The organism is Herbaspirillum sp. BH-1 (genome assembly GCF_002870055.1).
Classification (GTDB): domain Bacteria; phylum Pseudomonadota; class Gammaproteobacteria; order Burkholderiales; family Burkholderiaceae_D; genus Herbaspirillum; species Herbaspirillum frisingense.
This window is the reverse complement of record NZ_PKOI01000008.1, coordinates 55883-250824: the sequence shown is the minus strand read 5'-3', so window position 1 is coordinate 250824 and position 194942 is coordinate 55883. Positions and strand designations below refer to the sequence as shown.

Below are 194942 nucleotides of genomic sequence, written 5' to 3'. Positions count from 1 at the left end.
AGTTACAGATCGAGTTACGCAAGTACATGCACTACTACAACCACCACCGCATCAAGAGCAAATTAAAAGGACTGAGCCCTGTGCAATACAGAACTCAGTCCTTGAGGCCTTAACCGGCTATTGACCGCCCAACTTTATGGGGTCAGTTCAAGCGTGGTTTTTTTTCGTCCCTGCCCGGCATACTGCGTCAGGAAAAGCGATCCAGCACGCTGTACCAGGCCACGCCGGCGGCGATGTAGAAGCGCTGCAGGCCGTGCAGCGGAATCGGCTGGATGGTACTGACCGGGAACGGAAACACCGCCCCCGCCTGCCCCGTGATGCGCTGCGCCAGGCAGCGTCCCATGGTACTGGCCATGGCAATGCCGCGCCCGTTGTAGCCCACCGCGATGGACAGCCCGGCCGCCGGCTCATGCACGTGCGGCAGGAAATCGCGCGTGATGGCGACCCGTCCCGACCAGCGGTATTCATAGCCGATCCCCGCCAACTGCGGGAACAGCAGTTCCACCGACCGTTCCAGGTGCGCGAAATCGCCCGCCCCGCGCGGCTCGCCGAAGGGACCCCGACCGCCCATGAGCAGGCGTCCCTGGGCATCGCGCCGGTAATACAGCAGCAGCCGCCGCGAATCGGAGGTGACCTCGCCACCCGGCAGGATGCTGGCACCCTGCTCCGGCGGCAGGGGTTGCGTCGCCACGATGAAGCTGTTGGCAGCGATCACCGACTGCCGCAGATGCGGCCACAGCCCGTCGGTATAGCCATTGGTGGCGATGACCACGCGCTCGGCATCCACATGCGGCCCCTGGGCGGTATGCAGGCGCCAGCCCGGCTGGCGTCGCTCCAGCCGTACCACCGGCGTGCCACCGTGGATCACCACGCCCAGCCGCTGCGCCGCACGCGCCAGCCCCTGGCAATACTTCAGCGGATGCAGGCTGCCGGCACGCTCGTCCTTCCAGCCGCCGACGTAGGCATCGGTGCCGATATGGCGCGCCACCTCGGCCGCATCCATCAGCCGCGCCGGCGCGCCTTCGGCCATCCACTGGCGGGCGCGGGCTTCCAGCGCATGCATCACCTTGGACGAATGGGTGGGCTGGATCCAGCCGCGTCGCAGCGCATCACAGGCGATGCCGTGGCGTTCGATGAGGTCGAAGACGGTATCGGCGGCCGAACCGATGGCCGCGATCAGCGGATCGGCCACGGCGCTGCCGAACATCACCCGCAACTGGTCCGGGTCATACTTGAGCCCCGGAATCACCTGCCCGCCATTGCGCCCGGAAGCGCCCCAGCCCGGGGCATGGGTATCCAGCACGCACACCGATACCCCGGCCTCGGCCAGGTGCAGTGCGGTCGAGAGCCCGGTATAACCGGCACCGACGATGACCACGTCATAGCGCGCGCTGGCGGCCAGCGGTGGCACCTCCGGGGCGGTGTCGGCGGCCGCCGTGGCAGCCCACAGGGAGGGCGGAAAATCCTGCAGCAAGCTCGTCATGCGCGCCTCACTTGCCGATCACGCGCCGCAGGAAATCCTGGGTACGTGCATGTTGTGGTTCGCTCAGCACCTGTGCTGCCGGGCCGGATTCGACGATGCTGCCGCTGTGCAGGAAGCAGACGCGGTCGGCCACTTCGCGGGCGAATCCCATCTCGTGCGTCACCACGATCATGGTCATGCCGTCCGCGGCCAGGGTGCGCATCACCGCCAGCACCTCGCCCACCAGTTCCGGGTCCAGCGCCGAGGTCGGCTCATCGAAGAGGATGGCTTCCGGCTGCATCGCCAGCGAGCGGGCAATGGCCACACGCTGCTGCTGGCCGCCCGACAATTGCGCCGGATAGGCATCGCAGCGCTGCGCCAGGCCGACCTTGTCCAGCAGGGCGATGGCCTGCGCCCGCGCCTGTTCACGCGGCACCCGGTTGACGAAGATCGGCCCCTCGGTGACGTTCTCCAGCACCGTGCGATGCGGGAACAGGTTGAAGCGCTGGAACACCATGCCCACCCGCGTGCGCAGGCGATGGATGTCGGCGCCGTTGCGATCCACGCGCTGGCCGTCGATCAGGATGTCGCCGCGCTCGTAGGATTCCAGTCCGTTGATGCAGCGCAGGACGGTGGACTTGCCCGAGCCCGAGGGCCCGATCAGGCAGACCACCTCACCCTCGGCCACCGACAGCGAGACATCCTTGAGCACCTCGTGCTGGCCGAAGCACTTCGAAATACGTTTGACCTCGATCATCGCGCCCTCCCCTTGCTGCCACGGATTTCCAGGCGACGGATCAGGAACACCAGCGGCAGCGACAACAGCAGGTACAGCACCGCCACCATGGTATAGACCGTCATGTTCTGGAAGGTGCTGGAGGCGATCATCTGGCCGGCCCGGGTCATTTCCAGCACGGTGATGGTCGAGACCAGCGACGAATCCTTCAACATCATCACCAGCGTATTGCCATAGGGCGGCAGCGCGATGCGAAAGGCCTGCGGCAGGATCACGCGGCGCATGATCAGCGGCCCGCGCATGCCGATCGATTGCGCCGCCTCGATCTGGCCCACGTCCACTGCCTCGATGCCGGCGCGGAAGTTCTCGGCCTGGTAGGCTGAATAGGCGATGCCCAGCCCGATCACCCCGGCCTGGAAGGCGGAGAGCTGGATGCCGATCTCGGGCAGCACGAAATAGATGTAGAACAGCTGCACGATGATGGGCAGCCCGCGGATGATGTTGACGATGGTGGCGCCCAGCAGCGAGACCGGTTTCAGGCGCGATACCTTCATCAGCGCCAGCACCAGCCCCAGCAGCGAACTGAGCAGGAAGGAATAGATCGTGACTTCGATGGTGACCAGCGCTCCCTTGAGGAGGATGGGCAGGAAGTCCAGCACGGTTTGGGAAAGCATGGGCGTGGAAGATAGGTGGAAATGAGCGTGGAAAGCAGCGCAGGAGAACCGCCCCGCCACCCAGCGGCGACGGGAACTTGCGCGGCCACCGGTGGAGCGGCGACCTGCGGTTACAGCGACGTCGCGCCGACGTCAGCCCGGTTCACTCAGTTCAGCTTCCACTGATCGACGATGCGCGCGAGCGTGCCATCAGCCTTGAGTTCGGCAATCGCCTTGTTCAGGCGCTCCATGAGCTTGGGGTCTCCCTTGCGGATCACCAGGCAGACATCCCCCATCAGGGTGGACTGGTATTCCTTGACCAGTCGCACCTGCGGATTGGCGCCCTGCGAGAGCTGGTAGGCCACGATCGGGCGATCACCGAAACCGGCCTTGATGCGACCCAGGCCGACGTCGCGCATCATGTCGGCCACCGAGTCGTAGGTCTTCACTTCCTTGAAGCCGCCCTTCTTGTTCAGGGCATCGACGAACACCGTCCCCACCTGGGCGCCGACGATCTCACCCTTGAGGTCGTCCAGCGTCTTGTAGACCTTCTGGTCCTGGGCGTTGACGAACAGACCCTCGCCATAGGAATAGACCGGATCGCTGAAGTCCACGATCTGGGCGCGGGCCTCGGTCTTCAACATGGCCGCGGCGATGATGTCGATCTTGTTGCCGGTCAGCGAGGGGATCAGCGCGGAGAACGGCGTCTGCTGGATGTTCACCGAAAAGCCGGCCTTGCTGCCCACCGCCGTGACGGTATCGACCATCATGCCCTGCAGCTTGTTGGTCTTGATATCGAGGAAGGTGAAAGGCACCCCGGTGGAGGTGGCGCCCACGTTGTAGCTGGACTGGGCCATGGCGGGCGCGGCAGCCAGCACCGACATCAGGGCCGCAGCCCCCAGCAGTGGCGACAGCAGACGATGCAACAGGCGACTGGACGGCAGATTGAACGACTTCATACGACTCCCCCTTTGGCACAAGATCACGACGGATCGGAACGAACGGCTGGAAGTCCGCACGCCGGCAGGTGCCGACGGCGGTGTGGACTGCAGCGCCCCCGGGCGGGGACGCGGTTTCCGGTCTTCCTCCCCGGCCCGGCCTGCATCGGACTACCCGGTATGGCGCGATGCGACTTAAACCACTGAAGCGGCTGGAAGGGCTGAGGCGGGAAGAACGGCAGACGACAAACAAAGATGCATGAATATCAATATACGGCCTTGGATTAAGTATATTTGGTTTACTCGAATCGTCAATAGATATTTATGTATCGATATTCGATACATAAGAAGCGAATTCCCGTAGAATTCTCCCATTCCTATCTGCGAGGAGTAGGCATGAGCGAGACCGAAGCAAACCCCACCGACCTGCTGTTCAATCAATCACTGGAAAAAGGCCTGGCCGTGCTGCGCGCCTTCAATGCGCAGCGCCGCACCATGACCCTGGGCGACGTGGCCAGCGCCACGTCCATCTCCAAGAGTTCGGCACAACGCATGGTGCATACGCTGGAAACGCTGGGCTACATCTGCAAGCATCCCAGGACCCGCCGCTACCAGCTCACGCCCAAGGTGTTAGAGGTGGGCTACAACTACCTGGCGGCCGACATCCTGGTGGACGTGGCCAATCCCTTCCTGTCGGAACTGGCCAACATGACCGGCGAGACCGTCAACCTCACCGAGCCCTACGAGCGCGAGATGGTCTATGTGGCCCGCTTCGTGGCCAGCAAGTTCATCCCCATCCACATGCCCATCGGCAGCCGCATCCCCATGTATTGCACCGCCTCCGGGCGGGCCTACCTGAGCGGGCTGGACGAGAGCGAGGCGCAGACGCTGCTGCTCTCCAGCGAGCGCGCCGTGCACACGCCGCATACGCGCACCGGGGTAGAAGACATCATGGAAACGGTCAGAGTGGCCCGCGAACGCGGCTTTGCCAGCAACCGGGAAGAACTGTTCCTGGGCGACATGACGGTGGCCGCGCCCATCTTCAACAGCGAGCGCCGGCCGGTGGCTTCCGTACATGTGGTGGCGCCGACCAGCCGCTGGACGGCCGAGGATGCCGAACGCAAGCTGGGGCCGCTGGTATTGGAGTGCGCACGCTCGATCTCCAATTCGGTGCGCACGCTGGTGTAAGGCCGCAGCAGGAAAGTACAAGATCGGCCGCCGCGTGTGTGTCACAATCGCCGCTCCCCCTTAAGCCACACAGACTACCGATCGGAGAAACCATGGCCCACGTCACCCTGCACAACGCCGCCGGCTACGCCCAGGACATCAAGGCGCGCATCCACCAGCTCAAGTCGGATGAACCGGAAAGCAATGGCGGCAAGGACAGCGGTCCCGCGCCCTATGAACTGCTGCTGGCCGCGCTGGCATCCTGCACCTCGCTGACCTTGCGCATGTACGCCGACCGCAAGGGCTGGGACCTGGGCAGCATCGCGGTGGACGCCCACTTCGGCCGCGACGACAGCGGCCTGGAAACCATCACCCGCAAGATCAGCTTCGGCAATGCCCTGAGCCAGGAACAACTGACCCGCTTGGCGGAAATCTGCGAAAAGACCCCGGTCACCAAGACCATCCGCCAGGGCACGGCGATTCAGACGTCGATCGCGTAACCGGCTGCGCGCCAGGCATCGATGCCGCCGGTCAGCGGACGCACCCGGGTGTAGCCGCGTCGCATCAGCTGGCGCGCCACCACGGCCGCCGAGGCCTCGTTGGGACAGGCGCAATAGACCACCACTTCCCCCTCCACCGGACCATCGAAGACGAAGGTCTGGATTTCCTGGTTGGAGATGGTCACCGCCCCCGGGATGCGGCCATCCTGCTGCGACAGCGGCGAGCGCACATCGATGATGGTGGGCGCATTGCCCTGCTCGAGCATGGTATTGAGTTCATCCACGGTGATGCGCGCCATCTCCAGCGACTTGCGGAAGCGCCGGCGCTGCCACCACTTGTTGGCCACGAACGCCGCCAGCGCCACGGCGATCATCAGCATGCCGTAATGCCCCAGCTGGGCCAGCACGTTCAGCAGGTCATCCACGGCCGAGCTGAACAGCGAACCCAGGAAAATCCCCAGCCCCGCCCATAAAGCGCTGCCCGCCGCGTCCCACAGGATGAAGCTGACGCGGCGCGTTCCCATGGTGCCGGAGAGTGCACTGGCAATCGAGGCAAAGCCGGGGATGAACTTGGCCAGCAGCAAGGACCGCGCGCCCCAGCGCAGGTAGATCGATTCGGTCTGGCGCACACAGGAATCCGGCGAGAGCGATATGCGGCACAGGCGCGACATGATCTTGCGCCCGTAGCGGCGACCGGCGAGATACCAGACGTAATCAGCCATCAGTGCCGCACAGACCGCGAGGACGAGCAACAGCAGCGGCGAGTAGCGCCCGGTGGCCGACAGGGCACCGGTGATGATCAGGGTCGGATAGGCCGGCACCGGCGCGCCCAATTGCTCCACCAGCACGTTGACGAAAACGAGGATCAGACCGTATTGCTCGATGAGGTGGTAGAGGGTTTCCATGGCCAGGCCGCCTTGATGTCTTGCCGCGTGAGAAGCGGCGACTGTCCCGCCGTGATGACGGATTGCAGGGTGCCATTATAGTTTTGCCGGGTCCGGCTTGCTCGGCGCACAGCGAAGCAGGCTGATTGTTGATCGCAATTTGTGGAGGATTCCTGTCGAAATCTTGCGTCTAAAGAAACATTCATCTGACAACCCGTATGCTCCCACCCGCGATATTGCTACTCGCCGTGACCTCTGGCTCCTGCTCGGAAGTCGCGTGAGAACCACGTCTAGGAGCACAGATGAACGCAAAAGGAAGCAACGGAACGTCCATGCAGTTGGAGGCCATTCACGAGACTAAACCGGTGGGCGAGCGGGAGCCGAGAATCGTGCGTGTCTGTAGAGATTCCAACGATGCGATTCCGGTGGCGCAATACATCGTGACCGAAATGAAGAAAAATCCCTTTACGCCAGAGGGCAAAAAAATAACATCAGCCAATCTCTTTGATCCTGCGGCAGAGGTTGAACAATGGAATGCGCAGCCATGGCACGCCAAGTTGGGCGGTATGCCGGACTACTACAGCATCGCGACCGGACACAAACTGGCGGCGTACCAAATCTGGACCATGCAGGTCGCACCCGGACAGCCGTGGGATCACAAACCGATAATCAAAGCCATGCTGATACAAAGAGGGATATTTCGTAAGGGCTGGCAAAGATACGCACAGTACGATTATTTTTACGATATTTGGTCAAACATCCATTACGGGTACGTGGGAACCGCAGTCGGCTTCAGTAGTAACGAATTGCTCGGCGGTGCTGGACTTGCCCAAGCCCTCAGCGATGCTAAGTACGACCTGCACAAAAAACGGCAATGGCCAACAATGCAGCATCATCCGGAGAATGGCGCATGGCCCAATAGCGCGGACGATGTACAAGATCACATTTCAATACAGCTAGGTATCGATCTTTATACTTCGATCAAACCGAATGCACTGTCGGCCGATCTTCTCTTGAGCGAAATCACTTTCGTTGAGTTACCGTGGGGATCCGGAGGAGATAACCATGCCAAGCGTCTTCACCAATGCCATAGCTGAACAACGCGATTGATCGACCATGATTCTTCGCACCATCAAAATCGTCCTTTGGGGCTGCGTGATCATCTTTATTGCATGGTATTTAGCGCGACCGACAATCGCTATTCACTATGCCGCTGATGCCGACAAACCCGTTTCCTATTTTTACGATGAAGAACACGCCATCATCCGTAACCATCTCAACCCAGGCCAGAGCGTTCTGTTCGCCACATCCATGTTTCCCGACGCCGACTCCCTGGTCATTATCAGCACACCTTTCGTTAACACAGACGGCGTAGAAATCACCCCACCTTTCAGCCGGGTGGATGTCTATATCGATGCACAAGCCCACTTTCGGGTAGAAAAACATCACGACTTCCTGGCTCGATTCTGAACCGCACGCAGAAAGATATCCCGGGCCGGCAGCAGAGCTGCCGCCATCCCGCACAGACGACGGTGGGCTCGGGCCAAGCCAAGAACACCAGGAATACCCATGATTCTTCGTGCAACGAAACTGGGCCTCGGGGCCTGTGTAATCACTTTTTCTGTATGGTATTTAGCACGACCATCGATCACGATTCACTATGCCGCGGATGCCAAGCAGCCCGTTTCTTATTTTTACAATGAAGAACACGACATCATCCGCGATAACCTCAACCCAGGCCAAAGTGTCCGCTTCTCCACGCCAATGTTCCCCGCTGCAGATTTTTGGGTCATTGTCAGCACGCCTTTTACCTACACACAGGGCGTAGAAATCACTCCGCCCTTCAGCCGGGTGGATGTCTATATCGATGCGCAAGCCCACTTTCGGGTAGAAAAGCATCACGGTTTCCTGGACCGATTCTGAGCTGCATAGACAAAGATGCCCCGGCCTCTGGCTATCGCCAGAGACACGGGGCAAACGAGGAAGACCTCGGAGAAATCGATACTGCCGGACTGCCTCAGGCAGCGTGCTTGATGACGGCCTCGCTCTTGCCGCTGGCGGTGCCACCACCATCCTGTGCTGCCGGCCGGGTGCGCGCCAGGAACACCAGCACCGCCGCCAGCAGCGAGGCACCGGACAGGGCATACAGCCCGCCCTGGATGGAACCGGTCTTCTGCTCCAGGTAGCCGAAGGTGGCCGGCGCGAAGAAGCCGCCCAGGTTGCCCAGCGAATTGACCAGTGCCAGCACCGCTGCCGCAATGCGTGCATCCAGGTAGGCCTGCGGGATCGGCCAGAACAGCGAAGAAGCCGCCTTGAAGCCGATGCCGGCGAAGCACACCGCGACAAACCCGATCACCGGCCCGGACGAGGCCGACACCGCCATGCCCGTCGCCGAGATCACCAGCGCGGCAGCGACCCAGAACTGCTGCCGCTTGAAGCGCGCCGCCAGCACCGCGAACATGTACATGGCGGCAATGGCGATGATCCACGGAATGGTATTGAACAGGCCGACCTGGAAGTCATTGAAATGACCCATCTTCTTGATGATGGTCGGCAGCCAGAAGGTCGCGCCGTAGATGGTCAGCTGGATGGCGAAGTAGATCAGACAGAACAAGACGATCTGCGGGTCGCGCAACAAGGTCAGCGCGGAAACGTGCGCCGGCCGGTTGGCAGCGCGCAGCTCCTGTTCGGCGGCGATCACCGCGGTCAGTGCTTGGCGCTGTTCCGGCGAAAGCCACTTGGCATCGGCCGGGGTGGAGTCCAGCACATTCCAGACCACCACGCAGAACAGCATCGAGACGCCGCCTTCGATCAGGAACATCCATTGCCAGCCATGCAGGCCACCGCCCTCGATGAGCAACAGCGCGCCGGTAATCGGACCGGAGAGGATGGAAGCAATCGCCGAGCCCGACAGGAAGACCGCCATGGCGCGCCCACGTTCATGGTTGGGCAACCACTGCGTGAAGTAATACACCACGCCGGGGAAGAAGCCCGCCTCGGTCACGCCCAGCAGGAAACGCATGAAATAGAAGCTGGTCTCGCTCTGCACGAAGGCCATGCATGCCGCCACCAGGCCCCAGGTGAACATGATGCGGGTCAGCCAGGCGCGCGCGCCGTAACGTTGCAGCAGCATGTTGGACGGCACCTCGAAGATCGCATAACCGACGAAGAACAGCCCGGCGCCCAGGCCGAAGGCCGCCGCGCCGATGCCCAGGTCGGTAGAGAGGTGACTGCGCACGAAACCGATGTTGACGCGGTCGATGTAGTTGATGATGAACATGGCCACGAACAGCGGCAGGATGCGCCACTTGATCTTGCTCACCGCGCTGGTGAGGGCCAGGGTTGCTGCGCCGGATGATGCGGATGGGGAAGGATTCACGGGTTGTCTCCTCTGTTGAGCCCGTACTACCGATGGATGAAAGAAAAGCTGAACGAAAATTCGGACCGGCGGCGCGTTCATCGCGCTCTTGTCACGGCCCCGCTAGCAGATGTGCAGCCCTGTGCTCAACGCACCAGGCAGGGTTTCTTGGGATCGAATTTCCAGCCCGGGATCAGGTACTGCATGGCCACCGCATCGTCCCGCGCACCCAGTCCCATGTTGCGATAGGTCTGGTGGGCCGCTTCCACCTGCTCCATGTCCAGTTCCACGCCCAGGCCGGGCTTGGCCGGCACTTGCACCTTGCCGCCCACGATCTGCAGCGGTTCGCGGGTCAGGCGCTGGCCGTCCTGCCAGATCCAGTGGGTATCGATGGCGGTGATCTTGCCCGGCGCGGCTGCGGCCACATGGGTGAACATCGCCAACGAAACGTCGAAGTGGTTGTTGGAATGTGAACCCCAGGTCAGGCCCCAGTCATGGCACATCTGCGCCACCCGCACCGAACCCTGCATGGTCCAGAAATGCGGATCGGCCAGCGGGATATCCACCGACTGCAGCGAAATGGCATGGCCCATCTGGCGCCAGTCGGTGGCCACCATGTTGGTGGCGGTCTGCAAGCCGGTGGCGCGGCGGAACTCGGCCATCACCTCGCGTCCGGAATAGCCGTCCTCGGCGCCGCACGGATCTTCCGCATAGGCCAGCACGTCATGCTGGTCGCGGCACAGGCGGATGGCATCCTTGAGCAGCCAGCCGCCGTTGGGATCGAGGGTGATGCGGGCCTTGGGGAAGCGTTCGGCCAGCGCCGTGACGGCGGCGATCTCTTCCTCGCCACGCATGACACCGCCCTTGAGCTTGAAGTCGTTGAAGCCATACCGCGCATAGGCCGCTTCGGCCAGGCGGACCACCGCCTCGGGCGTGAGCGCGGCTTCATGGCGCAGGCGCAGCCAGTCATCAGCCTGCTCCGTTTCGGCGTGATATGGCAGGTCGGTCTGCTTGCGGTCGCCTACGTAGAACAGGTAACCCAGCATTTCCACCTCATCACGCTGCTGCCCCTCGCCCAGCAGCGCTGCCACCGGTACCTCCAGGAACTTGCCCAGCAGGTCCAGCAGGGCCGCTTCCAGCGCGGTGACGGCGTGGACGGCGATGCGCAGGTCGAAGGTCTGCAGGCCACGACCGCCGACATCGCGGTCGGCGAAGGCCGTGCGTGCCCGGTTCAGGATGCCCTGGACATTGCCGATGGACTGCCCCACCACCAGCGAGCGCGCATCTTCCAGGGTCTGGCGGATGCCCTCCCCGCCCGGGACCTCGCCCACCCCGGTATGGCCGGCGCTGTCGGTGAGGATCACCAGGTTGCGCGTGAAATACGGACCGTGGGCGCCGGACAGGTTCAGCAGCATGCTGTCATGGCCGGCCACCGGAATGACGCGCATGTCGGTGACGCGGGGCGCCCCCTTGGCCAGGGCAGCGGAAGACGAGGTGGCAGACGTCGAGGAGGCAGGAGTGGCAAGGGCAGTCATGGCAGCACTTTCTCTTTCAATGAAGAAAACCCGGCACCCGCCGGGAATGACCTGGCAGCGGATCCGGCGATAATTTGGTAGCGGTACCAAATCAAGATGAATGCATGGTAGCGGTACCAAATCAGCCTGTCAACAGGGGGATGTGAAGTGCCAGATCAACTTGCCTGGCAGCATCGAAACGGATGGGGCAGTAAAGGTGGGAAAGACAGGAGGGGCAGGAGGAGCAGGAAGTGCGGAATCGCCGCGTCAGGCGCTTTCGCGCTGGATGATGGAAAAGCCGACATCGACAATGCGCTCGACCACCTCGATGCCCGCCGCCCGGTCGATGATGAAGCGCGCCGCGCGCTGGCCGATGCCGGTGCCGTCGATGCGCACGGTGGTCAGGCGGGGTTGCAGGTCACGCGAGAATTCCAGGTCGCCGAAGCCGACCACCGCCAGTTGCCCGGAAATGGCGATGCCACGGCTCTGGGCCTCGATCATCACGCCCAGCGCCAGCAGGTCGGAACTGCAGAAGATGGCATCGGTGTCGGGCTGTTGCTGCAACAGATCGGCCAGACCCCGCCGTCCCTGCCCCAGGGTGGTCGGGGCGATGACGTGGTACATCGGCAGGGCTGCTGCCCCCTGCCCGTCGTTCATGCCCAGCGCCACCGCTTCCTGCGCGAAGGACTGCATGCGGCGCTGGCTGCGCTCGTCGCGCCCGCCCACCACCGCGACCTTCTTGCGACCGCGCTGGTGCAGGTAGCGCGCCACTTCGCGGCCGATGGCCTCGTGCGAAAAACCGACCAGCATGTCGATCGGCGTGGGCGTCAGGTCCCAGGTCTCCACCACCGGGATGCCACTGGCCAGCAAGCGCTTCCTGGCCTCGGCCGAGCGCATGATGCCGGTCAGCACCACGCCATCGGGACGGCGGCCGATGATGGCTTCCAGCAGCGCATCCTCGCGCGAATTCTCGTAGCCGCTCTGGCCCAGCATGACCTGGTAGCCGGCGGCGGCCAGGGTTTCGGTCAGGGTATGGACGATTTCCTGGAACACCGGCCCGATCACGGTGGGCACCACCACCGCCACCAGCCGGCTCTTGTTGGAGGCCAGCCCGCCGGCCAGCAGGTTGGGGACGTAGCCGGTCTTTTCCACCGCCTCGCGCACTGTCTGCAAGACCTTGGGTGAGACCGCCGAGGGTGTGTTCAAGGCCCGCGAGGCCGTGATCGGCGCCACCCCGGCCAGCTGCGCCACGTCGCGCAGCGTGATGCCACCGGCGCTCTTGCGCGGGCCGCGACGACGCGGTTCGGGACCATCGTCGTCGCGGCCGCCACGCGCATCTGCGGAGGTGTCGTCGGGGGTATTTTCAGGGAGCGGGCTGTGTTGGGGCATGGCCGCATTCTAGCATCGCTGGTAGCGTTACAAAAACAGCAAGGTTGACGCCGCTCATGCCCTCCGATTATTGATCTTGAATCAATAATGTTTTGTAGCAGCGGCGGTTTTTGCAAGGAATGAATTGGCCGATACTGGCTCACCACCATTTCACGCGCCTAGCCCACCCGGCCAGGCGCACCACTGCAAAGGAAAATCCTATGAATACCCCCACCCTCCCCGCCCTGGGCCTGGGCACCTTCCGCCTCAAGGACCAGCAGGTCATCGACTCGGTACGCACCGGCCTGGAGCTGGGCTATCGCCATATCGATACCGCGCAGATCTACGGCAACGAAGCCGAAGTCGGCCAGGCGCTGGCCGAGAGCGGCGTGGCCCGTGATGCGCTGTTCGTCACCACCAAGATCTGGACCGAAAACCTGTCGCGCGACAAGCTCATCCCCAGCCTCAAGGAAAGCCTGCAGAAGCTGCGCCTGGAACAGGTCGACCTGACGCTGATCCACTGGCCCTCGCCGCAGGACGCGCTGCCGGTGGCCGACTACCTGCAGACGCTGGCCGAGGCCAAGGCACAAGGCCTGACGCGCCTGATCGGCATCTCCAACTTCACCATCGCCCACATGGAGCAAGCCATTGCCGCCGTCGGTGCCGACCAGATCGCCACCAACCAGGTCGAGATCCATCCCTTCCTGCAGAACCGCAAGCTGATCGAGTACGCCCGCACCCAGGGCATCCACCTGACCGCCTACATGCCCCTGGCGTACGGCCGGGTGATGCAGGATGCGACGCTGCTGGAGATCGCCGCCAGGCACGGCGTATCGGCCGCGCAGGTGGCGCTGGCCTGGTCGCTGCAACAGGGCTTTGCAGTGATCCCCTCGTCCACCCGGCGCGAGAACCTGGCCAGCAACCTGGCCGCGGGCAAGATCAGCTTGTCAGACGCCGAGATGAGTGCCATCGCAGCACTGGATCGCGGCGAGCGCCTGGCCAATCCGGACTTTGCTCCGGCGTGGGATTGATGCCGCTTCGCAGCATGGCCCCGTCTCGATCCGGCCCTGCCGGTGGCGAACTCAGTTGAGCGCCTGCACCTCCCTGGCAACTGCCGCGATGATGCCGACGGCCTCATCGATCTGCGACGGCGAGATGTTCAAATAGGGAATGGCACGCACGCCCCGCTCCCCGGATGGCAGAACATGCAGCCCACGGACGTGCAGCCTGTCGACGAAATCGCCGGCCGTGGTCGAAGTGACTTCGAAGCGGACGATATTGGTTTCGACCGTGGCCACATCGATGGCGATGCCGGGTATCCCGGCGATGCCTCTTGCGAGAATTCTTGCGTGGAGGTGATCGTCGCCGAGTCGCTCGCGATGGTGACGCAGCGCATACAGGGCGCCGGCAGCAATGATGCCCGCCTGACGGAAACCGCCACCGATCTGCTGCTTGAAGCGACGGGCTCGCGCGATGAATTCCCGCGAGCCCGCCAGTGCGGAACCGACTGGCGCTCCCAGCCCCTTGGAAAAGCAGACACTGACGGAATCAACGTGCCGCGCATATTCGCGCTCCGTGATGCCGGAGGCGGCCGTGGCATGCCACAATCTGGCACCGTCAAGATGCAGGGCGATGCCGCGCTGCCGCGCCAGTTCGCACACCGCGGCCATCTGCTCGATGGGCCAGACCTTTCCGCCTCCCAGGTTGTGGGTATTTTCCAGGCACAGGAGTTTCACCGGTGCCGGAATCGTGCTGGGGAAGAAGCGGTGCGACAGGCCCAGGGCGCCACTCACATCGGCAGCCGAGAACACACCGCGCGCGCCCGGTAGCAAGCGCGGCAGCACGCCCGCGAAAGCCGCCGGCGCCCCGCCTTCCAGGATGTACACATGGGCGTTCTGATCGAACAGTACCGCATCGCCCGGTTCGGTATGGGCGCGGATGGCGACCTGGTTGGTCATGGTGCCGGTCACCATGAACACTGCATCCTCCTTGCCGAGCAGCGCGGCAACCTCGCGCTCCAGTTCTTTGACGGTCGGGTCGTCGCCATAAACGTCGTCACCGACCACTGCATCCCGGATGGCGTCGCGCATGGCCTCGGTAGGCCGACTGCAGGTATCACTTCGAAGATCAATCACGGCACACCTCGCTTCAATGATGGAGCAAGCAATATGCGCGCGGCGCGGTCTCGGGATTTGGATAATCTTGCTATTTTCTAGCGACCGATCCGGCTCGGCGCTACACCGTAGAAGGTCTTGAACTCACGACTGAGATGCGCCTGATCGCAATAGCCCAGCTCGATGGCGACCCGCCTGGGCTGGCGGCCGGCCAGCAGCATCGTCTTGGCCATGGCAACCCGCCGCTGGATCAGGTAGCGATGGGGCGCCATGCCGTGAATGGCCTTGAACTGGCGCAGCAGGTGGTAGGGGCTGACCCCGGCCACCGACGCCAACTCCTCCAGCGAAGGACTGGCGACCAGATGGGCATCGATGAATTCCCGCGCATGACGGACTGCCCGCGGCGCAGCCGCCTGCTCCAGCCTGCGCTGACGGAACTGCGCATGCCGGGCGAACAGCTGGATCACCGCCGCAGTCAAGAGCGAGCTCACCTCCAGTCGGCTCGCATGGGGCGACGCCGAACTGCAGTGCGCCGCCCGCAACATGACAATGGTCTGGTCATCGAAGATCACGTTCCGGGCAAACCAGGGCAAGCCAGCCGGATGGCCGGCTTCCCGCTCGAAGAGACGGCAGACGAAGTCGGGCGACAGATAGACCATCCGGTAATCCCATCCCTGACCGTCGGCGGGGCGTCCTTCGTGTACGTCGCCCGGATTGATGACGCCGATCGATCCTTGCGGCATGGTCAGCCGCTTGCCACGGTCGTGCTGGAAGGCCTGAGCACCTCGTTCGATGATGCCGAAAGCATATTCATCATGCGCATGCGGTGGAAAATGGTGGTTGTGATAGCTGGCGGCAAGCAGTTCGGCACCGCCGAAGTCCGCCTCGCGCCAGAGGCGCACCAGATTGGATCGTTCGGAAGCAGGTGGCGATTTATTCATGGACGCAGACGAGGAATTCGATACCGTGGATGAACAAGGATAAATGACAAGCATCATGCATGCCCACCGGCCACGACCGGGGACCGCTCAGGCCAGGCCGGGACCAGGTACCGGTGGCAGGCTTGATCGCTTATGATGAAGCCTTTTCTCCATCCCCAGGAACCACCATGCCCCGCGTTACCCTTGAGCAAGCAGAACTGAATCGCGACCGCATCGAACACGTCTCGGCGCAACTGTTTCGCGAAATGGGCATCGACCGGGTCAGCGTGATCGACCTGATGAAGGCCGCCGGCCTCACGCACGGCGGTTTCTACGGCCACTTCAAATCCAAGGACGAGCTCGCCGCCATCGCCTGCACCCGCGCCTTCGATCTGTCGCGCAACAAATGGCACGCCCAGGCCGCCCAGAGCCGATCACCGACGGACGCCATCGAGGCCATCATCGGCCGCTACCTCAGCGAGGAGAACCGCGACGCGCCCGGCAAGGCCTGCCCAGCCGCCATGCTGGCCAGCGACGTGGCACGCGTGGACGAGGACAAGCCGGTGCGGGCCGCCTATCGCGCCGGCCTGGATGACCTGCTCGACAGCCTGACCGCACTTCAGCCACAAAGTGGACCCAAGACCCGCAGACGACGCGCCATCGCCCAGCTCTCCACCATGGTGGGCGCACTGCTGCTGGCCCGGGCCAGCGGCGCGACCGCTCTGTCCGGCGAGATCCTCGACGCCACCCGGAAGGAATTGCTCTCGGACCTGAAGGAAAAGCGGCCCTAGAAATCCCGCCATGTCCTGCGCCTAACGGCCCCGGACGGGTCTCCTGCACGCCCATCGAACCAGCTACCGCCTCCCGAGTAGGGTGCGGTGCATATTTTCTCCGATTTATATATTATGATAATAATTTATTTAACGGATCAATGAACATGAAGATACTGGTTCTCGGCGCTGGCGCCATGGGAGGATATTACGGTGCACGTCTGATTGAAGCGGGCCAGGACGTCAGCTTCCTGGTGCGTGAGCGGCGTGCCCGGCAATTGCAACAGGAGGGACTGGTCATCGACAGCGCGCTGGGCAACTTCGCCGGCCCGGTCAAGACGCTGGTCTCCGGTACCGCCATCGCGGCGGAGTTCGACCTCATTCTGCTGGCCTGCAAAAGCTACGACCTGGACGGTGCCATCGAGACCTTGAAGCCACTGACGGGGCAGAACACGGTCATCCTGCCCATTCTCAATGGCCTGTCCACCTACGACAGCCTGGACGCCACGTTCGGTCGGGATCGCATCCTCGGTGGGGTGTCCTATATCGCGACCACGCTGGACAAGAACGGCCATATCCAGCACCAGGGCAGCAACGACAGCCTGAGCGTAGGCGCCCGCGCCAGCAGCAGCGAGAACATCGCCAGGGCGTTCCACGCTGCCATCGCACGCACGCCAGGCCTGCGACAGTTCTCCGACAACATCGATCAGGCGCTGTGGAACAAGTGGGCCATGATCGCGGCCGGCGCCGCCGTGACCTGCCTGATGCGCGGCAACATCGGCCAGATCCTGGCGACGGCCGAGGGTGAGTCACTGGTGCGCCAGGCCATCACGGAGACCACCTCGGTGGCCGGCGGCAGCGGCTATCCCCTGCCGCAGGTAGCGCTGGACCAGATGCACAAGCTGCTGCTGTCACCCGCTTCCACCTGGGAAGCCTCGATGGCGCGCGACATCGCCGCCGGCATGGCGCGGCTGGAAGCCGACGCCATCATTGGCGACATGCTGACCCGGGCCCGGCAGCTCGGCATCGAGCTGCCCTTGCTACGGGCGGCCTATTGCCACCTGCAGGTCTATGAACTGCGGCAAGCCGCCAATTGAGCTGCAGTCCGCTAGGGGCTGCTACGGGAGGGGGAAGATTGCGGCGTCTGGGAGGATGGCCGGTCCAGCAACTGCAGATTCAGGCGCTGCAGCGCACTGCCCACCGGAATGAAGAAATTCATCCCGGCCAGCCCCTTGGCCCCCAGGCCGGCCACGGTGATGCCGATCACCTGCCCTGACTTGTCCAGCAGTGGACCGCCGCTGCTACCGGGCAGGATGGCCACGTCACTCTGGAGAAAATCCAGATCCCGCACCGTGCGCACGCCACTGAGGATGCCGCGCGTCAATGTGGTATTGAAGGCATCGCCCAGCGGCGAGCCCAGGGCATAGACATCCTCGCCGATGCCCGGCTCGGTCAGGCGCAGTGGCAGCGGGCGCACGCCGGGTGGTGCGGTCTTGAGCAGGGCCACATCCCGCGCCACGTCGGAGCGCACCACCTCGGCCATCAGTTCGCGTCCGGAGGGCAGGCGCACCCGCACCACCCGCGCATCGCCGATGACATGATGATTGGTCAGCAGCCAGCCGGAACCGCCGATATAGAAGCCGGTCCCGGAGCTCCGCTCGCTGAAGACCGTGACCACCGCCGTGCGCAATTCGCCGATGACCTTGGACATCTCCGCCCCCTGGCGGTCGGGTGAGCGGTTGTCGATCTCCACAGCCCTGGCCGGCGGCTGATGCTCGGTTCTGGGCGGTGGCAACGCAGCGGCAGCGCGCTCGTAGGGTGTCTGCACTGCCAGTGCGAAGGCCGGGTCGGCCAGCAGATTGCGCAGCGCCACGGCGAAGGCTTCCACCGGAACCTGGGGCGATGCGCCCTCGAAGCCCGTGCTGCCCGAGCGGAACACCCCTTCGCTGCTGCCGCGATAGATCACCTTGCGCTGCTCCGGCGCGAACAGTTGCCAGTCAAGCCTGACGTAGGCCTCGCCGGTCCAGGCATTACCGCCCTTCATGCAGAGATTGGTCCGCAACTGGGTGACCACCACGCCGACCTGCAGATTGGATTCTCCAGTGCGGTTGGGATCGGCTTGTGCGATGTCTTCCGGCCGCTCGGGAAACAGGATTTCCGGCCGCGCCGCCGGCACCGGGTAACCCTGGGCCTGCAGCTCCTGGCGAAAGCGTGCAGACAGGGCACTGGTCGGCAACAGCACATCGGCGCTTTTCGGGTTCCAGACGATGTCGTTCTTGCGCGAGCAGAACAACCCCTGCTGCAGCTCGCCGATGATCTGCGGGCCCTGCTCGAAATGACGCAGCGCACGGGCCAGGAAGGCCGGCCGGGCTTGGGCTTCGGCCGGCATGCGCAGCGGTGTCTTGTCCGCTATCGATGGCAGGGTCGCCGGACCGGCGTAGGCCGGCAGGTTCAGGCCGAGCATGACCGCCAGCGCGGTCAACATCCTTGGCAGGGTGAGGTTGCGGTTCTTGTTCATCATCGGGCAAGTGTTTGGACCGGCGCAAGCAATGCTGGAGATCGGCACGCCCGGTCAGGCCGGCGCTGCGAGCGTGCGGCATTCTCGCACGCCATATGCCCTTGCACGATTGCCACAAATACCTAACAAGCAAGAAAAGTCATCCCTCCAAAAGAAGGATGACTTTTCGCACAAACCAGGGGGCAGAATCAGGCCGGAACCGGCGTCGGCTGCCCCTGCTTGCCCTTGATGCGTAGTACCAGCACCGCACCGATCAGGCAGGCCACACCCATCATGATGGACGACAGGGTGTAGTTGCCCAGCGTGGCCCGCATATAACCGGCGACCGTGGTGGCGGTGGCGGCACCCAGCTGGTGGCCGGCGACGATCCAGCCGAAGACGATGGGTGCAGCCAGGCGACCGAAAACGTCATTGGCCAGGCGCACGGTCGGCGGCACGGTGGCGATCCAGTCCAGGCCATAGAAGATGGCGAAGATGGTCAGGCCGTAATATTGGAGACCGAAGGCATAGGGCAGGAAGATCAGCGCCAGGCCGCGCAGGCCGTAGTACCAGAACAGCAGCACGCGCGGATTGTAGCGATCCGACAGCCAGCCCGAGAGCGTGGTGCCGACCAGGTCCAGCATGCCCATGGCGGCCAGGATGGAGGCGCCACTGACTTCATTGATGCCGTAGTCATTGCACATGGCGATGAACTGCGTACCGATATAGCCATTGGTGGACAGGCCGCAAACGAAGAAGCTCATGAACAGCAGCCAGAAGTCCGGCATGCGTACCGAGGTGCGCAAGGCGTCCAGGGCAATGGCAAGGGGATTGCGGCGGGACAGGCCTTCATCCTTGACGTCCTCGACCTGGCCGACCATCTTCTGGCCGATGGCCGCCGGGCTCTCCGGCAACAGCAACCACACCAGCGGGATGGCCAGCAGCGCCACCGCCGACACCAGGAAGGCCACCGAACGCCAGCCATAGCTGCCGACCATCGCCGCCATCAGCGGCAGGAACACCATCTGTCCTGTCGCCGCGCTGGCGGTCAGCAGACCCATGGCCAGGCCGCGCCGGGTCTCGAACCAGCGGCTGACGATGGTGGCACCCAGGGTATTGGCGGCCACGCCGGTACCGGCGCCCACCAGCAGGCCCCAGGACAGCAGCATGTGCCAGGGCATGTGCATCAGGGTCGACAGTGCCGTGCCGGTGGCCAGCAGCACCAGGGCTGCCAGCACCACCCGGCGGATGCCGAAGCGCTGCATGGCGGCAGCCGAGAATGGACCGATCAGGCCGTAGAGTGCGATGTTGACCGAGATCACCACCGAGATGGTGGAGCGGTTCCAGCCGAACTCCTGCTCCAGCGGCAGGATCATCACCGAAGGCGTGGCGCGGATACCGGCCGAGCACAGCAGGACCAGGAAGATCACGCCCACCACCACCCAGGCGTAGTGAAAGCGTGGCGTGACGGCGTTGGCGAGTGATTGTGTGAGCTTGTTCATTGCGGTCCTGTGGAGAAAGAGACGCGTAAGAGATTGGAGTTGTGGTGTTGGATGAAGCAAAAGCAAAAACGAAGACGGACGCGATCAGGCCTCCTGCAGGCGTGCATAGGCGTCTTCGATGATGTCGTTGAATTCACGTGCCAGCTTGGGGCCGAGGCGACGGTCGATCTCGTCCTGGGCGCGCCGCCAGCGGGGGCGCGCTTCTTCCAGCTTGGCCTGGCCGGTGCGGCTCAGTTGCAGTGCGAAGGAACGCTTGTCCAGCAAGGCTTCCTCCGGCAGGTCCACGGTCTCGACCCATCCGGCCGCCATCAGCGGCTTGAGGGCGCGACTGAGGGTGCTGCGGTCCATGCCCATGTCCTGCGCCAGGGTGATATTGGCGATCGGGCCCTTGCGGCCGATGCGGCTGATCAGCGAATACTGGGTGATGCTCAGGTCGCTGTCCTGCAGGTGGTGGTCATAGATGATGGTGATCCTGCGCGTGAGGCGGCGCAGGGGCGCGCAGGTACAAATATCCTTGCTCATGGGCATCCCGGTCGTCAGTAGATACAAACCCGACAACCGGGATGGCCGGCCGTCTGATCGCAACAACTATGCATATGCATCGATGTATGCGCATCATATGGACGGTGCGACGCCAAGTCAAGCGCCTTGCTGCGCTTGCGAAGTCCGGCGGGAATGTTTCCCGGGATCACGCCACCTGTTCGGTGCATGCATCCCGACCATCCTCCCGCCGGCCCATTTCATTTCAGGTTGAGGTCCTTGCGGATGGCCGCATCCACCGGGCCGGCCGGCATGAAGCGGCGCAGCTTGCTCAGCAACGAGGCCTGTCCCTTGGGCGTGCGGCGCATGCGCCACTTCGGGTCGAGGGCGGCCGCCACGATGGTCTGGGCCACCGTCTCGGGCAGGGGCGCATGGTTGACGTGATGCGCCACCGCCGCCCCCGCGGCCTGCCGCTGGGCGTCGTAGGCGGGAATGCGGTGATGGACCTTGGGGGCGTTCAGATCCAGGCTGGTGCGGGTATAGGCCGGCTCGATCAGCAGCACGCGCACGCCGAACTGGCGTGTCTCATGGTCCATGCTTTCCGACAGTCCTTCCACGGCGTGCTTGGAGGCGGCATACAAGCCCATGTAGGGCGCCGGCAGGAAGCCCAGCACCGAACTCAGGTTGACGATGCGCCCGGCACCCTGCTTGCGCATCTGCGGCAACACCGCCTGGCTGGTGCGCAGCAGACCCAGCACGTTGACCTCGAACAGGGCCTGGGCCTCGGCCGCCGAGGTCTCTTCCACCGCCCCCACCAGCGACATGCCGGCGTTGTTGACCAGGATGTCGATGGCCTGCTCGCGCTGGACCACCTGCTGCATGGCGGCCTCGATGGAAGCGGCGTCGCGCACGTCCATCTCCAGCAGGGTCACGCCGGTGATGCCGGCGGCACCCTCCAGCTTGCGTACGGTGCCGTACACCTTGTGGCCGCGTTCGGCAAAGCGTTGCGCCGTTGCGCGGCCAATACCGGACGACACGCCGGTCACTACCACTACCTTGATGGGGGACATGTTGCTACTCCTCGTATGGGTTGATTCGGATCGATGGTAAAGACTTTCTTCGTACCGGGTGGTGATCTGCTGCACCACCCGCCGCGCGCCGCGCCCGTTTCCCATGAAAGAAATCGAAACAATTTAGCGTTCGGAAAACATCTAAAATTAGATTATATTAGAACTCTAAATCGCGCAAGCTGATTTGCAGAAGGGAGTTCAAGCCATGAAGAAATCCAAGCAGGAAACACTGGATACACGCAAGCGCATCCTGTCCACAGCCACCCGCATGTTCCTCGCCGACGGCCTGGCCGAGACCGGCATCGCCAGCATCATGAGCGCGGCCGGCCTGACCCAGGGCGGCTTCTACCGGCACTTCCGGTCCAAGGAGCAGCTCATCGCCGAAGCCAACCTGGCCGCCAATGACCGCATGTTCGATTTTTTCAGCCAGGCACTGGCCGGCCTGCCGCCACGCCAGGCGCTGGCCACCGCCGTGGACATGTACCTGAGCCAGCTCGACGGAGCGGAGTGCGGCAGCATGTGTCCCCTGCCCAACCTGGGCAGCGAGCTGCGCCGCGCCGATCGCCTGGTGCGAGGCGCCGCCATGGCCGGTTACCAGCGGCTGGTGCAGTTCTTCCAGGTGCTGGCGACCCGGGCCGGTGCGCCCGATCCTGCCCGCCTGGCCGAAGCCGTGGTCACTACCATGGTGGGGGCGGTCATGCTGGCGCGGGTGGCGATCAACGACGACAGCCAGCAGGCCATCCTCGCCAATTGCCGCAAGACCTTGCATGCCATGCTGCCGCCGGTCGCGGTGGCGGACTGAGCTTTCCGGGCAGCATCATTGTGGTATCCGGACCCCGCCCGGAAGAAAAACCTTGAACAATTTAGAGTTCGTTGATAATCTATTTTTAGTGGTTAGATGCACTCTAATGTTCGCTGGCCAGCGCCAGTACCGCACCATCCCTTTCTTCCGAGGCCCTCATGAAAACCCTGCTCCTCCGTTTGCCGCGGCGCACCCTCCTCAGCGCCACGCTGCTGCTCTCCCTGGCCGCCTGCGGCTATCCGCCCCCACCTGCCGAGAGCGTCGCCAAGGTGGCCTGGACCACCGTGCAGCCGGCCACCACCGAGCGGGTCAGCTTTACCGGCGTGGTGCATGCGCGCACCGAGAGCAAACTGGGATTCCGGGTGGCCGGCAAGATCGTGGAACGCCTGGTGGACCCGGGCCAGACCGTACGCCGTGGCCAGGCCCTGATGCGCATCGATGCCGAAGACTATGACCTGGCCCTGGCCGCCGCCCGCGCCGCCGTGGAAGCCGCCCAGGCGCGCCAGGTGCAGGCGGTGGCCGAGGAAGCGCGGCTGCGCAAGCTGCTGGAACATGGCGCCGTCTCCAATCAGGCCTATGAACTGGCCAAGGCAGCGGCTGACGCCGCCGTGGCGCAGACCCGCGCCGAAGCCGCCAAGGCCCGCGAGACCGAACATCAACGTGACTATGCCGTCCTGAAAGCCGACATGGATGGCGTGGTCCTGGCCGTTCCCAGCGATGTCGGCCAGGTGGTGGCCGCTGGCCAGAACGTGGTGACCCTGGCCCGCGATGGCGCCCGCGAAGCCCTGGTCTATCTGCCCGAGCAGGAACTGGGCATGGCCAGGCGCAATGCCACCGCCTCGCTGTTCAGCGATCCGGACAAGCAGGCCCCGGCCACCCTGCGCGAACTGGCCGCCGTGGCCGATCCGCAGACCCGTACCTACCTGGCGCGCTACGCCCTGGGTGGCAGCGCCGCCCACGCCGCACTGGGCGCCACCGTCACCATCCATGTCGCCACCCCGGCCGCCATCGGCGTCACCCTGCCCATCAGCGCGCTGGTCGATCAGGGCAAGGGCAGTGGCGTGTGGGTCATCGATGCCAAGACCAATACCGTCAGCCTGCAAGCGGTGAAGGTGGAGCAACTGGGGGCCGAGCAGGTCCGCATCTCCGACGGCCTGGTCACCGGCCAGCGCGTGGTGGCCATGGGCGGACACCTGCTCAAGGCCGGGCAGAAGGTAGCCCTGCTAGCAGAAACCCGCATGGGGAGCGGAACATGAGCGGCTTCAATCTCTCCGCCTTCGGCGTGCGCCAGCGCGCCATCACGCTGTTTTTGATCATCGCCGTCAGCGTGGCAGGCATCTTCGCCTTCTTCAGCCTGGGCCGTGCCGAAGACCCCAGCTTCGTGGTGAAGGTCATGACCATCGCCGCCTCCTGGCCCGGCGCCACCGCCCAGGAAATGCAGCAACAGGTGGGCGACCGCCTGGAAAAGCGGCTGCAGGAACTGGAAGCCTATGACCGCGTGGAAACCGCCGCCCGCCCCGGGCTGGTCACCATGAAGCTCTACCTCAAGGACGACACCAACGCCAAGACCGTGGAGGAACAGTTCTACCAGGTGCGCAAGAAGCTGGGCGACGAAGCCGCCAACCTGCCGCATGGGGTCTACGGTCCCTTCATCAACGACGAATACTCCGACGTCTATTTCTCGCTCTTCTCGCTGGAAGCCAGGAAGCTGCCGCATCGCCAGCTGGTCCTGCAGGCCGAGGACCTGCGCCAGCGCCTGCTGCATGTGCCGGGCGTGCAGAAGGTCAATATCCTGGGCGAGCAGCAACAACGCATCTTCGTCGATATCTCCTACCAGCGCCTGGCCACGCTGGGCATCAAGGCCCAGGCCATCATCGATGCGCTGGGCAAGCAGAACAACGTGACCTCGGCCGGCTTCGTCGAGACCACCGGCCCGCGTGTGCAGTTGCGCCTGGATGGCGCCATCGACAGCGTCGAGGCGGTCAAGGCCATCCCCATCGTGGGTGCCGATCGGACCGTCAAGCTGGGCGACATCGCCGAGGTGCGCCGCGGCTATGAAGACCCGGCCAGCTTCGTCATCCGCACCCAGGGCGAGTCCGCGCTGGTGCTGGGGGTGATCATGAAAAAAGGCTACAACGGCCTGCAACTGGGCGAAGACCTCGGCAGCTTCCAGCACAAGATGCAGGATGAACTGCCCACCGGCGTCGCCCTGGAACAGATCGCCGACCAGTCCAAGGCCATCAAGGCCGCCATCAATGAATTCATGGTCAAGTTCTTCATGGCCCTGGCGGTGGTGATCGCGGTCAGCCTGGCGACCCTGGGCTGGCGCGTCGGTGTGGTGGTCGCGGCCGCCGTGCCGCTGACGCTGGGCGCGGTGTTCGTCATCATGCTCATGACCGGGCGGGTGTTCGACCGCATCACGCTGGGCGCGCTGATCCTTTCGCTGGGCCTGCTGGTGGACGATGCCATCATTGCCATCGAGATGATCGTGGTGAAGATGGAAGAAGGCCTGGACCGCGTGGCGGCGGCCACCTATGCCTGGACCGCCACGGCCGCCCCCATGCTCTCGGGGACGCTCCTGACCATCATCGGCTTCCTGCCGGTGGGCTTCGCCCGCTCCACGGCAGGCGAATACGCCGGCAACATCTTCTGGGTGGTGGCCTTCGCGCTCATCACCTCGTGGGTGGTGGCGGTGCTGTTCATTCCCTACATGGGCGTGAAGATGTTGCCCGACATCGCCGTCAAGGCCGGTGGCCATGACGAGATCTACAGCACGCCCAACTACGTGCGCCTGCGCAATCTGGTGCGCTGGTGCGTGGACCACAAGTGGCTGACCGCCGCCGTGACCGTGGGCCTGTTCCTGCTGGCCGGCGTGGGCATGGGGTCGGTGCAGAAGCAGTTCTTCCCCAACTCCGAACGTCCTGAACTGACGCTGGAAATCAATCTCCCGCCAGGCAGCGCCTTCGCCGCCACCGACGCCGTGGTCAAGCAGATTGAAGCCAATCTGCGCCAGGAACCGGAAGCCGAGATCGTCTCCAGCTACATCGGTCAGGGCACGCCGCGCTTCTTCCTTTCGATCAATCCTGAGCTGCCCAACCCGGCCTTTGCACAGATGATCGTGCTCACCGCCGGCCCTGCCGAGCGCGACGTGCTCAAGGAAAAGATCCGCAAGATGATCGCCGAGGGCCGCTTCCCGCAGGCACGGGTGCGGGTGAGCCAGTTCGTGTTCGGCCCGCCGGTCCCCTTCCCGGTACTGTTCCGCGTGGTCGGTCCGGACCTGGACAAGGTGCGCGACATCGCCGAGCAGGTGCGCGTGGTGATGATCCAGAACCCCGACATGCGGGATGTGCACATGGACTGGGGCAACCGTACGCCCACCGTGCACCTGAGCCTGGACCAGGAGCGTCTGCGCCAGCTGGGCCTGTCGCCGCGCGACGCCGCCAACCAGTTGCAGGCCATGCTCAACGGCATCCCCGCCACCCAGGTCAGGGAAGGCCTGCGCACTGTGGATGTGCTCATCCGCAGCCCGCACGCCGAACGCAACAACCTGGCCGACCTGCGCAATCTGGTGCTGACCACCGACACCGGCGCCAGCGTGCCGCTGGCCCAGGTGGCGCGACTGGAAACGCGGATGGAAGATGCCGTCCTCAAGCGCTATGACCGCGAGACCTACATCGCCGTGCAGGGCGACATCCGCGACGGCACCCAGCCGCCCGACGTGACCCACGCCATCCTTCCCAAGCTGGAACAGCTCAAGGCCAGCCTGCCGGCGGGTTACCACATCGATACCGGCGGCTCGGTGGAAGAAAGCGCCAAGGCCGACAAGGCGCTGGCCAAGCTGTTCCCGCTGATGATCGTGCTGATGTTGACCGTCATCATGCTGCAGGTACGTTCCTTCGCCACCATGTGGATGGTGTTTGCCACCGCCCCGCTGGGCCTGGTGGGTGCCGTTCCCACGCTGCTGGTGTTCCATCAGGCGTTCGGCTTCAACGCCATCCTGGGCCTGATCGGCCTGGCCGGCATCCTGATGCGCAACACGCTGATCCTGGTGGACCAGATCCGCCATGACCTCGACGCCGGCCTGTCGGCCTACGAGGCGGTGATCGAATCGACCGTGCGCCGTGCGCGTCCGGTGATCCTGACCGCCGTGGCGGCGATGCTGGCCTTCATCCCGCTGACCCATTCCAGCTTCTGGGGTCCGCTGGCCTATGTGCTCATCGGCGGTGTCGGCGTGGGTACCCTGCTGACCCTGCTGTTCCTGCCAGCGCTGTATTCGCTGTGGTTCAAGGTGCGCAAGCCCTCGGGCGACGCCCCTCTGGTCAAGCATTCCGATTCCAAGGAGTTCGCATGAACGTCATCAAACACCTGGGCGCCGCGTCTCTGCTGGCGACCCTGCTGGCCGGTTGCTCGCTGGCCCCCACCTATGAACGCCCGGCCCTGCCGGTGCAGACCCAGTGGCCGGCCGATCTGGCCGCTACCGCCAACGCCAACGTCAATGCCAACGCCGGCGGCAGCGAGGCGCCGTCGGCGGCCAGCCTGCCCTGGCAGCAGTTCTTCCGCGATCCATCGCTGCGCCAGCTCATCAGCCTGGCCCTGGATCACAATCGCGACCTGCGCGTGGCCGCCCTGAACATCGAGCGGGCGCGCTCCCTCTACCAGGTACAGTCGGCCGACCGCCTGCCGACGCTGAACCTGGGCGTCTCCGGTGCCCGCCAGGAAACCCCGAATGCGGTGGCCCCGGCCGGCAAGGGCGGCCTGACCACCGCCTACAGCGTGGGACTGGGCGTGACCGCCTTCGAGCTGGACCTGTTCGGCCGGGTGCGCAACCTGAGCGGCGCAGCACTGGAGCGCTTCAGCGCCACCGAGCAGGCTCGCAAGACCACGCAGATCAGCGTGGTGGCGCAGGTGGCCTACACCTATGAAGCCTTGGTGGCCGACGAACGCCTGCTGGCGTTGGCGCGCCAGACGCTGGACAGCCGCACGGCCTCGCATCAGCGCCAGGTCAGCCTGCGCGAGATGGGTGCCAGTTCCGATTACGACCTGCGCCAGTCCGATTCGCTGCTGGAAGCCGCCCGCATCGCCTTGTTGCAAGCCCAACGCCAGCGCGCCCTGGACCAGAATGCACTGGCCCTGCTGATCGGCCAGCCGGTCCCGGCCGGCCTGCTACCGGCAGCCGACACCGACTGGAACGGCAGCGTCATCGCCGAGTTGCCCGCCGGTCTGCCTTCGGACCTGCTCACGGGCCGTCCCGACATCGCCCAGCAGGAAGCGCTGCTGCGCGCCGCCAATGCCAACATCGGCGCGGCCCGGGCAGCCTTCTTCCCGCGCATCAGCCTGACCGGCAGCTTCGGTTCGGCCAGTGATGCCTTGAATGGCCTGTTCGAATCCGGCAGCCGGGCCTGGAGCTTCCTGCCTTCGATCACCCTGCCGATTTTTGATGGTGGCCGTAATCGGGCCAATCTCGGCGTGGCCCAGGCCGACCGCGATATCGCCGTGGCCCAGTACGAAAAGACGATCCAGGTGGCCTTCCGCGAAGTGGCCGACGCCCTGGCCGGACAGGCAACGCTGGGCGCCGAGCTGCGTGCGGTGCAGGCCCAGGAGCGTGCCGAACAGCAGCGCCATGACCTGGCCAAGCTGCGCTATGACAGCGGCGAAGCCAGCTATCTCGACTACCTCGATGCGCAGCGGGCCTGGTTTGCCAGCCAGCAGCAGACCATCCGTACCGGCCTGGCCGAAGTGCAGAACCGCATCGCGCTGTACAAATCGCTGGGCGGAGGCTGGCAGGAACAGAGCAGTGGCAGCGCCACCGGCACCGACAGGCTGGCCCGCAAGGACTGAGCACCATCCCCGTGGAGCGTCGCTGTCCGCCAAGGGGTAGCGACTTTATCCCGACAGGAGCCATCCTGCCGGGATTTTTTTATGGGCGGGCAGTGACCAGATCGGTCTGGGTGGGAGCGCTCTGCAGGAGCAGCTGGACGGTGTTTTCGGCGTTGCCGACGATGGTGTCGACCAGGGCCTGGTCATCGGCCATGCGGGCCAGCGAGACCGCGCCGACGATGACCGAGACGATGGATTCGGCCAGGCCGATGTAATCCTGGTAGTCCAGCCGCATCAGGTGGGCGGCGAACAGCTTGACGAAGCGCGAATAGCCGGCCGTGACCACTTCCTTGACCTGCTGATCGGCGTGACCCAGTTCGGTGGACAGATTGGCCAGCGGGCAGAGCATGCGGGGGTCCTCGCCCAGATGCTGGCGCAGGTAGTGGAAGACGATCTGCTGCACCGCCTCGCGGGGTGACATGCCGCGCGTGGCCTCGTCGAGGTTGGCAACGATGAAGTCGAAGGCCACCGCGTTGGCGTCGGCCACGAGGTGTTCCTTGGAAGTGAAGTGACGATAGAAGCCGCCCTGCGTCAGTCCGGCAGCGGACATGACGTCGGAAATGGCGGTGGCGGCGATGCCATTCTTGAGAAACAGCCCGGAGGCGATGGCGAGGATGCGCTTCCTGGTTTCGGCGGTTTCGGCGTTGGATTTGCGCATGGCGCTCTCCTGTCGATCAACTTCGAAAATAGATGATCATTGTACGCCAAAAGTTCCGCCCCCAGGCGGGCCCGCCGCGTGGGCGGGCCGAGGCATGACGCCGCAACTCAGCGGGCCAGCGCGTCCTGCAGGTAAACCGAGGACGACAGGGCCTGATGCACCTGGCGGCTGACTTCATCGACGAAGACCTCCAGCGCACCGGCTTCCAGCGCATCCAGGGTCTGGCGCACCACATCTTCGGGACGCGACTTGGGGGCGTCGAAGCCGCGGGTCAGGTCGGTATCGATGAAACCTGCGTGCACGCCCATCACCTGCGTCCCCTGCTCGCGCAGTTCCTGGCGCAGGCCATTGGTCAGCGACCAGGCCGCTGCCTTGGAGACCCCGTAGGCCGCCAGCATGGGCGAATTGACCATGCTGATCACCGACAGCACGTTGACCAGCGCGCCGCCACCCTGGCGGGCCAGCACCGGGGCGAAGGCCTGGCTCAGGTTGAGCATGCCGAACAGGTTGGTGTTCAAGTGATCCTGCAGTTGTTCCTGCGCACCGGCGTGCAGCAGGCCGCCTACGCGGGCGATGCCGGCGTTGTTGATCAGCACGCTCAGGTCGCCGATGCGTTCCACAGCGGCCTTGACCTGCTCGGGCCTGGTCACGTCGAGCTCGATCGGCTCCACGCCGGCCAGCTTGACCGAAGCGATATCACGCGCACCGGCATAGACGCGACGGGCGCCGCGCTCCAGGGCTTGTCTGGCAAATTCCAGGCCCAGGCCACGGTTGGCACCGGTCACCAGGACGACAGCGTTTTCGAGTTTCATGATCTTTCCTTTCAATGGAGTTCTGTGGGGTCAGTGAGGCCGGTCTATCCGGCCTCGATCCGGGTTGGCAATCAAGCGTCTTGTGATCGGGTCAAATCAAAATATGATGATCATCATATTCATGGGTAAAAAAACAGGGCGCCACCCGATCCCGGGCGCCCTGGCTCAGTTTCCTGTTCAGTCTGCGTAGCGCGCCAGCAATTCGGCCCGGGTGGATGCCAGCAAGGCGCGTCCCTGCGGGGTGTTGCCCATCACCCGTGCCATCTGCAGCGCGCCGCTGAGGGTCGCGGCCACCACCCAGCTCGCCTGCTCGCCATGATGGGCCGGCAAGACCTCGCGTACCAGTTGCTGCAGGCTGTGGACGGCCTCGCGCGAGGACGCCATCACCTCCGGCGCCTGGCCGCGCATCTCGCTGCATAGCGCCGCCACCGGGCAACCGTTTTCGCAGGCCTCGATCTGGGTGTCGGACAGATAGGCGTTGACGTAGGCCCGGAAGCGCTCGCCGCCGGCCTCCGCCTGCTTGCCGACGTGGTTCATGATCAGCGTCGCGCTATCGCGGCTGGCATGGCTGACCGCCTCGGCCAGCAAGGCATCCCGCGAGGCAAAGTGGGCGTAGAAGCCACCATGGGTCAGCCCGGCCTCCTTCATGACCTCGGCCACGCTGACGCCCTTGAAGCCACTGCGACGCATCGCCCGCGCGGCGGCGGCCACGATGCGCTGGTGGGATTGCTCCTTCTTGCTGGGTGCGGTGGAATTCATGGGAGCACAATAGCACAAATATGATGATCATCATATTTCTTACCAATTCCCGGTTTGCGTTGTACCTCCCGCACCACACTGCAGAATTGAGCCCGGCCGTATCAGGTGCCCAGGTCCTGGCCAAAGGCCTCCCGATAACGCTGCGGGCTCACCCCCAACACCCGCACGAAGGCATTGCGCATGCGGCCGGCGTCGCCAAAGCCGCAGGCGTAGGCAATCGCTTTGATCGGCGCGGTGCCGTGCTCCAGCTGGGCGCGTGCGGCATCGATGCGGGCGCGCTGCACGAACTCGGCCGGCGCCATGCCCGCCTCGCGTGAAAAACTGCGGGAGAAGCTGCGCAGGCTCATGCGCGCCACGGCCGCCAGTTCGGCCACCGACAGCGGCTGCCTGAGATTGGCCAGCACATGGCGCTGCACCTCGGCGATGGGAGAATCGGGCGGTGCCAGATGATCGAGATACGGGCTGAACTGCGACTGGCCGCCGCTGCGCTGCATCACCACCACCAGCCGCTTGGCCACGTTCAGGGCCAGTTCGGCGCCATGATCCTGACGCAGCAGGTAGAGCGCCAGATCGATGCCGGCGGTGACGCCGGCCGAGGTGTACAGGCCCTCGTCCTGCACATAGATGCGATCGGCCTCGACCCGCGCCAGCGGACACAGCGCGGCCAACGCGGCGGCATCATTCCAGTGGGTGGTCACGGTGCGGTGATCCAGCAGCCCGGCCCGCCCCAGCATGAACGCACCATTGCAGATCGAGCCGAACTTGCCGGCACGGGCGCAGGCCTGGCGCAACCACGCATGGATGGCGGGATCGAAGCGACGCTCCACCAGCGTCGGGCCACCGGCCACCAGCAAGAGGTCATCCTCGCCGTCGGCGTCGCGCCAGGTAAGGCCGGCGTTCAAGCCCAGGCCATTTGAACAAGTCACTGCCGCGCCATCCACGCTGACGGTCTGCAGGCGATAGCGGTCACCCGGCAGCAAAAACCGGTTGGCCTCGGAGAACACGTCCAGCGGGCCGGACACATCAAGCGATTGCACGCCATCGAAAATCACGACTGTCACTGTCTTCATGGGAGGGATCGCACGAGGGGTCGGAAGAACGGCATGCAGGCCTGCCCGTATGCCGTCGGCAGAGCGCAATTGTGGCACGCGCATGGGCTGGCCGCTGCGGCAGCGCCATTGAGCCTCGGCCAGACGACAGCCGAATCCGGCCAGCCCCGGTGCTGGCCGGATTCACCTCCAGACTGGCCGAAAGCCCAGGCCGAATGCGCATCCCGGCTTGCGGTGGCGCCGCGATAATCCTCGCTTCCGCCGCACCGCCGGCATGACCACCAGGAGTTCTGCATGTCATCCCCTACCCCCTCCGTTTCCCTGCCGGCCGAACGCGTCGGCCCCGCCTTCTCCGTGGACGGCATGCTGCTGGCGCGGCGCAAGACCCGTGAAGCCATCGCCCGCATCGCCGAGCGCGTCGTGCCGGGCATGGTGGAAGAAGACGCGGTGGCCATGGCCAAACAGGAGATGGCCGACATGGGCCTGGCCCTGAGCTGGCACCCCACCCGCGTGCGTTTCGGGCGCAATACCATCAAGCCCATGAAACTGGCCTCCGAGCCCGGCGTGGTGCTGGGGGAAAACGATATCTTCTTCCTCGACATCGCCCCCCGCGTGGAGGCCTGGGAAGGCGATGGCGGCAAGACCTTTACGGTCGGACAACATGCTGACTATGCACGCTGCGCCCGCGATGCCGAAGAACTCTTCCACCAGGCACGCCAGGCCTGGGACCGGCAGCAACTGAGCGGACGCCAGCTCTATGACTTCGCCGACAAGACGGCACGCGCCATGGGCTGGGAACTCAACTTCGACCTGCCGGGCCACCGCGTGTCGGATTTCCCGCATGCGGCCATCCATACCGGTGCGCTGGCCGAGTTCGAGCAGGCCCCGGCGACCATGCGCTGGATCCTGGAAATCCACCTGCGCGATCCGCAGCATCGCTTCGGCGCCTTCTTCGAAGACATGCTGCTGGAAGATGAGCACTACCCGCTTTGAGCCATGACAGCCTGAGCGAAAACAAGAAAGCCAGCTCCGCGGAGCTGGCTTTTGTTCTTCCATCAGGCAATCAGGCAATCACGCCAAATGCCCATGACCTCATGCGCTCATACCAGCGAATCGTCGTAACCGCCGCTGTCGTCCAGATCGAAGTTGCTCAGGTCTGCCAGATCGCTGCTGGAGCCGAAGTCACTGCTGTCATTACTGCTGTCATTACTGCTGCCACTACCGCTGGCATTGCTGGCCAAGTCTGATTTGCGCTCGCCATCGCTGCCGTAGTAATTGTTGACCGTGGTGTTCTCGATGTTTTCCACAGGAGCGCTCAGGCCGTTCTGGCGTGCCAGGCCAGCCCCGCTATTGCCATTGAACATGTGCTCGATGCCCTGGTACAGGAAAGCACCACCGGCCACACCGGCCGCCGTGGCGGCGACACTGCCCAGCACGCTGCCCATGCCGCCCCCGAAGAAGCCTGAAGACGGCGCCGGTGCCGGCGCTGCCTGGTAGGCCGGCGCTGGCGCAGGTGAAGCATAGGCCGGTGCCGGTGCGGGCGCAGGCGCAGTTGCATAAGCCGGAGGATAGGTCGACGCCGGTGCCGCCTGCGGGCGGGCACCAGACGGTGCATGCCCCCAGGCATTGCCATCCAGAAAACCCGGTTCCCGGGCGCCACCGGCCTGCAGCGCCTGGACCTGGGCCTGCAGCGCGCTGACCTGGGCCTTGCTGGCATTGAGCGCCTGCTCCATCAGCAGCGCCCGCTGCACCAGCAGATAGGCCGCATCCGGCTGCTGCGCGACCGCCTGGGCGATCATCGCATCGGCCTGGGCATCCTTGGTGATGCCCCGGACCTGGGTCAATTGTTGGAGAAAATCCTGAAGGGCTTGGGTTTCTTGCGGATTCATCATGGCGGGCTCCTGCCGTTACGGTAATGACGACAAATGTAGACACAGCGACCCACATTCAACCCATGGACGAACGGGATCGCCGACAAATGGATTATGCGCGCCTTCATCTCGAAGAGATGTGTCGACAATCAACGAGATGGAAACAGCTTGTAACAGACAGCCGACAAGACTTCGCTCAAAGCGGACATACGCACAAAAAACCCGAATGCTGAAAATTTAGGTAATATCCCCCTCCCCGCACCCGTTCCGGCGGCCACAAGCCCGGAGCGGGCGGAGGCAGGCGCGTGGAGCCGATGGCCGGTTCCCGCACCCATTATCCGAGCCGACGAGAACGCAGCACCCTGCGCGATCGGCCCGCCGCATTCAGACCAGGAAACCAGAACAGCGAACGCGAGCCGCCTGCATCCGGCCCTCGCTTCCTCAAGACCGTTAATCCCTCATCAAGATCATGACCCAACAAATTTCTGCCGCCGAGCAACTCCTGCGTGACGCCGCCCGCGAATACCACCGCACCCCGTCGCGCGGCAAGATCGAAGTCCGCCCCACCAAGCCACTGTCCAACCAGCGCGACCTGTCGCTAGCCTATTCGCCGGGCGTGGCCTATCCCTGCCTGGATATCGAAGCCGATCCGCTGAAGGCCTTCGACTACACCTCGCGCGGCAACCTGGTGGCCGTGGTCTCCAACGGCACCGCCGTGCTGGGCCTGGGCAACATCGGTCCGCTGGCGTCCAAGCCGGTGATGGAAGGCAAGGGTTGCCTGTTCAAGAAGTTTGCCGGCGTGGACGTGTTCGACATCGAACTGGCCGAGACCGATCCGGACAAGCTGGTCGAGATCATCGCCTCGCTGGAGCCGACCCTGGGCGGCATCAACCTGGAAGACATCAAGGCTCCCGAGTGCTTCTACATCGAGCAGAAGCTGTCGGCCCGCATGAATATCCCGGTCTTCCACGATGACCAGCACGGCACCGCCATCATCTCCTCGGCGGCCCTGCTGAACGGCCTGGAACTGGTCGGCAAGGACATCGGTAGCGTCAAGATCGCCGTCTCCGGCGCCGGTGCAGCCGCGATTGCCTGCGTGGAAGTGATGATCGGCCTGGGTGTGAAGCGCGAGAACGTCTTCATGGTCGACAGCAAGGGCGTCATCTATGAAGGCCGCCCCGGTGGCCTGGACGCCTCCAAGCAACGCTACGCCATCAAGACCGAGGCGCGCACCCTGGCCGACGTGGTCAATGGCGCCGACGTCTTCCTGGGCTGCTCGGCCCCGGGCGTGCTGAGCGCCGAGATGGTCAAGACCATGGCCGACAAGCCCATCATCCTGGCCCTGGCCAACCCGGAACCGGAAATCCGCCCCGAACTGGCCAAGGCTGTGCGCCCGGACTGCATCATCGCCACCGGCCGTTCGGACTATCCGAACCAGGTCAACAACGTGCTGTGCTTCCCCTACATCTTCCGTGGCGCGCTGGACTGCGGCGCCACCAAGATCACCGAAGCCATGAAGCTGGCCTGCGTGCGCGAGATCGCCGACCTGGCCAAAGCCGAGACCAGCGCCGAAGTCAGCGCCGCCTATCCCGGCAAGGAACTGGTATTCGGTGCCGACTACCTGATCCCGACCCCCTTCGATTCGCGCCTGATCCTCAAGATCGCTCCGGCCGTGGCCAAGGCTGCCGCCGAGTCCGGCGTGGCGACCCGTCCCATCAAGGACTACGCCGCCTACCGCGAAGAGCTGACCCGCTTCATCTACCAGACCGGCATGTTCATGCAGCCCGTCTTCAACACCGCCAAGGTGGCCGCGCAGCGCGTGGTCTATGCCGACGGTGAAGACGAGCGCGTCCTGCGCGCGGTGCAGTTCGTGGCCGACGAAGGCCTGGCCGCGCCCATCCTGGTCGGCCGCCCGGATGCCATCGAAGCGGGCATCAAGAAGGCTGGCCTGCGCCTGAAGATCGGCCAGAACGTACAAGTCATCCACCCCGCCAGCGACGCCCGCGTGGCCGCCTACGCCGCGCAATACCAGGGCGGCAGCGAAGCCGACGTGCGTGCCAGCGGCAGCCTGCTGGCCGCGCTGATGGTCAAGGCCGGCGACGCCGATGCCATGCTGTGCGGCCTGGACGGCAACTACGACGGCCACCTGGCGCATGTGGAAAAGGTCATCGGCCTGAAGGACGGCGCCCAGGAATTTGCGGCATTGAACGCCGTGCTGCTGCCGGACCAGACCCTCTTCATCACCGATACCTACGTCAACGACATCCCGGACGCCGAGCAACTGGCGCGCATCGCCAAGGCCGCCGCCGAAGAAGTGGCGCGTTTCGGCGTACCGCCCAAGGTAGCCTTCCTGTCGCACTCCAACCATGGCAGCTCCTCGCGCCCGTCGGCCCGCAAGATGGCGCAGGCGCATGAAGCCTTCAGGAAGCTGGCCCCGGAAGTGGAATCGGCCGGTGAACTGCACGGCGACGCCGCCCTGTCGGAAAAGATCCGAAACAACGTCGGCCTGGCCGACAGCGGTCTCACCGGCGCGGCCAATGTGCTGGTCTGCCCCAACCTGGATGCCGCCAACATCCTCTTCAACGTCTTGAAGACCAGCAGCGGCCAGGGCACCACCATCGGCCCCATCCTGCTGGGTGCGGCCGCCCCGGTGCATGTGCTGACCCCGTCGAGCACCGTGCGTCGCGTCATCAACATGACCGCGCTGGCAGCGGCCAAGGCACAGGACGGCAAGTCCAAGGCCTGAGCCAGGCCCTAGGCAAGCAGCCAGAAAAGACCGGGTTCGCCCGGTAATGCTGTTCAGTTAAGAAAAAATCGCCGCGCCAGATGACTTTGGCGCGGCGATTTTGCTTGGTTCTCTTCAAGCCATCTGAAACCGTTCGGACTGAGTAGGCCCTTTAGGGCCGTATCGAAGGCGCTGCTCAGCTTGTGGCGCGCCTTCGATACGCGGCTACGCCGCTACTCAGGACGAACGGTCAGCGCTGGTGCAAACAAAGTCTGAGCGAGCTTTCGAGCTGGTAACAAGCTTAACTGAACGGCATTAGGGTTCGCCCGGTCTTTTTTTTCGTCCCTCGACAGCCAATGCCGCGACCGACGGGAACGGGCTGCAAATCGATATCAAATCGCGCATTGCCCGAAAGAATAATTTCATTGGATGGAAGTCTTGCCGCTGATTACTATCGGTGGCGATTCAGCCATGCGACCATCGAACAAGCAAGCGCCGGCAGTACAGGGAAGCCGGCGGCAAGAAGAGAGACAGGATGGGCAGGAAGCCGACGCTTCGTGACGGCATGACAGCATGACATCACCAGCACTTCATTGCTCGCCGCGACCGCCCAGCCGGGCCGGCCGCCGCTCTTGACGCCTCGCGCCCGCACGCCCGCACGCCAAACGGGCGGCTCCGCTTCGATCGCATCGCCTGGGTCCGATACCAACAACGATAGCAATCGAACGCGAGGAAGACATGATCTGGTTCTACAACCTCAACATCGCCAGGAAGCTGGCCCTGTCCTTTGCCGTGGTGATCGCACTGACCCTGCTGCAGGGCCTGTTCGCCATCAAGGAGCTCAAGCAGGTCAACAACGCTTCCGGCGAGATCGTCACCAAGTGGATGCCGACCATGGATGCCGCGCGCGAGCTGCAGGGTTCGTTGCCGCCGCTGCGCCTGACCGAACTGGAACTGGTCACCGCCGTCACCCCGCAGGAGCGCGCCGCCGCCAACCAGGCCATCAAGACGCGCCTGGAGGCCCTGGCCAAGCAACGCGCCGTCTTCGAACAACGCATGTCCGAGCCGCAGGAGAAGGAACAGTACGCCCAGTTCGGCAAGAACCTGGCCGCCTACATCAAGGTCGATGAGCAACTGGCCGAGATGGCGGCCAACCAGCAATACGACGAGACCCGCGTCCTCTTCAAGGGCGAATCGGCGCGGCTCTATGGCGCCATGGTCGGTAATCTGGACGCCATCGTGAAGATCAACGCCAGCGGCAGCGCCCGGGCCGACGAAGAGGCCACCGGTGTATTCCGTGGCGCCCAGCGCTGGATCGGCGGGCTCTTGCTGGCGACCGTGGCGATCGGTTCGCTGCTGGCCTTCGTGGTGGCCGCCAATGTGGCGCGCCCGCTCAAGGAAGCGGTGGAGATCGCCCAGCGCGTGGCGCGCGGCGACCTGACCCTGCGTATCCGCCCGGCCGGGCGCGATGAAACCGGCCGCCTGATGGAGGCCCTGCGCGCCATGAATGAAAGCCTGCGCGACATCGTCAACGAGGTGCGCCAGGGTACCGATACCATCGCCACCGCCTCCAACGAAATCGCCCGCGGCAACCTGGACCTGTCCAACCGCACCGAGCAGCAGGCCGGTTCGCTGGAAGAGACCGCCTCGGCCATGGAGCAGCTCACCTCCACCGTGACCCAGAACGCCGACAACGCCCGCCAGGCCAACCAGCTGGCAGCCACTGCCTCGGACATCGCCAGCCAGGGCGGCGAGGTGGTGGGCCAGGTGGTGCAGACCATGGAAGGCATCACCGAAAGCTCGCGCCGCATCGCCGACATCATCAGCGTGATCGACGGCATCGCCTTCCAGACCAACATCCTGGCCCTGAACGCAGCGGTGGAAGCAGCCCGGGCCGGCGAACAGGGCCGTGGCTTCGCGGTGGTGGCCTCGGAGGTGCGCTCGCTGGCCCAGCGTTCGGCCGGAGCAGCCAAGGAGATCAAGGAACTGATCGACGATTCGGTGCAGAAGGTCAGCGCCGGTAGTGCCCTGGTGGAACGCGCCGGCAGCACCATGAACGAGGTGGTCGCCAGCGTGCGGCGCGTGACCGACGTGGTGGCCGAGATCAGCGCCGCCACCCAGGAACAGAGCGGCGGCATCAATGAAGTGAACCTGGCCATCACCCAGATGGACGAGACCACCCAGCAGAACGCCGCCCTGGTGGAACAGGCGGCAGCCGCCGCCGATTCACTCAAGGGCCAGGCCGGCAACCTCGCTGCGGTGGTGGGCAAGTTCAAGCTGGACTAGGGCCTCATCCCTACGGCAGATGGACGGGAAGCAGGCGGGAGCCAGCCTCCTGGCGGCCATCCCTGAGCACGTAATCGACTTCGCTGGCGCCGATGCCCAGGTCATTGAGTTCGCGGGCATCCATGCCCCGGATCTCAACGACCGCGGCGCCGCGTGATCTGCTGTAGTCCCCGAGCATGCGGGCAAGGACCTGGCTGACGATAGGCCACATGGACTTCTCCTTGGTTGAATGCGCACATGATCAGGCAATCCAGGCTATTGGTAAAATTGAGTTTGATGACATCTATTATCAGGAAACCTGATGCGAGAACTCAGCCTGGACCAGTTGCGTACACTGGTCACCATCGTCGACCTGGGGACCTTTTCGGCCGCCGCCAATGCGCTGCACCTGGCCCAGCCCACCATCAGCCTGCATGTCAGCGATCTTGAGGCGCGCCTGGGCGGTGCCCTGCTCATGCGTGGCAGTCGCCGCGTACAGGCCACGGCCCTGGGCGCACTGGTGATCGAACGGGCCAGGCGCCTGTTGCGCGATGCCGACGATCTGCTGGAAGTGGCCAGAAAGCACGTGGAAGGCAAGGTCGGCCGGGTGCGACTGGGGACTTCGACGGGGGTGGTGGTCAACCTGCTGCCGCGCGTATTGCGCAAGCTGGAAAGCAGCTTTCCCGGCATCGATGTGGAGGTCAACATCCTGGGCTCGAACGAGACCATGGCGCGCCTGCAGGAAGGCACGCTCGACATCGGCCTGGTGGCCACCCCCATCCAGTCTTCCAAGGACATCCTGATCACGCACTGGCGCAGTGATCGCATGATGGCCTTCCTGCCGGCCACGTGGAAATCACCGGCTGCCATCAAGCCGGGCTGGCTGGTGGACAAGCCGATGATCTTCAACGACGCGACCACGCAGATGTATCGCCTGACCATGGCCTGGTTTGCCGAGGCCGGGGAAAACCCGCGCGCGCGTATCGAGCTCAACTACAACGAAGCCATGAAGAGCCTGGTCTCGGCCGGCTACGGCGCCGCCGTCCTGCCGCTGGAACAGCCGCTGGCCGCCGAGCTGGAGCGCCACAAGGATATCCGCATCGTTCCCCTCTCCCCGGTGCTCAAGCGCCACATCGGCGTGGCGCATCGTGCCCTGCCCGGCCTGGACAAGGCGACGGCCAACGTGCTGGAGACGATACGGCAGTTCGAGCAGGCCTGAACCGGGGTCTCCCCTGTCAGCCCGTCTTCCGGAGGCACACACAGGCTCATTAACGAGCGTTTAATGCTGGATTCAATGAGCATTAAGCACAGCCCCGGGCGCATCTCCTATAGTCAGCACTCCTTCACGTGCAATCTTCAGGAGTTCCCCATGAGCCTGGCATCCCTGCCCACGCCCGCCGCATTGATCGACATCTCCCGCATGGAGCGCAACATCGCCCGCATGCAGCAGCGCATGGATGCGCTGGGCGTGCGCTTCCGCCCACACGTCAAGACCACCAAGTGCCAGCAGGTCGTGCAGGCGCAATTGCAGGCCGGGGCGAGCGGCATCACGGTCTCTACCCTGAAGGAAGCCGAGCAGTTCTTTGCCGCCGGCATCGGCGACATCGTCTATGCGGTAGGCATGGCGCCCACCAAGCTGGAGCAGGCGCTGGCCCTGCGTCGCCAGGGCTGCGATCTCAAGATCGTGGCCGACAGCGTGGTCTGTGCCGAGGCCATCGTGGCCTTCGGCCGGGAGCACGATGCGTCGTTTGAAGTCTGGATCGAAATCGACGTCGATGGCCATCGCTCCGGCATCGCCCCGGACGATGCCGTCCTGCTGGCCGTGGGATCGATACTGCACGCAGGCGGCATGCGCCTGGGCGGGGTATTGGCCCATGCCGGCTCCAGCTACGACCATGACAATGATGCCGCCCTCGTCGCCGTGGCCGAACAGGAACGCGCCGGCTGCGTGCGCGCCGCCGAACGCCTGCGCGCCGCCGGCCTGCCGTGCGAGGTGGTCAGCATCGGTTCCACCCCGACCGCCCTGCGCGCCGAACAGTTGCGTGGTGTCACCGAGGTGCGGGCCGGGGTCTATGCCATGTTCGATCTGGTGATGTACAACGTGGGCGTCAATACGCTCGATGACATCGCGCTGAGCGTGCTGACCACCGTGATCGGCCACCAGCCCGAGAAAGGCTGGGCCATTGTCGATGCCGGATGGATGGCCATGAGCCGCGACCGGGGTACCCAAGGGCGCCGCCAGGATTTCGGCTATGGCCAGGTCTGCACCGAGGATGGCCAGGTGCTGCAAGGCTACCTGATGAGCGGCGCCAACCAGGAGCACGGCATCCTCTCGCGCCAGGGCAGCCCGGATAGCCAGATCGCACAGCACCTGCCGATCGGGACGCGCCTGCGCATCCTGCCCAACCACGCCTGCGCCACCGGCGCGCAGTACCCGCACTATCAGGCCATCGCCGCCGACGGCAGCGTGACGACCTGGCCGCGCTTCAACGGCTGGTAGGCGTCGCGCCGTTCAGGCCGCTGCCGAAATAGGACTGCGCCAGCGCCACCCAGTAGCGCACGCCCTCTTCGATGATGTCATCGTTGAAGTCGTAGCGCGGGTGGTGCAGCGAATGGGAGCTGCGGTCCTGCGGCGCATTGCCGATCAGGACATAGGTCCCCGGCCGCTCCTCCAGCATGAAACCGAAATCCTCCGAGGTCATGTTGGCGGGGATGCCGGTGCGGATGCGTGCATCGCCGAAGGTGGTGCGGATCACCCGTTCACAGAAGTCGGTCTCGGCCGGTGTATTGATGGTGGCCGGGTAGTACTGGAAGAATTCCACCTCGACCTGCGCGCCATAGGCGTCGGCCAGCGCATGACACATGCGGCGGATGTCTTCCTGCAACTTCTGCTGCAGGGTCGATGAGAGCGTGCGGATGGTGCCGCGCAACTCGGCGCGGTCGGGAATCACGTTGTCGGTATCACCCGCATGGAACATGCACACCGAGATCACGGCCGGATCGACCGGGTCCTTGTGACGGGCGGCGATGGTCTGGCACTGCAAGACCATGGAGCAGGCCAGCGGAATCGGGTCCAGCCCGAGATGCGGCTGGGCCGCGTGCGCCCCCTTGCCGGTGATGGTGATCTTCAGGCGCGAGCCGGCGGCCATGATGGGACCGGTGCGCAGGCCGAACTGCCCGGCCGGCAGGCCTGGCCAGTTGTGCATGCCGAACACGGCCTCGGTCGGAAACTGTTCGAAGAGGCCATCCTCGATCATCTTGCGCGCCCCCGCCCCACCCTCCTCGCCCGGCTGGAACACGAAGTGCACGCTGCCCGCCAGCGTCGGCATCTGCCTCAGCACCCGGGCCGCACCCAGCAGCATGACGGTATGGCCATCGTGGCCGCAGGCATGCATGACGCCGTGCGAGCAGGAAGCATGGGCGAAGTCATTGGCCTCGGTGATGGGCAGGGCGTCCAGGTCGGCGCGCAGCACGATGCCGCGCTGCGGGTCGCTGCCCGGCAGGCTGGCCACCACGCCGGTGCCACCCAGGCCACGGGTGACGGCATAGCCCAGTGACGCCAGTTCCCGCACGACGACGTCGGCGGTGCGATGTTCCTCGAAGCGCAGTTCGGGATGCGCATGCAGGTCGCGGCGCAGGCCGGCCCAGTGGGCCAGATGCGGCTGCAGGCTGTCGTGCTGATGGGGGGTGTGTTCCATGATGCGGCTCTGTCTCCGGTTCGGCAGGCAATCAGGCGTAATAGCCCAGGATCGATTTCACTTCCATGTACTCTTCCATGCCCTCGACGCCGTACTCGCGGCCGTTACCGGACTGCTTGTAGCCGCCGAAGGGCGCCTGCGGGTCCCAGGCCGGGTAGTTCAGGTGGACCTGGCCTGACTGGATGCGGGTCGCCACGGCGCGCACCTGGTCCTTGTCGGTCCCCTGCACATGGGCGCCCAGGCCATAGACGCTGTCGTTGGCGATGGCGATGGCTTCTTCCACGCTGTCGTAGGGCAGGATGGCCAGGACCGGGCCGAAGATTTCCTCCTGCGCGATCACCATGTCGGTATGCACGTCCGAGAAGATCGTGGGCCGCGCATAGTAGCCCTGCTCCAGCCCCTGCGGGCGTCCGGGACCGCCGGCCAGCAGCCTGGCACCATCCTGCAGGCCGGCCTCGATCATCTGCTGCACGCGCAGGAATTGGGCGCGATTGGCCAGCGGGCCATGGGTGGTGGCCTCCTGCCACGGATCGCCCACCTTCATCTGCGCCAGCGCTGCCAGCGCCAGGGCATGCACGCGATCCAGCGCCACGCGCGGCACGATCAGCCGCGTCGGCGCGCTGCAGGACTGGCCCATGTTGCGCAGGGCGGCCGCCACCCCGGGCGGGATGGCGCGCTCCAGGTCGGCATCCGGCAGCACCAGGTTGGGCGATTTTCCACCCAGCTCCTGGGCCACGCGCTTGACGGTGGTCGCCGCCGCCTGCGCCACCAGCACGCCGGCACGGGTGGAGCCGGTGATGGAAATCATGTCCACCTGGGGATGCACGGACAGGGCCGCGCCGACCTCGGCGCCGGTGCCATTGACCAGGTTGAAGACCCCGGCCGGCACCCCGGCCTCATGCACGATCTCGGCGAACAGCAGCGCCGACAGTGGCGACAGTTCGCTGGGCTTGAGCACCACCGTGCAACCGGCCGCCAGGGCCGGGCCGACCTTGGCGGTGATCTGGTAGATCGGCCAGTTCCAGGGCGTGATCAGGGCGCACACGCCGATGGGCTCGCGCACGATGGCGGTGGTGCCGCGTGGGCGGATGAAGGGGTAGTCGGCCAGGTTGTCGCGGGCCACGCGCAGGTGCTCGGCCGCCAGCGGCACGTGGGCGTTGCGGGCGTAGCTGATGGGCGCGCCCATTTCCAGCGTGAGCGCCTGGGCGAACAGTTCGCTGCGTTCCAGCAGCAAGGCATGCACCCGGCCCAGCAAGGCGGCGCGCTCAGCCGGCGAAGTCGCGGCCCAGGCCGGGAAGGCCCGTCGTGCGGCCTGCACAGCATGGTCCACATCGGCAGCATTGCCCAGCGCGATCTCGCCGACCGCCGCTTCGGTGGCCGGGGCGATGACGCTGGCGCATTCGCTGCCCTGCGGGCGCACCCAGGCACCATCGATATAGAAATGCGCCAGCCGGGCGGTGCGGCCCAGGTGGTCCAGCGGAAGTGAGGCAGAAGCGTGGAGGGTCATGTCGGGATGTCCTTGGGTTGGGGGCGGTCCTGATCGCAAAACCAGGAGTTCACAGCAGCGCGGTCGCCTCGACCTCGATCTGCAGACCGAAATGCAGGGCCGGTACCGGCACGACCGCGCGCGCCGGACGGGCGGCGCCGGCCCAGGCCGCATAGAGCTGGTTGAACAGGGGCCAGTGCGCCACGTCGGTGAGGTAGATGCGCACCTGCAGAAGCTTGCCGATCTCGCTGCCGCCACCGATGAGGGCGGTCTCGACATTGGCCAGCACCTGCCGTGCCTGGACTTCGAAGGACGCCTCGGTGAGCTTGTGGCCGCTGGCATCGATGGGCAGTTGGCCGGAGATGAACAGCATGCCGTTGCCGCTGGCAACATGGCTGTAGTGGCCGCCGGGCGTGGCCAGGCCGACCGGGTTGAGGGTGACCGGGTAGTGGTGGGGATCGGTGTCGTGATTCATGAGGTCCATTGATCGAAGTGAAAAGTCAGAAAACAGATAAGAAACCGGAACGCCGAACGCTATGCGACCGCAGTTTCCCTGGATGGACTGTAGCCAGATGGCGCTCATCCATGTTTAATATCCGTTCAATTCACCATTAAGAGGTCTTTAATGCTGCAACTCGATGACATGCAACTGCTGCGCGCCCTTGGCGCGTCGTCTTCGCTGGCCGCCGCCGCTCGCCTGCTGGACCTGACGCCGCCTGCCGTCACGGTGCGCCTGCAGCGCATCGAGGATCGCATCGGCGTGCGCGTGGCGCACCGCGCTGCGCGAGGCATCGCCCTGACCGACGAAGGACAGCGCCTGGTGCAGGAGTCCATGGACATCCTGGAGCGCATCGAATCGCTCGCCGCCAGCATCTCGCGCGAGGCCGACCGCGGCGGGTCCATTGGCGAGACCCAGATCAGCGGATCGCTGCGGGTGGTGGCCCCGTTCGGCTTCGGCCGCCGCCATGTGGCACCGCTGGTGCGCGATCTGCAGCGCAGCCACCCGCAGCTGGCGATTTCCCTGCTGCTGGCCGAGAGTCCCCTGTCGGCCGCCACCGGCGCCGATGCCGTGATCTCCATCGGGCGCGTCAGGGACTCTTCGTGGGTCGGGCATTTCCTGGCGCCCAACGAACGCTTCCTGTGCGCCGCACCGACGCTGGCACGACGCATGCAGCGCCTGAAACATCCGTCCGAACTGGCCGAGTATCCCTATGTCTGCCTGCGCGAGAACGACGACGACGTCAGTCGCCTGCGCTTCACTCCCGTGGACCGTGCCGGAGGGCGTACCGGCAAGGCCCTGACGGTCAAGCTCAAGGGCATGCTCTCGTCCAATGACGGCACCATCACCCGCGACTGGGCGCTCGACGGCGAAGGCTTCGTGGCGCGTTCCGAATGGGATTGCGCCCATCTGGTGGCCGAGGGCCGCCTTGCCCGCATCCTGCCCGGCTGGCAGCTGGAGCCGGCCCCCGTCATGGCGCTGCTGCCCGGGCGCGAGGGCTTGACCACGCGCCAGCGGGTCTTCCTGGAAGCGGCCCGGCGCGCCTTCGATCCGGTTCCCTGGCGTCGCTGAAGGCCCCGACCAGGGGCCACCTCAGAAGTCGGCCACCTTGCCCCAGGACGAATCGTTGAAGCGATTCGGGTGATAGGGGCGCGGATCGACGATGGGCGCAACGCCACTGGCCAGGTCAGCGATCAGGTGCCCGGCGCCCGGTCCGATGCCGAAGCCGTGGCCGGAAAAACCGGCCGCCAGGATCAGCCCCGGGGTCTGCGGCAATTCGCCGATGCCCGGCACGCCGTCGGGCGTGCTATCCACGTAGCCGGCCCAGGTATGGGTGACGCGGGCCTCTGCCAGCTCGGGCAGCAGTTCGATGGCACGGCGATGGGTGGCACGGATGGACACCGGATCGGCCGGCGCATCCAGGATGCGCATGTGTTCCATCGGCGTGGGCGCATCCAGGCGCCAGCGCGACAGGCTCTCGTGACCACTGCGCCAGGCCTGCAGGCCACCCGGCGACAGGTTGCGCCAGCGCTTGGCGAACATCGGCAGGAATTGCGGCGAAAAGCGCAGGAACTGCAAGGTCGGATCGACCCGCGCCCGACCACTGATGGCCAGTGCATAGGAGCCGTCGCTGCGCCGCGTGACCGCCACACCCGAGGTGTACAGCGCGCCTGGCAAGGGCTCATTGGTCGGCGCCACACTCATGATGGACTGCCGCACCGAGGCCTGCGGAAAGCGGATGCCCAGCTGGTGGCAGAACGATGACGCCCAGGCGCCGCCGGCCAGGATGGCGGTGCGGGTCTTGATGACGCCGGCTTCGGTGATCACGCCGGAGACGCGTCCACCTTCGGTTTCGATACCACGCGCCGCGCATTGCTGGATCACGTGGCCGCCCAGCTTCATCACCGCGCGCGCCACCGCCGGTGCTGCCTTGCCCGGATCGGCAGTGCCGTCGGTGGGCGAGAACACCCCACCCTTCCAGGGACGTCGGGTGGCGTGCCCACGTTCGGCGGCCTGTTTGCTGTCGAGCATATAGGTGGTCACGCCGGCGCTCTTGGCGAACTTGCCCCAGGTGGCCCAACGATTGATCTCCTCGTCATCGTTGGACAGGTAGAGCAGGCCGCAGCGGGTGAAACCGGTGTCCTCGCCGCTCTCGGCGGCGAACTGCTCCCACAGGTCGATACTCTTGGTCGCCATGGGCAGCTCGCGGGCATCGCGGTTCTGCTGACGGCACCAGCCCCAGTTGCGGCTGGACTGCTCGGCACCGATGCGCCCCTTTTCGACCACGGCCACCGAGATGCCGCGCTTGGCCAGGTAGTAGGCGGTGAAGATGCCGATGATGCCGCCACCGATGATGACTACATCGGCCGCAGCAGGCGGCGTGGTCGGGCTCTGGACTTGGACGAGTGGGGGCGACATCTTACTTTTCCTCCCCGGCCGGCACGGTCTGGACCACATAGAACTTGGCGACGCGCTCGCTGCTCTCCCAGCCGATGGAGGCTCCCTGCGGCACGAACACGGCATCGCCCCGCTCCACCGCCACCACGCTGCCATCGGGCTCGGCGAAGCGCACCCCGCCATCGAGGATGTGCATGAATTCATTGACCGGATGGGCGCGCACGATACGGTGGTAAGGGGTGGAATCCCAGGTGCCGATCTTGGCGTGGATGGAGGTTTCATCGACCACGTTGTCGCTGCGGCATTGCGGGACCGGCCCCAGCAGGATTTCCTTGGGCAGGGAATTGGCCGAGGGCTTGAAGTCGGCCTCGGCCACCAGGGGAAATACGCCCGGCTGCACCGGTTGCGGGCAATCGGCGGCGCAGAACACCACCAGCGTCGGCATCGGGGCCGATACGCGCAGCGCGGCACCGGTGGTGAGCACCACACCGCTGTCGGGTTTCAGCACCAGCGGCGCGGCGCCCTCGGTCTCGACATGCAGTTCGCCCTGCACCACCACCAGGGTTTCCTGGTGCGGGAAACGGGCGATATCGATTGCCAATGCGCCATCCAGGCGCAGCCGTCCGGCGCTCATGCCGCCGTTGCCCTGCCAGGCGATTTCACGCGAAGCGGCAAAGGGATCGGTCTGACCCAGCGCGGCCGGGCGGAACGGGGTGGACAAGGGTGCGCCAGAGGCACGGTACAACACCAACGCTGCAGACATTTCTTCTCCTATGGGATGGCCAATCGACTTGGCCTTGAATTCGAATACCGGTGCCGGGATCAGACCGTCACGCCTTCCACCGGCAGCAGCGGCGCCTGCGCCTGCTGCAGGTCGGCGTCGGAGCGATGGCACAGGATCTCGCCGCCATGTTCCATGTTGCGGCGACGCGGCGGCACCACATTGCAGACACCATCCACCCGCAGCGAACAGCGCGGCAGGAAGGCACAGATCTCAGGCGACGGATCGACCGCGCCGATGGGCGGCAGCTTGTGCTGGCCGGCCCCGGCCACCTGTTCCAGCCAACCCTGCTGCATGGCCGGGACCGATGACAGCAGGAGGTGCGAATACGGGTGGTAAGGCGGCGCCATCATCGCCTCGCGCGGGCGGTTGGCCACCATGCGACCGGCATAGAGCACCACGATGTCGTCACAGATGGCGCGCACCGTGCTGATGTCGTGGCTGATGAACATGTAGGACACCTGCAGCTCGCGCCGCAGCTCGGCCAGCAGTTCCAGGATGGCGGCGGCCACCACCGTATCCAGGGCCGAGGTCACCTCGTCGCACAGGATCAGGTCGGGCTTGGCGGCCAGGGCGCGGGCCAGGTTCACGCGCTGCTTCTGGCCGCCGGAGAGTTCGGCCGGCAGCCGGTCGATCACGCTGGAGGGCAGCTTGACCAGGTCCAGCAGTTCGGCCGTGCGACGCCGCATGGCATCGCCCTTGAGGCCGTGATAGAAGGCCAGCGGACGGTTCAGGATGCGGCCGATGCTGTGGGCCGGGTTGAGCGCGGTATCGGCGTTCTGGAACACGATCTGCACCCGCCGGAACTGTTCGCGGGTGCGCCCCTCCAGGGTCGGCGAGAGGTTCTGTCCATCGAGCTGGATGCTGCCGCGCGCCGGGGCGATCATGCCGGCCACCGCGCGTGCCAGGGTGGTCTTGCCGGAGCCGGATTCGCCGATGATGCCCACCGTGCTGCCGCGCTGGATGGTGAGGTTGATGTCGTCCAGGATGCGCACGCCAGGCAGGCCCAGGCGGTCCGGGGCGCCGTAGCCGGCCACCAGGCCGCTGATGCGCAAGAGCGGCGCCCTGGCCTCGGCCGGCAGCACTTCACGTAGCTGCGCCACCCGCGTGGCCGGGGAGACGGCGGCGATCAGGCTCTGGGTATAGCTGTCGGCGGGTTCATGCAGCACCTGGCCGGTGCTGCCCATTTCGCGCACGGCGCCATCGCGCAGCACGATGATGCGGTCGGCCATCTGCGCCACCACGGCCAGGTCGTGCGAGACATAGACGGCGGTGGTACCGAGTTCCTTGACCACCTTCTTGAAGGCGCGCAGCACCTCGATCTGGGTGGTCACGTCCAGGGCCGTGGTGGGCTCGTCCAGGATCACCAGTTCCGGGTCGGTGATCAGGGCCATGGCCGCCATCACGCGCTGCAGCTGGCCCCCGGAGACCTGGTGCGGATAACGGTCGCCGATGCTCTCGGGTTTCGGCAGTGCCAGCGCGCGGAACAGCTCGACCGCCTTGGCGCGGGCGCTGGCCTTGTCCATCACGCCATGTTGCAGGGCGCTTTCGATGACCTGATCCATCAAGGTACGCGCCGGGTTGAAGGCCGCCGCCGCACTCTGGGCGATATAGGCCACATGATGGCCACGCATGGCCAGCAGCGCCTTTTCATCCATCTGGTCGATCTGGCGCTGGCCGATGCGGATCCGGCCGCCGGCGATCTGGCAACCGCTACGGGCATAGCCCAGCAGCGACAGGGCGATGGTGGTCTTGCCGGAGCCGGACTCGCCGATCAATGCCAGCACTTCGCCGCGCGCCACGGTGAAATCGACGTTCTTGACGATCTCCACCGAGCTGCCATCGTCCTTGCGGGCGGTGACCCGCAGGCCCTGCACGTCGACCAGGGGCTGACCGGTCGGGGAGGCAGGCGTGCTGCCCTTCTTGCCGAGGAAAGTATCGAACTGCTTCACAGGCTTACTCCTTGGCAGCGCGCTTGCCGCGCAGGTTGTCGATCAGCAGGTTCACGCCGATGGTGAGCGAGGCAATGGCCAGCGCCGGCATGATCACCGCCAGGGCACCCTCGCCCAGGCCGGAAATGTTTTCCCGCACCAGCGAGCCCCAGTCGGCATCCGGCGGCTGCACGCCCAGCGAGAGGAAGCTCAGGCCCGACAGCAGCAGCACCACGTAGACGAAGCGCAGACCGAAGTCGGCCAGCACCGGGCGGATCATGTTGGGCAGCATTTCGGTGGTCATGATGTACCACACGCCCTCGCCACGGGCACGCGCAGCCTGCACGTATTCCATGGCCTGCACATTGACCGCCAGCGAACGGGCGATGCGGTAGGCGCCGGGCATGTAGGTGATGGCCGCCGTGACTACCAGCAGCAGCATGGAAGAGCCGAAGGTGGCCACCATCATCAGCGCGAACATCTTGCTGGGGATCGAGATCAGGGCATCCAGGGCGCGACTGATGACGGCATCGCGCCAGCCACCGGAGAAGGCCGCAAACAGCGCCACGGCCGTGCCTGTGGCGCTGGCCAGTACGGTCGCCGCCAGCGCCAGGCCGATGGTGGCGCGGGTGCCGAAGAGGATGCGGCTCAACATGTCACGGCCCAGGTAGTCGCTGCCCAGCAGGAACTTGTGGCTCATGCCGGAAAACACGTCGGTATCGACGATGGCCGTGGCGTCATAGGGCGAGATGCTGGGGCCGAGGATGGCCATGAGCACCCAGAAGCCGACGATGGCCATGCCGATCCAGGCCATGGTCGAGTGACGGCGCACGCGCTTCACGGGAGCGGGGACAGAAGCGGGCACAGGCGCGGCCGGGGCGGCCGGGGCGGCAGCTTCCCCGCCGGTGGAATCGTGGAGGGCTTTCATCGTGTCTTCAACCTTGGATTGGAAACAATGGCCAGCACATCGGCCGCCAGTACCAGCAGCAGGTAGCCGGCACAGAAGATCATCGAGCAGGCCTGCACCAGCGGCATGTCACGGGTGGTCACGGCATCGATCATCAGGGTGGCGATGCCGGGATAGTTGAAGATGCTTTCGACGATGATGACCCCGCCCAGCAGGTAGGACAGGCTCAGCGCGACCGCGTTGGCGATCGGGCCGATGGCATTGGGCAGCGCATGGCGCAGCACGATGCGGGTGCGCTTGACGCCTTTCAACAAGGCCATCTCGGCATAGGAAGAACGCAGCTGGTCGATCACGGCGGCGCGGGTCATGCGCGTCATCTGGGCCACGATCACGCAGCACAGGGTCAGCACCGGCATGGCATAGGCCTTGATGAAGGCCCCCAGGGTGGCGGCCTCGCTCGCATGCGACAGCGCCGACAGCCAGCGCAGCTTGACGGCGAAGATCATCACGGCCACGGTGGCGACCAGGAATTCCGGCACCGAGACCATCGACACCGCGCTGACGTTGACGGCGCGGTCGAAGAAGGAGCCCCGGTACATGGCCGAGAAGATGCCCAGGAACAGCGCCAGCGGCACCGATACCAGGGCGGTGACGGCAGCCAGCATCAGCGAGGCCGGCAGGCGCCCGCCTATCATCTGTGCCACCGGCACGTTGTTGACCAGCGACATGCCCGGATTGCCCGAAACCAGGTTGCCCAGCCAGTGGGCATAACGCAGCGGGGCTGGCAGATCCAGGCCGTACTGCAGGCGCAGTGCGGCCACCGTCTCGGGCGTGGCAGCCTGGCCCAGCGCCGTCTGGGCGGCATCGCCCGGCAACAGGTTGGTGATGAAGAACACGCCGGCCGACACCAGCAACAGCGTCAGCACCGCCTGCAGCAGGCGGCGCACGATCAGACGCAGGACCATTCCATTCATAGCTATCCTCGGTAACCAGTGCCGGGACCGGCCGGCTGTGCCGACCGGTCCCATGCGACTTGCACTGCCTTCATTGCGTCAGGCGCGAGACTTTCCCGTTCTCACGCATCCAGCCAGACGTACTCGGCACAGGTGTAGTTCATGAAGGCACCCAGCGGCACCGGATCGATGCCCTTGACCTTGGTGCTCATGCCTTCCAGGTTGATGATGAAGACCGGGATACCGATGCCGCACTTCTCGTGGATCATGGTCTGCAGGTCGGCATACATGGACTTGCGCTTGGTGAAGTCGGTCTCGCCGCGTGCGGCCACCACCAGCTGGTCGAACTGGGCATTCTTCCAGCCCGATTCGTTCCACTGGGCATCGGACTTGAAGAACTGGGTCAGCAGGATGTCGGCGCTGGGGCGCGGATTGATGTTGCCGAAGCCGACCGGCACCTTCATCCACTGGTTGGACCAGTAGCCATCGGCCGGGACGCGCTTGACATCAAGCTTCAGGCCGATCTTGGCGGCGCTCTGCTGCATCAGCACGGCCATGTCCACCGAGCCGGTGGCGGCCACCGAGGCTACGACCGGAATGGTGCTGCCCATGACACCGGCCTTCTCCAAATGGAACTTGGCCTTGTCGGGATCGAAGGCGCGCTGCGGCAGGCCGGCGAAGTAGAAGCGGTTGGTGGGGTCGATCGGCTGGTCGTTGGCGGTGACGGCGTAACCGCGGAAGGCGGCCATCTTGATCTGTTCGCGGTCCAGCAGGTACTTCATGCCCAGGGTGAAATCCATGCTGTTGCCGGGCGCCACGTCCTGGCGGATGACCAGATCGGTGTACTGGCCCGACTTGGTTTCCATGACGGTATAACCGGCGGTACCCTTGACGCGGCCGGTGGAGCGGGCGTTGACGTCGTTGATCCAGTGCACGTCGCCGGAGAGCAGCGCATTGACGCGGGCCGCCTCGTCGGGGATGCCGAACAGTTCGACCTCGTCCAGGTAGGGCAGGCCGCTCTTCCAGTAGTTTTCGTTGCGTACGCCGATGGTGCGCACGCCGGGAGTGAATTCCTTGAGCTTGAAGGCACCGGTGCCGTTGGCGCTGCTAAAGTTGGTGGTGCCGTCGCGCACGATCAGGAACTGCGCGGTCGCCAGGATCACCGGCAGGTCGGCATTGGCGCTGGTGAGCTTGATCTGCACTTCATTGGGGCCGGTGGCCTTGACCGATTCAATCTGGTCGGCCAGCACCTTGACCTTGGAGGCGGTGGCCGGGTCCTTGTGGCGCATGAGCGAGAAGACCACGTCGGCCGGGGTGAAGGGCTTGCCGTCGTGGAAGGTCACGCCCTTCTTCAGCTTGACGGTCCAGGTGATGGCGTCGTTGGTGAGCATTTCCTCGGCCAGCACCATCTGCGGCGCCAGCTTGCCGTCCAGCTTGGTCAGGCCGTTGTAGAACATGTGCGCCCGGGTGTAGTCGGTGGAGTGCGCGGTCTTGGCCGGGTCCAGGGTGTCGGCGGTGGAACTGGTCTGGGTGGCGATGCGCATCTTGCCACCGCGCTTGCCGGTCTGTGCCGCCTGCGCCATTGCGCTGCCGCTGGCCGTGAGCAGGCCGCTGCCGCCCACCGTCATGAGACTACCGGCCAGCAGGGTGCGCATCATGTCGCGGCGGGTGAAACCGCCCTGCGCATTTTCCAGCGATAGGTCGGTGATGATGGAGCCCTCTGCGGGGAGTCGTCCGTTTTCCTGCTTGCTCATGAAAAGCCTCACGATAAAAGTTCAACCACGAAGACCACCGGCCTGCCCTGGCGTCTGCTGTCGCAGATCCCTCCGCACAGGGCGTGCCACCTGATGGGGCCGGTCGCATGGATCGCAAGCCTGATGCCAGGCCGGCGGCGACCGGAACACTGCTGTTACCGGGAGTGCCTGCGCACGTGCTGCGCGTGGGCGGCTCCCTTCCTGCTCCTGCCCGGCTTACAGCCCGAGCACGCCCGGCAGGCCGGAGATGTCCTTGATCTCGGTATAGCCGTAGTACGGCGTCGAGGGCTCATGGCCGCGATTGACGAAGACCTTGTTCTTGATCCCCATGTCGGACGCCGGCATGAGGTCGTAGCGCAGGCTGGAAGAAACGTGCAGCACGTCTTCCGGATTGCAGTTGAGGTTGTCGAGCATGTATTCGAAGGCGCGCAGGCGCGGCTTGTAGGCTTGCGCCTGCTGGGCGGTGAAGACCTTGTGGAAGGGCGCACCCAGTTGTTCGACGTTATGCATGATCTGGCTGTCGTCGGCGTTGGAGAAGATCACCAACGGGAATTCCTTGGCCACCTTGGACAGGCCGGCCGGCACGTCGGCATGCGGGCCCCAGGTCGGCACGGCCTTGTAGAAGGCGCCGGTTTCCTCGTCGGTGGTCTTGATGCCCCAGCGCGCGCAGGTACGGGTGATGGCGTTCTTGCAGACCTGTTCGTAGGGCTTCCACTGATCCAGCACTTCATCGAGGCGATAGGCGGCGAACTGGCGCAGGAAGAAAGGCATGTCCTCGGCCGATACACGGTCGGCGTAGATCTTCTGCGCGGTTTCCGACATCTGGAAACGGGTCAGCGTGCCGTAGCAGTCGAAGGTGATGAATTTGGGCTTGAAAGTGCTCATGGAAAATCGTCCTGTCAAAAAAATGATCCTGCGAAGGGATGTGGCGAATTCTCTTGCCTGAGGTTCAATGCATGAGAAGGATTACAACATGGCGACACTTGCGGTTTATTCCTTTTTGACGGGGCCGCGAAACAGAAATATGTGTTTTCGACGGCCCAATCAGCATAGCTTGCCGAGCAGTGCAGCAATGCGAGCCGGGCGCGCTGCTTTGGGGCATTTTCACCAAGCTGGTGCGGTTTGCATCGGCAGGCTGGCGATCCGGAGGCAGGCAGGGTGTTGGCGCAGATGACCCCTGCCCGGGCAGTCGCTTGCACCACACATGCGTAAATCATTTAGCAGTGAGGCATGCGGGGCAGCACCATGCTAATGCCGATGCCGCCCAATTTTGTGCCGAGATAGGGGTGCAGATCGCCATAAGATTGCGAATTCGCGGCACGGAAACCCTCCGCCGCATGCCGCCGATGGCGCATCATCGCTGAGGTGTGCCGACTGCCCGGCAGGTCCGCAGGCAGCGCCCATACAGAACGCGATCACATGGATCGACACGTATTGATAAGGACAAGCTTCATGCACACTGAAAGCACGCTCGACACCACCCAGGCCGACCGCACCACGCTGCGCCCCATGCGCGCCACGGATCTGCCGGCCTGCCATGCCATGAGCCTCCATCTGCACTGGCCGCACCGACTGGCGGACTGGCAGTTCCACCATCAGGTCAGCAGCAGCTGGGCGGTCGAACAGGAACAGCCTGATGGCACCCTCAATGTGGCCGGCAGCGGCATGCTGTGCCGGCTGGACGATGACTATGCGTCGCTGGGTCTGGTGATCATCGCTGATGCCCTGCAGGGACGCGGCCTGGGGCGCGCCATGATGCAGCGCCTGCTGGCCGATGCCGGCTCCCGCAATGTCATCCTCAATGCCACCGAGGCCGGGCGCCCGCTGTATGAAAAACTGGGTTTCGTGGTCACCGATACCCTCAGCCAGCACCAGAGCACCACGGCCAGCGCGCCCGCCACGCTGCCGGCGGGCACGCACATCCGCCCGCTGCGCCCGGATGAAGTGCCGGCCCTGCTGGCACTGGATCGCCAGGCCAGCGGCATCGACCGCAGCGCCCTGCTGCAGGCCTTGCTGAAACTGGCCGAGGTGGTCGTGCTGGAGCGGCAGGGACAGGTGGCGGGCGTGGCCTTCCAGCGCGAATTCGGCCGCGGCCGCGTGATCGGGCCGGTCATCGCCAGCGGCGTGGAAGACGCCAAGGCGCTGATCGCCTATTGGGTCAACGCCTACCCGGGCGCCTACCTGCGCATCGACGTGCCCGGCCGCAGCGGCCTCAAACCCTGGCTGCAGGAGATCGGCCTGACCTGCGTGGACGACGTGGTCAGCATGTGCCGGGGCACGCCGCCCAAGGCGGATCCGACCTGGCGTACCTATTCCATGATCAACCAGGCGCTGGGCTGAACGGCCGGCGCGACTCACCATGACCTTTCTCTACAAAGCCGACCCCGTGCGGGGCGCCGAATGGGCCGAGCTGTTTGCGCAAAAGGCACCGGAGCAGCCCTTCCAGATCTGGCCGCACCAGGGCGATGACGCCAGCGTGCGCTACCTGGCGGCCTGGACGCCGCCGGACGATATCGCACAGCGCTTCCCCAACCTGGAAATCCTGTTTTCGGTCGGTGCCGGCATCGACCAGTTCGACATGTCCACCCTGCCGCCTGGGCTACCGGTGGTGCGCATGACCGAACCCGGGATTGCCGCCGGCATGGTGCAATACGTGACCCATGCGGTGCTGGGCCTGCATCGCGACAGCCGCCTCTATGCCCGCCAGCAGCGCGAACAGGTGTGGCGGGCGCATCGCGTGCGGCCGGCCACGGCCTGCCGGGTCGGGGTACTGGGCCTGGGCATGCTGGGCCAGGCGGTGCTGCAGCAGTTGCATGGACTGGGTTTCCCCTGCGCCGGCTGGAGCCGTTCGGCGCACCAGCTGGAGGGCATCGATTGCTATAGCGGCAGCGCGGGCCTGAGGGATTTCCTGGCGCGCACCGATGTGCTGGTATGCCTGGTACCGCTGACCGATGACACGCGCGGCATCCTGTGTCGCGCACTGTTTGAGCAACTGCCGCGCGGGGCGGCGCTGGTCAATGTCGGCCGTGGCGGCCACCTGGTCGAGGACGACCTGCTGGCCGCCCTGGCTGATGGCCAGCTCAGTGCGGCGGTACTGGATGTGTGCGAGGTCGAACCCTTGCCGCCGGGCCACCCGTTCTGGTCGCATCCCGACATCGTGCTCACCCCCCACATCGCCAGCATGACCCAGCCCGACGGTGCCGTGGAAGCGGTACTGGAAAACCTGCGCCGTCATCGCGCCGGCCTGCCGCTGCTGGGTCTGATCGACCGCCAGCGCGGTTACTGAGTCGGGAGGCGATGCCGCATAGCAAACAAAATGCCGATTGCCCGCGCCAGAACGGCATGCCATGCCGCCAGCGCGCTGCAGTTCGCGCCACATCGCTTGCCGGCACGCCCTATCCTTGATGACATGGCGTGCTGCGTCAGCAGACGCGCCGCCCTGCCCCTATCCACCTGCCCGACATCCCGACCATGAAGCTGGAATCCTACTGGACCGATTCTGCCCCGCTGTATATCTCCCCCTCGCGAGAACTGCCAGCCCAGGTCGACGTGGCCATCGTCGGCGGCGGCTTTACCGGCCTGTCGGCGGCACTGGCGCTGGCCAGGCGCGGCGCCTCGGTGGTCGTGCTGGAAGCCGGTCCGCACGTGGCGGCCGAAGCCTCGGGCCGCAATGGCGGTCACGTCAACAACGGCCTGGCGATGGATTACGCGGAGGTCGCCGCCCGGGTCGGGATCGAACGCGCCCGCGCCTGGTACCACGCCTATGACGATGCGGTCGATACGGTGGCACGGCTGGTGCAGGAAGAAGGCATCGCCTGCGACTTCCTGCGCCACGGCAAGCTCAAGATGGCGACCCGGCCGCAACAGATGGAGGCCCTGCAACGCAGCGCCGAGCGCCTCTACGCCGACGGCGTGGACCGCGATATCGAGATCCTGGACGCCGCCCGCGTGCGTGCCGAGGTGCAGAGCGAGCGCTTCCATGGCGGCATGCTCTACAAGCGCAGCGCGCAGATGCACATGGGCCGCTTCGCCTATGGCCTGGCGCTGGCGGCCGAACGCCACGGCGCGGCCATCCACACCGGCACCGAGGTACGACGGCTGGAACGCATCGGCGAGAGCTACGGACATCGGGTCCATACGCCCCGCGGCAGCATACTGGCGCGGCAGGTCCTGCTGGCCACCGGCGCCAGCCGTCACGGCGCCTACCGCAGCTTCGGCTGGCTGCGCCGGCGCATCGTGCCGGTAGGCAGCTTCATCGTGGTGACCGAGCCGCTGGGAGCCGAACGCGCTGCCAGCCTGCTGAGCCAACAGCGCACCTACACCACGGTGGCCAATATCCACCACTACTTCCGCATGACGCCCGATACCCGCCTGGTCTTCGGCGGACGGGCGCGTTTTGCGATTTCCAGCCCGCAGTCCGATGCCGCCAGTGGCGAAATCCTGCGCCAGGGCCTGCAGCAGACCTTCCCGCAGCTGGGACCGGTGCGCCTGGACTATTGCTGGGGCGGGCTGGTCGACATGACCCGCGACCGCCTGCCGCAGGCGGGCGAACGCGATGGCCTGTTCTATTCCATGGGCTACAGCGGCCACGGCACGCAGATGTCGGTGCACATGGGCCAGTGCATGGCGCAGGTGATGGCCGGCGATGCGCTGGCCAATCCCTGGCGTGACCGCGAATGGCCGGCCATCCCCGGTCATTTCGGGCCGCCCTGGTTCCTGCCGGTGGTGGGCATGTACTACCGGCTCAAGGATAAGCTGGCGTGAATGCCCTTTCGAATCCTCTTCACTTTGACTGAATGCCTGCCATGACTACACTCGAACTGCACCGCCAGGACCTGCTGCCCGGTGCCCACCTGATCGGCGCCGAATGGCGCGCAGCGGCCGACGGTCGCGAACTTGCGGTCAGTGATCCGGCCACCGGCAAGGTATTTGCCAGCGTCCCCGACGGCAATGCCGCCGATGCCCGTGCCGCGGTGGATGCCGCTGCTGCGGCATTCCCGGCCTGGCGTGCCACGCCGGCCAAGCAGCGCGCCGCCATCCTCAAGCGCTGGAACGACTTGCTGCTGGCACACCAGGAAGACCTGGGTCGCCTGATCTCGCGCGAGCAGGGCAAGCCGCTGGCCGAGGGGCGCGGTGAAGTGGCCTATGCGGCCAGCTATGTGGAATGGTTCGGCGAAGAAGCCACCCGCGCCAATGGCGACATCATCCCGGCCCCGGTGACCGGCCGCCGCATGCTGGCGCTGAAGGAACCGGTGGGCGTGGTCGCTACCATCACGCCCTGGAACTTCCCGGCCGCGATGATCGCCCGCAAGATCGCACCTGCGCTGGCGGCTGGTTGTACCGTGGTGTGCAAGCCGGCCGAGGATACGCCGCTGACCTCGCTGGCACTGGTGCGCCTGGCGCAGGAAGCGGGCGTACCGGCCGGTGTGATCAACATCGTCACGGCCTCGCGCGAGCGCACGCCGGAAGTGGTCGACGTGTGGCTGGCCGACAGCCGGGTACGCAAAATCAGCTTTACCGGCTCCACCGCCGTGGGCAAGCACCTGGCGCGTCATTCGGCCGATACCCTCAAGAAGCTCTCCCTGGAACTGGGCGGCAATGCGCCCTTCATCGTCTTCGACGATGCCGATCTGGATGCCGCCATCGACGGCGTGATGGCGGCCAAGTTCCGCAATGGCGGCCAGACCTGCGTGAGCCCCAACCGCATCTACGTGCAAGAGAAGGTCTATGACGCCTTCGTGGCCAGGCTCGGCGCCCGGGTGGCGGCGCTGAAGGTCGGCCCGGCCAGCGATCCGGCCTCACAGATCGGCCCGATGATCAATGCCCGTGCCATCGCCAAGATCGACCAGCACGTGCGCGATGCCATCGCCCGCGGCGCCCACGTGATCACCGGCGGCCAGCGCCTGCAGGGGCCCGGCTACGCGAGCGACAACTACTACGCGCCCACGGTGCTGGCCAATGTGACCGATGCCATGCAATGCAGTTGCGAAGAGACCTTCGGCCCGGTGGCACCGGTGACGCGCTTTACCAGCGAGGAAGAAGTGATCGCGGCGGCCAATGGCACGCCCTTCGGGCTGGCCGCGTATTTCTATTCGACCGATGTACGGCGCATCCACCGTGTCACCGATGCACTGGAGAGCGGCATCGTCGGCGTCAACGAGGGCGCGCTGGCGGCCGAGGCGGCCCCCTTCGGCGGCGTCAAGGAATCCGGTTATGGTCGTGAAGGCTCGGTGCACGGGCTGGATGATTACCTGCACACCAAGTACGTGTGCCAGGGCCAGCTGTGAGACCGCAGCCCTGAAATCGCAGCCCTGAAATCCCTGTACTACGTTACCTTCAACGAACCGACCAGGAGCCCCCATGCCAGCGCCGACCACCCCCGTCCCGAGCAGCGGCCAGGAAGCCTTGCCCGAGCTGCGCCTGCGCGCCATCGCCGCCGATGACCTGGGCAACTGCCACCGGCTGTCGCTGCGCTTCAAGTGGCCGCACCGGCTGGAGGACTGGAAATTCCTGTTGCAGATGGGCCAGGGCTATCTGCTGGAACACACCGCCGACGGTGCCACGCTGCCGGTAGTGGGTTCGGTGGTATGCACCTGCTACGGCGAGCAGCACGCGGTCATCGGCATGCTGCTGGTGCAGGCCGAGCTGCAGCGGCGCGGCCTGGGGCGGCGGCTGATGCAGCACACCGCCAGCCAGGTCAATGGTCGCAGCCTGGTGGTCAATGCCACCGCGGCCGGCATGCCGCTCTATCGGCAGTTGGGCTTTATTCAGCAGGATGTGTTGCACCAGTTCCAGGGCTCGTCGGCGCAACCGGTACTGGTCTCGCTGCCGCCCGGCGAGCGCGTGCGGCCGATGGGCAAGAACGATGTACAGCGGCTGCTGGCGCTGGATGCGCGCGCCACCGGCATGGAACGCAGCAAGCTGCTGCTGGCCCTGCTGGAGATGTCCGAAGGCGTGGCGCTGGACCGCGATGGCGAGATGCTGGGCTTTGCGCTGGTGCGTCGCTTCGGCCATGGCCGCGTGATCGGGCCGGTGGTGGCACCCGATGCCGAACGGGCCAAGGGTCTGATCGCGCACTGGATCAATACCTATTCGGATTCCTTCATCCGCATCGACGTGTTCGAATCGAGCGGTCTGCCGGCCTGGCTGGACACGCTGGGCCTGACCAATGTCGACCATGTCACCCGCATGTGCAAGGGCACACCCCCGGCGCGCGATGCGGGCATGCAGTTGTTTTCCATCGTCAACCAGGCGCTGGGCTGAGGCCGCAGCCGGTCGCACGGGCACGCCGCAGAAAATGCCAAAGCCGCCCGCAAAACCCATGAAGATGCTTTTTGGACCCCGCATCTTGCGCATCCGCTGCGACCGGGCAGGCATAGCATAGAACGCATCCCGGTTGTGTCGCCCGCCTGGCACGACCTTGTTCAACGCCATCGTCAGCGAGTCCTCCTTCATGCAAACATCGACCCTGGCTGCCCTCGACCGCAGCCACCTGATCCATCCCGTGACCAGCTTTCGCGAACACGAAGAGCTGGGGCCCATCATCCTCAAGTCCGGCCGTGGCGCCTACCTGACCGACCATCAGGACAAGGAACTGCTGGATGCCTTCTCGGGCCTGTGGTGCGTCAACACCGGCTATGGCCAGGAGAGCGTGATCCGCGCCGCCACCGAACAGATGCAGCGCCTGCCGTATGCCACGGGCTACTTCCACTTCGCCTCGGAACCGGCCATCCTGCTGGCCAAGAAGCTGGTGGACATCAGCCCGGCCTCGCTCCGGCATGTCTACTTCACCCTGGGCGGATCGGACGCGGTGGATGCCGCCATCCGCTACATCACGCACTACCACAACGCCATCGGCAAGCCGGCCAAGAAGCATTTCATCTCGCTGCAGCGTGGCTACCATGGTTCCTCTTCGGTGGGGGCGGGGCTGACGGCGCTGCCCAATTTCCACTTCAACTTCGATCTGCCGCTGCCGACCCAGCACTACCTGCCCTCGCCCTATCCCTACCGCAGCGAACTGGCCGACGACGCAGCCATCATCGCCGCCTCGGTACAGGCGCTGCGCAGCAAGGTGGCCGAACTGGGCGCGGACCAGGTGGCGGCCTTCTTCTGCGAACCGATCCAGGGTTCGGGCGGTGTGGTGGTGCCGCCCAAGGGCTGGTTGAAGGCCATGCAGCTGGCTTGCAACGAGCTGGGCATCCTGTTCGTGGTGGATGAGGTGATCACCGGCTTCGGCCGTACCGGCCCCATGTTTGCCTGCCTGGACGAAGACGTGCAGCCGGACCTGATGACCATGGCCAAGGGCCTGACCGCGGGCTACGCGCCGATGGGCGCGGTGATGATGTCGGACCGGGTCTACCAGGGCATTGCCGATGGCGCGCCCATGAGCACCGTGGTCGGCCACGGCCAGACCTATTCGGCCCATCCGGTCAGTGCGGCGGTGGCGCTGGAGGTGCTGCGCCTGTACGAGGAAGGTGGTCTGCTGGAAAACGGTCGTCGGGTCGAGCCCCATTTCACAGCTGGCCTGCGCGCCCTGCTCGATCATCCGCTAGTGGGGGATGCCCGCAGCCGGGGGCTGCTGGGTGCGCTGGAGCTGGTGGCCGACAAGCACACCAAGGCGCGCTTCGCGCCCGAACTGAAGCTGCATGAACGCATCTTCAAGGTGGCCTACCAGCAAGGCCTGGTGTTCCGCGCCTTCGGCGACAACATCCTCGGCTTTGCGCCGGCGCTGTGCTATACACCGGCCGATTTCGAACTGATGTTCCAGCGACTGAAGGCCATCCTCGATGAAGTGCTGGCCCAGCCCGAGGTGCGCCAGGCCGTCAAATAAGCCGGTCGATGCGAGCAAAGCCCCCGGTCACATGCCAAAAACAGGGACCGGAGGGGTTAAAATGCCCTGACATCCGGCCTGCCTTCCCCACCCAGGGACAGCAGGCCGGTTGAGTCGAATAACCCGAGGCAACATGATGACTAACGGCGCGTTGAAACTGGACCGGATCGATCTGAGGATTTTGTGTCACCTGCAGGAAAATAGCCGCATTACCAATGTGATCCTGGCCGACGCCGTCGGCCTGTCCCCCAGTCCCTGCCTGATCCGCGTCAAGCGCCTGGAAAAGGCCGGCTACATCAGCGGCTACGGCGCCTACATCCGCCTGGAAAAACTGGCCGACGTACAGATCGTGTTCACCGAAGTGACCCTGTCGGACCACCGCCGCGAAGACTTCGCCAAGTTCGAGTCCTATATCCGCAATGTCGACGAGATCATCGAATGCCACCTGGTCAGCGGTGGTTACGACTACCTGCTCAAGTTCATGACCCGCAGCGTGGTGCATTACCAGAGCGTGATCGAGTCGCTGCTGGAGCAGAACCTGCGCATTGAAAAGTATTTCAGCTACATCGTCATCAAGTCGCCCTTCATCAAGCATCACTACCCGCTGGAAAAGTTCATCCAGACCTGATCCGGACTGAAGCCAGGGTGGGATGGGGCATGGGCCGGAGGCTCCGTGCCGCGCCTTGCCGCCCTCTGCAGCCTTCCTTCTGCCTTCCCGCCGCCCTCCCGCCGCCTTCCCGCGTTCGCTGCCCGCCCTGTTTAGCTGCGCGGGCCGCGTCTCCATCAAATCTCCACAAAAATCCCGAACAAATTCCAGTTTTGGTCAGCAAACTGACCTTTACTTTTGTAAAGAGCTGCCGTTAATGTGGCGAACACTGACGATTTGTCAGTGTTTCCAGATTACAAGAAGAATTCGATATTGTTCAGGGGTCAACATGGCAACTTCCACCGGGTCTATCTCCACGTCAGCCGGTCCGCTCGATGTGGCGACCTTGGTCAACCAGCTCATTTCGGTTGAAAGCAAATCGCGGCTCACGCCGCTGAAAAACAAGGAAACCGGCTTCAACACGCTCATTTCGGCCTACGGGACGCTGAAGAACGCGCTGTCGACCTATCAGAGCGCCCTCAAGGGGATGACCTCGGCCACCTTCAGCGCCCAGAAGACCACCCTGACCAATGCCGGTACCGGCACGGGCCTCACCACCGATCCGCTCACGGCCGAGACCAACACCGATGAATCGACCAAGGTACTGGCGCAGAAGCTGAAGTCGGGCGGCTATGCCACCGGCACCACCTTCAATGCCGGCGATTCGGTCGCCATCAAGGTGGGCAGCAACCAGCCCACCTTCATCACCCTCAAGGCCAATGCCACGCTGGCCGGCGTGCGCGATGCGATCAATGCCTCCAAGGCCGGGGTCACGGCGTCAATCACCACCGACGGCAGCGGCGACCATCTGGTGCTGGAATCCAATACCGGCGGCACCGCCAATACCATCAAGATCACCGCCAACAACACCCTCTCGGGGCTGAGTTACGATCCGGCCTCCAGCACGCCGGGCAGCGTGACCCAGGTGCAGGCCCCGCGCGACGCCGCCAAGGCGGCGTCGGGCTCGTACAGCCTGGCGGTGAACCAGCTGGCGCAGGCGGTCAAGGTCAGCTCGGCCGGCATCGCCCCGGGCAGCACCTTCGACAATGGCGTGCTGGCCATCAAGACCGGCAACGGTTCGACCGTGCTGATCCAGCCCAAGACCAATACCCTGGCCGGTGTGCGTGATGCCATCAACGCCAGCGAAGCGGGCGTGAGCGCCTCCATCGTCAGCGATGGCACCAATGACCACCTGGTGCTGACCGCCAAGGACAGCGGCGCGGCCAACACCCTGCGGGTCAGCGGCACCGGCTCGTTTGCGCCGTTCGCCTTCGATCCCAGCGGCACCGTGACCACCCCGGGCGTGACGGCTGGCCAGACCTTCACCACCGGCGCGCTGGCACTGCAGGTGGGCAACAAGTCCTTCAACATCACCCCGACCGATCTGGACGCCAGCGGCGATATCCAGCTCAATGACGTGATGAAGGCCATCAACGATGCCAACACCGGCGTGACGGCCAGCATCACCACCAGTGGCGGCAAGGAGCAGCTGGTGCTCACCCCGACCGGCAGCGACGCGGTCAAGCTGACCGGCAGCAACGATTACGCCGGCCTCACCGGCAGCAGCATGGGCCAGCTGGCCAAGGCGCAGGATGCGCGGATGACCATCGACGGCGTGGTCGTGACCAGCACCAGCAACAAGGTCACCAACGTGATCTCGGGGGTGACGCTGAACCTGAGCAAGGTCACCAATGCCACCGACAATTTCACGCTGGCCATTTCCAATGACACCAGCGGCCTGACCACCGCCGCCAATACCTTCGTCAACGCCTACAACACGCTGGCCAAGGCGGTGACCAACCTGACCAAGCAAACCCCGTCCACCACCAAGGGCGAGGCCAATACCGGCTCGCCGCTGGCGTCGGAATCATCGGTGCTGAACATGATGGCGCAGATCCGCAGCACCATGCTGGGGGCGCTGGGCGAAGGCGGGGGGATGAACCTGTCGCAGGTCGGCATCTCCTTCCAGAAGGATGGCACGCTGGCGCTGGATTCGACCAAGCTGACCACGGCCGCCAACAAGGACTTCGAGGGCATCAGCAAGCTCTTCACCGCCACGGGCGGCGTGGTCACCAAGCTGCAGACGGTGATGGATGGCATCCTGAAGGAAGGTGGCACGCTGGCCACCAAGACCAAGGGCCTGCAGGCCAGCCTGAAGATCGTCACGGACCAGCAGACGGCGGCCAATTCGCGCTTGCAGGACCTGAAGGATAACTACACCAACCAGTTCAATCGTCTGAACGTCACGCTGGCGACGATGCAGGCAAGGCAAAGCTATCTGACCCAGCAGTTGACCAAGCTGTCGAAGTCGTCCTGAGCCCGAAGCTCGGGTTGATCGCCGGTGACAACGCCACAGGCCGCAGCGCGCCCTCCGCTGCGGCCTGTGGTTTTTGCGGAAGTCGCTATACTGGGGGCCTTTCCGGTTTCCTGAAGACCGGGACATCACAGCGATAACAACGATCAGGAGACATCGTGGATACCCCCAAGTATTTGGAAGACTTCCAGCCCGGCCAGGTTTTCCGTTCACCCGCCACGTTGACCGTGGATGCCGAGGCCATCAAGCAGTTCGCCACCCAGTTCGATCCCCAGCCCTTCCACCTGGATGATGCTGCCGCCCAGCAGACCTTCTTTCGTGGACTGGCGGCCAGCGGCTGGCATACCGCCGCGCTGACCATGCGCTTGCTGGTCGATACGCTCCATATCCAGGGCGGCATCATCGGCGCCGGCTTCGACGAATTCCGCTGGCCACGCCCCACCCGCCCCGGCGACGTGCTGCGGCTGGAGGCCGAAGTGCTGGGTATCAAGACCTCGCAATCGCGCCCCCTGCAGGGTTTTCTCAACCATCGCGTGACCACCTACAACCAGCACGACGAAGCCGTGCTGATCATGACCGGCAACCTGCTGGTGCCGCGCCGCAGCTAAGCCTGGCCCAGTTCAGGCGGCGTCCGGCTGGCGTGCCGGATGGGCCTGTTCGAAGGCCGGCAGGACATTACAGGCAGCCTCGATGGCGCAGAGCGTCGGATAGGGCGCCATGTCGACCTCGAAGCGGCGCGCATTGAAGATCTGCGGCACCAGGAAGCAATCGGCCATGGTCGGCGCATCGCCCACGCAGAAGTGACCGCGCGTGGTGTCGGCGGCCAGTTGCTGCTCCAGCGCGGCAAAGCCGAGCTTGATCCAGTGCTGGATCCAGGCGGTCTTCTGGGTTTCGTCGACGTTGAGCTGGTGCTTGAGGTAACGCAGCACGCGCAGGTTGTTCAGGGGATGGATTTCACAGGCGATAGCCAGCGACAGTTCGCGGATGCGGGCGCGCGCGAAGGCATCGCCGGGCAGCAGCGAAGGCGTGGGATAGCGCTCTTCCAGATACTCCAGGATCGCCATCGACTGCCTCAGCAGTTGCCCCTGGTCGGCCAGCACCGGCACCAGCGCATGCGGGTTCAATTGCGTGAAGGCCGGCAGCAACTGCTCGCCGCCCTGGTTGAGCAAGTGCACAGCCGCCGTCTCGTAGGCCACGCCCTTGAGATTGAGGGCAATGCGCACGCGGTAGGAGGCCGAGCTGCGGAAATAGCTGTACAGGGTAGTCATCCTCTTCCTTTCATCCTTCCTTGGAAACCGGGCGCATCAGGCCAGGCTGCGCGCCGGGAGCACGGTGCCGGCGGCTTCGCCGAACCCGATCGTGGGCAGGCCGTCGCGACGGGCGGCAGCACGCAGGATGATGGTGTCGCCGTCTTCCAGGAACACGCGACGTTCACCGTTGGCCAAGGTAATCGGCGCCTTGCCGCCGGCGCTCAGTTCCAGCAGCGAGCCGGCTTCGTCAGCCTGCGCACCGGACAAGGTGCCGGTACCCAGGAAATCGCCGGGCCGCAGGTTGCAGCCGTTGACCGTGTGGTGCGCCACCAGTTGCGCCACGGTCCAGTAGGCGTCGCGGTAGTTGGACAGCGACAGGCGCTGCGGGGCGGTGCCGGCCTCACGCATGGCGGCGGTCTGGATCAGCACTTCCAGCTGCAGATCGAAGGCGCCGCTCTCGCGCAGGGTTGGGGCATCCAGGTAGGGCAGCGGCTGCGGATCGTCGGCCGGACGGGTCCAGGCGCAACGATACGGAGCCAGCGCTTCCAGCGTGACAATCCAGGGCGAGATGGTGGAGGCGAAGCTCTTCGACAGGAAGGGGCCGAGCGGCTGGTATTCCCAGGCCTGCACATCGCGTGCCGACCAGTCATTGAGGAGGCACAGGCCGAACACCTTGTCTTCGGCCTGGCTCATCGGCACCGGTTCGCCGAGAGCATTGCCACCGCCGATGAAGATGCCCATTTCCAGTTCGTAATCCAGGCGCTTGCAGGGTCCGAAGCTGGGTGTGTCGGCATCCGGCGCCTTGGTCTGGCCGACCGGGCGGCGGAATTGCTGGCCCGAGACCGCAATCGACGAAGCACGACCGTGGTAGCCGATCGGCACCCACTTGTAGTTGGGCAACAGCGGGTTGTCCGGACGGAAGAGCTTGCCCACCGAGGTGGCGTGGTGGATGGAGGTATAGAAGTCGGTGTAGTCGCCGATGGCGGCCGGCACGTCGTAGCGGGCCTGGGCCTGCGGCACCAGGCAGGCCGCCAGTTCGGTCTGGTGCGGCGAACCGCTGCGCAGCAGGCGCGACAGCGTCAGGCGCACCGCCGACCAGGCTGCCGGGGTCAAGGCCATCAGGGCATTGAGCGTGCTGCCGCTGCAGGCCGCATGGGCGGCTTGGCGCGTGGCTTCGTCAAAGCCGGAAAAGGCACCGGCCGCCTGCGCCGCCGGCAGGTCCAGGATCTGGTCACCGATGGCCACGCCTGCACGGAAGCTTTCTTCACTTGCGGCACGACGGAACACACCATAAGGCAGGTTCTGGATCGGGAATGGGCAGCCGTCGGTATTGGCGCTCTCGACCCAGCTGCGCAGCTCGGTGTCGTGGGTTTCGTTCAGTTTCAGGCTAGGCAGGCTCATGCGCGCTCCGGGTTGAAGTTCTTCTGGATCCCCAGCCAGCAATCCTGGTAGTCGCGCTGCAGGGTCGGCGACGCCAGGGCATGGCGGGTGGGGCAAAGGATGTTGCGGGTCTCGAACATGAAGGCCATGGTGTGATCGACCTTGTTCGGCTGGCTGGTATCGATGCGGCTGGCCTTCTCGAAGGTGGCCGCGTCCGGTCCGTGGCCGCTCATGCAATTATGCAGGCTGCCGCCGCCAGGGACAAAGCCGCCGCCTTCCTTGGCGTCGTACTGGCCGGTGATCAGGCCCATGTATTCGCTGGCCACGTTGCGGTGGAACCAGGGCGGGCGGAAGGTATTCTCGGCGGCCAGCCAGCGCGGCGGGAAGATCACGAAGTCGATGGTATCCACGCCCGGGGTATCGCTCTGCGACTGCAGCACCAGGAAGATCGAGGGATCGGGGTGGTCGTAGCTGATCGAGCCGATGGTGTTGAAGTGGCGCAGGTCGTACTTGTAGGGTGCGTAGTTGCCATGCCAGGCCACCACGTCCAGCGGCGAATGGCCGATCTTCGCCTGCCACAGGTTGCCGCCGAACTTGGCGATCAACTGGAAATCCCCCTCGCGATCTTCGTACCAGGCATGGGGCGTGGCGAAATCACGCGGATTGGCCAGGCCGTTGGACCCCAGCGGCCCCAGGTCCGGCAGGCGCAGCAAGGCGCCGAAGTTCTCGCAGACGTAACCGCGTGCCTCGCCGTCCGGCAGCCGCACCTGGAAGCGCAGGCCACGCGGGATGACGGCGATTTCCTGCGGCTCGATATCGATCACGCCCAGTTCGGTGCGCAATTGCAGGCGGCCCTGTTGCGGCACGATCAGCCACTCGCCATCGGCCGAATAGAAGAAGCGATCGGTCATCGAGCAATTGGCCGCATACAGGTGGATGGCGCAACCGTTCTGCGCCTGCGGCGAGCCGTTGCCGGCCATGGTGACCAGGCCCTCGATGAAATCGGTGGGGACCGTGGGCATGGGCTGCGGGTCCCAGCGCAACTGGTTCGGCGGCGCTGCCACGTCATCGAAGTGGCTTGCCAGCAGGCCGCGCTCCATCGGGGCAAAGGGTTCATGTACCGCCGCCGGGCGGATACGGTACAGCCAGGAGCGGCGATTGTGGCCACGGGGGGCGGTGAAGGCGGTGCCTGAAATCTGTTCGGCATAGAGACCATAGGCCACCTGCTGCGGCGAATTGCGGTGCGCCGGCAAGGCGCCGGGCAAGGCCTCGGTCTCGAACTCATTGCCGAAGCCGGACTGGTAGCCACGAGTATGGACGTGGTGACTGACGGCGGAATCGGTGACGGTAGTCATGCGGAAACTCCTCGGGAAGTACGATGCAGGCGCGCAATGGTCAGCGCCGAAATCAGGGCCGGCACGGCGGCGGCGATGAAAAGCGAACCATTGCTCCATTGCAGGGCGATCAGCTGGCCGCCGACGATGCAGAAGCCGGCCACGATCACCGCCACGAACAGCAGTGCCGGCAGGGCCGCCACCTTGCCGATCATGGCAATCGAGACGCAGGCCAGCAGGAAGCAGACACCCAGCACCCGGGTAAATCCATAGCGATTGATGAAGCGGCCCAGGGTCAGGGTGCCGATCACGCCGCCCACCTGCAGCGAGGTGCCGATCAGTACGGCCATGCTGGTGGAATAGCCGGCGTCATGGATCAGTGTGGGCAGCCAGTTGGAGAGGAAATAGAGGTTGATCAGGTTCATGAAGCTGATCAGCCACAGCAGCACGGTCACACCGGCGCGACCATCACGGAACAGCGCCGCCACCGGCATGCCCTCGGCCTTGGCTTCCTTGACCACCACCTCGGTGCGTTCATCGATGACGATGGACGGAGCGAGCTTGCGCAGCCAGCGTGCCACCTGCGCCCGCGGACGGCGATGCAGCACCAGGAACTGGATCGATTCCGGCAGCCAGACCAGCATGACCAGGCCCAGCACCAGCGGCACCGCACCGCCGACCCAGAACACCGCATGCCAGCCGTGCGCCGGAATCAAGGCGGCGCTGACGAAGCCGCCAGCAGCGGCGCCCACGGTGAAGCCGCAGGAGACCAGCATCATGCGCGTGACCCGGGACGAGGAAGGACTGAATTCCCCCACCAGCGCCATGGCATTGGGCATGATGCTACCCAGGCCGAAACCGGTGATGAAGCGCACGATCAACAGTTGATCGAGGGTCGTCACCAGGGGCGTGGCCAGCATGCAGGCCGCGAAAAAGAGCGTGGAGACGATCAATACCGGACGGCGGCCATAGCGGTCACCGACCGGCGTCAGGACCAGCGAACCCAGCAGCATGCCGAACAGGCCGGCGCCGAACACCGGCCCCAGGCTGGCCTTGCTCACGCCCCAGTCGGCGATGATGGCCGGGGCCACATAGCCCATGGCCTGGACGTCGAAACCATCGATGATCAGGCACAGGCCGCACAGCAGCAGCAGGCCGAACTGGAAAGTGCCGAAACGGCCCTGCTCCACCACCTGGTCCACATGGACCGTGGGGAGAGCGCCACTTGCGTGGATACTCATGTCTTGACTCCTCGTCTGTCTTTACGTTGTTTTAATTGTGTTGCCGGTCTGGCGCGCCGATGACGGCCGACAATGTCGCTCTGGATGGCGCTCTGCGTACGTCCTGCGACGTGGCCCCGATGGCTGGGGCGGCGACGTCACTGTAGTGCAATCGCCCTTCTTTTACGATATAAATACGAAAATACGATCCATTCATTTCATGAATATTGCAGTGCACTGCAGGACTTCCTGCGGTGTGCACGTTCCAGGCTCCAAGCTCATCCATGGCCCTCATCGAACCCCGCGACATCGATCTCAACCTGCTGGTGGTATTCCAGGAGGTCTTCCAGGAACGCCAGATTTCCTCGGTAGCGCGCCGCCTGGGCCTGTCGCAGCCGGCCGTCAGCAATGCGCTGGCGCGGCTGCGGCGCAGCTTCGGTGATGAACTCTTCGTGCGCACCGCGCAGGGCATGCAACCCACGCCGTTCGCAGACCAGCTGGCCGAGCCGGTGGCTGCGGCACTGCAACAGGTGGCGCGGGCTCTCAACCTGCAGGAAGGTTTCTCCCCGCAAAGTAGCGAGCGCCGCTTTACCATCGCCATGACCGATGTTGGCGAGGTCTATTTCATGCCCCGGCTGATCGAGGCCTGCGCCACGCTAGCGCCGGGGGTGAGCGTGAGCACGGTGCGCGCCGGCGCCGTCGATCTCAAGAGCGAGATGGAAGCCGGCCGGGTGGACCTGGCCATCGGCGCCTTCGACAACCTGTCCGAGGCGCTGTACCAGCGGCGGCTGTTCCGCCAGGACTACGTCAGCATGTTCCGCATCGGCCATGCGCTGGACCGGCGCGGCGAGGTCAGCCTCAAGGAATTCCTGGCGGCCGAACATCTGATGGTGTCGTCGCTGGAGAGTCCCTATGACCGCATCAACCAGAATCTGGAAAAGGCCGGTATCCTGCAAAGCCTGCGCTTTCGCGTGCCGCATTTCACCGCCGTGCCCTACATCGTCAGCACCACCGATCTGGTCGTGACGGTGCCGCGCAAGCTGGCCGAGAGCGCGGCCATGCCGTTCGGACTGCGCTACATCAAACCGCCGCTGCGACTGCCGGCGCTGCAGACCAACATGTTCTGGCATCGCCGCTACAATCAGGACGAGGGCAATGTCTGGCTGCGCAATCTGATTTCAGAGCAGTTCGCCGAATAACAGGGAACAGGGCCGCAAGAGGCCAGGGGAGGAAGATCATGCACATCTATCGCGACTACGACCGCGAAGCACTGGACCTGCAGTATTACGTGCGCCTGCACATTCCGGATTTCCAGGACTACTTCGACCGCTTCGCCCGTGAAGGGCTGGCCGCGCGTGAGGCCCACCCCCACCTGGCCGATGTGCCCTATGGCGAGGATGCGCTGCAGACCCTGGATTTCTTTCCCGGACGCAGCAATGGCCGCCCCCTGCTGGTGTTCATCCACGGCGGCTACTGGCGCTCTCTGGACAAGCACCAGTTCAGCCAGCTCGCCCTGCCCTACCTGGCGCAGGACATCAATGTGGCGCTGATCAATTACCGCCTGGCACCCCAGGTACGCATGGGCGACATCGCCGCCGACTGTGGTCGGGCGCTGCGCATGCTGCACGCCAAGGCCGGCGCGCTGCGCTTCGATCCGGAGGCGATCTGGCTCATGGGCCACTCGGCCGGCGCCCACCTGGCCGCGCTGATTGCCTCGCTGGGCGCGGCACCGGTACGCGGCGTCTGCGGCCTGTCCGGCATCTACGACCTGGAGCCGGTGCGCCTGTCCTACGTCAACGAATCCCTGCACCTGTCCCCGTCCGACGCCCTGCAGGCCAGCCCGCTGCAACTGGACCTGCCGCAAGGTGCGCAGGCACTGCTGAGCGTGGGTGGACAGGAGACGGAAGAATTCCTGCGCCAGAATGCCACCTACGCCGCCAAGCTACGCCAGTCGGGCCATGCGGTGGAAACCGTGGCGCTGCCGCAGATACATCACCTGAGCATCGTGGACGTGGCGGCCGATGCCGGGAGTGTGTTGACGCGGACGATGATCAAAATGATGCTGGAATGAATGAAGTCTGCAGCTGCGGAGAGCACATCCGGTATGCACCGGCCCTCCAGTTCATGTGGGATTTCTTGCAGACGAGCTTCTGATCGTTGCCTCGACGCTGCTTTTGCGGTGTTTAATCGGGCGCTTCTGCGAACTAGGCTTCCCGACCTTTTGAGTACTCACTGACGCTGGTGCTGGGGCGGGGCCCGGATCTGGAGTCAAATCGAAAGTCCTATCTCCTGGAAAATTCGCCGTCAATATCAATTGACCTCCCAGAGCGCGCACGAAATCCATCATGCTGCTGACAAGCAAGTCTTCCCGATTTTCCATTTTTGAAATCGCGGCCTGTTGTACCTGCAGGGTTTCTGCGAGTGCAGCCTGAGTGACGTGCAGACTCTTTCGGAGATTCTGTAGCTTGATACTCGTTTGCAGCGACTCTGTCCTGGATTGAGCCTCCAGTTGCGCCTCCGGTCGCATGCGAGCGCGCAATTCGCTAAATTTTTTTGACATGGTCACCTGCCTCTATCCGCAATGAATGAAGATGGATGTCGTAGAGCTTATCCGAGAGCGGTACGTAGTGTTCATACCACCGATTGTTTCCTGCCTTGGTTCCGCCAATCAAAAGAATCGCACGCCGCAACGGATCGAACGCATAAAGCACCCGATAGGGTCTACCTGCATGCTGGACCCTAAGCTCCCGCATATGGGCGTGTCGCGAGCCGTGGATGCCAGAACTGTAAGGATGCTTGAGAGCCGGACCATTCTGTTCGAGCAAACCGACATAGGTTGCCACAGAGGTCTGCTCGGCTTCGTCAAGACTATCCCACCACTGACCAAATTCGTCTGTGTATTCTACCTCGCAAAATGTCCTCACATTCCTCCCAAGGAATATTCCATTAAAAGAATGAAGCTCGTCCTTGGACATCCTGCTGACGGCGGCTTCAGGTACGGCGCAGCAGAGTATCAAGTTCCCGTTGAAATGATTTTTTCCCGCCGGAAATGAATGCAGGAAATTGAAGACTTTCGCACCACGGCATCGCCCCTTGAGCAAACACTCAGATATCAATAAGAATCATTTTCATCTGATCTATAATAGCGGGCTGATCCGCCCAGCCCGTCCGGGTGGTCATTGACGCGCCGGCCGTTTCACTGGCCTGGCAGACAAGATCAACAAGGCGCTCCCCGCGCCTGTCGCCGCCCTACTGATACATGTTCAAGAAGATCTGGTTCCAGCTCCACTGGTTCATCGGCATCACCGCCGGCACCCTGTTGATGACCATCGGCGTGACCGGTGCGCTGCTGGCTTTCCGCGAAGAAATCATGGAGGCCTTGAGCCCCGGCGTGATGCACGTGCAAGTGCGCCAGCAGGCCACACTGACACCGCAGCAGATGCTGGAGCGGCTGCGCGATGCCGAACCGCAGCGCCGGGTCACCACCCTGACCCTGTCGGCCGAGCCGGGCGCTTCGGTGCGTGTGGTCTTCGCACCGCCGCCGGGCGAACGACGCGGGCAGGCGCGCTATGCCGATCCCTATACCGGAGCACTGCTGCCACCGGTGACGGGCGCGGAGTTCTTCGAATTCACCGAGCGCTTCCATCGCTGGCTGCTGCTGCCCACTGAGATCGGCAAGATCGTCCTGGGGACGCTGGCACTGTCGCTGCTGACCCTGGCACTGTCCGGACTGTACCTGCGCTGGCCGCGCCGGCCCTTGTCGCTGCGGGCCTGGCTGCGGCTGGATTTCCAGCTGCAGGGACGCTCCTTCCTGTGGAACCTGCATTCGGTCATCGGTACCTGGTCGCTGGTGATGTACGTGATCTTCGCCACCACCGGCGCCTACTGGGCGCTGGACTGGTTCAAGGACGGCGTCAACACGCTGGCCGGCGAGAGCCGCCGTGCGCCCATGCAGCGCGGCGAAGGCAAGAAGAAGGAAGCGGCTGCAGCCCCCGTGCCGCTGGATCTGACCCTGGCCTGGAACAGCTTCCTGACCCAGGCCCCCGATTACCAGAATGCCCAGTTGCGCCTGCCCGAACAGGGTACGCAGCCGGTGCAGATCTTCTTCCTCAGTCACGACGCGCCGCATGAACGTGCGCGCAGCCGCATGGTGGTGGCACCGCAGACCGGCGAAGTGCGGCAACTGGAGCGCTACGAAGACAAGAGCCGCGGCGGACGCTTCATCGCCGCCATCTATCCGCTGCACATGGGGACCTACTTCGGCCTGCCGGGTCGCATCATCATGGCGGTTGCCAGTCTGATGATGCCGTTGTTCGGCATTTCCGGCTGGATGCTCTACCTGGATCGGCGCCGCAAGAAGGCCGCGCTGCGTGCCGAGCGGGCCAGCATCGACAGTGGCGAGGCGGCCAGCGTCACCGGCGGCGAACCGGTGCTGGTGGCCCATGCCTCGCAGACCGGCCAGGCCGAGCGCATCGCCCTGCATACCGCTGCCGGACTGCGCAAGAGCGGCGTGCCGGTAACCCTGCTGCCGCTGGCGCAGGTCACCCCGGAAATCCTGCGCCACCATCGTCGCCTCCTCGTCATCGCCAGCACCTTCGGCGAAGGCGATGCGCCCGACAGCGCACGCGGCGTCGAGAAGCGCCTGCGCCAGGCCGCCGGGCAATCGCTGTCGCATGTGCAGTACGCGGTCCTGGCCCTGGGAGACCGCCATTACACCCAGTTCTGCGGCTTCGGTCACACGCTTGATCACGGCCTGCGTCAGTGCGGTGCCAAGCCGATGTTCCCGCTGGTGGAAGTGGATCGCATGGATGGCGAGGCGCTGCGCAAATGGGAGAGCGAACTGGCCGCACATGGTCTGCAAGCCGCGGTCAGCGATATCCTGCCGACCCATGCACCGGCCTGGCAGACCTGGACGCTCACGCGCCGCGTACTGATGAATCCGGGCAGCCAGGGCGCGCCCCTGTATCACCTGGAACTGCAGCCGCAGGACGGCACCCTGCCCGCCTGGCAAGCCGGCGCGCTGGTGGAAATCCTGCCGCGTCATGCCCCGGACCGCATCGCCCTGCTGTTGCAACGCCTGCAACTGGATGGCGCCATTCCGGTGCGTCACCAGAGCCAATCCTGCACGCTGGCGCTAGCCCTGTCATGCAGCGTGCTGCCGCATCATGCCTTGGCCGACGCCCAGGGCCTGGTCGATGCCCTGCAGCCCCTGACGCCCCGCTCCTATTCGGCAGCCTCGGTGACCGAGGATGGCGCCCTGCACCTGCTGGTGCGCCAGGTGCAGCATGAAGACGGCCTGGGCCTGGCTTCCGGCTGGCTGACCGAATTCGCGCCGCTGCAGTCTGCATTGCAGCTGCGCCTGGTGCACAACGCCGGCTTCGCGCCGCCACCGCCGCAGGCGCCGGCGATCTTCATCGGCAACGGCTCCGGCATGGCCGGTCTGCGCGGCCACCTGCTGGCGCGCATCCACGCCGGGCAGACACGCAACTGGCTGCTCTTCGGCGAACGCAACGAGGCGCACGATTTCCTCTACCGCGAACAACTGCAGCAGTGGCTGGCACAAGCTAAGCTCACGCGCCTGGACCTGGCCTTCTCGCGTGACCAGCCCGAGCGCATCTATGTCCAGGACCGCCTGCGCGAGGCGGCTGCCGACCTGCGCCACTGGCTGGATCAGGGTGCGGTGCTGTACGTCTGCGGCAGTCTGGAAGGCATGGCCGCCGGGGTCGATGCGGTGCTCACCGCCGTCCTCGGCGAGGCCGGCCTACAGGACCTGATCGAACAGAACCGCTACCGCCGCGACGTCTATTGATCCCCTTCCGGATGGGCCGACCGGCCCATCCTCGCCCTCTCCCCTGAGCAGATACGCTGCAACAGCGCGGTCATCCCCGGCCTGCCCTGTAGGCAGCCCCCGCTTTCCGCTGTAGGACAGTTCCGATTCGCGCTTCCCGCTGCGCCATCGCGCTGTGGTCGGGCATATACTCGACCGCACAGCGTTGCCCTCCCCGGCATCCGAGACAGCCTCAGGTCGATGGCAGCGCCCAACCGGGAACCTTCCATGACCAACAAGAAAACAAATTCCAAGTGGCCCACTGCCTGGCTCTTGCTGCTGTTGTTCTCCCTGATGCTGGCGGCCTGCAGCTCGCTGCCCACCATCGTGCCCGATATGGATTCGCAGTCGGCGCGCAACATCCAGATGAAGGGGGGACGCGGCGTCCTCAGTGAAGCGCAGGCCAAGGCCGTGCTGGACAAGCTGCGCAGCCAGAACGCCGACAATACCCTGCTGGACCGCCACGTCGCCATCGAAGGCGCCATCACCGGCTCGCCCCTGGTGACCGGCAACAAGGTGACGCTGCTCATCGATGGTCCCGCGACCTATGCCTCCATGCAGCAGGCCATCCAGGCGGCGCGCTACCACGTCAACATGGAAAGCTACATCATGGAAGACGACGAGGTCGGCCGCCAGTTCGCCGACCTGCTGATCTCCATGCAGAAGAAGGGCGTGCAGGTCAACCTGATGTATGACAGCGTGGGCTCCATCAACACCCCGCGCGCCTTCTTCCAGCCGATGATCGATGCCGGCATCCAGGTGCTGGAATACAACCCCATCAATCCCACCCAGGTGCGCAAGGACTGGGAGGTCAACCAGCGCGACCATCGCAAGCTGCTGGTGGTCGATGGCAAGACCGCCTTTGTGGGCGGTATCAACATCAGCAGCGTCTATTCCAGCGGCTCCTTCAGCACCCGCAAGAAAAAACCGCGCGTCAACAAGGACGGCGAACAGATTCCCTGGCGCGATACGCAGGTCCGCATCGATGGCCCGGTGGCCCTGGAATTCCAGAAGCTCTTCATCGATACCTGGCACAAGCAGCGTGGCCCCGATCTGGGCGAACACCGGTACTTCCCGCCGGTGGCTCCGGCCGGCGGCGAAATCGTGCGCGCCATCGGCAGTTCGGCCGACGATCCTTACAGCGTCATCTATGCCACCTTCATCTCCGCCATCCAGCATGCCGAGAGCTCGATCTACCTGACCAACGCCTACTTCGTTCCCGATCCGCAGCTGCGCGACTCGCTCAAGGATGCCGCCCGGCGCGGTGTGGACGTGCGCCTGATCCTGCCCTCGCACAGCGATTCCTCGCTGGTGCTGTATGCTTCCCGCTCCTTCTATGCGGAACTGCTGGAAGCCGGCGTACGCATCTTCGAACGCCAGGACGCCCTGCTGCATTCCAAGACCGCCATCATCGACGGTGTCTGGTCCACTATCGGCTCGACCAATCTGGACTGGCGCAGCTTCGTCTACAACCAGGAAATCAATGCGGTGATCCTGAGCCCGCAGTTCGGCGTCCAGATGAAGAGCATGTTCGACCGTGATCTCGGCGCCTCCAAGGAAATTACCAAGGAACAATGGGACCAGCGACCGATCAGTGAAAGAATGAAGGAATTCGGCGCCAGCGTCTGGTCCCGCCTGCTGTAGCCAGCATCGAATACTGAAACCACTGCACCATTGAAGAGGAGTCCGGTTTGCGATCCATGTTGTCCCGTCTGACCCTGCATCTGATCTTCCCGGCCACGCTGGCCCTGGCCGCCTGCGGCTGGGCGCACGCCCAGACCCAGACGGGCGCGGCCGCCATGAAAAGCCGTTACACGGAGCTGCAGGGCGAGCTCAACAACAATGCCTACCATCGCCCGCTCTATCTCAATTCGCGCGAGGACGGCGGCAACGTCAAGGGCGATATCTACGCGGTGCTGGACTATCCCTTCACCCAGGTGCGCGAAGCCCTGGGCAGCCCCGACCGCTGGTGTGACATCCTGATCCTGCACCTGAACACCAAGTATTGCCGGCTCCTCCACGATGGCGCGAAGACCACCCTGCGCATGCAGGTCGGCAAGAAGACCGAGGAGTCCCTCGACAGCACCTACCGGGTCGACCTGCGCTACAGCGGGGGCGCCAGCGGCGCCGATTATTTCTCGTCCTCGATGCTGGCCGAGAAGGGACCGCTGGATACCTCCGACTATCGTATCGAGATCGAATCCATCCCCCTGGACGAAAAGCGCTCCTTCCTCCACTTCAGCTATGCCTATTCGTATGGCATGGCCAGCAAGCTGGCCTTGCGCGCCTACCTGATGACGGCCGGGCGTGACAAGGTCGGCTTCAGCGTGGTCAAGCGCGACGCGCAGGGTCAGCCGCAATACATCGAAGGTACCCGTGCCACCGTGGAGCGCAACACCATGCGCTACTACCTGGCCATCGACGCCTACCTTTCCGGACTGGCGGCGCCCGCCGAGCAACGACTGGAAAAGCGCCTGGCCAACTGGTATGACGCGACCGAACAATATCCGCGCCAACTGCATGAAGTCAGCCGGGACGAATACCTCGGCATGAAGCGCAACGAAGTGGCGCGGCAGCAGAAGGCGGGCAGCTAGGCCGGCACGCGCCGGCTCTCATCCCGCTGTTTTCTTCCCCCGGTATCACACGGTATTCAATGCCACCTACGCCTGGCTGCCCGCCTGCTCGCGCAACCATTCCAGGAAGGCGGCGACCGCCGGTCGCCGTGCATGGTGCGCAGGATAAACCGCGAAGTGGGCCTTGACCCGCACCGCCTTGTCCAGCCCGAAGATGGCCTTGAGTTTCTTTTCCTCGATATGACGCGCCGCCACCGTGGCGCTTTCCAGCGCCACGCCCAGGCCCTGGGTGGCCGCGTCCAGTGACATCTGGGCGCGATCGAAGCGCACCGCGAACTGCTCCGGCGGGCGCACATCGGCAAACTCCCCGAACCAGTCGGCCCACTGCACCACGCTCACATTGCTGCGAATGAGCTTCACCCCCAGCAGGTCGGCAGGCTGGCGGATGCGGGCGGCGCGAATGAAGGCGGGACTGGCCAGCGGCACGATGCGCTCTTCGAACAAGGGCTCTAGCACCAGCCCCGGCCAGTTGGGAATACCGTAGCGGATGTCCACATCCACCTCCCCCAGTTCGAAATTGCTCTGCGAATGCGCGGCGGAGAGATTGAAGGTGATCTCCGGATAGCTGCGTGCGAAATCATTGAGGCGCGCCATCAGCCACAGGCTGGCAATGCTGGGTGCGGAGTGGATGTAGAGCGTATTGCTGACGCCCTGGCGCACGTCCATGGATGCCGCCGTGATGGCCGAGATCGCGCCCTGGATACGGGCCAGGTAACTCTCTCCGGCGGTGGTGATACGGACCCCGTGGGCGCTGCGCTCGAAGAGGCGGATGCCGAGATAGGACTCCAGCCGTGCCACCTGGTGACTCACCGCCGACGCCGTCAAATGCAGTTCGGCCGCGGCCAGCGCAAAACTCTTGCGCCGGGCCACCGCTTCGAAGGCCTGGAGGTTGGGCAGAGGCGGGAGAACGGCCATGGACGGGCTCCGTAGCTAAGATGACGATCCGTCACTTTAACATGACGAGACTTCGCTTGTCGTCAGGCGAGGAAAGCCCGACCATGCGCTCAGAACAAAAACGGAGACAGGGTGGTACAGCGGCTGGCCCGCTGCCCGCCCGCATCTGAGCACCCTCTGCGCACCTTCCGTGTCGGCTCTGTCTCCGCGCTTGCTCATTCAAAAGCAAATCATCTGGAGAACACGACATGCTGCTCAAGGACAAGGTTGCCGTCATTACCGGCGGTGCAGGTATCAATGGTCTGGGCTACGCCACGGCGCGCCTGATGGCCGGGCAAGGTGCCCGCGTGGTGGTGCTGGACCTGGCCCAGGCCGATCCGCCCGGTGCCGCCGCCGGCCTGGGCGATCATCACCTGGGCCTGGTGGCCGACGTTACCGACAAGGCCTCCTGCGAGGCTGCTGCGGCCGCCGTGCTCAAGCAGTTCGGGCGCATCGACATCCTGGTCAACAATGCCGGCATCACCCAGCCGGTCAAGACGCTGGAGATCACCGGCGCCGACTACGACCGCATCCTGGACGTGAGCCTGCGCGGCACGCTCTACATGTCGCAGGCGGTGCTGCCGGCCATGCGCGCCCAGCAAAGCGGCTCCATCATCTGCATCTCCTCGGTCTCGGCCCAACGCGGCGGCGGCATCCTCGGAGGCCCGCACTACTCTGCCGCCAAGGCTGGCGTACTCGGCCTGGCGCGCGCCATGGCACGCGAGTTCGGCCCGGAAGGCATCCGCGTCAACTGCATCACGCCAGGCCTGATCGGCACCGACATCATCAAGGGCAAGCTCACCGAAGAAAAGAAGGCCGAGATCGCCGAGACCATTCCATTGGCACGCCTGGGCCGGGCCGACGACATCGGCGGCGCCTGCGTCTTCCTCGGCAGCGACCTCTCGCAGTACTGCACCGGTATCACGCTGGATGTGAACGGCGGCATGCTGATCCATTAAACGCAGCCTAATGCTCGTGCACGCCGGCCTGGCCGGCATCTTTCCGACCACCAGAACACAACAGGAGACCTGACATGACCCATGACAACGACAACAACAGCGGCAAGACCACCCTGAGCCGCCGCCAGCTGCTCAAGGCCGGCGCTGTCGGCGCGGCATTGCCGCTGTTTTCCATCATGAGCCGCCCGGCCAACGCGGCCGAGTTCAACTACAAGTTCGCCACCGGCCAGGACCCGTCGCACCCGGTCAACAAGCGTGCGCAGCAAGCCATCGACCGCATCCGCGAGGCCTCCAATGGACGCCTGGAGATCAAGTTGTTCCCGGCCAACCAGCTGGGCTCGGACACCGACCTGATGTCGCAGATCCGCAATGGCGGCGTGGAATTCTTCAACCAGGCCAGCGTGGTGCTGTCCACGCTGGTGCCGGCAGCCGGCATCGTCAACACCGGCTTCGCCTTCCACGACTACAAGGAAGTCTGGCAGGCCATGGACGGTCCGCTGGGCGCCTATGTGCGGGCGCAGATCGAGAAGGTCGGCCTGCTGACCATGTCCAAGCCCTGGGACAACGGCTTCCGCCAGATCACCACGTCCACCAAGCCGATCAAGACGGCCGGCGATCTCAAGGGCCTGAAGCTGCGGGTGCCGGCCGCACCCATGCTGACCTCGCTGTTTACCGCACTGGGCGCCAGCCCGACGCCGATCAACTTCAATGAAGTCTATTCGTCGCTGCAGACCCGACTGGTCGAGGGTCAGGAAAACCCGCTGGCCATCATCAGCACCGCCCGCCTCTACGAAGTGCAGAAGTTCTGCACCATCTCCAACCATGTCTGGGATGCCTACTGGATCCTGGGCAACCGTCGTGCCTTCGAAAAGCTGCCCAAGGACATCCAGGAAATCGTGCGCCGCGAACTGGACAAGGCCGCCACCGACGAACGTGCCGACATTGCCTCGCTGGCCGGCTTCGCCCGCAACGACCTGCAGGGCAAGGGGGTGCAGATCATCGAGGCCGACAAGGAGTCCTTCAAGCAGGCACTGGCCCAGGCCAACTTCTACAAGGACATGCGCGCCAAGTTCGGCGATGAGGCCTGGAAGCTGCTGCAAAACAGCGTCGGGGGCCTGGGATGAGCGCCCTCTCGCTGCAGCAGCCGGTGACCGACGAGCGCTCGCTGGCCGCACGGCTGGAGAACTGGCTGGGCGTGGCCATCGAAATCCCGGCGGCCGCCCTGGTCGTCGGCGAAGTCGCGGTGTTGCTGGCCGGCGTGGTGATGCGCTTCATCTTCAACAGCCCCATCCCCTGGGCCGATGAACTGGCGTCCATCCTCTTCCTGTGGCTGGCCAATCTGGGGGCCGTGGTCGCCCTGCGGCGCGGTACCCACATGCGTACTACGGTGCTGGTGGGCTACCTGAGCGAACGCGGCAAGGCCTGGGCCGAGGCCTTGGCCATCATCGCGCCCTGCGTGATGCTGCTCCTGCTCATGCACCCGATGTGGGAATACGCAGAGGATGAAATGTTCGTGCAGACCCCAGCCCTGGGTTGGCCCAACACGGTGCGCGCAGCCGCCGTGGCGGTGGGCGCGGCGCTGATGATCGCCATCTGCCTGTTGCGCATCTCGCGCCAGAAACTGGCAGACCTGGCCGGCGTGCTGGTCGTGCTGGCGGTGGTGGCCGGTGCCATGTACCTGGGCGCGGGCTGGCTGCAGGCCATCGGCAACTGGAACCTGGTGGTGTTCTTCGGTCTGGTGCTGGGGGTGTCGGTGCTGCTGGGTATTCCCATCGCCTTCTGCTTCGGTCTGGCGACGGTGGCTTTCATGCTGACCGTGACCACCAGCCCGCTGGCGGTGGTGGCGGGACGCTTCGACGAAGGCATGTCCTCGCTGATCCTGCTGGCGGTGCCGCTGTTCATCCTGCTCGGCCACCTGGTGGAGATGACCGGCATGGCCAAGGCCATGGTGGACTTCCTGGCTTCGCTGCTGGGGCATGTGCGCGGCGGACTGAACTACGTGTTGCTGGGCGCGATGCTGCTGGTGTCGGGCATTTCCGGTGCCAAGACCGCCGACATGGCGGCCGTCGCACCGGTGCTGCTGCCGGAGATGAAGCGGCGCGGCAATCATGAGGGCGAGCTCATCTCGCTGCTGGCGGCCTCCGGCGCCATGGCCGAGACCATTCCGCCCTCGCTGGTGCTGATCACCATCGGCTCGGTGGCCGGCGTCTCGATTGCGGCGCTGTTCACCGGCGGCATCATGCCGGGCATCGTGCTGGCAGTGTTGCTGGCGATACTGGCGCGCTGGCGCAGTGCCGAGATCATGGAAGGCATCCAGCGCGCGCCCGGCAAGGTGGTGCTGCGTACGCTGATCATCGCCCTGCCCGCGCTGTTGCTGCCGATCCTGATCCGCACAGCCGTGGTCGAAGGGGTGGCCACGGCCACCGAAGTCTCTACCATCGGCATCGCCTATTCGGTGGTGGCGGGCCTGCTGGTGTATCGCAAGTTCGACTGGAAGCGCCTCTATCCCATGCTGGTGGATACGGCCGCCCTGTCGGGGGCCATCCTGTTCATCATCGGCACGGCCACCGGCATGTCGTGGGCACTGACGCAATCGGGCTTCTCGCATGCACTGGCCGAGGCCATGACCAGCGTGCCGGGTGGCAAGTACGGCTTCCTGCTGGTGTCGATCGCCGCCTTCATCGTGCTGGGCAGCGTGCTGGAGGGTATCCCGGCGATGGTGTTGTTCGCGCCGCTGCTGTTCCCGGTGGCCAAGGCCATCGGCGTGCACGAGGTGCACTATGCCATGGTGATCATCCTGTCCATGGGCGTGGGCCTGTTCGCTCCTCCCTTCGGTCTGGGTTACTACGCCGCCTGCACCATCGGCCGCGTGCATCCGGACGTGGCGGTCAAGCGCATCTGGCCCTACCTGGGGGCGCTGGTGGTGGGCCTGCTGATCGTGGCCTTCGTACCGTGGTTCTCCATCGGCTTCCTGTGATTTTTACGCATTCATCCATCAAGCAAGGACTTGCAATGTCTGACAATTTGACCGAGCTGCGCGCCAGCGCATACCGCATCCGCCGCAATGCCGTGCGCATGGGCGAAGTCCAGGGCCAGGGCTATATCGGCCAGGCGCTGGGCTGGGCCGACGTACTGGCAGTGGCCTACAAGCACGCCATGAACCTGCGCCCGGACGACCCCGAATGGAGCGGCCGCGACCGCTTCCTGCTCTCGCACGGCCACTACGCCATCGCGCTTTACGCCGCGCTGATCGAGGCCGGCATCGTCCCCGACGAGGAACTGGAGAGCTACGGCAGCGACGACAGCCGCCTGCCCATGTCCGGCATGGCGACCTATACGCCGGGCATGGAAATCTCCGGTGGTTCGCTGGGCCAGGGCCTGGCCATCGCCGTGGGCATGGCGCTGGGCCTGCGCTACAACGGCAACCCGGCGTTCATCTACAACTCCATGTCGGATGGTGAACTGGATGAAGGCGCGACCTGGGAAGCCGCCATGGGCGCAGCTCACCACCAGCTGGGCAATCTCATCTGCCTGGTCGACATCAACAACCAGCAGGCCGATGGCCCCTCCAGCAAGATCATGGGCTTCGAGCCGCTGGCCGACAAATGGGTCTCCTTCGGCTGGCATGTGCAACGGGTGGACGGCAATGACCTGGCCGCCGTGGTACAGGCCTTCGACACTGCTCGCAATCTGAAAGACGCCAAGCCACGCGTGATCCTGTTCGACACCCTGATGGGCCGTGGCGTGCCCTTCCTGGAGCAACGCGAGAAGAACCACTTCATCCGTGTCGATCCGCCCGAATGGCAGCAGGCGCTGTCCATCCTCGACCAGTCCTATCAACAAGGAAGCCCAGCATGAACACCGCCGCAGAAAAGAAGCCGCGCCTGACCACCTCGGCCATGATCGCCTCCATCGCTGCCGAAGGTCAGCGGGTACAGGCGGCCCCGTTCGGCAAGGCGCTGGTGAACTACGCCGCCGACCGCCCGGAGATCGTGGGCCTGACCGCCGACCTGGCCAAGTACACCGACCTGCATCTGTTCCAGAAAGCCTATCCGGAGCGTTTCTTCCAGATGGGCATGGCCGAGCAGTTGCTGATGGCCGCCGCCGGTGGCATGGCCAAGGAAGGCCTGGTGCCGTTCGCCACCACCTATGCAGTCTTTGCCACACGTCGCGCCTACGACTTCATCCATCAGGTGATCGCTGAAGAAAACCTGAATGTGAAGATCTGTTGTGCCCTGCCCGGCCTGACCACCGGCTACGGCCCCAGCCACCAGGCCACCGAAGACCTGGCGATGATGCGTGCCATTCCCGGCCTGACCATCGTCGATCCCTGCGACGCCCTGGACCTGGAACAGGCCGTGCCGCAGATCGCCGCCCACCAGGGGCCGGTCTACATGCGCCTGGCGCGCGGCAACGTGCCGCTGGTGCTGGATGAATATGACTACCGCTTCGAACTGGGCCGTGCCAAGGAAATCCGCGACGGCAACGATGTGCTGATCATCTCCAGCGGTTTCATGACCATGCGCGCACTGGAAGTAGCCAAGGCGCTGGAGGCGGACAAGGTCAGCGTAGCCGTGCTGCACTGCCCGACCATCAAACCCTTCGACGAGGCCACCGTACTGGCCCAGGTCAAGAAGAAGCACCGCCTGGTGGTGGTCGCCGAAAACCATTCGGTCATCGGCGGCCTGGGCGAGATCGTCGCCAGCACGCTGATGCGCAATGGCGTGCAGCCAGCCGGATTCCAGATGGCGGGCCTGCCGGATGCCTTCCTCGATGCAGGTGCGCTGCCGACCTTGCATGATCGTTACGGGATCAGCTGCGAGGTGTTGAGCGAACGCATCAAGGGGTGGTTGAAGTAACCCCCGAGATGCCTAACCGGCCCGATATCCTCGGGCCGGTCATGACCAAGGCTCTTGCCTCACGCCATACTTTTGCGCTCGCCATGCAGTCAGTCGACACAGCTGATGGGCTGCGCCACCAGCCGTACGCCGAGTGCTGCGCAAACCCGATTGACCGTATCGAAGCGCGGCGTGCTGCCAGGGCGCAAGGCCTTGTAGAGTGCCTCACGCGTAATACCGGCTGCCTCGGCAATATCACTCATGCCTCTGGCTCTGGCGATATCACCCAATGCCGCGGCGAGCAAGCCGCCGTCATTGGCTGCAAGAATATCGGTGAGATAAGCCGCGATGGCTTCCTCGCTGTCGAGGTACGCAGCGGCATCGAATGCCGGGAGGTCGCTGATCTTGATACGTTTGGTCATTTTTCTTCCCTCTTTCATTCCAGCAGTGCTGCCAGTTGCTTGGCGCGCTTTATGTCGCTGGCCTGCGTCCGCTTGGAACCACCTGCAAGCAAGACAATGATCTGGCTTCCACGCTGGGTGTAATACACCCGCCATCCGGCCCCCAGATGAATGCGCAACTCCGATACCCGTCCCCCACGGGTTCTGTGTCGCCTATCAGGCCGCGCTCCAGTCTTCTTATCCGGGCAGCGATGACTGCTCGCGCTTTGACGTCCTTGATTCCCTGTAGCCAAGTTGTAAATTGCGGGAGTGGGCGAACGAGGAGCATGCCCAGATTGTAATCGAACGATTACAATCATTCAACGATCAATGATGCGGTCTGCAGTGGCTTGAGATATTTGAAGATAAGGTCCGTCAGCGCCGGAAATAAAAAAAGGAGACCGCAGTCTCCTTTTTTCATTGCATGTAAGCAGATTACTTCAGGCTCAACACCCACTTCACCAGCTCACGCGCCTCGGCTTCGCTCACCTGGCCCTTGTTGGCCGGCATGGCCACCGCGCCCCAGGCACCGCTACCACCGTTGAGGACCTTCTGGGTCAGCTTGGCTTCGGCGTCCTTCTCGCCGGCGTATTTCTTGGCTACTTCCTTGAAGGCGGGACCGACGATCTTGGCATCCACCGAGTGGCAGGCCATGCAATTCTTGGACTTGGCCAGTTGCGCATTGGCCAGCGCTTCGGCCGAAATGGCCGATCCGGCCACCAGGGTGGCAATCAACAACAGGTATTTCATGGGAGCTCCTCAGCAAGCGGTGAACGACGATGACGCCTGCTGCGGCACTCTCCAGGCGCTTCGCAGGCGGGGCTATTCTAACCGGCTTCGGCACGCCGCCTCTATCTGCCCTGGCGTATATCTGTCATAGATCAAATTCCATGACGGAAATATCGGCCTGTATCGCTGGCTTGCCGCTCCCCATGGCCAGGGATATCATGGACGCCCGACTCATTCGGAACCGATATCAGTCCATGTCCGACCATCCCCGCCTGGAACTGCGCCAGCTGCGCTACTTCGCTGCCGTGGCCGAGGAAAAGCACTTCGGCCGCGCCGCCGCCCGCCTGCACATGACCCAGCCGCCCTTGTCGCAAACCATCGCAGCGCTGGAAGAGCAACTTGGTACGCCGCTGTTCCAGCGCACCAAGCGCAGCGTGGCGCTGACCCCGGCCGGGGAAGCCCTGCTGCCGGAAGTCCAGCGCATCCTGCAGCAGGCGGCCGCCCTGCCGGACCTGGCGCGACGCGCCGCCAGCGGGGCCTCCGGGCTGCTGTCGCTGTCCTTCATTTCCAGCGCCGACTACAGCATCCTGCCACCGCTGCTGCAGCGTTTTCGCGCCCGCTATCCGCAGGTGCAGATCGAATTGCGCGAAGCCACCACCGACATCCAGCTGGAAGACCTCATGCAGGGCAAGATCGACGCCGGCCTGCTGCTACCGCCGCTGACCGAGAAAGCCGCGGCGCTTTTGGAGGTGCGGCCGGTGTTGTCCGAACCGCTGATCGCGGCGATCCCCGAAGGTGCCGTCAGGAAGCACGGCCCGGTGTCCCTCAAGAGCTTGCGCGAGCTGCCGCTGATCATCTTTCCGCGCCGCATCTCTCCGGCTTTCCATGACACCATCCTGTCGTGCTTTCGCGATGCCGGGGTGACCCCGCACATCGGCCAGGAAGCCATCCAGATGCAGACCATCGTCGGCCTGGTCTCGGCTGGCATGGGAATGGCGCTTGTGCCACAATCCGTGTCGAACCTGAAACGCCCGGGTGTCGACTACCGCCGGCTCTCCGACCCGGCCCCGGAGATCCAGACCGGCCTGGCCTGGCGCCGCGACAATCCATCCAGCGTCCTGCGGGCCCTGCTGGAATTGCTGGACGCGCCGACCTGATCGCATTGGACCACGCCATTTCCTGCCTGATGGGAACAGCACCGGCGAACTTGCATCGTCCGTCGCGCTCCAATTGCGGTTCCGCCCAACAACAGAAAGATCAAACTCATGCTCGTCCACCCCATGCCCGACCCGATTGCCATCCACATCGGGCCGCTGGCCGTCCACTGGTATGGCCTGATGTACCTGCTGGCCTTCGCCCAATTCATCGCGCTGGGACGCCTGCGCATCAAACAGCCGCACATCGCCGCCGTCGGCTGGAAAAAGGAAGACCTGGACGACATGCTCTTCTACGGCGTGCTCGGGGTGGTACTCGGCGGGCGACTGGGTGAGATCCTGTTCTACAACCCTGCCTACTATTTTGCGAATCCGGCCGACATGATCGCGGTCTGGAAGGGCGGCATGTCCTTCCACGGTGGCTTCCTGGGGGTGATGCTGGCCATGTACCTGTGGGGCCGCAAGCGTGGTCGCAACCTGATGGACATCATGGACTTCATCGCGCCCATGGTCCCGCTGGGCTATGCCGCCGGCCGCCTGGGCAATTTCATCAACGCCGAACTGCCGGGCCGCCCGGCCGACCCCTCGCTGCCCTGGGCCATGATCTGGCCCAATGTGGACAACATCCCGCGCCATCCCTCGCCGATCTACCAGATGCTGGTCGATGGCATCCTGCTGTTCATCATCCTCTGGATCTTTGCGCGCCACTCCCGCCCGCGCATGGCGGTGGCCGGCATGTTCTCGCTGCTGTACGGTTGCGCGCGCTTCTTCACGGAATATTTCCGCGTGCCGGATTACGAAGTCCACTTCGGCGGCATCACCATCTCGGCCGGGCAGATGCTGTCGGTGCCGATGATCGTGCTGGGCATCATCCTGCTGGTGCTGGCCTACAGGCTGAAGCAGCAGGCACAGGCGCCTTCTGAAGCTGTTTTGGCCGGCAAGAAGTAAGCCGGTCTCCGTCATAAGGACGGTCCGCCGAAAAGTCTGCGAGCCCGCACTGCCGGCCTCGATGAGGCGGACCAGATCACGGCCGGTCGTGCCGGCCGGATTTTCCCTCAGACCACCTTGCGCACCTCAGTGGCGCCAGGCAGCAGCGTAGAACCATCCCGGGCGGCAGGTGCCATGAATGCGATGGCCTTGCCTGTGCCCTTTTCCACCAGCACCGAGTGGCGCTCGCCGCGTTCGAAAAGGTGCCGTTCTCCCCACTGACGTAGCGCCACCACGACCGGAAACAGGCTTTCCCCCTCCAGCGTCAACACATATTCCTGATAGGCCGTGCCATCCGACGCATCCTGGGTTCCCAGGATGCCCGCATCGACCAGCTTGCGCAGCCGATCGGCCAGGATATTGCGGGCCACGCCCAGGTTGCGCTGAAAATCACCGAATCGGCGCATGCCATCGAACGCATCGCGCACGATCAAAAGCGACCAGCGATCTCCGATCAGATCAACGGATCGTGCAACGGGACAGGCTTCGTTTTTCAAGGATTTGCGGAATGGCATGATGTTTCCAGAGGAGCGGATCAAGGCAGCTAAACTGGTTGCATTTTAAAACCATGCAGCCCAGCATTCAATAAGTTTTATTTTGAAACCAGATTGGATGATATTGAAATCATGAAGTCGTCTTTCACGCCCTCCGCGTCTCCGGAGAATGAGCATCTACGGGAACAACCAGCAGGCCTGCCCAGAAGCCTGGTAGCGCTATTTGCCATCGCCAGCGGCCTGAGCGTCGCCAACGTCTACTACGCTCAACCCTTGTTCGACGCACTGGGACGCGACTTCCACATCCGTCCTGCAGCGGTCGGCGGCGGCATCACCGCCACGCAGATCGGGTGCGCGTTGGCCCTGCTGCTGTTGGTGTCGTTAGGTGACCGGGTGGAACGCCGCCGCCTGATGGCGGTACAACTGCTGGCGCTGACGGCTGCGCTGGCCGCGGTGGCTCTGACGCGCTCCGCACCGGCCCTACTGGCCGGCATGCTGGGCACAGCGATGACGCAGGGGCTGATCGCCTGACCTACCCTTCTCATTGGAGCGCACCCAATCCGATATTTTCGAGAATGGCCCCTTTATTCTGGAGTTGAGAGTCTGTTCTGGTTGGCGAACCTTACACTCCTGCCTCTATTCGCTTGCTCACATCACATGCTGCCCCTAGATGTTCGTGCGAGTGGCACTCGTAGATGACCATAAGGAGCAACATGTGAAGTACAAGGCATTCGCGGGAGGTATGCAAATTGGCTAAGCGTCCCATCATTCGCCACGGTGACCTAACTATGCATGGCGGAACAGTCATCAGTGCCGACCACACATTCGCAATTTATGGCAAGTCCGTAGCGCGCGTTGGCGACCTGGTTTCCTGCCCTCGCTGCAAAGGAATATTTCCCATCGTCACAGGGGCCCCGTATATGTGGAGCAGCCAGAATATCGCCAGACAAGATGACATCACCTCGTGCGGTGCAAAACTGATTGCCAGCCAGAGTACCACTACCATCGACGACGATTCAGAAGCCTCCGAGTCGGTCGCCGCGGCTCCCGCACCTATCTGCCAACCTGAGGCATCATCTCCTGACGAGGATCAATCCTATACCATCAGGTTTCAGGCACTTGCTCCCGAAACTGGAAAGCCCATACCAGAATGTATCTACATTCTGACGCGTGAAAATGGCGCACAGCATGGCGGCATGACCGACAGTGAGGGTTACACCGAGATCATCGAAACTTCACGGCCGGAGCAGATCGGAGTCCACTTCATGTTCAAGTCGCCTACAGGAGACAATATTGATCGGAAGGACTTGGCCATATGAGTAATAGTTCTCGCGATGATCTCAAGGCAGGCACTTTCGACACGTGGGCAATGATGGAAGCCAAGCGAGGAGCGACGACCAAAACCGTACAAGTCGAAGTCGATTCCAAAGCCGCAACCAGACAGGCCATCATTGCTGAAATTCGGCGCAAGAAAATCAAAATCGAAACGCGCTCCGACTGGAAAGCAAAGGAACCAGCGATAAATCCCAAGGCAGACTGGGACTACAAGGCGATTGCAATACATCACGCTGGAAACAGCTATAGTTGTGCGGCCGATGGGGCGGCAGAATTACGAAAGGCGGAGGCGACAGATATCAAATCGTTCGGAAACCTCAGTTACCACTATGCAATCGACTGCCAGGGTGTGATTTACGAGGCGCTTGATATACGGTTTCGCGGTGCCCATATCGAAGACGGCAATACTGGAGTCATTGGCATCGTTTTCTTGAGTGATCTGAGTGTCCGTGGAGAAGCCGAAAAGCACGGACCGGGCATATGGAACGTCACGAAGAAGCGTGGCATCGGCGCTGGTATCAAAGAATGGATAGGCGAACAAAAAGATAAAGTGGACGTCACACATGACGAACCAACTGAAAATCAGCTTGAAGCTGCGGTCGCATTGATCGAAACGCTAATTCGGTTTTTTGCGATCGGGACACTCGGCGGCCATCGAGAGTTTGCGAAAGCCCACGGCACCAACCGGCCATGCCCAGGTGCCTACGGCATGATCATCGTCGAAATGATGCGCCGAGATTTCAAGTTGACTCCGCCATGAGAAGTCTTCCATTCAAGATGATGCTCGCTGTTGCCGCTGTTGTTGTGTTGTGGCTTTTTATTGGTATCGAAAGAATCGCCGGGGATCATGAGATTGGTGTCTCTTCGAGACTATTCATCAAGCATCAACCTTCCCTGCAATTCCACTTCTCAAACCCGGCCGAAATAGGGCTCGATATTATTCCGATTGAAGAGCTCTCGGCATCTGAGCAGGTAGCTTTTAAACACTATTGTGAATTGCGCTTTGGTGAATCTGAGCCAGCCAAATGCTATGCACGGCTTACGGATCGACGTGTCTAGGGTCTCCCACTGAGTTTGATGCTTGTATCGATGGCGTTCAGACAGATGCTGAAGGCTTCTCCATGCGCATCAACACCCGCAGCCATTCGCTGCCTCGGCTCAACCCCTTACAAACACGATCCGACTTATAAATGAAACGACTCATCATCATCGCGACAGGCTGCCTGCTATTCGGTTTGGCAAGCCTGCTCGCTATCTTACTGAGCGGCCTGCACGATGAAATCCAGGTGAGCGATGTGGGGATAGTCCTGGGCTCTAAGATCATGCCCGACGGCACTCCCTCCGAACGCCTGCGCGCAAGGCTGGACAAGGCGGCGGAGCTTTATCGACAAGGCGTGTTCACTCACATTATCGTCAGCGGAGGCACTGGCAAGGAAGGATTCAATGAAGCGCTGGTGATGGCAGCCTACCTGAGCGACACGCAGTCCGTAGCACACTCGGCCATTCTCCTTGATGAGCACGGCAACACCACCAAGGCAACAGCAACCAATAGCGCTGCCATCATGCAGGCCCATGGCTTCAGGAGCGCCTTGGTCGTCACGCAGTTCTTCCACATCCCACGCAGCCGTTATGCGCTGCATCGCGCCGGCATCGATGCTGTTTATTCGGCGCACGCCACCTACTTTGAGCCTCGCGACCTCTATTCACTGGTGCGCGAGATGATCGCTCTACCGGCCTACTGGCTAGCCATGAAATGAACCCAAAAAAGCCTCGGCTACTTACCGAGGCTTTCTGGAATCAGAGGGCGGTGCCATGGCTATCGCCGCCGTCTTCTTTTTTTCAGTCTGCGGAAAACTCAGGCCTTCTTCAATGCGCTGGCCGCCTTGGCGATCTCGGTGATCTTGTCCCAGTCACCCGCCTCGATGGCGGCCTTGGGGGTCAGCCAGGAGCCGCCCACGCAGACCACGTTCTTGCAGGCCAGGAACTGCGGTGCAGTCTCTTGCGTGATGCCACCGGTGGGGCAGAAGGACACGTCCGACAAGGGGCCGGCGATGCCGTTGAGCATGCCGATGCCGCCTGCCGGCACGGCCGGGAACAGCTTCAGCTGGCGGAAGCCCGCCTCACGCGCCGCCATCACTTCGGACGGGGTCATCACGCCCGGCAGCAGCGGCAGGCCACTGCGCTTGGCGGCTTCGATCAGCGCCGGGGTCAGGCCGGGCGAGACGCCGAAGACGGCGCCTGCATCACGCGAGGCGGCGAATTCTTCCGGCGCAGTCAAGGTGCCGACGCCGACGATGGCGTCCGGCACCGACTCGGCGATGGCACGGATGGCCGGCAGGCCGTGTTCGGTGCGCAGCGTGATTTCCAGCACGCGGATGCCGCCTGCCACCAAAGCGCGTGCCAGCGGCACGGCGTGTTCGAACTTGTCGATGGCGATCACCGGGATGACCGGCGAGGCGCGCATGATTTCCAGTGTGGTCTTCATACCGTGGCTTTCTCTTTCTCAAAAATCGGCGGCAGGCCGAAGGTGGCGCCGCCCTCTTCTGCGGTTCCCACCGCGTTGCGGAACAGGCTGAACAATTCGCGGCCCATGCCATGCTGGTTGCCGGAGAGGTCGCTGGTGTCGAGGCTGCGTGCTTCCCACTCGGCGGCATCGACCTTGGCTTCCAGGGTGCCGGTCTCGGCATCCAGGCGGATGATGTCGCCGTCGCGCACGCGGCCCAGCGGACCACCGCCCAGCACTTCGGGCGTGACATGGATCGCGGCCGGTACTTTACCCGATGCGCCGGACATGCGGCCATCGGTGACCAGGGCGACGTGGCGGCCCTTGTCCTGCAGGATGCCCAGCGCCGGGGTCAGCGCGTGCAGTTCGGGCATGCCGTTGGCGCGCGGTCCCTGGAAGGTGATCACGGCCACGAAGTCGCGATCCAGCTGGCCAGCCTTGAAGGCGGCCATGAAGGCTTCCTGCGAATGGAACACCACTGCCGGCGCCTCCACCACGCGGTGTTCGGGCTTGACCGCCGAAATCTTGATGACGGCACGACCCAGGTTGCCTTGCAGCAGCTTGAGGCCGCCATCGGCCGCAAACGGCTGGGCTACGGTGCCCAGCACACCGGCGTCGGCGCTCTGGGCCGGTGCATCCTGCCAGGTCACGGTGCCGGGACGACCATTCTCGCCTTCGGTAGCCAGCATCGGCTCCTTGCAGTGCTGGCGCAGTCCCTGGCCGAGGATGGTGGTGACGTCGTCGTGCATCAGGCCGGCATCGATCAGCTCGCGCAGCACGAAGCCGGTGCCGCCAGCGGCATGGAAATGGTTCACGTCGGCGGTGCCGTTGGGGTAGATCTTGGTGATCAGCGGAACCACGGCGGAGAGCTTGTCGAAGTCGTCCCAATCGATCACGATGCCGGCCGCCTTGGCGATGGCCACCAGGTGCAGCGTGTGATTGGTGGAGCCGCCGGTGGCGTGCAGTGCGACGATGGCGTTGACGATGGCCTTCTCGTCGATCATGCGGCCCACCGGGGTGTATTGGGTGCCGAGGTCGGTGATCCTGGCGGCCTGCCTGGCGGCGGCCGCAGTCAGCGCGTCGCGCAGCGGGGTGTTGGGGGTGATGAAGGCCGCGCCCGGCAGGTGCAGGCCCATGGCTTCCATCAGCATCTGGTTGCTGTTGGCGGTGCCGTAGAAGGTGCAGGTACCGGCGCCGTGGTAGGACTTGGACTCCGCTTCCAGCAGTTCGGCGCGACCGATCTTGCCGGCCGTGTAGAGCTGGCGGATCTTGACCTTGTCGCTGTTGCTCATGCCGCTGGTCATGGGACCGGCCGGCACGAACACGGCCGGCAGGTGGCCGAAGTGCAGCGCACCGATCAGCAGGCCCGGCACGATCTTGTCGCACACGCCCAGATACAGCGCGGCGTCGAACATGTTGTGGGACAGCGCGATGGCGGTGGCCATGGCGATGGCGTCGCGCGAGAACAGCGACATCTCCATGCCGGTCTGTCCTTGCGTGACGCCGTCGCACATGGCGGGGGTGCCGCCGGCGAACTGCGCCACGGCGCCGGCTTCACGGGCTGCGTCCTTGATGATCTGGGGGAAACGCTCGAAGGGCTGGTGCGCCGAGAGCATGTCGTTGTAGGCCGAGACGATCGCCAGCGAGGGCGCCTTGTCTTCCTTCAGCTTCAGCTTGTCATTGGCGGGGAAGGCGGCGAAGCCGTGGGCCAGGTTGGTGCAGGCCAGTGCGCCGCGCTGCGCGCCCTTGCGGCGGGCCGCTTCCAGGCGTTCGAGATAAGCGGTCCGGTAAGGACGGCTACGTTCGGCGATGCGTTGGGTGACGCTGGCTAAGGTAGCGTTGAGAGGCATTGTCGGTTTCCTGTTAGCGTTAACACTGTAATTTTACTACATAAATTTGCGCGAATGAAATCATACACTTAGAGCACTGCAGCATGACCAAACCGCGCATCTTTTCATTGGTGAACATCAATCCGCTTCAAAAGCCTTATCAGTCTGCGCTTCTCGGCTAAAGGCATGGATGCCGGCAGGCAATGTAACAGGGCCGTCATAAACTGTAGTGAAACTACCACTTCGGCGGCATTTGATGTATAGTCACCCGCATTGTCCCAAGAACATGAACACGGCCTGCCCGGCTCTTTTCCTGCAATGCGCACGACGACATGGCGCATGGATCGCAGGGATGGATGCCGCCGCCAGACATGACAGGCCACGACAGCCAACCCATCTCCGACTCATGCATACACCCGCCCTGACCGACACGGCCGCCTTCAAGGCATTGCAAGAACACCACGCCACGGCTGTCCAGTGGCACATGCGCGATCTGTTCGCCCGGCAGCCCGACCGTTTCGAGCGCATGCATGTGCGCGCCGCCGGACTCCTGCTGGACTACTCCAAGAACCGCATCGACACCGATACCGTCTCTCTGCTGATGAGCCTGGCCCGCGAGCGCGGCGTGGAAGCCCTGCGCGATGCCATGTTCAATGGCGAGAAGATCAACTTTACCGAACATCGCGCCGTCCTGCACACCGCGCTGCGCGCACCCGAGAATGTGGCCGGGGCCGTAGTGGACGGACAACCCGTTGCGTCAGAGGTTCATGCGGTGCTCAAGCACATCCGTGCATTCAGCGAGCGCGTGCGCAGCGGCACCTGGCGCGGCTACAGCGGACGCGAGATCACCGACATCGTCAATATCGGCATCGGCGGCTCCTTCCTGGGCCCGCAGATGGTGTGCACTGCCCTGCGCGCCTACGCGCACCCGCGCCTGCGCACCCACTTCGTTTCCAATGTCGATGGCCACGACCTGGAAGAGGTGCTCTCCCGCGTCGATCCCGAGACCACGCTCTTCATCGTCGCCTCCAAGACCTTCACCACCCAGGAAACCATGCTCAACGCCCGTTCGGCGCGCGCCTGGTTCTTGCAGCACGGCAAGTCCGACGACCTGGCCCGGCACTTCGTGGCCGTCTCCACCAATGCGGCCGAGGTGGCCGCCTTCGGCATCGATACCGAGAACATGTTTCCCTTCTGGGACTGGGTAGGCGGCCGCTATTCGGTCTGGTCGGCCATCGGCCTGCCGGTGGCGCTGCTGGTCGGCTACGACAATTTCGCTGCCTTCCTGGCGGGCGCGCACGACATGGACCGCCATTTCCGTGAAGCCCCGCTGGAATCGAACATGCCGGTGATCCAGGCGCTGGTGGGTATCTGGAACCGCAATTTCCTCGGCAGCGCCTCGCTGAGCATCGCTCCCTATCACCAATGGTTGCGCTTCTTCCCGTCCTACCTGCAGCAACTGGACATGGAGAGCAACGGCAAGCGCATCACCCGTGACGGCACGCCGGTCACGACCCTGACCTGTCCGGCCATCTGGGGCGACGTTGGTACCAACGGCCAGCACGCCTATTTCCAGCTGCTGCACCAGGGTACCGACATCACGCCCATCGATTTCATCGCCGTCCTCAAACCCTCGCACGGCATTGCCGGGCACCAGGAAGCACTGCTGGCCAACTGCTTCGCGCAGTCCGAAGCCTTCATGCGCGGCAAGGACGCCGACGAGGTGCGCGCCGATCTGCAGGCACAAGGTCTGCCCGAAGCGGAACTCGCGGCCCTGATCCCGCACAAAACCTTCGAGGGCAACCGCCCCAGCAATACCCTGCTGCTGCCGGAACTGAGCCCGCATGCCCTGGGCGCGATGATTGCGCTGTACGAGCACAAGACCTTCGTGCAGGGCGCGATCTGGGGCATCAACAGCTTCGACCAGTGGGGCGTGGAACTGGGCAAGGTGCTGGCCAAGACCATCCTGGGCGAACTGCAGGCCGAGGATGCTGTGCAGGCCTCACGCCACGACGCCTCCACCAGCGCCCTGATCGCCCTGGCCCGCCAGGCCGCCCAGGCCAGCCGGCAGGGCAACTAAACACGTAGCGCTCCATCCGCTACTTCACGTACAAAGAGACGACACACACCATGGCTACTTCTGATTTCGATCTGGTTTTATTCGGCGGCACCGGCGACCTCTCGATGCGCAAGCTGCTGCCCGCGCTGTATGCCCGGGACCGCGCCCGCGACCTGCCGCCCGATGCACGCATCATCTGCCTGGGCCGCGACGAGAAATCGCGTGAAGATTTCCTCAAGCTGGTGGAGAAGGATTCCAAACCCCACGTGCCGGCCGCCAACCTGGATGCCAGCGTCTGGGAACGCTTCACCGGCCGCCTCCAATACGCCTCGGTCAACGCCAAGGAAGCCGACAGCTTCAGCCACCTGAAGGATGCCCTGCGCGACATCGCCGGCCTGGCGCGGGTATTCTACCTGGCCACCCCACCCAGCCTGTTCGCCTCCATCTGCGAAAATCTGTCCAAGGCCGGACTGGTCACGCCGACCTCCCGCGTGGTGCTGGAAAAGCCGCTGGGCCGCGACCTCAAGAGCGCCCGCGACATCAACGCCCAGGTCGGCCGCTTCTTCCAGGAATCGCAGATCTTCCGTATCGACCACTACCTCGGCAAGGAAGCGGTGCAGAACCTGCTGGCGCTGCGCTTCGGCAACGTGCTGTTCGAACCCCTGTGGCGGCGCGAATGGATTTCCGACGTGCAGATCACCATCGCCGAAGAACTCGGCGTGGGCGGCCGCTTCGACTACTACGACACCTCCGGCGCCCTGCGCGACATGCTGCAGAACCACCTGCTGCAACTGCTCTGTATCGTCGCCATGGAACCGCCGGTATCGAACTCGGCCGACGCCGTGCGCGACGAAAAGCTCAAGGTGCTGCGCTCGCTCAAGCGCTTTACCCCCACCACGCTGGCCATGAACGTGGTGCGCGGCCAGTACCGCGCCGGCCATGTCGATGGCGTGGCCGTGCCGGGCTACCGCAAGGAAGCCGATGCCAACCCCGACTCGCGCACCGAGACCTATGTCGCGGTCAAGGCCGAGATCGACACCTGGCGCTGGGCCGGCGTGCCGTTCTACCTGCGTACCGGCAAGCGTATGGCCGACTCCCTGGCCGAGATCGTGGTGCGCTTCAAGAGCGTGCCGCATTCCATCTTCGCGCACCAGAACGACACCCCGAACTGCCTGGTGATCCGCTTGCAGCCTGACGAAGGCCTGCACATGAACCTGATGGCCAAGCAGCCTGGCGACGGCATGCGCCTGCGTCCGGTGGAGCTGGAGCTGGACTTCCGCGAGAAGTTCAAGACCCCGCGCATGGACGCCTACGAACGCCTGCTGCTGGACGTGTTGCGCGGTCATCTCACGCTCTTCATGCGCAGCGACGAACTGGAGGCCGCCTGGGAATGGGTGGAGCCCATCATCGATTACTGGGACCAGCAGGAGGCCGACCCGGTCCCCTACAACGCCGGTACCTGGGGGCCTGCTGCGGCGAGCGCCCTGATCGGTCGCGACGGACTGCAGTGGCGCGAAGAAGCCCTGCCCGAGGTCTGAGCAACGCCCGCTAGCGTCACCAGGTCACCGTCATGTCCATGCTGCTCGACTCCATCCGCACCCACATCAACTCCCTCTCCAAGTCGGAGAAGAAGGTGGCTGCGACCATCCTGGCCAACCCGCAACTGGCCCTGGCCGAGAACCTGACGGCGCTGGCCAAGAATGCGGAAGTGTCGGAACCGACCGTGATCCGTTTCTGCCGCGCCATCGGTTACGAAGGCTGGCATGACTTCAAGCTCAAGCTGGCCCAGAGCCTGGCGCTGGCCCTGCCGGGCGCGGATGAAACGCTGGCCCAGGACGACCTGGCCGCCGATCTGGTCAACAAGATCTGCAGCCGCTCCATCAATACCCTGCTGGACCTGCGCAACCACCTCAACCCGGATGCCATCCAGCTGGCGCTGGACGTGCTGGCGCGCGCCAACAAGATCGAGTTCTACGGCCAGGGTACCTCCGGCATTGTGGCCAACGACGCGCAGCACAAGTTCTTCCGCTCGGGCGTGCCCACGGTGGCCTATTCCGACCCGCACATCCATAGCATCGCGGCCTCGCTGCTCAAGGCCGGCGACTGCGTGGTGGCGATCTCGCAGCGTGGCGGCAATGCGGCCCTGCTGCGCTCGATCCAGCTGGCGCGCAAGGGCGGCGCCGACATCATCGTGCTCGGCCCTTCCGGCACCCCGCTGGCCGAACTGGCCACGGTGCTGGTGCCGATCGACCTGTCCTTCAACATCGACCCCTATACCCCCATCTCGGCGCGCCTGGCGCACCTGGTGGTGATCGACATCCTAGCGGTGGGACTGGCGCTGCGACGCGGCCCGGAATTCCGCAAGAAGATGCAGAACGCGCAGAAGTCGCTGCAGAAATTCGACATGCAATTCGACTCCTTCTTCCGCTGAGTGCGCCGAACATGCTCAGCGTGCTGAGCGCGCCAGGTGCAGCGGCAGATCAAGGATCAGTGATTTAGCGACATTCACCGACAGACAGGAAACGGCCATTGCGTACAATGCCTATCCTTATTCTTCACCTTAGCAACAGGACTTTCCATGAGCCAGCTTGAACAGTTGAAGCAGTACACCACCATCGTGGCCGATACCGGCGACTTCCAGGCCATGAAGGCCTTTGCGCCCCAGGATGCCACCACCAACCCCTCGCTGATCCTCAAGGCAGTGCAGAAGTCCGAGTACAAGCCGCTGCTGGAATCGGTGGTCAAGGCCCATGCCGGCAAGAGCACCGATGCCATCATCGACCGCCTGCTGATCGCCTTCGGTCTGGAGATCCTGAAGCTGATCCCGGGCCGCGTCTCCACCGAGACCGATGCCCGCCTGTCCTTCGATACCGAAGGCACCGTTGCCAAGGGCCGCGAGCTGATCCGCCTGTACGAAGAAGCCGGCATCGCCCGCGAGCGCGTGCTCATCAAGATCGCCTCCACCTGGGAAGGCATCCGTGCCGCCGAGATCCTGGAAAAGGACGGCATCCGCTGCAACCTGACCCTGCTGTTCTCGCTGCCCCAGGCCATCGCCTGCGCGGAAGCCCGCGTGCAGCTGATCTCCCCCTTCGTCGGCCGCATCTACGACTGGTACAAGAAATCCACCGGCCAGGAATATACCGGCAGCGACGATCCCGGCGTGCAATCGGTCAAGGCGGTCTACAACTACTACCGCAAGTTCGGCTACGCCACCGAAGTGATGGGCGCGAGCTTCCGCAACACGTCGCAGATCGTCGAACTGGCCGGCTGCGACCTGCTCACCATCAGCCCCGACCTGCTGCAGAAGCTGGCCGACAGCGATGCTCCGGTGGAACGCAAGCTGAGCAAGGAAGCCGCCGATGCGGCCGACATCGAGCGTGTCTCCCTGGATGAAAAGGCCTTCCGCCTGGCCCTCAACGCCGACGCCATGGCCACCGAGAAGCTGGCCGAAGGCATCCGTCAGTTCGCCGCCGACGCGGTCAAGCTGGAGCAGATCGTGGACGCCTTGCGCTAGATCCCGCGTCCAGATCGACAAGTACAAAGGCCGCATCGTGCAGACGATGCGGCCTTTGTCGTTCATGGTGGATCGCGCCTAGGGCAATGCGCGCGCCCCACCCATCCGGCACTGGAAAAAGCTCATGATGGTCTGCAGCACCATGGCGCGTCGGTTCAGTTCCTCCGAGGTCACGGCAAGCTCTTCGGAGCTTAGCGAGTTCTGCTGGATCACCTGGGCCAGCTGGCTGGCGGCGACACTGATCTGGCTGACTGCGGCAGATTGTTTTTCGGAGGCCTGGACGATTTCCTGTACCAGTTCCGAGGTACGTCCAATCGCCGGCAGCATGTGCTGCAGCTGCTCTTCAGCGGCGCCCGCCAGGATCACGTTGGCGCGGGCGACTTCATCGATTTCCTGCGCGGCCGCCTGGCTGCGTTCGGCCAGCCGCCGGACCTCGGCCGCCACCACGGCGAAGCCGGTGCCGTGCTCACCTGCATGGGCCGCCTCGATGGTGGCATTGAGCGCCAGCAGGTTGGTCTGGTAGGCGATGTCGTCGATGACCGCGATCTTGCCGGCGATCTGCTGGATCGCCTCCACCATCTGCCTGAGAGTCTGCGCGCACTGCCCTGCCTGGCTGGCAGCACCAGCGGCGATCTGCTCGGTCTGGCGCGCATTCTCGGAGGTACTGAGGATGGACCCGTGGATCTGCTCCAGTGCCATGCTGGTCTGCTCCACACCAGTGGCCTGCTCGGTCGAGGCACGGGAGAGCGACTGCGCCGTGGCGCTGACCTCCTCGGCGGTGCTGACCATGGCTTCGGCACTGGCGGTGACTTCGGCCACCACCTGGCACAGGCGTTCGATCATGGTCTTGATGGAATTCATCATGCTCTGGCCATGGCGCGGCTTCAGAGCGATCTGCTGCACCAGGTCGCCATCGGACAGGCGTTGCATGACCGTGACCACGTCGCCCGGCTCACCGCCCAACTGGCGTGTGAGGGTATGGGTGATGCCCCAGCCGGCGCCCAGCATGATCAGCAGGACTCCTCCAGCCATCAGGAGCACGGTCCGCAGCGCATGTTCGATGATCTCGCGTGCCGACAGCGCGCTGGCTTCGCCCAGGGCGATGTTGTAGGAACGATGGCGGGCAAAGGCGGCCTGCACGGCTTCGATAGCCCCGCGAAACTCCAGCCCCACCACGATCTTGCCCTGCTCGTCCAGCCCCTGATCGGCCAATGCCTGCAGGCGCTGCGCCACGCCCTCGAAAGCGGTCAGGCGCTGGAGGTCGTCTTCCAGCATGGCCTGGTCCGTTTCATCGGTGACATAGGCCGCGCGGTAGATTTTCATCTGCTTGTCCAGGCGCTGGCGGTAGATCTCGATTTCCTGCAGGAGGCGGCGCCGGTCGCTGGGGTCCTGGTTGGCCTGGTAGTGATAGACCCGGCCCTGGATGGCATTGAAGGCGCTTTGCGCATCATCCAGCGCTGTGACGCTGGGGACGGTGTTGACCTGTGCGTAGTTGGCAGCGTGGTAGACGTTCTCGATCTGGCGCAGGCTGACGGCGGCGGTGGCAGCCAGGCCCAGCATGGCCAGCACGATCAACAGAAACAGGCGCTGTCCCACCGTCAGCGCATAAGGTCTGGCCATCATGTCCTCCCCCCAGAGGTTTGCCGTGCTTGTCAGGCGGGACGGGCATTCATCCCTGCCATCCCATGGGGGCAAAACTTATAGCGTACACAAGATATTGTCAATCTGGCATAGATGATCAGACCAGAAAGCAAGGCAGGACTGCCTTTCGGATGCGGGGCGATCACCACACTACGGAACAGCGCGGACATCGCCCCGGGCGGATCAGTCGAAACTGATCTGCACCTTCATCATCTTCGAACGGTCACCGGCGATCTCGAAGGCCTCCACCGCCTGGGCGATGGGATAGGTGGCCGAGATCAACGGCTTGACGTCCACCAGGCGGCGGTTCATCAGCTCGACGGCCATGGCGAACTCTTCATGGAAGCGGAAGGCACCGCGCCAGTCCAGCTCCTTGCCCACCAGCAGGTTGGCCGGGAACTGGATGTCCCCGCCCAGGCCCACCTGCACGATCACGGCCTGCGGACGCAGCGCCTCCAGTGCGCCCACCAGCGCGCGCTCGTTGCCGCTGGCTTCGAAGAGCACGTCAAAGGTCCCCTTGTCGGCGGCGTAGGCCTTCAGCGCCTCCGGTGTCTCGGCCATGTTGATGGCGCGGTCGGCGCCCACCTTCAGTGCGGCTTCCAGCGGCATCTTCGCCACATCGGTGACCACCACTTCCAGCGCGCCGGCGCGACGGGCGGCAATCACCACCAGGGCACCGATGGGGCCGCAGCCCGTCACCAGCACGCGCTTGCCCACCAGCGGACCGGCGCGACGCACGGCATGCAATGCCACCGACAGTGGTTCGGCCATGGCGGCCTCGCCATCGCTGACGTGGTCGGCCACGACGTGGGCCTGCGAACGCTCGATGACGATTTCCTGGCGGAACGCGCCCTGTACGTGCGGGGTGCGCATGGCACTGCCGTAGAAGCGCATGTCCAGGCAGTGATTCTGCTTGCCTTCCTGGCAGTATTTGCACTGACCGCAGGGGCGGCTGGGCGAGATGGCGATGCGGGTACCGGGCGCGATGTCGGTGACGGCGCTGCCGACTTCGGCGATCTGGCCCGACACTTCGTGGCCCAGCACCATCGGTTCCTTGATGCGCACCACGCCGAAACCGCCGTGGTGGTAGTAGTGCAGGTCGGAACCGCAGATACCGCCGGCCTTGACCTTGACCTTCAGTTGTTGCGGCTGCAGTTCGCCGCTGTCGAGTTGCTGGATGCGCAGGTCGTGCGGCGCATGGATGACGAGGCCTTGTTGCATGATCTTCTCCTGAATGGCATCAATGGGTTACAGGGTCGCGGTGACACCGCCATCCACGTAGAGGATGTGGCCGTTCACGAAACGCGAGGCATCGCTGGCCAGGAACACGGCCGCGCCCACCAGATCTTCGACATCGCCCCAGCGACGCGAGGGCGTGCGGCCGACCAGCCAGTCGGTGAACTTGGCATCGTTGACCAGGGCCATGTTCATCTCGGTCTTGAAATAACCCGGGCCCAGACCATTGACCTGGATGCCGTACTTGCCCCAGTCGATCGCCATGCCCTTGGTGAACATCTTCACCGCACCCTTGGTGGCGGTATAGGGGGCGATACCGGGACGACCCAGTTCGCTCTGCACCGAGCAGATGTTGATGATCTTGCCGGCGCCACGCGGGATCATGTGGCGCGCCACTGCCTGGGCGGCGTAGAAGACGCTGTTGAGGTTGGTGTTGATGAGGTCGTGCCAGTCCGATTCCTTGAACTCTTCCAGCGGATTGCGACGCTGGATGCCGGCGTTGTTGACCAGGATGTCGATGGCGCTGATCTCGCTTTCGATCTTCTGCACCGCAGCCTTGACCTCGTCGGAGGAGGTGGCATCGAAGCTGGATTCATGGATGACGTGGCCTTCGGCACGCAATTGCGCCGCCACACCGGCCAGCTTGCCGGCATCGCGACCGTTGAGGACGATGGCCGCGCCCGCTTGCGCCATGCCGCGCGCCAGTGCCAGGCCGATGCCGCCGGACGAACCGGTGATCAGGGCCAGCCGGCCTTCGAGGGAAAAACCCTGCAGGCCGGCCGGCAGGGAGGTGGTCTTGGTGGTCATGTAGTCTCTTTCTTCTTGTTGGGGAGGTGGCAGATCGAAACTGCTCAGGCCGGCCTGCGCCGGAGCAGCGTTCAGTGCGCCTTTCCGGTCTCGCGCTGGAAGGCGGCGATGGCGTGGTACTCCGCTTCCAGCTTGGCCGGAATGGCCGCAAAGATGGGTTGCAGGCGGCTGTAGACCGCCACCGCGTCGGCATGCGGCGCGTGATGGTTGGTGGAGCCGACCATGCCGGAAATCACCGACAGCGACGGCACCAGCCCCAAGGCCCAGGCGCCCAGCACAGCCGCGCCCAGGCAGGACGATTCCACGCTCTCCGGCACGACCACCTCGCGATTGAAGATGTCGGCCATCATCTGGCGCCACAGGGCCGAGCGGGCAAAGCCGCCCGTGGCCATCATGCGCTTGGTGGGGCCGACCAGTTCTTCCAGGGCCGGCAGGATGCTGTAGAGATTGAAGATCACCCCTTCCAGCGCGGCGCGGATCATGTGGTGCTTGCCATGGTGCAGGGCCAGGCCGAAGAAGGAGCCGCGCAGGTCGGCATTCCACAGCGGTGCACGCTCGCCGGCCATGAAGGGATGGAACAGCAATCCTTCGGCGCCGGGGCGCACCTTCTCGGCGATACGGGTCAGGGCTTCATAGGGATCGACGCCTTCATCGCGGGCTGCGGCTGCCTCGGCGGTCGCCAGTTCATCGCGCACCCAGCGGAAGATGTTGCCGCCGTTGTTGACCGGGCCGCCGACCACCCAGTGCTTCTCGGTCAGGGCGTAGCAGAACAGGCGGCCATGCGGGTCGGTCAGGGGCTCATCGATCACCGTGCGCATCGCACCGGAGGTGCCGATGGTCACCGCGACGTGGCCGATCTCGATGGCGTTCACGCCCAGGTTGGAGAGCACGCCGTCGTTGGCGCCGATGATGAAGGGGGTGTCCACCGACAGCCCCAGGCGCTGCGCCATCCCGGGTGACAGCGGCGGCAGGCGGTGAGTGGTCGGCACCGGCGTGGGCAACTGCTCGGGCGTGACGCCCAGCAGTTCCAGCGCACCGCGATCCCAGGCCAGCTCGCGCAGGTTGAACATGCCGGTGGCCGAGGCGATGGAGTGGTCCACCACCCACTGGCCGAACAGGTGGTACAGCAGGTATTCCTTGATGCCGACAAAGCGCGCCGCCTTGCTGAAGACTTCCGGCTTTTCATGGCGCATCCACATCAGCTTGCACAGCGGCGACATCGGGTGGATGGGCGTACCGGTGCGGCGGTAGATGGCGTTGCCATCGTGTTCGTGCTTGATGCGCTCGGCCCAGACCGAGGCGCGGATATCCCCCCAGGTGATGCTGTTGGACAGCAGGCGGTTCTCGGCATCGAGCGCGATGACGCTGTGCATGGCCGCGCTGAAGGACAGCAGGGCGATCTCCTGCGGCGCCGCAGCGGCGGCCTTCACGGCACCGGCAATCGAGGCCAGCGCGGCCTCGACGATCTGTTGCGGGTCCTGCTCCGCCATGCCCGGCTCGGTACAGATCACCGGGTATTCCTGCGCATGCTGTGCGACCACCTTGCCATCGAGCGTGAAGACGACAGACTTGGTGCTGGTGGTGCCGATATCGACACCGAGCATGTAGCGGGCGGAGTGGGACATGAACATTCCTTATCTGACAAATGGCAAGACGCCCGGACCAGCCGGGCGTTGCATCGTGAGTATTAAATAACGATCAAACGACGAGGTTGAGCAACATGATGAAGATGATAGCAACAACCGAGATCAGTGTTTCCATCACCGTCCAGGTCTTGAAGGTTTCACCCACGCTCATGTTGAAGTATTCCTTGACCAGCCAGAACCCGGCATCGTTGACGTGCGACAGGATCAGCGAACCGGCGCCGGTGGCCAGCACCAGCAGTTCCTTGTTGGTACCGGGGATCAGCGCCACCAGCGGGGCCACGATGCCGGCACCGGTGATGGTGGCCACCGTGGCCGAACCGGTCGCCACGCGGATCACGCCGGCCACGAACCAGGCCAGCAGCAGCGGCGAGATTTCCGCATGGACAGCCAACTGACCGATGGCAGTCCCCACGCCGGAATTGACCAGCATCTGCTTGAAGCCGCCACCGGCACCGATGATCAGCACGATGGCCGCGGTCGGCGCCAGGCTCTGGTCGACGAACTTCAGCACCTGCTGGCGGGTGAAGCCACGGGCCAGGCCGAAGGTCCAGATCGCCAGCAGCAGCGCGGCCAGCAGGGCCACGATGGGGTTGCCGATGAAGTCCATCAGGTCGCGCACGGCGTGGCCTTCAGGCAGGGTGACATCGACGAAGGTCTTCAGCAGCATCAGGAACACCGGCGAGAGCACCGTCACCAGGGTGGTGGTGAAGCCCGGCAGGTTGCTGGTCTGCGGTTCGCGCGCCAGTTGCGCCATCAGCTCTTCCGAAGGCTTGATGTCAACGTAGCGCGAGATGAAGGAACCGAACATGGGACCGGCGATGATGACCGTCGGCAGGCCCACCAGCAGGCCATAGAAAATGGTCTTGCCGATGTCGGCACCGAAGATGCCGATGGCCAGCAGCGGACCCGGGTGCGGCGGCACCAGGCCGTGCATCACCGACAGGCTGGCCAGCATGGGCATGCCGATCTTGAACAGCGGCACGCCCGAGCGACGCGCCACGATGAACACCAGTGGGATCAGCAGCACGAAGCCAATTTCGAAGAACAGGGGAATACCGACCAGGAAGGCGCCCATCATCATGGCCCAGTGCACACGCTCGCGGCCGAAGGCACGCACCAGCGTCTGCGAGATCTGGTCGGCACCGCCGGACTCGGCCATCAGCTTGCCCAGCATGGTACCCAGGCCCAGGACGATGCCGACGAAGCCCAGCACGCCGCCGAAGCCGTCCTGGAAGGACTTGACGATCTTGGGCAATGGCATGCCCGAGATCAGACCGAGGAAGCCCGAGGTGATCGTCAGGGCGATGAAAGGATGGATGCGCAAGCGCGTGATCATCAGGATCAGCGCGAGGATCGCAATGACTGCATTGAACAGCAAGGTGGCGTCGTGGCTCATTCCCAGCATGGGATCTCCGATTGCCGATAGCCGATGCCGTGCGGCCCGCAAAGAGCCGCAGCAGCGTGGCCCCGGCGCGAGGCTGAGGACGGACGTCTCCTGCGGCCTGCCCTGGCGGGAGGCGCGAACATCTGCACTATCTGCGTAGTGTTATCTGATTGACCTGAGTGTGGTATGCCGCCGCTGACCCCGCCGCCGTGTGCCCGGAGGTTCGGATGTTAGCGTTAACATGGGGCGCGATGATAACGCTAACATTTTGCGCGGGTCAAACACTTGTTGTGCTGCAGTGCGGCAGACACCAACGCATCCGACGCTCACGCCATGCGAAAAATTGTTGTACGGAAATGGCGGCCGGCCCTTCCCCGGTGCCAAGAGCCGGACGCAAGCAGGTATCATGTCGCCAACCTGAAATGACCGCCCACCCCAACCGCCAATGACCCAGCGCGCAGCACCCCCCTCAAAATCCAAGCCAAAGCGCAAGTCCGTGCCCGCCACCCCGGCGGTACGCGGCAGCCGTGCCACCGGTCGCGTCACCATCATTGATGTGGCGGCCGAGGCCGGGGTCAGCCCGATGACAGTATCGCGTGCGCTGAAGACGCCGGCCCTGGTGCAGGAACAGTCGCGCCAGCGCATCCTGGAGGCCATTGCCCGGCTCGGCTATGTCCCCAACCAGGCCGCCTCGACGCTGGCCTCGGCACGTTCGCAGGTAATAGCGGTGCTGGTGCCGTCGCTCACCAATGCGGTCTTCATCGAAACCCTCTCGGGTATCCGCGATTACCTGGCCGGTGCCGGTTACCAGTTCCTCATCGGCGAGACCGGTTACGTGCGGGACAAGGAAGAACAACTCATCGCCACCTACTTGGCCCATGCGCCGGCCGGCTTCCTGCTCTCCAGCAGCGAACAGCACGACATCCTGCAGGCCCGCCCCGGCAGCCGCGATATCCCGGCCGTACGCATGTTCGACCTGGGACGCAGCCAGCACGACCTGTCGGTGGGTTTCTCGCAGACCCGCGCCGGGCAGGCAGTGGCACGCCATCTGGTCCAGCGCGGCTATCGCCGTCCGGCCTTCCTGGCGGCCCAGCTGGACCCGCGCATGATGAAGCGCCGAGAAGGCTTCCGCAAAGGCCTGATCGAGGCCGGCATCCAGCCGGATATCGAGGTGCTGCTGCCGGAACCGACCACCGTCAACATGGGCGCGCAATTGCTGCGCCGCGTGCTGGAGCAGCATCCGGACTGCGATTCGGTCTTCTGCTGCAACGACGACCTGGCGCTCGGTGCGCTCTTCGAATGTCAGCGCCAGGGCATCAGCGTGCCGGGGCAGATGGCCATCGCCGGCTTCAACGACCTCTCCTGGGCCGCTTGTGCCACGCCGTCCATCACCACGGTGGTGACGCCGCGCTATGACATCGGCTACAAGTCAGCCGAGATGCTGGTGCGCCAGCTCAAGGGTGAGGATATCGCCAAGGGCCGCCTGGACCTGGGCTTCGAACTGGCGGTACGCGAGAGTACCTGAACCGGCGAACGGCTTCGCCGACGCCTGCTGCGCAGGGGCACTGCCTCCTGGCGAACCACCTCATCGGTTCGCCGCATCCCGTCCATCCATGGACGAATCACCATCAATAATCCATCCATCGCTGGCCGCTGGCTCTGGACAGATACGGTCCATTCTCTACAATCTTCCGGTGTCGTCCAGGCTGCTGCCGCATCGCATCGGGACGGCATTCCTATAAATAATATGCACATTCCCAAGTCCAGATCACCAGGAGCATCCCTCATGCAGACATTCACCGGTCTTTGCAAACCCGCCGCCATGGCCCTGCTGCCCTTGTGCGGCGCACTGGCCTTCCTGCCGGCCAGCGCCCAGACGGCGCCACCGGCGGCCCCCGTGGTCAAGTACGACCTGACCTACGACATCATCAGCCCCGTCCATAGCCAGCACGGCATGGTCGCCACCGAACAGGAACTGGCCACCAAGGTCGGCGTGGACATCCTCAAGAAGGGCGGCAACGCCGTCGATGCGGGCGTGGCGGTCGGCTTCGCGCTGGCGGTCGTTCTGCCCAATGCGGGCAACATCGGCGGTGGCGGTTTCATGATGATCCACGATGCCAAGACCGGCAAGAACGTGGCCCTGGACTTCCGCGAGATGGCGCCGCAGCGCGCCACCCGCAACATGTACCTGGACGACAAGGGCAACGTCGTCCCCGGCCGTTCGCTCTACACCCACCTGGCCGTGGGCGTACCGGGCACGGTGGCGGGCCTGTCGCATGCACTCGCCAAGTACGGCACGATGAAGCTGTCGCAGGTCATCCAGCCGGCGGTCGAACTGGCCGAAAAGGGCTACCCGGTCAGCCGCAGCCTGGCGCTGATCCTGGCCGCCGAGCGTGAGCACCTGGGCCAGTGGGATTCGTCGAAGGCCATCTTCTTCAAGGAAGGTCGTCCCCTCAAGGAAGGCGAAATGCTGGTCCAGAAGGATCTGGCCAAGTCCCTGCGCCTGATCGCCAAGGAAGGTCCCAAGGCCTTCTATGACGGCGCCATCGCCAGGAAGATCGTGGCCGAGATGGACAAGCACGGCGGTCTCATCAGCGCCGACGACCTGCGCAACTACAAGGTGGTCGAACGCGTGCCGGTGTCGGGCAACTATCGCGGCTACCAGGTGATGTCGATGCCGCCGCCAAGCTCCGGTGGCGTACACATCATCCAGATGATGAACATCCTGGAACGTTATCCGCTCAAGCAATACGGCGCCGACAGCGCCCAGACCATCCACCTGATGGCCGAAGCCATGAAGCTGGCCTACGCCGACCGTTCGGAATACCTGGGCGATCCGGATTTCACCAAGGTCCCCGTCAAGGGCCTGACCTCGCGCGCCTACGCCGATGAACTGGCCAAGAAGATCAACCCGGATCGCGCCACGCCTTCCACGGAGATCAAGCCGGGCCAGCCGCAGCCGTATGAGAGCGACCAGACCACCCACTACTCCGTGGCCGACAAGGACGGCAATCTGGTGGCCACCACCTACACCCTGAACCTGAACTTCGGCAGCGGCATCGTCGCCACCGGCACCGGCATCACCTTGAACAACGAGATGGATGACTTCGCCGCCAAGCCGGGCGTGCCCAATGCCTTCGGCCTGATCGGTGGCGACGCCAACGCGGTCGGCCCGTACAAGCGACCGCTGTCGTCGATGTCGCCCACCTTCGTGCTCAAGGACGGCAAGCCCTTCCTGGTCACCGGCAGCCCGGGTGGCAGCCGCATCATCACGACCACGATGCAGACCATCCTCAACGTGATCGACCACGACATGAACGTGGCCGAAGCCACCATCACTCCGCGCATCCACCATCAGTGGGCGCCGGACCAGCTGCGCGTGGAAAAGGGTCTCTCCGCCGATACCCTGAAGATCCTGCAGGACAAGGGCCAGAAGATCAGCGTGCAGCCCTCCATGGGACGCACGCAGACCATCCAGATCCGGGAGGACGGCTTTGACGGCTTCTCCGATCCGCGCAATCCGGATGGACGTACGCTGGGGTTCTGATCTGACTGGTGTGACATGAAGCATTGCTTCACCCCGCCCCGTCTCTGATTGCCGGGACGGGGCAGTGAAGAGAGAAACCGCTTCCTGATCATCAGGGACCGGTTTTTTTTCGACCGTGTGCGATGTGGGGCGGTGACGCATTTCTCGTCAGACATCCCGGGATGAGAGGTGAAAGCTGAGGACGACTGATGGATGCTGACGTAATCCACGGTTCATCTCCCTTGCCACCCGTCTGAATATCTATACCGGGAAAATAAAGTTAGTTCTTTTGCGTCGCCCGAGCATGTGCTCCACCCGCGGCAACGAGGGCAATACCGAGCGCCCCAACTATTCCACCATCAAGGCCCCTGACAACCAGAAGCAGATCACCGATGCCGAAATCAACTCGCAGCATGAAAAGAACTGGGGCGTGCAATGGCCCATCGCAGAAGGACGGCACTTGGGAAATCCCTCTGCAATGGTCACGCAAAATATCAGGTCTGACCAAGGTAGACGGCAGCACCAGCAATGCCAATGGTGAATACATCGCTTTATCTGCCACGGAGACGCATACGTTGAAGCAGAGCTTCAGTGACGATTTCTCCCCTACCGGCAAAGCGCTGCTGGACACCACCCGTGAGGCGTATCGCATGACGACCTCTGGGGAGACCTGGTATCTGTGGGCGCAGATCGGAGGAGGTTATGTCATCTCGCGTCAGAGCGGCACCGACGAATGGTATCGCGAGACGGATTTTTCGCGGTATCTCAAGGCGGATGTCGGGAACGACAGCAAGCATAGGCCGACCTCTGATACCAAGTGGATAGCGACCGATCTGCCTGCCCCACATCTGGCCGCAGAAGTTGCTCTGGCCGACGGAACGCGAGCGCACCAGAAAGCGCTACCGTTGTTGAGTTTTGGTATGGCCGCCGAAGAAACCGCTTTCTACTTGCAACAGGAAGATATCGCTGGCAACGTCAGCGCGAACAGCGGCTTTCGCCTCTTCATTGATACCACTTCGCCCGAGAACTTCGTCCCGGGATTGGGCAAATTTGAAAGCGGATCGATATCTCGACACTATGTCAGCAACGCTGATCTCTCGGTTGGTACGCGCTTTTCACCCAATGCGGACTTTGCCGGGTCAACAGCAGTGGATGCAGCTCATCTCTATTTCAGACTCTCAGGGAACGCCCTGCAGGGGGCGCAGGACAAGCTTGCCTTTGAGCGTGAGTTTGAGCCCTTCCGTTCGGGAGAGGATATGTACAATCGGACGATCAACGGCGTCGAGAACGTCGAATTTTTCTACTCCACCGGCAGGAATGAACTGTTCGTAAATCATTCAAAGCGCGGCGCGTTCAGCAACGACCAGATCGAGCGTTTGATCCAGGCAGTCAAGTTGATCAATACCGCGGGCAGCACCGGCACCCGCGTACTGACCATGCGTACTTCCGAAGATCGTGGCGATATGGCTTGGCAAGGCACTCTAGAGGTAGCCAACGAACGCCTGGCCTTGCCTACTGATCCCAATGTCGCCGCATCGAAAGATGATGCAATCCGCTACATCACGACGGCAGGCGCACTGGAACAGGGGATCAGCCTGCAAAAGGCAGTCCTCGAACCTGCTGCAAAGGATATCAGTAGCCTGCAACTGACCCTGGTAGGCAAGGGGCTCAACCCGGAACATGACCGATTGCTGATTGACCTGCCAACGGACAAGAGCAACGAAGCTACCAACGCGCTGCGCTACGCCGCTGACCCCGAGAAGCATACGCTGACCATCAGCAATAGCTCGGGCGCACTACTCTCGGGCAACCAGATTCAGACCCTGACGAAGTCGGTCAAACTGGTCAATTCGCTCGGCCTGGAAGGTGAACGTGAGGTGCAATTCCGCTTGATCGCCGCCAATGGCGAAGTCGGTGGTCCCGCCCGTGCGAAACTGGTCGTCGATACCCAGGCGCCGACACTGGACCTGGATTATTTCACCCCGGGCATCCAGTCGAGCTCGCAGAAGGTCATCAACCTCAAGCGCGCTGCCGATGGCGAGAGCCTGTTCGACAAGCGGATCGGTGCATTCTTCGCCGACGACATTGCCACGATCAAGCTCAGTTTCTCCGGCAACATGGATACGTTCGCCAGCGATCAGGTGGTTCTCAATGCTGAGGCCAACGGCTTCCTGTCCCTGGAAAAAGATCAGAGTGCATCCAACCAGACCATCGGCGGCATCACCGGGCTCACCTACGCCTACGACCGTGGCACTTCCACGCTGAGTCTGCAGAAGACATCCGGCAAGTCCCTGACCGGGCTGGAAACCAAACAGATTCTGGAAGCCCTGAAACTGAAGGCTACCTCCACCGCGCTGGACTATCGCAACATCGACATCACCGTGAGCGACCACGCCGGCAACAGCAGCCTGGCCAAGGCGATGATCAAGCTCGATACCACACCCGCGCCGGAAATCCGGGCCGATCTGGTAGCGCAGAACCAGATGAGTTACCAGGTCCTGAACCTGGGCGACACCCTGGGCCGGGTCAATTCCCACAATCTCAGCAAAGGCGAAAGTGTCCTCCTGGCGAAGCCTGCAGGGATGAGCGCGCAGAACTTCCTGGCGGCCATCAAGGGCATTTCGGCGGAGTGGGGTGGCCTGGGCGTTACGGGCAAGGCCAATACGACTTCCTCGCTGTTCAAGAGCTATCAAAGCTTTGACCAGCCGCTGAGCGCAGGCAAGAATTTTGTGCTGGCGCATCAGGGCGGACCCTACGTCAAGGCTGGTATCTTCAACTTCACCTTGACCCCGGATGGCAAGGGCGTACTGCTCAACCACAAGGGCGGCGGCAATGTGGCCAATCAGGACATGCATGAGTTGAGCGGTTTCACCCAGACCTCGAACGGTAACTATGACATCGGCAACGTCCGGATTCTGTATCAGGTCGATACCGGTGCCAGCAATCTGAACCCCACCTTCAACGTCAAGTTCGACGCCAAGAAGGCCAGTGTCGGTGATGTCATTTCGCTGGTTACCGCCAATCATGGGACGACCAGCAGGGTCTTGACTGCCGAAGATCTGGCTTCGCCTCAGGCAGCGGTGAACCTGAAGGTGGCCAACAGCCTGTCGGCCGCACAACACACGATCGAGGTGCAGTACAAGGAAGCCTCTGGCAACATCAGTCAGGTCGAATCGGTAGTCACGCCGACGCGCCCTGGCAATGTCGCCAATCCGGTACTGAGCGAGCTCAAGGTCGGCAGCCCCACCAACGCCCGCGTCAAGCTGCTCGACGACTCGGCAACCCAGTACGCCTCCATCACCGAAAACGGTACCGCCGCATCGCCGGGTAGCAGCGAGCGCGGTCTGGTGTTCTCGGGCAAGGTCGGCGGTGCGGGCTCGTCGGACCAGTATCTGGTCACCGTCAAGGCGGGCGACAAGGTGCTGGCCTTCGACACCGTCAAGGCCGGCAACTTCACCCTGGCTTCGGCAGCCAATCTGCTGGCGCCGGGCGTCTATGACGATCTGAGCTTCACGGCAACCAACATCACCGCCGGCAACAACAATGGGGCGACGGCCAGCATCGGTGGCCTGAAACTGGGTTCATTCTGGGCGGCCCAATCGCTGGGCGATACGCGCGGTGGCAACGGTAACGACACCATCCTGCTCGGCGCCACCAAGAACGGGGCCAATACGCTGATCCAGACCAACGGCGGCTATGACACCCTGAGCCTGGGCGCCTTCGGCAAGAAGGGCAACTTCGCTGCCACCGTCACCGATTTCTCTCTCGGTGTGGACAAGCTGGCCGTGTTCGGCAAGAACGTCGATGCGGTAAACCTGGACAAGTTCGTCAAGGAAGTAGGCTCCATCCAGGGCGGCGCGGGTACCCGGCTGGTGATCGACCTTGATGGCGCCGGTGCGGGTACCCAGACCTACTCGCTGCAGCTGCAAAACGTCGCCTACAACCCGGCCAATACACCTACGCTGTTCGGTGTGTAAGCCGGGGTTGCGGTGAAGTAGGCGTAACCATCCGATGGACGCTTTCAGTATCTCAGGCACAGACAACATACGACCATGAGCAGCCACAGCAGGCACCGCATGCTGAATGAGAACATAGCGCAGGGAGGGACCCCCATCCATTCGGAGCAAGGCATGATTCCATGCAGAGCATCCCTCGGGCAACGGCTCAAATCCGTTCGCCTGAAACTGGGTATCAGCCAGCGCCAGTTTGCCTTGGCGCTGGAGACTGCGCCCAACCACATCTACCAGATCGAACGCGATCACTGCATCCCCGGTGCCAAACTGCTGCGCGGCATGCGCGAGAAGTTCGGCATCGATATCAACTGGTTGCTCAGTGGCGAGGACGATTATGTCGCCACCACGCTGCGGCAACAGGAATTGAACAGCCTGATCCGCCAGTTTCAACGCGCCGATCCTTCGGCACGGGCGATGCTGTTGCAGACGGCCAGCTTCACGGCAGCGGCATCGCGCTAAGGCATCGCGCCGCTGGAGCTGGAGCTGGAGCCGGCGTGGCCGCTGCACTGGCGCTATCCAAGCCCCCTCCCCGACCCTGAAACAAAAAATGCCGTCCAGCACGACACTGAACGGCATTCCTGGGTCAAGGACCGACGCGGCCCTCAGTCAGGCGCAGACCTACTCCCGCACTTCCACCATCTTCGGATAGACCTTCACCAGCACGATCTTCGGTCCCGACATGCGCTTGATGACCACGTCGAAGGCGGGGAACTCGATCTTCTGGCCTTCCTTGGGCAGGTCGCCCAGTTTCTCCATCACCAGGCCGCCGACGGAATCGATGCTGTCGTCGTACTCGATGTCGATGCCCAACATGTTCTCCAGCGTGACGATGGGCAGGCTGCCCTTGCCCAGCAGGGTACCGTCGTCCTGGCGGGTCCATTCGCCGGTGTTGTGGCGGAATTCGTCGCGGATCTCACCCACCAGCAGGCTGAGCATATTGTCCAGGGTGATGAAGCCCTGCGGCGGCTGGCCCTTCTTGCCGATGACGGCGAAGTGCGGCGTGCCGGTGCGGAAGCGGCGCAGCAGGTCCAGCGCCGGCAAGGCGGGCGAGATGAACTGCACCGGACGCAGGTAATCCTTCAGGTTGCCGATGGCGCGACCATCCTGCTGTGCCAGGAACACGTCCTTCAGGTGGACCAGGCCCAGCACCTGCTGGCGCTCGGCGTCGAAGTAGGGATAACGCGAATAGCGGTTGCGGTAGATGATGTCCAGGTTTTCTTCCTGGGTCTTGTCATCGCCCAGAGCCACGATTTCACTGGCGGGGCGCATGATGTCAGCCACGTCCAGTTCGGCGAAGTTCAGGCTCTGCGCCAGCATGTTCCATTCGTCGCGGGTGAACTTGCCGCTCTTGCCGCTCTTGCCACCGGCGCGCAGGATCAGCTTGAGTTCATCTGAGGAATAGTGCGCGTCATGCCCATGGCCGGCGCCCAGTCCGGCCACGCGCAGCAGCCAGTTGGAGCTGGCGTTGAGCACCCAGATCAGCGGATACATGCCCCAGTAGAAGCCATACAGCGGCACCGCGCACCACAGGCCCAGCTTTTCCGGGCTGCGGATGGCCATGGACTTGGGGGCCAGTTCGCCGGCCACGATGTGCAGGAAGGAAATGACGAAGAAGGCAAAGACGAACGAGATGCCGTGGATCAGTTCCTGGTTGGTCACACCCACCAGCGAGAAGAGCGGTTCCAGCAACCGGGCGAATGCCGGTTCACCGATCCAGCCCAGGCCCAGCGAGGCCAGGGTGATACCGAGTTGGCAGGCGGAGAGATAGGCGTCCAGTTGATTGTGGACCACGGCCAGGATGCGGCCGCGCAAGCCTTGTGTTTTTGCGATGGCCCGGATGCGCGTTTGACGCAACTTGACCAGACTGAATTCTGCAGCGACGAAAAAACCGTTCAACGCAACCAGGAAGAAGGCTGCGACGATCAGTAATATGTTTTCCAACGAGGGTTCCTATCGGGGTTGTCAAAGGGCCCGGACGCAATGAACCGGTCCGGACCCGGTAATTTACCATGGGTCGGCGGGCGAACCGGTTTTGCTATCAAAATAACAATATCGCACGCATCAGCCGACTGGAGCGGGCAAAACCCTCCATCACGTTGGCGAAGCCATCATCTCCTGCCCCGCCTGCAACAGGAAATCCCGCAGCAGTCGTGCACTCGGCCCCACGCGCTGGGCGTGGACCAGATAGATTTCCAGTGGTGCGGTCTGCACCTGCGGTAGCACCCGCACCAGTTCACCCGAGGCCAGCAGGGTCGCGGCGTCATAGGCCGGCAGCCTGGCCAGGCCCTCACCGGCCAGCACGAAGGCCAGGCGCGAGGCGGCGCTGTCGGTGATCACGTCACCCCGGACGGGGACCTGGATTTCCCGCTCGCCCTGCTGCAGGGACAGGGTCTTCTGATTGGGCGGGTAGACCACCCAGCGGTGCTGGGCCAGCTCCTCCACGCTGGTCGGCGCCCGATAGCGGCGCAGGTAGGCGGGCGCCGCGCAGAGCATGGTGGGCTCCTTGACCAGACGGCGTGCCACCAGGCTGGAATCGGCCAGCGGACCGGCGCGCACAGCCAATTCCATCCCCTGCTGCACGAGATCGACATTGCTGTCGTTCATCGCCACGTGCAGGCGCACGGAAGGGTAACGACGACGAAACTCCAGCAACGCCGGCAGGATGCGCTTGTTGCCGAAATGATGCGAACAGGTGATGCGCACCTCGCCACCGGGCTCGGCCCGCAGCAGTTCCATGCCGCGAATGCCGTCGTGGGCCTCGTCCAGCAGGCGCTCGCAATGCACCCGGAAAGCCTCCCCGGCCGGCGTCAGGCTGAAGCTGCGCGTGCTGCGCTGGGCCAGCGGCACGCCCAGCCGGGTCTCCAGCGCCCGTATGTGATGGCTGACGACCGCCCGTGTCAGGCCCAGTGCACGCGCACCGGCGGCAAAGCTGCCGGCGCGCACCACCGTGGCAAATACGGCCATGGCACGCAGTTCGTCGAGGATGGGGGCGTCATCAGGCATAGAGGATTGTATCAATCAGTTTGACATTTCGTCAGCATATCAGACTCTACCGCAACAACCGGCTCTTCCCTATAGTTTGATCAACCGCAGCGATGCGGAATCTACCCAATCATCCGACTATAAGGAGCTTTATCATGAGCATGAAGACTGTCCTCTTTATTTTGACAAATAGCGCGACCATCGGTCCCAATTCGCGCGCCACCGGCTACTTCTTCCCGGAAGTGGCGCATCCCGTCGAGGTGTTCGAGCAGGCTGGCATCGCCGTGGAGTTCGCCTCACCCCTGGGCGGCACCCCGCCGGAAGATGGCTACGACGCCAACGACCCGGCGCAGCTGGCTTTCCGCAACAGCCTGGCGATCCGTCGCATGGCACGCAGCCGCAAGCTGTCCGAGGTGGATGTGCTGGACTATGACGCCATCTTCTTCCCGGGCGGCCTGGGTCCGATGGTGGATATCGCGGTCGATCCCGAGGTCAAGCGCGCCATCGCCCGCGCCTGGGATGCGGGCAAGATCGTCTCGGCCGTCTGCCACGGGCCGGCGGCGTTCCTGGGGGTGACGCTGGGGGATGGCACGCCTTTGCTGCGCGGTCGCAAGCTGACCTCCTTCTCCAACGAAGAGGAAGCCAACTACGCCCAGGCCGACGTCCCCTTCCAGCTGGAAGACGCCCTGCGTGCCGAAGGTGCCGAACACACGTCGACTGCACCCTGGCAAGCCCAGGTGGTGGTCGATGGCCGGCTCATCACGGGCCAGAACCCGGCTTCCGGCGCCGGCATGGCCGCCGCCGTGGTGCAGGCACTGACTGCGGAGGCAGCATGAACGCCGCCGACGCCATCACCGTGCTGGCACGCTGGCAGCCGGCGCCCAATGCCATGGCCGAGGTACTGGCCCTGGCCGAGGAAATGCGCCAGCGTTCACTGGCCGAGCCGGGTTGCCTGGGCTATGAAATCTATCGTTCGCCGGCAGCGCCGGAAGCGGTGTTGCTGGTGGAACGCTACCGCGACACCGCCGCCCTGGAAAAGCACAAGCAGTCGGCGCACTACCAGTTGCTGGTCACCGGCCAGGTGTTGCCGCTGCTGGCCTATCGCAAGGTGGACCTGCTGCGTGCCTGCACGCCGGCATGAGCGCCAGGCAGGGGGGAGGCTGATCGCCCTCCCCTGCCGGCTCAGGCGTCAATACGTTACGCAACGCCTCAGCGGACTTCAGAAGCCTTCGAGCACCACCTTGCCCCGCGCCCGATTGGTCTCGATCAGCGCATGCGCACGGCGCAGATTCTCGGCATTGATGCTGCCGAAATGCTCACCCGTGGTGGTGCGCAGCACACCCTCGTCGATAAGTTGCGCCACGCGTTGCAGGAGCTCGTGCTGGCGGATCATGTCGGCGGTCTGGAACATGGAGCGCGTAAACATCAGCTCCCAGTGCAGCGAAATGCTCTTGCGCTTGAGCGGCACCACATCCAGCGTGGCCGGGTCGTCGATCAGGGCCAGTTGGCCCTGCGGCGCCAGTACCTCGACGATCTGCGCAAAGTGCTGGTCGGTATGGGTCAGGCTGATGACGATATCGACCTCGGGGATGCCGATCTTCTCCAGCTGCGGCTTGAGCGGCTGGCTATGGTCGATCACATGATGCGCGCCCAGCTCCTGCACCCATTGCACGGTCTCCGGGCGCGAGGCGGTGCCGATGACGGTCAGTTGCGTCAGGCGACGGGCCAGCTGGGTCAGCATGGAGCCGACGCCCCCGGCAGCACCGATGATGAGCAGGCTGCGTCCCTGGCCACCACCTTCCGGCACGGCCACGCGGTCGAACAGCAGTTCCCAGGCCGTGATGGCCGTCAGCGGGATGGCCGCTGCATCGGCGTGGCCCAGGCTGGCGGGCTTGCGGCCGACGATGCGCTCGTCCACCACGTGCAGTTCGCTGTTGGAGCCGGGTCGGGTGATGGAGCCGGCATAGAACACTTCATCACCAGGCTGAAACAGCGTTACCGCCGATCCCACGGCGCGCACCACGCCCGAGGCGTCCCAGCCCAGTACGCGCGGCTCCTTGACGGGCGAGCCGGCGCGCACCTTGGTATCGACCGGATTGACCGAGATCGCCTTGACCTCGACCAGCAGGTCGCGCTCGCCCGGTGTTGGCTCGGGCAGGGTGGTATCGATCAGGGACTCGGGGTTGCTGATGGGCAGGCCGTGCTGCCGGTAGACGATGGCTTTCATGGGAAATCCTTTCCTGTGGAACATGAGGGTTGCATCAGGCAGGAGGCTTGTATCTGCCTGCCTTGCATGGACACCATCTTAGGTCCGCAAGCTCGCGACCGCCAGAACCTGCCCCGATAAAGACTTTCATCGCAGAAGCGAAAATCGCCCGCAATCCCTTGCTGCAGGCGGCTCACGCCAGATGCGGCTTGATCACCGCAGCCAGCTTGTCGAAGGCCCGGGCGATCTCGTCATTGGGCACGCTGGCATAGCCCAGCAGCAGTCCACGCCGCGCACCACGGGCATGCATGTAGTAGCGCGACAGCGGTCGCACCACGATGCCGGCGGCCAGCGCCTGCTCGCAGATGAGCACGTCGTCGCATTCCTGCGGCAGACCCAGCACCAGGTGCAGGCCGGCCTCGCCGCCGGTGATGGTCATCTTTTCGCCGAAGTGGCGATTGATGGCCTGTTGCAGCAACTGCAGCCGTTCCGCGTAGAGCACCCGCATCTTGCGGATGTGCGACGCAAAATGCCCCTCGGCCATGAAGTCGGCCAGCGTCGCCTGCAGGAACACCTGGCCGTTGCGGTACAACTCGGCGATGCCGGTGGCGAAGGCGCGGGAGAGCGATTCCGGCACCACCAGGAAACCGATGCGCAGGCCCGGGAACATGATCTTGCTGAAGGTCCCCATGTAGAGCACCCGGTCCTGCGTATCCATGCCCTGCAGCGAGGCCAGCGGCCGTCCGCCGTAGCGGAATTCGCTGTCGTAGTCATCCTCGATGATCCACACCTTGTGGGTCGCGGCGTATTCCAGCAGCATGCGCCGCCGCGACAGGCTCATCACCATGCCCAGCGGATACTGATGCGAAGGCGTGGTGCAGATGAAGCGCGGTGGCCGGCGCAGGTTGGCCAGGCGCATGCGCATGCCTTCCTGGTCCACCGCGATAGGGACCGACTGGATGCCCAGCGAATTGAGCACGCTGCGCGTGCCCCAGTAGCAGGGGTCTTCGACCCAGGCGGTATCGCCATGCTCGCCCAGCAGCTTGACCACGATGTCGATCGATTGGTGGATGCCGGTGGTGATCAACACCTGCGAGGCCGTGCAATTGACCGAGCGCGCCACGCGCAGGTATTCGGCGATCTGCTCGCGCAGCCCCGCATAACCGGCGCCGGGGCCATAGGTCAGCAGGTCGGAATTGGAACGGCGCCAGTGCTTGTTCTGCAGCCGGCCCCAGATCTTGTAAGGCACGCAGGTGACATCCGGCACACCCGGCATGAAGGCACCCCACTGGCGCTCGCCGACGCCGGCCTGGCGCGTCAGCAGCGCGCCCCGCGCCGACAGTTCGGACTTGCCGGAGGGGTCCGTCAGCGGCTCCTTGCGCTCCACTGCATCCGGCATCTGGTCCGGCGCCGTGTCGGCCACGAAGGTGCCGGCGCCGGTGCGGCTTTCCAGATACCCCTCGGCCAGCAACTGCTCATAGGCATAGGTCACGGTATTGCGCGAGGTCCCCAGCTCCGTGGCGAGGTCGCGCGAGGACGGCAATTGCATGCCGGCCGGCAAGGTGTGGGCCAGGATGGCTTCGCGGATCAACTGGTAGATCTGCCGATTCACCGGAACGGCAGCCGCGGTCTTGCCTGTGCGGGAGCTTTTCGTTGCGGTGCTTTCCCGGCCGGCAGCGGCACGACCCTTGCCCGGGCCGGCCTTGGACGGAGGCCGGTTGATGCGCAGCAGCAGATAGTCGGACAAGGAGGCGAGTTTCAAGTGGCACCATCAGATATTTGAAATTGGCTCTATATTACAGTGCCACTTGGGTTTTATATTGTTTCCTGACTCAGCAATTTCCGCGCCGTGCCGGCGCCACTCAACGCAGCAAGAACGGAGCAAGCAATGACCACCCAGGTGACCAACCAGGAACTGCAAGAACGAAAGAACGCCGCCACCCCGCGCGGCGTGGGCGTGATGTGCGACTTCTACGCCGAGCGTGCCGTGAACGCCGAGTTGTGGGATGTCGAGGGCCGCCGCTTCATCGACTTCGCCGCCGGCATCGCCGTGCTCAACACCGGCCACCGTCATCCGAAGCTGCTCGACGCCATGCGCGCCCAGATGGAGAAGTTCACCCACACCGCCTACCAGATCGTGCCCTATGCCAGCTACGTGGAACTGGCCGAGCGCATCAACGCCGTGACCCCGGGGGACTACCCCAAGAAGACCGCCTTCTTCTCCACCGGCGCCGAGGCGGTGGAAAACGCCATCAAGATCGCCCGCGCCCATACCGGCCGCCCTGGCGTGATCGCCTTTGCCGGCGGCTTCCACGGCCGGACCATGATGGGCATGGCGCTGACCGGCAAGGTCGCTCCCTACAAGCTGGGCTTCGGTCCCTTCCCGGGCGACGTCTACCACGCTCCCTACCCCAGCGCGCTGCACGGCATCAGCACCGACGATGCGCTGGAAGCCGTCAAGGGCCTCTTCAAGAGCGACATCGAAGCGCGCCGCGTGGCCGCCATCATCCTGGAGCCGGTGCAGGGCGAAGGCGGCTTCTACGCCGCCCCGGCCAACTTCATGCGCGGCCTGCGCGCCATCTGCGACGAGCACGGCATCCTGCTGATCGCCGACGAAGTGCAGTCCGGCTATGGCCGTACCGGCAAACTGTTTGCGATGGAACATTACGATGTGCTGCCCGATTTGATGACCATGGCCAAGAGCCTGGCCGGTGGCATGCCGCTGTCGGCCGTCAACGGTCGTGCCGAGATCATGGATGCGCCCGCCCCCGGTGGCCTGGGCGGCACCTATGCCGGCAATCCCCTGGCGGTGGCCTCGGCGCTGGCAGTGCTGGACGTGATGCAGGAAGAGAAGCTGGTAGCCCGTGGCGCGCGCCTGGGCGACAAACTGCAGGAGCATCTCAAGGAGCTGCGTTCGGCCGTGCCGCAGATTGCCGAAGTGCGCGGCGTGGGTGCCATGGTCGCCGTGGAGTTCGCCGACCCGGCCACCGGCAAGCCGGATGCGGACTACACGAAGAAGGTGCAACAACACGCCCTGGATCACGGCCTGCTGCTGCTGACCTGCGGCAGCTACGGCAACGTGATCCGCTTCCTGTTCCCGCTGACGATTCCCGATGCCGTCATGGACGAAGCGCTGGGCATCCTGGCCGCAGCCATCAAGCTGGCCTGAGATTTGCATTGCAGGGCAGCTGCAGGATCAGTAGCAGATCAGTAACAGGGTAGACGGGCCGGGCGACGAATCCGGCCCCGCGTAGAGAGAGGATCGATGATGGCAGCTTATGCAATGAAGCAGGCACCGCAGCAACAAGCGACGGCCGACAGCAACAGCGACGTGCTGGTGCAGTTCTGTGGCGTGAAGAAGACCTATGACGGCGAGAACCTGATCGTCAAGAGCCTGGACCTGGAGATTCGCCGTGGCGAATTCCTGACCCTGCTCGGCCCCTCGGGTTCGGGCAAGACCACCTGCCTGATGATGTTGGCGGGGTTCGAGTTTCCCACCGGCGGCGAGATCCGTCTCGATGGCCAGTTGCTCAACCGCGTGCCACCCCACAAGCGCAACATCGGCATGGTGTTCCAGAACTATGCGCTGTTCCCGCACATGACCATCGCCCAGAACGTGGCCTATCCGCTGTCGGTGCGCAAGATGGATCGCGCCACCCGCGAAGCCAAGGTCAAGCAGGCGCTGGACATGGTGCAGATGGGGAAATTCGGCGACCGCTATCCGACCCAGCTCTCGGGCGGCCAGCAGCAGCGCGTGGCGCTGGCGCGCACGCTGGTCTTCGATCCGCAACTGGTATTGATGGACGAACCGCTGGGCGCGCTCGACAAGCAACTGCGCGAACACATGCAGCTGGAACTGAAGGCCCTGCACAAGCGCCTGGGCGTGACCTTCGTCTATGTCACCCACGACCAGAGCGAAGCCCTCACCATGTCCGACCGCGTGGCCGTCTTCGACCAGGGCGTGATCCAGCAACTGGCCCCGGTGACCGAACTCTACGAATATCCCGACAACCAGTTCGTGGCCAACTTCATCGGCGACAACAACCGTTTCCAGGGCAGCGTGGAATCGGTACAGGGCGAGCACTGTACCGTGCGCCTGGCCGATGGCACCGTGCTGACCGGTCTCAATGTCCACCGCGCGCACGCCGGCCAGGCCGTCACCGCCTGCGTGCGCCCCGAACGCATCCGCCTGGCCGCAGGCGGCAGCAGCGAACCCAACAGCCTGCGCGCCACCATCGGCGGCCTGATCTATTTCGGCGATCATGTGCGCGTACGGTGCACCGTCACGGGGCAGGAAGATTGCTTCGTCAAGCTCTCCCTGTCCGACCCGGCGCTGGCCGGCTTGACCGAGGGCAGCAGCGTGGTGCTGCATATCGCGCAGGATCGCCTGCGCTGCTTCCTCTGAGCGCCCTGACTCCCTCCCGTTTACTTAGTTTTTTGTTTCGCCGTACCTTGATGTTGCAGTTCCATTTGTTAGTTTTCCAGGCAACGCAGATTGCCCATGAAGTCCGATCCAGCGCAACAACGTCACACAGTCAACAAGCACGATAACCAACGAGGAACAACAATGAAACGCCTGACACCCGCCCTGCTGTCCCCGCTCGCCCTGGGCCTGCTGCTTTCCGGCGCGGCCTCTGCCGCTGAACTGACCCTGGTCAACTTCGGCGGCGCCAATGGCAACGCGCAGAAGGTCGCCTACGTCGAACCCTTCCAGAAGAGCACCGGCACCAAGGTCGTGACCGCCGAATTCAACGGCGAACTGGCCAAGGTCAAGGCCATGGTCGAAACCAAGAAGGTCAGCTGGGACGTGGTGGAAATCGATGGCGGCGACCTGAACCGCGCCTGTGACGATGGCCTGATCGAAAAACTGGACCTGGCCAAGACCATCAAGAAGGACGACTACATCCCCGAAGCCACCGTCAGCGAATGCGGCATGGGCGCCTTCGTCTGGTCCACCGTGCTGGCCTACAACGCCGACAAGCTCAAGAGCGCACCGACCGGCTGGGCCGATTTCTGGGACACCAAGAAATACCCCGGCAAGCGCGGCATGAAGAAGAGCGCCCAGTACAACCTGGAGTTCGCCCTGATGGCCGACGGCGTGCCGACCAAGGACGTCTACAAGGTGCTGGCCACCAAGGAAGGCGTGGACCGCGCCTTCAAGAAACTGGACCAGTTGAAACCCAACATCCAGTGGTGGGATGCGGGCGCCCTGCCGGCACAGTTCCTGGCCTCGGGTGACGTAGTCATGGCCAACGCCTACAACGGCCGCATCGATGCTGCCCAGCGCGAAGGCAAGAACCTCAAGGTGGTCTGGACCGGCAGCGTCTACACCCTGGATTACTGGGTGATCCCCAAGGGTTCGCCGAACAAGGCCCTGGCCGAGAAGTTCATCAGCTTCGCCAGCCAGCCCGAGAACCAGAAGGTCTATGCCAACAACATCGCCTACGGCCCCGTCAACAAGGGCGCCCTGAAGCTGCTTGATGCCAAGACCCTGGGCAACCTGCCGACCTCGCCGGCCAATGCCAAGGACGCCGTGCAACTGAGCCTGCAGTTCTGGACCGACCACGGCGAAGAGCTGGAGCAACGCTTCGCCGCCTGGATCGCGAAGTAAGAGGCCCCATGCAGCTGCGCGCTCCCACTCCCGTTCGTCCTGAGTAGCGGCGTAGCCGCGTATCGAAGGCGCCCGCCTCTGTGCGCCTTCGATACGGCCCTCGCAGGGCCTACTCAGTCCGAACGGGAGCGGGTATTGCAGCAGCAGTTGCATGCGTCCCGCAACGGCGCGCTGATTTCCAGGAACCGTTGTGTTGAAACTGCTGCCACCGGACTACCGAGACATGACCACCATCGCCACCCGCACCGCCGCCGCCATGCCCCTGGCCGAACCCGACCCGCAGCAACTCAAGCGCGAACTGCACGCCGCCCAGACCCGCAAGCGACTGGGTGCGCTGGCACTGATCGCCCCCCTGGCGATCTTCCTGCTGCTGACCTTCGTGGCCCCCATCGTGGCGCTGCTGCAGCGCGCCGTGGAAAATCCCGAAGTCGCCGCTACCCTGCCGCAGACGGTGGCCGTACTGTCGCGCTGGGACCGCAAGGCCGCCCTGCCCGACCAGGCTTACGCCGCCCTGGCCGAAGACCTGGCCCGCGCCAAGGAAGAGACCACCGCCGGCAACCTGGCGCGCCGTCTCAATATCGAAATCGCCGGCTCGCGCTCGCTGGTGATGGGTACCACCCGCGCCATGCCGCTGCGCGGCGCCGACGGCAAGCCACTGGCGCCGGCCGCCGCGCGCGAGGCCATCATCGCCCTCAATCCGCTCTGGGGCCAGCCCGACATCTGGCGCGTGATCGCCCAGAACGGCTCGGTCTATTCACCCTATTACCTGCTGGCCTCGCTGGACCTGCGCCAGAACGTCTTCGGCGACATCGAAGCGGCCGCGCCCGAATCGGCCATCTACCGCACCATCTTCGGCCGTACCCTGTGGATGAGCGCGGTGGTCACCCTGATCACGCTGCTGCTGGCCTATCCGCTGGCCTACTGGCTGTCCACCATGTCGGAGCGCCGTGCCAACCTGCTGATGATCCTGGTGCTGATCCCCTTCTGGACTTCCATCCTGGTGCGCGTGGCGGCCTGGATCGTGCTGCTGCAATCGGAAGGCCTGGTCAACAAGGCCCTGATGCTGGCCGGCCTGACGCAGTCGCCGCTGGAACTGGTGTTCAACCGGGTCGGCGTGTATATCTCGATGACCCACATCCTCCTGCCCTTCATGATCCTGCCGCTCTACAGCGTCATGAAGTCGGTGCCGCCGACCTATCTGAAGGCGGCCGTGTCGCTGGGTAGTCACCCGTTCGCCGCATTCTGGCGCGTCTATGTGCCGCAGACCTATCCGGGCGTGGGCGCCGGCGTGCTGCTGGTATTCATCATGGCCGGTGGCTACTACATCACCCCGGCCCTGCTGGGCGGCCCCAACGAACAGATGGTGAGCTACTTCATCGCCTACTTCATCAATACCACCATCAACTGGGGCATGGCCTGCGCACTGGGCTCCCTGCTGCTGGCCGCAACCCTGGTGCTGTACAGCGTCTACCGCCGCTTCGCCAAGGTCGACGTCGGCATCGGATGAGCTTGCACCGACCGACTGCCGCGCTGCCATCGATGAATCCAGGAAATCCGCCATGAACAAACCGCCTCTCTTCCCGCCCTATACCTCGCTCGTCGAACGGGTCTGGTACTTTGCCTCGCGCAGCTTCAACCTGCTGGTGTTGCTGTTCCTGGTGCTGCCCATCCTGGTGATGATCCCGCTGTCGTTTTCCGACAGCAGCTTCCTGATGTATCCCATCAAGGGGTTCTCGCTACGCTGGTATGAGAACCTGTTCACCTCGGACGACTGGATCCGCGCCGCCAGGAACAGCTTCATCGTCGCCCCGGCCGCCACCGTCATCGCCACCGTGCTGGGTACGCTGGCTGCGGTCGGGCTGAACAAAGCCGACTTCCGCGGCAAGGGCATCCTGATGGCGGTGCTGATCTCCCCCATGATCGTGCCGGTGGTGGTGGTGGGCGTGGGGGTGTACCTCTTCTTTGCCCGCATCGGCCTGGCCGACAGCTATCTCGGCCTGATCCTGGCGCATGCCGCACTGGGCGCGCCCTTCGTGGTGACCACCGTGCTGGCGACCCTGCAGGGCTTCAACCACAACCTGGTGCGCGCCAGCCTGAGCCTGGGCGCCAGCCCCTTGCGCACCTTCTTCCGCATCACCCTGCCGGTGATCGCACCGGGCCTGATCTCGGGCGCCCTGTTCGCCTTTGCAACTTCCTTCGATGAAGTCGTTCTTACCCTGTTCGTAGCCGGCCCCGAGCAGGCCACGCTGCCGCGCCAGATGTTTGCCGGCATCAAGGACAACATCAGCCCGACCATCGCCGCGCTGGCGACGATCCTGATCCTGTTTTCGACCTGCCTGCTGCTGGCCCTGGAATGGCTGCGCGGGCGTAACAAGGCCGCAGCCCGCTTCTGACGCTGCGCCCATCCGGATACCCACATGGAAACCCAACGGAGACCCGACATGCTGCAACAACTCAAAGACCCTTCCCTGCTGCGCCAGCAAGCCTATGTCAACGGCGCCTGGTGCGACGCCGACAGCGGCGCCACCCATGAAGTCCACAACCCGGCCAACGGCAGCCTGCTGGGCCATGTGCCGATGATGGGCGCAACCGAGACGCGCCGCGCCATCGACGCCGCCAACGCTGCCTGGCCGGCCTGGAAGAAGAAGACCGCCAAGGAACGCAGCGTCATCCTGCGCCGCTGGTATGAGCTGATGATGGCCAACGCCGACGACCTGGCCCTGATCATGACCGCCGAGCAAGGCAAGCCGCTGGCCGAGGCACGCGGCGAAATCGGCTACGCCGCCTCCTTCATCGAATGGTTCGCCGAAGAAGGCAAGCGCACCTACGGCGACACCATCCCCTCGCCCTCCCCGAACAGCCGCATCGTCGTGGTCAAGGAAGCCATCGGCGTATGCGCGGCGATCACCCCGTGGAACTTCCCGGCGGCAATGATCACCCGCAAGGCCGGCCCGGCGCTGGCCGCCGGCTGCCCGATGGTCTTGAAGCCGGCCGAAGCCACCCCCTTCTCGGCCCTGGCGCTGGCGGTCCTGGCCGAGCGCGCCGGTGTGCCGGCGGGCGTGTTCAGTGTCGTTACCGGCGCGGCCAAGGAGATCGGTGGTGAAATGACCTCCAACCCCATCGTGCGCAAGATCAGCTTCACCGGCTCCACCGGCGTGGGCAAGCTGCTGATGCAGCAGAGCGCATCGAGCATCAAGAAGCTCTCGCTGGAACTGGGCGGCAATGCGCCCTTCATCGTCTTCGACGATGCCGACCTGGATGCCGCCGTCGAAGGCGCCATCGCCTCCAAGTACCGCAATGCCGGCCAGACCTGCGTATGCGCCAACCGCATCTACGTGCAAGACGGCGTGTACGATGCCTTCGCCGCCAAGCTGGTGGAAGCGGTGAAGAAGCTCAAGGTCGGCGACGGCATGGAGAATGGCGTGAACCAGGGCCCGCTGATCAACGAACAGGCCGTCAAGAAGGTCGAACAGCACGTCGCCGACGCCGTCGCCAAGGGCGCCCGCGTGCTGCTGGGCGGCAAGCGCCACGCGCTGGGCCATGGCTTCTTCGAACCCACCGTGCTGGCCGACGTCACCCCGGCCATGCAGGTCGCCCGCGAAGAGACCTTCGGCCCCATGGCCCCGCTGTTCCGCTTCAAGACCGACGACGAAGCCGTGGCCCTGGCCAACGACACCGAGTTCGGCCTGGCCAGCTATTTCTATTCACGCGACATCGGCCGCATCTGGCGCGTGGCCGAAGGCCTGGAATCGGGCATGGTGGGCATCAATACCGGGCTCATTTCCAATGAGGTCGCCCCCTTCGGCGGCGTCAAGCAATCCGGCCTGGGCCGCGAAGGGTCGCACTATGGGATCGATGATTATCTGGTGGTGAAGTATCTGTGCATGGGGGGCATCTGACGCCAGCCATCGCCGCTGGAAGTTAACGCTCCTGACCAGACCTCGCATCGGCTCTTGAAAACGCCGCACCGCTGTGCAAACAGCCGTGCGGCGTTGTCCATGATGGCGCAGGCGCACAAGCACAGCGCAGGCCGTTGCACGCATTTGTCGCATAAGAAAACTGAATGTGAAAGATTCAAAAAGCTAATTTTTCTTATGAGCGCGGCAATCGTATAACTCCAGTTCCCCTTACCTCAACACCCACCACGGGAGACTGGACCATGCATACCGCCCCACCCCGGCACCAGCCGGTTCGCGCCTCACTGGCCGCCTTCGTCGGCACCATGATCGAATGGTATGACTTCTACATCTACGCCATGGCCTCGGCCCTGGTGTTCGGCAAGCTGTTCTTCCCGACCACCAATGGCTTCTACGGCACGCTGGCTTCCTTTGGCACCTTCGCCGTGGGCTTCCTGGCGCGACCGCTGGGCGGGGCAATATTCGGCTACATCGGTGACCGCGTCGGTCGCAAGAAATCGCTGGTGATCACACTGCTGATGATGGGCTCGGTGACGATCCTGATCGGGCTGCTGCCGACCTATGCCAGCATCGGCATCTGGGCGCCGGTGGCACTGGTACTGCTGCGCCTGATCCAGGGCATCGCAGTCGGCGGCGAATGGGGCGGGGCCGTGCTGATGGCGGCCGAACATTCGCCGGATCGCAGCCGGCGTACCTTCCTGGCTTCCTTCGCGCAACTGGGCAGCCCCGCCGGGCTGATCCTGGCCACGCTCATGTTCAAGCTGGTCAGCAGCCAGGACAATGCGGTCTTCCTCGACTGGGGCTGGCGCGTTCCCTTCCAGGTGAGCGCCCTGTTGCTGGCGGTGGGATTCGCGATCCGGCTGTCGGTGCAGGAGTCGCCCGACTTCCTGGCCGAACAGCAGCGCCGCGCCAAGACACCGGCCACCCGGGCCGAGCGCGCACCGCTGACCGAGGTACTGCGGGGCGCGCCCGGCCTGCTGGCGCTGGCCATCGGTGCCAATGTGCTGGGCATCGCCGGCTTCTACTTCACCAATACCTTCATGCTGGTGTACACCACGCAATACCTGCACCTGCAGCGGGCGCTGGTGTTGAATGGCTTGCTGGTGGTGTCGGTGATGCAGTTCTTCATCACGCCGCTGGCGGCGCAGCTGGCACGCGGTGTCGGCAATCATCGTTTCCTGGTGGCGATGTCGGCGCTGTCGGTGGTCTCGCCCTATGCCATGTTCTCGCTGGTGGACCAGGGTTCGCTGGCCAGCGTGACAATGGGCGTGGCGATCGCGGTGCTCTTCATCGGCGCCTACTATGCGGTCATCGCCGGCTTCGTCAGCGAAGCCTTCCCGACCCGCATCCGCTATACCGGCATTTCCATGGCCTATCAGGTCTCGGGCGCCATCTTCGGCGGGCTGACACCCTTGCTGGGCACCGTCCTCGCGGAAAAATTCCAGGGCCAGTGGTGGCCGCTGGCCCTGCTGTTCTCCGGTATCTCGCTGCTGTCGCTGCTGTGCGTGCAACGCCTGGGCCGTGCGCACCATGCCGCCCCGGAACGCGGTCTGCAGGCGCAGGAGGGCTGATGAAGACCTTCTACCACCCCGACCAGAAACTGCATCACCCCCAGAGCTATTACTCGCGCGGCAAGATGCGCGTGCCGCAGGAGGTACCGCAACGGCTGGACGAACTGGCCGCGCTGGCCACCCGCCTGGGCTTTGCAGTACAGGCACCCCCGGATGCCGGGGCGGCCGCCATCGGTGCGGTGCATGCGCTGGATTATCTGCAATTCCTGCAGGAGGCCCATGCGCAATGGATGGCCTTGCCCGACGACTGGGGCGATGAAGTGGTCTCCAACATCTTCGTGCGCGAGCCCAATCCCCTGCGCGGCGTACTGGCCAAGGCGGCGCGTTACCTGGCCGATGGCAGCTGCCCGGTGGGGCCACAGACCTGGCATGCGGCCTACTGGTCGGCGCAATGCGCCATCGCCGGCGCGCAGGCGCTGCTGGCCGGGGAGCGGCGCGCCTATGCGCTGTGCCGCCCACCGGGCCACCATGCGCGGCGCGATGCGGCCGGTGGCTTCTGCTATCTCAACAATGCCGCCATCGCCGCGCAGATGCTGAGCGAACGTCATCGGCGGGTGCTGGTGCTGGATACCGACATGCACCACGGCCAGGGCATCCAGGAAATCTTCTATGCCCGGCGTGACGTGATGTATGTCTCCATCCACGGTGATCCGGTGAATTTCTATCCGGTGGTGGCCGGCTTCGAGGAAGAGCGCGGCCAGGGCGAAGGCCTGGGTTACAACCTCAACCTGCCCATGCCCCATGGCTCGCCGGAGGCGGTCTTCTTCGACCGGCTGCAGCAGGCCTGCCGCGCCATCACCCTGTATCAGCCGGAGGTGCTGGTGCTGAGCCTGGGCTTCGACATCTTCGAGAAGGACCCGCAGGCCGTGGTCGGCGTGAGCGCGGCCGGCTTCGAACGGCTGGGGCGTGCAGTGGGGGCGCTGGGACTGCCCACGCTGGTGGTGCAGGAAGGCGGTTACCATATTGCCGGATTGCAGGACAATGCCGCGCGATTCTTCGCCGGACTGGAGCATCCCTGAATCGTCATTGCCGCGCCCCCAGCCCCCAACGCCAGAGCCACCCATGCGCCACGACCCCGTCAGCCCTCGCCCTCTCCTGCCGCCGCTGTCCTCGGAACGCATGGACTGGAACCTCTTGCGCACCTTCATGTTCGTGGTCCAGGAGCGGGGCGTGGGGCGCGCCGCCGAGACTCTGTGCCTGAGCCAGCCTGCGGTCAGCCAGGCCCTGCGGCGGCTGGAAGAGACCCTGGGCGGCGTGCTGCTGCATCGCCGCCATGGCGAATTCCGCCTGACGCCGCTGGGCGAGGAAATCTATGCCGTGGCGCGGGAGATGTATGGCATGGTGGCGCGCATCGATGGCGCCGTCGGGCATGCCGGCGAGGACGTGGCGGGCAGTCTGCGGCTGTTGCTGATGAGCCGGGTGCAGAGCGCGGCGTATGACGATTTCCTGGCGCGCTTCCATCGCCGCTATCCGCGTGTGGAGTTTCGTATCGACGTCATGCAGAGTGCCGCCATTCTCGACACCCTGGCCAAGGGCAGCAGCGGCCTGGGCCTGTGCCTGTGCCGCAAGCCGGTGGAAAAGCTGGAGCGGCGCCTCTTCCTGCGGCATCGCTATGTGCTGGTGTGTGGACGCCATCATCCCCTGTTCGCCCAGCGCAGCGTCAGCATGGTCGAACTGCTGGTGCAGAATTTCGTCTGCTTCGCCAGCGACCAGTTGGGCGACACGCTCTCCCCGCTGACCGTCTTCCGCGACCAGCAGGGCTTCACCGGCCACATCGCCGGCGCCTCGTCGCATGTGGAGGAAATCCGCCGCATGGTGGTGGCCGGCGTGGGCCTGAGTTTCCTGCCCGAGCACCTGATCGGCCAGGATGTGGCCGAGGGCCAGTTGAAGGTCCTGCCCCTGGACGGGCCGGTGGCCGAGATCGATGTCTTCCTGACCTGGCATGGGCAGCGCAAGCTGTCGGCGCCGGAACAGGCTTTCCTGGCCTCGTTTGAGAGGTTCCTGCAGCGGGTGCCGCTGGAGGCCAGGACGGTCTGAAGCTACGCCAGCCGGAACACGCCCACCGCCGCCGACAGGTCCCGGGCCTGCTCCTGCAAGGCTGCCGCTGCAGCGTTTGCCTGTTCCACCAGGGCCGCGTTCTGCTGCGTACCCTGGTCGATCTGGGTGACGGCGTCATGGATATGCTCGATGTCCTGGCGCTGCGACTCGTTGCTGCGGGCCATGGCCGCCACCAGGTGACTGACCTCTTCGATGCGACCGGCGATGCGCTGCATGGTGGCGCCAGCGACCTGGGCCAGGTGGCTGCCGGCATCGACCTTCAGGACCGTATCGCCGATCAGGGTCTTGATCTCCTGGGCGGCCGCACCCGAGCGTTGCGCCAGCACCCGGACCTCGGCCGCCACCACGGCAAAGCCACGCCCCTGTTCGCCGGCGCGGGCTGCTTCCACGGCCGCATTCAGGGCCAGGATATTGGTCTGGAAAGCGATGGCATCGATCATCGCGATGATCTCCACGATCTGCCGTGAGGCGGCATCGATGGCTTGCATGGTCTGCACCACCTCGCTGACCGCGCGCCGGCCGTCGGTCGCCACCTCGGCCGCCTGGCGTGCCATGTCGTCGGCCTGGCGGGCCGCTTCGGCGTTGTGCCGCACGGTGGCAGTCAGCTTGGTCATGGACGCGGCGGTCTGTTCCAGCGAGGCAGCCTGGCGCTCGGTGCGACGGGACAGGTCGAGGTTGCCGTTACCGATCTCATCGGAGGCACTGGTGATGGCGACCGTGCTATGGCGGACCTTGGCCACGATCTCCACCAGACTGCCATGCATGCTGGCCAGGGCCTGCATCAGGCGGCCGGTTTCGTTGCGGCCGATGCCATGGACGTGTGCGCCGAGATGGCCCAGATCGCCCTGGGCCACGCGGGTAGCGATGTCAATGGCTTGCTGCAGTGGCCGCGAGATGGCGCGCAACAGCAGCACGCCCATCACCAGGGCGAACAGCAGGCCAGCCGCCATGGCCACGCCACTGGCGATGAAGACCAGACGATAGCGTTGCTGCGAGTGGGCATAGATGGCGGCGCCGTGTTCGCGCTGCAGGGCGATCAATTGCGCCATCGGTACACTGGCCCGCGCATACAGCGGAGCCAGGGTCTGACTGTAGAGTTCGGTGGCACCGGGGATATTGAAGCTGCTGACGGCCTCGATGGCAGGTGAGACACCCTGCTGCCAGAGCGCGCGGTAATGCTCGCTGAAGCGGGCGGCGAGGGCGCGTTCCTCTTCGTCCTCGATGGTCTCCAGATAGGCTTGCCACGCCTGATCACCCTCCTTGCGGGCGCGCTGCAAGGCGTCCAGCTCGCCCTGAATGGCAGCGGGATCGAGAATGGCAGCGGCGATGCCCGAACGACTGCGGTCCAGCGCCGCCATGACCTGACCGAGCTGCTGCACGGGCAACAACCGTTGCGCATACATGGCGCGTAGTTCGGCATTGCTGCCGGCCAGGCTCCACAGCCCCAGCAGCCCCAACAACAGCAACATGGCCGAGAGAAAGCCCATGCCACCGGCCAAGCCCGCCCTGATCGTCAAATGACGCCCCATCCTGCCCCCCCTTGCCCGTATTTCCGGATGTCAAAAAAAGCGGGCCGCAGCGCTCGCTACGACCCGCAAGGCACACTACTGAAATCAGGCGGCGCGACCACCCAGATAAAGCTCCCGGACCTGGGGATCGTGCATGAGCTCCCCGGCCTTGCCGCTCAAGGCGACCGTGCCCATGGACAGCACATAGGCGCGGTCGGAGATGCGCAGGGCCTCCATGGCGTTCTGTTCCACCATCAGTATGGTCACCTGTTCCTTGTCGCGGACGGTGCAGATGGCGTCGAAGACTTCCAGCAGCACCTTGGGCGACAGCCCGGCCGAGGGTTCATCGAGCAACAGCAGGCGGGGACGCGGCATCAGCGCCCGCGCCAGCGCCAGGATCTGACGTTCGCCGCCGGACAGGGAAGCGGCCGGGGCATTGAACTTGCGACGCAGTACCGGGTAGTCCTCGCACAGTTGCTCCATGCGCTGACGCGCTTGCAGGCTGCTCAGGTAATGGCCGCCCACCTGCAGGTTCTCGCGCACCGACAGCGCGGCGAAGACGTTCTCTGTCTGCGGTACGAAACCGATGCCGCCATGGCGGATCTTGTGATGGACCGGCTGCGCCGAGATGTCTTCACCTTGCAGGGTGATGCTGCCCTGGCGCGGCCTGAGGAAGCCGGCAATGGTCTTGAGCAGCGTCGACTTGCCGCAGCCGTTGGGACCGAGCAGGGTGATGATTTCGGCGTGTTGCGCATGCAGCGACATGCCCTTGAGGATATCGACCTCGGCGCTGTAGCCGGCGACCAGTTTGTCGATCATGATCATGGCGTGACCTCCGTAGCTTGATCCTGTTGCGATGTGCCGCCGCCCAGATAGGCCTGCAGCACCCTTTCGTTGGAGGAGAGCTCCTGCGGGGCGCAGCTGGCCACGATGTGGCCACGATCGAGCACGATGCAGCGACTGCAGACTTCGCGGATGAAGTGCATGTCATGCTCGACGATGACCAGGGTCATGCCCTGTCGATTCAGGCGCAGCAGCGCCTGCACGATATCGTTGCGCAGATTGGGATGCACGCCGGCCGTGGGCTCGTCCAGCATCAACAACTGCGGATCGCCCATCAGGGCGCAGACGATGCCCAGCAACTTCTTTTGGCCGCCCGACAGGGCCGAGGCCGGCAGATCGCGTACATGGGTCAGCAGGAATTCGTCCAGCAGCCGGGTGGCCTTGTCGCGCGCGGCCTGCTCGGCCCGTCGGGCGGCCCGGCCACGCAACAGGGTTTCCCAGAATCCGTGGTGGGCGGAAGCGGCGGCCATGGCGACTTCGATCACCGACATCTTCTGCGGCATGGACGGCAACTGAAAGGTGCGCGCCACGCCCTGCCCGACGATGCGGTGTGCAGCCAGCCGACCGATCTCCTGCCCGGCATAGCGCACCGAACCGGCATCAATGGCTTCGAAGCCGGTGATGGTATTGAGCAGGGTGCTCTTGCCGGATCCATTGGGACCCAGCAGGCCGACGATCTCGCCGCGACCGATGGCAAGGTGCACGTCCTGCAGGACGCGGTTGCCGCCGAAGGCCTTGGCCAGGGAACTGACTTCCAGCAGCGCTGGGGAACTAACGTGGGTCATGGGATCTTCCTCAGCTTTTCGGGAATCAGGCCCTGGCTACGCCAGAGCAGCGAGGCCAGCAGGATCAGGCCGATGAGTCCGATGCGCAGTGCACCGGCGATGTCGGAACCGAACTGCAAGCTGTCCTTGGCAAAAGGCACCAGGCCATAGGCCGCCTGCACCAGTACCACGCCCGTGATGACACCCACGGTATTGCCCATGCCACCGATCATGAGCATGGTCCACAGCATGAACGTCTCGGAGGCCAGCATGTAGTCGGGACCGACGAAGCTCATGTAGTGGGCGTAGAGGGAGCCGGCCAGGGCGGTGGTGGCGGCGCCGGCCATGATGGCGCGTGACTTCAGCGCGCGCAGGTCGTAGCCCATGCAGGCGGCCAGCTTGGGTTCTTCCCGCATGAGGCGCAGGGCGCGGCCGAAGCGGCCATCGCCCAGGCGTTGACAGGCAGCGGCCAGGACCGCCAGCAACAGCAGCACCAGGGCCAGGAAGCTCAGCGCCCCCCAGGGCTTGGGCAGGTCACCGAACAGGAAGCGGATGGCGCTGATGCCCTGGGCACCGCCGGTGAGCCAGTCTTCATTGGTGGCGACAGTACGCAGGATTTCGGCGATGGCCAGCGTGGCAATGCCCCAATAGTCGGCACCCAGTTGACGCCCCAGGCGGGCAATGCACCAGCCCAGCACGATGGCCACCAGTACGCCCAGCGCAGCCCCGGCCACGGCCGGATAACCGGCTGCGGTGACGATGCCGGTGGCATAGGCGCCGATGCCGGCAAAGGCGATATGGCCGAAGTTGAGCAGACCCGCATAACCGGCCTGCAGGTTCAGGCCCAGTGCCATGATGGCGTAGATGCCGGCGATGGTCAGTGAAAAGATCAGGAAATCAGACACGACGCACCTCGCGGTCGAAGAGGCCGTAGGGCTTGAGCAGCAGCGCCAGCAGCAGGATCAGGAAAGAGGCCGCGCTGATGTAGGCCACCGGCAGGAAGGCGACAGGCTTGCCGAAGAGCCAGCCGAAGTTCAGGTTGGTCACCACGGTCTCGGTCAATGCGATCAGGAACGCCCCCGCCACGGCGCCTAGCGGATTGCCCAGCCCGCCCAGGATGGCAGCGGCAAAGACCGGCAAGAGCATGTCATGCCCAAGGTTGACGTGGGCACCGCTGGTGATGGCCAGCATGCTGCCCCCCAAGGCCGCCAGCGCACCGCTGCAGAAATTGACCAGGCGCGTGATGTGCTCGGCATTCAGGCCCGAGGCCGCCGCCAGGGCGGGGTTGGAAGACAGTGCCCGCATGGCGCGGCCGGTACGGGTGAAGAACAGCAGGGCCGCCAGCAACGCCAGCAGGATCACGGTGGTGGCCAAGGCATAGAGCTGGGTATGGCCGATGCGGATATCGCCCACCTGCAGCGCCGGCGTCAGTGGCAACTTGAACATCAGCGGGAAGGAACCGAACACGCCCAGCGAAAACGCCACCATCAGCATGGCCAGGGCCAGCGAGCCGATCATGGTGATGGCCGGGCCGGACGCCAGCAGGCGGCGGAACACCAGCAAGTGCAACAGCAAGGTGAGCAAGCCCACGGCGCAACAGGACAGCAGGATCGCGGCCACCATCGGCACACCGGCGGCATGCAGGAAATAGCTGAAATAGGCGCCCAGCATGGCGTACTGCACGTGCGCGATATTGGGAAACTTCACCAGTCCATACACCAGTGACAGGCCCAGCGCGATCAGCGCCAGGTCCGAGGTGCGGACCAGTGTGTCAATCAGGAATTGAAACATCGGATACTCCGGGAAATGCCGGGACCGCCCCCTCCCCCGGCGGCGGCCCGTGCAGGAAATGCGAACGGCACGTTCAGCGCAGGCGCACGTGCCGCCTCTGACTCAGCGGGGAACCACCTTGCCCTGGTACTTGAGCTTGGCGTAGGGCGGGTCCTGGCGCTGGCGGTCCTGATCGAAGTTGATCGTGCCGGTAACGCCGGCGTAGTTCTTGCCGATCTCCTTCAAGGCCGTGGCGACCTCGGCCGGATCGACCGACTTCGCCTTGTTGATGGCGGCGGCCGTCATCAGCACGGCGTCATAGGCGTAACCGGTATAGGAGGTCTTCATGCCTTCCTTGTATCGGGCACTGAAGGCTTCGGCATAGGCACGTCCGGCCGGACCGTCGACCGAACCCACTTCCATGCCCAGCTGGCCGTTGGCGATCTCGGCCGGCGTGTCGGACAGGCACATGGACAGCAGGATGCCGTACCAGGGTGTCTTGCGCAGGCCCAGTTCGAAGGCTTCGCGGTTGAGGATGGCCGACTCCTGGCCATAGGCGGTATAGACGTAGGCGTCCGGTGCGCTCCTGGCGATCTGCTGCAGTTCGCGGCGATAGGTGGACTGGCCGGCGGTGTAGAGGACTTCGGTGATGACCTGGCCACCGAGTTTTTCGAACTCCTGCTTGAAGCCGTGCGCCACGCCCTGGCCATAGGCATTGTTGGGGGCGATCACGGCCACCTTGCGGTAGCCCAGCGCCCAGGTGTCGGCCGCGGAGAAGCGGTTGCCGAAGTTTTCCAGCCCGATCAGGTTGAAGGAGGTGGCACCGATGTCGCGGATCTTCACGCTGGTACTGGCGATGTTGATGTGGACCACGCCTTCCTTGACCAGGTACTGACCCAGCGGAATGCTGATGCCCGAGGAATATTCGCCGATCACCACCGGCACCTTGTCCACCGACACCAGCTTGCGCGCGGCGTTCAAGGCCGTGGTCGGGTTGCCGCCGGAGTCTTCGACGATGACGGAGAACTTCTTGCCCAGTACCCCGCCCTGGCTATTGACCTTGTCCACCGCCAGATCCACGGCACGACGCACGTCTTCGCCCACGGTGGCATTGGCACCGGTGAGCGAGAGGACGGCGCCCATCTGTACCGTCTGCTGCGCCATGGCGCCTGACCCGACCACCCAGGCGGCCGCTGCCACGGCCGCTTTCATCCTGATCTTCATTGCTCTCTCTCCCTTTTTTAAGAAAAGCCGCTCCCTTGCAGCGCTGCTGCAGGTCGGGCCCTGATTGCTGGAATTGCCGGCTGCCGGCCGGCGGCGGACGATCGATGCGTTGCGCCGGCGCTACTTGTTCATGTGCGCATAGGTGTAGTCATGCGGCGGCGCCGAGGTTTCCTTGACGGTGCGCGGTGATACCCAGCGCAACAGGTTCAGCGCCGAACCGGCCTTGTCATTGGTGCCACTGCGGCGCGCGCCGCCGAAGGGTTGCTGGCCGACCACGGCGCCCGTGGGCTTGTCGTTGATGTAGAAATTGCCTGCCGCAAAACGCAGCGCCTGGCCGGCCTGCTGGATGGCGGCACGCTCGCTGGCGAAGACCGCCCCGGTCAGGGCGTAGGCGCTGGTGCCGTCCACCAGTTGCAGGACTTCGTCCCACTGGCTGTCCTGGTAGACGTACACGGCCAGCACGGGACCGAAGATTTCGTTTTCCATCAGCGCGTGACGCGCATCCTTGACCTCAATGACAGTCGGCTCGATGAAATAGCCGCTCCGGTCGTCACACTGGCCGCCGACCAGGACCTCGGCCTGGGCATCTTCGCGGGCGCGATAGATGTAGCTGCGGATGCGATCAAAGGCGCGCTTGTCGATGACCGCCCCCATGAAGTTGGCAAAGTCGCAGACATCGCCCATCTTGATCGACTTGACCATGGCCACCAGGCGCGTCTTGACTGCCGGCCACAAGGAGGCCGGAATGTAGGCACGCGAGGCGGCACTGCATTTCTGGCCCTGGTATTCGAAGGCGCCGCGGACCAGTGCCACGGCCAATGCATCGACATCGGCCGAGCGATGCGCCAGCACGAAGTCCTTGCCACCGGTCTCGCCGACCAGGCGCGGATAGGCGCGATAGCGCGCGATGTTGCGCCCGACCTCGCCCCACATGCTGTCGAACACCGCCGTGGAGCCGGTGAAATGCACGCCCGCCAGGGCTGCGTGGTTCAGCGCCACGTTGCTGATCTCCACCGGATCGCCCGGCACGAAATTGATGACACCCGGCGGCAATCCGGCTGCCTCCAGCAGTTCCATGAAGAGATAGTTCGACAGCGATGCCGTGGCCGCCGGCTTCCACAGCACGGTATTGCCCATCAGCGCCGGCGCGATGGCCAGGTTGCCGCCGATGGCCGTGAAGTTGAAGGGCGTGACGGCATAGACGAAGCCTTCCAGCGGCCGGTATTCGGTGCGGTTGCGTACGCCCGGCGCGTGGCGCGGCTGCATCTGCGCGATCTCGTGGGCGAACTGCACGTTCAGGCGCAGGAAGTCGATCAGTTCGCAGGCCGAATCGATCTCGGCCTGGTAACAGGTCTTGCTCTGGCCGAGCATGGTGGCCGCGTTCATGCGCGCGCGCCAGGGTCCGGCCAACAGGTCGGCGGCCTTTTCAAACACCGCCGAACGCTCCTGCAGCGACCAGTTGCTCCACTCGCGCTGCGCCGCCAGGGCGGCATCGATGGCGGCGCTACAGGTCTCGCGGTCGCCGTGGTAGAGATTGGCCAGTACGCGCTCGTGATCGTGCGGAGCCCGCACCGGCGTGGTGGTCCTGCCGTACAGGGACTGACCATTCACTACGGCCGGAATATCACGGCAGGCGTTCTTCTGGGCCGTCAGTTCGGCGCGCAAGGCCTCGCGTTCAGGGCTGCGTGGCGCGTAGTTCAAGACCGGCTCATTGCCCGATATTGGATATGAATTAGCCATTACTTTATTCAACTTTATATAAATTGGATCCACTTACTAACGATTGGATCCAGTCTATCAGAGGAAAAGTTGAGGCACAATAAGAACTTTTCAGACCACAGATTCCGCCAATGCGAGCGATGCCGACGGGCAATGCCGATGACGTTCGGGCCGCAGCGCAGCGCCGGCCTCGAACCCGGGCAGCGAGCAGGAATCGGCGACCCAACAAGAAAATCGACAATGCCAACGCAAAACAGCCGGGCCAAGGCCGCCAAGGGGCTCCCGCAAATCATCCGCGACCAGTTGCGTTATGAAATCCTCAACGGCAGCATGGCCTCCGGCACCCAGTTGCGCCAGGACGCCCTGGCCGAACGTTTCAACACCAGCCGGCTACCGGTGCGCGAAGCACTGCGCCAGCTTGAATCGGAGGGGCTCATTACCTACCAGCGCAATCGCGGTGCGGTGGTGGCGGGGATGGATGTGAACCAGCTGTGCGAGATGATGGATATCCGCATCGCCCTGGAATGCCATGCGGCCAAGATTGCCGTCCCGAACATGGTGCAGCGGGATCTGGCGCAGTTGCAGGAGATCCTGGATCTCTACAACGCTTCTGATTCGGTCGCGGAATGGGCAGAGTACAACCGCCGCTTCCACCTGGCGTTGTGCGCGCCATCCAATAACAACAAGCTGCGTCGGTTGATCGAGGAATTCTGTCTGAACACCGACCGCTACACCCACGAAATGATGTCGCTGGCCACCGGCAAGGAAGGCCCGCAGAGCGATCACTTCGAGATTCTGGAAGCCTGCAAGCAGCGCGATGCGGCCAAGGTGGCCATGCTTCTGGAGCGACACATCCAGGAAACCAAGAACAATCTGCTGGCCACTGACCGGCTCAAGCGCGAACAGGCGGCAGAGCAGGAGCAGGCGGCGCTGCGCTGAGCGTGAGTGTGAGCGTGAATGCGCGCGCCGATGCCGGGCACGGCGGGTTCAGCGGAACAAGGGGTTGTTGCGCAACCGGCTGACGGCCAGGTCGATGAAAGCCCGCACCTTGGCCGGTGAGTGCCGCCCTTCCGGGTAGAGCACGTGGATCGGCAGGGGTGGCTCTTCGAATTCGCGCAGCACGCGCTGCAAGCGGCCTTCCTTCAGATCGGCCGCGACCTGGTAGGCCAGCACCCGGGTCATGGCCCAGCCCTTGCGGGCGGTGCTGATGGCGGCTTCGTTGGTGTTGGTCTGCAGGACGGCATCGATCAGCACGCGCTGGCCGTCGGCGAAGCGCCATTCCGGCGAGGCCCAGGCGCTGGTGGAGGTGACGATGCGATGCTGCTTGAGATCGGTAGGCGAGGCAGGTGTGCCGTGCTGGCGCAGGTAATCCGGCGCGGCGCAGATCACCTGGCTGACCGATCCCACCTGGATGGCCGTAAAGCCGGAGTCGGGCAGATGGCCGATGCGTATGGCCACGTCCATGCCTTCCTCGACGATGTTGACGGGGCGGTCGATGAAGAAGGTGCGCGCCCGCATGTCGGGATAGAGGTCCAGGTATTCGGTGACGATGGGCAGCACATGCATCTGCCCGAACATGAAGGAGGCGGTCACCGCCAGCGTGCCGGCAGGCCTGGCGTGGTGGCCGGCGGCGGCGGCCTCGGCTTCGGCGATCTCGCCCAGAATGCGGCGGCAGTCTTCCAGGTAGCGCGCGCCGGCTTCGGTGGTCTTCACCGAGCGGGTGGTGCGGATCAGCAGGCGCCCGCCGACCAGTTCTTCCAGCGCCGCCACGGTACGGGTCACCACCGGGGCGCTCAATTGCATCTGTCGCGCGGCCTTGGCGAAACTGGCCGTTTCCGCGACTTGTACGAAGATGCGCATCGCCAGCCAACGGTCCATGTGCTTCCCTTCCCTGGGTGTCGAAGAAGCTCGCATTATGCCTGCTTCCGTCGGGCCAGAGGCAACCCGCATGGCGCGCACGATCCCGCCTACAGCGCCAGTTCGATGCGGCCCCTGCCCGGCTCGGCCGGCTGCGCGGGAACGGCGCAGCACAGCAGCACTTCACCCTCGCCGACCTTGGCCTGGGGCGGCGTCGGGTAGGTGACGGCGCCGGCCAGCAGGCGAGTGCGGCAGGTGCCGCAGTGGCCTTCGCGGCAGCTGAATTCGGGCTCCAGGCCGCGGGCCTCGGCCAGTTCCAGCAGGCTGCCGGTGCCGGGCGTCCAGCGTGCTTCCTTGAGGCTGTCCATGAAGAACACCGGCACCGCTTCGGTGGCAACCGGCACCGAAGCGGGTGCGGCTTGTGCTGCCTGTGCGGCTTGTGCCATCTCGGTGGCAGCGCCGGTGCGGGTGAGCGATGCCGGGCCGAAGGCTTCGGCATGGATGCGGTCATCGCCGATGCCATAGCCGCGCAGGCCGTCGTAGAGCGATTGCATGAACGGTGACGGCCCGCACAGGTAGAACTCGTAATCACCGAAGGGCAGCGAGCGTGCCAGCAAGGTCATGTCGATGCGGCCGGCGGCATCGAAGTCGCGGCCTTCGATGGCATCGGTGGTGTCGCCCAGCACGCGCACCACCTTGATGGCCCCCTTGCCGGCGGCCACCAGTTGCGCCAGTTCGGCGTCGAATGCGCGCTCATTTTTGCTGCGTGCAGCGTAGAACAGCGTGGCCGGGCGCAGGCGCTGCGTGCGCAAACCTTCATACACCATGTGACGCAGCATCGCGATCATGGGCGTGATGCCCACGCCACCGGCCAACAGGACCACCGGCCGGGAGGATGTTTCATCCAGCATGAAATCGCCGGCCGGCGCCCGCACTTCAATATGGTCACCTTCCTGCAATTGCGCATGAAGATGCTGGGATACCTGGCCATCACGCTTGACGCTGATGCGGTAATGCGCATCCGACGGTGCCGAGGACAAGGTATAGGTGCGGATCAGCGGCTTGTCGCTGCCGGCGGTCTGCACGCGGATCGGCAGGTGCTGGCCGGGCAGCGCCGGCAGCAGGCCGGCACCGTCATCAGGCTGCAGGTGGAAGGAGCGGATGGAATCGCTCTCCTGCACCACGCGGGCGACCTTGAGCCTGCGCCAGCGGCTGCCCTGCTCCTGGGCCAGCAGGCGTTGGCCGGTCTGCTGCCAGTCGCCCGTCATGAGCGAGTTCGGCGACCAGGCGTCTTGCTGGAAACGCCAGCGCAGGGCCAGCGCGCCGGTGCGACGCACGATCTTGCGCGGGCGGAAGGTCCACAGCCGCTCGGCGCCCTGGAAGGCGGCGATCTCGGGCGAGTCCAGGATCAGCTCGGCCTCGCCGGTCATCTGCAGGACATTGCCCTTGTCGAAATCGACGAACATCAGGCCGGCCCGGCCATTGAGGACGATGTTGCCAAGTGTGGAAAAGAACAGGTTGCCGTCGAAGTCCGGCACGGTCAGCGAGCCGTCCTGATTCACCCGGACGAAACCAGCCTTGCCGCCGCGATGCGAGACATCGACCTGGCGAGCTTCTTCCAGATCGACATAGGAGGCCACGAAGAAGGTGTCGGCCTGGCCGATCAGCGTGCGGGCTGCAGCGTCGAGGCTGGTCATCGGCTCGACCTGGTCGACGTGGGCCGCTTGCGGTTCGCGTTCGAAGGAAAAATCACGCAGCTGGATGTAGCGCGGGCAGTTGCCGAAACTCTGGTCCACCTCCACCCGCCAGCCATCGGCCAGCGGCGTGAGCACGCCATTCATGCGGTTGCGGCGACGGGTATGCAGTTCCATCCCCAGCAAACCCACTGGCGCACCGGCGACCATGCCGGCCGCTGCCGGGTCCTGGGCCGAGGGGCGGGCCTGGATGTCCAGCACCGTGGGCGAAGGCGACGCCATGAAGCCGGGCCGGCCTTCCAGGAAGGTGGCCCAGGCATCGCCCTCGGCGTCCACGCTACCCAGCACGATGAAGGGCAACTGGGCGTAGAAGGCGCGATGCTGGTCGGGCATGAAGTCGCGCACCACGCGACGCCCCACCGCTTCCATCTTGTCGGCCACGCCCAACTTTTGCTGGAGCAGCTTTTCGCCGGCATGCCAGGTCGGTGCGTTGGAAGGAGTCTTCATGGCTGGCCTCACTGAATCTGATGGGTGGTGGGTGGTCGGCTGATCGGTGGACTGGACGTTCAGGCCTTGGCGGTCAGGCCGGCCGGGGTCTGGATGAACGGCACGAAACCAGGCAAGGCTTCGATGCGCGCCAGGAAAGCGGTCACTGCCGGGTAGCCGCTCAGGTCGACATTGCCTTCCGGGGCGCGGGCCAGGTAGCTGTAGACGGCCACGTCGGCGACGGTGGGATGGTCGGTCGCCAGCCAGGTGCGCTGGCCCAGGTGCTGCTCCATGCGATTGAGCAGGACATGGGCGCGCTTGATCACTTCCTCGGCGTTGAAGGCAGCACCGAATACCGTCACCAGTCGCGCCGCCGCCGGGCCGTAGGCCAGTTCGCCGGCCGCCACCGACAACCAGCGCTGCACAGCCGCTGCGCCCTGCGCGTCTTCCGGCAGCCAGTCGCTGCGACCGGCTCTCTTGGCCAGGTAGATCAGGATGGCGTTGGAGTCGGCGATGACCACACCTTCATCTTCCAGCACCGGGACCTGACCGAAAGGGTTGAGGGCGAGGAAGGCCGGCTGGCGGTTGGCGCCGGCCATCAGGTCGACTTCGATCAGTTCGGCATCCAGGCCGAGCAGGGAGGCGAACAGGACGGCGCGGTGGGCGTGGCCGGACATGGGGTGGTGATGGATCTTCATGGGGTGGCTCCTGGTGGGTTAAGTCGGTCAGGACTTGTTCCTGAACCGTGAAGCCAGTGTGGGGCCAAGCGCGGATGAAGAGAATCCGTGCCGCGAGCACTTCTTTATTGCATGGGGAGGAATAATGCCGGGAGGGGTGCCGCTTCCGGTGCCAGAGGCCACCGGAAGCGGGGGGACAGCCAAGGAGGACGATCAGGCAGCTGGATCGTCCTAGAATACCAGCTCAGAAGTGGGCGTTGCCGGCCACCGCCGCGCCGCCGCCGCGGGGGCCGTAGCGCAGGGTCAGCAGCGTACCCAGGGTGATGGTGACCACCGCGAAGATCGGCCCACCCAGGGCGCCGACGTGATCCACCAGCACACCGCCACCGATGGCACCGCTGGCGATGGCGACCTGGAAGGCTGCTACCAGCAGGCCACCGGCACCTTCGGCATGGTCCGGAGCGGCCCGCACGATCCAGGTCTGGAAGCCGACCGGGAAGGCGCCAAAGGCAAAGCCCCACAGCGTGATGGCGATGGCTGCCACCACCGGCGAGCTGCCGGCCACCCACAGGGACGCCGCCAGCAGCGCAATCAGGGTACCGCCGGCCACGATGGCATAGCGCTCGCTGCGCTCGGCGATGAAACCGCCGGCAAAGTTACCGAAGAAGCCGCCCACGCCATAGCCCAGCAACACCGCCGAGATGGTGGCCACCGACATGTGGGTGATCTGCTCCATCAGCGGGCGGATATAGGTGAAGCCGGCAAAATGCCCCGACACCACCAGCAGTACCGCCAGCAGGGCCACCCGCACATCGGTGCGGCCCAGCAGTTCGGACAAGACCTTGAGGCTGGGGTGATCCTTGGGCGGCAGCCGGGGAATGGCGATCCACTGGATCGCGATGGCCACCAGGCTGACCACGCCAGCGGCCACGAAGGCGCTGCGCCAGCCCCACAGATTGCCCATGTAGGCACCGATGGGGGCGGCGCAGACGGTCGCCACCGAGACCCCGGTCAAGATCAGCGACATGGCACGGGCGAAGAGGCGTTCCGGCACCAGGCGCATGGCCAGGGCTGCCGCCATCGACCAGAAGCCGCCCAGCGCCACCCCCAGCAGGACCCGCGCCACCAGCAGCACCGGCAGGCTGGGCGCGGTCACGGCCAGGATGTTGGAGATCAGCAGCAGCAGCGAGAGCATCAGCACCACGCGCTTGCGGTCGATATTGCGGGTCAGCAGCGGGATGCTGGGTGCGGCCACGGCGCCGACGATGGCAGTGGCAGTGACGGCCTGGCCGGCGGCGCCGTCGGAGACGTGCAGGTCGGTGGCGATGGCCGTCAGCAGGCTGGCCGGCAGGAATTCGGCGGTGACCAGGCTGAAGACGCCGAGCGCCAGGCTGGCAATGCCGGCCCAGTTGGCGGGGGCCTCCTGCCCTGCTTCGTGGGCAGGAGGGGAAGCTGGGCGAGCCGGGGCCGACGTCTGGGTCAGCGGGGCCTCGAGGGTGCCGGGGTTGGACATGGAAATACCTTTCTTATCACAGGGAAGCGAAGTTTATGGTTAAATGTCTGGACTTTCCATGCCGATATTTCGCAATAAGATGACTATTCGTCCAAACTTGTCCGATATCCCCGAGACCCTTGCCGGGTTCCGTCCCGCGCCTGCCGTGCGCCAGCCCCATCAGGCTGATCCAGGCGATGCGCTGACCGAAATCCTGCTGGGCCTGCGGCTGGATGGCGTGGAATATGCGCGCTATGTGCTGCATGAGCCGTGGGCCGTGGCCTTTCGGGCGCGACGTGAGGCGACTTTCCATTTTGTCGCCCAGGGCAGTTGCTGGATGCAGGTCGGCCAGGATGACTGGCTGCAGCTCAATGCCGGCGATGCGGTGTTGCTGCCGCGGGGTTCACTGCATGCCCTGGCCAGCACGCCGGGACTGCCGACGGTGGAGATCGGCAAGCTGGCGCGCAAGGCGCTGGCGGAAAACCTGTTTCTGGTGGACGACAGCGCGCCAGGCCTGGCCGAGGTAGACCGGGCCAGTGCCGAAGCCGTCACGGCGGCGCCCTCGCATGTGCTGTTTTCCGGCACGCTGCGCTTCAATCTCGATCCGCTGCATCCGCTGTTGATGATGATGCCGGAGGCCATGCGCGCCTGCGACCTGGCCCAGCGCGACCCGGCGGTGCTGGCGCTGCTCGATGCGATGGAGCGCGAGGTGGTGCTCAACCGCATCGGCGCCTGCGGCATCCTGGCGCGCCTGGCCGATGTGCTGGCGGCCAGCATCATCCGGGGCTGGGTGGAATGCGCCTGCACCGATGCCAGCGGCTGGATCGCGGCGGTGCGCTGCCCGCAGATCGGGCGCGTGCTGGCGGCGGTGCACCAGCATCCGGAGCGCGACTGGTCGGTGGCCGAACTGGCGTCGCTGATGGGGGCCTCGCGATCGAGCTTCATCGAAAAGTTTTCCAGCGCGGTGGGCGAGACCCCGGCCAAGTATGTGGCCCGGGTGAAGATGTTCCAGGCGCGCCACTGGATCGCGCGCGACGGGCTGCGCGTGGCGGTGGTGGCCGAGCGCCTCGGCTACGATTCGGAAGCCTCCTTCAGCCGCGCCTTCAAGCGCATCATCGGTCACCCGCCCAGCCAGGCCCGGCTGGGCTGACCCTCCCCGCCGGCTGCGGCGTACTCAAGCGTTTTCCCCGGGACAATATTGCCCGGCAGGATGCTGCCGGCCAATCGCGCTCGCCCCCTTGTACGCCTCCATCCCCCTTCGCTATGATGGCCGCGGGGGAGCAGCGACTGCTCGACGATGGCTGGACGAAGCAAAGGGCCAAGCGCAAGGGGGCGCCATGCAACATGAGATCGTGCACGCGTTCGGGGCCGGGGTGTATTGCGTCTTCATCGCCCTGTTCCTGCTGGCATCAAGGATTCCACGCACCAATCCCGGCGCAAGCTGGTGGGCCGCAGCCATCGGCTGTGCGCTGGTGGCGCGCCTGAGTTTCCTGTTCCTGGCGCCGCTGAAAGATCCGGCCTTGTCCAATGTGGTCTATGGCAGTTTCACGATCCTGGAAAAGAGTTTCCTGGCGGTGGGCTTCGCACGCTTCTTCAAGGTCGGCATCCATCCCTGGCTGGTGGCGCTGGTCAGCGGTACGACCATGCTGTGGTTGCTGACCTCCTGGAGCGGGCTGCCGGTGCCGCTGATCCGCAGCCCCCTCTACGCCGCCTTCAACGTCTTCATCCTGGGCTATGTGCTGTGGTTCATCGTCAGGACCGAGCTGGATTGCCTGCCCCTGATCCGCCGTGTCATGGCCGCCGCCTTCGGCGCCCTGCTGCTGCACTGGGCATGCGGCGGGCCGATCGGCGCGCTCTATCCGAGCTGGCTGGACCATGGCTTCGTGCTGGGGACGGTATTGGCGGCTTTGCAGTACATGAGCCTGCTGGCGGCCATCCTCTCGCTGTTCCAGCGGCGGCTACTCAGCGCCGAGGCCAAGGCCTTGACGATGGCCTTCAAGGATCCGTTGACCGGGCTCTACAACAAGCATTTCATGAACAAGCTGTTCGATCAGGCTCTCTTGCTGGCCACCCGCCCCCATCATCTGGTGGCGGTGTACTACATCGACCTGGACAACTTCAAGCCGGTCAACGACAAGGCCGGGCATGCGGTCGGGGACAAGGTGCTCAAGTGCGTGGCCCAGCGCCTGAAGGAAGCCGTGCGCAGTACCGACATCTGCGCCCGCCTGGGAGGCGATGAATTCACCGTCATCGCCACCCAGCTGGAGCATCAGGAACAGGCCCCCGAAATCGCCCGCAAACTGCTGGCCAGGCTGGCCGCGCCCATCGAGGTGGGCGATCAGCAGTTCGTGCTGGGCGCCAGTATCGGCATCAGTCTCTATCCCAGCCACGGCAGCGACCTGTCGCTGCTGCTGGAGCAGGCCGATGCCGCCATGTATCACGTCAAGAGCAGCGGCAAGAGCGGCTTCCAGCTGCATGGTGCCAGCTGGAAGCCGTCCGCCGAATGCAAGGCCGAGGCGGCCGTCAACGCTGCGGCAAGGCCTGGATGAACTGTTCCAGTTCGCGCGCGTAGAACTTCGCCATGCCGGTGGTGCCATGGCCACGGGTCTCGGCGCTGGCCGGGATCAGCAGCAACTGCGCGCTCGGCACGTCCTTCAGGGCCGCCTGCAGGATGCCGGTCTCGGGCGGGTTGCGCTCGTCGTCGGCGGAGTTGATGGCCAGCACCGGCACCTTGATCTTGGACAGGCCGGGCGCGGCATTGTAGTCGGCCGACGAACCCCACTGGTAGATAAAGTCATTGGCATCGGCCGTTACCGGCGCGGCCAGGCGTTCGTCGACCAGCTTGTCGGCTTGTGCATGGGTGCCGGCCATGGCCTGGTAGGCCAGCGTGCCGCCATTGGTGGCAAAGACGAACATGTTGTTGGCCAGGCGCAGCGAGGGGGGCTGGGTGGTGTAGTTGCCATTGTTCCAGGCCGGGTCCTGCTTGATGGATTCCACCAGCATGCGCCGCATCATCCAGTTACGGCTGGCCATCTCGGTGGGCTGCGAGGCCATCGGCACCAGGCCGTCAGCAAAGCCGGGGTAGTTGCCGCCCCACAGCCAGGTCTGCATGCCGCCCATGGAATTGCCGATGATCAGGCGCAGGTGCTGCACGCCCATGCCTTCGGTGAGCATGCGGTATTGCGCCAATACCATGTCGGCATAGTTGTACTGCGGGAAGGCCGCGCGCAGGCCATCGGAAGGCTTGGTGGATTTGCCCACGCCGATGCCATCGGGAATGATGATGAAGTACTTGCTGGCATCCAGCGGCTGGCCGGGGCCGAACAACTGGCCGCCGAAATCCCTGGAGAGCATGGCCCCGGCGCTCTGGTAGGTCCCGTGCAGCACCAGCACCGCCGGCTTGCTGCGATCGCCCAGGGTGACGTAGTGCAGGCGCAGGTTTTCCAGCGTCTGGCCGGTGTGGAACTGGAAGCTCGGGGCGACCCAGCTGCCTTCCACCGGCTTGGGCGGCTGGGCCGCGTGGCTGGGTGCGGCGCCCAGCAGCAGGCTGGCCGAGGTGAGGGTGATGGTCAGCGTGTGAGTGAAAAGCAGGCCGGCGGCCCGGCGCAAACGGGAGGTCAATCGCATGAGGTCTCTCTCTGGTCGGTGTGGTTTTGGATGTTTTTGGATTTTCTATTTTGATAACTTTTTTGCCCGCCCGCACAATTGTCGCCATGTCGGGCAGGCCCGAGTATGTAACAACTGTAAGAGAAGTTGTGAAAGCTCGAATTTTTTCTAGCCCAAGCTGGTCTATTGCAGTACCGGCGACGCGGGCGAAGCAATAGTTGATGCGCGAGCCGGTCCCCCAAAACAAGGAACCAACCTTCACGATCAGGAAAAAAATCATGAAAACTCTACACAAGATCGCAGCCATTTCCGTCACTGCCATTGCGCTGACCGCCATGACCGGCTGCAGCAACATGAGCACCCGAGACAAGAACACCGCCATCGGCGCCACCGTCGGTGCCGTGGGCGGCGCCATCCTGACCGGTGGCAGCGGCATCGGCACTGCCGGTGGCGCAGCCGTCGGCGGCGTGATCGGCCACCAGATCGGTCGCTGATCTCACACCAGACGGGCAGCGGTGCTGACGCTGCCGGCTGAAAGCACAAAAAGCACAAAGGGGCGACCGGTTGGTCGCCCCTTTTGCATGGATAGTGCCCCGAGACGGCATTAACGCTGCACTGGCGCTGTATTCACCACTAGACCGCCAGGAATCCCCCATCCACCGGCAGCACCACCCCCGTCAACATGGCGGCATCGCCCGAGAGCAGCATGGCGATGCTGCGCGCCACCTCCTCGGCCGAGGCGAAGCGGCCCAGGGGATGGCGCGCCATCATTGGGGCCGATTTGGCTGGATCGCTCCAGGCGGCTTCGGCCAGTTCCGTCAGGGTAATGGTAGGGGCCACCGCATTGACGCGGATGCCGTGCGGCCCCAGTTCCCTGGCCAGGACCCGGGTCGCGCCCTCCAGACCGGCCTTGGAGGCCGCGTAGCAGAGATGCTCGGCAAAGCCGCGATGGCCGGCAATCGAAGTGATATTGACGATGGCCCCACCACCGCCGGCGGCGATGCGCTCACGGGCGAAGGCCTGGCAGGTGACGAGGGCGGCGCGCAGGTTCACGCCCAGGATCGCTTCATAGGCCCGGTCACTCATCTCGGTACTCGATTGCAGAATGTTGATGCCGGCGCTGTTGATCAGATAATCGGCGCGGCCTGCCTGCGCCATGGCATGCCGGGCGGCGGCCGGGTCGGCCAGGTCGACCTGCACGGAACGCGAGCCGATTTCCTCGCGCAGGCTGTCCAGGTCGCTGGCGGTACGCGAGAGCGCGATCACCTCGGCGCCGCGCTGCGCCATCAGGCGCGCGCAGGCCCGGCCGATGCCCTTGCCGGCGCCGGTGATGATGACCGATGTTCCTGCAAATTCCATGACGTGCTCCTGTTCAATGTCGCTGCCCGGCCTGCGCGGCCAGCAGCGGCGCCAGGCTGTCGCGCGACGCGCGCGCCAGTTGCTGGCTGTTGAGGAAGACCTGGTAGCGCGCCGCATGCAGCCGCGCAATGTCGCCACCGGCGGCCTGCTCGCGCCCGGCGACGCTGGACATGGCCGACATGGCGCAGCGCAGGTCGGCATAGGTGCCAGCGGCCACCGCCGCCAGCATGGCCGAGCCCAGCAGCACCGGTTCCGGACAGGCGGTGATCTCCACCGGCAGGCCAGTGGTGTCGGCCAGCAACTGGCGTGTCAGCGCATGGGTGCCGGCGCCGCCCGATACCGAGATGCTGGCGATACGCAAACCCCGCGCCGCCTGGGCTTCGATGATCTGTCGCAGGCCATATCCCAGGCTGCACAGGCCGGCCACATAGAGCGCCACCAGGCTGTCGATGTCCTGCTCCATACCCAGGCCCAGCAACAGCGCCCGGGCCTGCGGGTCGGCCAGTGGCGAGCGGTTGCCCAGGAACTCCGGCACCACGTTGATCTGCCCGGCCAGCCAGGCTGCCTGCGAGGGATGCGCCACCACCTGCAAGGCACGCTGTGCCAGCCATTGCGGCAGTTCCATCTGCTCGGCGGCAGCCTGCTGGCGCGCCTGCGGCTCGGCCGGGTGCAGTCGCAGCAAGTGGTCGATGGCGGCGCCGGCGGCCGACTGTCCGCCTTCGTTCAACCACATGCCCGGTGCCATGGCGTTGTAGTACGGCCCCCAGACGCCAGGGACGAAGACCGGTTCGGCATGGCTGGTCATGGTGCAGGACGAGGTACCGAACACATAGGCCATGCAGGCCGCCGCATCCTCGGCGCCGCCGCGTGCGGCCACCGTGCCGATGCCGCCCGCATGGGCGTCGATCAGCCCCGCCGCCACCGCGATACCGGGTCGCAACTGCAGCGCCTGCGCAGCCTGCGCGCTGAGGCCGCCGCGCAAGGCCGTACCGGGCCAGACCACTTCCTGGCCGATGCGGACAAAGCCGTCGTCGGCCAGGTCGCCCAGGCCGATGCTTCGGAAATAATCGGCATCCCAGCGACCTTCGTGGGCCAGGTAGGTCCATTTGCAGGTCACCGTACAGGACGAGCGCTGCAGCGAACCGGTGGCTTTCCAGGTGAGGAAATCGGTGAGGTCGAAGAATTGCGCGGCGCTGTGATAGACCTCGGGCAGTTGTTCCTTCAGCCATAGCAGCTTGGGGGTTTCCATCTCGGGCGAGATCACGCCGCCCACATAGGACAGCACCGCATGCCCGCCGGCATTGATGCGCTGCGCCTGCTCCAGTGCGCGGTGATCCATCCAGACGATGACGTCGCGTTCGGGATGGTCGGGGTCACCCACGCCACCCCGAGCGCCCTGCACCACCAGCGAACAGGTGGCGTCGAAGCCGATACCGCTGACCGCTGCCGGATCGATGTCGGCCCGCGCCACCGCCGCCCGCACGGCCTGGCAGACCGCCTTCCAGATCTGGGTGCTGGATTGTTCGACGCGCGCCCGGCGCTCGTCGCGAAAGAGCGCAATGTCATGCCGGGCACTGGCCAGCAGCCTGCCGTCACGCCGGAATACGCCGGCCCGGGCAGAGCCGGTGCCGACATCGATGCCGATCAGATAGGTCTCCATCTTTCCTCGCTGTTCTCGCTGCTGTCTCTGTTCGTCGGGACCTGAACACCACCTGCCCTGTTCATACCCGGTCGAAATTGGTGGGGAGAACGAGCATATCGCGGATGGTCACATTGCGGCTGCGGGTGAGCATGTACTCGACCGCATCGGCCACCTCGGCGGGCTCGATCAGGCTGCCGGACTCCTTGGCCTTGCGCAGGTTTTCCTCCGGCCAGTCGGCCAGCAGGGCCGAGATGACCGGCCCCGGTGAGACCTGTCCCACCCGCACGCCATGCGGGATCATCTGACGTCGCATGGTCTGCACGAAGCAGGTAATGGCCCACTTTGAACCGGCATAGACCGGCTCCCAATAGGTCGGGAAGTGACCAGCCACCGAGCAGGTGACAATGATGTCGCCGCTCTTGCGGGCCATCATGTGAGGCGCGACCGCATGGACGTTCTTCATGACCGCGTTGACGTTGAGATTGAGCATGCGGTCGATGGCCTCGGCGGTGGTATCCACCAGGTCGCCGCCGATGTAGGTACCGGCATTGCAATGGAGGATGTCGATGTGCGCGACCTTTTGCAGGATCTCCGGCACCATGGCCGCGCAACTGTCGGCGTCCAGCAGATTGGTCACCTGCGGGACGGCCTGCGGACCGAGGCGAGCGGCGAGTTCGTCGAGGGCCTTGGCGTTCCAGTCCACCATGACCACGGTCACGCCGTTGGCCAGCAATTTTTCGGTGGTGGCCAGGCCGATGCCGGAGGCCGCGCCGGTGATGACGGCGATCTTGCCAGCCAGGGATTGCGTCATGTCTATCTCCTTAGGTTGAATGAGAGGGCTGAAAAGAGGAATCAAAAACAGCGATGGAAGGACTCAGCGCCATTCCCGTGCGATATAGATGGCCAGCAGGATGATCACGCCCCGGATGATGTCCTGCAGGTAGGGATTGATGCCCATCAGGTTCAGGCCGTTGTTGAGGATGCCCAGCAACACCGCGCCGATCAGGGTCCCCAGCACCAGCCCGCGACCGCCCGCAATGGCGGTGCCACCCAGCACCACGGCGGCAATCGCATCGAGCTCGAAGCCGACACCGGCGTTGGGTTGGCCGGACATCAGGCGCCCGGTCAGGATGATGGCCGCCAGACCCGAGGTGAAACCGGAGATCGCATACACCGCCAGCTTGATGCGTGCCGTCTTCACGCCCGACAGGCGCGCCGCCATCTCGTTGCCGCCGATGGCATAGACGTGGCGCCCGAACGGCGTGCGTTGCAACAGCACCCAGGCCAGTGCATAGACCAGCAGCATGAGGATCACCGGCACCGGGATCGGGCCGATGCGCCCCACCCCGAACCAGGCAATCCAGCCCGGCAGACCCGAGATCGGGTAGCCCCCCGAATAGATCAGCCCGACGCCGCGCGCCACGCCCATGGTGGCGAGCGTGACGATGATGGCCGGCATGCGCCCCCAGGCCACCAATACTCCGTTGAGCAAGCCGATACCCACCGCCAGTGCCACCCCGGCCAGCAGGGCCGCCGGTGCGGGCAGGCCGCTGTTGACGATCAGTCCGGCCGACAGCGTGCCGGCCAGGGCCATGGCCGCGCCAACCGACAGGTCGATGCCGCCGGTGAGGATCACGAAGCTCATGCCCACGGCCAGGATGCCGACGATGGATACCTGCCGCAGCACATTGAGCCAGTTGGAGACGGTGAAGAAGTTGTCCGAGGCCAGGCCCATCAGGAGCGACACCACCACCAGTCCGGCCAGCGGCAGCGCCAGTGGCGAATGGACCAGGGCGCGCCAGCGAACCCGGGAAGAAGCATGTGCCGGGGTGGCGTCGCTTGGGATTGCATGTGCGTTGGCATTTGCGTTTGCGTTTGAGTCAGGCTGCATGATGGAGTCTCCCCGTGGTGGCATGGGTCATGATCTCTTCGGCATTGACGGCCTCGCCTTCGAGGGTGGCGACGATGCCGCCGCCCTTGAAGACGCAGACCCGGTCGGACATGCCGACCACCTCCGGCAACTCGGAAGAGATCATGATGATGGAATGGCCTTGCGCAGTGAATTGGCGCATGAGCTGGTAGATTTCGGCCTTGGCGCCGACATCGATACCCCGCGTGGGCTCGTCGAAGATCAGCACCTGCATGTCGTGGTTGATCCAGCGTGCAATCACCACCTTCTGCTGGTTGCCGCCGGACAGCGTATCGACCCGCGCTGCCGCATCCGTCGCCTTGACCCGCACCCGCTGCATGGCCGCCCGGGTGACCTCGGCTTCACGCCGGCGATCCAGAAACAACCCGCCCAGTTCATACTTGCCGTAGTTGTTCAGCGAGATGTTATGCAGGATGGGGAAACTGGTGATGAGTCCCTGCTCCTTGCGACTTTCCGGCAGCAGACCGATACCGGCCTGCAGGGCCGCGGCCGGATCGGCCAGGCGCAGCGGCACGCCGTGCATGGAGAGCTTGCAGGTCAGCGCGGGATGCGCGCCCAGCATGGCCAGCACGGTCTCGCTGCGGCCGGAACCGACCAGGCCGGCAAAGCCGAGTATCTCGCCGCGCCGCAACTGGAAGCGCGACACAGGACTGTGACGTCGGAGCTGCAATGCATGCACATCCAGCAGCACCTCCTGGGCGGTTGCTCCGGATTGCGTGAGTGGTTTGGGCGGAAAGCAGTTCTCGATGCGGCGTCCCACCATCATTTCCACCAGTCGTGCCTGGTCCACCTCGGCGACCGCGCAGCTGCCGACGTAGGCACCATCGCGCAGGACGGTGATGCGGTCGCCGATCTCGAAGATTTCTTCCAGATGGTGCGAGATGAAGATGATCGCCACTCCCTGCTCGCGCAGGCCGCGCATGACCTTGAACAGATGCGCGACTTCCGCCGGCGTCAGCGTGGCGGTCGGTTCATCCAGTACCAGGATACGAGCCTCCAGCGCCAGCGCCTTGGCGATTTCCACGAACTGCTGCTGCGCCACCGAGAGCTTGCAGACAGGGACTTCCAACGGGATATCCACACCCAGTTGCGCGATGATCTGCGCAGCCCGGCGCCGCATGGCGGTCCGCTTGAGCAGGCCCAGCGGGCTGCGCAATTCGCGCGCCAGGAACATGTTGTCCACCGCGTCCAGGTAGGGGATGAGCGAAAACTCCTGGAACACCACGCCGATGCCGGCGGCGATGGCCTGGTCGTAGCTGGCAAAGCGACAGACCTGGCCGCCGATGCGGATTTCACCTGCATCCGGCGTGACGATGCCGCACAGGATCTTCATCAGCGTGGACTTGCCGGCGCCGTTCTCACCCAGCAGCGCGTGGACCTCGCCGGCCTTGACCGCCAGCTCGACGCCGCGCAGCACCGTCACCGGGCCGAAGTGCTTCTTGATACCAGTCAGTTGGAGCATGGCTGCCTCCATCAAGGGAAAGAAAGGCGCGCACGCGCAAGCGCGGCGCGCCGACGGCTTACCAGCTGAAACCTGCGGCGTTCTTCCTGGTCACCGGCATGACGTCGATGGGGACTTCCTTGGGCACTACGCGTGCGCCCCACTTCTTGGCCAACGCCATGGCCAGGCCCACCCGCACCTGGTCACGCGGGAACTGCGCCGTGGTCTCGATGAAAGGGCCGCCGTCGGCGATGGCCTTGATCGCCTCCGGCGCGCCATCCACCGAGGTCAGCTTGATGTCCTTGCCGCTGCCCTGGATGGCGGCCAGCGCACCCATGGCACCACCGTCGTTGACGGAGAAGATGCCCTTCAGGTTGGGCTTGGACTGGATCATGTTCTCCACCACACCCAGCGCAACCGAGCGGTCCTGGCGGCCGTTCTGTTTGTCCACCAGCTTGATGTCCTTGTATTCCGCCAGGGCCTGCCTGCAACCCTCCACGCGCTGCAGGATCGGGACCACCGGGATGCCGTCGAGGATGGCCACTTCCCCCTTGCCACCGATGGCATCGGCCAGCGCACGGCAGGACTGGTAGCCGGCGTCCTTGTTCTTGGAACCGACGAACATGTCCACCGGACCAGCGGCGTTGGCATCGACCGCCACCACGATCACATTGCGCGCCTTGGCGGCCTTCACCGCGGCCTCCACCCCGGCCGAGTCGGTGGGATTGATGAGCAGGATGTCGATGTTCTGCTGCAGCATGTCTTCGATGTCGGCGAGCTGCTTGGCCACGTTGTGGGCGGCATCGGTGACGATGACCTTGGCGCCGAAGGACTTGGCGGCGTCGTCCAGGGCCTTCTTCATGGAGACGAAATAGGGGTTGTTCATTTCCTGGAAGCTCATGCCGATCTTGAGCTTGCCCAGTTCCTGAGCGCTTGCCGGGGTGGTGCCGAAGCTGGCCAGGATGGCGCCGGTCAAGGCCAGGCTTCTCAGTGCTTTATTCATTGCAGTCTCCATTGTTGTTGGTCGTGTACTTGCTTGCGGATGGCGTTCGGATTGCTCTTGCGGGCGACAGGCAATGCCTGTCCTGTTCCGGAAAGCGGAGGCTTTCCTGAATGCTGTGATTGCTGCCTTGAATGTGTTCGCGGATGAAGATGTCGAGCCGGGAAAACCTGCTCCGTAGCTCAGCCGCCGCCCTGACTATCCGGTCGCGGCAAAGAGGCTGTTGGTGGCAAAGGTGTTGCGAAATGCCGAGGGCGACATGCCCTTGATGCGGTGGAAATGACGGTTGAAATTGGACAGGTTGGAAAAACCGGTCTCGTAGCAGATGTCGGTGATGCGTGCCTCCGGCCGCGTCAGCAGGGCCAGGCAGGCGAGATCGACGCGCAACTGGTTCTTGTAGCGCACGAGCGTGGTGCCGGTATGGCGCTTGAAGGCCCGCGAGAAGCTGCTCGGGTGCTGGCCTACCATGTCGGCCAGATCCTGCTCGCCGATGTCGTCGGTCAAGTGTTCGCGCAGGTAGGCGATGGCGCGGTTAAGGCCGCTGCCCTGCATGTCCGACAGGTCCAGCTTATAGGACAGGCTGGCCAGCACCTCCGGCTCGGGGGCATTGGCCAGCACGTCGAGGATGTCCCAAAACAGGGCCAGGCGCTTCAAGCCACGCTGGTCGATGAGGCGCTGCATCAGCGGGCGCACGGTGTCGCTGGTGGCCTGGTCGAACAGCAGGCCGCGATGGCTGCGCTCCAGCAGCGGCATGATGGCTTCCATCTCGGCAATGCCGGCCGCGCACTGGTCCACCAGTTGCGCGGGAAACTGGATCACCAGCGAGCGCACCGGCACCACTTCGTCGCGGGCGATATCGGAAATCCAGTTCTGTGGAAGATTGGGGCCGGTCATGACCAGTTGCCCCGGAGCAAAGTCCCCGATGTGGTCGCCCACATAGAAGCGGCCGCGGGTGGCCACCACCAGATGGATTTCGTATTCGGGATGGTAATGCCAACGCACGGTACGGAAAGGGTAGCCGTGCATCCAGGCCGCAAAGGATTCGCCCTTGCGGATATGGACCAGTTCCAGGTCGGGTTGCATCGTGTCTCCTCTCAATCGAGAGCATTTTCTTTATCGAAACTGGCAACTCGAAGTTGGCAGTTTCTGTCATTGACCGCATCTTAGTACCCGCCCGGCGGGGCTTCTACATCACCAGCGCCGGACGACCGATACTTTTTTGCAGGAAACAACAGAAAGAATGAAAAACGATGCAGTGCAGCACCCGCCATGGTCCGCATACGCGGCCATGGCGGGCAGCGCCCTCAGACCGAACGCATCAGCCCGCCATCGACCCTGAGGTTCTGGCCGGTGATGTAACCTGCGCCGGGCGAGGCCAGGAAGGCGATGGTGGCCGCCACTTCGTCGCTGGTGCCGTAGCGCTGCATGGGCACGCCGGCGCGGCGCTCTTCGCGTTGCGGCAGGCTGTCGATCCAGCCTGGCAGGACGTTGTTGATGCGGATGTTGTCAGGGGCGTACTTGTCGGCGAAGAGTTTGGTGAAGGCGGCCAGGCCAGCGCGGAACACCGCCGAGGTCGGGAACATGTCGGACGGCTCGAAGGCCCAGGCCGAGGAAATGTTGATGATGGCGCCACCGCCGGCCTGCTGCATCAGCGGCGTGACCAGGCGCGTGGGGCGGATCACGTTGAGCAGGTAGGTATCCATGCCGCGATGCCAGTCCTCGTCGGTGATGTCGAGAATGGGCGCGCGCGGGCCGTGGCCGGCGCTGTTGACCAGCACATCGACGCGGCCCCAGCGTTGCACGGCCAGGTCCACCAGGCGCTGCAGGTCGTCCACCGACTGGTTGGAACCGGTCACGCCGATGCCGCCCAGTTCGGCGGCCAGCGCCTCGCCCTTGCCGGATGACGAAAGAATGCCAACCTGGAAACCGTCGGCCGCCAGGCGACGCGCCGCGGCGGCGCCCATGCCGCTGCCGGCGGCGGTGATCAGGGCTACTTTGCTGCTCATGGAAACTCCTTGTGGATAAGTCATCTTGCTGCCCGAGAAGGCGGAACCCCGGATTGTAGGCCTTGCCGGCCGCGCTTGCAGCGTATACGCCCGGTCCGTTTGTCACGCGCCTGTTGCATTTGTCCGGCATCATCGCGCACCATTGCGCAGCGGCCCTGCCCTTCCACATCGTCCAGACCTGATCTCCATGCAAATTCTCGCCAACATCAATCTCGCTTCCCTGCTCGATACCCTCATCAGCCTGACCGCGGCCTTCATCCTGGGCGGTCTGATCGGGCTGGAACGCCAGTACCGGCAACGCACTGCCGGTCTGCGCACCAATGTGTTGGTGGCACTGGGTGCGGCGGTCTTCGTGGACATGGCCAATCGCATGGGCGGCCATGAGGGCGCGGTGCATGTGGTGGCCTATGTGGTGTCGGGGGTGGGCTTCCTGGGCGCGGGCGTGATCATGCGCGAGGAAGGCAATGTGCGCGGCATCAATACCGCCGCGACCTTGTGGGGCTCAGCGGCGGTGGGGGCGGCGGCGGGCGCCGACCTGCTCCTGGAGGCGATCCTGGCGACCGTCTTCGTGCTGGCGGCCAATACGCTGTTGCGTCCGGTGGTCAATACCATCAACCGCAAGCCGCTGGATGTGCCGTCGGTGGAAGTGACCAACACCCTGCACCTGATCGTGGAGAGCGAGCACCAGAAGCGTGTGCTGGCTGCCGTGACCGACATGCTGGAGCAGAGCCGCTATCCCCTGCACGACCTGGAGGTGCGGCCCTTTGCCGAAGACGAGGTGGAAATCGAGGCGACCCTGGCGGCCACCTCGGTCAATGGCGACGAACTGGACGCGCTGATCGAGCGCCTGCTGGCCCTGCCGGCGGTGAAGCAGGCATTCTGGAGCCCCAGCACCACCGACTGACCTGCGCTACCGGGCTGGCGGGCGGAACTGTTTCAATTGAAATCCGGGGGTGGTTTCCTGCAATCGACCTGTAATGGCTCGACGGCATGATGACTACATGGCCAGACGCAAACCGCTGACGGCATCAACCCAAGGAGAACAACATGCCCATCCTGCCCATGCTTGCCGAAGGCGCCCTGTACATCGCCGGTCTGATCTCTGCAGCCTCGCCGTTCTGGCAATAAACCGAAGGAGAATCACATGCCCATCCTGCCCATGCTCGCCGAAGGCGCCCTGTACATCGCTGGTCTGATCTCTGCGGCCTCGCCGTTCTGGCAATGACATCCAACAGGGCGGCCGCTCAATGCCCGGTCGCCCTGAACCGCCCCCGCAACCACTTGACCGGCCCGCCGATGACGGGCAGTTTCTGCCACAGCTCCTCAGCCGCATCCCAGTAATCGCGATGTTCGCTGACCCGTCCCGCCTCATCGAAGCGGAAATGCGTCGCCCCCAGCACCGTATAGAAATGTCCCTTGAGCCGGAACTCGAAACGCCAGGTGGCGAAGCCCTGCTCGCCCTGCCCCATGCGCTCCAGGATCACGAAACGCGGGTCCTCGGTGGTGGCGAACATGTGCGCGAAGATGGCGCGGATCGAGCGCACGCCCTTGACGTCATTGAAGGGGTCCTTGAACAGGGCCTGTGGCGCATAGAACGCGTCGATGCGCTCCAGGCTGGCGCGATCCAGCGCGGCATACCATTGCAGTAATCGGTCCAGGTTCTGCATCGTCAATTCAGTCGACTCAGTCATTCATTCAATTCAGTTCAGCAGGAAGCGCTGGAACAGCATGAAGCGCAGGCGGAACGGCAAGAGCCGCAATATCTTCAGCCAGGCCGTGAAGCGCAGCGGGAAATGGATCTCGAAGCGACCCTCGGCAATGCCGCGCCAGATGGCGCTGGCGGCTTGCTGCGGGGTCTGGATGGCCGGCATGGGGAAGTCGTTCTTGTCGGTCAGGTCGGTCTTCACGAAACCCGGATTGACCAGATAGACGTTCAAGCCCTTGGGTCGCAGGTCGCTGTAGAGGATTTCCGCCAGATTGATCAGGGCCGCCTTGCCCGGGCCGTAGACGCTCGCGCCGGGCAGGCCGACATAACCGGCCACGCTGGCCACCAGGGCGATGCCGCCGCTGCCGCGGGCCAGCATGTCCGGCAGTGCCGCACCGAGCGCCGAATAGACGCTGGCGAGATTGGTGCGGATGGTGTGCTCGGCTTCGTCTTCCTGGACTTCCCAGCTGCGTTCGGGCCGGTATTTGGCGGCACAGAAGACCAACAGGTCGATACCGCCGAAGGCCTCCAGGATGCGTGCATGCTGGTCGCGCCAGGCGTCGTGGCAGAGCACGTCGAGCGGGGCGATGAATGCATTCTTGTGACCTGCGGCCACTTCCTGCAATACATCGCCCCGGCGTGCCGACAGCGCCACGCGCGCACCGGCCTGCAGGGCCTGGCGCGCCAGTTCGGCGCCGATGCCGCTGGAGGCGCCGACCAGCCAGATGCGCAGGCCGCGCAGGTCACTGACCGGCTGGTTCATGGGACCGAACAGCACCGCCGGTCGCGAGATCGGGGCACGCTCGGATGCGGCCTGCTTGGGCAGCGGACTGGTGTGGATGCTCATACCCCCTCCTTGCGGAAGAACAGCGTGACCTGGCCGACTTCAACCCCGAACTTGCGCATGCTGGTGCGATTGATGAGGGTGCGCTCGTCCATCTGGTACATCCAGTCATCCATCTGGACTTCGTATTGCTTGTCATCCACCGGCAGCAGCAGCGTGTAGTTCCAGTGCAGGGCGTTGCCGGCGGTGTGGCCGATGGCCTCGCCGATGACGTCACCGGCGCTTCCGCGCCAGCTGTTGTCGGGCTGGCGCACCAGGGTCCAGACGCGGGTCTGGGTCTGGCCGTCGTCATAGCGGAAGCGCTCGTCCAGGGTCAGGGTATTGCCCTCGACGCTGCCGGTGACCACGACATGGAAGCGCCGCGCCACTTCGCCACCGCGCTTCTGGAACATGCCCCAGGCTTCGGTGCGGCCCTTGAAGAACACCGCCGGATCGAACACCGGCGTCTTGCCGGCATAGTCGGACAGCTGCTGCGAGGCGCATCCGCCCAGCGCCAGTGCCAGTACGGCAAGCATGATCAAGGCCAGCCAGCTCCCCCGACGCCCCCGGGCGTCCTTGCGCATTGCGATGGCATCCATGACTCACTCCTTCTGCAAGAGGAACTGCACCACATCGGTCTGGCCTTCGTCGAAGCCGACTTCACAGAACACGTAATACAGCTGCCACAGGCGACGGAAGCGTTCATCGAAGCCCTGGGCGGCGATGGTCTCGCGCCGGGCCTGGAAGGTGTCGTTCCAGCGGCGCAGGGTTTCGGCATAGTCGCGTCCGAAATGGAAGCGGTCGCGGGTGGCCAGGCCGGCGCGCTGGGCGCCACGCGAGAAGCGCTCGTGGCTGGGCAGCATGCCGCCGGGGAAGATGAATTCGCGGATGAAGTCGGCGCTGTCGCGGTAGCGTTCGAAGACGGCTTCATCAATGGTGATCGACTGGATCAGGGCGCGGCCGCCGGCTTTGAGGCGCGCCGCGACGGTGTCGAAGTAGGTCTGCCAGAAACGCTCGCCGACGGCTTCGAACATCTCGATGGAGACGACGGCGTCGTATTGGCCGTCCAGGTCGCGGTAGTCGCACAGTTCCAGGTGCGCCAGGTGATCCAGCTGCTGATGGCGCAGGCGATCCTGAGCGAAGGCCAGTTGCGCCGGCGAGATGGTCACGCCGTGCACGCGGATGCCCAGGCGCGCCGCATGTTCGGCAAAGCCACCCCAGCCGCAGCCGATTTCCAGCACGCGGTCGCCGCTGCGCAGGCCGAGCTGGTCGATGATGCGCTGGTACTTGGCGGCCTGTGCCGAGGCCAGGCTCTGGCCGGGCTGGCTGAAGATGGCGCTGGAGTAGGTCATGCTGGGGTCCAGCCACAGCTGGTAGAAATCATTGCCCAGGTCGTAATGCGCGTGGATGTTGCGACGGCTTCCGGTGCGGGTGTTGGAGCGCAGCAGGTGGCGCAGGCGATACCACCACGAGGCCAGGCGCCCGCCTTCGACTGCGCCGGAGAGCGCCTTGCGGTTGCGCATGGCCAGGCGCAGCAGCGCAGCCAGGTCGGGGGTATCGACCCAGCCATTGCCGTAGGCTTCGCCGAAGCCGATGTCGCCGGCGCGCAGGATGGCACCGCAGGCACGCCAGTCGAGGATGCGTAGCTGTGCGCTGGGCGGCTGGCGCAGGTCGCCGAAGGTCAGGGTGGTGCCGTGCGGCGTGATCAGTTCCAGGTGACCGTGGTTCAGGCGTTCCAGCATCCCCAGGAACAGGCGGGTCGAAATCGAGCCAAGGCGTGCGCCGATGCGCCGGCCGGAGGTCTGCAATGCGGGGCTATGGTTCACGATAGGGTTTCCTTTCCGGAGGGTGTTCCTGTGGCGCTGTTGCGTTCGGGCTTGCTGAACCAGGGCACGCGCTTGCGCCACAGCAGCAAGGCTTGCCAGTGAATGCGGGCGACCACACCCAGGGTAAGCAGCGGCTGCGCGCATAATGCGGCGAAGGCCGAGGCGGCGGTCAGGGGCTGCAGACGGCCGCCGATGGAGGTGCGCATCAGCGGCTGCAGGCCGGTGCTCACCTCGGCAGGCTGGCCGAGGTCGTAGTAATCGATGCCGACGAAGGCGGTCGCGTCCTGGCCACCCTGCCCACCCTCGCGGGCGGCATGGTCACGGAAGCGGAAGCGATAGAAGCCCCGTACCTCGCAGAAGGGCGAGACATGCATCAGCTTGTTGCAGTGCAGGCGGGTGTGCTCGTCGATGACGCCCTGCTGCGGGGCCGACAGCAGGTAGTGCTGGGTTTCGCCAAAGGTGCTGTTGACCTCGGCCAGCACGGCACGCAAGGCGCCGTCGCGGTCATGACAGAGGAAGAAGCTGACCGGATTGAAGACAAAGCCGAACAGGCGCGGGAAGGTCTGCAGCCAGATCGTGCCATCGTGCGGCAGGCCGGCCTGTTGCAAATGGCCGCGCACCCAGGTACCGAGGTCGCTGCCGTCCCGCGGGCCGTAGTCGCGGGTACGCACGCCCATCAGGCGCCGACGATCCACGCCGAACCAGGCATTGCCCGCCTCGGCCATGCGTGCCAGGTCCAGGCGCACGCAAAAGACCGGATAGACGAAGCGGTGCCGCACCGGGCGCAGGCGCTGGTGCATCACCTGTCCGCTCAGCAGCAGCGCGGCGGCATCGGCATGCGAAGCGCGCGAGTCGTTCATAGGACCGCCCAGTGCGGCAGCACACCGAAATCCTGGCTCACCCGCAGCGCCGACTTCAGGCCGTCTTCATGGAAGCCATAGCCGGTCCAGGCGCCGGCGAACCAGGCCCGGTGACGGCCCTGGATCTGGGGCAGGCGCTGCTGGGCGTCGATGGCAGGCTGGTCGAAGACCGGATGTTCGTAGTCGAAGCGACCCATCACGGTGGCCGGATTGGGGGCCTGCGGCGGGTTCAGGGTGAGGATGACGTCGCTCTTGCAAGGCAGGTCCTGCAGCCGGTTCAGCCAGTAGCTCACGCAGACGGCGCGACTGCCGTCGTCGTGGCGCGAACCCAGGTAATTCCAGGCCGACCAGACCTTGGGCAGCAGCGGCATGAGGGTCGTGTCGCCATGCAGCCAGGCGGTATTGGCCTGGTAACGCACGGCCGAGAGTACCTGGTGCTCCTCGATGGTGGCGTCCTGCAACAGAGCCAGGGTCTGCGGGGCATGGGTGGCAAAGACCACGGCGTCGAACTGTTCCTCGCGTGGTTCGGCGCCACCGCTGCGTACCAGCACGCCGCGCTCATTGCGGGTGACGCTCTCCAGGCGGCTGCCCAGGCGCACATCTTCCAGGGTGGCGGCGATGCGACGTACATACTGGCGCGAACCGCCGCGCACGGTGCGCCAGCGGGGACGATTGTTCACCTGCAGCAGGCCGTGGTTGATGCAGAAGCGCAGGAAAGTGGCGGCCGGGAAGTCCAGGATGTCCGAGGGCGAACTGGACCAGATGGCGGCCGCCATGGGGATCAGGTAGGCATCGCTGAACAGGGCACCGTAGCGGCCGTCCTTGAGCAACTGGCGCAGGCTCACGGGATGCCCGTCGCAGGCCGCCAGGTTGGCGTGGGCGGCACGGTTGAAGCGCAGGATGTCGCGCAGCATGCCCAGGAAGGAGGGCTGCAGCAGGCGCTTGCGCTGGGCGAAGACGGTGTCCAGATTGGTGCCGGCCCATTCGAAGCGGCCTTCATCCATCGAGACGCCGAAGGACATGTCGGTGTCGTAGGTCTCGACCTTGAGTTCATCGAACAGGGCGATCAGGTTGGGATAGGCCCAGTCATTGAAGACCAGGAAACCCGTATCGACCGGGAACGGTACGCCCTGCGGCGCGATGTCCACGGTGTTGGCATGCCCACCCAGGGTGGGCGCGGACTCGAACAGCACCACCTGGTGCCGGCGCGCCAGCAGATAGGCGCTGGCCAGGCCGGAAATGCCGGCGCCGATGACGGCGATGCGCTGTCCTGATGCCTGCTCGATGGCTGCTGTACCTGGATTCATGAAATCTTGTCCACCTGTGTCTTTGTTATTGGGGTGTTGCCCTCGGCCGGGCGGCGCCTGCCGCCGGGACTCTTTTTTTCTGCTGGCCTGCTTTGGCGTCCCGGTATTTCTACCCTGCCGCGATTTAGGTGCTAAGATTACTACCAAAGAAAAATAAAATCTACTAATTAGTAACTTAAACTACCAATGAGTATTTTCGGCAAACTGAGCTTCAAGGATCAAGCCTTCAAATTACGGGAAAACGCCATCCTGGATGCGGCTACGTCGGTACTGGGCAGCAAGGGCTATGACCTGATGACGATGGACGACGTCGCCGGTGCGGTGGGTATCTCCAAACCCAGCCTGTACAAGCATTTCAAGTCCAAGGAAGAATTGATCGGCGAGACCATGATCCGTCTCATCGATGGCGCCATCGACCAGCTGGCGCAGCTGGAGGGCATTCCCAGCCCGCGTGGCAAGCTGGAGGCGATGCTGGAATGGGCACTGCGGGTGCGGCTGGAGGGCGGCCTGCCCTTCCTGCCTTCCACCAGTACACCGGTGCGCGACATGCTCATGCGCAACGTCAAGTATGTGATGCGGGTGCTCAAGCTCAACGGCCAGCTGGAAAAGCTGGTCAAGGAAGCGCAGAAGAGCGGCGAACTCGACGCCGCGCTGCCCAGCGATGTGATCCTGTACAGCTACTACGCCCGCACCTGTGATCCTGCGGTGGACTACCTGCAGAAGTTCAGCAAGATGAGTACCGAAGACATCGTGAAGTACATGCTGCACGTGGCCTTCAACGGTTTCACGCGGGATTAGGGACGGCGTCTCGGCCTAGGCCAGGCCGTAGCAGCGCGCTGCGGTCTGCCCCCACAACTGCTCCTGCTCGGACGCCGACAGCCGGGTCGCGGCCCACTCCCGCACCACGGCGGCCACCTTGGCATAGGAGGCGGCCAGCAGGCAGACCGGCCAGTCCGAGCCGAACATCAGGCGCTGCGGGCCGAAGGCGTCCAGCGCCGCATCCAGGCAGAGGACGATATTGTCGTAATCCTTCTGACGCAGACCGCGCTGCCAGTCGGCCTCCGTGACCAGCCCCGATAGCTTGCAGGCCACGTGCGGCAAGGCTGCCAGGGCGCGCAGGTGGCGCTTCCAGTCAGCGAAGACCGCCTCGCTCTTGCCGAAATCGGCCAGGGCCGGCTTGCCCAGGTGATCCAGCACCAGCCAGAGGCGATCATGGCGGGCGCAGAAGGCTTGCACTTCGGGCATCTGGCGCGCGTAGATCAGCACGTCATAGACCAGACCGCGCCGTTGCAGCCAGCCGATGCCGGTATTGAAGGCCGGTGCTTCGACGAAGGTACTTACGTCGACCTCATCCTGCAGCTGGTGGCGGAAGCCCACCAGCTTGTCACTTCCCCATCGCTCCACATTGGCCGCCAGGTGCGGCGAAGCGAGGTCTTCCCAGCCAACCACCCCGGCGATGCGCCGGTTACCGCGCGCCAGGTCCAGCAGGAATTCCGTTTCGTCGCGACCGGCGCGGGCCTGCACGGCAATGGACTGTTCCAGCCCTTCGGCGGCCAGCACGGGCTGCAGTTGGCCGGGCGTGCGGTCGCAGGCCAGCAGCTCCATGCCGCGGCCGATCCAGGGGTAGGCGTCGGGCTGGTAGAACCAGAAATGCTGATGGGCGTCGATGCGATGCGGCTTCATGATGGACTCTTCGAGGGGCAGGACGGCGCAGGATTGCCGGTCTGCATTGCGCGCAACCGGCAGGGGAATACAAAAACACCAGAAACAGGAAAACGGCAAGGCGCCGCCGCTGGCGACGCCCTCCCGTCACGTCATGTCAAGATCAGTCGTACAGCACGGCCGCGATCTTGGCGTCGTCGATGTTGCTCTTGTCGTACCAGTAGAAGCCGGTATCGATGACCTTGGGCAGCTTCTCGCCCTTGATCGCCTTGACCGCCGCTTCCACGGTCTTGTAGCCGATACCCACCGGGTTCTGGGTGATGGCGCCGGCCATCACGCCTTCGCGGATCGCATCCTTCTGCTGCTTGCCGGAGTCATAGCCGATGATGACGATCTTGCGCTTCATTTCCTTCACGCCATTGACTACACCAATGGCCGAGCCTTCGTTGGTACCGAAGATGCCCTTGATCTTGGGATAGGCCTGCAGGATGGACTTGGTGACCTCGGTGGACTTCAACTGGTCGCCGGCGCCATATTGCACGCTGACCACCTTGATCTTGGGATAGTTGGCCTTGATGCGTTCCAGGAAGCCGTCGCGGCGGTCGATGCCGGTGCGACTGGTCTGGTCGTGGGCGACCACGGCCACTTCGCCTTCCTTGCCGACCAGCTCGGCCATCTTGTCGGCCGCCAGCGCGGCGGCAGCACGGTTGTCGGTGGTGGCGGTGGTGACCGGGATGTCGCTATCCACGCCCGAGTCGAAGGCCACCACCGGGATCTTGGCGGCCTGCGCCTTCTTCAGCAGCGGGATGGCGGCCTTGCTGTCCAGGGCGGCAAAGCCGATGGCCTGTGGCTTCTTGGCCAGCGCGGCGGAGAGCATGTCGATCTGCTTGTCGACCATGGCTTCGGTCTCGGGACCTTCGAAGGTGACCTTCACCTTCAGGTCCTTGCCGGCCTGGTCGGCGCCGGCTTTGACGGCCTGCCAGAACTGGTGCTGGAAGCCCTTGGAAATGAGCGGCACATACACTTCCTGCGCCTGCGCGGCCGAACCGCCGACAGCGAAGGCCAGGCCCAGGGCAGCGCCCAGTAGTTGTTTCTTGAACACGGTAAGTCTCCTTTTGTTATCGATGATGGAGTGCCGGGCATTGGCGCTGCCCGGCGGGGCTTGCATTGCTACTGCGAATACTGCTGCGGTGGCTGATGTGGCTGCCGGTTCAGGCGCGACGGCGACGACGCAGGATGTCCAGGTAGACCGCCAGGATGATGATCACCCCGGTCACCACCGTCTGCCACTCCTGCGCCACCGACATGATGCGCAGGCCGTTGACCAGCACGCTCATGATGAAGGCGCCGATGATGGTGCCCATGATGGTGCCGGTGCCACCGGAGAGCGAGGTGCCGCCGATCACCACGGCGGCAATGGCGTCCAGCTCGTAACCCTGGCCCAGCGCCGGCTGCGCCGAGTTCAGGCGGGACGCGATGATCAGGCCGGCGATGCCGCAGATGGCGCCGGAGAAGGTGTAGACCGCGACCTTCCAGAAATCCACCTTCACGCCCGACAGGCGCAGTGCTTCCTCGTTGCTGCCCAGGGCGAAGGTATAGCGGCCGAACACCGTCTTGTTGAGGATGATGGAGGCGCCGATGGCCACCAGGAACAGGATCAGCACCGCATTGGGAATCGGCAGCGCCGGGATCAGGTCGCCGATCAGCGAATCCTGGGCAATGGCTGAGAAGCCCTCGGTATCGTTGAAATAGATCGGCCGGGTACCGGAAATCACCAGCGACAGCCCCTTGAGCAACATCATCATGCCCAGCGTGGCGATGAAGGGCGGCACCTTCAGCTTGGCGATCACCATGCCAGAGATCCAGCCGGAGAGCGCACCGAAGAAGATGGCGGCGGCGATGCCCAGCGGCAGCGGCATGCCCCAGTTGGTCAGCACCACCCCGGCCATGACGGCGCAGAAGGTCATCATGGTTCCCACCGACAGGTCGATGCCGGAAGTGATGATGACGTAGGTGCAGGCGATGGCCAGCACGCCGTTGACGGCGGTCGACTGCAGGATGCTGACCAGGTTGTCCACCTCCATGAAATTGGGCGAGGCGACACTGAAGAACACGATCAGCAAGAGCAGGCTGGCGAAGGCCAGCAGCTTCTGGCGCGCGGCCGGGTTGAACAGGCGGGCGCGCAGGCCCGAGGAGGAAGCGGTATTGGCCATGGTGGATGCGGACGCTGCGGAATGGATGTTGTTTGCCATGATGGTTCTGGTCTCTGATAGGGGTTGGATCGCAGTGCGGCCCGACCGGCTAGTGCGCCACCGCCGGTTCGCGCTGCGTGGCCAGTTGCATGATGTTTTCCTGGGTCGCCTCGGCGCGGGTGAGCTCGCCGGTGATGCGACCTTCGCACATCACAAGCACGCGGTGGCTCATGCGCAAGACCTCGGGCAGTTCGGAAGAGATCATCACGATCGCCTTGCCCTGCTCGGCCAGGGCGTCGAGGAGCTTGTAGATTTCGCTCTTGGCACCGATGTCGATGCCGCGCGTGGGTTCATCGAAGAACAGGATGTCGCAGTCCCGCAGCAGCCACTTGGCAATCACGATCTTCTGCTGATTGCCACCCGAGAGCAGGCGCGCCTGCTGTTCCACCGAAGGCGTCTTGATCGCCAGTTGCCGCACATAGCCCTGCGCCACTTCACGGATGGCACGCTGGTTCATGAAACCGGCGCGGGTGAAACGGCCCATGCTGGAGAGCGCGATGTTGGCCTGTACATCCATGCCCACCGCCAGCCCGAAGTGCTTGCGGTCTTCAGAAAGATAACCAATGCCATGCGCCACGGCATCGGCCGGCTGGCGGATTACGGCCTTGCCACCGTGGATGATGATCTCGCCGGACTCCAGCGGGTCGGCACCGAAGATGGCGCGCGCCACCTCGGTGCGACCGGCGCCCATGAGGCCGGCGAAGCCGAGGATCTCGCCCTTGCGCAACTGGAAGCTGACATCGCGGATGGCGCGGCCGCGATTGAGCCCGCGCACTTCCAGCACCACCTCGTTGGCGGAGGTATCCGGCGGGGTACGTTGCTCGCCCTCCAGCGAGCGGCCGACCATCATGGAAATGATGCTGTCCATGGAAGTCCCCTGCATCGGCACGGTGGCGATGTAGCGGCCATCGCGCATGACGCTGACGCGGTCGGCGATCTGGCGCAGCTCGTCCATCTTGTGTGAGATATAGACGATGCCCACGCCCTGCGCCTGCAGGTCGCGGATGATGCGGAAGAGCTCGGCGATCTCGGCGTTGTTCAGGGCCGCCGTCGGTTCGTCCATGATCAGCACGCGTGAATCGAAGGACAGGGCCTTGGCGATTTCCACCATCTGCTGGCGCGCCACGGTCAGTTCGCCCACCGGCGTGCGCGGGTCCATCTCAAGGCGCATGCGGGCAAAGATGGCAGCGGTCTGGCGATTCAACTGGTCTTCATCAATGATCAGGCCGAACGCCTTGCGCGGCTCGCGGCCGATGAAGATGTTCTGCGCCGCCGACAGGTGGTTCATCAGGTTCAGCTCCTGATGGATGATGCCGATGCCCAACGCCTGCGCCTGGCGCGGCTCGCCGATCTGCACCGGCTTGCCGTCGAGGAGGATCTCGCCGCTGTCGCACTGGTAGACGCCGGAAAGGATTTTCATCAGCGTCGACTTGCCGGCGCCGTTCTCGCCCATCAGGGCGTGCACCTCGCCGGCGACCAGGTCGAACTGGCAGTTGTCCAGCGCCAGTACGCCGGGAAAGCGCTTGCTGACGTTACGCAGCGCGATCAGCGGGGGCGCCGCTGCGGGGGATGGTCTGGATGTCTCGTTATCTTGTTGCATGCTCACCTCGGATGCGGATGCATTGCCGGCCCTTGCTGCCGGGGCCATCATTGACGCGACTCTGCGGTCGCTGCCTGCTGCCTGCTGCTTGCCTACTGCTACTGAGCGCACATGGTGCGGCCCTGCCGACGCGTTCCTAATCCTGCTGCTGCGACAGATCGAAGATGCGCGTCATCGGCACCCATTTCTGTCCGGCCGGCGTCCAGGGCGTGGGCGCCTGGAAACGCCACATCAGTTCTTCCCAGGCGCGCACCCGGAGATCGGTATCGGTCGCCGCTGCCATTGCTGCTGCGTCGAAGACGGCGTCATCGGTTTCCATCACCATCATCATGCGGGTACCGAGACGGTAGATTTCCATGCCGGTCACCCCCTGCTGCTTCAGGTGCTGCGCGATCTCGGGCCAGATGCGCCGGTGATGCTGTTCATACTCGGCGATGAGCGCCGGGTCGTCCTTCAGGTCCAGTGCCAGCACGGTACGCATACGGGCCTCAGCTCAGGGCACGGTCGAGATGGGTGTAACCCCCATCGACGAAAATCCACTGTCCGGTGGTATGCGACGAGCGCCCGGAGAGCAGGAAGACAGCCATGTCCGCCATTTCCTCGGAGGTCGTGAAGCGCTTGCCCAGCGGGATCTTGCTGGTGATGGCGGCGAGCTTTTCCTCCGGATGCTCGAAGGTGGCGATCCAGCGTTCATAGAGGGGCGTCATCACCTCGGCCGGGATCAGCGCATTCACGCGCACGCCGTCGGCCAGCAATGCCGCAGCCCATTCCCGGGTGAGTGACAGCTGCGCGCCCTTGGAGGCGCAATAGCCGCTGGTATTGCCCTGGCCGGTGAGCGCGGTCTTGGACGAGACATTGACGATGGCGCCGCGCGTAGCCTTCAGGTGCGGTACGCAGTAATGGGCCATCACGTAGTAATGGATCAGATTGCGTTCCAGCGAGGCGACGAACTGGTCGCGGCCGGCGTCCAGGCCGACGCTGTCGTTCACGCCGGCATTGTTGACCAGACCGTCCAGACGCCCGAAGCGCTGCACCGTCTCGGCCACGGCCTGGGCACAGCGGGCTTCGTCCTGCAATTCCAGCTGGAACAGGGTGGCGTGCGGCTGCAGCGCAGTCAGCCGGGTCCAGAATTGCGGCTCCGGTTCGCTACGCGCAAAGACCACCGGAATGGCGCCTTCGGCGGCCAGTTGCATGCTGATCGCCGCGCCAATGCCGGAGGCACCGCCGGTCACGATGACGACCTTGTCTTGCAGGTTCAGATCCACTTCAGTCTCCGTTATGTTTTATATCATTTCCTGACGCCGCCACTTGCCGGGGGCTAGCCGCGAAAGCGGTACTGCTCCAGCGATTCCGGCTTCATCTCGATCGAGAAGCCCGGCAGGCTGGGCGGCATGTAGGCCGCGTTGCGGATCACGCAGGGGTCGACGAAATGCTCATGCAGGTGATCCACGTATTCGGTCACGCGTCCCTCCTTGGAACCGGAGATGCACAGATAGTCGATCATCGACAGGTGCTGTACGTATTCGCACAGACCCACGCCGCCGGCATGCGGGCAGACCACCTTGCCGTACTTGGCAGCCATCAGCATGACGGCCAGGATTTCGTTGACGCCACCCAGACGGCAGGAGTCGATCTGCACCACGTCGATGGCGTCGCGCATGATGAACTGCTTGAACAGCACGCGGTTCTGGCACATCTCGCCGGTGGCGACCTTGACTGCGCCGATGCCTGCACGGATCTTGCGGTGACCTTCCACGTCATCCGGGCTGGTCGGTTCCTCAATGAACCAGGGCTTGGCAAACGCCAGCTGCTTGACCCAGTCGATGGCCTGGTCCACTTCCCAGACCTGGTTGGCATCGATCATCAGATGACGCTGCGGGCCCAGCACTTCACGGGCGATGGTGACGCGGCGCTTGTCGTCGGCCAGGTCGCGCCCGACCTTGAGCTTGACATGGTTGAAGCCCTGGTCGATGGCTTCCTGGCACAGGCGGCGCAGCTTGGCGTCGTCATAGCCCAGCCAGCCGGCCGAGGTGGTGTAGCAGGGATAGCCTTCCTGCTGCAGGATGCGCAGGCGCTCGGCCTTGCCGCCTTCCTTCTCGCGCAGCAGGGCCAGGGCCTCGTCGGGGGTGATGCAATCGGTGATGTAGCGGAAGTCGATGGTGCGTACCAGCTCCTCGGGCGTCATGTCGGCCACCAGCTTCCATACCGGCTTGCCTTCGGCCTTGGCCCACAGGTCCCAGGCGGCATTGACCACGGCGCCGGTGGCCAGGTGGATGGCCCCCTTGTCCGGGCCGATCCAGCGCAGCTGGCTGTCGGAGGTGACGTGACGCCAGAAGCGACCCATGTCGGCGGCGATCCATTCCAGGTCCAGGCCGACCACGAGGTGTTCCATGGCGCGGATGGCGGCGCAGCAGATTTCATTGCCGCGACCGATGGTGAAGGTCAGGCCATGGCCTTTCAGTTGCGGGTGGTCGGTGTCGAGGATGACGTAGGCGGCAGAATAGTCCGGGTCCGGATTCATCGCATCCGAACCGTCCAGTGATTGCGAAGTGGGAAAGCGCACGTCCAGCACGCGCATGGCGGTAATCTTGGTCATCGGTCTCTAGCGTGATGCCGCTGCGGGACGGGTGGCGCCTCGGGCTCGGGCGCTGCCTCTGCTTGCCGCTGGTCGGCGGGCTGGCCGCTGGGGGGCGGCTGCCGGTTGTCGTCGTCTCCGGGGACTGGCCCCTTGTTCGTTTTACTCACAAATAAAATTTGTTTTTATCTGTGAGCGACACAGCATAACCTCGATTATCCTCTTATTGCCGGGCCAGCCCGATGAAGTTTCGGTATCGATCGATATCGATTTAGGGATGTCAGCACCGTAGCATCAAAGCGATCTATAAAAAATAATTTTACAAATAAAACACGTCGTCCATCAAAAATCCCCTACAATCCGGCCCCAGAAACCGGCGGATTCGCCCTTCTGTTTCCGCCCTCCTGCCCGCTAACGATACCCAGGCTGCCATGCCCAGAACCAGGAAAATCAATCCTTCCGACGCCCCTGCGCTGCAGACTGCAGCGCCCGCCGCCGCGATCAACGACGACAATGAGATGGGTAGCGACAGCGGCCATGACGGCGCCAGCGGCAAGACGCGCTATGCCGCCCCCGCGCTGGACAAGGGACTGGATATCCTGGAACTGTTGAGCCGCTCGGAGCAGATGCTGACGCTGAACCAGATCTCGCGCCAGCTGGGTCGCAGCGTCAACGAGATCTTCCGCATGGTGGTGACGCTGGAGCAGCGTGGTTACCTGATCGCCGACAACGACCACTACCGGCTGTCACTGAAGCTGTTCGAGCTGGCACACCATCACCAGCCTATCCGCTCGCTGGTCAGCACGGCCCTGCCCCACATGCGCGAGCTGGCCAACCGCTCCATGCAATCGACGCATCTGACAGTCTATGAGGCCGGACGGGTGATCGTGGTGGCGCAGGTGGACAGCCCCGAACGCTGGGCCTTCGGGCTCAAGGTGGGCGCGCTGGTGAGCCTGACGGATACGGCTTCCGGCCATGTACTGCTGGCCTTCCGCGACCAGGCCGAACAGGCCAGCATGCTGGCCGCGCATGTGCGCATGGATGGTGAACAGGAGATCGGGACGGCGCAGCTGATGCGGCAGATCGAGGACACCCGCAAGCGCGGGCATTCGCGCATGGAGAGCCGGCAGATCCGGGGCGTGATCAACCTGTCCTATCCGGTGATGGGGGCCAACAACCGCATGCTGGCCGCACTCAACGTGCCCTATATCGAGCGCATCGACAAGAAGGTCAACCCCAGCCTGGACGAGGTGCAAGGCATCGTCCAGGAGATTTCGGCGCGGCTGTCGCGGCTGATGGGAGATTCCAGCTTCGGCGCCTGAGGCGGGCGCCAGCTGCCGGCACCAGCTGCCGGTGCTATCCGGCGAAACGCACTTCCGGCAGGCCGCGCACGCCGGTCTCCGGCACGGCGAAAAGCGCACCGGCCAATGCATCCTGCTCGCGCTGTTGGGCGCTCATGCCTTCATGCGCCGAGGTGACGAACAGCGTATCGAGCGCCGCGCCGCCGAAGGCCACACAGGAAGGCTGGGCGGTCGGCATGTCGACGATGCGATCGATGCGGCCATCCGGCGCAAAGCGCACTACCCGCGCCCCACCCCACTGCGCGTTCCAGACATGGCCGTCGGCGTCCACGGTGGAGCCATCGGGGCCGCCCGGCTGTTGCGCCAGATCGGCGAACACGCGCTGGTTGGCGATGGCGCCGGAAGCCGGATCATAGTCGCAGACCATGATCTTGCCTTCCATGGAATCGCAGTGATACATGCGCGTGCCATCGGGACTGAAGCAGATGCTGTTGGAAATGGCGATGCCCGGCAGCGGCAGGCGCTCCAGGCTCAGGTCGGCATTGAGACGATAGAAGCTGGCAATGGGTGCACGGCCGGCATCCTCGTTGAGGGTGCCGAAGACGAAGCGGCCCTGGCGGTCGCAACGACCGTCGTTCAGGCGCGTGGTCGGCAGATCATCCTCGATGCGGCAGATCGGCGTGATAGCGCCGGTGCCGAGATTGAAAAAAGCCAGGCGCGATGCCAGGCCGATCAGCAGGCGCTCGGGATCGGCGGTAAAGGCGAAGCAGCACAGCCGCTCCGGCATGGGCCAGCTGCGCGTGGCGCCGCTTTGCGGATCATGGTTCCACAGGCGCGAAGCGTGGATATCGGTCCAGAAGACCGTGTGCGAGCGTTCACACCAGAGGACGCCCTCGCCCAGTTCATGATGTCCGTCGACCAGCAATTGCGCATTCATCGGGTTTCCGCCTGCAAATCAATTAAATAAGATAAATGAAATAAACGATATAAAACAAAGTCAGTGTCCCGGCCACGCCCTTGTGCGCCGGCCACAAGACAAAAAAGGGTGGGCTTGCGCCCACCCTCAACTACATCAAGACCACCTCAGGAAGGATTACAGATACTACTAGATCGTTACATCAGAACGAGTGGGCGATACCGAAGTAGCCGCCGTTCTGCTTCAGGCCCGAAGGACCGACGTTGCCGCCGTTTTCCAGTGCGTGGGTGGCACCGGTGCCGTTACGAACGGTACCGACGTCAACATACAGCAGGGTGCGCTTGGACAGGAAGTAGTTGATACCGGCCATGTACATGTTGGCAGTACCACCGCCGTTGCCGTTGCCGGCAGCGTCAACACGTGCGTTGTTGGCGTTGACGTGGAACCAGCCACCGACCAGCTGGAATTGCGGGGTCACGTCATAGTTGGCGCCGATCCAGTAGTGGTTCGCGCGGTCCGGAGCACCGGCAGCGGCTGCGTTGGCACGCAGGTTTTCCCAGCCAGCGAACATCTTCAGCTTGTCGAACTTGTAGGTACCGCCGACGATCAGCTCCTTGGAATGGCTCCAGATGTCGCTGTAGTTGCCGTTGGCGTCGCGCACGGTGTCATAGATCACGCGCAGTTCCAGGCCGTTCTTCTGGTAGGCCAGCGAGATACCGTCCTTGCGGCCGTCGCTGCTACCCGCGTTGGGGACGCCGCCGCTGAACGAACCCGGCTTTTCGCCCAGGCTGGTCTGCAGGTTGACAGTGAAGCCAGCCATATCCGGGCTGTTGTACTCGATGATGTTGCTGGCACCGGGCCAGTTGCGGCCGTTGACCAGGCTGGCAGTGCCGATGGCCTGCTGGCCGGTCGGGTCGAGGAACCAGACATCATTGTTGATGAACAGGTTCTTGCCGAACTTGACGGAACCGGCGGTGGCCGAGGACAGGCCGACGTAGGAACGGCGATTGAACAGCGCGTTACCATTGCTGGTGTCGGAACCGTTGAAGCTGCCCTTGGTCGAGTTGAAACCGGACTCCAGCAGGAAGAAGGCATTGGTACCGCCGCCCAGGTCTTCCGTGCCCTTGAAGCCGATCATGCTGGTGCCCCATTGGTTGTTCGCAGCGCTCCAGCGCGTACCTTGGCCGTTGGTGCCAGCATTGGTCAGGAAATCGACACCGGCCACGACGCGACCGTAGATGGTGACACTGCTTTGCGCCTGCGCCTGTGCCGAGAACGCTCCCATCAGCGCGAGCGCGCACAGGGTCTTTGCTCCAATAAAGGATGGCTTCACTTGCTTCATGAATAGTCTCCGTGGATATTGCCGTTTAAATTTTTGTCGTCGGTGGGCTTGGTCGTGCAGCTTTGCACTTCAGACCCCTTGAATCCTGACGGACTCCTGACGGTCTCCCAACTTTTTGTTTTGATGCTGCCCGACCTTCTCTTCTTTCATTCCGGCCCTTTGGTCGTTGTCCTGTACAGTCCGGAATGTGGCTAGATACTAAGTATTCGGTTCATGTCTTTCCAATGAAATCTTTAGCAATTCCGATATGCGATTTGATATCATGAATTTCTAATAAAAAAATCATTGAAAAAATTGAGAACACCGTCCCCGGAGACTTATGAAAAACAGTGACCCGAACTGGTTTCTGCGGGCGCGATTGAAGACACGCCAACTCCTTCTGCTCATCGCCCTCGACGACACCCGCAACATCCATCGCGCCGCCAGCGAGCTCAACATGACGCAGCCGGCCGCCTCCAAGCAGTTGAAGGACCTCGAAGACATGCTGGGCGTGTCCCTCTTCGAGCGCCTGCCGCGCGGCATGCGGCCCACCATCTATGGCGAGGCCATGATCCGCCATGCGCGCATGGCCCTGACCAGCCTGTCCAAGGCGCATGAAGACATCGTGGCACTAAAGTCCGGCCTGTCCGGCCAGGTCGATGTGGGCGTGATTCTCTCGCCCGGCATGGCGTTGTTGCCGCCAGCCATCGCCCGCGTGAAGGAACAGGCGCCGATGTTGCGTATCGGCGTCGAAGTGGAAAGCAGCAACATCCTGCTGTCGCGTCTGCTGCATGGCGAACTGGACTTCATCATCGGCCGCATCCTCGACGAGGAAGCCCGCAGCGGCCTGCTCTATGAAGAGCTGGCCGACGAGCCGGTGTGCGCCGTGGCGCGGGTGGGACATCCCTTCCACACCCGCACCGACCTGAGCCTGGCCGACCTCGCCGGCGAAGCCTGGATCATGGCGCCCAAGGGCAGCATCCTGCGTGCGCGCTGCGACCAGATGTTCCGCGAACAAGGCCTGGCGCCGCCCTCCAACGTGGTCGACACCACGGCCATCCTGTTCATCACCAGCCTGTTGCAGCAGACCGATTTCATCTACGCCATGCCCACCGAAGTGGCACGCTATTACACCCAGGCGCGCCTGATGGACATCCTGCCCATCGAGCTGCCCTGCCGCATGGCCGGCTTCGGCATCATCACGCGCCAGGACAACCTGCTCTCGCCGGGTGCCAATCTGGTGCTGCAGGCCATCCGCGAAGTGGCCAAGATGATCTACTGATCCCTTCCCTCGCCAACCCGCGCATGATGCGATCACGGGGTGGCGGAACTGCGCCGAGTTTTATTAAGAAATGTAAGGAAGAGTAAGCCGATCTAAAAATTCAAAAATAGGGCTGCTCGAAACAATTCCAGGCGCACCAATTCATTAAAAAATCGCAGCAAAAAAACAACACTACAAACCAGCTAAAAACTAAGTTTTTCCCGAGTTGTATGACAGCCCTGCCTCCTCCACAAAAAAGTGGCACTGCACAAGAAAAAAGAGTCGCCAAATGGCGACTCCTTTCACGATCCGCGCCGAGAGGGTTTCGGGCGGTCAATGCGGCATCACACCCAGCCGGCATCGACGATGAATTCCTGCGCGGTACACATCGCACTGTCGTCAGCGGCCAGGAACAGCACCATGCGCGCCAGGTGCCAGGGCAGCAGGTCCTCCTGCAGGCACTGGTTGCGGGCAATGGCCTTCTTGCCTTCTTCATCCAGCCACAGCTTGATCTGGCGTTCGGTCATGACCCAACCCGGCGTGACCGTGTTGACGCGGATCTTGTGCGGACCGAGGTCGCGCGCCAGACCGCGTGTCAGGCCCAGGGTCGAGGCCTTGGCCGTGGTGTACACCGGGAATCCGCCGCTGGACTGATGCCAGCTGATGGAACTGAAGTTGATGATGGAGCCGCCGCCACGACGCTTCATGCCGTCCACCACCGCTTGCACGGCGAAGAAGGACGGGCGCTGGTTGATGGCGATGCGGTCGTTCCAGTAATCGAGGGTCACGTCTTCCAGCTTGTGACGTTCGTCATTGGCGGCGTTGTTGACCAGCACATCGAAGTCACCAAGCTCGCCCTGCAGCTCGGCAATGGTCTTCTGGAATGCCGGGATGTCGCGCAGGTCGCAGTGGCGGAACAGCGGCTTGGGATAGCCGGCGCGGGTCAGCTCGTTGCACAGTGTCTCGCTGGCTTCGCGGGCGATATCGACGAAGGCCACGTGCGCGCCCTGCTGCGCAAATGCCTCGACAATGGCCGCACCGATGCCGGTGCCACCGCCGGTAATGAAGATGCGCTTGCCCTTCAGGCTGGGGAAAGTCGCCAGCTGCACGTTCGGGGGAGTGTTGCTCATGAGGTTTCCTTGCTGGCCGGTGTCATGCCGACACCGGCGCTGTCTTGTCGTGATGGATCAGTGCGAGTGCTTGGGAACGGCCGCGCCACGGCAACCGACCAGGAAGTCGAAGTCGCAGCCTTCGTCGGCCTGCAGCACGCGGTCCACATACAGGGACTGGTAGCCGCCGACCATTTCCGGCTTGCGTTCGGCCAGCACCTTGGCGCGTTCGGCCAGGCGACGCTGCATTTCCTCGTCGCTGATGTCGAGCTGCAACTTGCCGGCATAGGCGTCCAGTTCGATGAAGTCACCGTCCTGGACGATGCCCAGCGGCCCACCGGCCGCCGCTTCCGGCGCCACGTGCAGGATCACGGTGCCATAGGCGGTTCCGCTCATGCGGGCGTCCGAGATGCGCACCATGTCCTTCACACCCGTGGCCAGCACCTTGGGCGGCAAGCCCATGTTGCCCACTTCGGCCATGCCGGGGTAACCCTTGGGGCCGACGTTCTTCATCACCAGCACGCAGGAGGCATCGACATCCAGGTCGGGATCGTTGATGCGTTCCTTGTAATGGTTGAAATCTTCGAATACCACGGCGCGGCCGCGATGCTTCATCAACTCAGGGGTAGCCGCCGAGGGCTTGAGAACCGCGCCGCGTGGCGCCAGGTTGCCGCGCAGGATGCAGATACCGCCATCCTCGATCAGCGGCTTGGCCAGCGGCCGCACCACTTCGTCGTTGTAGATCGGCGCATCCTTGACGTTGTCCCACATGGTCTGGCCGTTGACGGTCAGCGCATCCTTGTGCGGCAACAGGTCGGCTTCGCCCATGCGGCGCAGCACGGCAGGCAGACCACCGGCGTAGTAGAACTCTTCCATCAGGTAGCGGCCCGAGGGCTGCAGGTCGACGATGGTCGGGGTGCCACGGCCGATGCGGGTCCAGTCTTCCAGTTCCAGGTCCACGCCGATGCGGCCGGCGATGGCCTTGAGGTGGATCACGGCATTGGTGGAACCACCGATGGCGGCATTGGTACGGATGGCGTTCTCGAAGGCCTTGCGGGTCAGGATCTTGGACAGGGTCAGACCTTCCCAGACCATGTCGACGATGCGCATGCCGGACAGGTGCGCCAGCACGTAACGGCGCGCATCAACGGCCGGAATGGCCGCATTGTGCGGCAGCGACACGCCCAGCGACTCGGCCATGCAGGCCATGGTGGAAGCGGTGCCCATGGTGTTGCAGGTACCGGCCGAGCGCGACATGCCGGCTTCGGCGGCCATGAAGTCGTGGATGGTGATCTCACCGGCCTTGACCTGCTCCGACAGTTGCCACACCACGGTACCGGAACCGATGTCACGGCCCTGGTGCTTGCCGTTCAACATCGGGCCACCGGTCACGACGATGGCCGGCACGTCGCAGCTGGCCGCGCCCATCAGCAGGGCCGGGGTGGTCTTGTCGCAGCCGGTCAGCAGCACCACGCCATCGATGGGATTGCCACGGATCGATTCTTCCACATCCATGCTGGCCAGGTTGCGGGTCAGCATGGCGGTCGGGCGCAGGTTGGATTCGCCATTGGAGAACACCGGAAACTCCACCGGGAAGCCACCGGCTTCGATGATGCCGCGACGCACGTGTTCGGCGATCTTGCGGAAGTGCGCATTGCAGGGCGTCAGTTCCGACCAGGTGTTGCAGATGCCGATGACCGGCTTGCCCTGGAATTCGTGATCGGGGATGCCCTGGTTCTTCATCCAGCTGCGGTACATGAAGCCGTTCTTGTCGGCAGTGCCGAACCAGCCGGCCGAGCGCAGGGTGCGGCTCTTGTCTTTTTTATCGCTACTCATTGTTGAATTCCTGACTGAAGGAAACGAAAGGATCTGGTGGTCCCGAATGCAAAAGGCGGGCAACCCTGCCCGCCTTGCTCATCCGGATTACTTGTTCTTGTTGTAGACGTCGAAGCACACGGCCATCAGCAGCACGAAGCCCTTGATCATCTGCTGGTAGTCGATGCCGATGCCCATGATGGACATGCCGTTGTTCATCACGCCCATCACGAAGGCGCCGATGACCGCGCCCATCACCTTGCCCACGCCGCCCGAGGCCGACGCGCCACCGATGAAGCAGGCCGCGATCACGTCCAGCTCGAAGCCCAGACCAGCCTTGGGGGTGGCGGTGTTCAGGCGGGCCGCGAAGATCAGGCCGGCCAGCGCGGCCAGCACGCCCATGTTGACGAAGGTGAAGAAGGACACGCGTTCGGTCTTGATGCCGGACAGCTTGGCCGCCTTCTCGTTGCCGCCCACCGCATAGACACGACGGCCCAGGGTGGTGCGGCTGGTGATGAAGGTGTAGAGCACCATCAGCGCGAACATGATGATCAGCACGTTGGGCATGCCGCGATAGGTCGACAGCAGGTAGCTGAAGGCGATGATGGCCGCGGCGAAGATACCGTTCTTGAGCAGGAAGAACAGGACCGGTTCATCTTCCATGCCATGCTTGGTCTGCTTGCGACGGCCGTGCAGCTTGACCAGCACCAGCACCACGGCGGCCAGGATGCCGACGACCAGCGAGGTGGTACGGAAGGTAGCATTGTCCGTCAGCTCCGGGATGAAACCCGAGGACAGCATCTGGAAGGTCGGCGGGAAGGGGCCCAGCGACTGGCCCTGCAGCAGCGCCAGCGCCATGCCCTTGAAGACCAGCATGCCGGCCAGGGTGACGATGAAGGAGGGAATCTTGAAATAGGCGATCCAGTAGCCCTGCGCTGCGCCGATCAGGCCACCGGCGATCAGACAGACGATGGAGGCCGGCACGAATCCCCAGCCATAGTCCACCATCAGCACCGCCGCCAGAGCGCCGATCAGGCCCACCACCGAACCCACCGACAGGTCGATGTGACCGGCCACGATCACCATCAGCATGCCCAGCGCCATGATGACGATGTAGCTGTTCTGCAGCACCAGGTTGGTCAGGTTCAGCGGACGCATCAGCGTGCCGTCGGTCATGATCTGGAAGAAGGCCATGATGGCCACCAACGACATCAACATGCCGTATTCACGCATGTTGTTCTTCAGGAAGCTGCCGTAGTCCTTCTTTTCGGCGGCGCCACCGGCGACGGCCGGCTTCTTGCTCACGTCAATGCTTTCCATTGTCTTGCTCCTCTGGTGCTCTCTGGTCTTTATGATAGTTGCCGCCGGTTTGGCTCCGGCTTGGTGTCAGGGTTTCAGGCGGCCTGGGACAGGCCGGAATCGTCGATGCGCTTGTTGCGCATGATGGCGCGCATGATGTTTTCCTGGCTGGCCTCGGCCTTGGGCAGATGGCCCACGAACTGGCCTTCGTTCATGACGTAGATGCGGTCGCACATGCCCAGCAGTTCCGGCATCTCCGAGGAGATCATGATGATGCACTTGCCCTCGGCAGCCAGCTTGCTGATGATGTTGTAGATCTCGAACTTGGCGCCCACATCGATGCCGCGCGTGGGTTCGTCCAGGATCAGCACTTCGGGTTGCGAGAACAGCCACTTCGACAGCACCACCTTCTGCTGGTTGCCGCCGGAGAGGTTGACCACCTTCTGCAGCACGCTGGAACAGCGGATGCGCATCTGCGCCTTGAAGTCGGCGGCAATCTTGTACTCGCGCGCCTCGTCGATGACGGTACGCTCGGAAACGCCACCCAGGTTGGCCAGCGAGATGTTCTTCTTGATGTCTTCTTCCAGCACCAGGCCGTCGCCCTTGCGGTCTTCCGTGACATAGGCGATGCCCTTGTCGATGGCCTTCTGGATGGTGGACAGGTCTGCTTCCTTGCCATGCAGGAAGACCTTGCCACTGATCTTCTTGCCGTAGGCGCGGCCGAAGATGCTCTTGGCCAGTTCGGTACGGCCAGCACCCATCAGGCCGGCGATGCCGACGATCTCGCCGGCGCGTACCGTCATGTTGACGTCCTTGATGGCCAGGCGGTCGCTGTGCAGCGGATGGTGCACACGCCAGTCGCGCACTTCGAAGATCACGTCGCCGATCTGCGGATCACGCTGGGGATAGCGGTCGGCCATCTCGCGGCCGACCATGTGCTGGATGATGCGGTCTTCGCTGATGGGTTCAGCGCGGCAGTCGAAGGTATCGACCGTGGTGCCGTCGCGCAGCACGGTGATGGAATCGGCCACCTTGGAAATTTCGTTGAGCTTGTGCGAAATCAGGATCGAGGCGATGCCCTGGCGCTTCAGTTCCAGCAGCAATTCCAGCAGCGCATCGGAGTCGCTTTCGTTGAGGCTGGCGGTCGGTTCATCGAGGATCAGCAGCTTGACTTCCTTGGAGAGCGCCTTGGCGATCTCGATCAGCTGCTGCTTGCCCACGCCCAGGTCACCGACCTGCGTCTGGGGCGATTCCTTCAGGCCGACCTTGGCCAGCAGTGCCTTGGCGCGCACATAGGACTGCTCCCAGTCGATCACGCCGCCACTGGCCTGCTCGTTGCCGAGGAACAGGTTTTCCATCACCGACAGCAGCGGCACCAGTGCCAGCTCCTGGTGGATGATGATGATGCCCAGGTGTTCGCTGTCGCGGATATCCTTGAAGGCACGCACCTCCCCCTTGTAGACGATGTCGCCCGAGTAGCTACCGTGCGGGTACACGCCCGAGAGCACCTTCATCAGCGTGGACTTGCCGGCGCCGTTCTCGCCGACGATGGCATGGATCTCGCCTTCGCGCACCGCCAGGTTGACGTTGTTCAACGCCTTCACACCCGGGAAGCTCTTCTCGATGCCGCGCATTTCCAGAATGTTGCTCATGATGCTGACCTCTCTTCTGCCGGTCTTGCGACGCTCTGCCAAGCCGGAGTTTTTATCTCGTGTGCATTGCTTTGGTGCAAGCACATCTTCCTGAAAGTATTAGTCCCGCACAGGGCGGGACTATGCTGATCTTGTGTGTATGCGTACTGCGAAAGATTCAGCGGGCGGCGCAGAGCAGATGCCATCGATGCCGCCCGGGTAGTGCTTACTTCAGCTGGGCTTCGGTGTAGTAACCGCTGCCGACCAGGATTTCCTTCCAGTTCGACTTGTCGACCACGACCGGCTTCAACAGGTAGGACGGAACGACCTTCACACCGTTGTTGTAGGTCTTGGTGTCGTTGATCTGGGGCTGCTTGCCACCCAGGACGGCATCGACCATGCCCACGGTGACCTTGGCCAGTTCGCGGGTGTCCTTGAAGATGGTGGAGTACTGCTCACCGCGGATGATGGACTTGACCGAAGGCACTTCCGCATCCTGACCCGAGACGTAGGGGAAGGGTTGTTGCGGCGAACCGTAGCCCACGCCGCGCAGCGAGGACAGGATGCCGATGGACAGGCCGTCATACGGCGACAGCACGGCGTTGACCTTGGCGTTGGTGTAGAAGGCCGACAGCAGGTTATCCATACGGGCCTGGGCGGTAGCCGGATCCCAGCGCAGGGTCGCGACCTTGTCCATGCCCATCTGCTTGGAGCGCACCACCAGCTTGCCGCTGTCGATGTAGGGCTTCAGGACCGACATGGCGCCGTTGTAGAAGAAGAAGGCATTGTTGTCGTCCGAGGAACCGCCGAACAGTTCGATGTTGAACGGACCCTTGCCTTCCTTCAGGCCCAGGGCCTTTTCCAGCGACTGTGCCTGCAGCACGCCGACCTGGAAGTTGTCGAAGGTGGCGTAGTAGTCGACGTTCTTGGAACCACGGATCAGGCGGTCATAGGCGATGACCTTGACGCCCTTGTCGGCCGCCTTCTGCAGCACGTCGGTCAGGGTGGTGCCGTCGATGGCGGCGATCACCAGCACCTTGGCGCCCTTGGTCAGCATGTTCTCGATCTGGGACAGCTGGTTGGGGATGTCGTCTTCCGCGTATTGCAGGTCGGTCTGGTAGCCCTTTTCCTTGAGGACCTTGACCATGTTGTTGCCGTCGGCGATCCAGCGTGCCGAGGACTTGGTGGGCATGGCCACGCCGACCAGCGACTTGCTCTGTGCGCTCACCTGTGCGCTGATGGACATGAGGGTCACGCCCAGGCCGAGTGCGATCCCGGTCAATACCGATTTGATTTTCATGCTTCGAGTCTCCAGTCTCTATTTATGGAATGGCGTGTTGTAGTTATTTCTAAAACAGCGCCGCGATTTCTGATGAATGTCATGCAGAGCAACTGTTTTGCGGGCTCTACATTAATTGCTTTACCAATACATTTCTAATGATTTTTTGAGCGTAATGGATATGTTTTTCGGTATAACTCCCTCTATGTAAAGTTATCTTAACTAAGCTTAGAAAATCCCGCCGAAGCCCCGACTGGCGCGGCTTTCGCCGATCCGGCCGGTTTGCCGCGCAGGGCACCCAGGGAAATGATGCGTTGAGCCACGCAAAAGACGAAAAGCAGTGCGCCGATGAAGATCTTGGTCCACCAGGAACTGAGGCTGCCATCGAAGGCAATGAGGGTCTGGATCACGCCAAGGATGAGCACGCCGGTGAGCGTGCCGGCCACATAACCGTAGCCGCCGGTGAGCAGGGTGCCGCCGATGACCACGGCCGCAATCGCGTCCAGTTCCACGCCCTGCGCATGCAGGCCATAGCCCGACAGCATGTAGAACGAAAACAGCAGACCACCCACCGATGCGCAGAAGCCGCTGAAGGCATACACCAAGACCTTGGTGCGCGCCACCGGCAAGCCCATCAGCATGGCCGAGCTTTCGCTGCCGCCGATGGCATAGACGGCACGGCCGAAGCGCGTGCCATGCGCCATCCAGATGGCCATGGCCAGCACGATCAGTGCGATCACCACGCTGGGCGAGATGAACAGGCCGGCGAACTCGATGCGCGTCTGTGACATCGCCGTGAAGAAGGGATCGTCGATGGTGATGGAATCGATACTGATGAGGTAGCACAGGCCGCGTGCCAAGAACATGCCGGCCAGCGTCACGATGAAAGCCTGCAGCTTGAAGTAGTGGATCATCGCACCCATGGCCGCGCCGAAGCCTGCGCCCATCAGCAGCACCGTGACCATTACCAGCAGCGGCGGCCAGTGCCAGTGCTGCAGCAGGAAGGCCGCCACCATGGTGGTCAGCGCCAGCACCGAACCGACCGACAGGTCGATGCCGCCGGAGAGGATGACAAAGCTCATGCCGATGGCCACCACCAGCAGGAAGGCATTGTCGATGAGCAGGTTCAGCATCACCTGCGGCGACAGGAAACCGTCGTACCCTGCTGCCCCTGCAAGCAGCATGATCACCAGCAACACCACGGTCACCATGGAGGTAAACCACGGCGCATGGGAAGCGCGCCGCAAGGAAGAAACGAGCATCATGATCTGGACATCCTCAACATGCGACGGAATTGCGGCGACTGCGACAGGCAGACCAGGAACACCACGATGGACTTGACCACCATGTTGACCTCGGGCGGCACCCCCAGCGAATAGATCGTATAGGTCAGGGTCTGGATGATGAGCGCACCGATGACGCTGCCCACCAGGCTGAACTTGCCTCCGGCCAGGGAGGTACCGCCCAGGGTGACGGCCAGGATGGCATCGAGCTCCAGCAGCAGGCCGGCATTGTTGGCGTCGGCGCTCTTGATGTTGGAGGCGATCATCAGGCCCGCCAACCCGGCGCAGGCGCTGCAGAACATATAGACGAAGAAGATCAGCGCCGCCGTGCGGATGCCGGCCAGGCGCGAAGCCACCGGATTGATGCCGACCGATTCGATGAACAGGCCCAGGGCGGTCTTCTTCATCAGCAGCGCCAGCAGCAGGAACATGCCCAGGGCGATGAAGAGCGAGAACGGCAGGCCGAACAGGTAACCACCGCCGAGGAAGAAGAAGGGCTTGTAGTAGACCGTCACGATCTGACCATCGGTGAGCAGCTGCGCCAGTCCGCGCCCGGCCACCATCAGGATCAGCGTGGCGATGATGGGCTGCAGTCCCAGCCCCGCCACCAGCACGCCGTTCCAGGCGCCACACAGCAATGCTGCGCCCATGGCTGCGGCCAGGGCCCACACCATCGGTACATTGCTGACATACTCCGGCACACCATTGACCACCACCATCTTGCCGCCGATCAGGATCGCTGCGACCGCGCCGGAAATGGCCACCACCGCGCCCACCGAGATATCCACGCCACGCGTGGCGATGACCAGGGTCATGCCCAGCGCCGCCAGCATCAGCGGCGCGGCACGGTTGACGATATCGATCAGCGCGCCATACAGGTGGCCATCCTTGATCTCCAGCCTGAAGAAGCCCGGCACCAGCAGGAAATCGATCAGCAACAGCAATGCCAGTGCTGCCAACGGGCGTACCAGCGGGTGGCGCAAGAGCGCCGTCCAGCCCGCGCCGCCAGCGTGGGTGGCGGCATCGGGAATCAGTTTGGAATCCATGGAAGCACTCATGCGGCCTCTCCCGCGATGACCTGCAGGACCGACTGCTCGTCGAGTTCACCGCGACGGTATTCTCCACAGGCACGACGGTCGCGCAGCACCAGCATGCGGTCGCTGCAGCGCAGGACCTCGGGAATCTCCGAGGAAATGAAAAGAATGGCCATGCCCTTGCGGCACATGGCGATGACGAAATCCATGATCTCCTGCTTGGCCCGCACATCGATGCCGCGCGTGGGTTCATCCAGGATCAGCATGCCCGGGTCGGTCGCCAGCCAGCGCGCCAGCAAGGCCTTCTGCTGGTTGCCGCCGGACAGCAGGCCGATTGGAGTTTCCAGGTCGGCGGTCTTGATGCCCAGCCACTTGACGTAGTCGCTGGCGATCTGGTTCTGGCGCTTGCGCGGCAGCACGCGGAACAGGCCCTGCCTTGCCTGCAGCGCCAGGATGATGTTTTCGCGCACCGACAGCTCCAGGATCGCGCCTTCCTTCTTGCGGTCCTCGGAACAGAAGCCGATGCCGGCCGCAATCGCATCGCGCGGCACATTGAGTTTGACGGCGCGACCTTCGATGCGCAGTTGGCCGCTATCGGCGCGGTCGGCGCCAAACAGCAGACGCGCCATCTCGGTCCGTCCCGAGCCCAGCAGGCCGCACAGGCCATATACTTCGCCGCGCCGCAATTCCAGGTCCTGCGGCGCCAATACGCCACGCCGACCGAACCCGTCGGCCTGCAGGAAGACTTCGCCCTGCTCTGCCGCATCGGCCGACAGCCCCGAGGCCAGGGCCTCGGCACCGGCTTCGACCTTGCGATGATCGACTGCGGTCACGCCCACCATCTTGTTGACCAGCTCCAGACGCGACAGGTCGGCGACCAGGTATTCGCCTTCGCGTACCCCATTGCGCAGTACCGTGATGCGGTCCGAAATCTCGTAGGTCTGGTCCAGGAAATGGGTCACGAAGAGAATCGCCATGCCCTGCTCGCGCAGGCGCCGCAGCACCTTGAACAGTTGCTGCACCTCGGCCTCGTCCAGGCTGGAGGTGGGCTCATCCAGGATCAGCACCTTGGCCGATACCGACAGGGCACGCGAAATCGCCACCATCTGCTGGATCGCCAGCGGATAGGACGACAACTGGGCCGCCACATCGATATCGATCTGCAATTGCTGCTGCAGCAGCAGCCGGGCTTGTGCATGGACGCTTTTCCAGTCGATCCGACCGAAGCGCTTGGGATAGCGGCCGATGAAGATATTCTCGGCCACCGACAGATTGGGACACAGATTGACTTCCTGGTAGACCGTGCTGATGCCCAGCGCCTGGGCCTCCAGCGTGGAGGCCGGCGCAATGGCGCGGCCATCCAGTTCGATCTTGCCCTGATCGGGCTCATGCACACCCGTCAACACCTTGATCAGCGTGGACTTGCCTGCGCCGTTCTGTCCCATCAGGGTATGCACTTCCCCCGGGAACAGCCGCAAGCCGACATCGGTGAGCGCCTTCACGCCCGCGAATGCCTTGTGTACACCACTCAATTCCAGCATGGGACGCGCCTGCGCCCCGACAGACATCGTCATCGCAACTCCATCAAAACCATCGCAACACCTCCTGTGCCAGCATGCGCACCAGGTCCGACCCGCCCGACCAGCAACACACCCGCCCTGAAGCCCAGGGCGGGTGTGTCGCCTTCATGCCGATCTCAATACTTGCGGTTCGGGAATTCCTTGGCCGCCACTTCGGCCGGGAAGACGCTTTCCTCGGTGGTGATGCGCTTGGGCACTTCCTTGCCGGCCTTGATGTCCTTGGCGATCTGCATCAGTTGCGGACCCAGCAGCGGACTGCATTCCACGGTCACATTGAGCTTGCCGGCCATCATGGCTTCGAAGGCACCCTTCACGCCGTCGATGGAGATGATGATGATGTCCTTGCCCGGCTTCATGCCGGCCTCTTCGATGGCCTGGATGGCGCCGATGGCCATGTCGTCGTTGTGGGCGTAGAGCACGTTGATCTTCTTGCCCTCGGCCTTGAGGAAGGCTTCCATCACTTCCTTGCCCTTGGCGCGGGTGAAGTCGCCGGTCTGCGAGCGGATGATCTTCAGGCGCGGTTCACCCTTGATGACTTCCTCGAAGCCGGTCTTGCGATCGATCGCCGGGGCCGAGCCGACGGTGCCCTGCAGTTCGACGATATTGATGTCACCGGCCGGCATGGACTTGGCCTTCTCCAGCAGCCAGCGACCGGCGCGGCGGCCTTCTTCGACGAAGTCCGAACCGATGAAGGTCACATACAGCGACTTGTCGGTGACGTTGACGGCACGGTCGGTCAGGATGACCGGGATCTTGGCGGCCTTGGCTTCACGCAGCACGGTTTCCCAACCCGATTCCACCACCGGCGAGAAGGCGATCACGTCGACCTTTTGCGCGATGAAAGAGCGGATCGCCTTGACCTGGTTTTCCTGCTTCTGCTGGGCGTCCGCGAATTTGAGATTGACGCCGGCCTGCTTGGCAGCATCCTTGATGGATACGGTATTGGCGGTGCGCCATTCACTCTCGGCGCCCACCTGGGAAAAGCCCATGGTCAGCGGTTTGTCGGCAGCGAAAGCCGGAAGGCTCATGGCGCTGCTACCCAGGCTCATGCAAATGGCTGCGCCCAGAAGCGCTCTTCTTTTCGAGTTCATTGTCAGTCTCCGTTGGCAGGGAATTGTGGACTTCCCTTTGTTGTATGCGTGGGTTGCGCTGCGCCGGAATGCGTTTGATTTATAAGTATGAAGTCGGGAAGCGGCGCGGTGCGGCTGAAATCCTGGACGACCCTGTACTCCCTGAAGGCCGTGAAGTCCCTGATTCGCGCTCCATATTAGGCAAGCGACCAATAGGTATCCAATGAATTTTTAATGTTTTTCGATACCGTTTCGCACATCGTTGGGGAAAATTGGCCTACCGCTGCACCGCGCCGGCGCATGCCGGCGAATGCTCCGGCGGGCAGCAAGCGCCGCGCAATTTTGATATCGTTTGCGATGTTTTTTTCATTATTCCCTATCGGAGGGCGGTGATAGGATCAGCCAGATTTTTTTAGAAGCGCAAGCCTGAAGACCGAGCGCGAATCCACGTGAGCCCACTCCTTCTTCCTGCCGACGACTTCGCTGTCCCCACGACGGGACGCCGCACCACCGCAACGCTGATGCGCGCCGCACTCCATAACAAGATACGAGACACCATGCCATCCCGAGCAACCGATGCCAACCGCGCAGGCTCCAAGGGGCTGCCGGAAATCCATACCCTGCAATCAGGGCGTCAGCGTCTGCACGTGCTCCCCGCGCTGGGCGGGGCATTGGCCGGGTGGGAATGGCAGCGCGAGCGCAAGTGGCTGCCGCTGCTGCGCCCCTGGAGCGCCGATCCGGCGGCCCTCTACGCGACGGCCTGCTTCCCGCTGCTGCCCTGGTCCAACCGCATCACCGGCGGCGGTTTCGATTTCGATGGCAAGCATTACCCGCTGCAGCCCAACCGCGCTGGCGAACCCTTTCCCATCCATGGCGACAGCTGGCGCCAGGCCTGGAGCATCGTGGCCCAGAGCGAGGACCGCATGACCCTGACCCTGGACTCGGCGCGCTGCGACGGTAATCCCTATGTCTATCAGGCGCGCCAGGTGCTGACGCTGCGCGAGAATGCACTGGAGATCGAACTGCGGGTCACCAACACCGGCGAAGAGACCCTGCCCTATGGCCTGGGCCTGCATCCCTACTTCCTGCACGACGCCCACACCCGTCTGCAGTTCCGTGCACGCGGCGTATGGCTGTCAGGACCTGATCGCATCCCCACCGGTTTCAGCCGCCAGTTGCCGGCTGGCTGGGACTACAACCGCCCGGCGCTGTTGCAGGGCGGCCTGATAGACAACTGCTTCGAGGGCTGGGACGGCCTGGCCATGATCGAAGACCCCACCCGCGGCCTGCGCCTGCAGATGCACACCACTGACCGCAGCGGTTACGTGCTGATGTTCCGGCCCAATGGCCTGCCGTATTTCTGCCTGGAGCCGGTGACCCATCCCATCGATGCCTTCCACCAGCCCAACCAGCCCGGCCTGATCGCGCTGGCCCCGGGCGAAGACATGGTGCTGCTGACCCGCTTCACGGTCTGCGACATTGCCCAGGAACAGGCACGCAGCGAAACGAACCATACCAGCCTGGCGCGCTGACGCCCGGCACCGAACATGACGACCCACCAAGACATCCAAACAGACTGCGCCCTGATCGCCCTCGATTGGGGGACCTCCTCGCTGCGCTGCTACCGCTTCGACCGCAACGGCCAGGTGATCGAGCGCCGCGCCCATCCCTGGGGCATCATGAACCTGCCCGCCGTGGAGCATGGCGAGGACGCGCACGCGCCCTACCGCGTCGCGCTGCAAGCCGCCTGCGGCGACTGGCTGGAGGCTGCACCGCAGGCGCCGCTGATTGCCGCCGGCATGGTCGGCAGCAAGCAGGGCTGGCGCGAAGCCGCCTACCTGAACGTGCCGCTTTCGCCCGACCTGATCGGCAGCAAGCTGACCGAGGTCGATACCGGCCTGGGCCGTCCGCTGTGGATCGTGCCGGGCCTGCTGCAGGCCTCGACCCTACCCAACGTGATGCGCGGCGAGGAAACCCAGGTCATCGGCGCCCTGCAGACACGCCATGAGCGCGAGTTGCTGATCGGCCTGCCTGGCACCCATTCGAAGTGGGTGCGCGTGGTCGATGGCCGCATCGAGCATTTCGATACCTTCATGACCGGCGAGGTCTACGGCGCCCTGTGCGCCCACACCATCCTCGGTCGCACCATGCACAAGCCCGATGCCGCCGATGATGCCGCCTTCCTGCGTGGGGCGCGCGTGGCGCTGGGGCCGGAAGGCAAGAGCGGTGTGCTCTCCAACATCTTCAGCAGCCGCACCCTCGGGCTGACCGGCGAACTGGCGGCCGAGGCACAGCCGGACTACCTGTCGGGCCTGTTGATCGGCCATGAACTGGCCGCCCTGAAAACCCTGTACCCGGTCCAAGCGCCGGCCATCGTCCTGATCGGTGACGCCGGTCTGTGCCGCCGCTACCAGCTGGCACTGGACCTGTTCGGTCTGGGACCGGTCAGCCAGGCCGAGGCTGCCACCGAAGTCGGCCTGTGGGTACTGGCGCGCCACGCCGGACTGGTCGCCTGAGGCCAAGGTCGCCACCATCAACCGCATCACGGAAGAAAACATGCAACTCCAGACCCAACGATTTAACGACGCCCTGCGCAACACCGGCATGATCGCCATCCTGCGCGGCGTGCGCAACGCCGAGGCCGAAGCCATCGGCGCGGCCCTCTATGACAGCGGCTTTCGCATCATCGAAGTACCGCTCAATTCGCCCGACCCGCTGGTGAGCATCAGCGCCCTGCGCAAGAGCCTGCCGGCCGACTGCATCGTCGGCGCCGGCACGGTCCTCAAGCCCGCGCAGGTACAGCAGGTCAAGGATGCCGGTGGCGAACTGATCGTCATGCCCCACAGCGATGGCGCCGTCATCCGCGCAGCCCGCGATGCCGGCCTCTACAGCGCACCGGGTGTGGCCACCGTGACCGAGGCCTTTGCCGCCCTGGACAACGGTGCCGACGTCCTCAAGATGTTCCCGGCCGAACAGCTCGGCCCCCAGGTGGTCAAGGCCTGGCGTGCCGTCATCTCGCGCGACATCGCGCTGCTGCCGGTGGGCGGCATCACGCCCGAGGGCATGGCGGTGTTCCGCGCAGCCGGTGCATCGGGCTTCGGCCTGGGCTCGGCCCTGTACACCCCGGGCCTGTCGGCCGAGGAAGTGCGCCAGCGCGCCGTCGCCTTCGTGGCGGCATGGAAAGCGCTGGGCTGAGAGCGCGCCTGCCGGCCCAGGACATTCATCGCTGCAACCGATCGCACGCCGATCATTTTTCACCTGAACAGATTAAACGCATAACCGGACAGAACAATGAAAATCACCAAGATCACTACCTTCATCGTGCCGCCGCGCTGGTGCTTCCTCAAGATCGAGACTGACGAAGGCATCGTCGGCTGGGGCGAGCCCATCGTCGAAGGTCGCGCCCATAGCGTCTCGGCCGCCGTGGACGAACTGGCCGACTACCTGATCGG

General features: G+C 64.2%; 171 protein-coding genes and 1 pseudogene (1 of these 172 cut by a window edge). 76 read left to right on the top strand and 96 right to left on the bottom strand.

Features of this window, described 5'->3' with window-relative positions; translation table 11 throughout:
• A partial coding sequence (locus HBH1_RS13575) for an IS3 family transposase (RefSeq protein WP_146012855.1) occupies positions 1-113 on the top strand: 113 nt, incomplete at its 5' end.
• 74 nt (positions 114-187) lie between these two features.
• Here the strand turns inward: HBH1_RS13575 and HBH1_RS13570 are convergent.
• The 4 genes from HBH1_RS13570 to HBH1_RS13555 all read right to left on the bottom strand — a co-directional run bounded on the left by HBH1_RS13570 (position 188) and on the right by HBH1_RS13555 (position 3810).
• On the bottom strand, positions 188-1483 hold the full coding sequence (locus HBH1_RS13570; protein WP_102663179.1) for an NAD(P)/FAD-dependent oxidoreductase: 1296 nt from the start codon (positions 1481-1483) through the stop codon (positions 188-190).
• A 7-nt stretch (positions 1484-1490) separates the two neighbouring features.
• On the bottom strand, positions 1491-2219 hold the full coding sequence (locus HBH1_RS13565; RefSeq protein WP_006463751.1) for an amino acid ABC transporter ATP-binding protein: 729 nt from the start codon (positions 2217-2219) through the stop codon (positions 1491-1493).
• Positions 2216-2872 carry an amino acid ABC transporter permease gene (locus HBH1_RS13560; protein ID WP_006463752.1) on the bottom strand — a complete coding sequence of 219 codons (657 nt, stop codon included), beginning with the start codon at positions 2870-2872 and terminating at the stop codon, positions 2216-2218. The genes HBH1_RS13565 and HBH1_RS13560 overlap by 4 nt, the downstream gene beginning before the upstream one ends.
• 146 nt (positions 2873-3018) lie before the next feature.
• Complete coding sequence (locus tag HBH1_RS13555; RefSeq protein WP_102663178.1) at positions 3019-3810, bottom strand: ABC transporter substrate-binding protein; 792 nt, start codon at positions 3808-3810, stop codon at positions 3019-3021.
• A 375-nt stretch (positions 3811-4185) separates the two neighbouring features.
• Between HBH1_RS13555 and HBH1_RS13550 the strand changes: the two genes are divergently transcribed.
• Together HBH1_RS13550 and HBH1_RS13545 are read left to right on the top strand one after the other, a co-directional pair.
• The gene (locus tag HBH1_RS13550) at positions 4186-4977 is read left to right on the top strand and encodes an IclR family transcriptional regulator (protein ID WP_102663177.1); all 792 of its coding nucleotides are present in this window, start codon (positions 4186-4188) and stop codon (positions 4975-4977) included.
• A gap of 92 nt (positions 4978-5069) precedes the next feature.
• Positions 5070-5456, top strand: a complete 387-nt coding sequence (locus HBH1_RS13545; RefSeq protein ID WP_102663176.1) for an OsmC family protein — start codon at positions 5070-5072, stop codon at positions 5454-5456.
• Here the strand turns inward: HBH1_RS13545 and HBH1_RS13540 are convergent.
• Positions 5438-6361, bottom strand: coding sequence for a DedA family protein/thiosulfate sulfurtransferase GlpE (locus tag HBH1_RS13540; RefSeq protein WP_077236544.1), 924 nt, complete (start codon positions 6359-6361; stop codon positions 5438-5440). The genes HBH1_RS13545 and HBH1_RS13540 overlap by 19 nt on opposite strands.
• A gap of 281 nt (positions 6362-6642) precedes the next feature.
• On the opposite strand from HBH1_RS13540, the gene HBH1_RS13535 reads away from it, so the two are divergent.
• The 3 genes from HBH1_RS13535 to HBH1_RS13525 all read left to right on the top strand — a co-directional run bounded on the left by HBH1_RS13535 (position 6643) and on the right by HBH1_RS13525 (position 8263).
• Positions 6643-7437: a polymorphic toxin type 44 domain-containing protein gene (locus tag HBH1_RS13535; protein ID WP_102663175.1), complete on the top strand. Its 795-nt coding sequence runs from the start codon at positions 6643-6645 to the stop codon at positions 7435-7437.
• Between the two features lie 19 nt (positions 7438-7456).
• The gene (locus HBH1_RS13530) at positions 7457-7810 is read left to right on the top strand and encodes a hypothetical protein (protein ID WP_102663174.1); all 354 of its coding nucleotides are present in this window, start codon (positions 7457-7459) and stop codon (positions 7808-7810) included.
• Positions 7811-7909: 99 nt separating this feature from the next.
• The gene (locus tag HBH1_RS13525) at positions 7910-8263 is read left to right on the top strand and encodes a hypothetical protein (protein WP_102663173.1); all 354 of its coding nucleotides are present in this window, start codon (positions 7910-7912) and stop codon (positions 8261-8263) included.
• 94 nt (positions 8264-8357) lie between these two features.
• Here the strand turns inward: HBH1_RS13525 and HBH1_RS13520 are convergent, their stop codons facing one another.
• The 3 genes from HBH1_RS13520 to HBH1_RS13510 form a co-directional block, all read right to left on the bottom strand.
• A complete protein-coding gene (locus tag HBH1_RS13520) occupies positions 8358-9719 on the bottom strand; it encodes an MFS transporter (RefSeq protein WP_102663172.1) in 1362 nt (453 codons plus the stop codon).
• A gap of 125 nt (positions 9720-9844) precedes the next feature.
• Positions 9845-11233 carry a glucarate dehydratase gene (gene gudD / locus HBH1_RS13515; RefSeq protein ID WP_102663171.1) on the bottom strand — a complete coding sequence of 463 codons (1389 nt, stop codon included), beginning with the start codon at positions 11231-11233 and terminating at the stop codon, positions 9845-9847.
• Between the two features lie 246 nt (positions 11234-11479).
• A complete protein-coding gene (locus HBH1_RS13510; protein WP_102663170.1) occupies positions 11480-12601 on the bottom strand; it encodes a LacI family DNA-binding transcriptional regulator in 1122 nt (373 codons plus the stop codon).
• Positions 12602-12801: 200 nt separating this feature from the next.
• On the opposite strand from HBH1_RS13510, the gene dkgB reads away from it, so the two are divergent.
• Positions 12802-13611, top strand: coding sequence for a 2,5-didehydrogluconate reductase DkgB (dkgB, locus tag HBH1_RS13505; RefSeq protein ID WP_102663169.1), 810 nt, complete (start codon positions 12802-12804; stop codon positions 13609-13611).
• 51 nt (positions 13612-13662) lie between these two features.
• On the opposite strand, the gene HBH1_RS13500 is transcribed toward dkgB, so the two are convergent.
• Positions 13663-14715 carry a threonine aldolase family protein gene (locus tag HBH1_RS13500; protein ID WP_102663168.1) on the bottom strand — a complete coding sequence of 351 codons (1053 nt, stop codon included), beginning with the start codon at positions 14713-14715 and terminating at the stop codon, positions 13663-13665.
• Positions 14716-14792: 77 nt separating this feature from the next.
• Positions 14793-15635 carry an AraC family transcriptional regulator gene (locus HBH1_RS13495; protein ID WP_158243295.1) on the bottom strand — a complete coding sequence of 281 codons (843 nt, stop codon included), beginning with the start codon at positions 15633-15635 and terminating at the stop codon, positions 14793-14795.
• 167 nt (positions 15636-15802) lie between these two features.
• Between HBH1_RS13495 and HBH1_RS13490 the strand changes: the two genes are divergently transcribed.
• Positions 15803-16405, top strand: coding sequence for a TetR/AcrR family transcriptional regulator (locus HBH1_RS13490; RefSeq protein ID WP_102663166.1), 603 nt, complete (start codon positions 15803-15805; stop codon positions 16403-16405).
• A gap of 146 nt (positions 16406-16551) precedes the next feature.
• Positions 16552-17481, top strand: a complete 930-nt coding sequence (locus HBH1_RS13485; protein WP_102663165.1) for a ketopantoate reductase family protein — start codon at positions 16552-16554, stop codon at positions 17479-17481.
• Between the two features lie 11 nt (positions 17482-17492).
• On the opposite strand, the gene HBH1_RS13480 is transcribed toward HBH1_RS13485, so the two are convergent.
• The 4 genes from HBH1_RS13480 to HBH1_RS13465 all read right to left on the bottom strand — a co-directional run bounded on the left by HBH1_RS13480 (position 17493) and on the right by HBH1_RS13465 (position 21933).
• The gene (locus HBH1_RS13480; RefSeq protein WP_233207605.1) at positions 17493-18905 is read right to left on the bottom strand and encodes a S1C family serine protease; all 1413 of its coding nucleotides are present in this window, start codon (positions 18903-18905) and stop codon (positions 17493-17495) included.
• Between the two features lie 185 nt (positions 18906-19090).
• A complete protein-coding gene (locus HBH1_RS13475) occupies positions 19091-20383 on the bottom strand; it encodes an MFS transporter (RefSeq protein WP_102663163.1) in 1293 nt (430 codons plus the stop codon).
• A gap of 84 nt (positions 20384-20467) precedes the next feature.
• On the bottom strand, positions 20468-20905 hold the full coding sequence (locus HBH1_RS13470; protein ID WP_102663193.1) for a MarR family winged helix-turn-helix transcriptional regulator: 438 nt from the start codon (positions 20903-20905) through the stop codon (positions 20468-20470).
• A gap of 218 nt (positions 20906-21123) precedes the next feature.
• Positions 21124-21933 carry an oxidoreductase gene (locus HBH1_RS13465; protein WP_102663162.1) on the bottom strand — a complete coding sequence of 270 codons (810 nt, stop codon included), beginning with the start codon at positions 21931-21933 and terminating at the stop codon, positions 21124-21126.
• Between the two features lie 205 nt (positions 21934-22138).
• Here HBH1_RS13465 and HBH1_RS13460 point away from each other — a divergent pair, with 205 nt between their 5' ends.
• The 4 genes from HBH1_RS13460 to HBH1_RS13445 all read left to right on the top strand — a co-directional run bounded on the left by HBH1_RS13460 (position 22139) and on the right by HBH1_RS13445 (position 28573).
• Positions 22139-22735, top strand: a complete 597-nt coding sequence (locus HBH1_RS13460; RefSeq protein ID WP_102663161.1) for a TetR/AcrR family transcriptional regulator — start codon at positions 22139-22141, stop codon at positions 22733-22735.
• 158 nt (positions 22736-22893) lie between these two features.
• The gene (locus HBH1_RS13455) at positions 22894-23991 is read left to right on the top strand and encodes an efflux RND transporter periplasmic adaptor subunit (RefSeq protein WP_233207604.1); all 1098 of its coding nucleotides are present in this window, start codon (positions 22894-22896) and stop codon (positions 23989-23991) included.
• Entirely contained in the window at positions 23988-27086 is a 3099-nt protein-coding gene (locus tag HBH1_RS13450) for an efflux RND transporter permease subunit (protein ID WP_102663159.1), read from the top strand. Before HBH1_RS13455 ends, HBH1_RS13450 begins: the two co-directional genes overlap by 4 nt.
• Positions 27083-28573, top strand: coding sequence for an efflux transporter outer membrane subunit (locus HBH1_RS13445; protein ID WP_102663158.1), 1491 nt, complete (start codon positions 27083-27085; stop codon positions 28571-28573). The genes HBH1_RS13450 and HBH1_RS13445 overlap by 4 nt, the downstream gene beginning before the upstream one ends.
• Before the next feature lie 79 nt (positions 28574-28652).
• On the opposite strand, the gene HBH1_RS13440 is transcribed toward HBH1_RS13445, so the two are convergent.
• From HBH1_RS13440 to HBH1_RS13425, 4 genes are all read right to left on the bottom strand, one after another.
• Complete coding sequence (locus tag HBH1_RS13440; protein ID WP_102663157.1) at positions 28653-29270, bottom strand: TetR/AcrR family transcriptional regulator; 618 nt, start codon at positions 29268-29270, stop codon at positions 28653-28655.
• Positions 29271-29377: 107 nt separating this feature from the next.
• Positions 29378-30082 carry an SDR family oxidoreductase gene (locus HBH1_RS13435; protein ID WP_102663156.1) on the bottom strand — a complete coding sequence of 235 codons (705 nt, stop codon included), beginning with the start codon at positions 30080-30082 and terminating at the stop codon, positions 29378-29380.
• A 177-nt stretch (positions 30083-30259) separates the two neighbouring features.
• Positions 30260-30841, bottom strand: a complete 582-nt coding sequence (locus HBH1_RS13430) for a TetR/AcrR family transcriptional regulator (RefSeq protein ID WP_102663155.1) — start codon at positions 30839-30841, stop codon at positions 30260-30262.
• 101 nt (positions 30842-30942) lie between these two features.
• Positions 30943-31911: a GlxA family transcriptional regulator gene (locus HBH1_RS13425; RefSeq protein ID WP_102663154.1), complete on the bottom strand. Its 969-nt coding sequence runs from the start codon at positions 31909-31911 to the stop codon at positions 30943-30945.
• Between the two features lie 273 nt (positions 31912-32184).
• On the opposite strand from HBH1_RS13425, the gene HBH1_RS13420 reads away from it, so the two are divergent.
• Positions 32185-32883 carry a M24 family metallopeptidase gene (locus HBH1_RS13420; RefSeq protein WP_102663153.1) on the top strand — a complete coding sequence of 233 codons (699 nt, stop codon included), beginning with the start codon at positions 32185-32187 and terminating at the stop codon, positions 32881-32883.
• 107 nt (positions 32884-32990) lie between these two features.
• Here the strand turns inward: HBH1_RS13420 and HBH1_RS13415 are convergent, their stop codons facing one another.
• Positions 32991-33779, bottom strand: coding sequence for a DUF2076 domain-containing protein (locus HBH1_RS13415; protein WP_102663192.1), 789 nt, complete (start codon positions 33777-33779; stop codon positions 32991-32993).
• A 451-nt stretch (positions 33780-34230) separates the two neighbouring features.
• On the opposite strand from HBH1_RS13415, the gene HBH1_RS13410 reads away from it, so the two are divergent.
• Both HBH1_RS13410 and HBH1_RS13405 read left to right on the top strand, forming a co-directional pair.
• Positions 34231-36507 carry an NADP-dependent malic enzyme gene (locus tag HBH1_RS13410; protein WP_102663152.1) on the top strand — a complete coding sequence of 759 codons (2277 nt, stop codon included), beginning with the start codon at positions 34231-34233 and terminating at the stop codon, positions 36505-36507.
• 717 nt (positions 36508-37224) lie between these two features.
• Entirely contained in the window at positions 37225-38772 is a 1548-nt protein-coding gene (locus HBH1_RS13405) for a methyl-accepting chemotaxis protein (RefSeq protein ID WP_006463779.1), read from the top strand.
• 10 nt (positions 38773-38782) lie between these two features.
• Here the strand turns inward: HBH1_RS13405 and HBH1_RS13400 are convergent, their stop codons facing one another.
• Complete coding sequence (locus HBH1_RS13400; protein WP_102663151.1) at positions 38783-38983, bottom strand: hypothetical protein; 201 nt, start codon at positions 38981-38983, stop codon at positions 38783-38785.
• Between the two features lie 90 nt (positions 38984-39073).
• Here HBH1_RS13400 and HBH1_RS13395 point away from each other — a divergent pair, with 90 nt between their 5' ends.
• Together HBH1_RS13395 and HBH1_RS13390 are read left to right on the top strand one after the other, a co-directional pair.
• Entirely contained in the window at positions 39074-39970 is an 897-nt protein-coding gene (locus HBH1_RS13395; protein WP_006463781.1) for a LysR family transcriptional regulator, read from the top strand.
• 150 nt (positions 39971-40120) lie between these two features.
• On the top strand, positions 40121-41251 hold the full coding sequence (locus HBH1_RS13390) for a DSD1 family PLP-dependent enzyme (protein WP_102663150.1): 1131 nt from the start codon (positions 40121-40123) through the stop codon (positions 41249-41251).
• On the opposite strand, the gene HBH1_RS13385 is transcribed toward HBH1_RS13390, so the two are convergent.
• Genes HBH1_RS13385 through HBH1_RS13375 form a run of 3 tightly spaced genes read right to left on the bottom strand, consistent with a single transcriptional unit; the run spans position 41238 to position 44410 of the window.
• Entirely contained in the window at positions 41238-42449 is a 1212-nt protein-coding gene (locus HBH1_RS13385; RefSeq protein WP_102663149.1) for a M20 aminoacylase family protein, read from the bottom strand. The two genes, HBH1_RS13390 and HBH1_RS13385, sit on opposite strands and share 14 nt — an antisense overlap.
• Positions 42450-42480: 31 nt before the next feature.
• Positions 42481-43956, bottom strand: coding sequence for an aldehyde dehydrogenase family protein (locus HBH1_RS13380; RefSeq protein ID WP_102663148.1), 1476 nt, complete (start codon positions 43954-43956; stop codon positions 42481-42483).
• Between the two features lie 49 nt (positions 43957-44005).
• Positions 44006-44410 (bottom strand): RidA family protein, encoded by a 405-nt coding sequence (locus tag HBH1_RS13375; protein ID WP_102663147.1) that lies wholly within the window; start codon positions 44408-44410, stop codon positions 44006-44008.
• A gap of 150 nt (positions 44411-44560) precedes the next feature.
• On the opposite strand from HBH1_RS13375, the gene HBH1_RS13370 reads away from it, so the two are divergent.
• Positions 44561-45505, top strand: coding sequence for a LysR substrate-binding domain-containing protein (locus HBH1_RS13370; RefSeq protein ID WP_102663146.1), 945 nt, complete (start codon positions 44561-44563; stop codon positions 45503-45505).
• A 21-nt stretch (positions 45506-45526) separates the two neighbouring features.
• Here the strand turns inward: HBH1_RS13370 and HBH1_RS13365 are convergent, their stop codons facing one another.
• From HBH1_RS13365 to HBH1_RS13335, 7 genes are all read right to left on the bottom strand, one after another.
• A complete protein-coding gene (locus tag HBH1_RS13365; RefSeq protein WP_102663145.1) occupies positions 45527-46852 on the bottom strand; it encodes an NAD(P)/FAD-dependent oxidoreductase in 1326 nt (441 codons plus the stop codon).
• Position 46853: 1 nt separating this feature from the next.
• Positions 46854-47594, bottom strand: coding sequence for a cupin domain-containing protein (locus HBH1_RS13360; protein ID WP_102663144.1), 741 nt, complete (start codon positions 47592-47594; stop codon positions 46854-46856).
• A gap of 59 nt (positions 47595-47653) precedes the next feature.
• A complete protein-coding gene (locus HBH1_RS13355) occupies positions 47654-49564 on the bottom strand; it encodes an ABC transporter ATP-binding protein (RefSeq protein ID WP_102663143.1) in 1911 nt (636 codons plus the stop codon).
• A 4-nt stretch (positions 49565-49568) separates the two neighbouring features.
• Entirely contained in the window at positions 49569-50471 is a 903-nt protein-coding gene (locus HBH1_RS13350; RefSeq protein ID WP_102663142.1) for an ABC transporter permease, read from the bottom strand.
• Positions 50468-51424, bottom strand: coding sequence for an ABC transporter permease (locus HBH1_RS13345; RefSeq protein ID WP_006463791.1), 957 nt, complete (start codon positions 51422-51424; stop codon positions 50468-50470). The genes HBH1_RS13350 and HBH1_RS13345 overlap by 4 nt, the downstream gene beginning before the upstream one ends.
• A 101-nt stretch (positions 51425-51525) precedes the next feature.
• Positions 51526-53157, bottom strand: a complete 1632-nt coding sequence (locus HBH1_RS13340) for an ABC transporter substrate-binding protein (protein ID WP_102663141.1) — start codon at positions 53155-53157, stop codon at positions 51526-51528.
• 216 nt (positions 53158-53373) lie between these two features.
• On the bottom strand, positions 53374-54042 hold the full coding sequence (locus HBH1_RS13335) for a haloacid dehalogenase type II (protein WP_102663140.1): 669 nt from the start codon (positions 54040-54042) through the stop codon (positions 53374-53376).
• Positions 54043-54609: 567 nt separating this feature from the next.
• On the opposite strand from HBH1_RS13335, the gene HBH1_RS13330 reads away from it, so the two are divergent.
• The 9 genes from HBH1_RS13330 (at position 54610) to HBH1_RS13290 (ending at position 65555) form a co-directional block, all read left to right on the top strand.
• Positions 54610-55497 (top strand): GNAT family N-acetyltransferase, encoded by an 888-nt coding sequence (locus HBH1_RS13330; RefSeq protein ID WP_102663139.1) that lies wholly within the window; start codon positions 54610-54612, stop codon positions 55495-55497.
• 19 nt (positions 55498-55516) lie between these two features.
• Complete coding sequence (locus HBH1_RS13325) at positions 55517-56443, top strand: 2-hydroxyacid dehydrogenase (RefSeq protein WP_102663138.1); 927 nt, start codon at positions 55517-55519, stop codon at positions 56441-56443.
• A 185-nt stretch (positions 56444-56628) separates the two neighbouring features.
• Complete coding sequence (locus tag HBH1_RS13320; protein WP_102663191.1) at positions 56629-57921, top strand: NAD(P)/FAD-dependent oxidoreductase; 1293 nt, start codon at positions 56629-56631, stop codon at positions 57919-57921.
• Between the two features lie 41 nt (positions 57922-57962).
• On the top strand, positions 57963-59444 hold the full coding sequence (locus tag HBH1_RS13315; protein ID WP_102663137.1) for an NAD-dependent succinate-semialdehyde dehydrogenase: 1482 nt from the start codon (positions 57963-57965) through the stop codon (positions 59442-59444).
• A 73-nt stretch (positions 59445-59517) separates the two neighbouring features.
• Positions 59518-60420 carry a GNAT family N-acetyltransferase gene (locus HBH1_RS13310; protein WP_102663136.1) on the top strand — a complete coding sequence of 301 codons (903 nt, stop codon included), beginning with the start codon at positions 59518-59520 and terminating at the stop codon, positions 60418-60420.
• A 190-nt stretch (positions 60421-60610) separates the two neighbouring features.
• Entirely contained in the window at positions 60611-61987 is a 1377-nt protein-coding gene (locus HBH1_RS13305) for an aspartate aminotransferase family protein (RefSeq protein ID WP_102663190.1), read from the top strand.
• Positions 61988-62120: 133 nt separating this feature from the next.
• On the top strand, positions 62121-62615 hold the full coding sequence (locus HBH1_RS13300; RefSeq protein ID WP_081626852.1) for an Lrp/AsnC family transcriptional regulator: 495 nt from the start codon (positions 62121-62123) through the stop codon (positions 62613-62615).
• 307 nt (positions 62616-62922) lie between these two features.
• Complete coding sequence (gene fliD / locus HBH1_RS13295) at positions 62923-64950, top strand: flagellar filament capping protein FliD (protein ID WP_102663135.1); 2028 nt, start codon at positions 62923-62925, stop codon at positions 64948-64950.
• Between the two features lie 155 nt (positions 64951-65105).
• Positions 65106-65555, top strand: coding sequence for a MaoC family dehydratase (locus HBH1_RS13290; protein WP_006463802.1), 450 nt, complete (start codon positions 65106-65108; stop codon positions 65553-65555).
• Positions 65556-65567: 12 nt separating this feature from the next.
• Here the strand turns inward: HBH1_RS13290 and maiA are convergent, their stop codons facing one another.
• Genes maiA through HBH1_RS13270 form a run of 4 tightly spaced genes read right to left on the bottom strand, consistent with a single transcriptional unit; the run spans position 65568 to position 70152 of the window.
• On the bottom strand, positions 65568-66215 hold the full coding sequence (maiA, locus tag HBH1_RS13285; protein WP_102663134.1) for a maleylacetoacetate isomerase: 648 nt from the start codon (positions 66213-66215) through the stop codon (positions 65568-65570).
• 36 nt (positions 66216-66251) lie between these two features.
• Positions 66252-67598, bottom strand: coding sequence for a fumarylacetoacetase (fahA, locus tag HBH1_RS13280; protein WP_102663133.1), 1347 nt, complete (start codon positions 67596-67598; stop codon positions 66252-66254).
• The gene (gene hmgA, locus HBH1_RS13275) at positions 67595-68932 is read right to left on the bottom strand and encodes a homogentisate 1,2-dioxygenase (protein WP_102663132.1); all 1338 of its coding nucleotides are present in this window, start codon (positions 68930-68932) and stop codon (positions 67595-67597) included. The genes fahA and hmgA overlap by 4 nt, the downstream gene beginning before the upstream one ends.
• Positions 68929-70152 (bottom strand): MFS transporter, encoded by a 1224-nt coding sequence (locus HBH1_RS13270; protein ID WP_102663131.1) that lies wholly within the window; start codon positions 70150-70152, stop codon positions 68929-68931. Before HBH1_RS13270 ends, hmgA begins: the two co-directional genes overlap by 4 nt.
• A gap of 263 nt (positions 70153-70415) precedes the next feature.
• Between HBH1_RS13270 and HBH1_RS13265 the strand changes: the two genes are divergently transcribed.
• Both HBH1_RS13265 and HBH1_RS13260 read left to right on the top strand, forming a co-directional pair.
• Positions 70416-71330, top strand: coding sequence for a LysR substrate-binding domain-containing protein (locus HBH1_RS13265; RefSeq protein ID WP_102663130.1), 915 nt, complete (start codon positions 70416-70418; stop codon positions 71328-71330).
• Between the two features lie 38 nt (positions 71331-71368).
• Positions 71369-72202 (top strand): alpha/beta hydrolase, encoded by an 834-nt coding sequence (locus HBH1_RS13260; protein ID WP_102663129.1) that lies wholly within the window; start codon positions 71369-71371, stop codon positions 72200-72202.
• Positions 72203-72253: 51 nt separating this feature from the next.
• Here HBH1_RS13260 and HBH1_RS13255 read toward each other — a convergent pair whose 3' ends face one another.
• Both HBH1_RS13255 and HBH1_RS13250 read right to left on the bottom strand, forming a co-directional pair.
• A complete protein-coding gene (locus HBH1_RS13255) occupies positions 72254-72691 on the bottom strand; it encodes a helix-turn-helix domain-containing protein (protein ID WP_102663128.1) in 438 nt (145 codons plus the stop codon).
• Positions 72675-73106: a type II toxin-antitoxin system RelE/ParE family toxin gene (locus HBH1_RS13250; protein ID WP_208399270.1), complete on the bottom strand. Its 432-nt coding sequence runs from the start codon at positions 73104-73106 to the stop codon at positions 72675-72677. The genes HBH1_RS13255 and HBH1_RS13250 overlap by 17 nt, the downstream gene beginning before the upstream one ends.
• 284 nt (positions 73107-73390) lie before the next feature.
• On the opposite strand from HBH1_RS13250, the gene HBH1_RS13245 reads away from it, so the two are divergent.
• From HBH1_RS13245 to HBH1_RS13235, 3 genes are all read left to right on the top strand, one after another.
• Entirely contained in the window at positions 73391-75940 is a 2550-nt protein-coding gene (locus HBH1_RS13245) for a PepSY domain-containing protein (RefSeq protein ID WP_102663127.1), read from the top strand.
• Positions 75941-76186: 246 nt separating this feature from the next.
• The gene (gene cls / locus HBH1_RS13240; RefSeq protein ID WP_102663126.1) at positions 76187-77602 is read left to right on the top strand and encodes a cardiolipin synthase; all 1416 of its coding nucleotides are present in this window, start codon (positions 76187-76189) and stop codon (positions 77600-77602) included.
• Positions 77603-77658: 56 nt separating this feature from the next.
• On the top strand, positions 77659-78552 hold the full coding sequence (locus HBH1_RS13235; RefSeq protein WP_102663125.1) for a hypothetical protein: 894 nt from the start codon (positions 77659-77661) through the stop codon (positions 78550-78552).
• Between the two features lie 66 nt (positions 78553-78618).
• On the opposite strand, the gene HBH1_RS13230 is transcribed toward HBH1_RS13235, so the two are convergent.
• Complete coding sequence (locus tag HBH1_RS13230; RefSeq protein ID WP_102663124.1) at positions 78619-79506, bottom strand: LysR substrate-binding domain-containing protein; 888 nt, start codon at positions 79504-79506, stop codon at positions 78619-78621.
• Between the two features lie 227 nt (positions 79507-79733).
• Here HBH1_RS13230 and HBH1_RS13225 point away from each other — a divergent pair, with 227 nt between their 5' ends.
• From HBH1_RS13225 to HBH1_RS13205, 5 genes are all read left to right on the top strand, one after another.
• The gene (locus tag HBH1_RS13225) at positions 79734-80483 is read left to right on the top strand and encodes an SDR family NAD(P)-dependent oxidoreductase (protein ID WP_102663123.1); all 750 of its coding nucleotides are present in this window, start codon (positions 79734-79736) and stop codon (positions 80481-80483) included.
• 74 nt (positions 80484-80557) lie between these two features.
• A complete protein-coding gene (locus HBH1_RS13220; protein WP_102663122.1) occupies positions 80558-81607 on the top strand; it encodes a TRAP transporter substrate-binding protein in 1050 nt (349 codons plus the stop codon).
• Positions 81604-83460, top strand: a complete 1857-nt coding sequence (locus HBH1_RS13215) for a TRAP transporter large permease (protein WP_102663121.1) — start codon at positions 81604-81606, stop codon at positions 83458-83460. The genes HBH1_RS13220 and HBH1_RS13215 overlap by 4 nt, the downstream gene beginning before the upstream one ends.
• A 35-nt stretch (positions 83461-83495) precedes the next feature.
• Positions 83496-84341 (top strand): transketolase, encoded by an 846-nt coding sequence (locus HBH1_RS13210; RefSeq protein WP_102663120.1) that lies wholly within the window; start codon positions 83496-83498, stop codon positions 84339-84341.
• Positions 84338-85342, top strand: coding sequence for a transketolase family protein (locus HBH1_RS13205; RefSeq protein ID WP_102663119.1), 1005 nt, complete (start codon positions 84338-84340; stop codon positions 85340-85342). The genes HBH1_RS13210 and HBH1_RS13205 overlap by 4 nt, the downstream gene beginning before the upstream one ends.
• 89 nt (positions 85343-85431) lie before the next feature.
• Here the strand turns inward: HBH1_RS13205 and HBH1_RS13200 are convergent, their stop codons facing one another.
• The 3 genes from HBH1_RS13200 to HBH1_RS13190 form a co-directional block, all read right to left on the bottom strand.
• Positions 85432-85743: an addiction module antidote protein gene (locus HBH1_RS13200; protein ID WP_102663118.1), complete on the bottom strand. Its 312-nt coding sequence runs from the start codon at positions 85741-85743 to the stop codon at positions 85432-85434.
• Positions 85744-85757: 14 nt separating this feature from the next.
• Positions 85758-86081 carry a type II toxin-antitoxin system RelE/ParE family toxin gene (locus tag HBH1_RS13195; RefSeq protein ID WP_310011187.1) on the bottom strand — a complete coding sequence of 108 codons (324 nt, stop codon included), beginning with the start codon at positions 86079-86081 and terminating at the stop codon, positions 85758-85760.
• A 115-nt stretch (positions 86082-86196) separates the two neighbouring features.
• On the bottom strand, positions 86197-86511 hold the full coding sequence (locus HBH1_RS13190) for a c-type cytochrome (RefSeq protein WP_102663117.1): 315 nt from the start codon (positions 86509-86511) through the stop codon (positions 86197-86199).
• A gap of 233 nt (positions 86512-86744) precedes the next feature.
• Between HBH1_RS13190 and HBH1_RS13185 the strand changes: the two genes are divergently transcribed.
• Positions 86745-87647 (top strand): LysR family transcriptional regulator, encoded by a 903-nt coding sequence (locus HBH1_RS13185; protein WP_199181583.1) that lies wholly within the window; start codon positions 86745-86747, stop codon positions 87645-87647.
• Between the two features lie 108 nt (positions 87648-87755).
• The gene (gene lgt / locus HBH1_RS13180; RefSeq protein ID WP_102663116.1) at positions 87756-88592 is read left to right on the top strand and encodes a prolipoprotein diacylglyceryl transferase; all 837 of its coding nucleotides are present in this window, start codon (positions 87756-87758) and stop codon (positions 88590-88592) included.
• 107 nt (positions 88593-88699) lie between these two features.
• Here the strand turns inward: lgt and HBH1_RS13175 are convergent, their stop codons facing one another.
• A complete protein-coding gene (locus HBH1_RS13175; protein WP_102663115.1) occupies positions 88700-89146 on the bottom strand; it encodes a winged helix-turn-helix transcriptional regulator in 447 nt (148 codons plus the stop codon).
• A gap of 111 nt (positions 89147-89257) precedes the next feature.
• On the opposite strand from HBH1_RS13175, the pseudogene HBH1_RS13170 reads away from it, so the two are divergent.
• From HBH1_RS13170 to HBH1_RS13155, 5 genes and pseudogenes are all read left to right on the top strand, one after another.
• Positions 89258-89653 (top strand): annotated as a pseudogene (locus HBH1_RS13170) (MFS transporter); the annotation flags it as partial.
• A 221-nt stretch (positions 89654-89874) separates the two neighbouring features.
• Positions 89875-90444, top strand: coding sequence for a PAAR domain-containing protein (locus tag HBH1_RS13165; RefSeq protein ID WP_102663114.1), 570 nt, complete (start codon positions 89875-89877; stop codon positions 90442-90444).
• Positions 90441-91220 carry a peptidoglycan recognition protein family protein gene (locus HBH1_RS13160; RefSeq protein ID WP_102663113.1) on the top strand — a complete coding sequence of 260 codons (780 nt, stop codon included), beginning with the start codon at positions 90441-90443 and terminating at the stop codon, positions 91218-91220. Before HBH1_RS13165 ends, HBH1_RS13160 begins: the two co-directional genes overlap by 4 nt.
• Positions 91217-91519, top strand: a complete 303-nt coding sequence (locus HBH1_RS24915; protein WP_146012854.1) for a hypothetical protein — start codon at positions 91217-91219, stop codon at positions 91517-91519. Before HBH1_RS13160 ends, HBH1_RS24915 begins: the two co-directional genes overlap by 4 nt.
• A gap of 131 nt (positions 91520-91650) precedes the next feature.
• Positions 91651-92217, top strand: a complete 567-nt coding sequence (locus HBH1_RS13155) for a YdcF family protein (RefSeq protein ID WP_102663112.1) — start codon at positions 91651-91653, stop codon at positions 92215-92217.
• A 98-nt stretch (positions 92218-92315) separates the two neighbouring features.
• Here the strand turns inward: HBH1_RS13155 and HBH1_RS13150 are convergent, their stop codons facing one another.
• Positions 92316-92945 (bottom strand): bifunctional 4-hydroxy-2-oxoglutarate aldolase/2-dehydro-3-deoxy-phosphogluconate aldolase, encoded by a 630-nt coding sequence (locus HBH1_RS13150; protein ID WP_077236595.1) that lies wholly within the window; start codon positions 92943-92945, stop codon positions 92316-92318.
• Positions 92942-94813, bottom strand: coding sequence for a phosphogluconate dehydratase (gene edd / locus HBH1_RS13145; RefSeq protein ID WP_102663111.1), 1872 nt, complete (start codon positions 94811-94813; stop codon positions 92942-92944). Before edd ends, HBH1_RS13150 begins: the two co-directional genes overlap by 4 nt.
• 385 nt (positions 94814-95198) lie before the next feature.
• Between edd and pgi the strand changes: the two genes are divergently transcribed.
• The 4 genes from pgi (at position 95199) to tal (ending at position 100365) form a co-directional block, all read left to right on the top strand.
• Entirely contained in the window at positions 95199-96872 is a 1674-nt protein-coding gene (pgi, locus tag HBH1_RS13140; RefSeq protein WP_102663110.1) for a glucose-6-phosphate isomerase, read from the top strand.
• 50 nt (positions 96873-96922) lie between these two features.
• Entirely contained in the window at positions 96923-98389 is a 1467-nt protein-coding gene (gene zwf / locus HBH1_RS13135) for a glucose-6-phosphate dehydrogenase (RefSeq protein ID WP_006463827.1), read from the top strand.
• A gap of 38 nt (positions 98390-98427) precedes the next feature.
• Positions 98428-99282, top strand: a complete 855-nt coding sequence (locus tag HBH1_RS13130; protein WP_034310514.1) for an SIS domain-containing protein — start codon at positions 98428-98430, stop codon at positions 99280-99282.
• 147 nt (positions 99283-99429) lie between these two features.
• Complete coding sequence (gene tal, locus HBH1_RS13125) at positions 99430-100365, top strand: transaldolase (protein WP_102663109.1); 936 nt, start codon at positions 99430-99432, stop codon at positions 100363-100365.
• A gap of 78 nt (positions 100366-100443) precedes the next feature.
• On the opposite strand, the gene HBH1_RS13120 is transcribed toward tal, so the two are convergent.
• The 5 genes from HBH1_RS13120 to HBH1_RS13100 all read right to left on the bottom strand — a co-directional run bounded on the left by HBH1_RS13120 (position 100444) and on the right by HBH1_RS13100 (position 107100).
• Positions 100444-101988, bottom strand: coding sequence for a methyl-accepting chemotaxis protein (locus tag HBH1_RS13120; RefSeq protein WP_233207603.1), 1545 nt, complete (start codon positions 101986-101988; stop codon positions 100444-100446).
• Positions 101989-102189: 201 nt separating this feature from the next.
• Positions 102190-103227 carry an L-idonate 5-dehydrogenase gene (locus HBH1_RS13115; protein WP_006463831.1) on the bottom strand — a complete coding sequence of 346 codons (1038 nt, stop codon included), beginning with the start codon at positions 103225-103227 and terminating at the stop codon, positions 102190-102192.
• A gap of 27 nt (positions 103228-103254) precedes the next feature.
• On the bottom strand, positions 103255-104049 hold the full coding sequence (locus HBH1_RS13110; RefSeq protein ID WP_102663108.1) for an SDR family NAD(P)-dependent oxidoreductase: 795 nt from the start codon (positions 104047-104049) through the stop codon (positions 103255-103257).
• Positions 104050-104120: 71 nt separating this feature from the next.
• Positions 104121-105674 (bottom strand): gluconokinase, encoded by a 1554-nt coding sequence (gene gntK / locus HBH1_RS13105; protein ID WP_102663107.1) that lies wholly within the window; start codon positions 105672-105674, stop codon positions 104121-104123.
• Between the two features lie 73 nt (positions 105675-105747).
• Positions 105748-107100, bottom strand: a complete 1353-nt coding sequence (locus tag HBH1_RS13100) for a GntP family permease (RefSeq protein WP_102663106.1) — start codon at positions 107098-107100, stop codon at positions 105748-105750.
• Between the two features lie 424 nt (positions 107101-107524).
• Between HBH1_RS13100 and HBH1_RS13095 the strand changes: the two genes are divergently transcribed.
• From HBH1_RS13095 to HBH1_RS13075, 4 genes are all read left to right on the top strand, one after another.
• Positions 107525-108604, top strand: a complete 1080-nt coding sequence (locus tag HBH1_RS13095) for an HTH-type transcriptional regulator GntR (protein WP_102663105.1) — start codon at positions 107525-107527, stop codon at positions 108602-108604.
• Between the two features lie 261 nt (positions 108605-108865).
• Positions 108866-110626, top strand: a complete 1761-nt coding sequence (ggt, locus tag HBH1_RS13090; protein ID WP_006465275.1) for a gamma-glutamyltransferase — start codon at positions 108866-108868, stop codon at positions 110624-110626.
• Positions 110627-110997: 371 nt separating this feature from the next.
• A complete protein-coding gene (locus HBH1_RS13080; RefSeq protein ID WP_146012853.1) occupies positions 110998-114582 on the top strand; it encodes a hypothetical protein in 3585 nt (1194 codons plus the stop codon).
• Positions 114583-114735: 153 nt separating this feature from the next.
• Positions 114736-115077 carry a helix-turn-helix domain-containing protein gene (locus HBH1_RS13075; RefSeq protein WP_233207602.1) on the top strand — a complete coding sequence of 114 codons (342 nt, stop codon included), beginning with the start codon at positions 114736-114738 and terminating at the stop codon, positions 115075-115077.
• 159 nt (positions 115078-115236) lie between these two features.
• Here the strand turns inward: HBH1_RS13075 and HBH1_RS13070 are convergent, their stop codons facing one another.
• Positions 115237-116559 carry a hemolysin family protein gene (locus HBH1_RS13070; RefSeq protein ID WP_102663101.1) on the bottom strand — a complete coding sequence of 441 codons (1323 nt, stop codon included), beginning with the start codon at positions 116557-116559 and terminating at the stop codon, positions 115237-115239.
• Positions 116560-116709: 150 nt separating this feature from the next.
• Positions 116710-117621, bottom strand: coding sequence for a LysR family transcriptional regulator (locus HBH1_RS13065; protein ID WP_102663100.1), 912 nt, complete (start codon positions 117619-117621; stop codon positions 116710-116712).
• A 134-nt stretch (positions 117622-117755) separates the two neighbouring features.
• On the opposite strand from HBH1_RS13065, the gene HBH1_RS13060 reads away from it, so the two are divergent.
• Positions 117756-118436 (top strand): type 1 glutamine amidotransferase domain-containing protein, encoded by a 681-nt coding sequence (locus HBH1_RS13060; protein ID WP_102663099.1) that lies wholly within the window; start codon positions 117756-117758, stop codon positions 118434-118436.
• Entirely contained in the window at positions 118433-118741 is a 309-nt protein-coding gene (locus HBH1_RS13055; protein WP_102663098.1) for a putative quinol monooxygenase, read from the top strand. The genes HBH1_RS13060 and HBH1_RS13055 overlap by 4 nt, the downstream gene beginning before the upstream one ends.
• Positions 118742-118819: 78 nt before the next feature.
• Here the strand turns inward: HBH1_RS13055 and HBH1_RS13050 are convergent, their stop codons facing one another.
• Positions 118820-119827 (bottom strand): zinc-binding alcohol dehydrogenase family protein, encoded by a 1008-nt coding sequence (locus HBH1_RS13050; protein WP_102663097.1) that lies wholly within the window; start codon positions 119825-119827, stop codon positions 118820-118822.
• A 172-nt stretch (positions 119828-119999) separates the two neighbouring features.
• Positions 120000-121568, bottom strand: coding sequence for a MocR-like pyridoxine biosynthesis transcription factor PdxR (locus tag HBH1_RS13045; protein WP_102663096.1), 1569 nt, complete (start codon positions 121566-121568; stop codon positions 120000-120002).
• 126 nt (positions 121569-121694) lie between these two features.
• Between HBH1_RS13045 and HBH1_RS13040 the strand changes: the two genes are divergently transcribed.
• From HBH1_RS13040 to HBH1_RS13000, 9 genes are all read left to right on the top strand, one after another.
• Complete coding sequence (locus HBH1_RS13040) at positions 121695-122975, top strand: 4-aminobutyrate--2-oxoglutarate transaminase (protein ID WP_102663095.1); 1281 nt, start codon at positions 121695-121697, stop codon at positions 122973-122975.
• Positions 122976-123071: 96 nt separating this feature from the next.
• Positions 123072-124211 (top strand): ABC transporter ATP-binding protein, encoded by a 1140-nt coding sequence (locus tag HBH1_RS13035; RefSeq protein ID WP_102663094.1) that lies wholly within the window; start codon positions 123072-123074, stop codon positions 124209-124211.
• Between the two features lie 162 nt (positions 124212-124373).
• On the top strand, positions 124374-125417 hold the full coding sequence (locus tag HBH1_RS13030) for an ABC transporter substrate-binding protein (protein WP_006465266.1): 1044 nt from the start codon (positions 124374-124376) through the stop codon (positions 125415-125417).
• A gap of 223 nt (positions 125418-125640) precedes the next feature.
• Positions 125641-126924 carry an ABC transporter permease gene (locus HBH1_RS13025; RefSeq protein WP_102663093.1) on the top strand — a complete coding sequence of 428 codons (1284 nt, stop codon included), beginning with the start codon at positions 125641-125643 and terminating at the stop codon, positions 126922-126924.
• Between the two features lie 52 nt (positions 126925-126976).
• On the top strand, positions 126977-127810 hold the full coding sequence (locus HBH1_RS13020) for an ABC transporter permease (protein ID WP_102663092.1): 834 nt from the start codon (positions 126977-126979) through the stop codon (positions 127808-127810).
• 48 nt (positions 127811-127858) lie between these two features.
• Positions 127859-129316, top strand: a complete 1458-nt coding sequence (gene gabD / locus HBH1_RS13015; RefSeq protein WP_199181582.1) for an NADP-dependent succinate-semialdehyde dehydrogenase — start codon at positions 127859-127861, stop codon at positions 129314-129316.
• Positions 129317-129576: 260 nt separating this feature from the next.
• Positions 129577-130905 carry an MFS transporter gene (locus HBH1_RS13010; RefSeq protein WP_102663091.1) on the top strand — a complete coding sequence of 443 codons (1329 nt, stop codon included), beginning with the start codon at positions 129577-129579 and terminating at the stop codon, positions 130903-130905.
• A complete protein-coding gene (locus tag HBH1_RS13005) occupies positions 130905-131924 on the top strand; it encodes a histone deacetylase family protein (RefSeq protein WP_077236616.1) in 1020 nt (339 codons plus the stop codon). Before HBH1_RS13010 ends, HBH1_RS13005 begins: the two co-directional genes overlap by 1 nt.
• A gap of 43 nt (positions 131925-131967) precedes the next feature.
• On the top strand, positions 131968-132942 hold the full coding sequence (locus HBH1_RS13000; protein WP_233207601.1) for a LysR family transcriptional regulator: 975 nt from the start codon (positions 131968-131970) through the stop codon (positions 132940-132942).
• A gap of 2 nt (positions 132943-132944) precedes the next feature.
• Here HBH1_RS13000 and HBH1_RS12995 read toward each other — a convergent pair whose 3' ends face one another.
• From HBH1_RS12995 to pruA, 7 genes are all read right to left on the bottom strand, one after another.
• Positions 132945-134480 carry a methyl-accepting chemotaxis protein gene (locus HBH1_RS12995; RefSeq protein WP_233207600.1) on the bottom strand — a complete coding sequence of 512 codons (1536 nt, stop codon included), beginning with the start codon at positions 134478-134480 and terminating at the stop codon, positions 132945-132947.
• 96 nt (positions 134481-134576) lie between these two features.
• Positions 134577-135296, bottom strand: coding sequence for an ABC transporter ATP-binding protein (locus HBH1_RS12990; protein WP_102663088.1), 720 nt, complete (start codon positions 135294-135296; stop codon positions 134577-134579).
• Positions 135293-136099, bottom strand: a complete 807-nt coding sequence (locus tag HBH1_RS12985; protein WP_102663087.1) for an ABC transporter ATP-binding protein — start codon at positions 136097-136099, stop codon at positions 135293-135295. Before HBH1_RS12985 ends, HBH1_RS12990 begins: the two co-directional genes overlap by 4 nt.
• The gene (locus HBH1_RS12980; protein ID WP_102663086.1) at positions 136096-136983 is read right to left on the bottom strand and encodes a branched-chain amino acid ABC transporter permease; all 888 of its coding nucleotides are present in this window, start codon (positions 136981-136983) and stop codon (positions 136096-136098) included. The genes HBH1_RS12985 and HBH1_RS12980 overlap by 4 nt, the downstream gene beginning before the upstream one ends.
• Positions 136976-137869: a branched-chain amino acid ABC transporter permease gene (locus tag HBH1_RS12975; RefSeq protein WP_102663085.1), complete on the bottom strand. Its 894-nt coding sequence runs from the start codon at positions 137867-137869 to the stop codon at positions 136976-136978. Before HBH1_RS12975 ends, HBH1_RS12980 begins: the two co-directional genes overlap by 8 nt.
• A gap of 102 nt (positions 137870-137971) precedes the next feature.
• Positions 137972-139072: an ABC transporter substrate-binding protein gene (locus tag HBH1_RS12970; protein WP_102663084.1), complete on the bottom strand. Its 1101-nt coding sequence runs from the start codon at positions 139070-139072 to the stop codon at positions 137972-137974.
• A 120-nt stretch (positions 139073-139192) separates the two neighbouring features.
• Complete coding sequence (gene pruA / locus HBH1_RS12965; protein ID WP_102663083.1) at positions 139193-140812, bottom strand: L-glutamate gamma-semialdehyde dehydrogenase; 1620 nt, start codon at positions 140810-140812, stop codon at positions 139193-139195.
• Positions 140813-141031: 219 nt separating this feature from the next.
• Between pruA and HBH1_RS12960 the strand changes: the two genes are divergently transcribed.
• Positions 141032-141730 carry a GntR family transcriptional regulator gene (locus HBH1_RS12960; protein ID WP_102663082.1) on the top strand — a complete coding sequence of 233 codons (699 nt, stop codon included), beginning with the start codon at positions 141032-141034 and terminating at the stop codon, positions 141728-141730.
• A 48-nt stretch (positions 141731-141778) separates the two neighbouring features.
• Here HBH1_RS12960 and HBH1_RS12955 read toward each other — a convergent pair whose 3' ends face one another.
• From HBH1_RS12955 to HBH1_RS12940, 4 genes are all read right to left on the bottom strand, one after another.
• The gene (locus tag HBH1_RS12955; RefSeq protein ID WP_102663081.1) at positions 141779-142669 is read right to left on the bottom strand and encodes a LysR family transcriptional regulator; all 891 of its coding nucleotides are present in this window, start codon (positions 142667-142669) and stop codon (positions 141779-141781) included.
• 89 nt (positions 142670-142758) lie between these two features.
• The gene (locus HBH1_RS12950) at positions 142759-144849 is read right to left on the bottom strand and encodes an FAD-binding oxidoreductase (RefSeq protein ID WP_102663080.1); all 2091 of its coding nucleotides are present in this window, start codon (positions 144847-144849) and stop codon (positions 142759-142761) included.
• Positions 144850-144908: 59 nt separating this feature from the next.
• The gene (locus HBH1_RS12945; protein WP_102663079.1) at positions 144909-145526 is read right to left on the bottom strand and encodes a glutathione S-transferase family protein; all 618 of its coding nucleotides are present in this window, start codon (positions 145524-145526) and stop codon (positions 144909-144911) included.
• Positions 145527-145749: 223 nt separating this feature from the next.
• Positions 145750-147018 carry an MFS transporter gene (locus HBH1_RS12940; protein ID WP_102663078.1) on the bottom strand — a complete coding sequence of 423 codons (1269 nt, stop codon included), beginning with the start codon at positions 147016-147018 and terminating at the stop codon, positions 145750-145752.
• Between the two features lie 79 nt (positions 147019-147097).
• On the opposite strand from HBH1_RS12940, the gene HBH1_RS12935 reads away from it, so the two are divergent.
• Both HBH1_RS12935 and HBH1_RS12930 read left to right on the top strand, forming a co-directional pair.
• Positions 147098-148147: an AraC family transcriptional regulator gene (locus HBH1_RS12935; RefSeq protein ID WP_233207599.1), complete on the top strand. Its 1050-nt coding sequence runs from the start codon at positions 147098-147100 to the stop codon at positions 148145-148147.
• 187 nt (positions 148148-148334) lie between these two features.
• Positions 148335-149546, top strand: coding sequence for a GGDEF domain-containing protein (locus HBH1_RS12930; protein WP_102663076.1), 1212 nt, complete (start codon positions 148335-148337; stop codon positions 149544-149546).
• Here HBH1_RS12930 and HBH1_RS12925 read toward each other — a convergent pair.
• Positions 149521-150624, bottom strand: coding sequence for an alpha/beta fold hydrolase (locus HBH1_RS12925; RefSeq protein WP_102663075.1), 1104 nt, complete (start codon positions 150622-150624; stop codon positions 149521-149523). The two genes, HBH1_RS12930 and HBH1_RS12925, sit on opposite strands and share 26 nt — an antisense overlap.
• A gap of 257 nt (positions 150625-150881) precedes the next feature.
• Here HBH1_RS12925 and HBH1_RS12920 point away from each other — a divergent pair, with 257 nt between their 5' ends.
• Positions 150882-151097 carry a glycine zipper 2TM domain-containing protein gene (locus tag HBH1_RS12920; protein WP_006465163.1) on the top strand — a complete coding sequence of 72 codons (216 nt, stop codon included), beginning with the start codon at positions 150882-150884 and terminating at the stop codon, positions 151095-151097.
• A gap of 139 nt (positions 151098-151236) precedes the next feature.
• On the opposite strand, the gene HBH1_RS12915 is transcribed toward HBH1_RS12920, so the two are convergent.
• The 8 genes from HBH1_RS12915 to HBH1_RS12880 form a co-directional block, all read right to left on the bottom strand.
• Complete coding sequence (locus tag HBH1_RS12915; protein WP_102663074.1) at positions 151237-151962, bottom strand: SDR family oxidoreductase; 726 nt, start codon at positions 151960-151962, stop codon at positions 151237-151239.
• A 13-nt stretch (positions 151963-151975) separates the two neighbouring features.
• Positions 151976-153622 carry an FGGY-family carbohydrate kinase gene (locus HBH1_RS12910; protein ID WP_102663073.1) on the bottom strand — a complete coding sequence of 549 codons (1647 nt, stop codon included), beginning with the start codon at positions 153620-153622 and terminating at the stop codon, positions 151976-151978.
• 61 nt (positions 153623-153683) lie between these two features.
• Positions 153684-154415: an SDR family oxidoreductase gene (locus HBH1_RS12905; protein ID WP_102663072.1), complete on the bottom strand. Its 732-nt coding sequence runs from the start codon at positions 154413-154415 to the stop codon at positions 153684-153686.
• A gap of 63 nt (positions 154416-154478) precedes the next feature.
• Entirely contained in the window at positions 154479-155495 is a 1017-nt protein-coding gene (locus HBH1_RS12900; RefSeq protein ID WP_233207598.1) for an ABC transporter permease, read from the bottom strand.
• Positions 155485-156996 (bottom strand): sugar ABC transporter ATP-binding protein, encoded by a 1512-nt coding sequence (locus tag HBH1_RS12895; protein ID WP_102663071.1) that lies wholly within the window; start codon positions 156994-156996, stop codon positions 155485-155487. Before HBH1_RS12895 ends, HBH1_RS12900 begins: the two co-directional genes overlap by 11 nt.
• A gap of 58 nt (positions 156997-157054) precedes the next feature.
• Positions 157055-157978, bottom strand: a complete 924-nt coding sequence (locus HBH1_RS12890; RefSeq protein ID WP_199181580.1) for an ABC transporter substrate-binding protein — start codon at positions 157976-157978, stop codon at positions 157055-157057.
• A gap of 195 nt (positions 157979-158173) precedes the next feature.
• Positions 158174-159058, bottom strand: coding sequence for a helix-turn-helix domain-containing protein (locus HBH1_RS12885; protein ID WP_102663070.1), 885 nt, complete (start codon positions 159056-159058; stop codon positions 158174-158176).
• A 221-nt stretch (positions 159059-159279) separates the two neighbouring features.
• Positions 159280-159981 carry an SDR family oxidoreductase gene (locus tag HBH1_RS12880; RefSeq protein WP_077236630.1) on the bottom strand — a complete coding sequence of 234 codons (702 nt, stop codon included), beginning with the start codon at positions 159979-159981 and terminating at the stop codon, positions 159280-159282.
• A gap of 187 nt (positions 159982-160168) precedes the next feature.
• Here HBH1_RS12880 and HBH1_RS12875 point away from each other — a divergent pair, with 187 nt between their 5' ends.
• On the top strand, positions 160169-160885 hold the full coding sequence (locus tag HBH1_RS12875) for an MgtC/SapB family protein (protein WP_102663069.1): 717 nt from the start codon (positions 160169-160171) through the stop codon (positions 160883-160885).
• 340 nt (positions 160886-161225) lie between these two features.
• Here HBH1_RS12875 and HBH1_RS12870 read toward each other — a convergent pair whose 3' ends face one another.
• The 6 genes from HBH1_RS12870 to HBH1_RS12845 are packed head-to-tail and all read right to left on the bottom strand — an operon-like array spanning position 161226 to position 166502.
• On the bottom strand, positions 161226-161648 hold the full coding sequence (locus HBH1_RS12870) for a nuclear transport factor 2 family protein (RefSeq protein WP_102663068.1): 423 nt from the start codon (positions 161646-161648) through the stop codon (positions 161226-161228).
• 33 nt (positions 161649-161681) lie between these two features.
• Positions 161682-162533 (bottom strand): SDR family NAD(P)-dependent oxidoreductase, encoded by an 852-nt coding sequence (locus tag HBH1_RS12865; RefSeq protein ID WP_102663067.1) that lies wholly within the window; start codon positions 162531-162533, stop codon positions 161682-161684.
• On the bottom strand, positions 162530-163108 hold the full coding sequence (locus HBH1_RS12860; protein ID WP_199181579.1) for a DUF3833 domain-containing protein: 579 nt from the start codon (positions 163106-163108) through the stop codon (positions 162530-162532). The genes HBH1_RS12865 and HBH1_RS12860 overlap by 4 nt, the downstream gene beginning before the upstream one ends.
• A gap of 3 nt (positions 163109-163111) precedes the next feature.
• Positions 163112-164335 (bottom strand): SAM-dependent methyltransferase, encoded by a 1224-nt coding sequence (locus HBH1_RS12855; protein WP_102663066.1) that lies wholly within the window; start codon positions 164333-164335, stop codon positions 163112-163114.
• Entirely contained in the window at positions 164332-165195 is an 864-nt protein-coding gene (locus tag HBH1_RS12850) for a DUF1365 domain-containing protein (RefSeq protein WP_102663065.1), read from the bottom strand. Before HBH1_RS12850 ends, HBH1_RS12855 begins: the two co-directional genes overlap by 4 nt.
• Positions 165192-166502 carry an NAD(P)/FAD-dependent oxidoreductase gene (locus tag HBH1_RS12845; protein ID WP_102663064.1) on the bottom strand — a complete coding sequence of 437 codons (1311 nt, stop codon included), beginning with the start codon at positions 166500-166502 and terminating at the stop codon, positions 165192-165194. The genes HBH1_RS12850 and HBH1_RS12845 overlap by 4 nt, the downstream gene beginning before the upstream one ends.
• 186 nt (positions 166503-166688) lie before the next feature.
• Here HBH1_RS12845 and HBH1_RS12840 point away from each other — a divergent pair, with 186 nt between their 5' ends.
• Entirely contained in the window at positions 166689-167300 is a 612-nt protein-coding gene (locus HBH1_RS12840) for a TetR/AcrR family transcriptional regulator (protein WP_077236637.1), read from the top strand.
• 15 nt (positions 167301-167315) lie between these two features.
• Here the strand turns inward: HBH1_RS12840 and HBH1_RS12835 are convergent, their stop codons facing one another.
• From HBH1_RS12835 to HBH1_RS12805, 7 genes are all read right to left on the bottom strand, one after another.
• Positions 167316-168185, bottom strand: coding sequence for an L-fucono-1,5-lactonase (locus tag HBH1_RS12835; protein WP_102663063.1), 870 nt, complete (start codon positions 168183-168185; stop codon positions 167316-167318).
• A 142-nt stretch (positions 168186-168327) separates the two neighbouring features.
• A complete protein-coding gene (locus tag HBH1_RS12830; RefSeq protein ID WP_006465182.1) occupies positions 168328-169266 on the bottom strand; it encodes an ABC transporter substrate-binding protein in 939 nt (312 codons plus the stop codon).
• A 109-nt stretch (positions 169267-169375) separates the two neighbouring features.
• Positions 169376-170377, bottom strand: coding sequence for an ABC transporter permease (locus HBH1_RS12825; RefSeq protein ID WP_369878620.1), 1002 nt, complete (start codon positions 170375-170377; stop codon positions 169376-169378).
• 88 nt (positions 170378-170465) lie between these two features.
• Positions 170466-172016 carry a sugar ABC transporter ATP-binding protein gene (locus HBH1_RS12820; RefSeq protein WP_102663061.1) on the bottom strand — a complete coding sequence of 517 codons (1551 nt, stop codon included), beginning with the start codon at positions 172014-172016 and terminating at the stop codon, positions 170466-170468.
• Between the two features lie 136 nt (positions 172017-172152).
• Positions 172153-172497, bottom strand: coding sequence for an L-rhamnose mutarotase (locus HBH1_RS12815; protein WP_102663060.1), 345 nt, complete (start codon positions 172495-172497; stop codon positions 172153-172155).
• A 7-nt stretch (positions 172498-172504) separates the two neighbouring features.
• Complete coding sequence (locus HBH1_RS12810; RefSeq protein ID WP_102663059.1) at positions 172505-173281, bottom strand: SDR family oxidoreductase; 777 nt, start codon at positions 173279-173281, stop codon at positions 172505-172507.
• Positions 173282-173334: 53 nt separating this feature from the next.
• A complete protein-coding gene (locus HBH1_RS12805) occupies positions 173335-174612 on the bottom strand; it encodes an L-fuconate dehydratase (protein WP_102663058.1) in 1278 nt (425 codons plus the stop codon).
• 410 nt (positions 174613-175022) lie between these two features.
• On the opposite strand from HBH1_RS12805, the gene HBH1_RS12800 reads away from it, so the two are divergent.
• A complete protein-coding gene (locus tag HBH1_RS12800; RefSeq protein WP_102663057.1) occupies positions 175023-175913 on the top strand; it encodes an IclR family transcriptional regulator in 891 nt (296 codons plus the stop codon).
• A 34-nt stretch (positions 175914-175947) separates the two neighbouring features.
• Here HBH1_RS12800 and HBH1_RS12795 read toward each other — a convergent pair whose 3' ends face one another.
• Together HBH1_RS12795 and HBH1_RS12790 are read right to left on the bottom strand one after the other, a co-directional pair.
• The gene (locus tag HBH1_RS12795; RefSeq protein WP_102663056.1) at positions 175948-176829 is read right to left on the bottom strand and encodes an SMP-30/gluconolactonase/LRE family protein; all 882 of its coding nucleotides are present in this window, start codon (positions 176827-176829) and stop codon (positions 175948-175950) included.
• A 181-nt stretch (positions 176830-177010) separates the two neighbouring features.
• The gene (locus HBH1_RS12790) at positions 177011-178150 is read right to left on the bottom strand and encodes a porin (protein WP_102663055.1); all 1140 of its coding nucleotides are present in this window, start codon (positions 178148-178150) and stop codon (positions 177011-177013) included.
• 319 nt (positions 178151-178469) lie between these two features.
• On the opposite strand from HBH1_RS12790, the gene HBH1_RS12785 reads away from it, so the two are divergent.
• Complete coding sequence (locus HBH1_RS12785) at positions 178470-179411, top strand: LysR family transcriptional regulator (RefSeq protein WP_102663054.1); 942 nt, start codon at positions 178470-178472, stop codon at positions 179409-179411.
• 323 nt (positions 179412-179734) lie between these two features.
• Here the strand turns inward: HBH1_RS12785 and HBH1_RS12780 are convergent, their stop codons facing one another.
• The 9 genes from HBH1_RS12780 to HBH1_RS12740 form a co-directional block, all read right to left on the bottom strand.
• Positions 179735-180520 carry an SDR family NAD(P)-dependent oxidoreductase gene (locus HBH1_RS12780; RefSeq protein ID WP_102663053.1) on the bottom strand — a complete coding sequence of 262 codons (786 nt, stop codon included), beginning with the start codon at positions 180518-180520 and terminating at the stop codon, positions 179735-179737.
• A gap of 57 nt (positions 180521-180577) precedes the next feature.
• Positions 180578-182335 carry an IlvD/Edd family dehydratase gene (locus HBH1_RS12775; RefSeq protein WP_077236645.1) on the bottom strand — a complete coding sequence of 586 codons (1758 nt, stop codon included), beginning with the start codon at positions 182333-182335 and terminating at the stop codon, positions 180578-180580.
• Positions 182336-182422: 87 nt separating this feature from the next.
• Positions 182423-183634 (bottom strand): multiple monosaccharide ABC transporter permease, encoded by a 1212-nt coding sequence (gene mmsB / locus HBH1_RS12770; RefSeq protein ID WP_077236646.1) that lies wholly within the window; start codon positions 183632-183634, stop codon positions 182423-182425.
• A 74-nt stretch (positions 183635-183708) separates the two neighbouring features.
• On the bottom strand, positions 183709-185265 hold the full coding sequence (gene mmsA / locus HBH1_RS12765; protein WP_102663052.1) for a multiple monosaccharide ABC transporter ATP-binding protein: 1557 nt from the start codon (positions 185263-185265) through the stop codon (positions 183709-183711).
• A 205-nt stretch (positions 185266-185470) separates the two neighbouring features.
• Positions 185471-186544 (bottom strand): multiple monosaccharide ABC transporter substrate-binding protein, encoded by a 1074-nt coding sequence (gene chvE, locus HBH1_RS12760; protein WP_006713070.1) that lies wholly within the window; start codon positions 186542-186544, stop codon positions 185471-185473.
• Between the two features lie 197 nt (positions 186545-186741).
• On the bottom strand, positions 186742-187788 hold the full coding sequence (gene yjfF / locus HBH1_RS12755) for a galactofuranose ABC transporter, permease protein YjfF (RefSeq protein ID WP_102663051.1): 1047 nt from the start codon (positions 187786-187788) through the stop codon (positions 186742-186744).
• Positions 187785-188852 (bottom strand): ABC transporter permease, encoded by a 1068-nt coding sequence (locus HBH1_RS12750; RefSeq protein ID WP_369878618.1) that lies wholly within the window; start codon positions 188850-188852, stop codon positions 187785-187787. The genes yjfF and HBH1_RS12750 overlap by 4 nt, the downstream gene beginning before the upstream one ends.
• Before the next feature lie 8 nt (positions 188853-188860).
• Entirely contained in the window at positions 188861-190414 is a 1554-nt protein-coding gene (locus HBH1_RS12745) for a sugar ABC transporter ATP-binding protein (protein WP_102663049.1), read from the bottom strand.
• A gap of 122 nt (positions 190415-190536) precedes the next feature.
• Positions 190537-191511 carry an ABC transporter substrate-binding protein gene (locus HBH1_RS12740; RefSeq protein ID WP_039876531.1) on the bottom strand — a complete coding sequence of 325 codons (975 nt, stop codon included), beginning with the start codon at positions 191509-191511 and terminating at the stop codon, positions 190537-190539.
• A 536-nt stretch (positions 191512-192047) separates the two neighbouring features.
• Here HBH1_RS12740 and HBH1_RS12735 point away from each other — a divergent pair.
• From HBH1_RS12735 to dgoD, 4 genes are all read left to right on the top strand, one after another.
• Positions 192048-193022 carry an aldose 1-epimerase gene (locus tag HBH1_RS12735; protein WP_102663048.1) on the top strand — a complete coding sequence of 325 codons (975 nt, stop codon included), beginning with the start codon at positions 192048-192050 and terminating at the stop codon, positions 193020-193022.
• Between the two features lie 15 nt (positions 193023-193037).
• Positions 193038-194006, top strand: a complete 969-nt coding sequence (locus tag HBH1_RS12730) for a 2-dehydro-3-deoxygalactonokinase (RefSeq protein WP_102663047.1) — start codon at positions 193038-193040, stop codon at positions 194004-194006.
• Between the two features lie 40 nt (positions 194007-194046).
• Positions 194047-194685 carry a 2-dehydro-3-deoxy-6-phosphogalactonate aldolase gene (locus HBH1_RS12725; RefSeq protein WP_199181578.1) on the top strand — a complete coding sequence of 213 codons (639 nt, stop codon included), beginning with the start codon at positions 194047-194049 and terminating at the stop codon, positions 194683-194685.
• A gap of 96 nt (positions 194686-194781) precedes the next feature.
• Positions 194782-194942 carry the start of a galactonate dehydratase gene (dgoD, locus tag HBH1_RS12720; RefSeq protein ID WP_102663046.1) on the top strand. 988 nt of this gene lie beyond the right edge of the window, so 161 of the gene's 1149 nt are visible here — the first part of the coding sequence; it begins with the start codon at positions 194782-194784; its stop codon lies off the right edge, out of view.

Coding starts and splice junctions, on each gene's coding strand:
- HBH1_RS13425 (WP_102663154.1), bottom strand. CDS start 31,911: ATGAAGACAGTGACAGTCGTGATTTTCGATGGCGTGCAATCGCTTGAT.
- HBH1_RS13445 (WP_102663158.1), top strand. CDS start 27,083: ATGAACGTCATCAAACACCTGGGCGCCGCGTCTCTGCTGGCGACCCTG.
- gntK (WP_102663107.1), bottom strand. CDS start 105,674: ATGTCCCACTCCGCCCGCTACATGCTCGGTGTCGATATCGGCACCACC.
- HBH1_RS13530 (WP_102663174.1), top strand. CDS start 7,457: ATGATTCTTCGCACCATCAAAATCGTCCTTTGGGGCTGCGTGATCATC.
- HBH1_RS13435 (WP_102663156.1), bottom strand. CDS start 30,082: ATGAAACTCGAAAACGCTGTCGTCCTGGTGACCGGTGCCAACCGTGGC.
- HBH1_RS13560 (WP_006463752.1), bottom strand. CDS start 2,872: ATGCTTTCCCAAACCGTGCTGGACTTCCTGCCCATCCTCCTCAAGGGA.
- HBH1_RS13155 (WP_102663112.1), top strand. CDS start 91,651: ATGAAACGACTCATCATCATCGCGACAGGCTGCCTGCTATTCGGTTTG.
- HBH1_RS13260 (WP_102663129.1), top strand. CDS start 71,369: ATGCACATCTATCGCGACTACGACCGCGAAGCACTGGACCTGCAGTAT.
- HBH1_RS13410 (WP_102663152.1), top strand. CDS start 34,231: ATGACCCAACAAATTTCTGCCGCCGAGCAACTCCTGCGTGACGCCGCC.
- HBH1_RS13460 (WP_102663161.1), top strand. CDS start 22,139: ATGAAGAAATCCAAGCAGGAAACACTGGATACACGCAAGCGCATCCTG.
- HBH1_RS12750 (WP_369878618.1), bottom strand. CDS start 188,852: ATGGATTCCAAACTGATTCCCGATGCCGCCACCCACGCTGGCGGCGCG.
- HBH1_RS12835 (WP_102663063.1), bottom strand. CDS start 168,185: ATGAAGCCGCATCGCATCGACGCCCATCAGCATTTCTGGTTCTACCAG.
- HBH1_RS13330 (WP_102663139.1), top strand. CDS start 54,610: ATGCACACTGAAAGCACGCTCGACACCACCCAGGCCGACCGCACCACG.
- HBH1_RS13375 (WP_102663147.1), bottom strand. CDS start 44,410: ATGAATCACGACACCGATCCCCACCACTACCCGGTCACCCTCAACCCG.
- hmgA (WP_102663132.1), bottom strand. CDS start 68,932: ATGACTACCGTCACCGATTCCGCCGTCAGTCACCACGTCCATACTCGT.
- HBH1_RS12970 (WP_102663084.1), bottom strand. CDS start 139,072: ATGAAGATCAGGATGAAAGCGGCCGTGGCAGCGGCCGCCTGGGTGGTC.
- HBH1_RS12885 (WP_102663070.1), bottom strand. CDS start 159,058: ATGCAACCCGACCTGGAACTGGTCCATATCCGCAAGGGCGAATCCTTT.
- HBH1_RS12905 (WP_102663072.1), bottom strand. CDS start 154,415: ATGACGCAATCCCTGGCTGGCAAGATCGCCGTCATCACCGGCGCGGCC.
- HBH1_RS13475 (WP_102663163.1), bottom strand. CDS start 20,383: ATGAACAAGCTCACACAATCACTCGCCAACGCCGTCACGCCACGCTTT.
- gudD (WP_102663171.1), bottom strand. CDS start 11,233: ATGACTGCCCTTGCCACTCCTGCCTCCTCGACGTCTGCCACCTCGTCT.
- HBH1_RS12910 (WP_102663073.1), bottom strand. CDS start 153,622: ATGGAGACCTATCTGATCGGCATCGATGTCGGCACCGGCTCTGCCCGG.
- HBH1_RS13060 (WP_102663099.1), top strand. CDS start 117,756: ATGAGCATGAAGACTGTCCTCTTTATTTTGACAAATAGCGCGACCATC.
- HBH1_RS12805 (WP_102663058.1), bottom strand. CDS start 174,612: ATGACCAAGATTACCGCCATGCGCGTGCTGGACGTGCGCTTTCCCACT.
- pgi (WP_102663110.1), top strand. CDS start 95,199: ATGCATACACCCGCCCTGACCGACACGGCCGCCTTCAAGGCATTGCAA.
- HBH1_RS13485 (WP_102663165.1), top strand. CDS start 16,552: ATGAAGATACTGGTTCTCGGCGCTGGCGCCATGGGAGGATATTACGGT.
- HBH1_RS13190 (WP_102663117.1), bottom strand. CDS start 86,511: ATGAAATACCTGTTGTTGATTGCCACCCTGGTGGCCGGATCGGCCATT.
- HBH1_RS13115 (WP_006463831.1), bottom strand. CDS start 103,227: ATGCAACAAGGCCTCGTCATCCATGCGCCGCACGACCTGCGCATCCAG.
- HBH1_RS13450 (WP_102663159.1), top strand. CDS start 23,988: ATGAGCGGCTTCAATCTCTCCGCCTTCGGCGTGCGCCAGCGCGCCATC.
- HBH1_RS13320 (WP_102663191.1), top strand. CDS start 56,629: ATGAAGCTGGAATCCTACTGGACCGATTCTGCCCCGCTGTATATCTCC.
- HBH1_RS13440 (WP_102663157.1), bottom strand. CDS start 29,270: ATGCGCAAATCCAACGCCGAAACCGCCGAAACCAGGAAGCGCATCCTC.
- HBH1_RS12840 (WP_077236637.1), top strand. CDS start 166,689: ATGAGTATTTTCGGCAAACTGAGCTTCAAGGATCAAGCCTTCAAATTA.
- HBH1_RS24915 (WP_146012854.1), top strand. CDS start 91,217: ATGAGAAGTCTTCCATTCAAGATGATGCTCGCTGTTGCCGCTGTTGTT.
- HBH1_RS13025 (WP_102663093.1), top strand. CDS start 125,641: ATGACCACCATCGCCACCCGCACCGCCGCCGCCATGCCCCTGGCCGAA.
- lgt (WP_102663116.1), top strand. CDS start 87,756: ATGCTCGTCCACCCCATGCCCGACCCGATTGCCATCCACATCGGGCCG.
- HBH1_RS13035 (WP_102663094.1), top strand. CDS start 123,072: ATGATGGCAGCTTATGCAATGAAGCAGGCACCGCAGCAACAAGCGACG.
- HBH1_RS13385 (WP_102663149.1), bottom strand. CDS start 42,449: ATGGAACACACCCCCCATCAGCACGACAGCCTGCAGCCGCATCTGGCC.
- HBH1_RS13195 (WP_310011187.1), bottom strand. CDS start 86,081: ATGATTGTAATCGTTCGATTACAATCTGGGCATGCTCCTCGTTCGCCC.
- HBH1_RS12940 (WP_102663078.1), bottom strand. CDS start 147,018: ATGTCCAACCCCGGCACCCTCGAGGCCCCGCTGACCCAGACGTCGGCC.
- HBH1_RS13470 (WP_102663193.1), bottom strand. CDS start 20,905: ATGAGCAAGGATATTTGTACCTGCGCGCCCCTGCGCCGCCTCACGCGC.
- yjfF (WP_102663051.1), bottom strand. CDS start 187,788: ATGATGCTCGTTTCTTCCTTGCGGCGCGCTTCCCATGCGCCGTGGTTT.
- HBH1_RS13370 (WP_102663146.1), top strand. CDS start 44,561: ATGCTGCAACTCGATGACATGCAACTGCTGCGCGCCCTTGGCGCGTCG.
- HBH1_RS13565 (WP_006463751.1), bottom strand. CDS start 2,219: ATGATCGAGGTCAAACGTATTTCGAAGTGCTTCGGCCAGCACGAGGTG.
- HBH1_RS12870 (WP_102663068.1), bottom strand. CDS start 161,648: ATGCAGAACCTGGACCGATTACTGCAATGGTATGCCGCGCTGGATCGC.
- HBH1_RS12820 (WP_102663061.1), bottom strand. CDS start 172,016: ATGCAACAAGATAACGAGACATCCAGACCATCCCCCGCAGCGGCGCCC.
- HBH1_RS13545 (WP_102663176.1), top strand. CDS start 5,070: ATGGCCCACGTCACCCTGCACAACGCCGCCGGCTACGCCCAGGACATC.
- HBH1_RS12880 (WP_077236630.1), bottom strand. CDS start 159,981: ATGAGCAGCAAAGTAGCCCTGATCACCGCCGCCGGCAGCGGCATGGGC.
- dkgB (WP_102663169.1), top strand. CDS start 12,802: ATGAATACCCCCACCCTCCCCGCCCTGGGCCTGGGCACCTTCCGCCTC.
- HBH1_RS13490 (WP_102663166.1), top strand. CDS start 15,803: ATGCCCCGCGTTACCCTTGAGCAAGCAGAACTGAATCGCGACCGCATC.
- HBH1_RS12865 (WP_102663067.1), bottom strand. CDS start 162,533: ATGAGCATCCACACCAGTCCGCTGCCCAAGCAGGCCGCATCCGAGCGT.
- HBH1_RS12960 (WP_102663082.1), top strand. CDS start 141,032: ATGCCAACGCAAAACAGCCGGGCCAAGGCCGCCAAGGGGCTCCCGCAA.
- HBH1_RS13535 (WP_102663175.1), top strand. CDS start 6,643: ATGAACGCAAAAGGAAGCAACGGAACGTCCATGCAGTTGGAGGCCATT.
- HBH1_RS13400 (WP_102663151.1), bottom strand. CDS start 38,983: ATGTGGCCTATCGTCAGCCAGGTCCTTGCCCGCATGCTCGGGGACTAC.
- HBH1_RS13495 (WP_158243295.1), bottom strand. CDS start 15,635: ATGAATAAATCGCCACCTGCTTCCGAACGATCCAATCTGGTGCGCCTC.
- HBH1_RS13000 (WP_233207601.1), top strand. CDS start 131,968: ATGCGCCACGACCCCGTCAGCCCTCGCCCTCTCCTGCCGCCGCTGTCC.
- HBH1_RS13265 (WP_102663130.1), top strand. CDS start 70,416: ATGGCCCTCATCGAACCCCGCGACATCGATCTCAACCTGCTGGTGGTA.
- HBH1_RS13365 (WP_102663145.1), bottom strand. CDS start 46,852: ATGTCGCCCCCACTCGTCCAAGTCCAGAGCCCGACCACGCCGCCTGCT.
- HBH1_RS12725 (WP_199181578.1), top strand. CDS start 194,047: ATGCAACTCCAGACCCAACGATTTAACGACGCCCTGCGCAACACCGGC.
- HBH1_RS12730 (WP_102663047.1), top strand. CDS start 193,038: ATGACGACCCACCAAGACATCCAAACAGACTGCGCCCTGATCGCCCTC.
- HBH1_RS12815 (WP_102663060.1), bottom strand. CDS start 172,497: ATGCGTACCGTGCTGGCACTGGACCTGAAGGACGACCCGGCGCTCATC.
- HBH1_RS13270 (WP_102663131.1), bottom strand. CDS start 70,152: ATGAGTATCCACGCAAGTGGCGCTCTCCCCACGGTCCATGTGGACCAG.
- HBH1_RS13405 (WP_006463779.1), top strand. CDS start 37,225: ATGATCTGGTTCTACAACCTCAACATCGCCAGGAAGCTGGCCCTGTCC.
- HBH1_RS13130 (WP_034310514.1), top strand. CDS start 98,428: ATGCTGCTCGACTCCATCCGCACCCACATCAACTCCCTCTCCAAGTCG.
- HBH1_RS13390 (WP_102663150.1), top strand. CDS start 40,121: ATGAGCCTGGCATCCCTGCCCACGCCCGCCGCATTGATCGACATCTCC.
- HBH1_RS12985 (WP_102663087.1), bottom strand. CDS start 136,099: ATGACCCACGTTAGTTCCCCAGCGCTGCTGGAAGTCAGTTCCCTGGCC.
- HBH1_RS13540 (WP_077236544.1), bottom strand. CDS start 6,361: ATGGAAACCCTCTACCACCTCATCGAGCAATACGGTCTGATCCTCGTT.
- gabD (WP_199181582.1), top strand. CDS start 127,859: ATGCTGCAACAACTCAAAGACCCTTCCCTGCTGCGCCAGCAAGCCTAT.
- pruA (WP_102663083.1), bottom strand. CDS start 140,812: ATGGCTAATTCATATCCAATATCGGGCAATGAGCCGGTCTTGAACTAC.
- HBH1_RS12975 (WP_102663085.1), bottom strand. CDS start 137,869: ATGTTTCAATTCCTGATTGACACACTGGTCCGCACCTCGGACCTGGCG.
- HBH1_RS13210 (WP_102663120.1), top strand. CDS start 83,496: ATGTCTGACAATTTGACCGAGCTGCGCGCCAGCGCATACCGCATCCGC.
- HBH1_RS12950 (WP_102663080.1), bottom strand. CDS start 144,849: ATGAAGACTCCTTCCAACGCACCGACCTGGCATGCCGGCGAAAAGCTG.
- HBH1_RS13555 (WP_102663178.1), bottom strand. CDS start 3,810: ATGAAGTCGTTCAATCTGCCGTCCAGTCGCCTGTTGCATCGTCTGCTG.
- HBH1_RS12925 (WP_102663075.1), bottom strand. CDS start 150,624: ATGCGATTGACCTCCCGTTTGCGCCGGGCCGCCGGCCTGCTTTTCACT.
- HBH1_RS13525 (WP_102663173.1), top strand. CDS start 7,910: ATGATTCTTCGTGCAACGAAACTGGGCCTCGGGGCCTGTGTAATCACT.
- HBH1_RS13250 (WP_208399270.1), bottom strand. CDS start 73,106: ATGTCCAAGGACGAGCTTCATTCTTTTAATGGAATATTCCTTGGGAGG.
- HBH1_RS12990 (WP_102663088.1), bottom strand. CDS start 135,296: ATGATCATGATCGACAAACTGGTCGCCGGCTACAGCGCCGAGGTCGAT.
- HBH1_RS12785 (WP_102663054.1), top strand. CDS start 178,470: ATGAAAAACAGTGACCCGAACTGGTTTCTGCGGGCGCGATTGAAGACA.
- HBH1_RS13570 (WP_102663179.1), bottom strand. CDS start 1,483: ATGACGAGCTTGCTGCAGGATTTTCCGCCCTCCCTGTGGGCTGCCACG.
- HBH1_RS13335 (WP_102663140.1), bottom strand. CDS start 54,042: ATGAGCACTTTCAAGCCCAAATTCATCACCTTCGACTGCTACGGCACG.
- HBH1_RS13230 (WP_102663124.1), bottom strand. CDS start 79,506: ATGGCCGTTCTCCCGCCTCTGCCCAACCTCCAGGCCTTCGAAGCGGTG.
- HBH1_RS12955 (WP_102663081.1), bottom strand. CDS start 142,669: ATGGACCGTTGGCTGGCGATGCGCATCTTCGTACAAGTCGCGGAAACG.
- mmsB (WP_077236646.1), bottom strand. CDS start 183,634: ATGGAAAGCATTGACGTGAGCAAGAAGCCGGCCGTCGCCGGTGGCGCC.
- HBH1_RS13075 (WP_233207602.1), top strand. CDS start 114,736: ATGATTCCATGCAGAGCATCCCTCGGGCAACGGCTCAAATCCGTTCGC.
- HBH1_RS12915 (WP_102663074.1), bottom strand. CDS start 151,962: ATGGAATTTGCAGGAACATCGGTCATCATCACCGGCGCCGGCAAGGGC.
- HBH1_RS13305 (WP_102663190.1), top strand. CDS start 60,611: ATGCAAACATCGACCCTGGCTGCCCTCGACCGCAGCCACCTGATCCAT.
- HBH1_RS13395 (WP_006463781.1), top strand. CDS start 39,074: ATGCGAGAACTCAGCCTGGACCAGTTGCGTACACTGGTCACCATCGTC.
- HBH1_RS13340 (WP_102663141.1), bottom strand. CDS start 53,157: ATGAGCAAGCAGGAAAACGGACGACTCCCCGCAGAGGGCTCCATCATC.
- HBH1_RS12895 (WP_102663071.1), bottom strand. CDS start 156,996: ATGCTCCAACTGACTGGTATCAAGAAGCACTTCGGCCCGGTGACGGTG.
- HBH1_RS13055 (WP_102663098.1), top strand. CDS start 118,433: ATGAACGCCGCCGACGCCATCACCGTGCTGGCACGCTGGCAGCCGGCG.
- HBH1_RS12850 (WP_102663065.1), bottom strand. CDS start 165,195: ATGAACGACTCGCGCGCTTCGCATGCCGATGCCGCCGCGCTGCTGCTG.
- HBH1_RS13030 (WP_006465266.1), top strand. CDS start 124,374: ATGAAACGCCTGACACCCGCCCTGCTGTCCCCGCTCGCCCTGGGCCTG.
- fahA (WP_102663133.1), bottom strand. CDS start 67,598: ATGAGCCTGCCTAGCCTGAAACTGAACGAAACCCACGACACCGAGCTG.
- zwf (WP_006463827.1), top strand. CDS start 96,923: ATGGCTACTTCTGATTTCGATCTGGTTTTATTCGGCGGCACCGGCGAC.
- HBH1_RS13235 (WP_102663125.1), top strand. CDS start 77,659: ATGTTGTCCCGTCTGACCCTGCATCTGATCTTCCCGGCCACGCTGGCC.
- HBH1_RS13095 (WP_102663105.1), top strand. CDS start 107,525: ATGACCCAGCGCGCAGCACCCCCCTCAAAATCCAAGCCAAAGCGCAAG.
- HBH1_RS13420 (WP_102663153.1), top strand. CDS start 32,185: ATGTCATCCCCTACCCCCTCCGTTTCCCTGCCGGCCGAACGCGTCGGC.
- HBH1_RS12935 (WP_233207599.1), top strand. CDS start 147,098: ATGACTATTCGTCCAAACTTGTCCGATATCCCCGAGACCCTTGCCGGG.
- HBH1_RS13005 (WP_077236616.1), top strand. CDS start 130,905: ATGAAGACCTTCTACCACCCCGACCAGAAACTGCATCACCCCCAGAGC.
- HBH1_RS13255 (WP_102663128.1), bottom strand. CDS start 72,691: ATGTCAAAAAAATTTAGCGAATTGCGCGCTCGCATGCGACCGGAGGCG.
- HBH1_RS13380 (WP_102663148.1), bottom strand. CDS start 43,956: ATGACCCTCCACGCTTCTGCCTCACTTCCGCTGGACCACCTGGGCCGC.
- HBH1_RS13150 (WP_077236595.1), bottom strand. CDS start 92,945: ATGAAGACCACACTGGAAATCATGCGCGCCTCGCCGGTCATCCCGGTG.
- fliD (WP_102663135.1), top strand. CDS start 62,923: ATGGCAACTTCCACCGGGTCTATCTCCACGTCAGCCGGTCCGCTCGAT.
- HBH1_RS13510 (WP_102663170.1), bottom strand. CDS start 12,601: ATGCCCCAACACAGCCCGCTCCCTGAAAATACCCCCGACGACACCTCC.
- HBH1_RS12825 (WP_369878620.1), bottom strand. CDS start 170,377: ATGGCCAATACCGCTTCCTCCTCGGGCCTGCGCGCCCGCCTGTTCAAC.
- HBH1_RS13205 (WP_102663119.1), top strand. CDS start 84,338: ATGAACACCGCCGCAGAAAAGAAGCCGCGCCTGACCACCTCGGCCATG.
- HBH1_RS13175 (WP_102663115.1), bottom strand. CDS start 89,146: ATGCCATTCCGCAAATCCTTGAAAAACGAAGCCTGTCCCGTTGCACGA.
- HBH1_RS12775 (WP_077236645.1), bottom strand. CDS start 182,335: ATGAGTAGCGATAAAAAAGACAAGAGCCGCACCCTGCGCTCGGCCGGC.
- chvE (WP_006713070.1), bottom strand. CDS start 186,544: ATGAAAATCAAATCGGTATTGACCGGGATCGCACTCGGCCTGGGCGTG.
- HBH1_RS13360 (WP_102663144.1), bottom strand. CDS start 47,594: ATGTCTGCAGCGTTGGTGTTGTACCGTGCCTCTGGCGCACCCTTGTCC.
- HBH1_RS13010 (WP_102663091.1), top strand. CDS start 129,577: ATGCATACCGCCCCACCCCGGCACCAGCCGGTTCGCGCCTCACTGGCC.
- HBH1_RS13550 (WP_102663177.1), top strand. CDS start 4,186: ATGAGCGAGACCGAAGCAAACCCCACCGACCTGCTGTTCAATCAATCA.
- HBH1_RS13225 (WP_102663123.1), top strand. CDS start 79,734: ATGCTGCTCAAGGACAAGGTTGCCGTCATTACCGGCGGTGCAGGTATC.
- HBH1_RS12795 (WP_102663056.1), bottom strand. CDS start 176,829: ATGAATGCGCAATTGCTGGTCGACGGACATCATGAACTGGGCGAGGGC.
- edd (WP_102663111.1), bottom strand. CDS start 94,813: ATGCCTCTCAACGCTACCTTAGCCAGCGTCACCCAACGCATCGCCGAA.
- HBH1_RS13065 (WP_102663100.1), bottom strand. CDS start 117,621: ATGCCTGATGACGCCCCCATCCTCGACGAACTGCGTGCCATGGCCGTA.
- HBH1_RS13020 (WP_102663092.1), top strand. CDS start 126,977: ATGAACAAACCGCCTCTCTTCCCGCCCTATACCTCGCTCGTCGAACGG.
- maiA (WP_102663134.1), bottom strand. CDS start 66,215: ATGACTACCCTGTACAGCTATTTCCGCAGCTCGGCCTCCTACCGCGTG.
- HBH1_RS12780 (WP_102663053.1), bottom strand. CDS start 180,520: ATGAGCAACACTCCCCCGAACGTGCAGCTGGCGACTTTCCCCAGCCTG.
- HBH1_RS13315 (WP_102663137.1), top strand. CDS start 57,963: ATGACTACACTCGAACTGCACCGCCAGGACCTGCTGCCCGGTGCCCAC.
- HBH1_RS12735 (WP_102663048.1), top strand. CDS start 192,048: ATGCCATCCCGAGCAACCGATGCCAACCGCGCAGGCTCCAAGGGGCTG.
- HBH1_RS13310 (WP_102663136.1), top strand. CDS start 59,518: ATGCCAGCGCCGACCACCCCCGTCCCGAGCAGCGGCCAGGAAGCCTTG.
- HBH1_RS13325 (WP_102663138.1), top strand. CDS start 55,517: ATGACCTTTCTCTACAAAGCCGACCCCGTGCGGGGCGCCGAATGGGCC.
- HBH1_RS13415 (WP_102663192.1), bottom strand. CDS start 33,779: ATGAATCCGCAAGAAACCCAAGCCCTTCAGGATTTTCTCCAACAATTG.
- HBH1_RS13480 (WP_233207605.1), bottom strand. CDS start 18,905: ATGATGAACAAGAACCGCAACCTCACCCTGCCAAGGATGTTGACCGCG.
- HBH1_RS12920 (WP_006465163.1), top strand. CDS start 150,882: ATGAAAACTCTACACAAGATCGCAGCCATTTCCGTCACTGCCATTGCG.
- HBH1_RS13185 (WP_199181583.1), top strand. CDS start 86,745: ATGTCCGACCATCCCCGCCTGGAACTGCGCCAGCTGCGCTACTTCGCT.
- HBH1_RS13455 (WP_233207604.1), top strand. CDS start 22,894: ATGAAAACCCTGCTCCTCCGTTTGCCGCGGCGCACCCTCCTCAGCGCC.
- ggt (WP_006465275.1), top strand. CDS start 108,866: ATGCAGACATTCACCGGTCTTTGCAAACCCGCCGCCATGGCCCTGCTG.
- HBH1_RS12930 (WP_102663076.1), top strand. CDS start 148,335: ATGCAACATGAGATCGTGCACGCGTTCGGGGCCGGGGTGTATTGCGTC.
- tal (WP_102663109.1), top strand. CDS start 99,430: ATGAGCCAGCTTGAACAGTTGAAGCAGTACACCACCATCGTGGCCGAT.
- HBH1_RS12745 (WP_102663049.1), bottom strand. CDS start 190,414: ATGACGATGTCTGTCGGGGCGCAGGCGCGTCCCATGCTGGAATTGAGT.
- HBH1_RS12740 (WP_039876531.1), bottom strand. CDS start 191,511: ATGAACTCGAAAAGAAGAGCGCTTCTGGGCGCAGCCATTTGCATGAGC.
- HBH1_RS12900 (WP_233207598.1), bottom strand. CDS start 155,495: ATGCAGCCTGACTCAAACGCAAACGCAAATGCCAACGCACATGCAATC.
- HBH1_RS13350 (WP_102663142.1), bottom strand. CDS start 50,471: ATGAAAGCCCTCCACGATTCCACCGGCGGGGAAGCTGCCGCCCCGGCC.
- HBH1_RS12945 (WP_102663079.1), bottom strand. CDS start 145,526: ATGAAGATCCATCACCACCCCATGTCCGGCCACGCCCACCGCGCCGTC.
- HBH1_RS12875 (WP_102663069.1), top strand. CDS start 160,169: ATGCAAATTCTCGCCAACATCAATCTCGCTTCCCTGCTCGATACCCTC.
- HBH1_RS13080 (WP_146012853.1), top strand. CDS start 110,998: ATGCCGAAATCAACTCGCAGCATGAAAAGAACTGGGGCGTGCAATGGC.
- HBH1_RS13220 (WP_102663122.1), top strand. CDS start 80,558: ATGACCCATGACAACGACAACAACAGCGGCAAGACCACCCTGAGCCGC.
- HBH1_RS13100 (WP_102663106.1), bottom strand. CDS start 107,100: ATGCTGGGAATGAGCCACGACGCCACCTTGCTGTTCAATGCAGTCATT.
- HBH1_RS13200 (WP_102663118.1), bottom strand. CDS start 85,743: ATGACCAAACGTATCAAGATCAGCGACCTCCCGGCATTCGATGCCGCT.
- HBH1_RS13465 (WP_102663162.1), bottom strand. CDS start 21,933: ATGTCCCCCATCAAGGTAGTGGTAGTGACCGGCGTGTCGTCCGGTATT.
- HBH1_RS13160 (WP_102663113.1), top strand. CDS start 90,441: ATGAGTAATAGTTCTCGCGATGATCTCAAGGCAGGCACTTTCGACACG.
- cls (WP_102663126.1), top strand. CDS start 76,187: ATGACCAACAAGAAAACAAATTCCAAGTGGCCCACTGCCTGGCTCTTG.
- HBH1_RS12890 (WP_199181580.1), bottom strand. CDS start 157,978: ATGAATAAAGCACTGAGAAGCCTGGCCTTGACCGGCGCCATCCTGGCC.
- HBH1_RS13040 (WP_102663095.1), top strand. CDS start 121,695: ATGACCACCCAGGTGACCAACCAGGAACTGCAAGAACGAAAGAACGCC.
- HBH1_RS13300 (WP_081626852.1), top strand. CDS start 62,121: ATGATGACTAACGGCGCGTTGAAACTGGACCGGATCGATCTGAGGATT.
- HBH1_RS12790 (WP_102663055.1), bottom strand. CDS start 178,150: ATGAAGCAAGTGAAGCCATCCTTTATTGGAGCAAAGACCCTGTGCGCG.
- HBH1_RS13120 (WP_233207603.1), bottom strand. CDS start 101,988: ATGATGGCCAGACCTTATGCGCTGACGGTGGGACAGCGCCTGTTTCTG.
- HBH1_RS13050 (WP_102663097.1), bottom strand. CDS start 119,827: ATGAAAGCCATCGTCTACCGGCAGCACGGCCTGCCCATCAGCAACCCC.
- HBH1_RS12845 (WP_102663064.1), bottom strand. CDS start 166,502: ATGAATCCAGGTACAGCAGCCATCGAGCAGGCATCAGGACAGCGCATC.
- HBH1_RS12800 (WP_102663057.1), top strand. CDS start 175,023: ATGCCCAGAACCAGGAAAATCAATCCTTCCGACGCCCCTGCGCTGCAG.
- HBH1_RS13110 (WP_102663108.1), bottom strand. CDS start 104,049: ATGACCACCAAGACCACCTCCCTGCCGGCCGGCCTGCAGGGTTTTTCC.
- HBH1_RS12860 (WP_199181579.1), bottom strand. CDS start 163,108: ATGGATGCCATCGCAATGCGCAAGGACGCCCGGGGGCGTCGGGGGAGC.
- HBH1_RS13245 (WP_102663127.1), top strand. CDS start 73,391: ATGTTCAAGAAGATCTGGTTCCAGCTCCACTGGTTCATCGGCATCACC.
- HBH1_RS13215 (WP_102663121.1), top strand. CDS start 81,604: ATGAGCGCCCTCTCGCTGCAGCAGCCGGTGACCGACGAGCGCTCGCTG.
- mmsA (WP_102663052.1), bottom strand. CDS start 185,265: ATGAGCAACATTCTGGAAATGCGCGGCATCGAGAAGAGCTTCCCGGGT.
- HBH1_RS13345 (WP_006463791.1), bottom strand. CDS start 51,424: ATGAATGGAATGGTCCTGCGTCTGATCGTGCGCCGCCTGCTGCAGGCG.
- HBH1_RS13430 (WP_102663155.1), bottom strand. CDS start 30,841: ATGAATTCCACCGCACCCAGCAAGAAGGAGCAATCCCACCAGCGCATC.